The 225,734-nt window shown below is 68.9% G+C and carries 208 protein-coding genes, 8 tRNA genes, 4 pseudogenes and 1 riboswitch (2 of these 221 running past the window's edge); of the genes and pseudogenes, 89 read left to right on the forward strand and 131 right to left on the reverse strand.

Features of this window, described 5'->3' with window-relative positions:
- The 5 genes from ABZ098_RS25100 to ABZ098_RS25120 all read left to right on the forward strand — a co-directional run.
- Positions 1 to 876, forward strand: partial view of a Stp1/IreP family PP2C-type Ser/Thr phosphatase gene (locus tag ABZ098_RS25100; protein ID WP_356595049.1) — the 3' portion only. Its footprint begins 693 nt before the window's first position; 876 of the gene's 1,569 nt are visible here — the last part of the coding sequence; the start codon falls outside the window, past its left edge; the stop codon is at positions 874 to 876.
- Positions 877 to 903: 27 nt separating this feature from the next.
- The gene (locus ABZ098_RS25105) at positions 904 to 2,358 is read left to right on the forward strand and encodes an FtsW/RodA/SpoVE family cell cycle protein (protein WP_356594682.1); all 1,455 of its coding nucleotides are present in this window, start codon (positions 904 to 906) and stop codon (positions 2,356 to 2,358) included.
- Entirely contained in the window at positions 2,355 to 3,827 is a 1,473-nt protein-coding gene (locus ABZ098_RS25110) for a penicillin-binding protein 2 (RefSeq protein ID WP_356594684.1), read from the forward strand. Before ABZ098_RS25105 ends, ABZ098_RS25110 begins: the two co-directional genes overlap by 4 nt.
- Before the next feature lie 169 nt (positions 3,828 to 3,996).
- Complete coding sequence (pknB, locus tag ABZ098_RS25115; protein WP_356594686.1) at positions 3,997 to 5,991, forward strand: Stk1 family PASTA domain-containing Ser/Thr kinase; 1,995 nt, start codon at positions 3,997 to 3,999, stop codon at positions 5,989 to 5,991.
- A 186-nt stretch (positions 5,992 to 6,177) separates the two neighbouring features.
- A complete protein-coding gene (locus tag ABZ098_RS25120) occupies positions 6,178 to 7,200 on the forward strand; it encodes a restriction endonuclease (protein WP_356594688.1) in 1,023 nt (340 codons plus the stop codon).
- A 90-nt stretch (positions 7,201 to 7,290) separates the two neighbouring features.
- On the opposite strand, the gene ABZ098_RS25125 is transcribed toward ABZ098_RS25120, so the two are convergent.
- From ABZ098_RS25125 to ABZ098_RS25150, 6 genes are read right to left on the reverse strand one after another with little or no spacing between them, the layout of a single operon-like run.
- Complete coding sequence (locus ABZ098_RS25125; protein WP_356594690.1) at positions 7,291 to 8,028, reverse strand: class E sortase; 738 nt, start codon at positions 8,026 to 8,028, stop codon at positions 7,291 to 7,293.
- A gap of 13 nt (positions 8,029 to 8,041) precedes the next feature.
- Positions 8,042 to 9,190, reverse strand: a complete 1,149-nt coding sequence (locus ABZ098_RS25130) for a class E sortase (RefSeq protein WP_356594692.1) — start codon at positions 9,188 to 9,190, stop codon at positions 8,042 to 8,044.
- Positions 9,187 to 9,825, reverse strand: coding sequence for an aminodeoxychorismate/anthranilate synthase component II (locus tag ABZ098_RS25135; RefSeq protein WP_356594694.1), 639 nt, complete (start codon positions 9,823 to 9,825; stop codon positions 9,187 to 9,189). Before ABZ098_RS25135 ends, ABZ098_RS25130 begins: the two co-directional genes overlap by 4 nt.
- Positions 9,822 to 9,983, reverse strand: coding sequence for a hypothetical protein (locus ABZ098_RS25140; RefSeq protein ID WP_019324742.1), 162 nt, complete (start codon positions 9,981 to 9,983; stop codon positions 9,822 to 9,824). Before ABZ098_RS25140 ends, ABZ098_RS25135 begins: the two co-directional genes overlap by 4 nt.
- A 52-nt stretch (positions 9,984 to 10,035) precedes the next feature.
- The gene (locus ABZ098_RS25145; RefSeq protein ID WP_356594696.1) at positions 10,036 to 10,725 is read right to left on the reverse strand and encodes a class E sortase; all 690 of its coding nucleotides are present in this window, start codon (positions 10,723 to 10,725) and stop codon (positions 10,036 to 10,038) included.
- Positions 10,726 to 10,743: 18 nt separating this feature from the next.
- On the reverse strand, positions 10,744 to 11,523 hold the full coding sequence (locus ABZ098_RS25150) for a DUF881 domain-containing protein (RefSeq protein ID WP_356594698.1): 780 nt from the start codon (positions 11,521 to 11,523) through the stop codon (positions 10,744 to 10,746).
- Between the two features lie 140 nt (positions 11,524 to 11,663).
- Between ABZ098_RS25150 and crgA the strand changes: the two genes are divergently transcribed.
- On the forward strand, positions 11,664 to 11,918 hold the full coding sequence (gene crgA, locus ABZ098_RS25155) for a cell division protein CrgA (RefSeq protein ID WP_356594700.1): 255 nt from the start codon (positions 11,664 to 11,666) through the stop codon (positions 11,916 to 11,918).
- Between the two features lie 243 nt (positions 11,919 to 12,161).
- Here crgA and ABZ098_RS25160 read toward each other — a convergent pair whose 3' ends face one another.
- Both ABZ098_RS25160 and ABZ098_RS25165 read right to left on the reverse strand, forming a co-directional pair.
- On the reverse strand, positions 12,162 to 13,046 hold the full coding sequence (locus ABZ098_RS25160) for a rhomboid family intramembrane serine protease (protein WP_356594702.1): 885 nt from the start codon (positions 13,044 to 13,046) through the stop codon (positions 12,162 to 12,164).
- A 104-nt stretch (positions 13,047 to 13,150) separates the two neighbouring features.
- Positions 13,151 to 13,684: a peptidylprolyl isomerase gene (locus ABZ098_RS25165; RefSeq protein WP_356594704.1), complete on the reverse strand. Its 534-nt coding sequence runs from the start codon at positions 13,682 to 13,684 to the stop codon at positions 13,151 to 13,153.
- A gap of 242 nt (positions 13,685 to 13,926) precedes the next feature.
- Here ABZ098_RS25165 and ABZ098_RS25170 point away from each other — a divergent pair, with 242 nt between their 5' ends.
- Together ABZ098_RS25170 and ABZ098_RS25175 are read left to right on the forward strand one after the other, a co-directional pair.
- Positions 13,927 to 14,628, forward strand: coding sequence for a DUF5324 family protein (locus ABZ098_RS25170; RefSeq protein WP_356594706.1), 702 nt, complete (start codon positions 13,927 to 13,929; stop codon positions 14,626 to 14,628).
- Positions 14,629 to 14,777: 149 nt separating this feature from the next.
- The gene (locus tag ABZ098_RS25175) at positions 14,778 to 15,728 is read left to right on the forward strand and encodes a glycosyl hydrolase (protein ID WP_356594708.1); all 951 of its coding nucleotides are present in this window, start codon (positions 14,778 to 14,780) and stop codon (positions 15,726 to 15,728) included.
- Positions 15,729 to 15,885: 157 nt separating this feature from the next.
- Here ABZ098_RS25175 and ABZ098_RS25180 read toward each other — a convergent pair.
- Positions 15,886 to 15,958: transfer RNA gene (locus ABZ098_RS25180), tRNA-Ala, on the reverse strand.
- Between the two features lie 184 nt (positions 15,959 to 16,142).
- Here ABZ098_RS25180 and ABZ098_RS25185 point away from each other — a divergent pair.
- Both ABZ098_RS25185 and ABZ098_RS25190 read left to right on the forward strand, forming a co-directional pair.
- On the forward strand, positions 16,143 to 16,691 hold the full coding sequence (locus ABZ098_RS25185) for a DNA-binding protein (RefSeq protein WP_031036313.1): 549 nt from the start codon (positions 16,143 to 16,145) through the stop codon (positions 16,689 to 16,691).
- 238 nt (positions 16,692 to 16,929) lie between these two features.
- Positions 16,930 to 17,826: pseudogene (locus ABZ098_RS25190) on the forward strand (serine/threonine-protein kinase); the annotation flags it as partial.
- A 2,275-nt stretch (positions 17,827 to 20,101) separates the two neighbouring features.
- On the opposite strand, the gene ABZ098_RS25195 reads toward ABZ098_RS25190, so the two are convergent.
- Positions 20,102 to 21,487: a hypothetical protein gene (locus tag ABZ098_RS25195; protein WP_356594710.1), complete on the reverse strand. Its 1,386-nt coding sequence runs from the start codon at positions 21,485 to 21,487 to the stop codon at positions 20,102 to 20,104.
- A gap of 303 nt (positions 21,488 to 21,790) precedes the next feature.
- The gene (locus tag ABZ098_RS25200) at positions 21,791 to 21,919 is read right to left on the reverse strand and encodes a DLW-39 family protein (protein ID WP_003999697.1); all 129 of its coding nucleotides are present in this window, start codon (positions 21,917 to 21,919) and stop codon (positions 21,791 to 21,793) included.
- 375 nt (positions 21,920 to 22,294) lie between these two features.
- Between ABZ098_RS25200 and ABZ098_RS25205 the strand changes: the two genes are divergently transcribed.
- Complete coding sequence (locus ABZ098_RS25205) at positions 22,295 to 22,645, forward strand: DUF6344 domain-containing protein (RefSeq protein ID WP_356594712.1); 351 nt, start codon at positions 22,295 to 22,297, stop codon at positions 22,643 to 22,645.
- A gap of 320 nt (positions 22,646 to 22,965) precedes the next feature.
- On the opposite strand, the gene ABZ098_RS25210 is transcribed toward ABZ098_RS25205, so the two are convergent.
- The 10 genes from ABZ098_RS25210 to dnaA all read right to left on the reverse strand — a co-directional run bounded on the left by ABZ098_RS25210 (position 22,966) and on the right by dnaA (position 36,452).
- Positions 22,966 to 23,319 carry a VOC family protein gene (locus ABZ098_RS25210; RefSeq protein ID WP_356594714.1) on the reverse strand — a complete coding sequence of 118 codons (354 nt, stop codon included), beginning with the start codon at positions 23,317 to 23,319 and terminating at the stop codon, positions 22,966 to 22,968.
- Positions 23,320 to 23,425: 106 nt separating this feature from the next.
- Positions 23,426 to 23,502: transfer RNA gene (locus ABZ098_RS25215), tRNA-Ile, on the reverse strand.
- Positions 23,503 to 23,613: 111 nt separating this feature from the next.
- Positions 23,614 to 24,492 (reverse strand): DUF3566 domain-containing protein, encoded by an 879-nt coding sequence (locus ABZ098_RS25220; RefSeq protein WP_356594716.1) that lies wholly within the window; start codon positions 24,490 to 24,492, stop codon positions 23,614 to 23,616.
- A gap of 18 nt (positions 24,493 to 24,510) precedes the next feature.
- Complete coding sequence (gene gyrA, locus ABZ098_RS25225) at positions 24,511 to 27,108, reverse strand: DNA gyrase subunit A (protein WP_356594718.1); 2,598 nt, start codon at positions 27,106 to 27,108, stop codon at positions 24,511 to 24,513.
- 42 nt (positions 27,109 to 27,150) lie between these two features.
- Positions 27,151 to 29,199, reverse strand: coding sequence for a DNA topoisomerase (ATP-hydrolyzing) subunit B (gene gyrB, locus ABZ098_RS25230; protein ID WP_356595051.1), 2,049 nt, complete (start codon positions 29,197 to 29,199; stop codon positions 27,151 to 27,153).
- A 376-nt stretch (positions 29,200 to 29,575) separates the two neighbouring features.
- Positions 29,576 to 30,154 (reverse strand): DciA family protein, encoded by a 579-nt coding sequence (locus ABZ098_RS25235; RefSeq protein ID WP_356594720.1) that lies wholly within the window; start codon positions 30,152 to 30,154, stop codon positions 29,576 to 29,578.
- The gene (gene recF / locus ABZ098_RS25240) at positions 30,151 to 31,272 is read right to left on the reverse strand and encodes a DNA replication/repair protein RecF (protein WP_356594722.1); all 1,122 of its coding nucleotides are present in this window, start codon (positions 31,270 to 31,272) and stop codon (positions 30,151 to 30,153) included. Before recF ends, ABZ098_RS25235 begins: the two co-directional genes overlap by 4 nt.
- Positions 31,273 to 31,324: 52 nt before the next feature.
- Positions 31,325 to 32,200, reverse strand: coding sequence for a phosphogluconate dehydrogenase (NAD(+)-dependent, decarboxylating) (gnd, locus tag ABZ098_RS25245; protein ID WP_356594724.1), 876 nt, complete (start codon positions 32,198 to 32,200; stop codon positions 31,325 to 31,327).
- 127 nt (positions 32,201 to 32,327) lie between these two features.
- Positions 32,328 to 33,458 carry a DNA polymerase III subunit beta gene (gene dnaN / locus ABZ098_RS25250; RefSeq protein ID WP_037707198.1) on the reverse strand — a complete coding sequence of 377 codons (1,131 nt, stop codon included), beginning with the start codon at positions 33,456 to 33,458 and terminating at the stop codon, positions 32,328 to 32,330.
- A gap of 1,002 nt (positions 33,459 to 34,460) precedes the next feature.
- Entirely contained in the window at positions 34,461 to 36,452 is a 1,992-nt protein-coding gene (gene dnaA / locus ABZ098_RS25255; protein WP_356594727.1) for a chromosomal replication initiator protein DnaA, read from the reverse strand.
- A 383-nt stretch (positions 36,453 to 36,835) separates the two neighbouring features.
- Between dnaA and rpmH the strand changes: the two genes are divergently transcribed.
- From rpmH to ABZ098_RS25300, 9 genes are all read left to right on the forward strand, one after another.
- On the forward strand, positions 36,836 to 36,973 hold the full coding sequence (rpmH, locus tag ABZ098_RS25260) for a 50S ribosomal protein L34 (protein WP_005482975.1): 138 nt from the start codon (positions 36,836 to 36,838) through the stop codon (positions 36,971 to 36,973).
- Positions 36,974 to 36,994: 21 nt separating this feature from the next.
- On the forward strand, positions 36,995 to 37,366 hold the full coding sequence (rnpA, locus tag ABZ098_RS25265; protein WP_059208182.1) for a ribonuclease P protein component: 372 nt from the start codon (positions 36,995 to 36,997) through the stop codon (positions 37,364 to 37,366).
- Complete coding sequence (gene yidD, locus ABZ098_RS25270; protein WP_037707204.1) at positions 37,363 to 37,713, forward strand: membrane protein insertion efficiency factor YidD; 351 nt, start codon at positions 37,363 to 37,365, stop codon at positions 37,711 to 37,713. Before rnpA ends, yidD begins: the two co-directional genes overlap by 4 nt.
- Before the next feature lie 3 nt (positions 37,714 to 37,716).
- Entirely contained in the window at positions 37,717 to 39,000 is a 1,284-nt protein-coding gene (yidC, locus tag ABZ098_RS25275) for a membrane protein insertase YidC (protein WP_356594730.1), read from the forward strand.
- A 15-nt stretch (positions 39,001 to 39,015) separates the two neighbouring features.
- A complete protein-coding gene (locus ABZ098_RS25280) occupies positions 39,016 to 39,528 on the forward strand; it encodes a R3H domain-containing nucleic acid-binding protein (RefSeq protein ID WP_356594732.1) in 513 nt (170 codons plus the stop codon).
- Between the two features lie 118 nt (positions 39,529 to 39,646).
- Positions 39,647 to 40,363, forward strand: coding sequence for a 16S rRNA (guanine(527)-N(7))-methyltransferase RsmG (gene rsmG, locus ABZ098_RS25285; protein WP_356594734.1), 717 nt, complete (start codon positions 39,647 to 39,649; stop codon positions 40,361 to 40,363).
- 265 nt (positions 40,364 to 40,628) lie between these two features.
- A complete protein-coding gene (locus ABZ098_RS25290) occupies positions 40,629 to 41,702 on the forward strand; it encodes a ParA family protein (protein ID WP_356595053.1) in 1,074 nt (357 codons plus the stop codon).
- Positions 41,699 to 42,799, forward strand: a complete 1,101-nt coding sequence (locus ABZ098_RS25295) for a ParB/RepB/Spo0J family partition protein (RefSeq protein WP_356594736.1) — start codon at positions 41,699 to 41,701, stop codon at positions 42,797 to 42,799. Before ABZ098_RS25290 ends, ABZ098_RS25295 begins: the two co-directional genes overlap by 4 nt.
- A gap of 326 nt (positions 42,800 to 43,125) precedes the next feature.
- Positions 43,126 to 43,743, forward strand: a complete 618-nt coding sequence (locus tag ABZ098_RS25300; RefSeq protein ID WP_356594738.1) for a GNAT family N-acetyltransferase — start codon at positions 43,126 to 43,128, stop codon at positions 43,741 to 43,743.
- A 50-nt stretch (positions 43,744 to 43,793) separates the two neighbouring features.
- Here the strand turns inward: ABZ098_RS25300 and trxA are convergent, their stop codons facing one another.
- From trxA to ABZ098_RS25335, 7 genes are all read right to left on the reverse strand, one after another.
- Positions 43,794 to 44,126 (reverse strand): thioredoxin, encoded by a 333-nt coding sequence (gene trxA / locus ABZ098_RS25305; protein WP_003991504.1) that lies wholly within the window; start codon positions 44,124 to 44,126, stop codon positions 43,794 to 43,796.
- A gap of 44 nt (positions 44,127 to 44,170) precedes the next feature.
- Positions 44,171 to 45,139, reverse strand: a complete 969-nt coding sequence (trxB, locus tag ABZ098_RS25310) for a thioredoxin-disulfide reductase (protein WP_356594740.1) — start codon at positions 45,137 to 45,139, stop codon at positions 44,171 to 44,173.
- Between the two features lie 166 nt (positions 45,140 to 45,305).
- On the reverse strand, positions 45,306 to 46,202 hold the full coding sequence (locus tag ABZ098_RS25315) for a hypothetical protein (RefSeq protein ID WP_356594742.1): 897 nt from the start codon (positions 46,200 to 46,202) through the stop codon (positions 45,306 to 45,308).
- Positions 46,199 to 46,924: an RNA polymerase sigma factor SigM gene (sigM, locus tag ABZ098_RS25320; RefSeq protein ID WP_356594744.1), complete on the reverse strand. Its 726-nt coding sequence runs from the start codon at positions 46,922 to 46,924 to the stop codon at positions 46,199 to 46,201. Before sigM ends, ABZ098_RS25315 begins: the two co-directional genes overlap by 4 nt.
- A gap of 18 nt (positions 46,925 to 46,942) precedes the next feature.
- Entirely contained in the window at positions 46,943 to 48,631 is a 1,689-nt protein-coding gene (locus ABZ098_RS25325; protein ID WP_356594746.1) for a protein kinase family protein, read from the reverse strand.
- Positions 48,632 to 48,750: 119 nt separating this feature from the next.
- On the reverse strand, positions 48,751 to 51,012 hold the full coding sequence (gene murJ, locus ABZ098_RS25330; RefSeq protein ID WP_356594748.1) for a murein biosynthesis integral membrane protein MurJ: 2,262 nt from the start codon (positions 51,010 to 51,012) through the stop codon (positions 48,751 to 48,753).
- 44 nt (positions 51,013 to 51,056) lie between these two features.
- Positions 51,057 to 53,426: a DUF6049 family protein gene (locus ABZ098_RS25335; protein WP_356594750.1), complete on the reverse strand. Its 2,370-nt coding sequence runs from the start codon at positions 53,424 to 53,426 to the stop codon at positions 51,057 to 51,059.
- 257 nt (positions 53,427 to 53,683) lie between these two features.
- Between ABZ098_RS25335 and ABZ098_RS25340 the strand changes: the two genes are divergently transcribed.
- On the forward strand, positions 53,684 to 55,126 hold the full coding sequence (locus tag ABZ098_RS25340; protein ID WP_356594752.1) for a CCA tRNA nucleotidyltransferase: 1,443 nt from the start codon (positions 53,684 to 53,686) through the stop codon (positions 55,124 to 55,126).
- Between the two features lie 82 nt (positions 55,127 to 55,208).
- On the opposite strand, the gene ABZ098_RS25345 is transcribed toward ABZ098_RS25340, so the two are convergent.
- From ABZ098_RS25345 to ABZ098_RS25355, 3 genes are all read right to left on the reverse strand, one after another.
- Positions 55,209 to 56,483 carry an MFS transporter gene (locus ABZ098_RS25345; RefSeq protein WP_356594754.1) on the reverse strand — a complete coding sequence of 425 codons (1,275 nt, stop codon included), beginning with the start codon at positions 56,481 to 56,483 and terminating at the stop codon, positions 55,209 to 55,211.
- A gap of 86 nt (positions 56,484 to 56,569) precedes the next feature.
- A complete protein-coding gene (locus tag ABZ098_RS25350; protein ID WP_356594756.1) occupies positions 56,570 to 57,652 on the reverse strand; it encodes an inositol-3-phosphate synthase in 1,083 nt (360 codons plus the stop codon).
- Positions 57,653 to 57,696: 44 nt separating this feature from the next.
- Positions 57,697 to 58,377 (reverse strand): PadR family transcriptional regulator, encoded by a 681-nt coding sequence (locus ABZ098_RS25355; RefSeq protein ID WP_356594758.1) that lies wholly within the window; start codon positions 58,375 to 58,377, stop codon positions 57,697 to 57,699.
- A 351-nt stretch (positions 58,378 to 58,728) separates the two neighbouring features.
- Here ABZ098_RS25355 and ABZ098_RS25360 point away from each other — a divergent pair, with 351 nt between their 5' ends.
- Positions 58,729 to 61,419, forward strand: coding sequence for a transglycosylase domain-containing protein (locus ABZ098_RS25360; RefSeq protein WP_356594760.1), 2,691 nt, complete (start codon positions 58,729 to 58,731; stop codon positions 61,417 to 61,419).
- Between the two features lie 107 nt (positions 61,420 to 61,526).
- Positions 61,527 to 63,029: a glycosyltransferase 87 family protein gene (locus ABZ098_RS25365; protein WP_356594762.1), complete on the forward strand. Its 1,503-nt coding sequence runs from the start codon at positions 61,527 to 61,529 to the stop codon at positions 63,027 to 63,029.
- Positions 63,030 to 63,133: 104 nt separating this feature from the next.
- Here the strand turns inward: ABZ098_RS25365 and ABZ098_RS25370 are convergent, their stop codons facing one another.
- The 3 genes from ABZ098_RS25370 to ABZ098_RS25380 all read right to left on the reverse strand — a co-directional run bounded on the left by ABZ098_RS25370 (position 63,134) and on the right by ABZ098_RS25380 (position 65,855).
- A complete protein-coding gene (locus ABZ098_RS25370; protein WP_053846236.1) occupies positions 63,134 to 64,165 on the reverse strand; it encodes an alanine racemase in 1,032 nt (343 codons plus the stop codon).
- A 74-nt stretch (positions 64,166 to 64,239) separates the two neighbouring features.
- Positions 64,240 to 65,361: a peptidoglycan bridge formation glycyltransferase FemX gene (gene femX, locus ABZ098_RS25375; protein WP_123990363.1), complete on the reverse strand. Its 1,122-nt coding sequence runs from the start codon at positions 65,359 to 65,361 to the stop codon at positions 64,240 to 64,242.
- Positions 65,362 to 65,540: 179 nt separating this feature from the next.
- A complete protein-coding gene (locus tag ABZ098_RS25380) occupies positions 65,541 to 65,855 on the reverse strand; it encodes a hypothetical protein (protein WP_053846235.1) in 315 nt (104 codons plus the stop codon).
- Positions 65,856 to 66,118: 263 nt separating this feature from the next.
- On the opposite strand from ABZ098_RS25380, the gene rpsF reads away from it, so the two are divergent.
- The 4 genes from rpsF to rplI all read left to right on the forward strand — a co-directional run bounded on the left by rpsF (position 66,119) and on the right by rplI (position 67,846).
- On the forward strand, positions 66,119 to 66,409 hold the full coding sequence (gene rpsF, locus ABZ098_RS25385; RefSeq protein WP_007383258.1) for a 30S ribosomal protein S6: 291 nt from the start codon (positions 66,119 to 66,121) through the stop codon (positions 66,407 to 66,409).
- A 78-nt stretch (positions 66,410 to 66,487) separates the two neighbouring features.
- Complete coding sequence (locus ABZ098_RS25390; protein ID WP_356594765.1) at positions 66,488 to 67,087, forward strand: single-stranded DNA-binding protein; 600 nt, start codon at positions 66,488 to 66,490, stop codon at positions 67,085 to 67,087.
- 57 nt (positions 67,088 to 67,144) lie between these two features.
- Positions 67,145 to 67,381, forward strand: a complete 237-nt coding sequence (gene rpsR / locus ABZ098_RS25395; protein ID WP_003949403.1) for a 30S ribosomal protein S18 — start codon at positions 67,145 to 67,147, stop codon at positions 67,379 to 67,381.
- An 18-nt stretch (positions 67,382 to 67,399) separates the two neighbouring features.
- Positions 67,400 to 67,846 (forward strand): 50S ribosomal protein L9, encoded by a 447-nt coding sequence (rplI, locus tag ABZ098_RS25400; RefSeq protein WP_020134131.1) that lies wholly within the window; start codon positions 67,400 to 67,402, stop codon positions 67,844 to 67,846.
- A gap of 129 nt (positions 67,847 to 67,975) precedes the next feature.
- Here rplI and ABZ098_RS25405 read toward each other — a convergent pair whose 3' ends face one another.
- On the reverse strand, positions 67,976 to 69,313 hold the full coding sequence (locus ABZ098_RS25405) for an MATE family efflux transporter (RefSeq protein WP_356594767.1): 1,338 nt from the start codon (positions 69,311 to 69,313) through the stop codon (positions 67,976 to 67,978).
- 461 nt (positions 69,314 to 69,774) lie between these two features.
- On the opposite strand from ABZ098_RS25405, the gene dnaB reads away from it, so the two are divergent.
- Positions 69,775 to 71,253, forward strand: coding sequence for a replicative DNA helicase (gene dnaB / locus ABZ098_RS25410; RefSeq protein WP_356594769.1), 1,479 nt, complete (start codon positions 69,775 to 69,777; stop codon positions 71,251 to 71,253).
- Positions 71,254 to 71,532: 279 nt separating this feature from the next.
- On the opposite strand, the gene ABZ098_RS25415 is transcribed toward dnaB, so the two are convergent.
- On the reverse strand, positions 71,533 to 72,096 hold the full coding sequence (locus ABZ098_RS25415; RefSeq protein WP_356594771.1) for a dihydrofolate reductase family protein: 564 nt from the start codon (positions 72,094 to 72,096) through the stop codon (positions 71,533 to 71,535).
- Between the two features lie 292 nt (positions 72,097 to 72,388).
- Between ABZ098_RS25415 and ABZ098_RS25420 the strand changes: the two genes are divergently transcribed.
- Positions 72,389 to 73,774, forward strand: a complete 1,386-nt coding sequence (locus tag ABZ098_RS25420) for a serine hydrolase domain-containing protein (RefSeq protein ID WP_356594773.1) — start codon at positions 72,389 to 72,391, stop codon at positions 73,772 to 73,774.
- Between the two features lie 89 nt (positions 73,775 to 73,863).
- Here ABZ098_RS25420 and ABZ098_RS25425 read toward each other — a convergent pair whose 3' ends face one another.
- Positions 73,864 to 74,316, reverse strand: a complete 453-nt coding sequence (locus ABZ098_RS25425) for a GNAT family N-acetyltransferase (protein WP_356594775.1) — start codon at positions 74,314 to 74,316, stop codon at positions 73,864 to 73,866.
- Between the two features lie 437 nt (positions 74,317 to 74,753).
- Here ABZ098_RS25425 and ABZ098_RS25430 point away from each other — a divergent pair, with 437 nt between their 5' ends.
- Positions 74,754 to 75,962 (forward strand): MFS transporter, encoded by a 1,209-nt coding sequence (locus ABZ098_RS25430; protein WP_356594777.1) that lies wholly within the window; start codon positions 74,754 to 74,756, stop codon positions 75,960 to 75,962.
- Positions 75,963 to 76,044: 82 nt separating this feature from the next.
- Here the strand turns inward: ABZ098_RS25430 and ABZ098_RS25435 are convergent, their stop codons facing one another.
- Positions 76,045 to 76,911: a GNAT family N-acetyltransferase gene (locus ABZ098_RS25435; RefSeq protein ID WP_356594779.1), complete on the reverse strand. Its 867-nt coding sequence runs from the start codon at positions 76,909 to 76,911 to the stop codon at positions 76,045 to 76,047.
- A 224-nt stretch (positions 76,912 to 77,135) separates the two neighbouring features.
- On the opposite strand from ABZ098_RS25435, the gene ABZ098_RS25440 reads away from it, so the two are divergent.
- Positions 77,136 to 77,768 (forward strand): HAD-IB family phosphatase, encoded by a 633-nt coding sequence (locus ABZ098_RS25440; RefSeq protein ID WP_356594781.1) that lies wholly within the window; start codon positions 77,136 to 77,138, stop codon positions 77,766 to 77,768.
- Between the two features lie 399 nt (positions 77,769 to 78,167).
- On the forward strand, positions 78,168 to 79,847 hold the full coding sequence (locus ABZ098_RS25445) for a globin domain-containing protein (protein WP_356594783.1): 1,680 nt from the start codon (positions 78,168 to 78,170) through the stop codon (positions 79,845 to 79,847).
- A 13-nt stretch (positions 79,848 to 79,860) separates the two neighbouring features.
- Here the strand turns inward: ABZ098_RS25445 and ABZ098_RS25450 are convergent, their stop codons facing one another.
- The 5 genes from ABZ098_RS25450 to ABZ098_RS25470 form a co-directional block, all read right to left on the reverse strand.
- On the reverse strand, positions 79,861 to 80,343 hold the full coding sequence (locus ABZ098_RS25450; protein ID WP_326666891.1) for an NUDIX hydrolase: 483 nt from the start codon (positions 80,341 to 80,343) through the stop codon (positions 79,861 to 79,863).
- A gap of 88 nt (positions 80,344 to 80,431) precedes the next feature.
- Complete coding sequence (locus tag ABZ098_RS25455) at positions 80,432 to 81,352, reverse strand: LysR family transcriptional regulator (protein ID WP_356594785.1); 921 nt, start codon at positions 81,350 to 81,352, stop codon at positions 80,432 to 80,434.
- A gap of 238 nt (positions 81,353 to 81,590) precedes the next feature.
- Positions 81,591 to 82,730 carry a cystathionine gamma-lyase gene (locus ABZ098_RS25460; RefSeq protein WP_356594787.1) on the reverse strand — a complete coding sequence of 380 codons (1,140 nt, stop codon included), beginning with the start codon at positions 82,728 to 82,730 and terminating at the stop codon, positions 81,591 to 81,593.
- Positions 82,727 to 83,218 (reverse strand): low molecular weight protein-tyrosine-phosphatase, encoded by a 492-nt coding sequence (locus ABZ098_RS25465; protein WP_356594789.1) that lies wholly within the window; start codon positions 83,216 to 83,218, stop codon positions 82,727 to 82,729. Before ABZ098_RS25465 ends, ABZ098_RS25460 begins: the two co-directional genes overlap by 4 nt.
- 6 nt (positions 83,219 to 83,224) lie before the next feature.
- A complete protein-coding gene (locus ABZ098_RS25470; RefSeq protein WP_356594791.1) occupies positions 83,225 to 83,602 on the reverse strand; it encodes a phage holin family protein in 378 nt (125 codons plus the stop codon).
- A gap of 57 nt (positions 83,603 to 83,659) precedes the next feature.
- Here ABZ098_RS25470 and ABZ098_RS25475 point away from each other — a divergent pair, with 57 nt between their 5' ends.
- From ABZ098_RS25475 to ABZ098_RS25490, 4 genes are all read left to right on the forward strand, one after another.
- Positions 83,660 to 83,977: a cupin domain-containing protein gene (locus ABZ098_RS25475; protein ID WP_007383239.1), complete on the forward strand. Its 318-nt coding sequence runs from the start codon at positions 83,660 to 83,662 to the stop codon at positions 83,975 to 83,977.
- A 159-nt stretch (positions 83,978 to 84,136) separates the two neighbouring features.
- Positions 84,137 to 84,349, forward strand: coding sequence for a DUF5326 family protein (locus ABZ098_RS25480; protein WP_356594793.1), 213 nt, complete (start codon positions 84,137 to 84,139; stop codon positions 84,347 to 84,349).
- A gap of 746 nt (positions 84,350 to 85,095) precedes the next feature.
- Entirely contained in the window at positions 85,096 to 85,833 is a 738-nt protein-coding gene (locus tag ABZ098_RS25485; protein ID WP_356595055.1) for a helix-turn-helix domain-containing protein, read from the forward strand.
- Between the two features lie 97 nt (positions 85,834 to 85,930).
- Complete coding sequence (locus tag ABZ098_RS25490; RefSeq protein ID WP_280850536.1) at positions 85,931 to 86,368, forward strand: SsgA family sporulation/cell division regulator; 438 nt, start codon at positions 85,931 to 85,933, stop codon at positions 86,366 to 86,368.
- Positions 86,369 to 86,782: 414 nt separating this feature from the next.
- Here the strand turns inward: ABZ098_RS25490 and ABZ098_RS25495 are convergent, their stop codons facing one another.
- Positions 86,783 to 88,576: a YibE/F family protein gene (locus ABZ098_RS25495; RefSeq protein WP_356594795.1), complete on the reverse strand. Its 1,794-nt coding sequence runs from the start codon at positions 88,574 to 88,576 to the stop codon at positions 86,783 to 86,785.
- Positions 88,577 to 88,648: 72 nt separating this feature from the next.
- Positions 88,649 to 88,838: riboswitch (TPP riboswitch) on the forward strand.
- Here ABZ098_RS25495 and thiC point away from each other — a divergent pair.
- The gene (gene thiC, locus ABZ098_RS25500; RefSeq protein ID WP_356594797.1) at positions 88,831 to 90,618 is read left to right on the forward strand and encodes a phosphomethylpyrimidine synthase ThiC; all 1,788 of its coding nucleotides are present in this window, start codon (positions 88,831 to 88,833) and stop codon (positions 90,616 to 90,618) included. It overlaps the preceding riboswitch by 8 nt.
- Before the next feature lie 84 nt (positions 90,619 to 90,702).
- Positions 90,703 to 91,713, forward strand: a complete 1,011-nt coding sequence (locus tag ABZ098_RS25505; protein ID WP_356594798.1) for a hypothetical protein — start codon at positions 90,703 to 90,705, stop codon at positions 91,711 to 91,713.
- 163 nt (positions 91,714 to 91,876) lie between these two features.
- Here the strand turns inward: ABZ098_RS25505 and ABZ098_RS25510 are convergent, their stop codons facing one another.
- The 5 genes from ABZ098_RS25510 to ABZ098_RS25530 form a co-directional block, all read right to left on the reverse strand.
- On the reverse strand, positions 91,877 to 92,440 hold the full coding sequence (locus ABZ098_RS25510) for a hypothetical protein (protein WP_356594800.1): 564 nt from the start codon (positions 92,438 to 92,440) through the stop codon (positions 91,877 to 91,879).
- 201 nt (positions 92,441 to 92,641) lie between these two features.
- Complete coding sequence (locus ABZ098_RS25515; RefSeq protein WP_356594802.1) at positions 92,642 to 93,232, reverse strand: DUF4240 domain-containing protein; 591 nt, start codon at positions 93,230 to 93,232, stop codon at positions 92,642 to 92,644.
- Positions 93,233 to 93,473: 241 nt separating this feature from the next.
- A complete protein-coding gene (locus tag ABZ098_RS25520) occupies positions 93,474 to 94,337 on the reverse strand; it encodes a hypothetical protein (protein ID WP_356594804.1) in 864 nt (287 codons plus the stop codon).
- 193 nt (positions 94,338 to 94,530) lie between these two features.
- Positions 94,531 to 95,595, reverse strand: a complete 1,065-nt coding sequence (locus tag ABZ098_RS25525; protein WP_356594806.1) for a metallophosphoesterase — start codon at positions 95,593 to 95,595, stop codon at positions 94,531 to 94,533.
- Positions 95,596 to 95,797: 202 nt separating this feature from the next.
- Positions 95,798 to 96,910 carry a LacI family DNA-binding transcriptional regulator gene (locus ABZ098_RS25530; protein WP_078959685.1) on the reverse strand — a complete coding sequence of 371 codons (1,113 nt, stop codon included), beginning with the start codon at positions 96,908 to 96,910 and terminating at the stop codon, positions 95,798 to 95,800.
- Positions 96,911 to 97,351: 441 nt separating this feature from the next.
- Here ABZ098_RS25530 and hisC point away from each other — a divergent pair, with 441 nt between their 5' ends.
- The 5 genes from hisC to ABZ098_RS25555 all read left to right on the forward strand — a co-directional run bounded on the left by hisC (position 97,352) and on the right by ABZ098_RS25555 (position 105,882).
- Positions 97,352 to 98,431 carry a histidinol-phosphate transaminase gene (gene hisC / locus ABZ098_RS25535; RefSeq protein ID WP_356594808.1) on the forward strand — a complete coding sequence of 360 codons (1,080 nt, stop codon included), beginning with the start codon at positions 97,352 to 97,354 and terminating at the stop codon, positions 98,429 to 98,431.
- 185 nt (positions 98,432 to 98,616) lie between these two features.
- The gene (locus tag ABZ098_RS25540; protein WP_356594810.1) at positions 98,617 to 100,125 is read left to right on the forward strand and encodes a cytochrome ubiquinol oxidase subunit I; all 1,509 of its coding nucleotides are present in this window, start codon (positions 98,617 to 98,619) and stop codon (positions 100,123 to 100,125) included.
- Positions 100,126 to 100,143: 18 nt separating this feature from the next.
- Complete coding sequence (gene cydB / locus ABZ098_RS25545) at positions 100,144 to 101,148, forward strand: cytochrome d ubiquinol oxidase subunit II (protein ID WP_356594812.1); 1,005 nt, start codon at positions 100,144 to 100,146, stop codon at positions 101,146 to 101,148.
- 59 nt (positions 101,149 to 101,207) lie between these two features.
- Positions 101,208 to 104,702 (forward strand): thiol reductant ABC exporter subunit CydD, encoded by a 3,495-nt coding sequence (cydD, locus tag ABZ098_RS25550; RefSeq protein WP_356594814.1) that lies wholly within the window; start codon positions 101,208 to 101,210, stop codon positions 104,700 to 104,702.
- A gap of 121 nt (positions 104,703 to 104,823) precedes the next feature.
- Entirely contained in the window at positions 104,824 to 105,882 is a 1,059-nt protein-coding gene (locus tag ABZ098_RS25555; RefSeq protein WP_356594816.1) for a M23 family metallopeptidase, read from the forward strand.
- Positions 105,883 to 105,922: 40 nt separating this feature from the next.
- Here ABZ098_RS25555 and ABZ098_RS25560 read toward each other — a convergent pair whose 3' ends face one another.
- From ABZ098_RS25560 to ABZ098_RS25595, 8 genes are all read right to left on the reverse strand, one after another.
- On the reverse strand, positions 105,923 to 106,807 hold the full coding sequence (locus ABZ098_RS25560) for a Cof-type HAD-IIB family hydrolase (protein ID WP_356594817.1): 885 nt from the start codon (positions 106,805 to 106,807) through the stop codon (positions 105,923 to 105,925).
- 83 nt (positions 106,808 to 106,890) lie between these two features.
- A complete protein-coding gene (locus ABZ098_RS25565) occupies positions 106,891 to 107,793 on the reverse strand; it encodes an LLM class flavin-dependent oxidoreductase (protein WP_356594819.1) in 903 nt (300 codons plus the stop codon).
- A 52-nt stretch (positions 107,794 to 107,845) separates the two neighbouring features.
- A complete protein-coding gene (locus tag ABZ098_RS25570; RefSeq protein ID WP_356594821.1) occupies positions 107,846 to 108,301 on the reverse strand; it encodes a hypothetical protein in 456 nt (151 codons plus the stop codon).
- A gap of 52 nt (positions 108,302 to 108,353) precedes the next feature.
- Positions 108,354 to 108,926, reverse strand: a complete 573-nt coding sequence (locus ABZ098_RS25575) for an RNA 2'-phosphotransferase (RefSeq protein WP_356594823.1) — start codon at positions 108,924 to 108,926, stop codon at positions 108,354 to 108,356.
- Positions 108,927 to 109,048: 122 nt separating this feature from the next.
- Positions 109,049 to 109,987, reverse strand: coding sequence for a MerR family transcriptional regulator (locus ABZ098_RS25580; RefSeq protein WP_356594825.1), 939 nt, complete (start codon positions 109,985 to 109,987; stop codon positions 109,049 to 109,051).
- Positions 109,984 to 110,853, reverse strand: a complete 870-nt coding sequence (locus ABZ098_RS25585; protein WP_356594827.1) for a metal-dependent hydrolase — start codon at positions 110,851 to 110,853, stop codon at positions 109,984 to 109,986. Before ABZ098_RS25585 ends, ABZ098_RS25580 begins: the two co-directional genes overlap by 4 nt.
- On the reverse strand, positions 110,850 to 112,607 hold the full coding sequence (locus tag ABZ098_RS25590; RefSeq protein WP_356594829.1) for an SDR family oxidoreductase: 1,758 nt from the start codon (positions 112,605 to 112,607) through the stop codon (positions 110,850 to 110,852). The genes ABZ098_RS25585 and ABZ098_RS25590 overlap by 4 nt, the downstream gene beginning before the upstream one ends.
- Complete coding sequence (locus ABZ098_RS25595; protein ID WP_356594831.1) at positions 112,604 to 113,446, reverse strand: M24 family metallopeptidase; 843 nt, start codon at positions 113,444 to 113,446, stop codon at positions 112,604 to 112,606. The genes ABZ098_RS25590 and ABZ098_RS25595 overlap by 4 nt, the downstream gene beginning before the upstream one ends.
- 249 nt (positions 113,447 to 113,695) lie before the next feature.
- Between ABZ098_RS25595 and ABZ098_RS25600 the strand changes: the two genes are divergently transcribed.
- The 6 genes from ABZ098_RS25600 (at position 113,696) to ABZ098_RS25625 (ending at position 117,846) form a co-directional block, all read left to right on the forward strand.
- Positions 113,696 to 114,661 (forward strand): ABC transporter ATP-binding protein, encoded by a 966-nt coding sequence (locus ABZ098_RS25600; protein ID WP_356595057.1) that lies wholly within the window; start codon positions 113,696 to 113,698, stop codon positions 114,659 to 114,661.
- Entirely contained in the window at positions 114,651 to 115,559 is a 909-nt protein-coding gene (locus ABZ098_RS25605; protein WP_356594833.1) for an ABC transporter permease subunit, read from the forward strand. The genes ABZ098_RS25600 and ABZ098_RS25605 overlap by 11 nt, the downstream gene beginning before the upstream one ends.
- On the forward strand, positions 115,556 to 116,467 hold the full coding sequence (locus tag ABZ098_RS25610; protein WP_356594835.1) for an ABC transporter ATP-binding protein: 912 nt from the start codon (positions 115,556 to 115,558) through the stop codon (positions 116,465 to 116,467). The genes ABZ098_RS25605 and ABZ098_RS25610 overlap by 4 nt, the downstream gene beginning before the upstream one ends.
- Positions 116,468 to 116,477: 10 nt before the next feature.
- Entirely contained in the window at positions 116,478 to 117,197 is a 720-nt protein-coding gene (locus ABZ098_RS25615) for an ABC transporter permease (RefSeq protein ID WP_125188451.1), read from the forward strand.
- 97 nt (positions 117,198 to 117,294) lie between these two features.
- Complete coding sequence (locus ABZ098_RS25620) at positions 117,295 to 117,492, forward strand: hypothetical protein (protein ID WP_280850557.1); 198 nt, start codon at positions 117,295 to 117,297, stop codon at positions 117,490 to 117,492.
- 266 nt (positions 117,493 to 117,758) lie between these two features.
- Positions 117,759 to 117,846 (forward strand) — tRNA-Ser (locus ABZ098_RS25625).
- A 347-nt stretch (positions 117,847 to 118,193) separates the two neighbouring features.
- Here ABZ098_RS25625 and ABZ098_RS25630 read toward each other — a convergent pair.
- The 9 genes from ABZ098_RS25630 to ABZ098_RS25670 form a co-directional block, all read right to left on the reverse strand.
- Positions 118,194 to 118,997 (reverse strand): HAD family hydrolase, encoded by an 804-nt coding sequence (locus ABZ098_RS25630; protein ID WP_356594838.1) that lies wholly within the window; start codon positions 118,995 to 118,997, stop codon positions 118,194 to 118,196.
- Positions 118,994 to 120,271, reverse strand: a complete 1,278-nt coding sequence (serS, locus tag ABZ098_RS25635) for a serine--tRNA ligase (protein ID WP_028808012.1) — start codon at positions 120,269 to 120,271, stop codon at positions 118,994 to 118,996. Before serS ends, ABZ098_RS25630 begins: the two co-directional genes overlap by 4 nt.
- 534 nt (positions 120,272 to 120,805) lie before the next feature.
- The gene (gene pheA, locus ABZ098_RS25640) at positions 120,806 to 121,738 is read right to left on the reverse strand and encodes a prephenate dehydratase (RefSeq protein ID WP_356594840.1); all 933 of its coding nucleotides are present in this window, start codon (positions 121,736 to 121,738) and stop codon (positions 120,806 to 120,808) included.
- Positions 121,739 to 121,879: 141 nt separating this feature from the next.
- Complete coding sequence (gene efeB / locus ABZ098_RS25645) at positions 121,880 to 123,157, reverse strand: iron uptake transporter deferrochelatase/peroxidase subunit (protein ID WP_356594842.1); 1,278 nt, start codon at positions 123,155 to 123,157, stop codon at positions 121,880 to 121,882.
- An 8-nt stretch (positions 123,158 to 123,165) separates the two neighbouring features.
- Positions 123,166 to 125,178: a copper resistance protein CopC gene (locus ABZ098_RS25650; RefSeq protein WP_356594844.1), complete on the reverse strand. Its 2,013-nt coding sequence runs from the start codon at positions 125,176 to 125,178 to the stop codon at positions 123,166 to 123,168.
- A 13-nt stretch (positions 125,179 to 125,191) separates the two neighbouring features.
- Positions 125,192 to 125,644 carry a copper chaperone PCu(A)C gene (locus ABZ098_RS25655; RefSeq protein ID WP_356594846.1) on the reverse strand — a complete coding sequence of 151 codons (453 nt, stop codon included), beginning with the start codon at positions 125,642 to 125,644 and terminating at the stop codon, positions 125,192 to 125,194.
- The gene (locus ABZ098_RS25660; protein WP_356594848.1) at positions 125,641 to 126,300 is read right to left on the reverse strand and encodes an SCO family protein; all 660 of its coding nucleotides are present in this window, start codon (positions 126,298 to 126,300) and stop codon (positions 125,641 to 125,643) included. Before ABZ098_RS25660 ends, ABZ098_RS25655 begins: the two co-directional genes overlap by 4 nt.
- Before the next feature lie 76 nt (positions 126,301 to 126,376).
- Positions 126,377 to 127,120, reverse strand: a complete 744-nt coding sequence (locus ABZ098_RS25665; RefSeq protein ID WP_356594850.1) for a YcnI family protein — start codon at positions 127,118 to 127,120, stop codon at positions 126,377 to 126,379.
- A 124-nt stretch (positions 127,121 to 127,244) separates the two neighbouring features.
- Positions 127,245 to 128,075, reverse strand: a complete 831-nt coding sequence (locus ABZ098_RS25670; RefSeq protein ID WP_356594852.1) for a hypothetical protein — start codon at positions 128,073 to 128,075, stop codon at positions 127,245 to 127,247.
- Positions 128,076 to 128,305: 230 nt separating this feature from the next.
- On the opposite strand from ABZ098_RS25670, the gene ABZ098_RS25675 reads away from it, so the two are divergent.
- From ABZ098_RS25675 to ABZ098_RS25685, 3 genes are all read left to right on the forward strand, one after another.
- Positions 128,306 to 128,746, forward strand: coding sequence for an ATP-binding protein (locus ABZ098_RS25675; RefSeq protein WP_356594854.1), 441 nt, complete (start codon positions 128,306 to 128,308; stop codon positions 128,744 to 128,746).
- Positions 128,747 to 128,848: 102 nt separating this feature from the next.
- Positions 128,849 to 129,805, forward strand: coding sequence for an intradiol ring-cleavage dioxygenase (locus ABZ098_RS25680; protein ID WP_356594856.1), 957 nt, complete (start codon positions 128,849 to 128,851; stop codon positions 129,803 to 129,805).
- A 9-nt stretch (positions 129,806 to 129,814) separates the two neighbouring features.
- Positions 129,815 to 130,648: a triphosphoribosyl-dephospho-CoA synthase gene (locus tag ABZ098_RS25685; RefSeq protein WP_356594858.1), complete on the forward strand. Its 834-nt coding sequence runs from the start codon at positions 129,815 to 129,817 to the stop codon at positions 130,646 to 130,648.
- A gap of 72 nt (positions 130,649 to 130,720) precedes the next feature.
- On the opposite strand, the gene ABZ098_RS25690 is transcribed toward ABZ098_RS25685, so the two are convergent.
- The 4 genes from ABZ098_RS25690 to ABZ098_RS25705 all read right to left on the reverse strand — a co-directional run bounded on the left by ABZ098_RS25690 (position 130,721) and on the right by ABZ098_RS25705 (position 136,448).
- Positions 130,721 to 131,968: an MFS transporter gene (locus ABZ098_RS25690; RefSeq protein ID WP_356594860.1), complete on the reverse strand. Its 1,248-nt coding sequence runs from the start codon at positions 131,966 to 131,968 to the stop codon at positions 130,721 to 130,723.
- 52 nt (positions 131,969 to 132,020) lie between these two features.
- Positions 132,021 to 133,361 (reverse strand): PLP-dependent aminotransferase family protein, encoded by a 1,341-nt coding sequence (locus ABZ098_RS25695; RefSeq protein ID WP_356594862.1) that lies wholly within the window; start codon positions 133,359 to 133,361, stop codon positions 132,021 to 132,023.
- Positions 133,362 to 133,381: 20 nt separating this feature from the next.
- Entirely contained in the window at positions 133,382 to 134,845 is a 1,464-nt protein-coding gene (locus tag ABZ098_RS25700) for an aminopeptidase P family protein (protein ID WP_356594864.1), read from the reverse strand.
- Positions 134,846 to 134,927: 82 nt separating this feature from the next.
- Positions 134,928 to 136,448: a PP2C family protein-serine/threonine phosphatase gene (locus tag ABZ098_RS25705; protein ID WP_356594866.1), complete on the reverse strand. Its 1,521-nt coding sequence runs from the start codon at positions 136,446 to 136,448 to the stop codon at positions 134,928 to 134,930.
- A 455-nt stretch (positions 136,449 to 136,903) separates the two neighbouring features.
- Between ABZ098_RS25705 and ABZ098_RS25710 the strand changes: the two genes are divergently transcribed.
- Together ABZ098_RS25710 and ABZ098_RS25715 are read left to right on the forward strand one after the other, a co-directional pair.
- Positions 136,904 to 137,569 carry a bifunctional DNA primase/polymerase gene (locus tag ABZ098_RS25710; protein WP_356594870.1) on the forward strand — a complete coding sequence of 222 codons (666 nt, stop codon included), beginning with the start codon at positions 136,904 to 136,906 and terminating at the stop codon, positions 137,567 to 137,569.
- Between the two features lie 55 nt (positions 137,570 to 137,624).
- Complete coding sequence (locus ABZ098_RS25715; RefSeq protein ID WP_356594872.1) at positions 137,625 to 138,284, forward strand: hypothetical protein; 660 nt, start codon at positions 137,625 to 137,627, stop codon at positions 138,282 to 138,284.
- A 245-nt stretch (positions 138,285 to 138,529) separates the two neighbouring features.
- Here ABZ098_RS25715 and ABZ098_RS25720 read toward each other — a convergent pair whose 3' ends face one another.
- The 3 genes from ABZ098_RS25720 to ABZ098_RS25730 form a co-directional block, all read right to left on the reverse strand.
- On the reverse strand, positions 138,530 to 139,519 hold the full coding sequence (locus ABZ098_RS25720; protein ID WP_356594874.1) for a DUF5926 family protein: 990 nt from the start codon (positions 139,517 to 139,519) through the stop codon (positions 138,530 to 138,532).
- A gap of 122 nt (positions 139,520 to 139,641) precedes the next feature.
- Positions 139,642 to 140,277: an ATP-binding protein gene (locus ABZ098_RS25725; RefSeq protein ID WP_356594875.1), complete on the reverse strand. Its 636-nt coding sequence runs from the start codon at positions 140,275 to 140,277 to the stop codon at positions 139,642 to 139,644.
- Between the two features lie 58 nt (positions 140,278 to 140,335).
- A complete protein-coding gene (locus ABZ098_RS25730) occupies positions 140,336 to 141,163 on the reverse strand; it encodes a glycerophosphodiester phosphodiesterase (protein WP_356594877.1) in 828 nt (275 codons plus the stop codon).
- Positions 141,164 to 141,431: 268 nt separating this feature from the next.
- On the opposite strand from ABZ098_RS25730, the gene ABZ098_RS25735 reads away from it, so the two are divergent.
- The gene (locus tag ABZ098_RS25735; RefSeq protein ID WP_356594879.1) at positions 141,432 to 142,913 is read left to right on the forward strand and encodes a trypsin-like peptidase domain-containing protein; all 1,482 of its coding nucleotides are present in this window, start codon (positions 141,432 to 141,434) and stop codon (positions 142,911 to 142,913) included.
- 62 nt (positions 142,914 to 142,975) lie between these two features.
- Positions 142,976 to 143,060 (forward strand) — tRNA-Ser (locus ABZ098_RS25740).
- A 138-nt stretch (positions 143,061 to 143,198) separates the two neighbouring features.
- Here the strand turns inward: ABZ098_RS25740 and ABZ098_RS25745 are convergent.
- The 13 genes from ABZ098_RS25745 to ABZ098_RS25805 form a co-directional block, all read right to left on the reverse strand.
- Complete coding sequence (locus ABZ098_RS25745; RefSeq protein WP_356594881.1) at positions 143,199 to 144,614, reverse strand: tyrosine-type recombinase/integrase; 1,416 nt, start codon at positions 144,612 to 144,614, stop codon at positions 143,199 to 143,201.
- A 59-nt stretch (positions 144,615 to 144,673) separates the two neighbouring features.
- On the reverse strand, positions 144,674 to 144,862 hold the full coding sequence (locus tag ABZ098_RS25750) for a helix-turn-helix domain-containing protein (protein ID WP_356594883.1): 189 nt from the start codon (positions 144,860 to 144,862) through the stop codon (positions 144,674 to 144,676).
- A gap of 157 nt (positions 144,863 to 145,019) precedes the next feature.
- Positions 145,020 to 146,267 (reverse strand): DUF3631 domain-containing protein, encoded by a 1,248-nt coding sequence (locus ABZ098_RS25755; RefSeq protein ID WP_356594885.1) that lies wholly within the window; start codon positions 146,265 to 146,267, stop codon positions 145,020 to 145,022.
- The gene (locus ABZ098_RS25760; RefSeq protein ID WP_356594887.1) at positions 146,264 to 146,605 is read right to left on the reverse strand and encodes a hypothetical protein; all 342 of its coding nucleotides are present in this window, start codon (positions 146,603 to 146,605) and stop codon (positions 146,264 to 146,266) included. Before ABZ098_RS25760 ends, ABZ098_RS25755 begins: the two co-directional genes overlap by 4 nt.
- A 77-nt stretch (positions 146,606 to 146,682) precedes the next feature.
- Positions 146,683 to 147,591 carry a bifunctional DNA primase/polymerase gene (locus ABZ098_RS25765; RefSeq protein WP_356594889.1) on the reverse strand — a complete coding sequence of 303 codons (909 nt, stop codon included), beginning with the start codon at positions 147,589 to 147,591 and terminating at the stop codon, positions 146,683 to 146,685.
- 90 nt (positions 147,592 to 147,681) lie between these two features.
- Complete coding sequence (locus tag ABZ098_RS25770; RefSeq protein WP_356594891.1) at positions 147,682 to 147,984, reverse strand: hypothetical protein; 303 nt, start codon at positions 147,982 to 147,984, stop codon at positions 147,682 to 147,684.
- A 232-nt stretch (positions 147,985 to 148,216) separates the two neighbouring features.
- Entirely contained in the window at positions 148,217 to 150,316 is a 2,100-nt protein-coding gene (locus tag ABZ098_RS25775; RefSeq protein ID WP_356594893.1) for a hypothetical protein, read from the reverse strand.
- Position 150,317: 1 nt separating this feature from the next.
- Positions 150,318 to 151,886, reverse strand: coding sequence for a hypothetical protein (locus tag ABZ098_RS25780; protein WP_356594895.1), 1,569 nt, complete (start codon positions 151,884 to 151,886; stop codon positions 150,318 to 150,320).
- A gap of 88 nt (positions 151,887 to 151,974) precedes the next feature.
- A complete protein-coding gene (locus ABZ098_RS25785; RefSeq protein WP_356594897.1) occupies positions 151,975 to 152,280 on the reverse strand; it encodes a hypothetical protein in 306 nt (101 codons plus the stop codon).
- A 27-nt stretch (positions 152,281 to 152,307) separates the two neighbouring features.
- Entirely contained in the window at positions 152,308 to 152,691 is a 384-nt protein-coding gene (locus tag ABZ098_RS25790) for an RRQRL motif-containing zinc-binding protein (protein ID WP_356594899.1), read from the reverse strand.
- Positions 152,691 to 153,698: a DUF2637 domain-containing protein gene (locus ABZ098_RS25795; protein ID WP_356595059.1), complete on the reverse strand. Its 1,008-nt coding sequence runs from the start codon at positions 153,696 to 153,698 to the stop codon at positions 152,691 to 152,693. The genes ABZ098_RS25790 and ABZ098_RS25795 overlap by 1 nt, the downstream gene beginning before the upstream one ends.
- A complete protein-coding gene (locus ABZ098_RS25800; RefSeq protein WP_356594901.1) occupies positions 153,695 to 153,985 on the reverse strand; it encodes a DUF6303 family protein in 291 nt (96 codons plus the stop codon). The genes ABZ098_RS25795 and ABZ098_RS25800 overlap by 4 nt, the downstream gene beginning before the upstream one ends.
- Positions 153,982 to 154,245, reverse strand: coding sequence for a DUF6284 family protein (locus ABZ098_RS25805; protein WP_356594903.1), 264 nt, complete (start codon positions 154,243 to 154,245; stop codon positions 153,982 to 153,984). Before ABZ098_RS25805 ends, ABZ098_RS25800 begins: the two co-directional genes overlap by 4 nt.
- 775 nt (positions 154,246 to 155,020) lie before the next feature.
- Here ABZ098_RS25805 and ABZ098_RS25810 point away from each other — a divergent pair.
- Both ABZ098_RS25810 and ABZ098_RS25815 read left to right on the forward strand, forming a co-directional pair.
- Positions 155,021 to 155,779 carry a GntR family transcriptional regulator gene (locus ABZ098_RS25810; protein WP_356594905.1) on the forward strand — a complete coding sequence of 253 codons (759 nt, stop codon included), beginning with the start codon at positions 155,021 to 155,023 and terminating at the stop codon, positions 155,777 to 155,779.
- Positions 155,776 to 156,447: an ATP-binding protein gene (locus ABZ098_RS25815; RefSeq protein ID WP_356594907.1), complete on the forward strand. Its 672-nt coding sequence runs from the start codon at positions 155,776 to 155,778 to the stop codon at positions 156,445 to 156,447. The genes ABZ098_RS25810 and ABZ098_RS25815 overlap by 4 nt, the downstream gene beginning before the upstream one ends.
- Positions 156,448 to 156,680: 233 nt before the next feature.
- Here ABZ098_RS25815 and ABZ098_RS25820 read toward each other — a convergent pair whose 3' ends face one another.
- Both ABZ098_RS25820 and ABZ098_RS25825 read right to left on the reverse strand, forming a co-directional pair.
- On the reverse strand, positions 156,681 to 158,444 hold the full coding sequence (locus ABZ098_RS25820) for a tetratricopeptide repeat protein (RefSeq protein WP_356595061.1): 1,764 nt from the start codon (positions 158,442 to 158,444) through the stop codon (positions 156,681 to 156,683).
- Positions 158,445 to 158,732: 288 nt separating this feature from the next.
- Positions 158,733 to 159,833: pseudogene (locus ABZ098_RS25825) on the reverse strand (NB-ARC domain-containing protein); the annotation flags it as partial.
- Between the two features lie 509 nt (positions 159,834 to 160,342).
- Here ABZ098_RS25825 and ABZ098_RS25830 point away from each other — a divergent pair.
- Positions 160,343 to 160,421 (forward strand) — tRNA-Ser (locus ABZ098_RS25830).
- 82 nt (positions 160,422 to 160,503) lie between these two features.
- On the opposite strand, the gene ABZ098_RS25835 is transcribed toward ABZ098_RS25830, so the two are convergent.
- The 3 genes from ABZ098_RS25835 to ABZ098_RS25845 all read right to left on the reverse strand — a co-directional run bounded on the left by ABZ098_RS25835 (position 160,504) and on the right by ABZ098_RS25845 (position 162,282).
- Positions 160,504 to 160,797: a hypothetical protein gene (locus ABZ098_RS25835; RefSeq protein ID WP_356594909.1), complete on the reverse strand. Its 294-nt coding sequence runs from the start codon at positions 160,795 to 160,797 to the stop codon at positions 160,504 to 160,506.
- Between the two features lie 104 nt (positions 160,798 to 160,901).
- A complete protein-coding gene (locus ABZ098_RS25840) occupies positions 160,902 to 161,333 on the reverse strand; it encodes a hypothetical protein (RefSeq protein WP_356594911.1) in 432 nt (143 codons plus the stop codon).
- A 79-nt stretch (positions 161,334 to 161,412) separates the two neighbouring features.
- A complete protein-coding gene (locus ABZ098_RS25845; RefSeq protein ID WP_356594913.1) occupies positions 161,413 to 162,282 on the reverse strand; it encodes a bifunctional DNA primase/polymerase in 870 nt (289 codons plus the stop codon).
- A 347-nt stretch (positions 162,283 to 162,629) separates the two neighbouring features.
- Here ABZ098_RS25845 and ABZ098_RS25850 point away from each other — a divergent pair, with 347 nt between their 5' ends.
- The 6 genes from ABZ098_RS25850 (at position 162,630) to ABZ098_RS25875 (ending at position 168,293) form a co-directional block, all read left to right on the forward strand.
- Positions 162,630 to 162,944, forward strand: coding sequence for a hypothetical protein (locus ABZ098_RS25850; protein WP_356594915.1), 315 nt, complete (start codon positions 162,630 to 162,632; stop codon positions 162,942 to 162,944).
- Between the two features lie 192 nt (positions 162,945 to 163,136).
- Complete coding sequence (locus tag ABZ098_RS25855) at positions 163,137 to 164,093, forward strand: bifunctional MaoC family dehydratase N-terminal/OB-fold nucleic acid binding domain-containing protein (RefSeq protein ID WP_356594917.1); 957 nt, start codon at positions 163,137 to 163,139, stop codon at positions 164,091 to 164,093.
- On the forward strand, positions 164,090 to 164,479 hold the full coding sequence (locus tag ABZ098_RS25860; RefSeq protein ID WP_356594919.1) for a MaoC family dehydratase: 390 nt from the start codon (positions 164,090 to 164,092) through the stop codon (positions 164,477 to 164,479). The genes ABZ098_RS25855 and ABZ098_RS25860 overlap by 4 nt, the downstream gene beginning before the upstream one ends.
- The gene (locus ABZ098_RS25865) at positions 164,476 to 165,642 is read left to right on the forward strand and encodes a lipid-transfer protein (protein ID WP_356594921.1); all 1,167 of its coding nucleotides are present in this window, start codon (positions 164,476 to 164,478) and stop codon (positions 165,640 to 165,642) included. The genes ABZ098_RS25860 and ABZ098_RS25865 overlap by 4 nt, the downstream gene beginning before the upstream one ends.
- Before the next feature lie 145 nt (positions 165,643 to 165,787).
- Positions 165,788 to 166,345 (forward strand): SigE family RNA polymerase sigma factor, encoded by a 558-nt coding sequence (locus ABZ098_RS25870; protein ID WP_356594923.1) that lies wholly within the window; start codon positions 165,788 to 165,790, stop codon positions 166,343 to 166,345.
- 268 nt (positions 166,346 to 166,613) lie between these two features.
- Positions 166,614 to 168,293 carry a long-chain fatty acid--CoA ligase gene (locus ABZ098_RS25875; RefSeq protein WP_356594925.1) on the forward strand — a complete coding sequence of 560 codons (1,680 nt, stop codon included), beginning with the start codon at positions 166,614 to 166,616 and terminating at the stop codon, positions 168,291 to 168,293.
- 96 nt (positions 168,294 to 168,389) lie between these two features.
- Here the strand turns inward: ABZ098_RS25875 and ABZ098_RS25880 are convergent, their stop codons facing one another.
- Positions 168,390 to 169,586: an MFS transporter gene (locus tag ABZ098_RS25880; protein ID WP_356594927.1), complete on the reverse strand. Its 1,197-nt coding sequence runs from the start codon at positions 169,584 to 169,586 to the stop codon at positions 168,390 to 168,392.
- A 136-nt stretch (positions 169,587 to 169,722) separates the two neighbouring features.
- On the opposite strand from ABZ098_RS25880, the gene ABZ098_RS25885 reads away from it, so the two are divergent.
- Positions 169,723 to 170,307 carry a TetR family transcriptional regulator gene (locus ABZ098_RS25885; RefSeq protein WP_356594929.1) on the forward strand — a complete coding sequence of 195 codons (585 nt, stop codon included), beginning with the start codon at positions 169,723 to 169,725 and terminating at the stop codon, positions 170,305 to 170,307.
- Between the two features lie 94 nt (positions 170,308 to 170,401).
- Here ABZ098_RS25885 and ABZ098_RS25890 read toward each other — a convergent pair whose 3' ends face one another.
- Positions 170,402 to 175,096, reverse strand: coding sequence for a PAS domain-containing protein (locus tag ABZ098_RS25890; RefSeq protein ID WP_356594931.1), 4,695 nt, complete (start codon positions 175,094 to 175,096; stop codon positions 170,402 to 170,404).
- A 170-nt stretch (positions 175,097 to 175,266) separates the two neighbouring features.
- Positions 175,267 to 175,695: an SSI family serine proteinase inhibitor gene (locus tag ABZ098_RS25895; RefSeq protein ID WP_356594933.1), complete on the reverse strand. Its 429-nt coding sequence runs from the start codon at positions 175,693 to 175,695 to the stop codon at positions 175,267 to 175,269.
- A 153-nt stretch (positions 175,696 to 175,848) separates the two neighbouring features.
- Here ABZ098_RS25895 and ABZ098_RS25900 point away from each other — a divergent pair.
- From ABZ098_RS25900 to ABZ098_RS25910, 3 genes are all read left to right on the forward strand, one after another.
- Positions 175,849 to 175,939: transfer RNA gene (locus ABZ098_RS25900), tRNA-Ser, on the forward strand.
- Between the two features lie 209 nt (positions 175,940 to 176,148).
- Positions 176,149 to 176,221: transfer RNA gene (locus tag ABZ098_RS25905), tRNA-Arg, on the forward strand.
- Positions 176,222 to 176,417: 196 nt separating this feature from the next.
- Entirely contained in the window at positions 176,418 to 176,876 is a 459-nt protein-coding gene (locus ABZ098_RS25910) for a hypothetical protein (protein ID WP_356594935.1), read from the forward strand.
- Positions 176,877 to 176,920: 44 nt separating this feature from the next.
- Here the strand turns inward: ABZ098_RS25910 and ABZ098_RS25915 are convergent, their stop codons facing one another.
- From ABZ098_RS25915 to ABZ098_RS25945, 7 genes are all read right to left on the reverse strand, one after another.
- On the reverse strand, positions 176,921 to 178,198 hold the full coding sequence (locus tag ABZ098_RS25915; protein ID WP_356594937.1) for a tyrosine-type recombinase/integrase: 1,278 nt from the start codon (positions 178,196 to 178,198) through the stop codon (positions 176,921 to 176,923).
- A complete protein-coding gene (locus ABZ098_RS25920; protein ID WP_356594939.1) occupies positions 178,198 to 178,380 on the reverse strand; it encodes a helix-turn-helix domain-containing protein in 183 nt (60 codons plus the stop codon). The genes ABZ098_RS25915 and ABZ098_RS25920 overlap by 1 nt, the downstream gene beginning before the upstream one ends.
- Positions 178,377 to 179,840, reverse strand: coding sequence for a replication initiator (locus ABZ098_RS25925; RefSeq protein WP_356594941.1), 1,464 nt, complete (start codon positions 179,838 to 179,840; stop codon positions 178,377 to 178,379). Before ABZ098_RS25925 ends, ABZ098_RS25920 begins: the two co-directional genes overlap by 4 nt.
- Before the next feature lie 151 nt (positions 179,841 to 179,991).
- Positions 179,992 to 180,690 carry a DUF2637 domain-containing protein gene (locus ABZ098_RS25930; RefSeq protein WP_356594943.1) on the reverse strand — a complete coding sequence of 233 codons (699 nt, stop codon included), beginning with the start codon at positions 180,688 to 180,690 and terminating at the stop codon, positions 179,992 to 179,994.
- A 58-nt stretch (positions 180,691 to 180,748) separates the two neighbouring features.
- The gene (locus tag ABZ098_RS25935) at positions 180,749 to 182,149 is read right to left on the reverse strand and encodes a cell division protein FtsK (RefSeq protein WP_356594945.1); all 1,401 of its coding nucleotides are present in this window, start codon (positions 182,147 to 182,149) and stop codon (positions 180,749 to 180,751) included.
- On the reverse strand, positions 182,146 to 182,271 hold the full coding sequence (locus ABZ098_RS25940; RefSeq protein ID WP_356594947.1) for a hypothetical protein: 126 nt from the start codon (positions 182,269 to 182,271) through the stop codon (positions 182,146 to 182,148). Before ABZ098_RS25940 ends, ABZ098_RS25935 begins: the two co-directional genes overlap by 4 nt.
- 83 nt (positions 182,272 to 182,354) lie before the next feature.
- Positions 182,355 to 182,705 (reverse strand): hypothetical protein, encoded by a 351-nt coding sequence (locus ABZ098_RS25945; RefSeq protein ID WP_006381100.1) that lies wholly within the window; start codon positions 182,703 to 182,705, stop codon positions 182,355 to 182,357.
- 170 nt (positions 182,706 to 182,875) lie between these two features.
- On the opposite strand from ABZ098_RS25945, the gene ABZ098_RS25950 reads away from it, so the two are divergent.
- Complete coding sequence (locus tag ABZ098_RS25950; protein WP_063805549.1) at positions 182,876 to 183,367, forward strand: GntR family transcriptional regulator; 492 nt, start codon at positions 182,876 to 182,878, stop codon at positions 183,365 to 183,367.
- An 847-nt stretch (positions 183,368 to 184,214) separates the two neighbouring features.
- On the opposite strand, the gene ABZ098_RS25955 is transcribed toward ABZ098_RS25950, so the two are convergent.
- The 3 genes from ABZ098_RS25955 to ABZ098_RS25965 all read right to left on the reverse strand — a co-directional run bounded on the left by ABZ098_RS25955 (position 184,215) and on the right by ABZ098_RS25965 (position 186,042).
- Positions 184,215 to 185,051: a protein kinase gene (locus tag ABZ098_RS25955; protein ID WP_356594949.1), complete on the reverse strand. Its 837-nt coding sequence runs from the start codon at positions 185,049 to 185,051 to the stop codon at positions 184,215 to 184,217.
- Positions 185,052 to 185,119: 68 nt separating this feature from the next.
- Complete coding sequence (locus ABZ098_RS25960) at positions 185,120 to 185,563, reverse strand: hypothetical protein (RefSeq protein WP_356594951.1); 444 nt, start codon at positions 185,561 to 185,563, stop codon at positions 185,120 to 185,122.
- Positions 185,564 to 185,811: 248 nt separating this feature from the next.
- Positions 185,812 to 186,042: a hypothetical protein gene (locus ABZ098_RS25965; RefSeq protein WP_356594952.1), complete on the reverse strand. Its 231-nt coding sequence runs from the start codon at positions 186,040 to 186,042 to the stop codon at positions 185,812 to 185,814.
- A gap of 119 nt (positions 186,043 to 186,161) precedes the next feature.
- Here ABZ098_RS25965 and ABZ098_RS25970 point away from each other — a divergent pair, with 119 nt between their 5' ends.
- Positions 186,162 to 186,905 carry an XRE family transcriptional regulator gene (locus ABZ098_RS25970; RefSeq protein ID WP_356594954.1) on the forward strand — a complete coding sequence of 248 codons (744 nt, stop codon included), beginning with the start codon at positions 186,162 to 186,164 and terminating at the stop codon, positions 186,903 to 186,905.
- A gap of 2 nt (positions 186,906 to 186,907) precedes the next feature.
- Positions 186,908 to 187,378, forward strand: coding sequence for an NUDIX domain-containing protein (locus ABZ098_RS25975; RefSeq protein WP_356594956.1), 471 nt, complete (start codon positions 186,908 to 186,910; stop codon positions 187,376 to 187,378).
- Positions 187,379 to 187,712: 334 nt separating this feature from the next.
- Here ABZ098_RS25975 and ABZ098_RS25980 read toward each other — a convergent pair whose 3' ends face one another.
- Positions 187,713 to 188,843 (reverse strand): hypothetical protein, encoded by a 1,131-nt coding sequence (locus ABZ098_RS25980; RefSeq protein ID WP_356594958.1) that lies wholly within the window; start codon positions 188,841 to 188,843, stop codon positions 187,713 to 187,715.
- Positions 188,844 to 190,005: 1,162 nt separating this feature from the next.
- Here ABZ098_RS25980 and ABZ098_RS25985 point away from each other — a divergent pair.
- Positions 190,006 to 190,527: a toll/interleukin-1 receptor domain-containing protein gene (locus tag ABZ098_RS25985; protein WP_356594960.1), complete on the forward strand. Its 522-nt coding sequence runs from the start codon at positions 190,006 to 190,008 to the stop codon at positions 190,525 to 190,527.
- A gap of 358 nt (positions 190,528 to 190,885) precedes the next feature.
- Here ABZ098_RS25985 and ABZ098_RS25990 read toward each other — a convergent pair whose 3' ends face one another.
- The 3 genes and pseudogenes from ABZ098_RS25990 to ABZ098_RS26000 all read right to left on the reverse strand — a co-directional run.
- The gene (locus ABZ098_RS25990; RefSeq protein ID WP_356594962.1) at positions 190,886 to 191,311 is read right to left on the reverse strand and encodes a hypothetical protein; all 426 of its coding nucleotides are present in this window, start codon (positions 191,309 to 191,311) and stop codon (positions 190,886 to 190,888) included.
- A 137-nt stretch (positions 191,312 to 191,448) separates the two neighbouring features.
- Positions 191,449 to 192,933: a reverse transcriptase domain-containing protein gene (locus tag ABZ098_RS25995; RefSeq protein ID WP_356594964.1), complete on the reverse strand. Its 1,485-nt coding sequence runs from the start codon at positions 192,931 to 192,933 to the stop codon at positions 191,449 to 191,451.
- Positions 192,934 to 193,629: 696 nt separating this feature from the next.
- Positions 193,630 to 193,856: pseudogene (locus ABZ098_RS26000) on the reverse strand (site-specific integrase); the annotation flags it as partial.
- A 716-nt stretch (positions 193,857 to 194,572) separates the two neighbouring features.
- Between ABZ098_RS26000 and ABZ098_RS26005 the strand changes: the two are divergent.
- On the forward strand, positions 194,573 to 194,944 hold the full coding sequence (locus tag ABZ098_RS26005; RefSeq protein ID WP_356594966.1) for a GIY-YIG nuclease family protein: 372 nt from the start codon (positions 194,573 to 194,575) through the stop codon (positions 194,942 to 194,944).
- A gap of 181 nt (positions 194,945 to 195,125) precedes the next feature.
- On the opposite strand, the gene ABZ098_RS26010 is transcribed toward ABZ098_RS26005, so the two are convergent.
- The 5 genes and pseudogenes from ABZ098_RS26010 to ABZ098_RS26030 all read right to left on the reverse strand — a co-directional run bounded on the left by ABZ098_RS26010 (position 195,126) and on the right by ABZ098_RS26030 (position 198,206).
- Positions 195,126 to 195,752 carry a DUF6000 family protein gene (locus ABZ098_RS26010; RefSeq protein WP_356594968.1) on the reverse strand — a complete coding sequence of 209 codons (627 nt, stop codon included), beginning with the start codon at positions 195,750 to 195,752 and terminating at the stop codon, positions 195,126 to 195,128.
- Between the two features lie 239 nt (positions 195,753 to 195,991).
- Complete coding sequence (locus ABZ098_RS26015; RefSeq protein ID WP_356594970.1) at positions 195,992 to 196,348, reverse strand: ankyrin repeat domain-containing protein; 357 nt, start codon at positions 196,346 to 196,348, stop codon at positions 195,992 to 195,994.
- Positions 196,349 to 196,605: 257 nt separating this feature from the next.
- On the reverse strand, positions 196,606 to 196,770 hold the full coding sequence (locus tag ABZ098_RS26020; protein ID WP_356594972.1) for a hypothetical protein: 165 nt from the start codon (positions 196,768 to 196,770) through the stop codon (positions 196,606 to 196,608).
- A gap of 11 nt (positions 196,771 to 196,781) precedes the next feature.
- Positions 196,782 to 196,994 (reverse strand): annotated as a pseudogene (locus ABZ098_RS26025) (bifunctional DNA primase/polymerase); the annotation flags it as partial.
- A gap of 858 nt (positions 196,995 to 197,852) precedes the next feature.
- The gene (locus ABZ098_RS26030) at positions 197,853 to 198,206 is read right to left on the reverse strand and encodes a hypothetical protein (protein WP_356594974.1); all 354 of its coding nucleotides are present in this window, start codon (positions 198,204 to 198,206) and stop codon (positions 197,853 to 197,855) included.
- Between the two features lie 411 nt (positions 198,207 to 198,617).
- On the opposite strand from ABZ098_RS26030, the gene ABZ098_RS26035 reads away from it, so the two are divergent.
- The gene (locus ABZ098_RS26035) at positions 198,618 to 199,169 is read left to right on the forward strand and encodes a YcxB family protein (protein WP_356594976.1); all 552 of its coding nucleotides are present in this window, start codon (positions 198,618 to 198,620) and stop codon (positions 199,167 to 199,169) included.
- Positions 199,170 to 199,252: 83 nt separating this feature from the next.
- Entirely contained in the window at positions 199,253 to 199,723 is a 471-nt protein-coding gene (locus ABZ098_RS26040) for a hypothetical protein (protein ID WP_356594978.1), read from the forward strand.
- 34 nt (positions 199,724 to 199,757) lie between these two features.
- On the opposite strand, the gene ABZ098_RS26045 is transcribed toward ABZ098_RS26040, so the two are convergent.
- On the reverse strand, positions 199,758 to 199,943 hold the full coding sequence (locus tag ABZ098_RS26045; protein ID WP_356594980.1) for a hypothetical protein: 186 nt from the start codon (positions 199,941 to 199,943) through the stop codon (positions 199,758 to 199,760).
- Positions 199,944 to 200,146: 203 nt separating this feature from the next.
- Here ABZ098_RS26045 and ABZ098_RS26050 point away from each other — a divergent pair, with 203 nt between their 5' ends.
- Entirely contained in the window at positions 200,147 to 200,632 is a 486-nt protein-coding gene (locus tag ABZ098_RS26050) for an NUDIX domain-containing protein (protein WP_356594982.1), read from the forward strand.
- 199 nt (positions 200,633 to 200,831) lie between these two features.
- On the opposite strand, the gene ABZ098_RS26055 is transcribed toward ABZ098_RS26050, so the two are convergent.
- Both ABZ098_RS26055 and ABZ098_RS26060 read right to left on the reverse strand, forming a co-directional pair.
- On the reverse strand, positions 200,832 to 201,344 hold the full coding sequence (locus ABZ098_RS26055; RefSeq protein ID WP_356594984.1) for a GtrA family protein: 513 nt from the start codon (positions 201,342 to 201,344) through the stop codon (positions 200,832 to 200,834).
- A gap of 203 nt (positions 201,345 to 201,547) precedes the next feature.
- Positions 201,548 to 202,036: a MarR family transcriptional regulator gene (locus ABZ098_RS26060; protein ID WP_356594986.1), complete on the reverse strand. Its 489-nt coding sequence runs from the start codon at positions 202,034 to 202,036 to the stop codon at positions 201,548 to 201,550.
- 81 nt (positions 202,037 to 202,117) lie between these two features.
- Between ABZ098_RS26060 and ABZ098_RS26065 the strand changes: the two genes are divergently transcribed.
- The 9 genes from ABZ098_RS26065 to ABZ098_RS26105 all read left to right on the forward strand — a co-directional run bounded on the left by ABZ098_RS26065 (position 202,118) and on the right by ABZ098_RS26105 (position 212,926).
- Positions 202,118 to 202,561: an HGxxPAAW family protein gene (locus tag ABZ098_RS26065; protein WP_356594988.1), complete on the forward strand. Its 444-nt coding sequence runs from the start codon at positions 202,118 to 202,120 to the stop codon at positions 202,559 to 202,561.
- Positions 202,562 to 202,620: 59 nt separating this feature from the next.
- Positions 202,621 to 203,496: a DUF2797 domain-containing protein gene (locus ABZ098_RS26070; RefSeq protein ID WP_356594990.1), complete on the forward strand. Its 876-nt coding sequence runs from the start codon at positions 202,621 to 202,623 to the stop codon at positions 203,494 to 203,496.
- Between the two features lie 18 nt (positions 203,497 to 203,514).
- Entirely contained in the window at positions 203,515 to 204,006 is a 492-nt protein-coding gene (locus tag ABZ098_RS26075; protein WP_356594992.1) for a hypothetical protein, read from the forward strand.
- A 226-nt stretch (positions 204,007 to 204,232) separates the two neighbouring features.
- On the forward strand, positions 204,233 to 204,970 hold the full coding sequence (locus tag ABZ098_RS26080; RefSeq protein WP_356594994.1) for a response regulator transcription factor: 738 nt from the start codon (positions 204,233 to 204,235) through the stop codon (positions 204,968 to 204,970).
- Complete coding sequence (locus ABZ098_RS26085; protein ID WP_356594996.1) at positions 204,970 to 206,622, forward strand: HAMP domain-containing sensor histidine kinase; 1,653 nt, start codon at positions 204,970 to 204,972, stop codon at positions 206,620 to 206,622. The genes ABZ098_RS26080 and ABZ098_RS26085 overlap by 1 nt, the downstream gene beginning before the upstream one ends.
- 14 nt (positions 206,623 to 206,636) lie before the next feature.
- On the forward strand, positions 206,637 to 208,187 hold the full coding sequence (locus tag ABZ098_RS26090; protein WP_356594998.1) for a glycosyltransferase: 1,551 nt from the start codon (positions 206,637 to 206,639) through the stop codon (positions 208,185 to 208,187).
- Complete coding sequence (locus ABZ098_RS26095; RefSeq protein WP_356595000.1) at positions 208,187 to 210,391, forward strand: glycosyltransferase family 39 protein; 2,205 nt, start codon at positions 208,187 to 208,189, stop codon at positions 210,389 to 210,391. Before ABZ098_RS26090 ends, ABZ098_RS26095 begins: the two co-directional genes overlap by 1 nt.
- A 125-nt stretch (positions 210,392 to 210,516) precedes the next feature.
- Positions 210,517 to 211,998, forward strand: a complete 1,482-nt coding sequence (locus ABZ098_RS26100) for an MFS transporter (protein WP_356595002.1) — start codon at positions 210,517 to 210,519, stop codon at positions 211,996 to 211,998.
- A gap of 130 nt (positions 211,999 to 212,128) precedes the next feature.
- The gene (locus ABZ098_RS26105) at positions 212,129 to 212,926 is read left to right on the forward strand and encodes a TetR/AcrR family transcriptional regulator (protein ID WP_356595004.1); all 798 of its coding nucleotides are present in this window, start codon (positions 212,129 to 212,131) and stop codon (positions 212,924 to 212,926) included.
- Positions 212,927 to 212,963: 37 nt separating this feature from the next.
- On the opposite strand, the gene ABZ098_RS26110 is transcribed toward ABZ098_RS26105, so the two are convergent.
- The 5 genes from ABZ098_RS26110 to ABZ098_RS26130 all read right to left on the reverse strand — a co-directional run bounded on the left by ABZ098_RS26110 (position 212,964) and on the right by ABZ098_RS26130 (position 218,059).
- Positions 212,964 to 213,437 carry a PPOX class F420-dependent oxidoreductase gene (locus ABZ098_RS26110; RefSeq protein ID WP_356595006.1) on the reverse strand — a complete coding sequence of 158 codons (474 nt, stop codon included), beginning with the start codon at positions 213,435 to 213,437 and terminating at the stop codon, positions 212,964 to 212,966.
- Between the two features lie 4 nt (positions 213,438 to 213,441).
- Positions 213,442 to 214,041, reverse strand: coding sequence for a class I SAM-dependent methyltransferase (locus ABZ098_RS26115; protein ID WP_356595008.1), 600 nt, complete (start codon positions 214,039 to 214,041; stop codon positions 213,442 to 213,444).
- A gap of 35 nt (positions 214,042 to 214,076) precedes the next feature.
- Positions 214,077 to 214,898: a YceI family protein gene (locus tag ABZ098_RS26120; RefSeq protein ID WP_356595010.1), complete on the reverse strand. Its 822-nt coding sequence runs from the start codon at positions 214,896 to 214,898 to the stop codon at positions 214,077 to 214,079.
- Between the two features lie 91 nt (positions 214,899 to 214,989).
- A complete protein-coding gene (locus ABZ098_RS26125) occupies positions 214,990 to 217,521 on the reverse strand; it encodes an MFS transporter (protein ID WP_356595012.1) in 2,532 nt (843 codons plus the stop codon).
- 13 nt (positions 217,522 to 217,534) lie between these two features.
- Positions 217,535 to 218,059, reverse strand: a complete 525-nt coding sequence (locus ABZ098_RS26130; RefSeq protein WP_356595013.1) for a MarR family transcriptional regulator — start codon at positions 218,057 to 218,059, stop codon at positions 217,535 to 217,537.
- A gap of 195 nt (positions 218,060 to 218,254) precedes the next feature.
- Here ABZ098_RS26130 and ABZ098_RS26135 point away from each other — a divergent pair, with 195 nt between their 5' ends.
- Positions 218,255 to 218,458 (forward strand): hypothetical protein, encoded by a 204-nt coding sequence (locus ABZ098_RS26135; RefSeq protein WP_356595015.1) that lies wholly within the window; start codon positions 218,255 to 218,257, stop codon positions 218,456 to 218,458.
- 439 nt (positions 218,459 to 218,897) lie between these two features.
- Here the strand turns inward: ABZ098_RS26135 and ABZ098_RS26140 are convergent, their stop codons facing one another.
- The 8 genes from ABZ098_RS26140 to ABZ098_RS26175 form a co-directional block, all read right to left on the reverse strand.
- Positions 218,898 to 219,791 (reverse strand): RNA polymerase sigma factor SigF, encoded by an 894-nt coding sequence (locus tag ABZ098_RS26140; protein ID WP_356595017.1) that lies wholly within the window; start codon positions 219,789 to 219,791, stop codon positions 218,898 to 218,900.
- Positions 219,792 to 220,118: 327 nt separating this feature from the next.
- On the reverse strand, positions 220,119 to 220,949 hold the full coding sequence (locus ABZ098_RS26145; RefSeq protein WP_356595063.1) for an RNA polymerase sigma factor SigF: 831 nt from the start codon (positions 220,947 to 220,949) through the stop codon (positions 220,119 to 220,121).
- 211 nt (positions 220,950 to 221,160) lie between these two features.
- Positions 221,161 to 221,454 (reverse strand): Dabb family protein, encoded by a 294-nt coding sequence (locus ABZ098_RS26150; protein ID WP_356595019.1) that lies wholly within the window; start codon positions 221,452 to 221,454, stop codon positions 221,161 to 221,163.
- 19 nt (positions 221,455 to 221,473) lie between these two features.
- Positions 221,474 to 221,650 carry a hypothetical protein gene (locus tag ABZ098_RS26155; protein WP_356595021.1) on the reverse strand — a complete coding sequence of 59 codons (177 nt, stop codon included), beginning with the start codon at positions 221,648 to 221,650 and terminating at the stop codon, positions 221,474 to 221,476.
- A gap of 105 nt (positions 221,651 to 221,755) precedes the next feature.
- Positions 221,756 to 221,840: transfer RNA gene (locus ABZ098_RS26160), tRNA-Ser, on the reverse strand.
- A 45-nt stretch (positions 221,841 to 221,885) separates the two neighbouring features.
- Entirely contained in the window at positions 221,886 to 222,311 is a 426-nt protein-coding gene (gene tadA / locus ABZ098_RS26165) for a tRNA adenosine(34) deaminase TadA (protein ID WP_356595023.1), read from the reverse strand.
- 59 nt (positions 222,312 to 222,370) lie between these two features.
- On the reverse strand, positions 222,371 to 222,910 hold the full coding sequence (locus ABZ098_RS26170; RefSeq protein ID WP_356595065.1) for a hypothetical protein: 540 nt from the start codon (positions 222,908 to 222,910) through the stop codon (positions 222,371 to 222,373).
- Between the two features lie 311 nt (positions 222,911 to 223,221).
- Positions 223,222 to 223,404, reverse strand: a complete 183-nt coding sequence (locus tag ABZ098_RS26175) for a hypothetical protein (protein WP_007383124.1) — start codon at positions 223,402 to 223,404, stop codon at positions 223,222 to 223,224.
- A gap of 96 nt (positions 223,405 to 223,500) precedes the next feature.
- On the opposite strand from ABZ098_RS26175, the gene upp reads away from it, so the two are divergent.
- Positions 223,501 to 224,136, forward strand: coding sequence for a uracil phosphoribosyltransferase (gene upp, locus ABZ098_RS26180; protein ID WP_053850800.1), 636 nt, complete (start codon positions 223,501 to 223,503; stop codon positions 224,134 to 224,136).
- Between the two features lie 265 nt (positions 224,137 to 224,401).
- On the opposite strand, the gene ABZ098_RS26185 is transcribed toward upp, so the two are convergent.
- Both ABZ098_RS26185 and ABZ098_RS26190 read right to left on the reverse strand, forming a co-directional pair.
- Positions 224,402 to 225,043 (reverse strand): LytR C-terminal domain-containing protein, encoded by a 642-nt coding sequence (locus tag ABZ098_RS26185; protein ID WP_356595025.1) that lies wholly within the window; start codon positions 225,041 to 225,043, stop codon positions 224,402 to 224,404.
- 99 nt (positions 225,044 to 225,142) lie between these two features.
- Positions 225,143 to 225,439, reverse strand: coding sequence for a type II toxin-antitoxin system VapB family antitoxin (locus ABZ098_RS26190; protein ID WP_003999914.1), 297 nt, complete (start codon positions 225,437 to 225,439; stop codon positions 225,143 to 225,145).
- A 170-nt stretch (positions 225,440 to 225,609) separates the two neighbouring features.
- Here ABZ098_RS26190 and ABZ098_RS26195 point away from each other — a divergent pair, with 170 nt between their 5' ends.
- A protein-coding gene (locus ABZ098_RS26195; RefSeq protein ID WP_356595067.1) for a helicase HerA-like domain-containing protein crosses the window boundary here: on the forward strand, positions 225,610 to 225,734 show its 5' end (the start). It continues 1,420 nt past the right edge of the window; only the first 125 of its 1,545 coding nucleotides appear in the window; its start codon is at positions 225,610 to 225,612; the stop codon falls past the right edge of the window.

The following is a 225,734-nucleotide window of genomic DNA, read 5'->3' on the forward strand; positions in this document are numbered from 1 at the left end:
CTGCGCGGCGGCGGCCCCGACAACATCACGGTCATCGTCGCCGACGTCCTCGACCTGGACACCGGCGACACCCTAGCCGGGCAGCTCTCCGACACCCCCGTCGTGGTCGGCGCCGTCGCCGAGAACCAGCACCAGCTCCACGACAACGGCATCATGCAGACCCCCGCGGGCCGCGCCTCCGGGCTCGGCCGCCAGGGCCACGGACAGGGCGGAGGCGGCGACTACGGCCGGCCCGGCTCCTCCGACACCACCGGCTACATCCCCGCGGACGGCTTCGGCGACTACTCCGACGACGACTTCGTCAAGCCCGGCAAGAGCCGCAAGTGGCTGAAGAGATCCTTCTACTCGGTCCTCGCCCTCGCCGTCATCGGCGGCGGCCTGTACGGCGGTTACCGCTGGACGCAGACCCAGTACTACGTCGGCGTCAACGGCGAGCACGTGGCGCTGTACCGGGGCATCAGCCAGGACCTGGCGTGGGTGTCGCTCTCCAAGGTGTCCAAGGACCACCCCGAGATCGAACTCAAGTACCTGCCGCCCTACCAGCAGAAGTCGGTCGAGGGCACCATCGCCGAGGGCGGCCTGAAGACGGCCCAGAAGAAGATCGACGAACTGGGCGTCCAGGCCTCCGCGTGCAAGAAGCAGGCCGAGGCGCAGGCCGCGGAGAGCAAGAAGAACTCCAAGACGGGCGAGGGCCAGGCCGGCGGCACCACGGGAACCACCCAGTCCTCCCTCGCGTCCAAGGCCACACCCACCCCGACGAGCACGACCTCCCCGTCCCCGAACGCTTCCGCATCCCCGACCGCGCCCACGCCCACCCCCGGCCCCACCCTCTCGGACGAGGAGAAGCAGGTCGTCGGGAACTGCGGTACGCAGTAGGCCAGCCGTGAGAGGCCCTGTCACACGATGAGCAGCAGTACTTCGAACACGTCGACGCACCACACGTCCACGATCGGCGCGATCGGCGCACCGAGCCGCCGCAACACCGAGCTGGCACTGCTGGTGTTCGCCGTCCTCATCCCGGTCTTCGCCTACGCCAACGTGGGCCTGGCCATCAACGACCAGGTCCCCTCCGGACTGCTGAGCTACGGCCTGGGCCTGGGCCTGCTGGCCGGCGTCGCCCACCTCGTCGTCCGCAAGTTCGCGCCCTACGCGGACCCGCTGATGCTGCCACTGGCCACCCTGCTCAACGGCCTCGGCCTCGTCGCGATCTGGCGCCTGGACCAGTCCAAACTGCTCCAGCAGATCCACGTCGCCGGCGGCAAGGCCACCAACCAGCTCATCTACACCGCCATGGGCATCGCCCTCTTCGCCGTCGTCCTGGTCTTCCTCAAGGACCACCGCGTCCTGCAGCGCTACACCTACATCTCCATGGTCGGCGCCCTGGTCCTGCTGCTCCTCCCGCTGGTCCCCGGCCTCGGCGCCAACATCACCTACGGCGCCAAGATCTGGATCCAGGTCGGCAGCTTCACCATCCAGCCCGGAGAGTTCGCCAAGATCGTCCTCGCGATCTTCTTCGCCGGCTACCTCATGGTCAAACGCGACGCGCTCGCCCTCGCCAGCCGCCGCTTCATGGGCCTGTACCTGCCCCGCGGCCGCGACCTCGGCCCGATCATCGTCGTCTGGATGATGTCGATCCTCATCCTGGTCTTCGAGACCGACCTCGGTACCTCGCTGCTGTTCTTCGGAATGTTCATCATCATGCTGTACGTCGCCACCGAGCGGACCAGCTGGATCGTCTTCGGTCTGCTGATGTCCGCGGCCGGCGCCGTCGGCGTGGCCAGCTTCGAACCGCACGTCCAGACCCGCGTCCAGGCTTGGCTCAACCCGATGCACGAGTACCTGCTCAGCCGCAACGGCAGCAACGACGGCATCGTCCACTCCGAGCAGGCCATGCAGGCCCTGTGGGCCTTCGGCTCCGGCGGCACCCTCGGCACCGGCTGGGGCCAGGGACACTCCGAACTCATCCGCTTCGCCGCCAACTCCGACTTCATCCTCGCCACCTTCGGCGAAGAGCTCGGCCTGGCCGGCCTCATGGCGATCCTGCTGATCTACGGCCTGATCGTGGAACGCGGCGTACGCACCGCCCTCGCCGCCCGCGACCCCTTCGGCAAGCTCCTCGCCATCGGCCTCTCCGGCGCCTTCGCGCTCCAGGTCTTCGTGGTGGCCGGCGGTGTGATGGGCCTGATCCCGCTGACCGGTATGACGATGCCCTTCCTCGCGTACGGCGGTTCCTCCGTCATCGCCAACTGGGCCCTCATCGGCATCCTGATCAGAATCAGCGACACCGCACGCCGTCCGGCACCCGCCCCCGCCCCCAGCCCCGACGCCGAGATGACCCAGGTGGTCCGCCCGTCATGAACAAGCCCCTGCGCCGGATCGCGATCTTCTGCGGCCTCCTGATCCTCGCCCTGCTCATCCGCGACAACTGGCTCCAGTACGTCAAGGCCGACGCCCTGCGCGAGGACCCGGACAACCGCCGCGTGCTGATCGCGCGGTACGCCACGCCCCGCGGCGACATCATCGTCAACGGCAAGTCCATCACCGGACACGCCGAGACGACCTCGGGCGACTTCAAGTACAAGCGCACCTACAAGGACGGCGCCATGTGGGCGCCCGTCACCGGCTTCGTCTCGCAGTCCTACGGCGCCACCCAGCTCGAGTCCATCGAGGACGGCATCCTCACCGGCAACGACGACCGGCTCTTCTTCCGCAACACCCTCGACATGCTCACCGGCAAGCCGAAAGAGGGCGGCAACGTCGTCACCACCCTCAACGCCGCCGCCCAGAAGGCCGCCTACAACGGCCTGAAGAAGCAGGGCGGCAAGGGCGCGGTCGCCGCCATCGAGCCCTCCACCGGCAAGATCCTGGCGCTGGCCTCCTACCCGTCGTACGACCCCTCCACGATCGCCGGCGGCAGCAACGCCGACGCCGAGGCGTGGAAGAAGCTCGACAAGAAGAACAACCCCGACGACCCGATGCTCAACCGGGCACTGCGCGAGGTCTACCCGCCCGGCTCCACCTTCAAGGTCATCACCGCGGCCGCCGCCCTGGAGAACGGCCTGTACAAGACGGCCGACGAGAAGACCGACTCCCCGCTGCCGTGGACCATGCCCGGGACCACGACCGAGCTGAAGAACGAGGGCAACATCCCCTGCAAGAACGCCACCCTGCGGGTCGCGCTCCAGTACTCCTGCAACACCGTCTTCGGCAAGATCGGCTCCCAGCTCGGCAACGACAAGATGCTCGAAGAGGCCAAGAAGTTCGGCTTCACCGAGGAGCAGTTCACCCCGGTCCGCTCCAGCGCCTCGGTCTTCTCCGACGACATGGCCCCCTCCGAGGTCGCGCTCTCCTCGATCGGCCAGTTCAACACCGCCGCGACCCCGCTCCAGATGGCCATGGTCGCCTCGGCCGTCGCCAACAACGGCACCCTGATGAAGCCGTACATGGTCGACTCCCTCCAGGCCCCCAACGTCGACACCCTCGAGAAGACCGAGCCGGAGAAGCTGAGCGAGCCGCTGTCCGCGGAGAACGCGCAGATCCTCCAGTCGATGATGGAGACGGTCGTCGAGAAGGGCACCGGCACGACGGCGCAGATCAAGGGCGTCACCGTCGGCGGCAAGACCGGTACCGCCCAGCACGGCGAGAACAACAGCAAGAACCCGTACGCCTGGTTCATCTCCTACGCCAAGGTCGGCGACAGCGCTCCGGTCGCCGTCGCCGTCGTCGTCCAGGACGACAAGGCGGTCCGCGAGAACATCTCCGGCAGCGGTCTCGCGGCACCCATCGCCAAGAGCGTCATGGAGGCGGTCATCGCCTCCAAGAAGTGACCCCGATCACGTCACCTCCACAACGGTGCACGTTGCGATACCGGTCCTGTATCGGGTGACGCACTTGGCCAGGTCACACAAAGCAAGCCGGGTACCGTAGGCCCGGAGTGCAGCCTCCGACGGCACACACGTGCCCGTCGGGACCGACGGAGAGGGCTGGTAGGAAGCTATGGAAGAGCCGCGTCGCCTCGGCGGCCGGTACGAGCTGGGCCAGGTGCTCGGCCGTGGTGGCATGGCAGAGGTCTACCTCGCCATGGACACGCGCCTCGGCCGCACCGTGGCGGTGAAGACGCTGCGCGCGGACCTCGCGCGCGACCCGTCCTTCCAGGCCCGGTTCCGCCGGGAGGCCCAGTCGGCCGCCTCGCTCAACCATCCCGCGATCGTGGCGGTCTACGACACGGGCGAGGACTACATCGACGGGGTCTCGATCCCGTACATCGTCATGGAGTACGTCGACGGCTCCACGCTCCGTGAGCTGCTGCACTCCGGCCGCAAACTGCTGCCGGAGCGCTCCCTGGAGATGACCATCGGGATCCTCCAGGCACTGGAGTACTCCCACCGCAGCGGCATCGTCCACCGGGACATCAAGCCGGCCAACGTCATGCTCACGCGCAACGGCCAGGTCAAGGTCATGGACTTCGGCATCGCCCGCGCCATGGGCGACTCCGGCATGACCATGACCCAGACCTCCGCGGTCATCGGCACCGCCCAGTACCTCTCCCCGGAGCAGGCCAAGGGCGAACAGGTCGACGCCAGGTCGGACCTCTACTCCACCGGCTGTCTCCTCTACGAGCTGCTGACGGTACGGCCGCCCTTCGTGGGGGACTCCCCGGTGGCCGTCGCCTACCAGCACGTACGCGAGGAGGCACAGCCCCCGTCGGTCTTCGACCCCGAGATCACGCCCGAGATGGACGCCATCGTCCTGCGGGCCCTGGTCAAGGACCCGAACTACCGCTACCAGTCCGCCGACGAGATGCGCGCCGACATCGAGGCCTGCCTCGACGGCCAGCCGGTCGCGGCCACCGCGGCCATGGGCTCGGTGGGCTACGGCGGCTACCCCGACGACCAGCCGACCACGGCCCTGCGCTCCGACGCCGGCGCCACCACCATGCTGCCGCCCATGAGCCCGGACGACGGCGGCTTCGGCTACGACGACCGCCCCGACCGGCGCCGCCAGAAGAAGTCGAACACCTCGACGATCCTGCTGGTCGTGGCGGGCATCCTCGTACTCGTCGGCGCGATCCTGATCGGCAAGTGGATCTTCAGCGGCGGCGGTGCGGGCAACGACCAGGTGGCCGTGCCGAACCTGGTCAACCAGACTCAGGCCGATGCCGAGAGCCAGCTGGGCAACGTCGACCTGAAACTCGGCCAGGTCACACAGAAGGCCTGCGAGAACACCGCCAAGGGCAACATCTGCGAGCAGAACCCGACCGGCGGCACCAAGGTCGACAAGAACTCCACCGTCAGCATCGTGGTGTCCACCGGGGCGCCGAAGGTGGCCGTCCCCAGCGTCCTCGGCCAGGACGTCGACAAGGCCACGGAGACGCTGGAGGACGACAAGTACCAGTTCGTCGTCAAGACCAAGCAGGAGGTGTCCACCGAGAAGGCGGGCACCGTCCTGAACCAGGACCCGGAACTGGGCGCGGAGGTGGAGAAGGGGTCGACCATCACCCTCACCATCGCCAAGGCCGAGGAGAAGTCCACCGTCCCGGACGTCACCGGCCGCTCCTGTGACGAGGCCAAGGCACAGATGCAGGCCAACAACCTCGTCGGCAACTGCACCGAGGTCGAGACCGACGACACCAACAAGATCGGCAAGGTCATCTCGACCGCGCCGCAGGCCGGCACCCAGGCCGACAAGAACTCGTCGGTCAACATCCAGATCGGCAAGGCGGCGGACAAGACCGAGGTCCCGCAGGTCGTGGGCCGCACGGTCGCCCAGGCCAGGCAGATCCTCAACAGCGCCGGCTTCAACAACATCCAGTTCGCGAACGGCAGCGACCAGAGCGACACCGCGCTCGTGGCCCAGCAGGATCCCCAGCCGGGCAGCGAGGTCGACGACCCGGGCAGCACCCAGATCAACCTGACCACGGTGAGCGTCGGAGGCGGCAACAACAACGGCGGCAACAACGGCGGAGGCTTCTTCGGCGGCGGAACCGGCTAGCCGCACAACAACCGAGCACGAAGACGAGCCCCGCCGTCCCTGACCGGGCGGCGGGGCTTCGTCATGGACCTACGCCCCGCCAGTGCGCGTGTTCGCCTACCGATCGTGTCTTCATATGTGACGACTCGTTGATCCATCGGGGTGGGGTGCCGAAGCTCTGCCCCGGCCACGAACGGAAGGGCAGACGTGATCAACGAATCGGCACTGCTGGAATCGAAGTCCCTGCGCGACGGCGTACTGGAACGCACCGACGTACTCGACCGGGTCAAAGTGCTGTCACTGCTGCCGGACGGGATGCATGTGACCACGGCGATGGTGGCGGCCTATTTCGAAGTCGGCCTCACAGCCATCCGCTCCCTCGTACTCGACCACCGCGCCGAGCTGGAGACCAACGGGTACCACGTCTTGACAGGTTCAGAACTGAGTTCCTTCAAGGAACTCAGTGGGACTCAGTCGCGCTCCGCCTCCCTCGCCCTCTTCTCCCGCCGGGCCGTCCTCAACGTCGCCATGCTCCTCCGCGACAGCGAAGTCGCACGTCAGGTGCGTGTGTACCTCCTCGACATGGAGTACCTGGCCCGCACCCAGCCTGTGGACAACCCTGTCCACACGGACACCGGCTCCCTCGACGACCGCATCGACCGACGCATCACCCACATCCTCGGCAAGACGGTCGTACCGATGTTCAACGCCCTGATCGAGACGTCGGGCGAGCACCGCCGCGAACTCATCGCACTCCGCCAGGACATCGAGGACGTCGAGAAGCGGCTGTGCTGGCACCACCGCCGCATCAACAGCCTGGAAGGCGAGGCGCCGACGGATCAGGTCAAAGCCTCCATCAACGCCATGACGTGGAAGGCCTTCGAACACCACGTCGCCGACCTGCTGCGCCGGGACGGCTGCACCGACGTCGCCGTACGGCAGGCACGGACCGACCGGGGCATCGACATCACCGCCCGCACACCCGACGGCCGCAGCATCGCCGTCCAGTGCAAGAACCGCGGCGGCCGCTCGACCGTGCCCAGTGCCGACATGCAGAAGTTCGCGGGCGCCGCACGAGCCATCGGCCGCGTGGACATCGCCCTGTTCGTCGCCACCTGCAACTTCAGCCACGAAGCACAGGCCGTCGCCGACCTGAGCGACGTCATCACCGTGAACCGCGAGGAACTGGAGACGTGGAGCGCGGGAGCCCGACTGAAGGCACTGGGCTGAGCCGAAGCGGAAAGGCCCGAAGCCGCAAGAGCAAGTTGCGGCTTCGGGCCTTCGTCATGCTAGGTGACAGACCTCCTCAAAGCAGGCCTGTCACTGGAGTTCCTTCGGCAACGTCCGCTCGCTGTCCACCTTCTGCGTGCGGACCAACTCCCCCCACACCACGTACCGGTACCGCGACGTGTACACCGGCGTGCACGTCGTCAGCGTGATGTAGTGGCCGGCCTTCTTCTTGCCGGACTCCTTGGGGATCTGCCCGAGGACCTTGACGTTGTACTTCGAGGTCTCCGGAAGGACGGCGTAGACCTTGTAGACGTACCACTCGTCCTTGGTCTCGAAGACGATCGCGTCGCCCTTCTTGACCTTGTCGATGTTGTGGAACTTCGCGCCGTGCCCGTCGCGGTGGGCGGCGAGGGAGAAGTTGCCCTTCTTGCCGCTGGTCGGGAGCGTGGCCTTGACCGGGTCGGTGTAGTAGCCGGCGACACCGTCGTTGAGGATCTTCGTCGAGGTACCTTTCTCGACCAGGACCTCACCGTTCCTCATCGCCGGGACGTGCAGGAAGCCGATGCCGTTCTTGGTGTCCAACGCCCCGGGGCCGCCGGTGGTCCGCTCGGTCCAGCTGTCGCGCACCTTGTCGGCCTGCTTGTCCGCCGCACGGTCGGCGACGACGTTCGTCCACCACAGCGAGTAGACGACGAACAGGCCGAGCACCAGGCCCGCCGTGATGAGGAGTTCACCGAAGACGCTGACCGCCATGGCGATCCGGCCGGTGCCGCGGCGGCGCGGCGCGGCGGTGCCGGTGTTCTGCTCTTGCTCGGTGGTCGCTGCCACTAGTCATCTGCCCTTACTGGACGAGCGCATCCGGCTTGCCCTTGCTGCGCGGCCGTTCCTCGACCATCTTGCCCCAGACGATCAACCGGTACTTGCTGGTGAACTCCGGCGTGCAGGTGGTGAGGGTGATGTAGCGGCCGGCCTTGGTGAAACCGGATCCCTTGGGGATGGGGTCGATCACGCTCGTGTTGCTCGGAGCCGTCACCGGCAGCATCGACGTCATCTTGTAGACGAAGTACTTGTCCTGCGTCTCGACGACGATCGCGTCACCCGGGCTGAGCTTGTTGATGTAACGGAAGGGCTCGCCATGGGTGTTGCGGTGCCCGGCGAGCGCGAAGTTGCCGGTCTTGGCGTCGGGCATCGCGGTCTTCAGCGCGCCCTGGCTGTAGTGCCCGACCATGCCCTTGTCGAGGACCTTCTTGTTGCTGACGCCCTCGGCTATCGGCACCACCACATCCAGCTTCGGGATGTGCAGCAGGGCGAAACCCTGACCCGGCTCGAAGGTGCCCGGGGCACCCTTCCCGCTCGCCCAGTCATTCTGGAGGCTGCTCGCCTCCTTGTCCGCCTGCGCGTGCGCCCGGACGTTGGTCCACCACAACTGGTAGCTGACGAACAGCAGCATCAGCACACCGGTGGTGATGAACACCTCACCGATCGCCCGGCTCGCCACGACGGCCGCGCCGGGTTTGCGCGCCTTCGCCGCCCTGCGGGCTTCGACACGGGAGAGCGGCTTACCGTCCGCCGACTCCTGCTCCGACTGCGATTCAGGGGCGGCCGCGCCCCCATGCCGCCCATGACGGCCCTTGGCGGCCTTTCTACGGGCCGCACGGCCACCCTGTGGGGATCCAGTGGCGGATGTGACGGAAGAGGCCGCAGAAGCGGATATGGAGGGTGGCGGCGGATCGGGTATCCGCAACGCCACCGTCTCGTCGTCGGCCGGAGGCACATACGGCGCCGCCGCACCGCCGCGCGCCTCATCACCGAACGACTCCTGGACGTACGGCTCCTGGACGTACGGCTCCTCGGCGTACGGCTCCTGGGCGTAGGTCCCCTCCGCATAGCCGGCACCGCCGATGGACTCACCGCCGTAAGGATCGCCACCGTAGGACTCGTACGACGCGTCGCCGTACAAGTCCTCGCGCTCAGGGCGCAGGGCCGTCACGCCGTGGCCCTGCCCACCACCGGGGCGAGCCCCGCCGACCTCGCCACCGCGCCCTGGTCCCCGCACTCCACCAGCCAGTTGGCCAGCATCAGGTGACCGTGTTCCGTCAGCACCGACTCCGGGTGGAACTGCACACCCTCCACCGGCAGCTCACGGTGCCTGAGCCCCATCACGATCCCGTCATGCGTCCGCGCCGTGACCTCCAACTCGGCCGGAACCGTCGCCGGCTCGGCGGCCAGCGAGTGATAACGGGTCGCCGTGAAGGGAGACGGCAACCCCGCGAAGACCCCACGCCCCTCGTGCTCCACCAGCGACGTCTTGCCGTGCAGCAACTCGGGAGCACGGCCCACCACACCGCCGTACGCCACCTGCATCGACTGCATCCCGAGACACACACCGAAGACGGGCACCCCGGTCGCGGCACAGTGGCGCACCATCTCGATGCAGACCCCGGCCTCCTCCGGCGTACCGGGACCGGGCGAGAGCAGGACACCGTCGAAGCCGTCCTGGGCGTGCGCCGTCGACACCTCGTCGTTGCGCAGCACCTCGCACTCCGCACCGAGCTGGTACAGGTACTGGACCAGGTTGAAGACGAAGCTGTCGTAGTTGTCGACGACGAGAATGCGCGCGCTCACTGGTTGTCCACCGTCACATCGTTGAAGGGCAGCAGCGGTTCGGCCCACGGGAACACGTACTGGAACAGGACGTAGACCACAGCAACGACCAGCACGAGTGAGAGCAGCGCCTTCACCCACGCGTTCCCCGGCAGATGCCGCCAGATCCAGCCGTACATGCCGTCCCTTCCGTCGCACCACGGCACCACACACACGCCGCACCGCACCAGACTAACGGCGCAGGGCAACCGGCTTGCCGTCCTCCACAGCCTGTGTGGAGTCCAGGTGTGCCCAGACGATCAGCCGGTGACTGTGTCCCCACTCCGGATCGCACGTGGTCAGCGTGAGATACCGGCCAGGCCCCGTGTACCCGGATTTACGTGGCACAGGATCGATCACCTCAATGTCGGTGGGCACTGTTTTGTAAGGCCCTTTGTCGATCCGATACGTGAACCAGGTCGTCCCGTCGGTCAGGACGACCGCGTCACCACGCCGCAGCCTCGGAAAGTCCTTGAACGGATCGCCGTAGGTACGCCGGTGCCCGGCCACCGAGAAGTTGCCCCGCTGCCCGAGCCGCGCGGTGTCCGCGTAGTGCCCGAGCCCCTTCTTCAACGTGCCGACCCCCGTGCCCTCGAGCACGGGCTTGTTCCACGTGAAACCGAGCCGCGGGATGTACATGATCGCGAACGGCTTCCCGCTCCGATACGGCGCCGGCTCCGCGGGAGACGCGGACGGGCCGGCCGTCACCTTCGGCTCCCGCACGCTCCCCTGCGCCCACTGGTCCCGCAACTGGTCGATCTGGTCGTCCATGACGGTGTCGGCCTTCACACCGGTCCAGAACAGCACATAGGCGACGAACAACACGATCAGGGCGCCGACGGTGATGCACAGCTCGCTGACGGTCCTGACGACGACACGCACCGGCGGCTCCCCCGGGACCTACTCCACTGGCTTGGCGTACTGCAGATCCACTGTGCCCGAGTAGCCGGGAAGAGTCACCGTGCCGTCGTCGGCGACATTCCAGCCCAGACCGTAGACGTTGACGTAGACCATGTAGTTCTGGATCGCCTTGGAGTCCGCGAGCGCCTGCTTCAGCCTCCCCGGATCACCGACCGCCTGGATCTTGTACGGCGGCGAGTAGACGCGCCCCTGCAGGATCAGGGTGTTGCCCACACAGCGCACGGCACTGGTCGAGATCAGCCGCTGGTCCATGACCTTGATCCCCTGGGCACCGCCCTTCCACAGGGCGTTGACCACGGCCTGCAGGTCCTGCTGGTGGATGACCAGGTAGTCGGGCTGCGGCTCGGGATAGCCGGGAAGCTTGGCGGTGGCGTTCGGCGGGGCGTCGTCGAGCGTGACCGTGACCGCCTTCCCCTTGAGCTTCTGCGTGCCCGCCCGGTCCTCCAGGGCCGCGAGCTTGTCGTCCTCGGCCTTGGTGCTGCCGTCGTCGCGCTCGGCGAGCGACTCGACGTCCCTGCGCAGCGAACCGTTCGACTCGTCGAGCTCACCGTTGTTGCGGCTGCGCTCCTGGATGAGATCCGAGAGCTTCAGCATGGAGGCGTCCGTGCGGATGTCCGTGCCCTTGGCCGTATTGAAACTCGTGAAGAAAATGAGTCCCGCGAGAGCGAAGACGCCCACCGTGAGCACCCGGACCGGCCGGAAACCCCGCCTGCGGACAGGACTGGATCCGGACTGGGGGGAGTCGGCAGAATTGCTCAACGTACCCTTATCTCCTTCGGCGCTACGGAAGCACTACGCTAACGGACGCCCGGGGGAGCACTCAGTGTCCCCTTGTACGCTGCCCCGAGCCCGACCAGTTACCTGCGCGGCCACGCAGCGCATCGACAGGAGAGACCCTCGTGCCGAAGTCACGTATCCGCAAGAAGGCCGACTACACGCCGCCCCCGGCGAAGCAGGCGACCGCCATCAAGCTGAACAGCCGCGCCTGGGTCGCGCCGGTGATGCTGGCCCTGTTCCTCATCGGGCTCGCCTGGATCGTCGTCTTCTATGTGACGGACGGCTCACTGCCCATCGACGCCCTGGACAACTGGAACATCGTGGTGGGCTTCGGTTTCATCGCCGCCGGATTCGGCGTCTCCACCCAGTGGAAGTAGCTCTCCCCAGGGGTATCCGCTGAGTTATCCACAACTCGCTGACTTTCCACAGCTGGGCTGGGGAAAAGACGACGATCTGTGGATAACCCATCGGGTGTTGACGCCGGTACGACCATCCCACCAGCGTCCGCAAGCCTGTTCGCCCCCTGCCTGACCTGCATAAACGCGGGTCAGCGACAGGGGGCACAGCTGTTCCCGCACTGTATGCACAAGATTCGCCACTCACTGTGGACAACTGCCTGCTCAGGTGAGCTGTGCGGTCCTCAGCAGGGTCATGCCCACGACGACCAGCAGAACCAGCGCGCAGGTGCCGTACTGCACCAGTGCCCGGCGCTCCCGCGGCGCGTGGACCATGCCGTAGCCCGTGATGAGACCGGCGACGAGGCCGCCGATGTGGGCCTGCCAGGAGATGCTGCTCCAGCCGAAGGTGAAGATCAGGTTGATCGCCAGGAGCGCGATGATCGGCCGCAGGTCGTAGTTCAGCTTGCGCATCAGGACCGCGGTCGCGCCGAAGAGGCCGAAGATGGCACCGGAGGCGCCGAGGGTCTGCGCGACCGGATTCGCCAGCAGATAGGCCAGGGCGCTGCCCGCGAGACCGGAGACGAAATAGACCGCCAGGTACCGGGCGCGGCCCAGGGCGGCTTCGAGGGGGCCGCCGAGCCACCACAGGCTCAGCATGTTGAAGCCGATGTGCCAGATCTCCCGGTGCGCGAACATCGAGGTGACCAGGCGGTAGTACTGTCCGTCGGCGACTCCCTCGGTGGGCGTGAACGGCGCCGGCGGCCAGGCACCGACGAGGCTGAGGTCCGTCGCCAGGGAGGCCTTGGCCTGGATGGCGATGAAGACAGCGACGTTGATCCCGATGAGGATCTTGGTGAGGAGCCGGGGGTCGGCTGTGACCGTGCCGCCCGCGATGGTGCGGGGCCTGGCCGCGGTCGGAGCGGGTCCGCTGCCGCCGCCGTCGCGTACGCAGTCGGGGCACTGGAAGCCGACGGAGGCGCTGACCATGCACTCGGGGCAGATCGGGCGCTCGCAGCGGGTGCAGCGGATGCCGGTCTCACGGTCCGGGTGTCGGTAGCAGCCAGGCGGGTTCTGGGCCTCCGGTGTGCTGCCCGCCTCCTGGTTCATGCCATCCCCTAAGTCGCCCTGGGTCGTGGTGCCCACGTGCACCGCCCCGCTCATCCTTACGGTTGAGCGGGGCGTTTGGTTCCCTGCGTGATGGTCGGCCGGGCTCAGCCCTGGCGCGTCTCCACGACGACCTGCTCGATGACGACGTCGTTCACCGGGCGGTCGTTGGGGCGGGTGGTCTTGACGCCGGCGATGGCGTCGACGACCTTCTGGCTGGCCGGGCCGGTGACCTCGCCGAAGATGGTGTGCTTGCGGTTCAGCCAGGCCGTCGGGGAGACGGTGATGAAGAACTGCGAGCCGTTGGTGCCGGGGCCGGCGTTGGCCATGGCGAGCAGGTAGGGCTTGTTGAAGCCGAGGTCGGGGTGGAACTCGTCCTCGAACTCGTAGCCGGGGCCGCCGATGCCGGTGCCGAGGGGGTCGCCGCCCTGGATCATGAAGCCGCTGATGACGCGGTGGAAGATCGTGCCGTCGTAGAGCCTCTTGGTGGACTTCTCGCCGGTGCCGGGGTGGGTCCACTCGCGCTCGCCCTGGGCGAGTTCGACGAAGTTCTTGACCGTCTTCGGGGCGTGGTTCGGCAGGAGCCGGACTTCGATGTCGCCGTGGTTGGTCTTCAGGGTGGCGTAAAGCTGCTCGGCCACGATCTGCCTTCCGTTGTCTTCTTGTGCCCGACCGATCCTCGCACGGATCCGGCCGAGGAGGGTCCGGGCAGGGGCGCTGAGCGGCGATCCGTGGCATTGTCGTCGACAAGCTCCTGTTGCCACGTATTCATCCGTTATTGATCCGGATGCCCGCCCTCAGGTGCCGGGCTGTACTCCGGCAGGCATGATCCGTAAAAGGGTGGAAAGTCGAATTACCGTACGCCACCGAGGAGGAGGATCCCGTGACCCGCATCGACAGCGTGCGCGCCGCGACCGGTTCGGCGAAGGAAAGCGTGCTGCACGCCGCGGAAGCGGTGGCGCCCTACGCCGACACGGCCAAGGACAAGGCCTCGCACTACGCGACGGAGGCACGCGTACGGCTCGCGCCGAAGGTCTCGCAGGCGGCTGAGCAGGCGCGTGTCCAGTACGGCGTTTATGTCGTGCCGCGTCTGGAGCAGGCTCGTACGCATGTTCCGCCGAAGGTCGACCAGGCCGCCCATGAGGCCGCCGAGCGCACCCGTAAGGCAGCTCGGCAGGCCGCCGACTACTCCCGTCCGAGGATCGAGCAGGCCGTTGCTGCGGCCGGTCCGGTCCGCGAGGAGGCCACGGCGCGGAGCGTGGCCGCTCTGGCCGCGCTGCGCGGCCAGATCACGCCCAAGGAGGTCCAGAAGCTGGTCCGCAAGCATGAGCGGCGGGCCCGCGCTGGACGTCTCGCCAAGGCGTTGGCGGTGGCGGGCATTGTCGCGGGGGGCGCCTTCGCCGCCTGGAAGTGGTGGGACAAGCAGGCCAACCCTGACTGGTTGGTCGAGCCGCCCGCCGCGACCGAGGTGCCCGAGACGGGTCGGCTGACGTCTGTGGACGGCACCGGCCAGTCGGTTCTGGACCCGGAGGTCCAGGCGAAGGAGGCCGAGGAGGACGCCGCGAAGCACGACGAAGGGCGCTGACGCCGGTATCGGCGTGTACCACTGGTGGGGCGGAGGTTCTCCGCCCCACCGCTGTGTTCACTCGACGGTGTGGCCGTGCGGGTGCGGCAGGGCTGTCGTGCGTCACAGTCGCGGGGACATGTCTTCGCACCGGATGGACGGCCGCCCTGATGAAGCTCTCGCGTCGCGGGCCGTTGGCCCTGGCCGCCGTCCTGTTGTTCCTGGTCTCGGCCTGCACCGCCCGCGCCCCTGAGCCGGCGGCGGCTTCCGCGTACGGCGCTTACGTCGGCTACGAGTCCGCCGACGTGGGGCGGCTTGGCGCACTGGGTGTCTGGCTGGGCGGTCCCGCGCCGCGGGTCGGGCATGTGTATCTGCCCGGGGACCGGTGGAGCAACATCGAGGGGGCGCCGGGGTACCTGGAGTCCTGGGCGGCCTGGCGCCGGGCCGATCCGCGGCGGATGTTCGTCCTGAACGTGCCGATGCTGGAGCGTACGGAGGCTCATCTGCCGGACCGCGTGGTCCGTGCCGAGCTTCGGCGCGGGGCGGGCGGCGCTTATGACGGCCATTTTCGCGCGCTGGCCCGTCGGTTGACGGTTCTGGGTGTCCCGGACACGATCGTCGTCCTCGGCTGGGAGATGAACGGCACGACGTACACGCACCGCTGCGGCCCGGATCCGGCCGCGTGGAGGGCGTACTGGTCGAGGATCGTGCGTGCCATGCGGTCGGTGCCCGGTGAGCGCTTCCGCTTCGAGTTCACGCCCAACCGGGGTCGCGACGCGATCCCGTGGCCGCGCTGTTATCCGGGGGACGAGGTCGTCGACGTCATCGGCATGGACGCCTACGACGCCCCGCGCGGTCTGCGCTTCGCCGATCAGGTGTCCGAGCCGTACGGCCTGCGCGCTCATGTCCGCTTCGCCCGGGCCCACGGCAAACCGTTCTCGTACCAGGAGTGGGGGCTGTACGAGAACGGCGACGACCCGGCGTACATGCGCGGCATGCTCACCTGGTTCGCCGAGCAGCGTCCTCTGTATCAGGCCATCACCGACTACTGCCCGCACGGTGTGTGGGGCTGCCGGGCGCATCCGAGGTCGTCGGCGGTGTACCGGTCGCTGATGGGGTAGTCCGGTGCGGGGGCCGGTGCGGGGTGTCCACCGCCGGTGGCCCCGGTGTGTGTGCTCCGCGCGGCACCGGCTCGGGTCCGCGGGGGCGGCGAGGGCGTGTCTGCGTACGAAAAACCCCTCCGCCCGCGTATCCGCAGGTCGGAGGGGTCTCCTGGTGTGGAGCCTAGGGGAGTCGAACCCCTGACATCTGCCATGCAAAGACAGCGCTCTACCAACTGAGCTAAGGCCCCGGGAAGAGGGACGTCCGCCGCAAGAACCACTTGCCGGTGGGCGCCGCAGACCAGAGTACCGGGTCACCCCCGGTATTCCGCAAAAAGATTGGGGGTCCCCGCGAACGACCACTCTCCGTAAGATGCTCGGCGTGGTTCGCTGTCGCGAACCACGGTTTTTTGGGGAAGCGATGGGGAGACGCACATGGACGCCGCACAGCAGGAAGCGACCGCAAGAGCGCGGGAACTGCAGCGGAACTGGTATGGGGAGCCGCTGGGGGCGCTCTTCCGTAAGCTCATAGACGACTTGGGCCTGAACCAGGCTCGTCTGGCGGGGGTGCTGGGCCTGTCGGCTCCGATGCTGTCGCAGCTCATGAGCGGTCAGCGGGCGAAGATCGGCAATCCTGCCGTGGTGCAGCGGGTGCAGCTGCTGCAGGACCTGGCGGGGCAGGTCGCGGACGGCAGCGTGAGCGCGGCCGAGGCGACCGAGCGCATGGACGAGATCAAGAAGTCGCAGGGGGGCTCGGTGCTCAGCAACACCACGACCACGACCAGCAGTTCGGGTGCGCCGACGGTCAAGCGGGTCGTCCGCGAGATCCAGTCGCTGCTGCGCTCGGTGGCCGCCGCCGGAGACATCATCGACGCGGCCGACACTCTCGCCCCGACCCACCCGGAACTGGCAGAGTTCCTCCGGGTCTACGGCGCCGGCCGCACTTCCGACGCGGTCACGCACTACCAGTCCCACCAGAACTGAGCCGTCCGCCCGGTCGTCGAAGGGGGTTCGGCAGCCGGGCCGGGGGGCCGTGAGGTGTCACGGAGGAGCGCGAGGGGGTCGCGCTCCTCGGCGGCGGGCGACATACGGGGGTGTGTCGGCCGCCGAGAGACGAGGAGCACGAGGCCGTATCTCTCATCCGGGAGGCCACGAGGGGTCGTATCGCTCATCGAGGGGGAAGCAACGGGGGTAGCCGCAGGGGGAGGAGCGACGCGCAGTCATGGGTGAGGTGTTCGCCGGCCGGTACGAACTGGCCGATCCGATCGGACGCGGTGGCGTCGGCGCCGTCTGGCGTGCCTGGGACCACCGGCGTCGCAGGTATGTGGCCGCCAAGGTGCTGTTGCAGAGCGACGCCCACTCCCTGCTGCGCTTCGTCCGCGAGCAGGCCCTGCGGATCGACCACCCCCATGTCCTGGCGCCCGCGAGCTGGGCCGCCGACGACGACAAGGTCCTGTTCACCATGGATCTGGTCGCCGGTGGCTCGCTGGTCCATCTGGTCGGGGACTACGGTCCGCTGCCGCCCGCTTTCGTGTGCACCCTGCTCGACCAGCTCCTCGCGGGGCTGGCCGCGGTGCACGCGGAAGGTGTCGTGCACCGTGACATCAAGCCGGCCAACATTCTGCTCGAAGCGACCGGCACCGCCCGTCCGCGGTTGCGGCTGTCCGACTTCGGGATCGCCATGCGGCTGGGCGAACCGCGGCTGACCGAGACCAACCTCGTCGTGGGCACGCCCGGTTATCTCGCCCCCGAGCAGATGATGGGCGCGGAACCGGACTTCCCCGCCGACCTGTTCGCCGTCGGCCTGGTCGCGCTGTACCTCCTGGAGGGCGCCAAGCCCGACTCCAAGGCGCTCATCCAGTACTTCGCGGCCCATGGCACCCCGGGCGCGCCGCAGAGCGTTCCCGACCCGCTCTGGCAGGTCGTGGCCTGCCTCCTCCAGCCGGATCCCCAGGCCCGCTTCCGCACGGCCACGGGTGCCCGCAAGGCCCTCGCCGCCGCCAGAGAACTCCTCCCGGATCCCGGCCCCGACGACGAGTCCATCGAAATCTTCGACCAACTCGGCCCCCTCCCACCGGGGTTCGGCCCGCAGGGCCCACTCAAGCAGGCCCCGGGCGTGGACCCGAACAGGACACGGAACGGGGGATCCGCGACGGGGGGAGGGGCGCCGCGGTTCGGGTCGGGTGGCGGGGGCGGGGGTTCCTTCGGGCGTGGCGGTGCCGGAGATTCCTTCGGGGGTGACGCGGGAAGTGGTGTTCCTTCGGGGGGTGGTGGAGGGAGCCAGGTTTCGGGGGATGGCGGAGGGAACGCGGGGGCGTTTGCCGTCGACAAGGGGGATGCGGGGGCTTTCTGGCGCGGGGCTGGTGAAGGTGCCGGTGGTGGTTCTCGGGGTGCGGGTTTTGGTGGGGCGGATGCGGGGGCGGGGGCAGGTGGCGGAGCTCTCGGTGCCGTCGGGCTCGGCGGCGGTGCTGGAGCCGGCGTTGGGTCGGGATCCGGTGCTGGGTCGGTAGCCGGGGTCGGGCCGGGATCCAGGGTCGGGCCTGGTGGGGCTGCTGGGCCTGGCGGTGTTGCTGCGACCGGTGTTGCTGCGACCGGTGAAGCTGGCGGTGCCGGTGAAGCGCGTGGGGTGCCGTCCTGGCCTGGCCAGGGCAACGGCAACGGCAACGGCAACGGCAACGGCAACGGCAACGGCAACGGCATAGCTTCCCCGCCCCGGGAGGGGGAGGCAGGTGGGAGGTCCTCCTGGTTCGGCGAAGGCAACGGAGTGGGCTCGCGGCCTGGTGACGCGGGTGACACTGCCTTCCAGACCGACGGGGGGAATGGGCCAGGCGACTTCCAGCCCGGGGACGCGAGCGGGGCACCCAACTGGTCCGGGGAGGACAACGCGTTGGGGCTGGAGCCCCGTCCCCGTCCCTCCCGGTACGGAGAGGCGAGCGGGACGCCTCCCTGGTCCAGCGAAGGCCACGGCGCGGGATCCCGGCCCGGTCATTCCCAGCCCGGGGACGGGAGCGAAACACCCCCCTGGTCCGGCGGAGGAAACCCGGTGGGATCCCGGCCTGACCAAGCGAGCGGAACCCCCCTCCGGCCCGGGGAGGCAGACGGATCGCCCAACTGGGCCGGCGAAGGAGGCGGACTGACCTCCCACTCCGAGGGGCAAGGTGAGGTGCCCTCCTGGCACAGGGAGGTGGGAGGAATGCCTTCCCAGCCCTCCGAGGCCGATGAGACGCCTTACCAGCGAGGTGGGGTGAATGGAGCCGCTTACGGGCACGGTGAGCCGAACGGCCCCGCTTACCAACCCGGGGACGTGAACCCGCCCGCTTACCGATCTGGCGAGCCGAGCGGTCCTGTGTCCCAGCCCGGGGCGTACAGGTCGGTCTCCTGGCCCGATCAAGGAGACGGCGCGTCCTGGCCCGGCCAAGAAAGCGGCGCGTCCTGGCCCGGCCAGGGAAACGAGTCGCCCTGGCCGGACCAAAGGAGCGACCAGTCCTGGCCCCGCGAGGACAGCGACGTCTCTCCGCGTCCCGGGGCGAACGACCCCGTATCTCGGCCTGCTGAAGGAAACGCGCCACCGTGGCCCGTGGGGGCGAACTCGGCGTCCTGGCCCAGGGAATCGGGCCCGGCACCGTGGCCCGGCCAGACCGACCCGCCGTCCTGGCCCCGCGAGACGGGCCCCGCCCCAACCACCGGCGCCAACGCCTCCTCCCCCACCCCGGGTCATGGAACCCCCGGATCGCCCTGGCCCGCTCCCACGAGCCCACCCTCGGTGTCGGGCACCGGCAGCTTCCATCTGCCGCCGCCCGGGCCCGCGGAGCCCCCTTCCCAGCCCTCCACTCCACCGCAGCACCACCGCCACCCACAGGCCCAAGCACAACCCCACCGGCCCGCCACCTCGCCGGCGCACTCCGCCTACGTCTCCCCCCATGACCCCACGCCCCCCACTCATGTCCTGCCCTCCCCCCAGCACAACGCCCCACGCTTCCCCACGCAGGCCCCGGCACCGGCCCTGCACCAGCTCCACGCTGACACCTCTACTGCTTCGTACACCGCTCAGAGCCCGCAGGTTCCACCTCCCGCGCCATCACTTTCGCGAGCACGCCGAAGCGGCCCCCCTGCGAAGGTGGCCGTCCCTCTCCTGCTCCTGGCCCTGGCCTGCTACGCCGTGGGGTTCTGGGCACTCACCCAGATCTGAGAACCCGACACCCAAGGCAAACCGACACCCCAGGCAAACCGACACCCCAGGCAGACCGACACCCCAGGCAAACCGACCCCCAGGCAAACCGGCACCCGAGCTGCCCGCCCGTGAAAGCTCCGCAGCCCTGGAGTACCTACCTACGTCCCGCAAGCTCGTGGTGGTCCCTGAATCGCGCCAGTCCTCCAAGGCCCCAGGCAATCCCCTACACCCCGGCAGCCCCCCGCCGCCCCACCACAACCCACACCCCGAGAACCACCAACAGCAAGGTCCCCGCCCCGATCCCCCCGACGGCCACCAGTTTCATCCCGGCGCTGCCACCGCCGTCTCCGCCACCGGCCCCGTCGCTCGAAGCCGCATCCCCCGCCGCCCCCGAGCCGCCCCGCCCGAGAAGCCCCACCTGGAAGATCCCGGCAGGCTCGGACTGCCCCGCATAACCAGGCTCGGCCGCCGCCTCCCCCTTCACCCGCACACGCAGTGTCAGCCCGTAGGGCCCGTCCCCGAACTCCTCGCCCACCCGGGCCGCGAGATGCACGACGAGGTAGTAGGAGCCGGCGAACCGCATCCCGCCCACCCGGTCGGAAACGGCGTACCGGTTGTCGTACCCGACCGGCGGCAGGGCAGCGAGCGCGCCCGACTTCTGGCTGCCGTTGTAACTGATGCTCGTGTCGTCGACGAGTCCGCGCACGGGGTTGTACAGCGCCAGATTCACGCCCCCCGGCACAAATCCCACGCCCGCCCCGCCACCGCTCGCACTGCTGAGGTCGGCGGTGGCGTACACCTGCTGTCCCCAGTCGACCGGCACCTTGTAGAACAGCGTCTGCCCCGGTCGTACGTCGTCGCGCCAGACCCCCTGTTCCAGCGCGGTCGCCGAGTCGAAGCCCCCGCCGCCCCGCCGTCGTACGGCCTCACCGCCGGGTGGCGACGGCGTGGCCGAGTCCCACGACTCGGGCGCGCTGGTCGTATCCGCCTTCCGCAGCCGCGGCTCCAGCACGGGCGCGAGCTCCAGGTCCCAGTCACCCGGCGAGGACTCGGTGCGCAGCACCCGCTCGACGACGACGTAGTACGTACCGGCGCTCCGGCACGACGACCGGCTCGAAGGGAGCTGGCGTGCGCCCCACACGGTGAGGGGACGCGGGCTGCGGCCGGCGCCGATGCCGACCGTGTCCGGAGCCGAGCAGGAACGACCGTCGGCGTCCTGCACGGACACTCTGACGCCTTCCGTGGGAGTGACCGTGGCGTCCGTCGGGGGTACGGCGGTCGCGGCGACGTACACGGTCGACGTGGCGTCGAGTACGAGACGGTAGTAGACCTTTCCGTCGCTCGGCAGCGAACTGCGGTACGTGGTACCGGGTTCGAGACGCTCCGCGTCCGCGGTGTCCTTCGCCCCGGTGACCGACGAGGCGTCTTCGGCGAAGGCGTACGTGGAGGCCGTGGCGGAGGAAGAGGCGGAGGAAGGAGAGACGGAGGAAGAAGGAGAGGCCGAAGGGGAAGGAGAGGCGGCGAAGCCCTGGGACCCCGGAACGCCGACCACCGCACCCAGCACACCCCCCACGACGGCCACCCGCCACCACGCCGTACGCCGCCCCATCCCGCGCCACCCCTCCGTGCCCGCGCCCGAGTTCCTACGACCGGCGTCGACGCGGAATCAAAAAAAAACGATGTGAACCACAGTGAACCGATGCCAACCGCCGCGAATCCATGCGACATGACCGCCCGCGCGGTCGGCGGCCGTGGCCCATCCTGCCCCGCTGGGCCGCCGTCCACCCTCGCAATCCGTACGGCCGTCCGAAACCCCGGTCATCACCGGTCCCGGCCTCGATCCGGACCTCGGGCAACACAAAACCCCGACCGCAACAACGGCCGGGGTCTGTTCAGAATCGGATGTCGGTACTCAAGAACCCGTGGGCACGGAGTCAGTCGCCTCCGTCCACAGATCCTGCTCGGCGCGATCCGCCTGGATCTGGCGGTACACGAGGAGCCCGCCGATGGCGGCCAGTGCGACCAGGAGAAGCTTCTTCACCGCGCGACCTCGTCTTTCCTTGACGTAGGGGACCTCTGGCGCCCGACTATACACACCGACCGATACCGATCGGTGACCTGCGTCCGGGCCCTCAACTCCCGTCGGGAACACCCCAGTAGAAGCGGAGCAGAGACCTACGATCAGAGGGTGATCGCACGGGTGATCGCACGGGTGACCACAGGGATGATCACACCCTCACGGCCGGTCTCTTCGGCCTCCGTCGCCCCGCTTCTCCACTTTTCCGCCCTTCATGCACCCATCCGTGTGGTGTTCATCTGAAGATCGACGCGCCACAGGCTCAGGTCCGTGATTTCACGGCGCCCATACACATCATGAGGAAAGTACGCAAATCGCCCAACCCGAAAGTGAGGGACCATGGCCCGGAACAAGGTCATGAAGCTGTGGACCGTCGTCGTCACCGCCGTCCTCGCGCTGTTCACGGCGCTCGGACTCATCACGACGACCGCCGCCGCTGCCGTACCGCAGACCCAGTCGGCCCGCAACAGCGCCGCCGCACACCCGGAGCCCCCGGCGTCGTCCCACGGGCTCTGGTCCTACGTCAGGTCCCTGCCCCCCACGATGAAACAGCGCATCCGGGCGGAGGCCCACGGCAAGACTCCTAGCTGCCGCCCCCGCTCGCTCGCCGACACGGACACGGCCGCGGACCCGGACACGGCCCCCGACACGAAAGACACAGCTGAACCTGCTGGAGCGGACTGCTCCTGAGGTCACGGCCTCACTCGAGAAGCACCGCGGACGTAATGAAGACGCACCGCAGACGTATCGAACACGCACCGCAGATCACACCGCAGACGTACCGAAGACGCAGCAAAGACGGACCGAAGAAGCGCTGAAGAAGTGACGACGTCGCACACCGCACCACAGAGCACCGCACCACAGATCACCGCATCACAGATCACCGCACCGCAGAGCACCGCACCACGACGTCACCCCGCATCCCACCGCGAGGACGTGCTCCGGAGGGCACCGCACACGATGGACACGCCATCCGTGTTCGCCGGCCCCCCCGCGCCCCTCAGGGTCGCTCACTGACGCCGTTGGCACAGGACACAGAACTCGTTGCCCTCGGGGTCGGCCATGACCACCCACGACTGGTCGCCCTGGCCGATGTCGACGCGCTTGGCGCCATGAGCCTCAAGGCGAGCCACCTCGGCGGCCTGGTCATCAGGCCGGAAGTCGAGATGCAGCCGACTTTTGACTTTCTTGCTCTCATCGATCCTGACGAAGTCCAACCCCGGCAGGCGATCCGGCTCCGGGCGGATCTCGAACTCGTCGTCGGAGGAGTGGACCACCACCCAGCCGAGAGCCTCGGCCCACCACTGCCCCAGGGCCGCGGGATCCACGGAGTGGACGATCACCTGTTCCCATTCCAAGGTCATCCGGCGAGTCCAGGCACCCGGCCGACCGACCGACACGGCATCGAGGACTGATTTCGGTCGTGGATGACAAAAACCCCCAACCATGATCGGTTGGGGGTCTTCGTGCTGGTGGGGCTAACAGGATTTGAACCTGTGGCCTCATCCTTATCAGGGATGCGCTCTAACCAACTGAGCTATAGCCCCGCCGCGCTCTGCGGAGTGTGTCCCGCGCGCTGACTCCTGAAGATTAGCGCACGACGTGGGCAGTCCCAAAATCGGTTCCCCGAGGACCGCCCCCGTCGGTTTGAGGCAGCGTTACTCGTCCTCGGCCAGCGTCAGCTCGACGCCGCCGACGAAGCCCGCGGAGAGGTTGTAGATGAACGCGCCGAGGGTCGCGAGCGCCGTCGCGAGGACGACGTCGATGACCGCGATGATCGACGTGAACATCAGGACGTTCGGCAGGGAGAGGAAGGCCTGGAGGTCGAAGCCGTTCGACTCGTTCGAGCCGGTCGCCTCGGAGATCGTGCCGCCGACCGTCGAGAAGACGCCCATCGCGTCCATGACCATCCACAGCACGGCGGCCGCGACGATCGTGCAGATGCCGAGCGCGATGGAGAGCAGGAAGCTCACCTTCATGACGGACCACGGGTCGGCCTTGGCCACCCGCAGACGTGCCTTGCGGGTCCGGGGCACGGTCCGCGCACCGGTGCGTGGCTGGCGTACCGCGCCGGCCGACGCGGCCTGCGTCGGGTAGGCCTGCGGCGGGTGGTACGGCCCGGCCTGCTGCTGTGGCTGCCGTTCCCCCGGCAGCGGAGAGGGTGAAGGCTGTGCCGCGGCCTGGGGCTGCGGCTGGGCCGCCGCCCTCGGCGGTGCGGCGGGCGCCGTCGGCTGGGCCGGCGGCTGGGTGTCCGTCACAGGTCCCCCCTGGGATCCATGAGTCTCGGGCGAACGCGACTCCGTAGCGGGCGGCTTGATCGCCTTGAGTTGAGTCGTGTGCGTATCTGTCGCGTGCGGTTGTGTTGCCCGAGTGTCCGTCGCCCGGGCGTCTGTTGCCCGAGCCTCTGCTGTCCGGGCGTCCGCCGCCCGCGCGTCCGCCGCACGCGCGGCAGAGCCACGGCCGCCGCCGTCCGCCTCCGTGCCGGGGGAGGACCCCCTAGAGGTTCCGGTCGATCCGGCGCCCGTGGCTCCGCTCACGATGACTCACTCCTCGTGCTACTCGGCCGAGGGTGCCTCACCCTCGTCCGTGCCGATGGTCTCGGCGGCACCTTCGACGGTCTCGTCGTCGGCCACATCGCCGTCGACCTCCTCCGCCTCACGCCCCGCCTCGGCGTTACGTGCGATGCCGACCACGGCATCGCGCTTGCCCAGGTTGATCAGTTGGACGCCCATGGTGTCACGGCCCGTCTCCCTGACTCCGCTGACTCGCGTACGAATCACACCGCCGGACAGCGTGATGGCGAGGATCTCGTCGGTCTCCTCGACCACCAGCGCGCCGACGAGCGATCCACGGTCCTCCACGATCTTGGCAGCCTTGATGCCGAGGCCGCCGCGACCCTGGACGCGGTACTCGTCGACGGCGGTCCGCTTCGCGTACCCGCCGTCCGTAGCAGTGAACACGAACGTACCGGGTCGAACAACATTCATCGAGAGCAGCTCGTCTCCCTCGCGGAAGCTCATGCCCTTGACGCCCGAGGTGGCGCGGCCCATGGGACGCAGGGTGTCGTCCGAGGCGGTGAACCTGATCGACTGTGCCTTCTTGCTGATCAGAAGCAGATCGCTCTCGGCCGAGACGAGTTCGGCACCGATCAGTTCGTCGTCCGAACCGTCCTCGCGCTCCCGCAGATTGATGGCGATGACGCCACCGGAACGCGGAGAGTCGTAATCCTTCAGTGACGTCTTCTTGACCAGACCCGCCTTCGTGGCGAGCACCAGGTACGGCGCCGCGTCGTAGTCGCGGATGGCGAGGATCTCGGCGATCGCCTCGTCCGGCTGGAAGGCCAGCAGGTTGGCGACGTGCTGACCGCGCGCGTCCCGCCCGGCGTCCGGCAGTTCGTACGCCTTGGCCCGGTAGACGCGGCCCTTGTTGGTGAAGAACAGCAGCCAGTGGTGCGTGGTGGAGACGAAGAAGTGGTCGACGATGTCGTCTTCCTTGAGCTTCGTACCGCGTACGCCCTTGCCGCCGCGCTTCTGGGCGCGGTAGTCGACGGTCTTGGTGCGCTTGACGTAACCGCCACGCGTGACCGTGACGACGATGTCCTCCTCGGCGATGAGGTCCTCGATGGACATGTCACCGTCGTAGGGCACCAGCATGGTCTTGCGGTCGTCGCCGTACTTCTCGACGATCGCGGCGAGTTCGGCGCTGACGATGCCGCGCTGGCGGACCGGCGAGGCGAGGATCTCGTTGTACTCGGTGATCTTCGCCTGGAGTTCGTCGTGCTCCTGGATGATCTTCTGACGCTCCAGGGCGGCGAGCCGGCGCAGCTGCATCTCGAGGATGGCGTTGGCCTGGATCTCGTCGATCTCCAGGAGCTCCATCAGGCCGCCGCGCGCGATGTCGACGGTGTCGCTGCGCCGGATGAGCGCGATGACCTCGTCGATGGCGTCCAGGGCCTTCAGCAGGCCGCGCAGGATGTGCGCCCGCTCCTCGGCCTTGCGCAGCCGGAACTTCGTACGGCGGACGATGACCTCGATCTGGTGCGCCACCCAGTGCCGGATGAACGCGTCCAGGGACAGCGTGCGCGGGACGCCGTCGACCAGGGCCAGCATGTTGGCGCCGAAGTTCGACTGGAGGTCCGTGTGCTTGTAGAGGTTGTTCAGCACGACCTTGGCGACCGCGTCGCGCTTCAGGACGATCACGAGCCGCTGGCCCGTGCGCGACGAGGTCTCGTCCCGGACGTCCGCGATGCCGCCGACCTTGCCGTCCTTCACCAGGTCGGCGATCTTCTGCGCGAGGTTGTCGGGGTTGGTCTGGTACGGCAGTTCCGTGACCACCAGGCACTGGCGGTTCTGGATTTCCTCGACCTCGACGACCGCGCGCATGGTGATCGAGCCGCGGCCGGTGCGGTACGCCTCCTCGATGCCCTTGCGGCCGACGACGAGGGCGCCGGTCGGGAAGTCGGGGCCCTTGATGCGCTCCATGAGGGCGTCCAGGAGCTCCTCGTGCGAGGCCTCCGGGTTCTCCAGGTACCACTGGGCGCCGGCCGCGACCTCGCGCAGGTTGTGCGGCGGGATGTTGGTCGCCATGCCGACCGCGATACCGGCCGAGCCGTTGATCAGCAGGTTCGGGAAGCGGGCCGGCAGGACGGTCGGCTCCTGGGAGCGGCCGTCGTAGTTGTCCGTGAAGTCGACGGTCTCCTCGTCGATGTCACGGACCATCTCCATGGACAGCGGCGCCATCTTGCACTCGGTGTAGCGCATGGCCGCCGCCGGGTCGTTGCCCGGGGAGCCGAAGTTGCCGTTGGAGTCCACCAGCGGCATCCGCATCGACCACGGCTGGGCGAGGCGCACCAGGGCGTCGTAGATCGAGGAGTCGCCGTGCGGGTGGTAGTTGCCCATGACGTCGCCGACCACGCGCGCGCACTTGTAGAAGCCGCGCTCGGGGCGGTAGCCGCCGTCGTACATGGCGTACAGGACACGGCGGTGGACGGGCTTGAGACCGTCGCGGACGTCGGGCAGCGCGCGGGACACGATGACGGACATCGCGTAGTCGAGGTACGAGCGCTGCATCTCCGTCTCGAGCCCGACGGGCTCGACACGCTGGGCGATGACGCCACCCTCTTCGGAGGTGACAGGAGTGTTCTCGTCGGCCATTGCTGGTGAAGATCCTTCCTGGTGCGGTCAGCTGAGACCGACTCAGATGTCGAGGAACCGGACGTCCTTGGCGTTGCGCTGGATGAACTGGCGCCGGGCCTCGACGTCCTCGCCCATCAGGACGGAGAACAGGTCGTCGGCCTGGGCGGCGTCGTCGAGGGTGACCTGGCCGAGGACCCGGTGCTCCTGGTCCATGGTGGTCACGCGCAGCTCCTCGGCGTTCATCTCGCCGAGACCCTTGAAGCGCTGGATGGAGTCCTCGCGGACGCGCTTGCCGCGCTGGCGGCCCATCTCGATCAGCGCGTCGCGCTCGCGGTCGGAGTAGGCGTACTCGACGTCGTCCCGGCCCCACTTGATCTTGTACAGCGGGGGACGGGAGAGGTACACGTGCCCGGCCTCGACCAGCGGCCGCATGAAGCGGAACAGGAAGGTCAGCAGCAGGGTGGAGATGTGCTGGCCGTCGACGTCGGCGTCCGCCATCAGGATGATCTTGTGATAGCGCAGCTTCTCGATGTCGAAGTCCTCGTGGACTCCGGTACCGAAGGCCGAGATCAGCGCCTGGATCTCCTGGTTCTGGAGGATCTTGTCGATCCGCGCCTTCTCGACGTTCAGGATCTTGCCGCGGATCGGGAGGATCGCCTGGTACTCCGGGTTGCGGCCGGACTTGGCCGAGCCGCCGGCGGAGTCACCCTCGACGATGAAGATCTCGCACTTGGTGGGGTCGTTCGACTGGCAGTCGGAGAGCTTGCCCGGCAGGGACGCGGTCTCCAGCAGGCCCTTGCGGCGGGTCAGGTCGCGGGCCTTGCGGGCCGCCACGCGCGCGGTGGCCGCCTGGATGGACTTGCGGATGATGTCCGCGGCCTCGACCGGGTTGCGGTCCAGCCAGTCGGTGAGGTGCTCGTAGACGACCTTCTGGACGAAGGTCTTCACCTCGGTGTTGCCCAGCTTGGTCTTGGTCTGGCCCTCGAACTGCGGCTCGCTCAGCTTCACCGAGATGATCGCGGTCAGACCCTCGCGGATGTCGTCACCCGTGAGGTTGTCGTCCTTCTCGCGCAGCAGCTTCTTGTCGCGCGCGTACTTGTTGATCAGCGAGGTCAGCGCCGCGCGGAAGCCCTCCTCGTGCGTGCCGCCCTCGTGCGTGTGGATGATGTTGGCGAAGGAGTACACACCCTCGCTGTAACCGCCGTTCCACTGCATCGCGAGCTCGAGGGAAAGGCTCTTGTCCTTGTCCTCGGCCTCGAGGTCGATCACGGTGGGGTGAACGACCTCTCCCTTGCGGGAGTTGAGGTACTTCACGAAGTCGACGATGCCGCCCTCGTAGTGGTACGAGACGCTCTTGACCTCGTGCTTCTCGTCCTCGCCCGCCTCGTCCGCACCCGCGGTGGCCTTCGCCGACTCCCGCTCGTCGGTGAGGTTGATCCTCAGACCCTTGTTGAGGAACGCCATCTCCTGGAAACGCCGCGAGAGCGTCTCGAAGGAGTACTCCGTGGTCTCGAAGATGTCCGGGTCGGCCCAGAAGGTGACCGTGGTGCCGTGCTCGTCCGTGGCCTCGTGCTGGGCCAGCGGGGCCGTCGGCACGCCCAGCTTGTAGTCCTGCGTCCAGCGGTAGCCGTCGGTCTTGATCTCGACGGCCACCTTGGTCGACAGGGCGTTCACGACGGAGACACCCACGCCGTGCAGACCGCCGGAGACCGCGTAGCCGCCGCCACCGAACTTGCCGCCCGCGTGCAGCACGGTCAGCACGACCTCGACGGCCGGCTTGCCCTCGGAGGGGACGATGCCCACCGGGATGCCGCGGCCGTTGTCGACGACACGCACGCCGCCGTCGGCGAGGATCGTCACGTCGATGGTGTCCGCGTGGCCGGCCAGTGCCTCGTCGACGGAGTTGTCGACGACTTCCTGCACCAGGTGGTGCAGACCGCGCTCGCCGGTGGAGCCGATGTACATACCGGGTCGCTTGCGGACCGCGTCCAGACCCTCGAGGACGGTGATGGCGCTGGCGTCGTACGAGGCGGTTACCTCGCCGTTCGACGAGGTCGCCTCGGCGTCGGTGGACGGAATGTTCTCGTTGGGGTTGCCGGAATCGGCCACGAAGCGCCCTTTCTGGCACAGGCACGAGCCGGGCTCGTCGGCGGGTTGCCGGAGCGGCTGCGGCATGTTGCGTTGGTAAGCCTTGATCAGCGTTGCTCAGCTTCTCCCGGGCGGTCCCCACGTTCGGGGCGGGATTGGCTTCCAGTCTACCGGTAGCGCCGACAGTGATGGGGGTTTGCCGGTACCTGAGTCCGCATGTGCCGCCCTGAACCGGCGTCTTCCGGGTCCCCATATACGGAGCGGGGCTCCAAGAGGCTCACAGCGGCACTCAGCGCTTTCGGCCGTCAACCCTTGGCTACTTGGGAGTCAGGTCGAAATTCGCAACCGCGCGCGGTGCGGCGACGGCACTGATCACCCAACGGGCACGTGACGTAAGTCACCTGTAGGGATCGCCGGGCCTGCTGCTGCCGGGGGCCCTCAGCGGGCCGTAGTTACGGGGCGGACCGCCGGGTCCGAGGACCCTGATCTGCCGCACCGTGCCATGGCCCAGGTCCTCGTTGAGACGGGCGACCAGGCTCGGGGCGAGACGGCGCACCTCGGTCGCCCAGACCGGCGACTCGCACTGCACGATCAGGACGCGCTCGTCCTCGTCGTACCTCTGGGGCGCGCAGTGATCGGCCAGCTTCTCGCCCACGATCTGCGGCCAGCGACCCATAACACCGCCCACCGCGGCCGGCGCCTCCCAGCCCCGCTCGGTGATCAAGCGGTTGATGGCGGCACCGAACGCCATGGGATCCCGCCCGTCGGCGTGCGCGCCGGAGCGCAGGCCCCCTCCGCGCCGCGCCTGCCGCTTCTGCTGCGCCGCGTCCCCACGCGCGCGTGCCTGCTCCTTCGCCGCCCTGAGCGCCACGCGCGCGAGGTCGACACCGGAGGGCTCGGCGGGCTTGGGGGTCTCGGAGTTCGTGGGATTCCCGGGGGTCCCGGCTTTCCCGGCAGAGCGTGGTTCGTCGGTCATACGCGCTCCACCGTCCCCTCGGCCACGGCGTACCGCGTCCCCGTCAGCACGTGCGGCACGTCGTCGTCGACCGCCGCCGTCACCAGCACCTGCTCACCGGGCGCGACCAGTTCGGCCAGACGCTCACGGCGGCGGGTGTCCAGTTCCGCGAACACGTCGTCGAGGATCAGCACGGGCTCGTTGCCCTCCGCCCTGAGCAGGTCGTACGACGCGAGGCGCAGCGCCAGCGCGAACGACCAGGACTCGCCGTGCGAGGCGTACCCCTTGGCGGGCAGCTGACCGAGTTTGAGCAGCAGATCGTCCCGATGCGGTCCCACCAGGGTCACGCCCCGCTCGATCTCCTGCTTGCGCGCCTCGGCGAGCGCGGCCATCAGCTGCTCGTGGAGATCCTCACGCGTGTGTGCCTCGCCGGGCGCGGACGGCTTGTACTCCAGGGCGACCGGGCCGCCGCCGGGGGCCAGTTGCTCGTACGCCTTGTCGGCCAGCGGCTGGATCGCGGCGATCAGGTCGAGCCGCTGGGCGAGCAACTCGGCGCCCACGCGCGCGAGGTGCTGGTCCCACACGTCGAGGGTGGACAGGTCCATCGAGCGGCCGCCGTGCCGCCTCGCGAGGGCGGCCGACTTCAGCAGGGTGTTGCGCTGCTTGAGGACCCGCTCGTAGTCGGAGCGGACCCCGGCCATGCGCGGGGAGCGCGCGGTGATCAGCTCGTCCAGGAACCGGCGCCGCTCGCCCGGGTCGCCCTTCACCAACGCGAGATCCTCCGGCGCGAACAGCACCGTGCGCACGATCCCCAGCACATCACGGGGCCTGACCTGCGAGGACCTGTTGATGCGGGCGCGGTTCGCCTTGCCGGGGTTCAGCTCCAGCTCGACCAGTTGCTGCCGCTCGCCCTGACGGACCTGCGCCCGGACGATCGCGCGGTCGGCGCCCATGCGCACCAGGGGGGCGTCGGAGGCGACCCGGTGGCTGCCGAGGGTGGCGAGATAGCCGATCGCCTCGACCAGGTTCGTCTTGCCCTGCCCGTTGGGGCCCACGAACGCGGTGACGCCCGGGTCGAGCGGAACTTCGACCCGGGCGTACGAGCGGAAGTCGGCCAGCGACAGATGCGTGACGTGCATGGTCGGTCGCCGACCTCCCCCAGCTTGTGGACTGTGGTGACAGCCCTGTGGATTACTTCGTCTCGACCGCGTGGCCGCCGAACTGGTTGCGCAGCGCCGCGATCATCTTCATCTGCGGTGAGTCGTCCTGGCGGGACGAGAACCGCGCGAACAGCGAGGCGGTGATCGCCGGCAGCGGCACCGCGTGGTCGAGGGCGGCCTCCACGGTCCACCGGCCCTCGCCGGAGTCCTGTGCGTAACCGCGCAGCTTGTCCAGGTGCTCGTCCTCGTCGAGGGCGTTGACCGCGAGGTCCAGCAGCCAGGAACGGATGACCGTGCCCTCCTGCCAGGAGCGGAAGACCTCCCGGACGTCGGTCACGGAGTCGACCTTCTCCAGGAGCTCCCAGCCCTCGGCATAAGCCTGCATCATCGCGTACTCGATGCCGTTGTGGACCATCTTGGCGAAGTGGCCCGCGCCGACCTTGCCGGCGTGCACCGCACCGGCGTCGCCCTCGGGCTTGAGGGCGTCGAAGACCGGCTGCACCTTGGCGACGTTCTCCGCGTCCCCGCCGTACATCAGCGCGTAGCCGTACTCCAGGCCCCACACGCCGCCCGAGACGCCGCAGTCGACGAAACCGATGCCCTTGGCCGCCAGCTCCCCGGCGTGCTTCTCGTCGTCCGTCCAGCGGGAGTTCCCGCCGTCCACCACGACGTCACCGGGCTCCAGGAGCTCGGCCAGCTCGTCGATGGTCGCCTGGGTCGGCGCACCGGCCGGGACCATCACCCACACGACCCGCGGACCCTGCAACGCGTCCACAAGCTCCTTGAGGCTGTGGACATCGGCGAGGTCCGGGTTGCGGTCGTATCCGATCACGGTGTGGCCTGCGCGGCGGATCCGCTCGCGCATGTTGCCGCCCATCTTGCCGAGGCCGACGAGACCGAGCTCCATCAACTGTTCCTTAGGTTGCTGTGGCGTGTGAGGCACCTTCGTACCCACGTACGAGCCTAAACCCGGACGCTCACGCACACCTGTGGGCATACGCGCTCAAACGTATGCCCTCACCTGGGGCTTTGACTCAGCCGCTCAGCCGCACCGGCATGATCAGGTACTTGTAGGCCTCGTCCGCCTCGGCGTCCAGGGCCGGCTTGCCGCTCAGCAGCGCGGGCTTGGTGGACGTCGTGAAGGAGAGCTGGGCCACCGGGGAGTCGATGGCGCTCAGGCCGTCCAGCAGGAAGGTCGGGTTGAAGGCGATCGAGATGTCGTCGCCCTCGAGCTGGGCGTCGACCCTTTCCACAGCCTGTGCGTCGTCGCTGGAGCCGGCCTCCAGGATGAGCACCCCCTGCTCGAAGCTGAGCCGCACCGGGGTGTTGCGCTCGGCGACCAGGGCCACACGCTTGACGGCCTCCACGAAGGGGGCGGTCTCGATCACGGCGACGGAGTTGAACTCCGTCGGGAACAGCGTGCGGTACTTCGGCAGGTCGCCTTCGAGCAGACGCGTGGTCGTACGCCGACCCGCGCCCTCGAAACCGATCAGCCCCTCGCCCGCACCCGAGCCCGACAGCGCCAGGATCACGCTGTCGCCGCTCGTGAGCGCCTTGGCGGTGTCCAGGAGCGTCTTGGCGGGCACCAGGGCGACGGCGGACGCCTCCGGGTTCTCCGGCTTCCACAGGAACTCGCGGACGGCGAAGCGGTAGCGGTCGGTGGACGCCAGGGTGACGGTGTCGCCCTCGATCTCGATACGCACACCGGTCAGGACGGGAAGCGTGTCGTCACGGCCCGCGGCGATGGCCACCTGGGAGGCGGCGGAGGCGAAGACCTCACCGGGAACGGTGCCGGTCGCGCTCGGCATCTGCGGCAGCGCCGGGTACTCCTCCACAGGCAGGGTGTGGAGTGTGAACCGCGAGGAGCCGCAGACCACCGTCGCCCGTACACCGTCTGTGGAAATCTCCACCGGGCGGTTGGGCAGAGCGCGGCAGATGTCGGCGAGCAGGCGGCCGGAGACGAGCACGGTGCCCTCCTCCTCGACCTCGGCCTCGACGGACACCCGCGCGGAGACCTCGTAGTCGAAGCTGGACAGGCTGAGCTGGCCTTCCTCGGCCTTCAGGAGAAGGCCGGCGAGGACAGGCGCCGGCGGACGGGCCGGGAGGCTGCGCGCCGCCCAGGCCACTGCCTCCGCGAGTACGTCGCGTTCCACCCGGATCTTCACTGTTGCCGCCTCCTGCTGTTGCCGGCGCTTCTCGGCCTGCCTGGCTTCGTCGTCTGTCTCGGCGTCGTCGGCCCGTGTGACGGGAAGGACACCGGGGAACAGTCTGACGCACCCCACTGACAGTAGGTGCCTCTCGGGGTCAAGTCGTGACGAGGGGCAGTCGGGCGCCGAACAGCGAGTTGTGCACAGGGCCCCCTTCGAAACGGATTCCCAGCTCTCTCTAGTTGGGAGTAGTAGTAGGGGCTGTGGATACCGTGGATAACCCTGTTTTCCCAGCTCAGAGCGGAAATTTTATCCACGGACCCTGTGGGTGACACCGGTGGACAACCAGGCGTATCTGTGGAGAACAGAAAGTTCTGCACACTCCGTGCACAGCCTGAGGCGACTTCTCCCCAGCGCCGTCCCCAGCTTTACCCACCTTTCCCACAGCCCAACCCGGCACCTTCGTGTGACGCCTTTCACTCGACCCGGTGATCAGGCGCGTCGCGTTGCCGAACAGTGGACAGGCATGTGGAGAAGCCGCTGATCGCTGGGGACAACAGGCCCCCGCCTGTGGGCAGCCGGTGGACAACTCGATGCACAGCCTGTGGATCTTCTCGCTGTCCACAGTCTGTGGAGATCGTTCGTCCACGAATCCCCAACCACCTGACCTGGCCCGATGGTCTGTCGACAGGGAGCCTGTGGACCGCGCTCTGGACAACTTCGCGGTCCCCAGGATGTGGACGGCAAAAAGTCACCGGATCTGTGGAGGAAGGCCGTAACCCTGCGGGGAATCGAACACCGGGCTACGGCGTCGTGACCTGAGGAATGACGAAGGGCGCCCCGGGACCTCGTCCCCGGGGCGCCCTGGACGCCGTGACTCTGTTGCCGTGCCGTGCCGTGCCGTGCCGTGCCGTTGAGGCGGGGCGGGGCGGGGCGGGCGCCGGTGCATGGAATGCGACCTTCGCGGTGGCGCTCAACAGCGCCTGGGCCTTGGAGCCGCCGTGGCCGTCGCCGCCGACCTCAGCCGTTCTTGATGCGGTTCGTCAGCTCGGTGACCTGGTTGTAGATGGAGCGCCGCTCGGCCATCAGATTGCGGATCTTGCGGTCCGCGTGCATCACGGTCGTGTGGTCGCGGCCGCCGAACAGGGCGCCGATCTTCGGCAGCGAGAGGTCCGTCAGCTCGCGGCACAGGTACATGGCGATCTGGCGGGCGGTGACGAGCGCGCGGCCGCGCGAGGTGCCGCACAGGTCCTCGACGGTCAGGCCGAAGTAGTCCGCCGTCGCGCTCATGATGGCCGTCGAGGTGATCTCGGGCGCCGAGTCCTCGCCGCCGGGGATCAGGTCCTTCAGGACGATCTCCGTCAGGCCCAGGTCCACCGGTTGCCGGTTGAGCGACGCGAACGCCGTCACCCGGATCAGCGCGCCCTCCAGTTCGCGGATGTTGCGCGAGATCCGGGAGGCGATGAACTCCAGCACCTCCGGCGGGGCGTTGAGCTGCTCCTGCACCGCCTTCTTGCGCAGGATCGCGATCCGGGTCTCCAGCTCGGGCGGCTGGACGTCGGTGATCAGGCCCCACTCGAAACGGTTCCGCAGCCGGTCCTCCAGCGTCACGAGCTGCTTGGGCGGCCGGTCGCTGGAGAGCACGATCTGCTTGTTCGCGTTGTGGAGTGTGTTGAAGGTGTGGAAGAACTCCTCCTGCGTCGACTCCTTGTCCGCGAGGAACTGGATGTCGTCGACGAGCAGGATGTCCATCTCGCGGTAGCGCTTGCGGAAGCTGTCGCCCTTGCCGTCGCGGATGGAGTTGATGAACTCGTTGGTGAACTCCTCCGAGCTCACGTACCGCACGCGCGTGCCGGGATACAGGCTGCGCGCGTAGTGCCCGATCGCGTGCAGCAGGTGGGTTTTGCCGAGTCCCGACTCCCCGTAGATGAAGAGGGGGTTGTAGGCCTTGGCCGGGGCCTCGGCGACGGCGACCGCGGCCGCGTGGGCGAAGCGGTTGGAGGCGCCGATGACGAATGTGTCGAAGAGGTACTTGGGGTTCAGCCGCGCGGTGGGCTCACCGGGGCCGGTCGCCGGCGCGGGCTGTGCGGCCAGCGGGCCGGGGGCGCCGGTGGTGGGCAGGTTGGAGCCGACCGGGCCGCCGCGGTGCACATGTCCGGAGCCGGACGGCGGGTCGGGCAGTTCCCGGCGGCCGTCGCGCTGGTCGTAGTCCGGGCGGGGCTGGTCGTAGTCGGAGCGAGGCTTGTCGTAGTCGGGCCGCTTGTCGTAGTCCGGTCGCTTGTCGTAGTCGGAGCGCGAGCCGTCGTAGGACGGGCGCTCCATCGGCTGCGGGCGGTAGTCCTGCGACGGGGGCCCGTACGAGTCCTGAGGGTACGACTCCTGCTTGTACGACTCCTGGGGATAGGTCTCCTGCGAGGGCGACGCGTAGGGGTCGCGATCCGGGAAGCCGAGCCGCTGCTGCTGCCAGCTGTACTCGTCCTGCGCTGGGCGCGGCCAGGAGCCGGGCTGGGGGCGCTGGTACTCCGACGGATAGGCGGGGCGGGCGGTCGGGAGCTGGTCGGGTCGGGGCGCGTGGTCGCTCTGGGGCCCGGGGCGCTGGTCGTCACGGTTCGGACGGGAGTCGTCGGCGCGGTGACGGCCGTAGCCCTCGTACTGGTTGTCGTACTGGCCGGAGGGGAGTTCCGGCTCCTCGTAGCGTGGCTGGGGCCGGGGGGCCGGGGGCGCGGGCGGCTCGCCCGCGGAGTCGTCGACGGTGATCGCGATGCGGATCGGGCGGCCGCATTCGCGGCTCAGCGTCTCGCTGACGGCCGGGGCCAGCCGGCCCTCCAGTACGCCTTTCGCAAATTCGTTCGGTACGGCGAGCAGGGCGGTGTCGGCGACCAGCGCCAGCGGCTGGCAGCGCCGGATCCAGTGCTCGTCCTTCGCCTCCACACCCTGGACGCGGCCCTCACCGAGGAGTTGCTCGAGTACGCGTGGCCACACTGCGGCAAGATCGGCAGGTACGTCAGCCACAGGGCACGCTCTCTCACGGGTCCCACGAACGTGTGGTTGTGGGACGAGTCGGGATTCAAATGGGGTGGAGCCGAAACACGGGGGTCAAGGGAACGAATCGGAGTTCAGCCACGGTAGTCAGGGCGACGGCTGCGGTTCAAGTTGTTGTCCCCAGCCTGTGGATAGTGTCTCCCGGTGACCACTGGTTTGACCGGATGGCGTAGCCGCGCGTACCGTAACCAGGTCGAGTTGTCGATGGCTGCTGCCGCCTGCCTCCGATGGGCACAGATCGCGTCAGGTGATCGGTCAGCGGTGCACACGGGCGTAACTGCGAGCTACTCGTGGGCGCACGGTGACAGCCAGGACGGCACCCGCCACCACCGATTGATTTCTGGAGCCCCCGAGTGAGCAAGCGCACCTTCCAGCCGAACAACCGTCGTCGCGCCAAGACCCACGGCTTCCGTCTGCGGATGCGTACCCGTGCCGGCCGCGCGATTCTGGCGAACCGCCGCAGCAAGGGTCGCGCCAGCCTGTCCGCCTGATCCCGGTCAGGTCATGCCGTCGTGCTGCCCACCGAGAACCGGCTGAGGCGGCGCGAGGACTTCGCGACCGCGGTACGACGAGGGCGCCGGGCCGGACGCCCGTCCCTCGTCGTTCACTTTCGTAGCGGTGCCACGGACCCGCACGCGCCTGGGGAGAGCGCTCCCCCGACGCGTGCGGGTTTCGTCGTGAGCAAGGCCGTGGGCGGTGCTGTCGTGCGCAACAAGGTGAAGCGCAGGCTTCGCCATCTGATGCGCGACAGGGTCGCCCTGTTTCCCCCCGGTAGCCTGGTAGTCGTACGAGCGCTGCCCGAGGCGGGCGACGCCGATCATGAACAACTGGCCCGAGACCTGGATGCCGCCGTTCAGCGGCTGCTGGGAGGGGGCGCACGATGAAGTACCCGCTGCTGGCGCTCATCAAGCTGTACCAGTGGACCATCAGCCCGCTGCTCGGGCCGGTGTGCAAGTACTACCCGTCGTGCTCCCACTACGGCTACCAGGCCATCGACCGGCACGGTGCGATCAAGGGAACGGCACTCACCGCCTGGCGCATCCTGCGGTGCAATCCGTGGTCGCTGGGCGGTGTGGACCATGTCCCGCCGCGCAAGCGTCCGCGGTGGCACGAAATGCTGCGTAACGCCTGGCGTGCACGTAGGGGCGGGCCCTCCGCCGCCTCGGCCACCGAGGGGCAGACTCCTTCGAGCCCGGCCGCAGAGACTCCGTCCCATGCCCAAGGAGCATGATTAGTGGACACGATTGCCAGTCTTTTCAGCTTCATCACGACACCCGTCTCCTGGGTCATCGTCCAGTTCCACAAGGTTTACGGCGCCATCTTCGGCCCCGACACCGGGTGGGCCTGGGGCCTGTCGATCGTGTCCCTGGTGATCCTGATCCGTATCTGCCTGATCCCGCTCTTCGTGAAGCAGATCAAGTCGACGCGGGCCATGCAGACGCTCCAGCCCGAGATGAAGAAGATCCAGGAGCGCTACAAGAACGACAAGCAGCGTCAGTCCGAAGAGATGATGAAGCTGTACAAGGAGACGGGCACCAACCCGCTCTCCTCGTGCCTTCCCATCCTGGCGCAGTCCCCGTTCTTCTTCGCCCTGTACCACGTGCTCAACGGCATCGCGACGGGCTCGACGATCGGCGTCATCAACGAGTCGCTGCTGGCCAGTGCGCGTAAGGCGCACATCGTCGGTGCCCCGCTGGCCGCGAAGTTCACGGACGGTTCGAGCAAGGTCGAGGCACTCGGCGCCTCGCTGACCGACGTCCGGGTCGTCACCGCGGTCATGATCGTCCTGATGTCGGCGTCGCAGTTCTACACGCAGCGCCAGCTGATGACGAAGAACGTCGACACCACGGTCAAGACGCCGTTCATGCAGCAGCAGAAGATGCTGATGTACGTCTTCCCCGTCATGTTCGCCGTCTTCGGCATCAACTTCCCGGTCGGTGTCCTCGTCTACTGGCTGACCACCAACGTGTGGACCATGGGCCAGCAGATGTACGTCATCCGCAACAACCCGACGCCGGGTTCCAAGGCCCAGGCCGCCTACCTGGAGCGCCTGACCAAGCACGTCACGCACCACGGCAAGGCCCGCAAGCGCAGCGAGCGCACCATCATCAAGGCGATCGTCGCCAAGGGCCGTGACCGCAACGAGTTCGAGCGCAAGTTCATCAACGGTCTGAACAAGGCCGGCCTCGCGGCTCAGGCCGACGGTTCGGTCATCCAGAGCGAGTCCCAGGCCGCGGTGCAGACCGAGGACGGTTCGACGGCGAGCGCGGCGGCTCCCAAGCGTCAGCAGCCCAAGCGGCAGAGCAAGTCCCAGCGTCAGTCGGGTGCGGCTGCTGCCGGCTCGAAGGCGGCCGGTGACACCTCGTCGGAGCCGACCTCGCTGAGCAAGTCCGACGAACCCGAGGACGCCAAGCCCGCCGCTCCCGCCAAGAAGCAGCCCGGCGGCGGTACCCGCAGCAAGGCCCAATCCGGACAGCGCAAGGGTCCGCAGCGGCCCAAGTCCCCGTCCAAGAAGTAAGAAGGAGTCCATCCCGTGACGGAAGGCACCACCTCCGCCGCTGCCGAGGGTGCAGACACCCTGACCCGCCTGGAGCAGGAGGGCGAGATCGCGGCGGACTACCTCGAGGGCCTGCTCGACATCGCCGATCTCGACGGCGACATCGACATGGACGTCGAGGCCGACCGCGCCGCTGTCTCGATCATCAGCGACTCGGGCGGCCGAGACCTGCAGAAGCTGGTCGGCCGTGACGGCGAGGTGCTGGAAGCCTTGCAGGAGCTCACCCGCCTGGCCGTGCACCGGGAGACCGGGGACCGCAGCCGACTGATGCTGGACATCGGCGGTTACCGGGCCAAGAAGCGCGCCGAGCTTTCCGAGCTCGGCGCCAAGGCTGCCGCCGAGGTGAAGAGCACCGGTGAGTCCGTGAAGCTCAAGCCGATGACGCCGTTCGAGCGCAAGGTCGTCCACGACGCGATCAAGGCCGCCGGGCTCCGCAGCGAGTCCGAGGGCGAGGAGCCGCAGCGCTTCGTCGTCGTGCTTCCCGCCTGATCGGTCCGTACGTTCCTCCGGCCCCGTCTGTAGAGCAGGCGGGGCCGAACTTTGTCAGCCTGATAGTTCTGATGGTCGGCGCCCGGTGCGCTGATGCGGTACGGAAGGACGGTTCCCCGTGACGGAGGCAGCGGAGCTTCCCCCCGCGCCCGAGCAGGCGCGCGAGGTGTTCGGCGATCGCTTCGAGGACGCGGTGCGCTACGCCGAGCTGCTCGCCGAGGCGGGTGTGCAGCGCGGTCTCATCGGACCCCGTGAAGTGCCCCGCCTGTGGGAGCGGCATCTGCTGAACTGCGCGGTGCTCTCCGAGGTCGTTCCCGAGGGCGTGACGGTGTGCGACGTCGGCTCCGGGGCCGGTCTGCCCGGCATTCCCCTGGCCCTCGTCCGTGAGGACCTGAAGATCACGCTGCTGGAGCCGCTGCTACGGCGTACGACCTTCCTGACGGAGGTCGTGGAGCTGCTGGGCCTGGACCATGTGACGGTCGTGCGGGGCCGTGCCGAGGAGGTCATGGGCAAGCTGACCCCGGTGCATGTGGTGACGGCGCGAGCCGTGGCCCCGCTGGACCGGCTGGCGACCTGGGGCGTTCCGCTGCTTCGTCCCTACGGTGAGATGCTCGCGCTCAAGGGCGACACCGCGGAGGAGGAACTCAAGGCGGCACAAACGGCCCTGAGCAAGCTCGGTGCCGTGGAGACCTCCATCCTGCATGTGGGTGAGGGCGTGGTCGATCCGTTGTCCACGGTGGTGAGGGTCGAGGTCGGGGAGAGTCCTGGCGGTGTGCGTTTCGCGGCCAAGCGTGCCAAGGCGGCCCGGACAGGCCGGACTCGCCGGCGCCGCTGATCCGTCCTGAGGACGAGACGTACTCCACACAAGCTGCCAAACCTATGCATGCCGGAGTGTCGCGGCAGAACGGGCACGGCTGCCCTGCATCGTGTTTCACGTGAAACGTCGCTCACTGCTGCACGGCATCATCAGCCGGGGCCGCGCTGCGGCCGAACCCCGCGACCGGAAGCCTCTCGGGTCACTCGGAGAGGTAACGGAGTTGTCCACAGAGGTGGATTTCTCCACAGAACAACAGGCCTCACTGGTTCACGACCCCGAAGACATGGGAGGCTCTGTTCATTGCGAGCCTGAAGTCGAGGAGAGTGAATCCTTGCGGTCCGACGCCAACATCGCGGGACCGATGACCGATCCGGTCCCCGGTCCCCGAACCGAGTCGATGGGGGACGATGTTTCACGTGAAACACCGCCCCCGATGGACGACACTCCGATCGGTCGTGCTGCCCAACTGGCGGTAGAGGCTCTTGGCCGCGCCGGCGAGGGCCTGCCACGGCCCGAGCAGACCCGGATCATGGTCGTTGCCAACCAGAAGGGCGGGGTGGGCAAGACGACGACGACCGTCAATCTTGCTGCTTCGCTGGCTTTGCACGGCGGCCGTGTCCTGGTGATCGACCTCGACCCCCAGGGCAACGCGTCCACCGCGCTGGGTATCGACCACCACGCCGAAGTCCCGTCCATCTACGACGTCCTGGTCGACAGCAGGCCGCTGGCCGAGGTCGTCCAGCCCGTCCCCGATGTCGAAGGCCTCTTCTGTGCCCCCGCCACCATCGATCTCGCCGGTGCGGAGATCGAGCTGGTGTCCCTGGTGGCGCGGGAGAGCCGACTGCAACGCGCCATCCAGGCGTACGAGCAGCCGCTGGACTACATCCTCATCGACTGTCCGCCCTCGCTGGGTCTGCTGACGGTCAATGCGCTCGTGGCCGGCGCGGAGGTCCTCATCCCGATTCAGTGCGAGTACTACGCGCTGGAGGGCCTGGGACAACTCCTGCGCAACGTCGATCTGGTGCGGGGCCACCTCAACCCCACCTTGCACGTATCGACCATCCTGCTCACCATGTACGACGGCCGGACGCGCCTTGCGTCCCAGGTCGCGGACGAGGTGCGCACCCACTTCGGCGACGAGGTGCTGCGGACGAGCATTCCCCGCTCGGTCCGCATCTCCGAGGCGCCGAGTTACGGACAGACGGTGTTGACCTACGATCCAGGATCGAGTGGCGCGCTGTCCTACCTTGAGGCGGCGCGAGAGATCGCGTTGAAGGGCGTCGGCGTCAGCTATGACCCGACGCAGGCGCACATCGGCGCACAGAGCAACCCGAGCATGGTGGAGGGGATCCAGTGAGCGAGCGACGGAGGGGGTTGGGCCGTGGTCTCGGCGCACTGATCCCCGCTGCCCCGACCGAGAAGACGCCGACTCCGGCGGCGATGGGGGGCGCTGGTTCCGCATCTCCGACGTCCGTCCCGGTGCTGACGACCGACCGTGGAGTGGCCGCGGCGAAGGTGGCCACGCTGCCGCCTGTTTCACATGAAACAGAGGAGCCGTCGGTCAACGGCTACGCGGAGACACCTGCGCCTCCCCTGGGTGCCCACTTCGCGGAACTCCCTCTCGACTCCATCACGCCGAACCCGCGCCAGCCGCGTGAGGTCTTCGACGAGGACGCGCTCCAGGAGCTGGTCACCTCCATCCAGGAGGTCGGCCTCCTCCAGCCGGTCGTCGTACGGCAGGTGGGCCCCGCTCGCTACGAACTCATCATGGGCGAGCGGCGCTGGCGGGCCAGTCGTGAGGCCGGCCTGGAGGCGATCCCCGCGATCGTGCGGGCCACGGATGACGACAAGCTCCTTCTGGACGCCCTCCTGGAGAACCTGCACCGAGCGCAGCTCAACCCGCTGGAAGAGGCAGCCGCCTACGACCAGTTGCTGAAGGACTTCAACTGCACGCACGACCAGCTCGCGGACCGCATCGGCCGGTCCCGCCCGCAGGTCTCCAACACGCTGCGTCTGCTGAAGCTCTCGCCGGCGGTGCAGCGCCGAGTGGCTGCCGGAGTGCTCTCCGCCGGACACGCTCGTGCCCTGCTCTCCGTCGAGGACTCGGAGGAGCAGGACCGGCTGGCCCACCGGATCGTGGCCGAGGGACTCTCGGTACGGGCAGTCGAGGAGATCGTGACGCTCATGGGGTCGCGACCGCAGACCGCCCAGCGATCCAAGGGGCCGCGAGCCGGTGCGCGGGTATCGCCGGCGCTGACCGACCTCGCCACTCGTCTCTCGGACCGTTTCGAGACGCGAGTGAAGGTCGACCTGGGGCAGAAGAAGGGCAAGATCACCGTCGAGTTCGCCTCGATGGAGGACCTTGAGCGCATCCTCAGCTCCCTCGCCCCCGGTGAGGGGCCGGTTCTGCAGAAGAGCCTGGTGGAGGGTGAGGACGAGGAGACGGAAGCCTGAGCCGGGTGTCGCCAGAGTGACCCCGTCCAGGCGAGGTAGGAAGAGCGGGCCGTGTCCGGTGTGCATCGGACACGGCCCGCTCTTTGCTTTCAGCCGGTATCGATGGAATCGCGGTATGGATACGATGCGAATGGGTGTGGCACATCCACCCGGCGGTACCTCTGAGGGGAGGCAGGGGCCATGCGAACGATGAGCAGAAGCGGACTGGTGAGCGCGGGTCTGGGACTGGGGGCGGTCGGCGGCTTCGTCGGCAGTCTGCTCAGGGAACGGAGCGCTCTGACGGCCGCCCGCGACGCGGCGGGCGAAGGAAGCGAGGAACAGCCTTCATGGGGCGTCGGCTCGTACCGCTTACGCTGGACAACCTTCCGGACCTACCCCAGCGTTGCCGCTCGTGTGTCTTCTGGGAACTGGACCCCGTCAGCGGAGAAGCCGCGGTAAAGGCGGGGACAGCCGCTCTGGAGAAGGAGGCCTGGATCTCCGCCGTCCTGCTGGACTGGGGATCGTGCGGCCGGATCGTCTATGTCGACGACGTACCGGTCGGCTTCGTCCTCTACGCCCCTCCCGCTTATGTTCCTCGCTCGACGGCGTTTCCCACGAGCCCTGTCTCTCCTGACGCTGTCCAGTTGATGACGTCGTTCATCATGCCGGGCTATCAGGGGCAAGGGCTGGGCCGGGTGATGGTGCAGACGGTCGCGAAGGACCTGCTGCGGCGGGGCTTCAAGGCCATCGAGGCCTTCGGTGATGCCCGCTGGAAAGAGCCCGCCTGTCTGCTTCCCGCAGACCATCTTCTCGCCGTGGGCTTCAAGACGGTCAGACACCATCCCACGTATCCGAGGCTGAGGCTGGAGCTGCGCACCACGCTTTCTTGGAAGGAAGACGTGGAGATGGCACTGGACCGGCTTCTGGGGGCGGTGCAGAAGGAACCGGCGCTGCGTCCCCTGTAATGCGATGGGCCGGTCCTTTCGGACCGGCCCATCGTGTTTCACGTGAAACATCACTCGGCGATGAAGTCCTCGAGGTCGCGGACGATCGCGGCCTTCGGCTTGGCACCGACGATGGTCTTGGCGACCTCGCCGCCCTGGTAGACGTTCAGCGTCGGGATGGACATGACGCCGTACTTGGCGGCCGTACCCGGGTTCTCGTCGATGTTCAGCTTGACGACCTCGATCTTGTCGCCGTACTCGGCGGCGATCGCCTCGAGGGACGGAGCGATCTGACGGCACGGTCCGCACCAGGCGGCCCAGAAGTCCACCAGGACGGGCTTGTCGCTCTTCAGGACGTCCTGCTCGAAGGAATCGTCGGTCACATTCTTGAGGGTGCCGGCCACGGCGGGCTCCTTAACTGGGTTGGTGCGGTGGGGCGGGATGGGGGTCAGACAGCGGTCTTCTCGGGCTCGGCCTTCTCTTCGTCCGCGAGGGCGGCGAGGAAGCGCTCGGCGTCGAGAGCGGCGGAACAGCCGGTGCCGGCCGCGGTGATCGCCTGGCGGTAGGTGTGGTCGACCACGTCACCGGCGCCGAAGACACCGGTCAGGTTGGTGCGCGTCGAAGGCGCTTCCACCTTCAGATAGCCCTCGTCGTTCAGTTCGAGCTGGCCCTTGAAGAGCTCGGTGCGCGGGTCATGGCCGATCGCGATGAACAGGCCGGTGACCGCCAGGTCCGAGAGCTCGCCGGTCTTGAGGTTGCGCAGCTTCAGGCCCGAGAGCTTCGGGTCGCCCTGGATCTCGGCGACCTCGCTGTCCCACACGAACTTGATCTTCGGGTCGGCGAAGGCGCGCTCCTGCATCGCCTTGGAGGCGCGCAGGGTGTCCCGGCGGTGGACGATCGTCACGGACTTGGCGAAGCGGGAGAGGAAGGTGGCCTCCTCCATCGCGGTGTCACCGCCGCCGATCACGGCGATGTCCTGGTCCTTGAAGAAGAAGCCGTCACAGGTGGCACACCACGAGACGCCGCGCCCGGAGAGGGCGTCCTCGTTCGGCAGGCCGAGCTTGCGGTGCTGTGAGCCGGTGGTGACGATCACGGCCTTCGCCCGGTGGACCGTGCCCGAGGTGTCGGTGACGGTCTTGATCTCGCCGGTCAGGTCGACGCTGACGATGTCGTCCGGGATGAGCTCGGCACCGAAGCGCTCGGCCTGGGCGCGCATGTTGTCCATGAGCTCGGGGCCCATGATGCCGTCCTGGAAGCCGGGGAAGTTCTCCACCTCGGTGGTGTTCATCAGCGCGCCACCGGCGGTGACGGCGCCCTCGAACACCAGCGGCTTCAGCGACGCGCGCGCGGTGTAGAGCGCCGCCGTGTAGCCGGCGGGCCCGGAGCCGATGATGATCACGTTACGGACGTCGCTCACGGCTTGGTTCCTCGTCTCTGGACTGCGTCGTCGGACCGGTGGAGCCTCTCAGAGCTCTCACCCCACCCAACGGATCCTAAGGGGCGCGCATTCCCGGTGTGTCCGGGCACACGGAGAGGCCTCACCGTACGCATTACCGCGCAGGACGGCGACGAAGCGTGCCCGTTCAGGACCGGGCGTAGGTGCGCTTCAGCAGAACCTTCGCAGTGCCGGTCGGTGCGTTCTTCACACACGAGGCATCCACGATGTAGGCGGTGATCCTGGTGCTGTCGGAGGGATCACGCAGCACGACCAGTAGCGCGTCCGTGCCCTTGTAGACGCCGTCCTCCGTCGCGAGCGGGGCGTCGCTGGAGTGGATGCCCTTTCGGATGCACTGGGGAACCTCTGGCGTCACCAGGGTGCGGGTATGTCCGGAGCCGGGGATGTCAGCCGCGCCCATGCTGGTGTGCGGGGCCCGGGACCCGCCGCTCGCGCTCTTCTTTCCGGTGAGAAGGTCGGAGACCTGCTTCTCGAGTCCGCTCGCGGAGAAGGTGTCGGCGGAGGGGGCCGTCTGTTCGTGTGCCGTGCCGTTCGGCTTGCCGTCGTCCAACGACGACAGCAGGACGGAGCCGAATCCCAGTGCGGCGACGGTGAAGACAGCTCCGAGGACGGCAACCTTGGGGCGCCCGTTCCTCCTGCGGTCCTTGCGGCCCGGGCCGGTGGTGGAAGTACGGGCATGCCCCGTAGGGCGGTCAGCGGTGGGCGATGTTTCACGTGAAACACGCACGCTCTCGACCGGCGCCGGTGCGTTCACGGCCTCGGGAGCGGTTGCCTGGAGGAGGGCTTCTGCAGCGAGGGCGGCGTCGATCCTGCCGGCGACGTCGGCGGGCATGTGAGGCGGCCCCGGCAGCGTGCCGAGCAGGCTGCGGATCTCCTCCAACGATGCGTGCACGTCCGCGCAGAGTTCACACGCGTCCAGATGCCGACGTACGTTCGCCGTCCTGGAGGGGGAGAGGATGCCTTCGGTGAGGTCGGAGATCTCCGCGACGTCCGGGTGCCCGTCTGTGTCTGTCGTGGAAGTCACGCTCGCCCACCTCCGCCCTTCACTGCGGCTGAATCGCTTGATGCCGAATCTTGCGTGCCTTCTGACGGAGGCCCCGCTGCGGGTGGGACGGATGTCCCCTGCGTCCGGTTCCGTCCAGCGCCCGCTTCTCTGCCGCCTCCGGCGTTTTCCGGCCGCAGATGGGTGAGGAGCGGGAGCAGTCTGGCTCTTCCACGGGCGCAGCGGCTCTTCACCGTCCCCGTCGGCACGTCGAGCATGCTGGCGGCTTCGGCGACGGGGTAGCCCTGCATGTCCACGAGAACGAGGGCGGCGCGCTGGTCGGGCGGGAGTGTGCCGAGTGCCTCCACGAGCTGGCGGTGGAGGTCGTTGCGCTCGGCGGGCGCCGAGGCCTCCTCGTGCGGCTCCAGGAGCTGCTCCAGGCGCTCGGTGTCATCGACCGGAGATGTCTTGCGGGAGGCGGCCTTTCTGGCCCGGTCCAGGCAGGCGTTCACCGTGATCCGGTGCAGCCAGGTCGTGACCGCCGACTGACCGCGGAAGGTGTGCGCGGCCCGGTAGGCGGACACCAGGGCGTCCTGAACGGCGTCAGCGGCTTCCTCACGGTCCCCGAGCGTGCGGAGGGCCACGGCCCAGAGCCGGTCCCGGTGCCGCCGCACGAGCTCCCCGAAGGCGTCGGGGTCGCCCTCTACGTGACGGGCCAGGAGGTCCTGATCGCTGGTGTCGCCGTACACGGTGTCATCTGCCATCGGACCCCCTCCTCAGCCTTAACTGGTGACCTTGATGTCCGCCACCCGGCCGCGGTAGGTGCCTTCCTCTGTCAGAGGCAGCTTGGTCAGCCAGACCAGAAGGTAGCGGGACTTCACGGTCTTGTCCGGCTTGAGCGGGACACCCGTACCGGAGCCTTCTGCGACCTTGGTGTAGGCGTCGAAAGTGGTCGGCCGGGCACTCGCGTCGCTTGAGGCGGCGCGTAGTTCGACGGAGGTGTCGCCCTTGAACGTGACGGTGACCTTGCCGATGTTCTGGACCTTGCCGAGGTCGAGGATTATCCCGAGGCCCGGCTTGAGGTTCCCGAAGCGGGCGCCCTCGTAGAAGTCCGTCTGCCAGTACGACGAGGTGTCGTCGTCGTAGGCCTTGCTTATGTCGGTCGGCTTCTCGGATCCGTCGCCGAACGGGTCGAAGTCATACGCCTTGGCGATGGTGATCGGAACGCTGGCGGGCTTCTTCGGGCTCTTGTCGCCGTCGTCGGTCGTCTGCGTCTGGTTCTCGTCCGACGTGCCGCCCCGGTCCATCAACGCGTCCGCGAGCTGCCAACTGCCGAGGCCCAGCGCGGCGATGAGGAGAGCGGAGACCGCCCACTTCAGGGCCCGGCCGGTGCGGCTCTGCAGCGGTGGTGGCGGGGCCGCTACGGGCTGGGTGACACCGGAGTGCGGTGCCGGGCGGCCGTACGTGCCCTGCTGGTACGTCGTGCGCTGGTACTCGGGAGGGGCCGTGAACGCCGGCTCCGGCGGGCGGATGCGGGGCATCTCACCGATCGCCCTGACCAGCTCCTCGGGCGTCGTGCACGCCGACTCGTGCCGGGAGGCGGTCGCGCCGTCGTTGGCGAGGGCCCGCATGGACAGCTCGGACAGCCCACGGTGGACACCGGCGCGCACCTGGTCGGGGGCGATGAGACCGACGTCCTTGGGCAGACCGGCCAGACCGTAGGCGTCGTTCTCGTACGGCCACCGCTGGGTCAGGGCCGCGTACAGGAGCGCGCCGATCGCCTCGGTGTCCGTTCGCTGCGGAGTCTCCGAACTGACGCCCCGCAGCGCGGCGTTCACGGCGAGGCCGCGGATGCGCCACTGCCCGCTCGACGTGCGCAGAACGGCGTTCGGGTTCAGTCGCAGGTGTGCGAGGCCCTCACGGTGGGCCGCGGCCATGGCGGAGGCCACCTGACTGACCATCTGGTAGGCGTCGTACACCTCCAGCGGGCCCGGGGCGAGGAGGGTGGTCAGCTCGGTCGCGTCGGGCAGCCATTCGTGGACGACGTAGACGAGGTCGTTCTCCTCGACGGCGTCCAGGACCTGGACGAACCGCGGGTCGCCCAGCAGCGCGGAGGAACGGGCCGCGGCCAGGACGGAGCGCGCCCGCGCATGGTCCGCGGGCAGGATGTGCACGCCGACGGCTCGACGGAGCTTCTCGTCGACGGCACGCCAACTGCTGAACCCGTCCAGACGGGTGACGCACTCCTCGAGACGGTAGCGTCTGGCGAGTTTGTGGCCGCTGTGCAACTCCGGCGGTGACGCCTTGCCAAGACTTTCGGTCCCGCCACTCCCCTGTGCCTCGACGTCTTCCGTGTCCCGCTCCCGGTTCTTGGCCACGCCGTCGGCCGTGGACTGGTCCGCCTTGGCGGTCAGCGGTTGGTCACCGCTGGTGTCTGCCACGTCGACGGCAGCCGTGCTCCGTTCCGCCACCGTCGTTCCCTGCCTCCCCATTCATTGCGCGCCGTGCGACGCAGAATCCAATTGTGCCCACAGTCCGCCGCTATGCACGACACACGGTGGCGGACGATGGTTGTGCGCGTACCCCTGCCTCAGCGCCCCAGACGCCCCCGGACCATGCCGACCAACGAGTTCAGCTCCTCGATTCGCATCTTGCGCGCGGCGACGAAGAAGATCCCGAGGAGCACCGCTCCCCCCGCGATCAGTGCGGCGAACGAACCGACAACGCCCTGGCCGAGCGAGTGGCTGATGCCGTAGCAGGCCGCTCCGCTGAGTAGTGCCGCCGGGATGGAGGCGATGCAGAGCCGGGCGTAGGTCCGCAGGACGCGGTTGCCGTCCAGATCGCCGCCGAGGCGCTTGCGCAGCCGGTTCCAGGCGACGCCGACACCGATCGCGTAGGCGAGACCGTAGGAGGCGGCCATGCCCGCCACTGCCCAGCGCGGCGGCAGCGCCACGTAACACAGCGCTGAAGCGCCCGCGTTGACCGCTGCCACGATGACCGTGTTGTAGAAGGGGGTCCGGGTGTCTTCGTAGGCGTAGAAGGCGCGCAGGACGACGTACTGCACTGAGTAAGGGATCAGGCCGAGGCCGAAGGCCATGAGCATGTACCCCATGTTCGTGGCCTCGCCAGTGCCCGAGGAGCCGAAGATCAGCGTGCACATCGGGATGCCGAGAGCGAGGAATCCGAAGGAGATCGGCACGATGGCGACGGCCGTGGTGCGCAGGCCCTGGGAGATGTCGTCTCGGACTGCGCCGCTGTCTCCCTCGGCCGCCGAGCGGGCCAGACGGGGCAGCAGAGCCGCCATCAGGGAGACGGTGATGATGGCCTGCGGCAGGCCCCAGATGAGTTGGGCGTTGGCGTAGGCGGAGAAGCCGGTGCCGTCGAGTGGAGAAGCCTTGCCGGATGCCGTGGACAGCTGGGTGACGACGAGTGCGCCGGCCTGGTTGGCGAGGACGAACAGGACGGTCCACTTGGCGAGTGTCACGGCCTTGCCGAGTCCGTGGCCCCGCCAGTCGAAGCGCAGCCTCATGCGGAAGCCGGTTTCGCGCAGGTAGGGGATCATCGCCAGCGCCTGCACCACCAGGCCGAGCAGGACACCGACGCCGAGCAGGCGCTGCCCCTCCGGCGGGATGTTCGTGACCTTCATGCCGGAGTCGGCCGCGGTGCCGTAGACCCACATGAACATGCCCAGCGTCACGATGATGACGATGTTGTTGAGGACCGGGGTCCACATCATCGCGCCGAACTTCCCGCGCGCGTTGAGGATCTGGCCCATCACCACATGGATGCCCATGAAGAAGATCGAGGGCAGGAAGTAGCGGACGAAGGTGATGCCGACCTCGTTGGCCGCCGGGTCACTGGCCACCGAGTCGGACAGCAGCCGGATCAGGAACGGGGCACCGAGGACCGCGAGGGCGGTCAGAGCGCCGAGTGCCACCATCACCAGCGTCAGCAGCCGGTTCGCGTAGGCTTCGCCGCCGTCCTCGTCCTCCTTCATGGCACGCACGAGCTGCGGGACGAACACGGAGTTGAGGCCACCGCCGACGGTCAGGATGTAGATCATCGTCGGAAGCTGGTAGGCAACCTGGAAGGTGTCACCGAGCAGACCGACACCCAGCGCCGACACGATCAGGGCCGAACGGATGAAGCCGGTGAGGCGCGAGACCATCGTGCCGGCCGCCATCACGGCGCTCGACTTGAGCAGGCCCGTGGCCTTCCCGCCCTTTTTCGCGGGGGCTGCGGGGGCTGCCGATGCTGCCACAGCCGACGCCGTACCCAGGTTCATGGTCTCGTCGGCCGAAGGCGCGGGCGCCGCGGGAGCCTGGAACTGCGGGGTCGGTGGCGGTCCGGCGGGCCCCGGCACCGACGGCGGGTCCGTCGGGCGGCCGCCCTGCTGCTGGTCGCGGAAGAGGTGGGCGAAGGCGTCCGGCTCGTGGCGTTCCTCGCCGGCCTGGCTCACCAGGTCGTCGACCCCCACGAACTGCGTGGTGCGAGGGTTGTCGCCGTACGGCAGGTACTGCGTCGGGCCCTCCGGTTCGGGCGCCGGGGTCTGCGCCCACACGTGCGGGTCCGGGGCGTAGGGGGACTGGGGCGGCTGCGAGTACAGCGGCTGCTGCGGCTGATAGGTGCCGGGGGGCGGCGGGGGGTGCGCGGCACGGTCGTAGAGGGCCTCGGCGACCGGGTCCTGGGCCTGGAGGTCCTGTGCCCGGTAGGGGTCCTGGTCGTAGGCGTCCTGGAGGTACATGTCCGCGGGAGCCTGCGGCGGCACCTGGCCATGCTCGGGCGGCGGCCCCTCGGGGCGGTCCGAGTTGTCCGCGCCCTGACCGCGATCACCGTCGTACGGCGCGTTCATGGTTACCCCACCTCATCGTCCCGGGCCCACCGGCCACGACATCCTCAACGGTCCACTCTCTCACCCGTGCCGGACGGGTCGGCGCTTTCCGCTTCGGTGTCCGCCGTCAGGTCACTCGGCTGCTCCGGGTCTTCCGCCCCGGGCCCGGTGCCGGCCTCCTCCTTGAGACGGTCCGCGGGGGCTTCCGGGTTCTCCGGGCCGTCCACGGCTTCGCCCGCCTCGTCGTCGGGGCCGTTCTGCTCGGCCTCACGGGCCGCCGCGCGCTTGCGCTGGGTGTACATGCGGAATCCTGCCAGCACCAGCAGCAGGACACCGCCGCCGATGACGAGCATCACGGTGGCCGTGAACTCGGTGACCTTCACGTCGAACCTGACGGGCTGGCCGTACGGCTGACCGTCCTCCGTGTACAACTGGGCGATCACCGAGGCTTTGCCGTTGGCGTTGGCCGTCGTGGTGAACTTCACCGTCTGGCTGTGGCCGCCCGAGACCTCCACGCGCTGCTCGTAGTAGGAGGAGCCGCCGATCTCGAGCCGGTTCGGGCTCAGCGAGGTCAGCCGCAGCCTCAGGTGCTCGACTCCCTGCACCAGGTTGTTCTGGACGGTCACGGGGATCGTGGCGCTGCGTCCGGAGAGCTTGGTCTCCGACTTGTCGATCAGGCTCACCTGGGAGGTCAGTTCGTCGAGGTAGGCCTCGACATCACCGCGGAAGCTGCTCGCCTCGGTGGCGCGGCCCCGCCACGACGTGGACATCTCGCGGTTCATGGCCCGCCCGAAGGGGGTCACGACGCGGGACTGGTCGGAGAGGATCACCTTGAAGTTGTCGAGCTTGTTCTGTGTGCTCGCCATCTGCTGGAAGGCCCACTTCGGCAGCTCCTGCTTGCGCAGCGAGGCGGGGTAGGCGGACGTGGCGGGCACCTTGGTGGTGGCCTCGGGGTCGGGCTTGGCCGCGGCCGCCGCCGTGAGCTTCTGGGGCTGTGACCAGTTCCCGCTCTGCAGCGCGGTGATGGCTTCGGCCATGGCGTCGGCCTGGCCGGCCGTGGGCATGCGTTGCGGGGCGACGACGACGCTGCGCTGCTTGTCCGTCTGGAGGTCCAGAGCGAGGCTCTGGGCGAGGAACCGCTGCACGGCGAGCGTGGCGGACGAAGCCTTCGTCAGATCGCCCTGGAAGGCCGTGGACAGCCGCGCGTCCGCGACCACCGCCGTGGTGCCGCCGCCGATGGGGCGGGCCGCGGTAGGCGTGTACGACAGTCCGGCGGTCTCCTGGAGGCTGTCGCTGCGGGCGATCACCTTGTCGGCGCCGGCGGAGGTGGCGACCTTGACGATCGACGGGTCCACGGCGCCGTTCACGGGCCAGGCGAAGTCGGTGCTCGGGCTCACGTGGAGCACGGTCCTCACCGTGGTGGCCGCGACGTCGGTGGCCTCGTCGAGATGGCTGAGCGAGCCGGTGACGCTCGTGCCGTTGTGGGCCAGGGAGGCGAGGTCGGGATCGGCGAAGGGAAGCGCGACGACCTCCTTGTCCTCCACCGCCTTCTGCAGCCTGGCCAGCCACTGCTTGGCCAGCGCCTGGTGGGAGCCCGGGACGGTGGTGTCGCCGTCGCCCTGGATCCGGTAACTGCGGGTCATCGCGTCCACGGACGCCAGCAGGTCCGGATCGATCACCCACGTGACGTCCAGGTTCTCGCCCAGCGACAGCATCTGGTCCAGCCGGCCCCCCGCCGAGATCTCCTCGGCGAGGTCGTCGTTGAGGAAGACCGGCGTCTGCTGGGCGTTCGAGCCGGTCTCCGCCGTCATGTGCACGGTGGAGATCAGCGGCCACAGGAACGTCGTCTTCGTCTTCGTGTCCACCTCGTCGGACTGCCAGGGCAGCAAGGTCCGCTGGATGCCCAGCTGCTGGTCCCACGACTGTGCGGCGGTCTTGCCCGACACGGAGACCGCGAACTGGTAGACCCCGGCGTCACCGAGGTCCAGCTCGTCGACCGGCACGGAGATGGAGAAGGGCTGGGCGACCCCGGGGGTCAGCTTCGCGAACTTCGCCACGTACTTCCCGCCGACCTCGGAGCCCGTGGCGCCCTGGAGCGAGTCCTCGTCGTCGGTGACGGTGTCGATCGACGAGCGGGTGTTCAGCTCCGGGCCCACCTGCAGCCCCACGTGGGCGGCCGAGACGGCCTGCTTGCCGGTGTTGGTCACCGTCCCCGACACGGTGAGCGTGTCACCCTCCGTAGGCGCGCTGGGGCTGAGTGTGTCGATCGCGACGGAAACCGATCCGGAGTCGTCGGCGGCCTCAGCGGGCGCGGCGGCGGAGAGCTGGCACAGGCCGGCCAGTAGCGGGACCCCTGCGAGCAGGGCCCCGGTACGCCGCAGCCAGCGGCGGGCAGGTGAGGGACTCGTCCCCTGGAAGTCTGCCGCCTCGGCCACGCGCTCGCCCGTCCCTCGTCGTCGTCAGTGGTCGTCGGAATGTGCGTCCACGCATGGTAACGATGCGCGTTGAGGGGAAGTGCCGCGGACCGCTGCACAAGATCGGGGGACGCTGCCGCACTGTCCTGAATGTGCACGTATAAGAGGGAGCACGTGCGTGAGTCTCCGGAGCAGACCTTGTGCAGGCCCGTATGGCGAGTCTGTGCACGTTTAATGGAGGCGCCCGGGAACCCGCGAGCCACGTACCCTCTTCTGTTGTGCCGAACGCCAACGAAGACAATCTCAGTGCTCCGAGTCAGGTGCAGGACCGCGCGGTGAACGAACCGCTCGAAGTCGCGCCTGTCGCCGACGACCTCGCCCGCCGGTTCCAGGAGGCCGGGTTCGCACTCGCCCTGGTCGGCGGTTCGGTCAGGGACGCACTGCTCGGCCGGCTCGGCAACGACCTGGACTTCACCACCGACGCCCGTCCTCAGGACGTTCTGAAGATCGTCCGGCCGTGGGCGGACGCCGTGTGGGAGGTCGGGATCGCCTTCGGCACCGTGGGGGCGCAGAAGGACGGTTACCAGATCGAGGTGACCACCTACCGGTCCGAGGCGTACGACCGCACCTCACGCAAGCCCGAGGTGTCGTACGGCGACTCCATCGCGGAGGACCTCGTCCGGCGTGACTTCACGGTGAACGCGATGGCCGTCGCTCTCCCGGAGAAGAAGTTCATCGACCCGCACGGCGGCCTCGACGACCTCGCGGCGCGTGTGCTGCGGACGCCGGGCACTCCCGAGGCGTCCTTCTCGGACGACCCGCTGCGGATGATGCGGGCCGCGCGCTTCGCGGCGCAACTCGACTTCGAGGTGGCGCCCGAGGTGGTCACCGCGATGACGGAGATGTCCGGCCGTCTGGATATCGTCTCCGCCGAGCGGGTCAGGGACGAGCTGAACAAGCTCATTCTGTCCGCCCACCCGCGCAAGGGACTGACCCTGCTGGTCGACACGGGTCTCGCCGAGCATGTGCTGCCGGAGCTCCCGGCCCTGCGCCTGGAGAGCGATGAGCACCACCGGCACAAGGACGTCTACGAGCACACGCTGATCGTCCTGGAGCAGGCCATCGCGCTGGAGAACGAAGGGCCCGACCTGACCCTGCGCCTGTCCGCGCTGCTCCACGACATCGGCAAGCCGCGCACCCGTCGCTTCGAGAAGGACGGCCGGGTCTCGTTCCACCACCACGAAGTGGTCGGAGCGAAGATGACCAAGAAGCGGATGACGGCGCTCAAGTACTCCAACGAGCTGGTGAAGGACGTCTCACGGCTCGTCGAACTCCATCTGCGGTTCCACGGATACGGCACCGGGGAGTGGACGGACTCGGCGGTTCGCCGCTATGTGCGGGACGCGGGCCCGTTGCTCGACCGGCTCCACAAGCTGACCCGCTCGGACTGCACGACCAGGAACAAGCGCAAGGCAGCCGCGCTGTCGCGTGCCTACGACGGTCTGGAGGAGCGGATCTCCCAGCTTCAGGAGCAGGAGGAGCTGGACTCGATCAGGCCTGACCTCGACGGCAACCAGATCATGGAGATCCTCGGTGTGGCACCCGGTCCCGCTGTGGGCCGCGCGTACAAGCACATGCTGGAGCTTCGCCTGGAGAACGGGCCGATGGAGCGTGACGAAGCGGTGGCCGCGCTCAAGGAGTGGTGGGCCGCGCAGGGCTGAGGCTGCGAAACGGGTCATGTTTCACGTGAAACATGACCGCGAACGCATCGAGGGGCGGTGTTTCACGTGAAACATCGCCCCTTCATCGTTCCCTCGCCACCTGTCGTTGCCTCGTCATGGTCACAGCGATTGCCGCGTAGAGGACGGCGACGATGACCACCAAGGCCGCCGAGCGACCGTCCGGTGGCAGAATCAGGGCGGCTACGGCCGCCGCGCCCACGAAAGCGATGTTGAACAGGACGTCGTAGACGGAGAAGATCCTCCCCCGGAACCCGTCGTCGACGCAGGACTGCACGATCGTGTCCGTGGCGATCTTCGCGCCCTGGGTGACCAGGCCCAGTACGAACGCCGCGACGAGCATGGGGGCGGTGGTGAAGGGGAGCCCGAGAGCGGGCTCCAGTATCGCGGCGGTCGCCGCGCAGACGACGATCCAGCGCACCGCTCCGAGCTTGCGCGCGGCCCAAGGAGTGAGGATCGCGGCAACGAAGAAGCCGACGCCCGAGATCCCCAACGCCAGCCCCAGCAGAGCCAGTCCGTCGTCCGGATCGGACGTCAGGGCGTACCGGCAGAGCATCAGCACCATGACGAGCAGAGCGCCGTAGCAGAACCGCATGACTGACATCGCTGCGAGTGCCCGGGCGGCCGGCCGACGTGCGGGTGCGGTCAGATGCCGTACGCCGGCGACCAGGTCGCGGGCAGTACCGGTGAGGACAGTGCCCAGGCGGGGTTGGACCGTCGCGCGGTCCGGACCCAGCAGTTCCGGTGGCATGCGCAGCGCGGCGAGCGCACCGCACAGGTACAGTCCCGCTCCCAGCAGCACCACCGCCGCGTCGGAGTCGGCGACCAGCAGCCGTACGAGGAAAGCGAGACCGCCGCCCGCGGTCGCGGCGAGCGTTCCGGCCGTCGGGGAGAGGGAGTTGGCGATCACCAGACGTTCCTCGTCCACGACACGGGGCAGTGCGGCGGACAGACCGGACAGGACGAAGCGGTTGACGGCGGTGACACACAGGGCGGAGACGTAGAAGAGCCAGTCCGGGACATTGCTGAGCATCAGGGCGGCTGTCGCCGATGCCAGCAGGGTGCGCACGAGATTGCCGTAGAGGAAGACCTGGCGGCGGCGCCAGCGGTCCAGGAGGACGCCGGCGAAAGGGCCGACCAAGGAGTACGGGAGCAGCAGGACCGCCATCGCGGAGGCGATCGCCGTGGCAGACGTCTGCTTCTCCGGGGAGAACACGACGTAGGCGGCGAGCGCGATCTGGTAGACGCCGTCGGCGCCCTGGGAGAGCAGGCGCACGGAGAGCAGCCGCCGGAAGTCCCGGAAGCGGAGAAGGGCACGCAGATCGCGGACGACGGACATGGGGCACAGCCTCACATACGGCGAAGGTCCCCGGGCGACAGCCCGGGGACCTTCTGCAGCCCTGGCAGGAGCGTTTTGAGTGAGCCTTAGCGCTCGACTTCACCCTTGATGAACTTCTCGACGTTCTCGCGGGCCTCGTCGTCGAAGTACTGGACCGGCGGGGACTTCATGAAGTAGCTGGAGGCCGACAGGATCGGGCCGCCGATACCGCGGTCCTTGGCGATCTTCGCGGCGCGCACGGCGTCGATGATGACACCCGCGGAGTTCGGGGAGTCCCAGACTTCCAGCTTGTACTCCAGGCTCAGCGGCACGTCGCCGAAGGCGCGACCCTCGAGGCGGACGTAGGCCCACTTGCGGTCGTCGAGCCACTGCACGTAGTCCGACGGGCCGATGTGGACGTTCTTCGCGCCGAGATCCCGGTCGGGGATCTGAGAGGTGACGGCCTGCGTCTTGGAGATCTTCTTGGACTCCAGGCGCTCGCGCTCGAGCATGTTCTTGAAGTCCATGTTGCCGCCGACGTTCAGCTGCATCGTGCGGTCCAGGACGACGCCGCGGTCCTCGAACAGCTTCGCCATGACGCGGTGCGTGATGGTGGCGCCGACCTGCGACTTGATGTCGTCACCGACGATCGGGACGCCCGCCTCGGTGAACTTGTCCGCCCACTCCTTGGTGCCGGCGATGAAGACCGGGAGGGCGTTGACGAAGGCGACCTTGGCGTCGATGGCGCACTGGGCGTAGAACTTCGCAGCGTCCTCGGAGCCGACGGGCAGGTAGCAGACGAGGACGTCGACCTGCTTGTCCTTGAGGACCTGGACGACGTCGACCGGGGCCTCGGAGGACTCCTCGATGGTCTCGCGGTAGTACTTGCCGAGGCCGTCGAGGGTGTGGCCGCGCTGGACGGTCACGCCGGTGTTCGGCACGTCGCAGATCTTGATGGTGTTGTTCTCGGAGGCGCCGATGGCGTCGGCGAGGTCGAGACCGACCTTCTTCGCGTCGACGTCGAACGCCGCGACGAACTCGACGTCACGAACGTGGTAGTCGCCGAACTGGACATGCATCAGCCCGGGGACCTTCGACGCCGGGTCGGCGTCCTTGTAGTACTCGACTCCCTGAACCAGCGACGCGGCGCAGTTGCCCACGCCGACGACGGCTACGCGAACCGAACCCATTCCGGTTGCTCCCTGTGTGTACGAGTGAGGCCCTGGCAGGGACCTCACGTGGCGGTGTCGCCGGGCGTATCCGGACCGGGGGTGTCCCCGGGCCGGGGCAGGACGCCCGGCGCTCCCTCTGTGGTGTCACGAGCGGCCTCTCCGTGGCCGGGGCCCTTCAGGTCCCGGCCGGCCCGCTCGCTCTCGATGAGCTCGTTCAGCCAGCGCACTTCGCGCTCCACGGACTCCATCCCGTGGCGCTGGAGCTCAAGCGTGTAGTCGTCGAGGCGCTCCCGGGTGCGTGCCAGCGAGGCACTCATCTTCTCCAGGCGCTCCTCCAGCCGGCTGCGGCGGCCTTCGAGGACTCGCATGCGGACGTCCCGCGAGGTCTGCCCGAAGAAGGCGAAACGAGCGGCGAAGGTTTCGTCCTCGTACGCGTCGGGGCCCGTCTGCGAGAGCAGCTCCTCGAAGTGCTCCTTACCTTCCGCCGTCAACCGATAGACGATCTTGGCGCGACGCCCTGCGAGTGGTGCGGCGAGGGCGTCCTCGGTGGTGTTCCCCGGTTCCTCGATCAACCAGCCGTTCGCGACCAGCGTCTTGAGGCAGGGGTAGAGCGTGCCGTAGCTGAAGGCACGGAACACACCCAGTGAGGTATTGAGACGTTTGCGCAGCTCATAGCCGTGCATCGGGGACTCGCGGAGCAGGCCGAGCACGGCGAATTCGAGGATCCCGGAACGCCGGCTCATCGTCGCCTCCTCGTCACTGTCTCGCCCCGATGTATCGACTCGATACATCAAGACGATAGAACGCCCTTCCGGAAGCGACAAGTGGGAGGACGGTGAACGGGATCACATCAATGATTCATGCGAACCAAGTTGCCTGATTTGGGGTGAACTTCGGGGCTCGGCGGGTTTTGACGGTGCGTAGTCTGTGCGGCATGCACACCACCGGGGACCGAGTGACGCCTGGGGGGCGTCGCTGTCCCGGTGCGGTACGGATGAATGCGCGACCGACCACATCCGTACTTCGGGGGGACCGGAAACCAGCCGCCGTTTCCAGGCGCGCAAAGGTGCGCCTGCCCGAGGAGTAGTCGTTCGATGAGCGAGCACCGTCGCAAACCGCCGCAGCCGCAGGGAGGCGGACGTGCCGCGGCCCGACGCGGCCAGTCCGGCTCGTCCTCCGGCCGCCGCGCGGCTCCGCGAGGCGCCACCGGGTCTCTTTCCGACTCCTATGGGACGAGTTCCCAGGAGTCGGCCTCCTACGGTCCGGGAGGCGAGGAACGCCAGTACGGCAGCCGTGCCGAGGCCCGCCGTGCGGCCCAGAGAAGCACGGGCGGTGGTCGCCGCAGAGGGGCGGAGCCTGCTCGCGGAGGCAGGCGCGGGGCGCCGGCCGGTCGGGGACGGCCGTCCGATCCGAGCAAGAAGCGGCTCGTCGACTACCCGCGCGCGGGCAAAAACGGCGTAGCACGCTGGGTGCCGTCCTGGAAGCTGGTGACGGGCCTGTTCATCGGCTTCATCGGAAGCCTGGTGGCCGTGGCCGGCATCGGATACGCGGTGGTGTCCGTGCCCGACCCGGCGCAGACCGCGACGGCTCAGAACAACGTCTTCTACTGGCGTGACGGCAGCCAGATGGTCGCCACGGGTGGTGAGACCAACCGTCAGATCGTCAACCTCGCGCAGATCCCGAAGGCGATGCAGTACGCCGTCGTCTCGCAGGAGAACAAGACCTTCTACACCGACAGCGGTATCGACCCCAAGGGCATCGCCCGCGCCGTGTTCAACATGGCGAGGGGCGGCAACACGCAGGGTGGTTCCACCATCACCCAGCAGTACGTCAAGAACGCGCGCCTGGACGACCAGTCCCAGACCATCACGCGCAAGTTCAAGGAGATCTTCATCTCCATCAAGGTGGGCGCCACGGTCAACAAGGACGAGATCATGGCGGGGTACCTGAACTCCGCCTACTACGGGCGCAATGCTTACGGCATCCAGGCAGCCGCGCGCGCGTACTTCAACAAGGACGCCAAGGACCTGAATCCGGGCGAGTGTGCCTTCCTGGCCGCCACGCTGAAGGGCGCCACGTACTACGACCCGGCGGGTGCGACCTCCATCGACCCGGCCAATGCCAGGCCCGAGGACAACGCCAGGCGGGCCCTGCGGCAGATGCAGGACACCCTGGACAAGATGGTCGAGTACGGCCACCTCAGCGCGGCGGAGCGGGCGAAGTACACCACGCTGCCCAGGTGGCAGAACCCCCGGTCCAACACCCAGCTCAAGGGGCAGATCGGCTATCTGGTCGACCTCGCCAAGGCCTATCTGGTCAACAACAAGATCATCAGCGCCGACCAGCTCCAGCAGGGTGGCTACTCGATCTACACGACCTTCGACAAGAAGAAGGTCGGTGAGCTCGAGGCAGCGGTCAAGAAGGTCCGCAAGGAGAACATCGATCCCAAGAAGCGCCCGGACAAGGACACCTACGTCCAGTTCGGCGGGGCGTCGGTGGAACCGGCCACCGGGGCGATCCGGGCCTGCTACGGCGGCGAGGACGCGACCACCCACTTCACCAACAACTGCGACTCCACCGGTGCCCAGGTCGGCTCGACGTTCAAGACGTTCGTGCTCGCCGCGGCGATGAAGTGGGGTGTGCGCGATCCGGATCTCGGTGAGAGCCAGGCGCAGGACGAGCGCACGGTCGTCAACGCGAAGAGTCTGTTCAGCGGCAAGAACGACCTCAAGATCGAGAACTACGACGGTTCGATCTGGAAGAACGAGGAGGGCAAGGAGTGGCTCCAGGAGAACGACGGCAAGCAGTCCTACGGCTCTCCGCCCAAGTACCAGATCGATCTTCGTGAGGCGATGCGGGAGTCGGTGAACTCCGCCTTCGTGCAGCTCGGCATGGACGTCGGCCTGGACAAGGTGAAGGAGGCGGCCATGGACGCGGGCCTCAAGGAGAACAGCCTGGCCGGCACCAACTACCCGTCCTTCTCCATCGGTATCTCCGACCCCAGCGCGATCCGCATGGCGGGCGCGTACGCGACCTTCGCGGCGAGCGGCAAGCAGAACGAGCCGTACTCCGTCGAGAAGGTCACGAGCAAGGACGGCGACGTCTTCACGCACAAGGCGCAGCCTGAGCAGGCCTTCGAGAAGAAGGTCGCCGACAACGTCACCGATGTCCTCAAGACCGTGGTCGAGGACGGTACGGGTACCAACGCCCAGCTGACCGGCCGTGATGTGGCGGGCAAGACCGGTACCACCGACGGCAACAAGTCCGCCTGGTTCGTCGGGTACACCCCGCAGCTCTCCACGTCGATCACCATGTTCCGGCTGGACGACGACGAGACCAAGAAGAACCGCACGTTCCTCGAGATGTACGGAACGGGTGGCCAGGAGAAGATCCACGGTGCGTCGTTCCCGTCCGAGATCTGGCACGACTACATGGAACAGGCGCTGAAGGGTCAGAAGTCGATCCCCTTCCCGACGCCGGAGCCTATCGGTCAGATCGTCAACGAGGAGCCGAGCCCGACGCCCACCCCGACGCCCACGGAGACCGAGTCGGCCACCCCGACTCCGACCCCGACGCCCAGCCAGTCGCTCATCACACCGACGCCCACGGCGTCCGAGACCTGCCGGTTCGACTGGCAGTGCGACGACACAGGCGGTACCGACAACGGTGGCACCGACGGAGGGGTGAGCTCGACGCCCACGGCCACAGCGACCGACCCGAACGGCGGCAACACCAACGGCAACGGCAATGGCAATGGGGGCCTCTTCGGCGGCCCGGGCGGTTAGTCGCCAATGCCCCGTCGAGGGTGTTTCACGTGAAACATGGGCCGTCGCACCCACGAGGTGCGGCGGCCCTCGGCGTACTCCTGGCCTCGTACGGCAGGATGGGCCGCATGCCCAGTGCTGAATCGACGCCAGCGAGCGTGCACGAGTCGGACCCGGTGCGTCCGACCAAGGACGACGAGGTCTCCAGGAACGGCAGTGAGTTCATCGGTGGCCCTCTCGGGCGGCGCGCCCTGCTGGGGGCCTCCTGGTGGACGCCCGTCCGGGTCATCGCTCTCGTGGCCATCGGCGTGTTCGCGCTCGGCCTGGTCCAGAAGGCGCCCTGCTACAACGGCGGCTGGTTCTTCGGCGCCAGCTCCCAGTACACCCACGCGTGCTACTCGGACATCCCGCACCTCTACCAGGGGCGCGGCTTCGCCGACGGACTCGTCCCGTACTTCGACAAGCTCCCCGGCGACATGCAGTACCTCGAATACCCGGTGCTGACCGGTGTGTTCATGGAGGTCGCCGCCTGGCTCACGCCCGGCAGCGGCAGCATCCAGCACCAGGAGCAGTGGTACTGGATGGTCAACGCCGGAATGCTGATGGTCTGTGCGGCCGTCATCGTCGTCTGTGTGAGCCGGACCCACGCCCGTCGGCCCTGGGACGGCCTGCTGGTCGCCCTGGCGCCCGCCTTCGCGTTGACCGCCACCATCAACTGGGACCTGCTGGCGGTCGCTCTGACGGCCTCAGCGATGCTGATGTGGGCGCGGGGCCGCTCGCTCGCCTTCGGTGTCCTCCTGGGGCTCGCCACGGCCGCCAAGCTCTACCCGGTCTTCCTGCTGGGGCCGCTGTTCGTGCTGTGCTGGCGGGCCGGCAAGTGGCGGGACTTCGGCAAGGCCCTGGGCGGTGCGGTCGTCTCCTGGCTCGTGGTGAACCTGCCGGTGATGTACTTCGCCTTCGACGGCTGGTCGAAGTTCTACACGTTCAGTCAGGAGAGGGGGGTGGACTTCGGGTCCTTCTGGCTGGTCCTGGCCCAGAACTCCTCGGACCCGCTGAGCACCGAAACCGTGAACACGCTCGCCATGCTGCTGGTGCTGCTGTGCTGCGCGGGCATCGCGGCGCTTGCCCTGACCGCTCCGCGTCGGCCGCGCTTCGCCCAGCTCGCCTTCCTGATCGTCGCCGCGTTCATCCTCACCAACAAGGTCTACTCGCCGCAGTACGTCCTGTGGTTGGTGCCGCTGGCCGTGCTGGCCCGGCCGAAGTGGCGGGACTTCCTCATCTGGCAGGCGTGCGAGGTGGCGTACTTCCTGGGGATCTGGATGTACCTCGCGTACACGACCAGTGGGAACGCCCACAAGGGTCTGCCGACCGACGGCTACCACTGGGCCATCGGACTGCATCTGCTGGGCACGGCCTACCTGTGCGCGATGGTCGTGCGCGACATCCTCATGCCGGAACGGGACGTGGTGCGCCGGGCCGGCGACGACGATCCATCGGGCGGTGTGCTCGACGGAGCCGAGGACGTCTTCGTGTTGGGCCCCGCCGCCCATCCGCCCCGGCACGCGGCCCCCTTCGACGGACCGCAGGTGGAGTGGGGCAGCGACCGGGAGTCCACCGAGCGTTCGCTCTGAGCGAACAGCACCCTTGCGGCGTACGCCGATTGGGTCACACCAGCGAAAAGGCCGCACACGGAAATCCCGTGTGCGGCCTTTCCGCGTGCGGTTCTCGACGCGTTCTAGCGGTCGACGATCCGGTCGAACTGGGTGGTGGTGTGCCGCAGATGGGCCACCAGCTCCTCGCCGACCTTCGGCTCCGGGGCGTCCGAGGGCACGAACAGGATGGAGACCTGCATGTGCGGCGGTTCGGCGAACCAGCGCTGCTTGCCGCCCCAGACGAACGGAGAAAGGTTCCGGTTGACCGTGGCCAGGCCGGCCCGGGCAACCCCCTTGGCGCGCGGCATGACGCCGTGCAGGGCCTTCGGGGCCTCCAGGCCCACCCCGTGCGACGTACCGCCCGCCACGACGACCAGAAAGCCGTCGGAGGCCGCCTTCTGCTGCCGGTAGCCGAAGCGGTCCCCCTTGGAGACGCGGGTGACGTCCAGGACGGCGCCGCGGTACTCGGTGGAGTCGTGGTCCCCGAGCCACAACCGGGTCCCGATGCGGGCGCGGAAGCGGGTCTGCGGGAACTGCTGCTGCAGCCGGGCGAGGTCCTCGGCCTTGAGGTGGCTGACGAACATGGTGTGCAGCGGCAACCGGGCCGCGCGCAGCCGGTCCATCCAGCCGATGACCTCCTCGACGGCGTCCGAGCCGTCGGTGCGGTCCAGCGGCAGGTGGATCGCGAAGCCCTCCAGGCGGACGTTCTCTATGGCGGCGTGCAGTTGCGGCAGGTCCTGCTCACTGATGCCGTGCCGTTTCATCGAGGACATCACCTCGATGACCACGCGGGCGCCCACCAGGCCGTAGACACCGTCGATCGACGACACCGAGCGGATCACCCGGTCGGGCAGCGGTACGGGCTCCTCGCCCCGGCGGTACGGCGTCAGCACCAGCAGGTCGCCGCCGAACCAGTCCTTGATCCGAGCGGCCTCGTAGGTCGTGCCGACGGCGAGGACGTCCGAGCCCAGCCGGGTGGCCTCCTCCGCCAGCCGCTCGTGCCCGAAGCCGTAGCCGTTGCCCTTGCAGACCGGCACGAGTCCCGGGAACTGCTCCTGCACGTGCTTGTGGTGCGCCCGCCAGCGCGCGGTGTCGACGTAGAGCGTGAGCGCCATGGCCGGACCCGGAACCTTTCTAGTGGCTGCGGTGTATCAGAGGTGTGCGAACTATTGAAGCGAAGAACGCGACGTCAGCGGCGCGACATGTAGATGTCGAGGGCCTTGTGGAGCAGCTTGTTGAGCGGGAAGTCCCACTCGCCGAGGTACTCGGCGGCCTGCCCGCCCGTGCCCACCTTGAACTGGATCAGACCGAAGAGGTGGTCGGTCTCGTCCAGCGAGTCGGAGATGCCCCGCAGGTCGTAGACGGTCGCGCCGAGCGCGTAGGCGTCACGCAGCATCCGCCACTGCATCGCGTTCGAGGGCCGGACCTCACGGCCGATGTTGTCGGAGGCGCCGTAGGAGTACCAGACATGGCCGCCGACGATCAGCATGGTCGCCGCCGACAGGTTCACGCCCTCGTGACGGGCGAAGTACAGCCGCATCCGGTTGGGGTCCTCGGAGTTGAGGGCCGTCCACATGCGCTGGAAGTACGACAGCGGGCGGGGCCGGAAGTGATCGCGCACCGCTGTGATCTCGTACAGCCGCTGCCATTCCTCGAGGTCCTGGTAACCGCCCTGGACGACCTCGACGCCGGCCTTCTCGGCCTTCTTGATGTTGCGCCGCCACAGCTGGTTGAAGTTCTTGTGGACCTCTTCCAGCGACCGGTTCGCGAGCGGCACCTGGTAGACGTAGCGGGGCTGCACGTCACCGAAGCCGGCCCCCCCGTCCTCGCCCTGCTGCCAGCCCATGCGGCGCAGCTTGTCGGCGACCTCGAAGGCGCGCGGCTCGATGAAGTCGGCCTCGATGTCGCGCAGGCGCTTGACGTCCGGGTTCTGGATACCGGCCTTGATGGAGGTGGCCTCCCAGCGCCGGATGATCACCGGAGGGCCCATCTTCACGGAGAAGGCGCCCTGGTGCTTGAGGTGCGCGAGCATGGGTTCCAGCCACTCGGTCAGATTCGGCGCGAACCAGTTGATGACCGGGCCCTCGGGCAGATAGGCGAGGTAGCGCTTGATCTTGGGGAGCTGGCGGTAGAGGACGAGGCCCGCGCCGACCAGCTCGCCGGTCTTCTCGTCGAACCAGCCGAGGCTCTCCGAGCGCCATTCCGCCTTGACGTCTGCCCAGGCAGGAACCTGCATGTGGCTCGCCGAGGGCAGGCTCTGGATGTACGCCAGATGCTGCTCGCGACTGATCGTCCTCAGGGTCAGGCTCATTCGGGGCGCTCCTCGGGCTGGTGTGTCCCCATGGGTACAGGGGCTCCGGCTCTCGCGCCGAAGCCTACTGCGCCTGGCGGGCGCCCCGACTGGGCGTACGGATGCTGCGCCCCGGCTCATCGGCCGCCGGGGCGGTGCGTGGTGCTTTGGGTGGTGTTGAGGAGACGGTGCCCGTGGCGTCAGTTGATGACTCCACCGAAGAGGCCGCCGTGCGCCATGCCGAGGAAGAAGCCGACCGCTGCCGCGCCGAGACCGAGGATCAGTCCGAAGCGCTCACGGGTCGTCTCCGAGATCCACTGCCCGTAGGCGCCGGTGAGGATGCCCACCAGGCCGGTCCAGGAGCTGAGCAGGTGCAGGTTGTGGAACATCGCGGAGACGAAAGCCGTGACGCCCAGCACCAGGGTCACCGCGAGCAGCGTGTCCTGGAGGGGGTGGGGCTTGCCGTCCGTGGCGAAAAGGCCTCCGGCGGTGTTGGGTCGCATTGCCTGTGCCATAGGGCACCTCCTGCGGAAGGCGGCGCATCGTAGCGCCATACACACCCGATGTGTACAGAGTGGCCGCCCTCGGGGCCGGATTTCAACCGGAAGCCGGTGTGCGGGTAGTCTGTACCGTCTGCACGGTGTCTGCCCATGTCACGACCGGGTCTACCGCGAGGAAGCCCCGATTGTCAGTGGCGGCCGATACCGTTGCGTACGCATCACAACCCTCCTGCCACGGAACGACCGTGGCCGTTGAGTCCAAAGGAGGTGGGTTCCACATGCGTCACTACGAGGTGATGGTCATCCTCGACCCCGATCTGGAGGAGCGCGCTGTCGCCCCCCTGATCGAGAACTTCCTTTCCGTCGTCCGTGAGGGCAACGGCAAGGTGGAGAAGGTCGACACCTGGGGCCGTCGTCGGCTCTCGTACGAGATCAAGAAGAAGCCCGAGGGCATCTACTCGGTCATCGACCTGCAGGCCGAGCCTGCGGTCGTCAAGGAGCTCGACCGCCAGCTGAACCTGAACGAGTCGGTCCTCCGGACCAAGGTCCTCCGTCCCGAGACCCACTGAGCTTCCGCTCAGCTGATCCCGGGATTCGAGTAGCAGCAACCAAGCAGCCAGAGCAGCAAACCCGCCGAGAGGTTCCCCATGGCAGGCGAGACCGTCATCACGGTCGTCGGCAATCTTGTCGATGACCCCGAGCTGCGCTTCACCCCTTCCGGTGCGGCGGTCGCGAAGTTCCGTGTCGCGTCCACCCCCCGCACCTTCGACCGCCAGACGAACGAGTGGAAGGACGGCGAAAGCCTGTTCCTGACCTGCTCGGTCTGGCGTCAGGCGGCGGAGAACGTCGCCGAGTCGCTCCAGCGAGGCATGCGCGTCATCGTGCAGGGCCGACTGAAGCAGCGGTCCTACGAGGACCGTGAGGGCGTCAAGCGCACGGTCTACGAGCTGGACGTCGAGGAAGTCGGCGCCAGCCTGCGCAGTGCCACGGCCAAGGTCACCAAGACCGCCGGCGGTGCCGGCCGTGGTGCCCAGGGTGGTTACAGCGGCGGTGGTGGCAGCCAGGGTGGCGGCGGCTGGGGCGGTGGCTCCGGCGGCGGCCAGCAGGGCGGCGGCGCTCCCGCGGACGACCCGTGGGCGACCGGCGCTCCTGCCGGTGGCAACCAGGCCGGCGGCGGTGGCGGCGGCTGGGGTGGAAACTCCGGCGGCGGCGGTGGCGGCGGCTACTCGGACGAACCCCCCTTCTAGGCCTCTGGCCGAGGGGTGGGTCGTACCCACACTTCTTGATCACACAGGAGAAACACCATGGCGAAGCCGCCTGTGCGCAAGCCTAAGAAGAAGGTCTGCGCTTTCTGCAAGGACAAGGTCACGTACGTGGACTACAAGGACACGAACATGCTGCGGAAGTTCATTTCCGACCGCGGCAAGATCCGTGCCCGCCGCGTGACCGGCAACTGCACGCAGCACCAGCGTGACGTCGCCACGGCTGTCAAGAACAGCCGTGAGATGGCGCTGCTGCCCTACACCTCCACCGCGCGATAAGGGAAGGGTGACCGACTAATGAAGATCATCCTCACCCACGAGGTCTCCGGCCTCGGTGCCGCGGGCGACGTCGTCGACGTCAAGGACGGTTACGCTCGCAACTACCTGATCCCGCGGAACTTCGCGATCCGCTGGACCAAGGGCGGCGAGAAGGACGTCGAGCAGATTCGTCGTGCTCGCAAGATCCACGAGATCCAGACCATCGAGCAGGCCAACCAGGTGAAGGCCCAGCTCGAGGGCGTCAAGGTCCGCCTGGCTGTCCGCTCCGGCGACGCCGGTCGTCTCTTCGGTTCCGTCACCCCGGCCGACATCGCTTCCGCGATCAAGGCTTCTGGTGGCCCCGAGGTCGACAAGCGTCGTATCGAGCTGGGCTCGCCGATCAAGACCCTGGGCGCCCACGAGACGTCCGTGCGTCTGCACCCCGAGGTTGCCGCCAAGGTCAACATCGAGGTCGTCGCGGCCTGATCGCTGCGGTTGTCTTGAGCAGTAGTGAGAGGGGCCGTACCCACCGGGTGCGGCCCCTCTCGCATGTCGCGGACTCAGCGCGTGGTTTCACGTGAAACGTGACGGCCCACGACGTTTCACGTGAAACGGTCAGCGGGTCGCACCGGTGACGAGCCAGCGGCCTGAACGGGTTCGCAGCCAGAGCGTCAGCATGCGGATCACCATCATCAGTGTCATCGCGGCCCACAGCGCGGTGAGCCCGCCGCCCAGTACGGGTACGAGCAGCGCTGTCGGGGCGAAGACAGCCAGGGTGATCACCATGGCCCAGGCTAGGTAGGGGCCATCCCCCGCTCCCATCAGCACGCCGTCCAGAACGAAGACGACTCCACAGATCGGCTGGGAGAGGGCGACGATCACCAGAGCGGGCAGAGCGGCGTCCTTGACTGTGGAGTCACCGGTGAACAGGGGAAGGAACAGCGGTCGGGACAGGACGACCAGCACGCCGAGAGCGACTCCGACCGCGATACCCCACTCGACCATCCGGCGGCACGCGTGGCGGGCGCCTTCGGTGTCGTCGGCGCCCAGATAGCGACCGATGATGGCCTGCCCGGCGATGGCGATCGCGTCCAGTGCGAAGGCGAGAAGGCTCCACAGGGACAGGACGATCTGGTGGGCGGCGATATCTGCGTCCCCCAGGCGGGCCGCCACGGCTGTGGCGATCATCAGGATCGCCCTCAGGGAAAGGGTGCGGACCAGCAGAGGGACACCGGCTTGGGCGGAGGCCCTGATCCCTGCGGCGTCAGGACGCAAGGAGGCGCCATGCTTGCGCGCTCCGCGGACGACGACCACGAGATAGGCGGCGGCCATGCCGCACTGGGCGATGACGGTGCCCCAGGCGGAGCCCGCGATACCGAGCTCGGCACCGTAGACGAGGCCGGCGTTGAGAGCGGCGTTGGCCACGAAGCCGGCGATGGCGACGTAGAGCGGAGTCCTGGTGTCCTGCAGCCCGCGCAGTACCCCGGTCGAAGCAAGCACCACCAGCATGGCCGGGATACCGAGGGCCGAGATCCGCAGATACGTGGTCGCGTAGGGGGCGGCGGTGTCAGAGGCGCCGAAGAGTTCCACGATCGACGGCGCTGCGGGCAGGACGACGGCGATGACAACGGCACCGAGCAGGAGCGCCAGCCAGATGCCGTCCATGCCCTGGCGGATGGCTGCCGGGAGATCGCCCGCTCCCACACGGCGGGCTACGGCGGCCGTGGTGGCGTAGGCGAGGAAGACGAAGACGCTGACGGCCGTCGTGAGAAGGGCCGAGGCAATGCCGAGGCCGGCGAGTTGGGCGGTGCCCAGGTGGCCGACGATCGCGCTGTCGGCCATGACGAAGAGGGGCTCCGCGACGAGCGCGCCGAAGGCCGGAACGGCGAGTGCGACGATCTCGCGGTCGTGCTGTCGCCGAGTGGCCTTGGGGGTCGCGGACGCCTGTGTCATGTGCACCAATCTAATCGTCCACAGGTAAGAGATGCAATGGAGATTAGACCCTTACCTGTGTTCGGGGGGTGTGCGCTGCTGTGTACAGTTCGAACTGATCTTGCGCCGACTGGGAAACTTTTTCTCCTGCACAGCCGGTGGACGGTGAAGATGCAGGTCAGGGTGCATTTTTTAGAAGGGGTAGGAGCTTGTTCACAGGGCTGTCCACCGGGTCGTGCACAGGTTTTGGGGAGTTCTCCACAGCATCCGGGCCGTCGTCCACATGGCCTGTGGATAACCAGATTGGCTGACGGTGCCCGCGGGCCTACCGTGGTCCGGCTGCCCGCTCCGTCCGTCGGCTTGGAAACCATCCCAAAACCGACGCGCCACAACCGGAGTTGGGCCTCTCAATTGTCAGTGCCGTGCCGTAGAAATGAGAAGCACGGCGAGGTCCGTCTCGGCGGACGGGAGGAGGTGGCTCGGTGAGTATTTCCGAGCCCTTGGACGACCCGTGGGCCGACAGCGGTCCCAGTGATCGTCTGCCTTCCTCGCGCCGCCGTGGCGACGGGGGTCGGGGACGCGACGAGCAGCACGACCGCGGCAGGGACACCGGTGACTGGGACGGTGGCGGCACGGCCTTCGAACGGGTCCCGCCCCAGGACCTGGACGCAGAGCAGTCCGTCCTCGGCGGCATGCTCCTGTCCAAGGACGCCATCGCGGACGTCGTCGAGGTCATCAAGGGCCATGACTTCTACAAGCCCGCCCACGAGACGATCTTCCAGGCGATCCTGGACGTCTACGCCAAGGGCGAGCCGGCCGACCCCATCACCATCGCCGCCGAGCTCACCAAGCGCGGCGAGATCAACAAGGTCGGCGGCGCATCGTATCTGCACACCCTCGTCCAGACCGTGCCGACGGCGGCGAACGCCGAGTACTACGCGGAGATCGTCCATGAGCGGGCGGTCCTGCGGCGCCTGGTCGAGGCAGGCACGCGCATCACCCAGATGGGATACGCGGCCGACGACGACGTCGACGAGATCGTCAACCGCGCCCAGGCCGAGATCTACGCCGTCACCGAGCAGCGCACCAGCGAGGACTATCTGCCGCTCGGCGACATCATGGAGGGCGCGCTCGACGAGATCGAGGCGATCGGTTCGCGCAGCGGCGAGATGACGGGTGTGCCGACCGGGTTCACGGACCTCGATTCGCTCACCAACGGACTGCACCCGGGCCAGATGATCGTCATCGCTGCCCGTCCCGCCATGGGCAAGTCCACCCTCGCGCTGGACTTCGCGCGCGCGGCCTCGATCAAGCACAACCTGGCCAGCGTCATCTTCTCCCTCGAGATGGGGCGCAACGAGATCGCGATGCGTCTTCTGTCGGCCGAGGCGCGGGTGGCTCTGCACCACATGCGTTCGGGCACTATGACGGACGAGGACTGGACCCGGCTGGCACGCCGGATGCCCGAAGTGTCCTCCGCGCCGCTCTACATCGACGACTCCCCGAACCTGTCGATGATGGAGATTCGGGCGAAGTGCCGACGGCTGAAGCAGCGCAACGACATCAAGCTCGTGATCATCGACTATCTGCAACTGATGCAGGCCGGTGGTTCCAAGCGCTCCGAGAGCCGTCAGCAGGAGGTCTCGGACATGTCCCGTAACCTCAAGCTCCTGGCCAAGGAGCTGGAGGTCCCGGTGATCGCGCTGTCGCAGCTCAACCGAGGTCCCGAGCAGCGCACGGACAAGAAGCCCATGGTGTCCGACCTGCGTGAGTCCGGCTCCATCGAGCAGGACGCCGACATGGTCATCCTGCTGCACCGCGAGGACGCCTACGAGAAGGAGTCACCCCGCGCGGGCGAGGCGGACATCATCGTGGGCAAGCACCGAAACGGCCCGACGGCGACGATCACTGTCGCATTCCAGGGCCACTACTCGCGCTTCGTGGACATGGCCCAGACCTGACGTCCGTGCTTGTCGGGTCCCGAGCTGCCCGGCACAGTCTCATCTGCGATGGACAGCGGGGTTCCGGCGCGCTCCTCCCAGCAGTGCCCGGCTGACACGCTTGGCTGTACGGGGCGTTGCACGTGGGGCGGGGTTACTCCATGGACAGGGCCAGGCGACGGCGAGTATCCGTCAGCAGCCTGGTGCTCTTGTGGCGGACCGGGATCGGGGCGGCATGTATCGACCTTCTGCATTCGACTTGCCGATGTCGATCCGTCCGTGCGGTCGCGTGACGGGCGCTCAGCGCCTCGTCTCGTACCTGGTCAGGACCACGCCGTTGGGAAACGTCCGCGTCTCCACCAGGTTCAGGTTGACCCAGCTGTCCACCGCGGTGAAGAACGGCGTGCCCCCGCCCACCACGACCGGGGCGGTGGCCAACACGTATTCGTCGATCAGACCGGCCCGCATGGCCGCCCCGGCGAGCGTCGCGCCGCCGATGTCCATCGGGCCGCCGTCCTCGGCCTTGAGCCGGGTGATCTCTGCGACCGCGTCACCGGCGACCAGGCGGGTGTTCCAGTCGACCTTGTCGATCGACGAGGAGAACACCACCTTCGACATGTCCCGCCAGCGGCGCGCGAACTCGATCTCCGCCGGGGTGGCGTTGGGCTGCTGGTCGCCGGTCGGCCAGTGGGAGCTCATCGTCTGCCACAGCTTGCGCCCGTACAGCGACAGGTCGGTCGCCTGCAACTGGTCGGACCAGAACTGGAACAGCTCGTCGCTCGGCACGCCCCAGCCGATGTCGTCGCCGGGCGCGGCGATGTAGCCGTCCAGGGACAGGTTCATGCCGTAGATCAATTTGCGCATGGCGACAGCCTTCCGTGAGTTGGTCTCCCGCGTGCAGACCGGCGCGGCGCGGGGAACTCATCGGTGCGCGATCCGAGCTCGTTGTGTGGTCCCCGTGCTCGGTGGCTCAGCCGTAGACCCACTGTTCCGCGGGGTAGTGAGATTTGATCTCGGACTCAACTTGCGGACGACTCGCTGCACGCATCCGCGGAGCTGGAGGCGTCAAGCCGACGCGATGCCGGCGGCTATGCGGCTGACGCCCTCAGGGCTAAAGAAGTCGACGCCCGCGTCCTCAACGGGATGGACTGGGGACATGACGACATCTCAGGAAGAGCTGCTTCCCGGCACGCGCCGGGCGCTGCTGCACAGGATCGCCGTGGCACAGGCGGAGGGAAGGGCCCCCTCGCTGGTCGCGGCGGTCGTGCGGGACGGACGGACCGTGTGGCGCGGTGCGCGTACCTCGGTGGACGGGCACGGCCCGGACGAGAACGTGCAGTACCGCATCGGCTCGATCACCAAGACCTTCACCGCTGTCCTCGTCCTGCGACTGCGTGACGAGGGGCTGCTCGACCTCGGCGACCCGTTGGAGAAGCACGTGCCCGGCACTGGAGCGGGGGAGGCCACCGTCGCCGAACTCCTCGCTCACACCGGCGGGTTGGCGGCCGAGTCTCCCGCACCGTGGTGGGAGCGCACCTCGGGGGCTCTGCGTCCGGAGCTCGCCGACGTACTGGGCGAGCCCCCTCTCCTGCATCCGGTGGGGCGGCTCTTCCACTATTCGAACCCGGGCTACACCCTGCTGGGAGCACTCGTGGAGAAGCTGCGCGGGGCTCCGTGGGAGGAGGTGCTCCGGCGTGAAGTACTTGCACCTCTGGGCCTCGACCGCACGGGTGTCCGTCCGGAAGCGCCGCATGCGGGCGGCTGGGCGGTACATCCGTGGGCCGATGTGATGCTGCCCGAGCCCTCCGAGGACCTGGGGCGGATGGCTCCCGCCGGACAGCTCTGGTCGACCACGGCGGACTTGGCCCGCTTCGCGGTCTTCTTGGTGAACGGGGACGACCGGGTGCTGTGCGCGGAGACCGTGCGCGAGATGCGCATGCCCGCGGCACCGGCCGGAGAGGAGGAGCTCGCCGACGGTGCCTCGTACGGGTTGGGATTGCAGGTCCAGCACCGTGACGGGCGGCTGCTCGTGGGCCATTCGGGCTCGTTGCCGGGCTTCCTCGCGAATCTCACGATCAGTGTCTCGGACGATGTTGCCGCGGTCGTGCTGGCCAACTGCACTTCAGGCCCGCTGCTGTCCGTCGTGGGGGCCGATCTCGTACGGATCGTCGCCGAGGCCGAGCCCAGGATCCCCGAGCCCTGGCGGCCGGTGCGCGAGGCTGAATCGCCCGCACTGGAGTTGGCGGGTCAGTGGTTCTGGGGAACGAACGGGTTCGCCCTACGGCTGACGGCGGACGGGCTCGTCTCGTTGGAGCCCCTGTCGGGAGCGGGACGGCGTTCGCGATTCCGAGCCAACGGTGACGGCACCTGGACCGGTCTGGAGGGGTACTTCCACGGGGAGCTGCTGAAGGCCGTACGGCGCCCTGACGGATCTGTGGACCATCTCGACCTCGGTTCGTTCGTGTTCACGCGACAGCCGTACGACGAGACGGCTTCCGTGCCGGGTGGCGTGGATCCGGAGGGGTGGCGTGGCATCGGTTAGGTGCCTGCCTGCCTGATTGAAGGGCGGCGCTCTGTTTCACGTGAAACAGAGCGCCTCGCTGTGCCATGAGGAAGCGACCCTGGGGAAGGTCACAGGGCCAGCTTGAAGCCCACGTGTGAGGCCGTGAAACCCAGCCGTTCGTAGAAGCGGTGGGCGTCCGTGCGGGTGTTGTCGGACGTCAGTTGCAGCAACTGGCAGCCCTGACGGCGGGATTCCTCGATCGCCCACTCGATGAGCCGGGACCCGAGTCCACCGCCACGCTCTTCGGCGTGGATGCGGACCCCTTCGATGATCGATCTGGTGGCACCGCGCCGGGACAGCCCCGGAACGATCGTGAGCTGAAGCGTGCCGACCACGCGATCCGCTCGCGTGGCCACGACCAGATGCTGGTTCGGATCGGAGGAGAGGCGCTCCAGCGCGGCCAGATAGGGCTCCAGATCGTCCGGGGACTCGCGCTGGGCACCCAAGGAGTCGTCGGCGAGCATGCCGACGATGGCGGGGACGTCGTCCGTCGTGGCGGGTCGAATCTCAAGATCTCCCATGTCCGCACCCTATGCGGGGCACTCGTCCGAGGGCGCCGGAGATGTGCGGAGGAGGGCTTCCAGGGCTCGTACGGGGGGAGCGAGTTCGGGGTCGGTGGCGGCCTGGTCGAGGGCTTCTCGCAGTGCTTCTCGTTGGTGGCGCGGGCTTGTTCGAGGAGGGTGCGGCCGGCGTCGGTCGGTGGGGCAGAGGTAGCGGGCGAGCAGGTCGCGGTCCTCGTCGGGAAGAGGGAAGCAGGTCGCACGACCGCCACAGCCCTGCGCGCACCACCCTTGCCCAGGGCTGGTGTGCGTTCTCCCTGCTGCATGGACGGATCGGTTTGGGCCGCGACTCGAGCCGCGGTGAACCGCGATTGCCGTCGCTTGCAAATATAACGCGTCTGCAATTATTGTGAGCGTGCGCAACATGCTCCTGCAATCGTCTGGGAAGGTTTCACCCCATGCCGCTCGCGCTTCTTGCCCTTGCGATCGGGGCCTTCGGAATCGGAACGACCGAGTTCGTGATCATGGGGTTGTTGCCCGAGGTCGCGGACGACTTCGGGGTCTCCATCCCCACCGCCGGTTTCCTGGTCACCGGCTACGCGCTCGGCGTCATGGTCGGCGCCCCGCTGATGACCGCCCTCGGTACCAAGATCTCCCGCAAGCGGATGCTCATGCTGCTCATGGGGCTGTTCATCGTCGGCAACCTGCTCTCCGCTGTCGCCCCGGCTTTCGCCGTCATGCTGATCGGCCGCGTGGTTGCCTCCCTCGCTCACGGAGCCTTCTTCGGAATCGGCTCGGTCGTCGCAGCCGACCTGGTGGCCCCCGACAAGAAGGCCGGAGCCATCGCGATGATGTTCACCGGCCTGACCGTCGCCAATGTCGTCGGCGTTCCGTTGGGCACGCTGATCGGTCAGAGTGCGGGCTGGCGTCTCACGTTCGGGATCGTCGCGGCCCTCGGTGTCGTCGGCCTGGCAGGCATCGCCAAGCTGGTCCCCGAGATGCCCCGACCGGAAGGCGTACGGCTGCGGCACGAACTGGCCGCCTTCAAGAACGCCCAGGTGCTGCTCGCCATGGCGATGACCGTCCTCGGCTTCGGCGGTGTCTTCGCCGCCATCACCTACATCGCGCCGATGATGACCCACGTGGCAGGCTTCGCCGACGGCTCGGTGACCTGGCTGCTGGTCCTCTTCGGCCTCGGCATGGTCGGCGGCAACCTCATCGGCGGCAAGTACGCCGACCGGGCCCTGATGCCCATGCTCTACGTCTCCCTCGGCGCCCTGGCCCTCGTGCTCGCGCTCTTCACGTTCACCGCGCACGACAAGGTTCTGGCCGGCGTCACGATCGCTCTCATCGGCGCCCTGGGCTTCGCCACCGTGCCGCCGCTCCAGAAGAGGGTTCTCGACCAGGCACACGAGGCCCCGACGCTCGCCTCGGCAGTCAACATCGGTGCCTTCAACCTCGGCAACGCCCTCTCCGCCTGGCTCGGCGGTCTGGTCATCTCGGCCGGCTTCGGCTACACCGCCCCCAACTGGGTGGGCGCAGCCCTGGCCACGGGAGCTCTCCTCCTCGCCTTCCTCTCGGCCGCGCTGGAACGCCGAGACAGCGTCCCCAGCACCGTGGTCGCGGGAGCGATCACCGCAGAACAGCGGACCGCGGTGCACCACTGAAACCGCGCGGCCCGCAGACTGGCACAACGACGGCGCCGGTGCCCCGAAGTCCGGGGCACCGGCGCCGTCGTACAGGCATGCCTCAGAGCGCGGCCACCGTCAGCGGGGCGAAGCGCCGACTCCAGTCGCCCGGCAACTCCGGGATTCCGTACGTCATGACAGAGTTGAAGCTGACCGACGCCAGACCGCGTTCCTTGGCCCACGCCCGTAGCTCTTCGTGCCGTACGTCGATGTCGGTGCGCAGGGGACGGTCGGTGCCGGCGGCGAGTGACGTGAGGAGTGCCTGGGCCGTGTCGGTGTCACGGGCGATCAGCGGACCCACGACGTGGGTGCGCATGTTGGGCCAGGCGGCTGCGTATCCGATGATCCGGCCGTTCTCCTCGGCGACGCGGAACTGGTCGGCGAAAGCGGGCAGCCGGGTGATGAGGTGCGTGCGATCCGTGCCGAGCACCTCCTCGTCGAGCCGGAGAATCGCGGCGAGGTCCTCGGCGGTGGCCGCGCGCGTGCTCGTCGTCGGTGCTGGGCCGCCCGGCGTGAAGTGTCCGAGGAGCATCTCCGCCCGGCCGGTCACCTTGAAGCCCAGTTCCTCGTAGAGCGGGCGGCCGTAGGGCGTCGCGTGAAGGGTCAGCGGGGTGGTGCCCATCACGGAGAGAATGTGGTGCATGAGCCGGCGCCCGATGCCCTGCCTGGCGTGCCGTTCGGCGACCAGCACCATCCCGATCGTTCCCAGATCCGGCTCGCTGTACGGGCCGTACTCCGTGACCACGCATGCGGTGACGAGTCCTCCGTCGGGGTCATCGATGCCGTAGCCCTTACCCGCCGAGAGGAGAAGGCCCCACTTGTGCTCCTCGCGTGGCCACCCCCGGTCCTCGGACAAGTCCGCGCAGGCGGTGAGGTCACGTACCGTCAGACGGCGGATGGGGAGAGCGGTGAGAGAAGGAGTCGGCACGCAGGTCAGGCTGTCCGACGAGTGCCCTCGGCGTCCACCTGTTTCCTGGGGTGCGCATGAGCTTTTGGCCATCTCGTGGTCAAGCGCACAACACGCGATCAGATGGCGCGTGTTTCACGTGAAACATCGGAGAACGGCGACCGTCCCGCGATCGACAGGGAGCGGCGTGGTGTCTCACCGTTCTCATGGACCACCGCCCGCAAGTGGCCACTAGCCTCAAGAACATGGCGAGACTTCATCTCTTCGACCTCGACGCCACTTTGCTGCACGGAAGCAGCGCACCCGTACAGATTTCCCGGCAGCTCGGACTCGAGGCCGAGACGGTTGCACTCGACCAGGCGATCGGGGCCGGACTGATAGACCCGTCCCAATATGCGCAGCAGGTGTACGCGTTGTGGGAGTCCCTGACCGAGGCACATGTCGTCGCGGCCTTCGAAGGTGCCCCGTGGCTGGCCCGCATTCGCGAGGTCTGGGCGGAGATCAGGGAACAGGGCGACTACTGCGCGGTCGTGTCGCTCTCGCCGTCCTTCTTCGTGGAACGGCTCACGACCTGGGGAGCCCACGCCACATACGGATCGCGTTTTCCGGCCGTCCCCTTCACCGAGCCCGTGGATCCTGCCGGGGCGCTCAACGCCGCTGCCAAGGTCCTGATCGCGGACCGGTTGTGTGAGCAGTTCGGAGTGACGCGGGCCGACTGCGTTGCCTATGGCGACTCGGCTTCCGACAAGGACCTTTTCGCCGCGGTGCCGATCTCGGTGGCGGTCAATGCGGACCATCATCTGTCCGCAATCTCGACCCACTCCTACACGGGCATGGACCTGTGGGAAGCCTATGAATTGGTGCGCCACGCTCGGTAATTGAGCCCATTCATGGTTCACTCCGCGAACTTCCCGCGATCAATGCGTGGAGGGGAGGGAGGACTCGTGTGCGGAACGACGGCCGGTAGGGTCGGATCCGGTTCCTGTCCGTACTGGGGTGCGAAGGCCATGGGCGGCCGAGAGCGGGGCAATGCAGCCTAACGGGACGGGGAGATCGAAGACCCGCATTTGTGGTTATGCGGCCAGGGCATCCGTACGCGGTGGGACTCTGCGGTGAGGATGCTGCGGTCCTTGCCACACCCTCGCCCACCAGTTCGTAGGGACTGCGAACAGGGGCTGGGTGCGCCGTATTGGCCCTGACGTCGAGCGGGGACAGCAAGCCGTCTGCGGGGGAAGCAGGCATCTTCCGACCGAGGAAGTGCGCAGACTGACCGAAAGATGTTCGAGGCGAGGCACACCATGGACGCTCCGACCGCCATGTCGGCCGACGACGGCACTCCGGTGGGCGGCTGGTTCACTTCACGCAATCAGCCGACGGAGGTGCCCGACGCCGAGCACGAGACGGCAGAGGGAGGCAGGCCGGCCGCTCTGAGCCCGGTCGGCAGGCCAGGTCCGCACAGCCCTCCAGGAGTCCCGACTGTCGCCGAACCGGACCCGCCGGCCCAGGTGACAGCGTCGTCCGACGCCTCGGCTGGAGCCACAGTGCCGCCTCGTACGGAGCCCGCCCGCGCGGAGGCGACACTCGCCGAGGAGATACCCGCCCCGGCGGACGACGCACACGTCCCGACGAGGCCGGACGAGATACACACCCCGGCGCAGACTCCGCAGACACCACAGGCTCCGCCGACACCACGGTCCGCTGCGACCCAGCCCCCGACAGCGCCGGGCGGCACCCCTCCCGTACGCCCCCCGGACGCCGTCCAGTCCTCGTCCCCGCACCAGGCCGCCTTCACGGGGCCCGGCACGATTCCTCCGCGCCTCCCGCGCCCGTCCCCGAGAGACCAGCCACCCTCCCCGGACGCCGTCCGCATCCGCCGGACCATGGCCGAGGTCACCCCCGTCGCAGAGAAGGTCACGTCGTACTTCTACGCGCTGCTCTTCGTACGCCACCCGCATCTGCGTCCGTTGTTCCCCGCCGCCATGGACGCCCAGCGGGATCGCCTGCTCAGGGCGCTGCTGACGGCGGCCGAGCACATCGACAACACCCCGGTCCTGGTCGATTACCTGCAGAACCTGGGCCGCGGTCACCGCAAGTACGGCACCCGCGCCGAGGACTACCCCGCAGTCGGGGAGTGCCTCATCGGCGCGCTGAGCAAGTACGCCTCCGTCTGGGACACGGAGACCGAAGCGGCCTGGGTCCGGGTGTACACGACGATCTCGCAGGTGATGATCGACGCGGCCGCCGCGGACGAGCTGCGCGCCCCGGCCTGGTGGTACGCGGAGGTCGTGTCGCACGAGCTGAGGACCCCGGACGTCGCCGTCGTCACCGTCCGGCCCGATCAGCCCTATCCGTTCCTCGCCGGCCAGTACACGAGCCTGGAGACGCCCTGGTGGCCGCGTATATGGCGGCACTACTCGTTCGCCTCGGCGCCCCGCTCGGACGGGCTGCTGTCGTTCCACGTGAAGGCCGTCCCCGCGGGCTGGATCTCCAACGCCCTGGTGCACCGTGCCCGCCCCGGCGACATCATCCGGCTCGGTCCGCCCACCGGATCCATGACCGTGGACCACACCACCGACAGCGGCCTGCTCTGTCTGGGCGGCGGTACGGGCATAGCGCCGATCAAGGCGCTCGTCGAGGACGTGGCCGAACACGGCGCACGACGGTCGGTCGAGGTGTTCTACGGAGCACGCACCGACAACGACCTGTACGACATCGACACGATGCTCAGGCTCCAGCAGTCCCACCCGTGGCTGTCGGTCCGCGCGGTCGTCGACCGGCAGGCCCGTCTCCGGTTCCCGGACGCGGTACGCGAGTACGGCCCGTGGCACGAGTACGACGCCTACCTGTCGGGGCCGCCCGGCATGATCCGCAACGGTGTGGACACGCTCAGGTCCATCGGAATCCCGTCGGAACGCATACGCCACGACTCCGTGGAGGAGCTCGTCCTGGCCCAGTGACCCGGCCGGGAGGTCAGCCCAGGTCCGGTGCGTGCATGGCCCGTACGCCCTCGATGTTGCCGTCCAGATAGTGGCGCAGGGACAGCGGGACCAGGTGCACGGAGGCGATCCCGACACGAGTGAACGGCACCCGGACGATCTCGTACTCTCCGATGGGTTCGTCCACTTCCGGGCCGTGTCGCAAGGACGGGTCCATGGACTCCAGGTGGCAGACGAAGAAGTGCTGCACCTTCACTCCGGTCGCCCCACCGTCGTCGCCGATGTGCTCGACGGTGTCCACGAAGCAGGGCACCACGTCGGTGATCTTGGCGCCGAGCTCCTCGTACACCTCGCGGTGCAGGGCGTCGACGACGGTCGTGTCCGTCGGCTCGACTCCGCCGCCGGGAGTCAGCCAGTAAGGATCCATGCCGGGTTTGGTGCGCTTGATCAGGATCAGATCATCGCCGTCGAGCAGGACGGCACGGGCGGTGCGCTTGACCACGGGTCGGACGGTCATGGGGGGTATGTGGCCCGGATGGTTCCACGTGAAACATCGCATGGCGTCACCGACCGGGCTCACTGCGTGAATGGTGCGAAACCCCTGGTCAGTCCCAGTCGACGGCCGCCCGCAGCAGCCATTCGTGTGCCCGTGCGACATGGGGCATGGCCAGCGTCCCGGTGCGGACCACCAGGAAGTACGTCCGAAGCGGGGGCACCGCGGGCTCGTGCAGCGCGACGACGTCACCGCGCTCCAGGGCGGCCGCGCACAGATAGCGCGGCAGCACCGCGAGCCCGGCGCCCGCGACGGCGCAGGCGAGCACGGCGCGCAGATCGGGGACGACGACGGTGCCCGGCGCGGCGGGGCGGGAATCGAAGACGGAGGCCCAGTAGCGCGAGACGAAGGGCAGCGACTCGTGCACCTCGATCACGGGGACGTCCTCGATCGCAGGGTCTCGCTTGACGGCGGGAAGGGCCCCGACCGCCTCCCGCGAGCCGAGCTGGGCGGCCCAGCCCGGGGCGGCGACCAGGACGTGCTCCTCGTCGCAGAGCGTGCTCGCGGTGAGCAGGGCACCCCGCGGACGGGCCGTGCTGATGGCCAGGTCGTGATGCCCGGCGGCCAGACCCTCCAGGGTCTCCTCGGCGTTCCCGAAGGAGGCCCGTAGGGCGAAGCCCTGGCCGTCCTCTCCGGTCAGCTCGGTGAGTGCGGGCAGCGCCCGCTCGGCGGTGAACTCGGGAGGCCCCGCCAGATGGAGCGTCCGCAGGGACGACTCGTCGTCGAGTCCCGTCTCGGCGATCTCCACCAGGGCGTCGAGATGAGGTGCGGCTTTGTGGGCGAGTTCGTCGCCGATGGTCGTGGGGGTCACTCCGCGGGCCTGCCGTAAGAACAGGGGGCGGCCCAACTGCCGTTCCAGAGTGCGGATCTGCGAGGTGACGGCCGGCTGCGACAGGCCGAGCAGGGCGGCGGCGCGGGTGAAGGAACCGGCCCGGTGCACCGTGACGAAGGTGCGCAGCAAGGCCAGATCCATGGTGACGTCCCCTCCCCGCCCCTCTCCCGGCCCTGGGGCAGGGGCCCAACTATAAATATGTCGATAGGCCTGTGTCGCTACTGTGATTGGACACTGACACAGAGTCAACTAGCCTTGTTCGCGCGGTTCTTCGCGCGCGGGAACCGGGACGGTCCGAGCCACGAGGGGGGAGGCTCGGACCGTCCGTTGTACGTAGCCGGGCATGGCTGTGCGTCCGTGAAAATCTTCGCTGAAACGGTCAGTCGGCCGACTCGTCCAGCGCACGCATCACATCCGTCACCAGGTCCCCGGGATCCTCCGCCCCGACCGAGAAACGGATGAAGCCCTCCGGCACGTCGTCGCCGCCCCAGCGCCTGCGTCGCTCGGCCGTGGAGCGCACTCCGCCGAAGCTCGTCGCGTCGTCGACGAGCCGCAGGGCGTCGAGGAAACGGTCGGCACGCGTGTGCGTGGGCAGCGTGAAGGAGACCACGCACCCATAGCGGCGCATCTGCTGCGAGGCGATCTTGTGCGAGGGGTCGTCGGGCAGCCCCGGGTAGCGCAGCCCGGTCACCTCCGGCCGCTCCCGCAGTGCCTGGGCGAGCACGAGCGCGGTCGTGTTCTGCCGGTCGACCCGCATCTGGAGCGTGGCGATCGAGCGGTGGGCGAGCCAGGCCTCCATGGGGCCCGCGATCGCCCCGACGATCTTCCGCCAGCGGCGGACGGCGTCCATGGCCTCGCCCTCGCGGCCTGTCACATACCCCAGGAGGACGTCTCCGTGCCCCGTGAGCTGCTTGGTGCCGCTCGCGACGGAGAAGTCCGCGCCGAGCTCCAGCGGGCGCTGTCCGAGGGGCGTGGCGAGCGTGTTGTCGACGGCGACGAGCGCACCACGCGCGTGTGCCGCCTCGACGAGCCGCCGGATGTCACATACGTCGAGGCCGGGGTTGGACGGGCTCTCGATCCACAGCAGCCGCGCGCCGTCGAGGACGTCGAGCTGGGCGTCGCCGCCGGTAGCGGCGGTGCGCACCGCGATGCCGTACGCCTCCAACTGGGCGCGGACCAGGGGCAGCACCTGGTAGCCGTCGCTGGGCAGGACGACCGTGTCCCCGGCGCGCAGTTGCGAGAAGAGCACGGCGGAGATGGCGGCCATGCCCGAGGCGAAGACCAGCGTCTCCACGCCGTCCTGTCCCGGTGCCTCCAGCTCGCCGATGGCGCGCTCCAGCAGGCTCCAGCTCGGGTTGGTGTCGCGGCCGTAGGTGTACGGGCCGTCGACCTCCCCCGGCAGATGGAAGTGGGCGGCGAAGGCCGGACCGGGCAGGGTCGGTTCGTTCTTGACCGCCTCGGGAAGTCCCGCCCGCACCGCGCGCGTGCCCTCTCCCCGGCCCGCAGCCCTGTCGCTCATGCCACCCGTCCCTTCGTATGCTCGCGCACCTCGGCGAGCAGACCCTCGCTCGCCGCCTCCACCATCTCAAGGCACTCCTCGAAACCGTCCAGGCCTCCGTAGTACGGGTCCGGAACGTCGAGGTCGGCGCCCGCGGCGGGATCGTACGAACGCAGCAGCCGTACCTTCGCCGCGTCCTCCGGGGTGGGCGCTAGGCGGCGCAGGGCCCTGAGGTGGCCGGCGTCGAGGGCGATGACGAGGTCCAGGCGGGAGAACCAGGAGGGCTGGAACCGCCGGGCCGTGTGGGCGCCGTCGTAGCCGTGCTCCTCCAGGACGGACACGGTGCGCGGGTCCGCGCCGTCACCCTCGTGCCAGCCGTCCGTACCGGCACTGTCGACCTCGACCAGGCCGTCCAGACCGGCTTCCACTGTGAGGGCGCGGAAGACCGACTCGGCCATCGGGGAACGGCAGATGTTGCCCGTGCAGACGAAACAGACGCGGTAGGTCATGCCTCCTCAGTCCTCGTCGGGCAGGACGACGTGCAGGGCCCAGGACACGATGGAGATGATCAGGCCGCCCAGGACGGCGGTCCAGAACCCCTCGACGTGGAAGCTCAGGTCGAGCTTGTCGGCGAGCCACGAGGTCAGCAGCAACATCAGTGCGTTGACGATCAGCGTGAACAGGCCGAGCGTCAGGATGAACAGGGGGAAGGTCAGGACCTTCACGACCGGCTTGACCAGGAAGTTCACCAGGCCGAAGACCAGGGCTACGAGAAGCAGCGTCCAGACCTTCTTGCCGGTGCTGCCACCGGTCAGGGTGATCTTGTCGAGCAGCCAGACGGCGACCGCCAGGGCACCCGCGTTGGCGATCGTCTTGACTAGGAAATTCTTCATGTGTCTGATCGTGGCAGAAGAGATCGGTTACGGGTACGACGAGGGCGGGCTAAGTCGATGAAGGCATTCCGGTTGGATGAACTGGAGGCGGAGCGCGCCGCCAACGACGGCGCCTACCTGCAGTTCCTGCGGGAGCGGAACATGTCGGTCGGCCTGTACGCACTCGACGCGGGCGCGCAGGACCCGCAGCAGCCGCACCACCAGGACGAGGTCTACTTCGTGGTCAGCGGACGCGCGGCGATCACCGTGGGCATGGAGACCACCCAGGTGGCGCGAGGCAGCGTGGTGTACGTGCCGGCCGGTGTCGCGCACAAGTTCCACCACATCAGCGAGGACCTCCGGGTGATGGTGGTGTTCTCTCCCCCGGAGAGCTGACCCGTGGCCTCGGGGTTCCCTAGGGGATCAGTCAGGGGAGGACAAGGGGTGCGAGGCCCCCGCGGCGGTACCTCCCGGCCCTAGCATCGAGTGCAGGACATTGGTGGATCCGGTACCAGAGGGGCCGGACGGTGCCGGACTGCAGAGAGGTTGAGTGCGATGGGAGAGATCTTCGCGGGGTTGCCGTGGTGGGTGAAGTGGATCGCGGTGCCGGTCATCGCTCTGGTCGTGTTCGGCGGACTGATAGCCACGGTCGTCGGCTTCGTCATCGGCCTGCTCTTCAAGCTGCTGGTCTTCGTGGCCCTGGTCGGCGGACTCATCTACGTCGTACGGAAGTTCATGACGAGCTCCTCCTCGCGCAGCGACTGGTGAGCGTCCGGAGCGGGCGGGGCGACCGGTAACAGGAATGCCCCGTTCCCTCGGGCGAGGGAAGTTTTCCGGACGGCCCGTATACGTGCGGTGGCGGGCCGTTAAAGTCCGGAACTCGACGCGGGGACGACCCCGCGAGCGGAGTACCCCCTCCCGTGTTCCCCCGCACGGGCTCCCCCCTCGCGCTCCGGGAGTGCCCCTTGGCCACGGTTGACACCGCACCCGCACAGATCGACGCCCGCTCGACGACGCCTCCGACACAGCCGACAGCTTCGGCACAGCCGACGGCTCCGGTACAGCCGACAGCCTCGGCACGACCGACGGCTCCTGGAGCCCCGGTAAGTCCCGCTCAGGCTGTGGCTCCCGCCCAGCCGGTGGCTTCGGCTCAGCTCGTGGCTCCGGGCGAGCCGGTGGCTTCCGCTCAGCCCGTGGCTTCCGCCCAGCCCGTGGCTTCCGCCCAGCCCGTTGCTCCGGCTCAGCTCGTGGCTCCAGGCGAGCCAGTGGCCTCCGCCCCGCCCGCGGACCCCGCTCCCGCCCCGCCCGTGGCTTCCGTACGGCCGGTGGGCCCGGCTCAGCCGGCAGCTCCGGTACGGGTATCCGCTTCCGGCCAGTCATCCGGTCCCGCCGGGCCGACGGCCCCGGTACGGGCGTCGGCCCCCGTGCAGCCCGCTGCCTCCGTACGGTCGTCAGCCCCCGTCCAGCGGCGCGCGGCGGCCTGTGAACCTCCCGAACAGGCTCACTCCGCGACCCTGATCGGATCTGTCCAGCGCGCGATGCGCCTGCTCGAATCCGTCGCGGAGCACGAGCACGGAGCCCCCGCCAAACAACTCGCCCGCGAGACCGGGCTGGCGCTGCCCACGGCGTACCACCTGCTGCGCACCCTCGTGCACGAGGGCTATCTGCGCCGAGACAGGGGTCTGTTCTTTCTCGGGGAGGCGGCCGAGCGACTGAGCAGCAGCGGAGCCGAGCAGAAACGTCGCAGCACCGTCGTCGAGGCGCTCGGGCACTGGCGCGATTTGATCGGCGTGCCGGTGTACTACGCGCAGTACAGGGACGGCGAGATCGAGGTCCTCTGTGTCTCCGAGAGCCCCGGAAGCCCGGCGGTCGAGGAGTGGGCCGACTTCCGTGAGACCGGGCACGCGCACGCCATCGGGCAGTGTCTGCTCGCCCAGCTGGACGACGAGGCCCGGCGTGACCATCTCGACCGGTACCCCGTGCAGTCCATCACGCCGTACACCGTGCGCGACGGCCACAGTCTGCTCCGGCGTCTCGAACGGACCGCGCGGATGGGGCCGGTGATCGAACGTCAGGAGTACGCGTTGGGGACGGTGTGCGCGGCGATTCCGATCACGGTGGGTAACGCTGCGGCAACGATGGCCATCTCTCTGCCCGCCCATCAGGCGGACCGGTTGCTGGCCGCCACCCAGCAACTGCAAGCGGAAATCGGGCGTTTGATGGGTTCGCTGGCGATCTCTATCAGTATCTGAAAACTCACTCCTTGTGATCTGTCGTGCACGTTCAGCAAGATGCCTCCAGTGTCAGAGGGATCATTCCGGCCGACGAAGGCAGATGACGGGGTAAGCGATGCGCGAGACCGTACAAGCAGAGGTCATGATGAGCTTTCTCGTGTCGGAGGAGCTCTCCTTCCGCATTCCGGTGGAACTGCGCTACGAGGCCTGCGATCCCTACGCTGTCCGGCTGACCTTCCATCTCCCGGGCGATGCCCCGGTGACCTGGGCTTTCGGCCGGGAGCTGCTGATCGACGGGGTGGGCCGGCCCTGCGGGGAAGGTGATGTGCGGGTCGCACCCGCCGGTTCCGACCTGCTCGGCGATGTCCTGATCAGGCTTCAGGTCGGCGGCGACCAGGCCCTGTTCCGCTCGTCGACGGCGCCGATCATCGCGTTCCTCGACCGCACCGACAAGCTGGTGCCGCTGGGCCAGGAGGCCGCACTGGCCGATTTCGACACACATCTCGACGAAGCGCTGGACCGGATCCTGGCAGAGGAGCAGAGCGCGGGCTGACGCTTTACGGCAGCGGGGTGGCGGAACGCTTCAGCGTGGGGTGGGAGGGTGCAGGAACGCTTCTGCTGAGGGTGGCGACGGGGGCGGGGTCGGCGCTCCGGTGGAGTTACGGCTGGATGAGGCCGCCGTGGTGCTTCTGCCGAGGTGGGGGGCGGCGGCAGTCCGGTTAGCTGAGATCGGCGAGCGGGGCCGTGGGCGCCGTGGCCGTGGACGCTGAAGGAAACGGTCAGGCGGCGGGGCGCTCGGTGCTTCGGCGGTGAGGTCGCGCTGGAATGCAGCGTGCGTGTGCACATCTTCTACGGCGAGCGAGTCCCTCGTAGGAGTCGGCCGGGAGCCGGGTCTGGGAACCCGGAACTGGAGCCTGGGACCAGGGATTGGCCAGGAAGCGGAGCTCCAGCCGAACCCTGGTCCCCCTCAACGCCTGCGCCGCCGCCCCTTCCCACCACCGCGTCCCGACGCCGGCCGACTGTCGGCCGTGCCCGCGCTCGCACTCGTCGCCGGTACGGGTGCGGATGTCCCAGCCACCTCCGCCCCCGGTCGGTCGGCCGAGACCACCAGGGCCGCGAGGGCCGTGGTGACCGGCACCGAGGCGACGAGGCCGATCGAGCCGACCAGTGTGCGCACGATCTCCTCCGCCACCAGCTCGCTGTTGGCGACGGTCCCCACGCTGGACTGCGCGATGGAGAAGAGCAGCAGCAGCGGCAGCGCGGCACCGGCGTAGGCGAGGACGAGGGTGTTGACGACGGATGCGATGTGGTCCCGGCCGATCCGGATTCCGGCGCGGTACAGCCCGCGCCAGCCCATCGTCGGGTTGGCCTCGTGCAGCTCCCAGACCGCTGACGTCTGAGTGACCGTCACGTCGTCGAGGACACCGAGCGAGCCGATGATGACGCCGGCGAGCAGCAGACCGCTCATGTCGATCGTCGGGTACAGCCCGTGGATGAGTCCGGTGTTGTCGTCCGTGTTGCCCGTCAGTGCTGCCCAGCTGATGAACAGCGAGCCGAGGATGCCGATCAGCACCAGCGAGATCAGCGTCCCCAGTACAGCCACGGAGGTTCGGGCCGACAGGCCGTGGCACATGTAGAGGGCGATCAGCATGATGGCGCTCGACCCGATCACCGCCACGAGCAGCGGGTTCGAGCCCTGGAGGATCGCGGGCAGGATGAAGAAGTTCAGCACCATGAAGCTGATGGCCAGCGCGACCAGTGCCATGACTCCGCGCAGCCGCCCGACGACCACGACGGCGAGCGCGAAGATGCCGGCGAGCAGCCCCATCGGGAAGCGGCGGTTGACGTCGGTGACCGAGTACTGCAAATCCCTGGGCGCGGAAGGCTCGTATGCGACCACCACCTTCTCGCCCTCGTGCAACTGCCGTGACTGGTCCGGCTGGACGATCTCCGTGAAGGTGCGGCCCTTGTCGTCGCCGGTGTCGACCCGGATCGTCGCCTTCTTGCAGGTCCCGTTCGCCTGTTGTTCGGCGGACGAGCCCTCGGCGGTGGACGTGTCCCCCGTCGGGGGCTCCCCCGAGGCGTTCACCGACTTGCAGTCGACGCTCACTACCTTGCTGACCGTGGCCTGCTGAGTCTGCCGGTCGAAGCCCACCCCAGTGCGCTCGTGCGCCGGTGCGCCACCGGGCCACAGCACCCCGAGCCCCACCACCACGGCTACGCCGAACGGGATCAGGATCGCCGCGATGACCTTGCGCAGGTGCTTGGAGACGGGAGCCGCCGGCCCATGACTGTGCGAGTGGCCGTGCCCACCGCCGGAACCGGACCTGTCCCCGTGCCCATGTCCCGGTCCGTGCCCGTCGCCGGAACCGTGTCCGTCACCCGGACCATGCCCGTGCCCGCCACTTGAACCATGTTCGTGCCCGTCTCCGGGGCCACGCCCGTGTTCATCCCCGCCATAACCATCGCCGCTGCCGTAACCATCGCCACCACCGGCACCACCACTGCCCTGGCCGCCATGACCCGCGCCGCCCTGGCCATGACCGTAGCCCTGACCGCCCGCATGCCCACCACGGCGCTCATGCTCGTGCCAGCCGCTGGTCCCGCCCGTGCCGCCTGCCCCGCCGACCCCGCCGTCTCCGAAGCCGCCGCGGGAACCGCTGCCCGGGCCGCTTCCGGAGCCGTGCCCAGGACCGTTTCCGGAGCCCGGTCGGCGCGGAGGCTCGGGGGGCGGGTAAGGAGACTGATGCGTCGTGGTCACCGACCGATCATCGCAAGAACGACAGGGGCCCTCTGTTCACCGCGCCCGAATTGACGCTAGCGTGGTGGCACCTTTTGTACACGCGGGAGCTCGGAGCACCGGGCTGAGAGGGCGCTGACCTCCGTCCCAGCGATGTTTCACGTGGAACGTCACTTCAAGCGAGTGACGTTCCCCACGAAACGTCGGCGGACGGAAACCGCTGCGTCGACCGCCGAACCTGTTACCGGGTAATGCCGGCGTAGGGAGTAGGTCTCATGACCATCAAGGACGCGCGCACGCCTGCCTCCGAGCAGAACGACCAGCTCGACACGGAGGCCGGGAAGTCCATCGGCTGGCACAAGGCGTACATCGAGGGCTCGCGCCCCGATCTGCGGGTGCCGGTCCGCCAGGTGCACCTCACCAACGGGCAGTCGGTCACGCTGTACGACACCTCGGGCCCGTACACCGATCCGCTCGCCGAGACGGACGTCCGCCGGGGCCTGGTGCCGCTGCGGGAGAATTGGATCATCGCTCGCGGGGACACCGAGGAGTACGCGGGCCGGCCCGTGCGCCCCGAGGACGACGGGATCAAGCACACCTCACCTCGGGGCGGCCTCCGTAACCTGGACGCGGTCTTTCCGGGACGTGCCCGCCAGCCTCGCCGTAGCCGCGACGGCAAGGCGGTCACACAGCTCGCCTACGCCCGCCGCGGCGAGATCACGCCCGAGATGGAGTACGTGGCCATCCGGGAGAACGTTTCTCCCGAGGTCGTGCGGGAGGAGATCGCGGCGGGCCGTGCGGTGCTGCCGGCGAACGTCAACCACCCGGAGATCGAGCCGATGATCATCGGCAAGCGGTTCCTGGTGAAGGTCAACGCCAACATCGGCAATTCCGCGGTGACCTCCTCCATCGAGGAGGAGGTCGAGAAGATGACCTGGGCGACCCGCTGGGGTGCCGACACGGTCATGGACCTGTCCACCGGCCGCAACATCCACACCACCCGCGAGTGGGTGCTGCGCAACTCCCCGGTCCCCATCGGGACGGTGCCGCTCTACCAGGCGCTGGAGAAGGTCGACGGCCGCGCCGAGGAGCTGACCTGGGAGATCTACAAGGACACGGTCATCGAACAGGCCGAGCAGGGCGTGGACTACATGACGGTCCACGCGGGCGTACGCCTGCCGTACGTACCACTGACGGCCAACCGCAAGACGGGCATCGTCTCGCGTGGCGGCTCGATCATGGCGGCGTGGTGCCTGGCGCACCACAAGGAGTCGTTCCTGTACGAGAACTTCGAGGAACTGTGCGAGATCCTCGCCGCCTACGACGTCACGTACTCGCTGGGCGACGGCCTCAGGCCCGGTTCGATCGCGGACGCCAACGACGAGGCCCAGTTCGCGGAGTTGCGCACGCTCGGGGAACTCAACCGGATCGCGAAGCGTTTCAACGTACAGACCATGATCGAGGGCCCGGGACACGTTCCGATGCACAAGATCAAGGAGAACATCGACCTTCAGCAGGAGATCTGCGATGAAGCTCCGTTCTATACGCTCGGCCCGCTGACCACCGACGTCGCGCCGGCCTACGACCACATCACCTCCGGCATCGGCGCCGCGATGATCGCCTGGTGGGGCACCGCGATGCTCTGCTACGTCACGCCCAAGGAGCACCTGGGCCTGCCCAACCGGGACGACGTCAAGACGGGTGTCATCACCTACAAGATCGCGGCCCACGCGGCCGACCTCGCCAAGGGACACCCGGGCGCCCAGGAGTGGGACGACGCCCTCTCCGACGCCCGCTTCGAGTTCCGCTGGGAGGACCAGTTCAACCTGGCCCTCGACCCCGACACGGCCCGGGAGTTCCACGACGAGACCCTCCCGGCCGAGCCGGCCAAGACGGCTCACTTCTGCTCCATGTGCGGGCCGAAGTTCTGCTCGATGAAGATCTCTCAGGACATCCGCCGCCGTCACGGCGGCAGTCAGGAGGAGATCGAGGAGGGCATGGCCCAGAAGTCGAAGGAGTTCGCGGCGAGCGGTAATCGCGTGTACCTGCCGCTGGCGGACTGACGTCCGTAGATTGGCGCTGTTCCGGAGGGAGGGTGCCTTCGGGGCAGCGCCATCGTGCGTTCGGGGATGAGATGAGGGGGAGTCTTGATCGTTCTGAAGGTGACGGCTGAAGCACAGTCGCTGGTGTGGGACGGCGATGATCTGGTCGACCTGGTGGATGGTGGCCGCCGATGGGGTACTGACGGAGTGGAGCAGAGTGCCTCGGTCCGCTATGCGTTTTCCTTCGACCGGAGCGTCGTCTCCCCGTCCGGCCGCTACTCCGTCGTCTATGCCGAGCGTGGTACCAAGGCACTGCTGTTCGACGGTGATCAGCTCATCCGTGAGCTGAACCGCAGCTACTACCAAGCTGAAGTTTTCGACTATCCGGTGGCACTCGGGACGTTGCAGGACGGCCGCGAGGTTCTGGTCCACTGCCCGGAGGAGTACAACATCCTCGAGATCGAGGACGCGGAGTCGGGAGAGTGGCTCACCAGTGGTGAACGTGATCCGAAGGACGTGTTCCACTCGCGGCTGGCGGTGAGCCCGGACGGGAGACACCTGCTGTCGGCGGGCTGGGTGTGGCATCCGTACGGGGTCGTCGAAGTCTTCGACCTGGCCAGTGCGTTGACGGACCCTTCCGTGCTCGATGGCCGTGGCGTGCTGCCCTCGGCCCCGGGCATCGACGCGGAGGTCGTCTCGGCCTGCTGGCTCGACGGTGACCGCCTGGCCGTGGCGACCGATGGCGAGTTTCTCGACGACGAGGAGAGGCCTGCCCTGGGTCCTAGGGAGTTGGGCGTGTGGTCGCTCTCCGCAGGGCGGTGGATCCACCGCAGCAGGGTCGATTTCAGCATCGGCACTCTGCTCGCCCGTGGCGACACGGTCGTCTCGCTGCACGGGCATCCGCGGCTGATCGATGTCACGACAGGTGCCGTGGTGGCGGAATGGCCGACTGTGAAGGTGCCTCGGAGAGAGGGCAGCTACGGGGTCACGCACATTCCGACGCCCGTTGCGGCCCTGCACCCGGATGGCACCCGCCTGGCCATAGCCCAGCCGGAGAGCATCGCGATCATCACTCTGCCGGAAAGGAAGCAATCACCACTGCCCCCGCAGGACTGAAACCCGCGCGCGGCTGAACGGACGTCTCCTGAGCAGGTTGCTGAAGGGACGCTCCAGAAGGCGAAGGAGTTCGCGGCCAGCAGCCGGGTCTCCCTGCCGACAGCCGACTGACGAGGGGAGACGGTGCTCCACGGTGTGGCGCCCCTGGAGCACCGTCTGCTGCTCACTGCCGTTGAGCGTTCTGCAGGCGCTCAACTTGCTTTGCGATGAGATCAGGTGGGAAGGCTGCCCGCTTGTCGATCTCCATCGCGCTGAACACTGCGATGACGCTGCCCACACGGACCACCACGTGATCGTCGTGGCGGACACTGCCGTCGTTCGTCGGAGACGTGAGGCTGTAGCGCACGGCCTCGTCCCCGACGCGAGGTGAGCTCTCGACTGCCAGTTCCGATCGGTACTTGCCGGTGTAGCCGGTCCCCGTAAAGGTTCTGCACGCCTTGAGACCCTCGCCAAGTCGGTTGAAGGCGGCTTGTGCTTCCGTCCCCTTGTACGAGGCGAGGGTCGATCCGCCGGGGAAGATGTTGTCCTTCCAATTGAAGGTCTGATGCACGGCAGAGGACGCGCCGTCGGCGTCGGCGATGTCCAAGACCTGCTCGCATGCCGGGTCCGAGACAGGAGGTAACGTCGAGCGGTCGGTCTCCGGCTCACGATCGAGGACGGGGATCGCACCCTCGTAGGCCTGGGGCACCTCACCCTCCCGGAAGGTGAGGGTCCTGAGCTCGCTCACGCTCAACAAGCGCCCAGTCCTCGGGACGGAGGCATGCGCCTGCGGAGACGTTGCAGAGGTACTCGGCTCCCGGTCCGCACCGCAGGCGCTCACGCACACTGATCCAGCCAGCAGTGCGCCGAACATGAAGACGCTCGGTGTTCTCGGCAGTGACTTCCTCGTTGGCATGTACCCCCCAGAGCCGTAAATGAGGGGCAGATACTACGTGGTGCGCCGCTTCAGCCAGTCGCCGGCTTCGAGGTACAGCCGTGCCAGACGGGGCAGGCGCCGATGCATCTCGTCCGCGTCGTCGAAGTCGAAGTCTTCCCCCATGTCCGCTGCGTCGGAGTTCTGCTTGTCCGTCGGCCGGTATTCGGCCCAGGCCTCGTAGAAGGAGTCGGGGTTACCTGTGAGGCGGGTAAAAGCCCCGCTGGCCGCGTAGTTAACGTCCTCGTAGAACAGTGCTTCGTCGTCGTGTTCGCTCGCGGCTTCGATGACAGCGGGGTGCCCGGCGAGGCTGTCCGGACTCAGCGCAACGCGCTCGTACCAGTCCCGCCCCAGCGCGATCACGCCTGCTCGAAAGTCCATGAAGCTGTCGTCGGAGCAGCCGCCGCCCATGAGATACGCCGCCGCCCAGACATCCCACCGGTACAGAGCGTCGTGTACCTCGTCGAATCGCTCGGCGTACTCCAGGATCTCTTTCGGAGGGCACCCGGTCAGGAGGTCCACCAGAGCGTCGTCGAAGCGCACCCGGGAGACGGCGGCCGAAGATCGCGCGGATTCGATGATGTTCCAGAACCGATCAATGTTCATGGGGCCGGACTGTGCCATCTCGGTATGACAGTGGCCGAGGTCCGGCTGAGCTTCTCTGGGGCGTCTCCTGAGGAGATCGCGGAGGGCACGGCCCAGAAGGCGAAGGAGTTCGGGGTGCGGCGGCCAACCGGGTCCATCCGCCGATCGCCGACTCACGTAAGCCGATCGCCGACCGACGCAGGCGGGTCTTCGGCTTGCGCTCCCCGTGGTGGGGGCGCAAGCCGAGGGGCTGTGCCGGGTGTCATTCCGGCTGGTGTTCCGGCCCCCCGAAGTCCGGGCTGGTGTAGTCCGGGCTGGTGAAGCTCGGGCGGGCACCGGAGGCTCCCTCGTCCGGACTGCTGAAGCCCGGGCGGTCGTAGCCGAGGCTGGGCATCCGGCTGGTCGGGGCGGGCGGTGCCGTGTGGTGCAGTGCGGCGGTGCCGGGGTCGGCCAGGGCGTCCCTGAGGAAGGGGAGGAGGCCGCGTTCCAGCAGGGCCTCGCGCCAGGCGTCCCTGGCCCGTGCCACCTCCTCGCTCAGTTCGCCGTACCCGGCGTCCGGCGAAGGGCGGTTGTGCAGCGCGGTGATCAGCAGGCCGACTGCGGCGACGAGGATCGCGGCCGCGGTCAGGGCGCCGAACACCCATCCGATGGTGATCATGGCGTGGGCGAACGCCGGCGGGGGGCTGAGCATCTGGAGGATGTAGCCCACGAGCAGGAAGATCGCCGCGGCGATTCCGGCGAGAACGGGCGTCAGGACGGCGGCGACGGCGACGGCGCCCGCACCGGCGGTCTCGGCGACCTCTCCCATGGTGGTGGCGAGCCCCATCGCACCCGTGCCCGAATCGGCGGGGCCGGGTTCGTGCACGGACGACAGGGTGGACGGCGTCGCGGGGCGGCGCTGTTCCTCGCGGACCTTCACGTAGTGCTGGTACTCGGTCGCCGCAGCCGCGGTGATGAGTGCGGTGGCGTTGAGCGCCATGGTGCGCAACTGTTCGGGATTCAGCCGCTGTCCGACCGCGGCCAGTTCGGGACGGTGTGGTGCGGAGCGCAGCGCCTCATCGAGGATCCGCTCGTACTCCTGGCGGTCCTCGCTGTGCAGGTGCTGCGGAACGCTGTTCATGTGCATCCCCCGATGCTCCGTAGGGCTTGGGGCTCGCATGCCAACGAGCCGTCGGGCAGAAACGGAGGGGAGCCTGCTACGGATAAGCAGATGGTAGAGCGGTCACGGCACACGGTGACAGGGGGTTTCCAGAAATTGGCCCCTGGCCTGCGCGGTCGACGGTCGGTCCGTCCCGGGGGAACGTCTGCCCCGTGAAGGTTCAGATATCCAGAGGCAGTTGCTGGACCAGCAGTTTTCCGGCCATGGTCACGCCGCCGTCCATCGCGATGGCCAGTCCGTCGGCGTAGACGTGCGGTCCCTCGACCACCGGACCCGATTCCTCCTTGTCGTCCTCGGAGCCCACTTCGCCGAGCAGATAGGGGATCGGGCTGTGGCCGTGGACGATGCGGGTGCCGCCGTACGTGTCGAGCAGGGAGCGCACATGGTCGGCGCCGCCTTCGTCGCGGAAGGAGAAGCGCTTGGTGAACTTGCGGAACAGGTCCCACACCTCGTCCGCGTCGTTGCGCGTGATCGTCTCGCGGACGGTGTCGTTGACCGCCTCGATCGAGTCGCCGTAGTCGAGATAGGCGGTGGTGTCGGAGTGGACGAGGAGATGACCGTCGACCTCCTCGACCGCGTCGAGGCGGGACATCCACTGGAGGTGGTGGTCCTGGAGGCGGTCCATGTCGGTCTTCTGCCCGCCGTTGAGCAGCCAGGCCGCCTGGAAGGTGGCGGTGCCCGCGCCGGAGTTGACGGGGGTGTCACCGAAGCGCTTGGCGCCGATCAGCAGCAGCTCGTGGTTGCCCATGAGGGCCTTGCAGTAGCCGCCCGCCGCGGCGGCCTCCGCGGACAACCGCATCACCAGGTCGATCACGCCGATGCCGTCGGGACCGCGGTCGGTGAAGTCGCCGAGGAACCACAGCCGGGCGGTGCCCGCGCACCAGTTGCCCGCGGCGTCGACCAGGCCCTTCTCGTGGAGTGCGGCCATCAGTTCGTCGAGGTAGCCGTGGACGTCGCCGACGACGAACAGCGGACCGGGCCCCTCCTCCGGCTGTGCGGCGGGGTCGGCGGCCGCCTGGAGTCCGTCACCGTGGTCGATGACCGGCAGGTCCTGCTCGGTGGGGGTGTACCCCTCCGGGTAGGCCTCCTCATGGGCCGGGACGACGTCTCCGGGGTGCGTGCTGTGGCCGTACGGACCGGTCTCGTTGACGTACGCGGGCACCCGGAAGTCGCGCAGCACCGCCGTGCGCTCCACCTCGGGTCCCTGACCGGCCCCCTGAGTCATCAGACCCCTCCACCATCGCGCCGCATCTGCACCGCTTCGGACTGCCTGGTCGCAGCGGCCCCGCGGTGTCGTGGGCCCATCATAGGAATGCGGATCGCGCCATGTGATGACCCAGGGGTGGTGAATCGGAGCAAGACTCCTGTTCACCGCGGCATTCGCCCCGATTGGGCCGGGCTTCGACCCCCGCCCGGCCATTTCCCGGCTACTCCTCCTCGGGCGACCGCGGTGGGCTGACCGTGGTGCGCGGGGCGCGCCGCTGGGAGGAGGTGCGCACGATCAGCTCCGTCGGTATCACCTGCTCGACCGGTTGGTCCGATTCGACCCCTTCGATGGCGTCGATCAGGAGCTGGATCACGGCCGTGCCGATGCGGCGGGGCTTGAGGGAGAGCGTGGTGACGGGCGGCTCGGTGCTGGCGTACACGGTGGACTCGCTGCAGCAGACGATGAGCAGGTCGTCCGGGACGCGCAGCCCGTAGCGGCGGGCGGCGGCCAGCAGGTCGGTGCCGTTCGGGTCGAACAGGCCGTAGACGGCGTCGGGCCGGTCCGGGCGGGCGAGCAGCCGGTCGGCGGCGACGGCGCCCGCGCACGGGTCGTGCGCGGGGTAGGCCTCGTAGACCGGGTCTTGTCCCACCCGCTCGCACCAGCGCAGGTACGCGGTGGTCGACAGATGGGTGTACGTGTCCGTCGTGGTCCCGGTCAGCAGGCCGATGCGGCGGGCGCCGGCGTCGGCCAGGTGGTCGAGGATGCCGAGGACGGCGGCCTCGTGGTCGTTGTCGACCCAGGCGGTGACCGGGAGCGCGCCGGCCGGGCGGCCGTCGGAGACCACCGGCAGGCCCTGCCGGACCAGTTCGCTGACGACCGGGTCCTGGTCGGACGGGTCGATGACCACCGTGCCGTCCAGGGCGACGTTCGACCACACGTCGTGGCGGGAGGTCGCCGGCAGGATGACGAGGGCGTAACCGCGGGCGAGCGCGGCGGAGGTGGCGGCCCGCGCCATCTCGGCGAAGTACGCGAACTCGGTGAAGGTGAAAGGTTCATCCCCGTACGTCGTCACGGTCAGGCCGATGAGCCCCGACTTGCCGGTACGGAGGGTTCTGGCCGCGGCCGAGGGCCGGTAGCCCAGTCGGTCGGCGACCTCCCTGACATGGCGGCGGGTGGCGTCCGGGAGCCTGCCCTTGCCGTTCAGGGCGTCGGAGACGGTCGTGATGGAGACTCCGGCGGCGGCGGCCACGTCTCTGATGCCCGCCCGGCCCGGCCGACTGCCTCGACGTGAGGTTTCCGCGCGGCTCACCTGGTGCTTCCCTGCTGCTGTCATGGCGAGCCGATAGTAGGGCTCATGCGGTGGGGTAGGGCGGACGCATATGCACGCGTTGACAGGCACGTTTCTGCAAGGTCATCTGATGCCAACTGCCTTTGAAACAAAGCCAGTTAAACGATCCAATGGCACTACGTAACTTGTCGGCACGCATGAGCCTGCCAAGCCCCCGATGTTTCGAAGAGGTCTCAACTCACCTTCACGGGTGACGCGCGCTACGGCGCGAGCCACCGGCGCATAGATATATGTGACCGCGCCCCCTGTTTCGTCTGGCTTCGTACGGTGATGCCCCTGATGCCTGTGAGCCGATGAGGTTGGTTCTCACCTGTACGCACCGGGGCCCAATCCTCATAAGGTGAGCAGTATTGGAAGCCGGCTGCCGGAGTCGGCCGCCATACATGTGTCGGTGGTCATGGGTCGGTGGTCATGAGGAGGACTGCGGTGAGCGAGACAAGCCCCAAGCTGCGCGCCGAGCTGGAGGGTATTCCCACGTACAAGCCGGGCAAGCCCGCCGCCGCCGGCGGTCCGGTGGCCTACAAGCTGTCCTCCAACGAGAACCCCTATCCGCCGCTGCCGGGTGTGCTGGAGACCGTCACGGCAGCGGTCTCCTCCTTCAACCGCTACCCGGACATGGCCTGCACGGGCCTGATGAACGAGTTGTCCGAGCGCTTCGGTGTCCCGCTCTCCCACCTGGCCACCGGCACCGGCTCGGTCGGTGTCGCCCAGCAGTTGGTCCAGGCGACCTCGGGGCCGGGCGACGAGGTGATCTACGCGTGGCGGTCCTTCGAGGCGTACCCGATCATCACGCAGATCAGCGGCGCCACCTCGGTGAAGGTGCCGCTGACGGCGGGTGATGTGCACGACCTGGACGCGATGGCCGACGCGATCACCGAGCGGACCCGGCTGATCTTCGTGTGCAACCCCAACAACCCGACGGGCACGGTCGTGAAGCGGGCCGAGCTGGAACGGTTCCTCGACCGGGTGCCCAGTGATGTGCTGGTGGTGCTGGACGAGGCCTACCGCGAGTTCATCCGTGACCCCGAGGTGCCGGACGGCGTGGAGCTGTACCGCACGCGCCCGAACGTCTGCGTGCTGCGCACCTTCTCCAAGGCGTACGGCCTGGCGGGGCTCAGGGTCGGCTTCGCGATCGCCCACGAGCCGGTGGCCGCGGCGCTGCGCAAGACGGCGGTGCCCTTCGGGGTGAGCCAGCTCGCGCAGGAGGCCGCGATCGCCTCGCTGCGGGCCGAGGACGAGCTCCTGGGCCGGGTCGGCTCGCTGGTCTGCGAGCGCAACCGGGTGGTGGAGGGGCTGCGGGCCCAGGGCTGGACGGTGCCCGAGACACAGGCCAACTTCGTCTGGCTGCGGCTGGGGGAGCGCACGGTCGACTTCGCCGCCGCGTGCGAGCAGCACGGTGTGGTCGTACGGCCCTTCGCGGGCGAGGGTGTGCGCGTGACCGTCGGCGAGGCCGAGGCGAACGACATCTTCCTGAAGGCGGCGGAAGGCTTCCGCAAGGAGCTGTAGCTCACACCGGCCTGGCGTCTCCGCAGGTCACGGCAGTTCGGCAGGGGGTCCCCGAAGGTGATCGGGGACCCCCCTTCGTTTATCGAAAGCAGGTACGGCATACTAGCTTGTGAATGTGAACGCTTTCACAAGCGGACGCTTCGCACGCATTTGTTCCACAAGCCTGTGAGGTAAGGAGCGGCGACGTGGACCTGGCTCTGGCGCCGGAGACCCTGGCGCGCTGGCAGTTCGGCATCACCACCGTCTACCACTTCCTGTTCGTCCCCCTGACGATCTCCCTGGCCGCCCTCACGGCGGGCCTCCAGACCGCCTGGGTGCGCACGGAGAACGAGAAGTACCTGAGGGCCACCAAGTTCTGGGGCAAGCTCTTCCTGATCAACATCGCGATGGGTGTGGTCACCGGCATCGTGCAGGAGTTCCAGTTCGGGATGAACTGGTCCGACTACTCGCGCTTCGTCGGCGACGTCTTCGGCGCCCCGCTCGCCTTCGAGGCCCTGATCGCCTTCTTCTTCGAGTCGACCTTCATCGGCCTGTGGATCTTCGGCTGGGACAAGCTGCCCAAGAAGATCCACCTGGCCTGCATCTGGATGGTCTCGATCGGCACGATCCTGTCGGCGTACTTCATCCTCGCGGCCAACTCGTGGATGCAGCACCCGGTCGGCTACCGGATCAACAAGACGAGGGGCCGCGCCGAGCTCACCGACTTCTGGGCGGTGCTGACCCAGAACACCACGCTCGCCCAGGTCTTCCACACCATGTCGGCCACTTTCCTGACCGGCGGCGCCTTCATGGTCGGCATCGCGGCCTTCCACCTCTTCCGCAAGAAGCACATCCCCGTGATGAAGACCTCGCTGCGCCTCGGCCTGGTCACCGTGGTCATCGCCGGCATGCTCACCGCGATCAGCGGTGACACCCTCGGCAAGGTCATGTTCAAGCAGCAGCCCATGAAGATGGCGGCCGCCGAGGCCCTGTGGGACGGCCAGGACTCGGCACCCTTCTCGATCTTCGCCTACGGTGACGTCGAGAAGGGCCACAACACCGTGGCCATCGAGATCCCGGGCCTGCTGTCCTTCCTCGCCGACGACGACTTCACCTCGTTCGTCCCCGGCATCAACGACGTCAACAAGGCCGAGCAGCAGAAGTACGGGCCGGGCGACTACCGGCCCAACATCCCCGTCACCTTCTGGGCCTTCCGCTGGATGATCGGCTTCGGCATGGCGTCCTTCGCCATCGGTCTCGCCGGACTCTGGTTGACCCGCAAGAAGTTCATGCTTCCCCAGCACCTGAGGGTCGCCGACGACGAGGTGCCGCACCTGGTCCTCTTCAAGAACAAGGCCCTCAGCCCCAAGCTCGGCAGGCTCTACTGGCTCGTGGCGATCTGGACCCTGGGCTTCCCCCTGATCGCCAACTCCTGGGGCTGGATCTTCACCGAGATGGGCCGCCAGCCCTGGGTCGTCTACGGCGTCCTGCAGACCCGGCACGCGGTCTCCCCCGGCGTCTCGCAGGCCGAGGTCCTCATCTCGATGCTCGTCTTCACGACCCTGTACGCCATCCTCGCCGTCGTCGAGGTCAAGCTGCTCGTGAAGTACGTCAAGGCCGGCCCGCCCGAGCTCACCGAGGCCGACCTCAACCCGCCCACGAAGATCGGCGGCGACACGAGTGACGCCGACAAGCCGATGGCCTTCTCGTACTAGGCCGAGGGAGATCGAGTCATGGAACTTCACGACGTCTGGTTCGTGCTCATCGCCGTCCTGTGGACCGGCTACTTCTTCCTGGAGGGCTTCGACTTCGGAGTCGGTGTCCTCACCAAGCTGCTCGCCCGCGACCGGGCCGAGAAGCGCGTCCTGATCAACACCATCGGCCCCGTCTGGGACGGCAACGAGGTGTGGCTGCTGACGGCGGGCGGCGCGACCTTCGCCGCCTTCCCCGACTGGTACGCCACCCTCTTCTCCGGCTTCTACCTGCCGCTGCTGGTCATCCTGGTCTGCCTGATCGTCCGGGGTGTCGCCTTCGAGTACCGGGCCAAGCGGCCCGAGGAGAACTGGCAGCGCAACTGGGAGACCGCGATCTTCTGGACCTCGCTCATCCCCGCGTTCCTGTGGGGCGTGGCCTTCGGCAACATCGTGCACGGCGTGAAGATCGACCAGCACTTCGAGTACGTCGGTTCCCTCTGGGACCTGTTCAACCCGTACGCCCTGCTCGGCGGACTGGTGACACTGACCCTGTTCACCTTCCACGGAACGGTGTTCACGGCCCTGAAGACCGTCGGGGAGATCCGGGAGCGGGCGCGGAAGCTGGCCACCCGGGTCGGTCTCGTCACGGCCGCGCTGGCGCTGATCTTCCTGCTCTGGACGCAGATCGACAGCGGTGACGCCAAGAGCCTGGTCGCGCTGGTGGTGGCCGTGGCCGCGCTGGTCGCCGCCCTGGTGGCCAACCAGGCCGGCCGGGAGGGCTGGTCGTTCGCGCTGTCGGGCATCACCATCGTGGCCGCCGTGGCCATGCTCTTCCTGACGCTCTTCCCGAACGTCATGCCGTCCTCGCTCGACGCGGACTGGAGCCTGACGGTCACCAACGCCTCGTCGAGCCCGTACACCCTGAAGATCATGACCTGGTGCGCGGGGATCGCCACGCCGATCGTCCTGCTCTACCAGGGCTGGACCTACTGGGTGTTCCGCAAGCGGATCGGCACGCAGCACATCGCCGAACCTGTGCACTGAGCCCGATATGGGGCATGTTTCACGTGAAACATGCCCCTTGAGAAGAGGGTGTGTTTCACGTGAAACCGATCGACCCGCGACTGCTCCGATACGCCCGGGCCACCCGTCTCTTCCTGGTGGCCGTCGTCGGCCTGGGCGGCATCGGGGCCCTGCTGGTGATCGCTCAGGCGATGCTCATCGCCGAGATCGTGGTCGGTGCGTTCCAGCACGGTCTGGCGGTCGCCGAACTCCGCACTCCCCTGCTGCTGTTGGCTGCCGTCGCCGTGGGCCGTGGGTCTGTTTCGTGGCTCACCGAACTCGCCGCGCACCGGGCGAGCGCGGCGGTGAAGTCGGAGCTGCGGGGACGGCTCCTGGAGCGGGCCACCGCGCTGGGGCCCGGCTGGCTGAGCGGGCAGCGGACGGGGTCATTGGTCGCCCTCGCCACCAGGGGAGTCGACGCCCTCGACGACTACTTCTCGCGCTACCTCCCGCAGTTGGGGCTCGCGATGGTCGTGCCGGTGGCGGTGCTGGCGCGGATCGTGACCGAGGACTGGGTCTCGGCGGCCATCATCGTCGGGACCCTGCCCCTCATCCCGGTCTTCATGGTGCTGATCGGCTGGGCCACGCAGTCCCGGATGGACCGCCAGTGGCAACTGCTGTCCCGCTTGTCGGGGCACTTCCTGGACGTCGTCGCGGGACTGCCGACCCTGAAGGTGTTCGGCCGGGCCAAGGCGCAGGCCGAGTCGATCCGGCGGATCACCGGCGAGTACCGGCAGGCGACCATGCGGACGCTGCGGATCGCCTTCATCTCCTCCTTCGCCCTCGAGTTGCTGTCGACGCTGTCGGTGGCGCTGGTCGCCGTGACGATCGGGATGCGTCTCGTCCACGGCGAGATGCACCTGTACGACGGACTGGTCATCCTCATCCTGGCCCCCGAGGCGTATCTGCCTCTGCGGCAGGTGGGTGCGCAGTACCACGCGGCCGCGGAGGGGCTGGCGGCCGCCGAGGAGATCTTCTCGGTGCTGGAGACGCCGGCACCGGCAGCAGGCACGGCCGCGGTGCCCGCCGGTGCGCTGGCCTTCGAGCAGGTCACGGTCAGGTACCCCGGGCGTTCCGGGGACGCCGTCACGGACGTGTCCTTCGAGGTCGCCCCCGGTGAGACGGTCGCGCTGGTCGGGCCCAGCGGGGCGGGCAAGTCGACACTGCTGAACGTCCTGCTGGGATTCGTGCGGCCGGCCGAGGGGCGGGTGCGGATCGGAGGAACCGATCTCGCCGAGGCCGACCTGACGGAGTGGCGGTCACGCATCGCGTGGGTGCCGCAGCGGCCGCAGCTCTTCGCCGGGACGATCGCCGAGAACGTACGGCTGGCACGACCCGACGCCGACGAGACCGCAGTACGGCGGGCGTTGGGGGATGCCGGAGCGTTGGGGTTCGTCGACGCTCTTCCTCTCGGGACCGACACCGTGCTCGGCGAGGACGGAGCCGGGCTGTCCGCCGGACAGCGGCAACGGCTCGCGCTGGCCCGGGCGTTCCTCGCGGACCGGCCGGTACTGCTCCTGGACGAGCCGACGGCGGCGCTCGACGGGGCGACCGAGGCGGAGATCGTGGAAGCGGTACGGCGGCTGGCGGCCGGGCGGACCGTGCTGCTGGTGGTGCACCGGCCGGCGTTGCTCCAGGTGGCGGACCGGGTGGTGCGGCTGACGGAGCCCGCGGCACCGGCTCCCGCGGACGCCATGGTCAGGACGTCCGCGGCACGCACGGTCGAGGAGGGAGACGGCGACCCGGCTTCGGCCGAGCCCGGAACGACCGAGCGGGCGGCAGAGGCGCGCGGTGTTCTCGCCCGGGTCCGTGCCATGTCCGGTCCCCGGCGAGGCCGACTCGCGCTCGCGCTGCTGCTCGGCAGCCTCGCCCTCGGCAGCGCCGTGGGACTGATGGCCACCTCGGGGTGGCTGATCTCGCGGGCCTCGCAGCAGCCGCCCGTGCTGTACCTGATGGTGGCCGTGACGGCGACCCGGGCCTTCGGGATCGGGCGGGCCGTGTTCCGGTACGCGGAGCGGCTGGTGTCCCACGACGCCGTGCTGCGCATGCTCGCCGACACCCGGGTCTCCGTGTACCGGCGCCTGGAGCGGCTGGCGCCCGCCGGTCTGCGGACGACCCGCCGGGGTGATCTGCTCTCGCGGCTCGTCTCCGATGTGGACGCCCTCCAGGACTACTGGCTGCGCTGGCTGCTGCCCGCCGGTGCCGCCGTCGTGGTGTCGGCCGCTTCCGTGGGTTTCACGGCCTGGCTGCTGCCGGAGGCGGGCGCCGCGCTGACCGTGGGTCTGCTGGCCGCCGGTGTCGGGGTCCCGCTCGTCACCGGAGCCGTGGCCCGCCGCGCCGAACGCAGGCTCGCCCCCGCCCGCGGGGAACTGTCGACCCGTGTGACCGATCTCCTCACCGGGACCGCGGAGTTGACCGTCGCCGGTGCCCTGCCCGCCCGTACCGCCGAGGCTCGGCGGGCCGACGGCGTCCTCACCCGGATCGCCTCCCGCGCCGCCACGGCCACCGCACTCGGTGACGGCCTCACCGCCCTGATCTGCGGTCTGACCGTCACCGCGACCGCCCTCGTCGGCGCGCAGGCGGTCGCCTCCGGTCGGCTCGGCGGGGTCGCCATGGCCGTCGTCGTCCTCACCCCGCTGGCGGCCTTCGAGGCCGTCCTCGGGCTGCCGCTCGCCGTGCAGTACCGCCAGCGGGTGCGCAGGAGCGCGGAACGCGTCCACGAGGTGCTGGACGCGCCCGAGCCGGTACGGGAGCCGGAGCACGCCCGGCAGGCGCCCGCCTCACCGTTCCCCGTCGTCCTCAAGGGAGTCACCACCCGCCACGAGGGCCAGGACCGAGACGCGCTCGCGGGCCTCGACCTCACCCTCGCCGAGGGCAGGAGGATCGCCGTGGTCGGCGCCTCCGGATCCGGCAAGACGACCCTAGCGCAGGTGCTGCTGCGCTTCCTGGACGCGGACGCCGGCACCTACACCCTGGGCGGCGTGGAAGCCTACGGGCTGCACAGCGACGACGTACGGCGGCTGGTGGGACTGTGCGCCCAGGACGCCCACCTCTTCGACAGCTCGGTGCGCGAGAACCTGCTCCTCGCCAGGAAGGACGCGAGCGAGGAGGAGCTGCGGGACGCGCTGCGGCGGGCCCGTCTGCTCGACTGGGCAGAGGGCCTGCCCGACGGGCTGGACACCCTGGTCGGCGAGCACGGGGCCTGGCTGTCCGGAGGCCAGCGCCAGCGGCTCGCGCTGGCCCGGGCGCTGCTCGCCGACTTCCCCGTCCTCGTGCTGGACGAACCCGCCGAGCATCTCGACCTGCCCACCGCCGACGCGCTCACCGCCGACCTGCTGGCCGCCACCGAGGGCCGTACGACACTCCTCATCACGCACCGCCTGGCGGGACTGGAGTCGGTGGACGAGGTGGTCGTACTCGACGAGGGTCGGGTCGTGCAGCGGGGTTCCTACGCGGAGTTGGCCGGTGTGGAGGGGCCGTTGCGGAGGATGGCCGAGCGGGAAGCGGAGTCGGAGCTGCTGGTGGCGGCACGCTGAGGACGGTGGCGGTGCGACGATCGTGCGGTCGGCGCCGCAATGACCCGTGCGCAGCAACCTGTCCCCCGGCCGTACGCCTTGAACAGGACCGCGTCCGGGCGTCCGGGACAGGATCGCTGACATGCGATCACCTTGCCGTCGTCCACTGCGCGTTCCGGCTCTGCTGTGCGCGTTCGCGGTCCTGGCGGCCCACCCCGTGGACGCCGCCGCTGTGGAGCGCCGCGAGAACGGTGACTCGGAGGTCGGCGCGCAGGTGTTGCGGCTGTATCAGGAGGCGGCGCTGGCGACCCAGCGGTACGAGGCGGGGCGCCAGGAGGCTCAGGCGCAGCGGGCGCGGGCGCAGTGGTTGGAGGACCTGCTCGGCCGCGAACGCCGGGAGATCGCCGTGCTGCGTGAGGGGCTCGGACGTATCGCCCGGGCCCAGTACCGCGACGGCGGCGGTCTCCCGCTCACCGCGCAGATCATCTTCGCGCGCGACCCCGCCGCACTCATGCAGGGCCGGCATGTCTTCTCCCGGACGGCGCTGGCCGTCGACAACGCGGTCGAGAAGAGCCGTCGGGCCGAGGCCCGGCTCGCGGCGGACGAGGCGAAGGCCGCGACGGCCCGGCGCAGGCTGGAGCGGCGCAGCGCCGAACTCGCCGCGTTGAAGCAGGACATCGAGCGGACACTCGAAGAGGCCCGCGGGCAGTTGCAGGGACGGGCCGACGCCTCTGTGGCGGCCGGCTCGTGCCGGGGTGCCGTACGCCTGGATCAGCCGCCGCGGGCCGCGGGGGGCGCCTGGGTCACTCCGGTGGCCGCGTACGACCTGTCCGCCGGGTTCGGCAGTGGCGGCTCGCGGTGGGCGAACCGGCACACCGGGCAGGACTTCGCGGTGCCGATCGGGACGCCGGTGCGGGCGGTGGGCGCGGGCCGGGTGGTGAAGGTGTCCTGCGGCGGCGCCTTCGGCATCGAGATCGTGATCGAGCACACGGACGGCTACTACACGCAGTACGCCCATCTCGCCGCCGTCACCGTCGACCAGGGGCAGAGCGTCGCACCCGGGCAGTGGATCGGTCAGTCGGGCACCAGCGGCAACTCGACCGGCCCGCACCTGCACTTCGAGGTGCGGGTCACTGCCGAGACGGGCTCGGCGGTGGACCCGGTGCCGTGGCTGGCGGCGCGCGGGGCGGCGGTCGGCTGAACCGGGTGCGGAGTGTTTCTCGGCCGGGCCGCCACTCCCTCTACAGCCGCTCCAGCATCCGCTCGATCACGACGGCCACCCCGTCGTCGTTGTTGGCGACAGTCCGGCCCGAGGCCGCCGCGATCACGTCGGGGTGGGCGTTGCCCATCGCGTACGACTGGCCCGCCCAGGTGAGCATCTCGACGTCGTTGGGCATGTCCCCGAAGGCGACGACCTGCTCGTGCGAGATACCGCGCTCGGCGCAGCACAGGGCGAGTGTGCTGGCCTTGGAGACGCCGGGGCCGCTGATCTCCAGCAGGGCGCTGGGGCTGGACCGCGTGACGTTGGCACGCTCGCCGATGGCCAGGCGGGAGAGGGTGAGGAAGGCGTCCGGGTCGATCGAGGGGTGGTAGGCGAGGATCTTCAGCACCGGCTCGGCGGCACCGGCACCGTCCTCGGCCAGCAGTTCCTCGGCGGGCGCGAGGTGGTCCGGGATCTCCATGTGCAGCTTGGGATAGTCCGGCTCCTGGTAGAAGCCGTACGTCTGCTCCACCGCGTACACCGTGCCCGGCGCCGCCTCCCGCAGCAGCCGTACGGCGTCCAGCGCGTTCTCCCGGGCCAGCGCGCGCACCTTCACGAACCGGTGGGCGCCGGGGCCGCCGTGCAGGTCGACCACTGCGGCGCCGTTGCCGCAGATGGCGAGGCCGTGGCCGTGCACGTGGTCGCTGACGACGTCCATCCAGCGGGCCGGGCGACCGGTGACGAAGAAGACCTCGATGCCGGCCTTCTCGGCGGCGGCGAGGGCCGCGACCGTGCGTGGGGACACGGACTTGTCGTCGCGCAGCAGAGTGCCGTCGAGATCGGTGGCGATCAGGCGCGGCGGTATGTCGGCGGCCGGGGTCTCGTGCTGTCGAGTCGCTGAGGTCACCCGCTCATTCTCCCGCATACGCGTGCACGACCGTGGAGGTGCCCGCACAGGTGAGACATTGGCGACGCGGGGCCGGCCTCATGCGTCTCTGTGCCGTTGTCTCAGCGCAACTGTGCCGGTGCCTCCATGGCGATCTGCTCGAAGACCTTCTCCTCGGCGGCGAAGTCCGAGTCGGGGATCGGCCAGTGGATCACGAGCTCCGTGAAACCGAGCTCCCGGTGGCGGCCCGCGAAGTCGACGAAAGCGTCGAGGGACTCCAGCGGACGGCCGCGGTCGGGGGTGAAACCGGTGAGAAGGATCTTGTCCAGGGTGTTCACGTCCCGGCCGAGCGCCGCGCAGGCGTCGGTGAGCCGGTCGACCTGGCCGCGGAGGGCCTGGACGGACTGCTCGGGCGTGCCGTTCTCGTACAGCTTCGGATCACCCGTGGTCACCCACGCCTGCCCGTGGCGGGCGGCCAGCTTCAGGCCGCGCGGCCCGGTGGCGGCCACGGCGAAGGGCAGCCGGGGCCGCTGGACGCAGCCGGGGATGTTGCGGGCCTCGTGCGCCGAGTAGAAGTCGCCCTCGTAGGACACGGAGTCCTCGCTGAGCAGGCGGTCGAGCAGCGGGACGAACTCGGCGAGCCGGTCGGCACGCTCACGCGGGCTCCACGGGTCCTGGCCGAGTGCGGTGGCGTCGAATCCGGTGCCGCCCGCGCCGATGCCGAGGGTGACCCGGCCACCGGAGATGTCGTCGAGGGTGATCAGTTCTTTGGCGAGGGTCACCGGGTGCCGGAAGTTCGGCGAGGTCACCAGGGTGCCCAGACGCAGCCGGTCGGTGATGCCCGCGGCGCCGGTCAGGGTGGGCACGGCACCGAACCAGGGCCCGTCGCGGAAGGTGCGCCAGGACAGGTGGTCGTAGGTGTATCCGGTGTGGAAGCCGAGCTGCTCCGCGCGCTGCCATGTCTCGCGGCCCCCCTCGTTCCAGCGGCGGTGGGGGAGGATCACGGTGCTCAGACGCAGGCTCATGTGTCCGAGCGTATGCGCCGGGCCGTGTTTCACGTGAAACAGTGACTCACGGTCACCGTGCGCGGCCGCTGAGCCAGGGGCTGAGGCCCACCGGGATGAACTCCTTGTGCACGCGGTCGCCCGGGAGCGGCACCATCAGGAAGTGGCTGGGCGGGAAGCGGCGCGTCTTCACCCAGGCGTGGCCCTCGTACAGGGCGCGGAGGAACGCGGGGACGTCGTCGCGGGCGATGTCGGGGCACTCGACTCCGTCGACGGTGATCAGGGCGTCGTCGTCCGGGAACAGGCGCACATCCACCTGGGGCCGGCCGCCGAGCTCGACGTACGCCTCGTGGGGCAGGGTGCCGTCCGGGTCGGTGGTGACGCCCACGCCCGCGGCGCTGCGGCGGGAGGTCTGGTCGGCGCCGATGTCATGGGTCACCTCGATGGCGAGGTTGTACTCGGCGGCGAGGGCGCGGAGCGCGGTGACGGCGGCCTCGGTGGTGGGGAGGTGGTTCCTGCCGTGGTCCATGGCGCCGATCATCTCCCACCGGGTTCAGTGCGACGGGTTCGATGCGACGGGTTCAGTGCGACTGGGGAAACCGCAGATAGCGGGGCGGCACGGTCTGGGTCAGCCACACCCCGTTCGCGCTCACGTGGAAGACGTGGCCGTCGCGGTGCATGGCCTGAGCGTCCACGGAGAGCACGACGGGACGCCCGCGGCGGGCGCCGACCCGGGTCGCGGTCTCGCGGTCGGCCGACAGGTGCACGTCGTGCCGGTTCATGGGGCGCAGTCCCTCGGCGCGGATCGCGTCCAGGTAGCGGCCCACCGTGCCGTGGTAGAGGTACGGCGGCGGGGTCGCGGGTGGCAGGCCGAGGTCGACGTCGATGCTGTGGCCCTGGCTGGCGCGGATGCGGGTGCCGTCGATCGCGAAGCGCTGCTTGTCGTTGGCGGCGACCACGTGGCCCAGCTCGTCCCGGGTGAAGCGGAAGCCGTGCGCGGTGGCCGCGGCGATCAGCACGTCGATCTCGACCCAGCCGGCCTCGTCGAGCGTGAGCCCGATCCGTTCGGGCTGGTGGCGCAGATGCTTCGAGAGGTACTTCGACACCTTCACGGTGCGTCTCTCGTCCCCCTCGCGTGGCTTGTTCTCGTTCATCCCGCCAGGGTGCCGGGAGAGACGTGAATCACGCGAATGATTTTGACCCGGATGTTTGATCCACAACCAACTGTAGTTATCCACAGGCTACTTGGGGTTTCTGTGGACAACTCCCTGTCATGTCAGCCCTCTTCGTCAAAATCAAGTGGGGGGCGTCCACTTGACGTGAGCGCATCCAACTTCCGTGCTCGCACCTCCCGTTCAGCCGCCAGCACAAAGAACTCCGCCACCCGCTCCGCCCCGACAAGCTCCTCCACGGCCCGCATCGTCTCCTCGGGCACGGTCACGGAACGTGGCACCGGACGCTCCTCGGGCGTCTCCGTGGCACCGAGGTGCTGCCGCAACTGCCGTACCGCCAACAGCCGCATCGCGCGGGCGAGTTCGGCGTCCACGGTCTGCTGCGCGAGGGGCCGCAGCCGTCGCACGAGGGAGGCCGCTTCGGTGGCGTCGGAGTCGCTCGGTCGGTGAGGTCCTTCCAGGTAGCGGGCGAAGACGTGCTCGGTGGTGAACTCCAGGAAACGGGACGCGATGTGCTCGACCTGCCCCCTCAACTCCCGCAGATGGCCGGAGATCGCGGACAGCGGCACCCCGGCCGCGTACAACTCGACGGCCACGGCGAGCTCTTGGGGGCTCGGCACGAGGAAGGAGCCCTCGTCTCCGGGCACCGGTTCCAGCACACCGAGGTCCACCGCCTCGGCGACCGCGGTCTCGTCGGGGGTGCCGCCGAAGCGTGCGTCCAGTTCGGCGCGAGTGATCCGGACGGCCTCCTCGTCGGTCCAGGGGCCGTCGACCTCGGCGAGCAGCCCGAGGATCCCGCCGAGGCCGCGGCCGGAGTCGTAGGCCTCCAGGAGCTCCTTGATGGAGGCCAGGCCGTAGCCGCGGTCGAGGAGGTCGGCGATCTGCCGCAGCCGGGCGAGGTGGGTGTCGGTGTAGATGTTGGCGCGGCCGCGGCGCTCGGGGCGGGGGAGCAGCCCGCGGTCCTGGTAGGCGCGGATGGTGCGGACGGTGGCGCCGCTGAGGTGGGCGAGGTCCTCGATGCGGTAGGCGGGGGTGTCGCTCACGAGGCCGCCCTCGCCGCCGGTGACCGCTTCAGGTACTCCACCGCACGGCTCAACGACCCTTCGCGCGACGGATGATACGACCGCCGGAGGTATCGCGGTACGGCCGCGCCCAGCTCCCGCCAGGCGGGCAGCAGGCCCTTGCGTACGGCCTTCTCGTGCTCCTTGAGGGAGTAGCGCAGCCGTCCGGCCGGCTGTGGATCGTGGCGCATGAGGTAGGCCGCGCCCCATACCCACAGGTACAGCATCACCGGGGCGGTCACCGCCATGCCCGCGATCCGGCGGGCGTAGCGGGGTGTGCCGGTGCCGCCGCAGTGCTGGTACATGTCGAAGGCGACCGCGCGGTGTTCGACCTCCTCGGCGCCGTGCCAGCGCAGCAGGTCGAGCATGACCTCGTCGGCGCCGGCGCGGTCGAGGCCGTCGGCGGCCAGGATCCAGTCGCCTAGCACGGCCGTGAACTGCTCGACGGCGGCGACGACCGACAACCGGAACCGCAGCCATTCGCGCGCGGGGACGGGCGCGTTGAGCGGTGGGCGCTCGCCGAGCAGCCGCTCGAAGAGGAAGTCGACGTGCTTCGTGAAGGCGGCGGTGTCGAGCCGCTGGGCCGCCAAGTGGTCCAGCACGTGCGTGTGCTGGACGCTGTGGGTGGCTTCCTGGCCCATGAACCCCTTGACGTCGGCACGGAGTTCGGGGTCCCTGACCAGCGGCAGGCCCTCCTTGAAGACCTTCACGAACCAGCGTTCCCCCGCCGGCAGCAGCAGGTGCAGCACGTTGATGACGTGGGTGGCGGTGGGCTCGCCGGGGATCCAGTGCAGGGGTGTGCGGGACCAGTCGAAGGCCACCCGGCGCGGGGCGATCTCGTGGCTCACCGCGGCGGCTCCAGCCGTGCGATGGCCCGCAGTGCTCTCGGCGCCCACCGGGACAGGGCGAGTGCGCCGCGGGCCTCGGGGGTGACCGGTACGACGGCCTGGTTGCGCACGACCGCTCGCAGGATGGCGTCGGCGACCTTCTCGGGCGGGTAGTTCCGCAGCTTGTAGAGGCGGGCGGTGCGCTTCTGGCGGCGTTTCTCCTCGTCGGCGTCGACGCCCGCGAACCGCGCGGTGGAGGTGATGGCGGTGTTGACGAAGCCGGGGCAGATCGCCGAGACCCCGATCCCCCGGCCCGCCAGTTCCGCGCGCAGGCTCTCGCTGAGCATGAGGACGGCGGCCTTGGAGGTGCCGTAGGCGGACAGCGCCCGGGAGGGCTGGTAGGCGGCCGCCGAGGCGGTGTTCACGATGTGGCCGCCCTGTCCGCGCTCGACCATCTGCTTGCCGAAGAGCCGGCAGCCGTGGATGACGCCCCACAGGTTGACGTCGAGGACCTTCTTCCAGTCTTCGGTGGTGGTGTCGAGGAAGGCGCCGCCGAGGCCGATGCCGGCGTTGTTGACCAGGACGTCCACCACGCCGTACTCGGTGGCGACCTTGGCGGCGAGTTTCTCCATGGCCTGTTCGTCGGAGACGTCGACGGTCTCCGCCCAGGCCGCGGGGGCGCCGAGCAGCCGGGACAGTTCGGCGGTGCGGGCGGCGGACTCGGCGTCCCGGTCGACGGCGACCACGCGCGCGCCGGCCTCGGCGAAGGCGAACGCGGTGGCCCGTCCGATGCCGCTGCCCGCGCCGGTGACGAGGACGAGCTGTCCGCCGAACCGGTCGGCGTACTTCCCGGTCGCCCGCACAGGGGTCCGGCCGCCTTCGACGGACGTCACGAACTCGGTGATCCACGCCGACAGCTGGTCGGGCCGGGAGCGGGGGATCCAGTGCTTGGCGGGGAGGGTGCGCCGGGTGAGCTGCGGTACCCACTGCTCCAGGCCGTCGTAGAGCTTCTCCGAGAGGAAGGCGTCTGCCAGGGGCGTGATGAGCTGCACGGGCGCGTGTGCGTACGCGTCGGTGCGCGGGCGGCGCAGCCGGGCCCGGACGTTGTCCCGGTACAACCAGGCGCCGTGGGCCGCGTCGGCGGGCAGCGAGGCGGTCGGGTAGCCGTCGGCGGGGACCTTCTCGACGCGCTCCAGCACGCGCGGCCAGGCCTTGCCGAGGGGGCCGCGCCAGGCGAATTCGGGCAGGACGGGGGTGTGCAGCGCGTACACGTACCAAGACCTGGCGCCCTGGCCGAGGAGCTGGCCGACCCGGCGGGGGGTGGGGCGGTGGAGGCAGCCCTGGATCCAGTGGCCGAAGTGGTCCAGGGACGGTCCGGACATCGAGGTGAAGGAGGCGATACGGCCCTCGGTGCGCCGGACGGTGACGAACTCCCAGGACTGCACCGAGCCCCAGTCGTGTCCGACCAGGTGCACGGGCCGGTCCGGGCTGACGGCGTCCGCGACGGCCAGGAAGTCGTCCGTCAGCTTCTCCAGGGTGAACCCTCCGCGCAGCGGCCGGGGTGCCGTGGAGCGGCCGTGGCCGCGGACGTCGTAGAGGACGACGTGGAAGCGGTCGGCGAGGCGGGAGGCGACCTCGGACCAGACCTCCTTGCTGTCCGGGTAGCCGTGCACCAGGACCATGGTCGGCTGGGCCGCATCGCCCAGTTCGGCCACGGACAGTTCGACGCCGCCGGTCCGTACCCGGCGCTCGCGCGCACCTTCGAGCAAGGTCACTTCTCCTCCGCCCAGCGCCGCACGTGCGGCAGATCGTCGTCCAGCCAGAAGGCGCTCTGCTCGGGATCCCTGGAGTCGGTGACGACGAGGATCTCCTCGAACTTGGCGCCGGTGCCCCGGAATCCGAGGTGGGGTTCGACCGCCCACAGGCCCGGCTGCGGGGGGTGGTCGGAGAAGCGGTACGGCGACCACAGGGGCGACCAGCCCTCGCGGTGGCCGTGCAGCGCGTCGGCCGCCAGGCCCTTCAGGGACTGGACGCCGAACCCGAAGACGTGGGGCGACCAGCGGCGCTGCCTGACCCGGTCGACCTTGTGGGCGATCACCCCGAAGGGGTACGCGCGGTGCCGGTTGGCGTAGCCCTGGCGGACCATGAGGCGGTCTACGTCCTCGTAGATCTCGCGCAGCGACCGCCGCTCGCGGACCTCGCACAGGATCAGCTCGCGGTGCGGCTCCAGGTCGGCCATCAGCCGGTCCTGGACGGGGTTGACGCCGAGTGAGCCGGAGTAGCCGATGTCCGCGGTGTGTCCCTCGTACACGGGGGCCATGTCCAGGATGAACGGCATCCCGGGCTCCAGGCGGCGGTCGGTGGGGAAGAACTGGAGCGGAACGCGGAAGCCGGTGAACGCCGTGCGGTCCCCGAACCAGGCGAAAGGCAGATGGAACCAGTCCCGTACACCCCGCTCGCGCAGCCACTCGCGCTGCATCCGGGCGGCCTGCCGCTCGCTCACACCGGGCTCCAGACGGGCCGCGACCGCCTCGGCGCAGTCGTACGCGAGCCGCTGGACCTGCCTGAATCCCCGCAATCGGGCGGAGAGTTCGCCGTTCACTGCTGTCGCCATTGCCGCCTCGTCCCCGTCGACCGCGGTACGTGTCCGTAACGTGACACTGGCGAATGTGACAGTCATTGGAGGTTGCGTCAATAGGGCCGGGTCGGGCTGTGGAAAAACCGGCCGATGTGGAAAACGGAGGCCCCGTTGTTGGACTTCAGGGTGACCCTTAGGTGCCCGTACACCTGGAGTCTGATGCCGATCCAGCTCTGCGGGGTGACGACCCGAGTGGTCCGCGTCACTACTGTCGGGGATGTGACTGTGATCGCGACCGAAAGCCTGAGCAAGCGGTTCCCCCGGGTGACCGCGCTTGACCGGCTCTCCTTGGACGTCGGACCCGGTGTTACCGGACTCGTCGGCGCCAACGGAGCCGGCAAGTCCACCATGATCAAGATCCTCCTGGGTCTGTCCCCCGCCACCGAGGGCCGCGCCGAAGTGCTCGGGCTCGACGTCGCGACCAAGGGCGCCGCCATCCGCGAGCGGGTCGGCTACATGCCGGAGCACGACTGCCTGCCGCCCGACGTCTCGGCCACCGAGTTCGTCGTGCACATGGCCCGCATGTCCGGCCTGCCGCCCACCGCCGCCCGCGAGCGCACCGCGGACACCCTGCGCCATGTCGGCCTGTACGAGGAGCGCTACCGCCCCATCGGCGGCTACTCCACCGGTATGAAGCAGCGCGTGAAGCTCGCCCAGGCCCTGGTGCACGACCCGCAGCTGGTCTTCCTCGACGAGCCGACCAACGGCCTCGACCCGGTCGGCCGCGACGACATGCTGGGCCTGATCCGCCGGATCTACACCGACTTCGGCATCTCGGTCCTGGTCACCTCGCACCTGCTGGGCGAGCTGGAGCGCACCTGCGACCACGTCGTCGTCATCGACGGCGGCAAGCTCCTGCGCTCCAGCTCCACCACCGACTTCACGCAGACCACGACGACCCTCGCGGTCGAGGTCACCGACACCGACGAGCACCCGGACGGCACCCGCGCGGTGCGCGAGGCGCTCCACGCGCGCGGGGTGGAGATCCTCGACGCCCAGAGCGGTCTGCCGGGCGCCGGCCACATCCTGCTGCTGACCGCGCAGGGCGAGGAGACCTACGACGTCGTCCGGGACGTCGTCGCCGACCTCGGCCTCGGCCTGGTCCGCATGGAGCAGCGCAGGCACCACATCTCGGAAGTCTTCACGAACGAGGACGAGCAGCGGAAGGAGGCCGTCGGCCATGGCAGTTGAGCACCCGGTCACCGCCCCCGCGGGCGACCAGACCCGCATCCACAACATCGGCTACCGCGCCTACGACGGCCCCCGCCTCGGCCGGTCCTACGCCACCCGCTCGCTCTACTCGCAGTCCCTGCGCGGCGCCTACGGCCTCGGCCGCTCGGTCAAGTCCAAGGTCCTGCCGATGCTGCTGTTCGCGGTGATGTGCGTGCCCGCGGCCATCATGGTGGCCGTCGCCGTCGCCACCAAGGCGAACGACCTGCCGGTCGACTACACCCGCTACGCGATCATCATGCAGTCCGTGATCTGCCTGTACGTCGCCTCGCAGGCGCCCCAGTCCGTCTCGCGCGACCTGCGCTTCAAGACCGTTCCGCTGTACTTCTCGCGGCCGATCGAGACCGCCGACTACGTACGCGCGAAGTACGCGGCACTGGCCAGCGCGATGTTCATCCTGACCGCCGCCCCGCTGATCGTGCTCTACGTGGGCGCGCTGCTGGCCAAGCTGGACTTCACCGACCAGACCAAGGGATTCGGTCAGGGACTCGTCTCCGTGGCGCTGCTCTCGCTGCTCTTCGCCGGTATCGGCCTGGTCATCGCGTCGGTGACCCCGCGCCGCGGCTTCGGCATCGCTGCCGTGATCGCCGTCTTCACCATCTCCTACGGCGCCGTCACCACCCTCCAGGCCATCGCCGACGCCCAGGGCAGCACATCCGCCATTCCCTGGATCGGCCTGTTCTCGCCGGTCACGCTGATCGACGGCGTGCAGTCCGCGTTCCTGGGCGCGACCGCGGCCCTGCCGGGCGGACACGGCCCCTCGACCGGGCAGGGCGTGGTGTACGTCCTGCTCACCCTCGGCCTGATCGCCGCCAGTTACGGCCTCCTGGTGCGCCGCTACAAGAAGGTGGGACTGTGACCACGCTCCAGATCGACCATGTCTCCCGCTGGTTCGGCAACGTGGTCGCCGTCAACGACGTCACCATGACGATCGGCCCCGGCGTCACCGGCCTCCTCGGCCCCAACGGCGCCGGAAAGTCCACCCTCATCAACATGATGGGCGGCTTCCTCGCCCCCTCCACCGGCACCGTCACCCTCGACGGACAGCAGGTGTGGCGCAACGAGGCCATCTACCAGCACATCGGCATCGTCCCCGAGCGCGAGGCGATGTACGACTTCCTCACCGGCCGCGAATTCGTCGTCGCCAACGCCGAGTTGCACGGACTCGGCGCCAAGGCCGCCCAGAAGGCGCTGGCCACGGTCGAGATGGAGTACGCGCAGGACCGCAAGATCTCCACGTACTCCAAGGGCATGCGCCAGCGCGTGAAGATGGCGTCCGCGCTGGTCCACGACCCCTCGCTGCTCCTGCTCGACGAGCCGTTCAACGGAATGGACCCGCGCCAGCGCATGCAGCTGATGGACCTGCTGCGGCGCATGGGCGACGAGGGCCGCACCGTGCTGTTCTCCTCGCACATCCTCGAAGAGGTCGAGCAGCTCGCCTGGCACATCGAGGTCGTCGTCGCGGGCCGGCACGCGGCCAGCGGCGACTTCCGCAGGATCCGCCGCCTGATGACGGACCGTCCACACCGCTACCTGGTGCGTTCCAGCGACGACCGCGCGCTCGCGGCCGCGCTGATCGCCGACCCGTCCACGTCCGGCATCGAGGTCGACCTGACGGAGGGCGCGCTGCGCGTCCAGGCCGTCGACTTCGGCCGCTTCACCGCACTGTTGCCCAAGGTCGCGCGCGACCACGGCATCCGGCTGCTCACGGTCTCGCCGTCCGACGAGTCGCTCGAGTCCGTCTTCTCGTATCTCGTAGCGGCGTAGGAGGCCGAAGATGTACGACCCCACAGTCGCCCGACTCACCTACCGGGCCCTGCTCGGCCGCCGCCGGGCCCTCATCCTGGGCGCCCTGCCGGCGCTGCTGATCCTGATCTCCGTGATCGTGCGCGGTCTCGTCGGCGCCGACGACCAGACCGCCTCCGACCTGCTGGGCGGGCTCGCGCTCGCCACCATGGTGCCGATCATCGGCGTCATCGCGGGAACCGGCGCGATCGGTCCGGAGATCGACGACGGATCGGTGGTGTACCTGCTGTCCAAGCCGGTCAAACGTCCGACGATCATCTTCACCAAGCTGATCGTGGCGATCGCCGTGACGATGGTGTTCTCGGCCCTGCCGACGCTGATCGCGGGCTTCATCCTCAACGGCAACGGCCAGCAGATCGCCGTCGCCTACACGGTGGCCGCACTGGTCTCCTCGATCGCCTACGCGGCGCTCTTCCTGCTGCTCGGCACGGTGTCCCGGCACGCGGTGGTGTTCGGGCTCGTCTACGCGCTGGTCTGGGAGGCCCTGTTCGGCTCCCTGGTCTCCGGGGCGAAGACCCTGAGCGTCCAGCAGTGGTCGCTGGCCGTCGCCCACAAGGTCGCGGGCGGGGACCTGGTCACCTCGGACGTGAGCCTGCCGACGGCCACGGTGCTGCTGGTCGTGGTGACCGTCCTCGCGACCTGGTACGCGGGACAGAAGCTGCGGTCGCTGACGCTGGCGGGCGAGGAGTAAGAGCCCCTGACGTCCCGCTTATTGACGGGGACCTCACCGTTGTCCGGCCACACTGGACAAGGGGGAATGTCCGGCTTGCGAGTGGAAGGGAACGGGCATGGCAGACGACTGGGACGACCTCGTCCTGGACGAGGACTTCATACGGTCCGCCGGGACGACCGAGCCGTCTGCCCGCGCCCGGATGCTGGCGGCGCGCTGGCGCGAGGAGGAGCCCGAACCGCAGCCCTGGCGCTCCGACGAGCCCCCTGCCGGGTGGTTCTTCAGCAAGCGCCGGCGGCGGTGGCGGCGCCGGTAGGTTCGAACACGCGGCCGTATTTAATCGGTGGCGCCCAACTCGTCGTCCGGGCACAGTGGTTGTGTCCACACCGCCGGACGACGGTCCGGCGCCGCGATCTGGGAGAGGAGCCGGGCGATGTCCATGCACGACAGTACGTCCAGCTCCCGTCAGGGCGGCCGGCGGAGGACTCCGGTGTAGTTACGCCACCGTCGAGTCCCTGCGCAGGCAGCCCGGGGCGGCCGCTTCGAGCACGCGATGTCGCTCTCGCGTGAGGCCGCCCACCCGGAGGATTGGCCGAGTGGTAAGGCACTGGCTTGCTAAGCCAAGGTCGGGCCTGGAAAGCCCGCGCACGTTCGATTCGTGCATCCTCCGCAAGACGTAGTCGCTGGGATCTGACCGGGCGTACGGGCCCAAGTGGCAAGAAGGCCCGGAGTTGAGCTGGGGGTCGGCTTCGTGCCCGTTCGGAAGGGCGAGGTCTGTTCCCCGGCCGGAAGAGCGAGCGGACCACCGCACCGGACTACCGCCGGCTCCGCCTGGATCGAGACCGGCCAGCAGGCGGCCGCTGCCCGGGACATGGTCGAGGAGTGCGGTGGCCGGTGGGCCGGGTGCAGCGTGATCGTCGATCAGCTCGGGCCGGAAGGCCACGCCCCGGGGGGCCGGTGCATGCGCTGCTGTCGTACGACGAGCTCCCGGCGGTCCGGCCGGATGCGCCGTAGGCGTCAGCTCAGCAGCCGCTCGAGGACCACCGCGATCCCGTCCTCCTCGTGGGAGGACGTCACCTCGTCGGCCACCGCCTTGAGGTCCTCGTGCGCGTCGGCCATCGCCACGCCGTAGGACGCCCAGGCGAACATCGGGATGTCGTTGGGCATGTCGCCGAAGGCGATCGTGTCCGCGGCCTTCAGCCCCAGGCGGCGGGCCGCCAGGGACAGGCCGGTCGCCTTCGACAGGCCCAGCGGGAGCAGTTCGACGATGCCCGCGCCCGCCATCGCCACCGTGACGAAACCGCCGGCGGCCCGCTGGGCCGCCTCGGCCAGTTCGTCGTCCGACAGCTCCGGATGCTGTATGTAGATCTTGTTCAGCGGGGCGGCCCACAGATCCGACGCGTCCGTGAACGGCATCGACGGCAACTTCCCCGTCACCGCGTATCCCGGCCCGACCAGCACGTCGCCCTCGAGGCCGTCACGGCTGGCCGCCAGGTACAGCGGGCCGACCTCCGCCTCGATCTTCGCGAGGGCCACGCCCGCGAGCTGCCGGTCCAGCGTCACCGACGTCAGCAGACGGTGCTCCCCGGCGTGGTACACCTGCGCCCCCTGCCCGCAGACCGCGAGACCGTCGTAACCGAGGTCGTCGAGGATGTGCCGGGTCCAGGGGACAGCGCGCCCCGTCACGACGATGTGGGCGGCACCCGCCGCCGTGGCCGCGGCGAGCGCGTCACGGGTGCGCCGGGAGACCGACTCGTCGGAGCGCAGGAGCGTTCCGTCGAGGTCGGTGGCGATCAGCCGGTACGGAAAGGGTCGGCTCACTTGGCGACCGGCTCCAGCAGCTCCCGGCCGCCCAGGTACGGACGCAGCACCTCGGGCACCCGCACCGAGCCGTCGGCGAGCTGGTGGTTCTCCAGGATGGCCACGATCGTGCGCGGAACGGCGCACAGCGTGCCGTTGAGCGTCGCCAGCGGCTGGACCTTCTTGCCGTCCCGCATACGGACGGACAGGCGGCGGGCCTGGAAGCCGTCGCAGTTGGAGGCCGAGGTCAGCTCGCGGTACTTGCCCTGGGTCGGGATCCACGCCTCGCAGTCGTACTTGCGCGAGGCGGAGGAGCCCAGGTCGCCCGAGGCCACGTCGATGACCTGGAACGGCAGTTCAAGACCGGTCAGCCACTGCTTCTCCCAGTCCAGGAGCCGCTTGTGCTCGTTCTCCGCGTCCTCGGGGGCGACGTAGGAGAACATCTCGACCTTGTCGAACTGGTGCACGCGGAAGATGCCCCGGGTGTCCTTGCCGTAGGTGCCGGCCTCGCGGCGGAAGCACGGCGAGAAGCCGGCGTAGCGCAGCGGCAACTTGTCGGCGTCCAGGATCTCGTCCATGTGGTAGGCGGCGAGCGGGACCTCGGAGGTGCCGACCAGGTAGTAGTCGTCCTTCTCCAGGTGGTACACGTTCTCCGCGGCCTGGCCGAGGAAGCCGGTGCCCTCCATCGCGCGCGGGCGGACCAGCGCGGGGGTGAGCATAGGTGTGAAGCCGGCCTCGGTGGCCTGCGCGATCGCCGCGTTGACGAGCGCGAGCTCCAGCAGCGCGCCGACGCCCGTCAGGTAGTAGAAGCGCGAGCCGGACACCTTCGCGCCGCGCTCGACGTCGATGGCGCCCAGCGCCTCGCCGAGCTCCAGGTGGTCCTTGGGCTCGAAGCCCTCGGCGCCGAAGTCGCGGATGGTGCCGTGCGTCTCCAGGACGACGAAGTCCTCCTCGCCGCCCACGGGGACGTCGGGGTGGACGAGGTTGCCGAGCTGGAGTGCGAGGCGCTTGGTCTCCTCGTCGGCGTCGTTCTGCGCGGCCTCGGCGGCCTTGACGTCGGCCTTGAGCTGCTCCGCCTTCTGGAGCAGCTCGGCGCGCTCCTCCGGAGTGGCTTTGGGGATGAGCTTGCCGAGCGACTTCTGTTCGGAACGCAGCTCGTCGAAGCGGACGCCGGACGACCTGCGCCGCTCGTCGGCAGACAGGAGGGCGTCGACGAGGGCGACGTCCTCTCCACGGGCGCGCTGGGACGCGCGCACTCGGTCGGGGTCCTCACGGAGCAGGCGAAGGTCAATCACGCGGCCAAGGCTACCGGTGCGGGGATACGGCCCACGACTCACTATTCCCGGTCGCGCCAAATCTTGCCTTACGTACCGTTATGGGTGAATTGCGGAGCGTGTCAATGAAAGGTGCGGCCGGGTCCCTGGGACGAAGCACGCGCGAGGAGTCGGGTTGACCCGACTCCCTTGCGGCGAGCGGGACTTGGCGCATGGTTGTCCACAGGAATCCACACCCGCCGAAAAGTTATCCACAGGGTGTGCGGAAGATCTGTGGATTTCGGAATGGATCACTCCGAAAGCTGGGGATCACGCCGAGGATTCCCGACGCAAACCCACTTCTACCCCTACTTTCGAGTGGAAAGTGCTCACTCCAAAGGATTACCTAAAGGAAAACAGTGGACGAAGGGTGACGTGCGCGCGTGTGGACACCGATGTGCCCTGAGGGGCGATTTGTCGACAGGGTCACCTTTTGTTGTCGACTTGTCCCCAGGTCGAGAAGCGGACCTGTGGATAACTCCTGTGGATAACTAAAATCTGCAGGTAGGACCGGCTCTAGAAGCGGCCGTCCTGGCAGCGGGCCACCCAGTCCGAGGCGGCCATGAACTCCTCGTCCGAGGTGCCGGTCAGGGGCGCCCCCAGATCCGCCGGTTCCTTGTCCGCACGCGGGTACGAACCGAGGAACCGCACCTCGTGGCAGATCCGCTTCAGCCCCATCAGCGCCTCCGCCACCCGGCGGTCGGTGATGTGGCCCTCGGCGTCGATGCAGAAGCAGTAGTTGCCGATGCCCGCGCCCGTGGGCCGGGACTGGAGCAGCATCAGGTTGATACCGCGGGTGGCGAACTCGCCGAGCAGGTCGCGCAGTCCACCGGGGTGGTCGTCGCGCTGCCACAGCACGACGGAGGTCTCGTCGGCCCCGGTCGGCGCGGCGGGCCGGGCCGGGCGGCCGACCAGCACGAACCGCGTCTGCGCGTTCTCGGCGTCGTGGATCCCGGTCTCCAGCGCTTCCAGGCCGTAGCGGGCGGCCGCGAACTCGCCGGCGAAGGCCGCGTCGTACTGGCCCTCCTGGACCAGCCGGGCCGCGTCCGCGTTCGAGGCGGCGGACTCCCAGCGGACGTCCGGGAGGTTCCTCTTCAGCCAGTTGCGCACCTGCGGCTGGGCGGCCGGGTGCGCGGAGACCGTCTTGATGTCCGTGAGCGCGGTGCCCGGCCTGGCCAGCAGCGCGAAGGTGATCGACAGCAGCACCTCGCGGTAGATCATCAGCGGGGCGCCCGCGACCAGTTCGTCGAGCGTGGTGGTGATGCCGCCCTCGACGGAGTTCTCGATCGGCACGAACGCGGCCTCGGCCTCGCCCGTGCGCACCGCGTCCAGCGCGGACTGCACCGACACGTACGGGATCAGCTCCCGGGTCGCCGCCTCGGGAAGCGTTCGCAACGCGACTTCGGTGAAGGTCCCCTCAGGGCCGAGATACGCATAGCTCGCTGGCATGACCTCACCCTAATGGCCCTTGTGGAACGGGAGGCACCTGTCTCACGAGTGCCCCTCCGCTGAGTGAAACGGCGTGACCGACGGGCCGCTTCCGACGTTCGCGTGACCCCCACCCCCACCTCGCACGCCCGCCCCGGGCCCTCACCCCTCCAGCAGCGACTGCCCCACGTACTCCCCCTGCGCCGCCCCGCCCGGTACCGCGTACAGCCCGCTCGACTCGTGCCGGATGTACTGGGAGAGCGCGTCCCCGCGGTCGAGCTTGCGCTGGAGCGGGACGAAACCGCGCAGCGGGTCCGCCTGCCAGCAGACGAACAGCAGACCCGCGTCCGGTGTCCCGTCCGCGTCGATGCCGTCGTGGTACGAGAACGGGCGGCGCAGGATGGCCGCGCCCCCGTTCTGGTCGGGCCGGGTGATCCGGGCGTGCGCGTTCACCGGGACGAGGAGATCGCCCTTGGCGTCCGTCTTCTCCAGGTCCATCGGGGTCGTCTCGGAGCCCCCGGAGAGAGCCGCGCCATTGGCCTTGCGGCGCCCGATGACGGCCTCCTGGGTCCCGAGGGACAGCTTCTCCCAGTCGTCCAACAGCATCCGAATCCGTCGTACGACCGCGTAGGAGCCGTTGGCCATCCACGCGGGTGTGCCGGACTCCGGGACGAAGACGCGCTGGTCGAAGTCGGACTCGCCCGGCTTGGGATTGCGGGTGCCGTCCAGCTGGCCCATGAGGTTGCGGGCCGTCATGGGGTGGGCCGTGGCCCCGGGCGTGCGGTTGAAGCCGTTCATCTGCCAGCGGACCTTCGCCGCGCTGCCCGCGTCCTTCTGGACCGCGCGCAGGGCGTGGAAGGCGACCAGGGCGTCGTCGGCGCCGATTTGCACCCACAGATCGCCGTTGCTGCGGGTTTTGTCGAGCTGGTCGGAGGAGAAGTCGGGGAGCGGGTCGAGGGCGACCGGTCGCTGCTTCTCCAACCCGGTGCGGGAGAAGAAGCTGTGCCCGAAGCCGAAGGTCAGCGTCAGAGCGGAGGGCCCGGCGTCCCGGGCCACATCCGTGTCGTGGGACCCGGGAGCCTCCCCCGCCATCAGCCGCTGAGCCGTCTGCGACCAGCGGCGCAGCAGTGCGGCGGCCTCCTTGCGGCCGGCGCCCGCCGCCAGGTCGAAGGCGACGAGGTGGCCGCGCGCTTGGAGGCCCTCGGTGATGCCCGGCTGATGTTTCCCGTGAAACATCACCTCGTTACTGCCGACCGAGGCCAGGGGAGTCGCCGCGGCGGGTGCGGCGGCATAGCCCGCGGCCGCGCCGGCCGCCCCGAGGACGAGACCGGTGGCCCCGGCGGTGCCGAGCAGGGCACGCCGTGAGATGCCCTGCCCGGAAGCGGGACTCTCCTCCGGGCAGGCGCCTTCGTCGACGACGGGAAAGGACTGTTCAGCCATGGTGCGGTTCAGCCGATCTGCGCGTTCTTGGAGACGGTCGTCTGGTCGATGTCGGAGGTCCGCACGGTCACGGCGACCTTCCAGTCGCCCGCCATGGGGATCTGCACGTTGCTCGCCGACCAGTGGCCCGTGGCGATGCGGTCGGGGGTGACGGCCAGTGGCCCGATCTTCTTGGCTTCCAGGGTGAGGGCGACCTTCACCTCGGGGATGTCGAAGGCCCGGCCGTTGGGCCGCTGGACGTAGACGTGCATTTCGTTGCCGCCCACGCGCGCGGGGTCGAAGTCGACCGTCACGACGCCCTTGCCGTCGGTGCCGGCGGTGTCGAAGGACATGTCCAGGGTCACCGCGCCGGACCCGGCAGCCGAGGACGAGGAGGACGAGGAGGATGCCGCCTTGGCTGCCTTGGCGTCCTCCTCCGTACGGCCGGGTTCGGTCTGCGTCAGCACGGTCGTGACCGCCAGCAGGACGACCGCGACCCCCGCCTCGGCCAGCACCGAGCGGCGCAGCCCGAACCGGTGCGGATCGGCGTCCCGGGTCCGCTTCTGCCGTGCGGAGTCCATCGCGGCCTGCTGCCGGGCGAGCTGAGCGGCCCGCTTGGGGTCACCGGAGCCGTTGGAACCGGCACCCTTGGCACCGGCGCCCTTCGACTCGGCACCCTTGGACCCGCTCCCCTTGGAGCCCGCGGCCCCTTTGGACCTGCCGGAGCCCGAGGCGCTCGCGGACTTGCCGGAGCCGGAGCCGGAGGCACTCGCCCCGACCCGCTCCTTCTGCTGCGCCCGCTTCCCCCGCTGCACCACCGTGTCCGCGAGCTGCGCGGTCCACCGCCGTGAGATGAACGCGATGCCGACCAGCAGCGCCACCAGCCCGATCTTGACCAGCAGCAACTGTCCGTACCGGGTCCCGGTGAACGCCGACCACGAGCCGAGCTGCCGCCAGGACTGGTAGACGCCGGTCGCGACCAGCGCGACGACGCTGCCGAACGCGACCTGGGAGAACCGTCGTACGGCGGCCGACTCGATCGGCGCCTCGGAGCGGTACAGCGCGACGAGCAGCGCGGTCAGCCCGCCGAGCCAGGCGGCGACGGCCAGCAGGTGGACGACGTCGACGGGCATCGCGATGCCGGCCTGGAGGCCGACCGAGGCGTGCTCGGCCATCGCCCAGCTCGCCGCGAGCCCGGCCGCGACGACGGTCCCGCCGATCGCGAGCCCGAAGGTGAGGTCCCGCTTCTCCTCGTCCTCGCGCTTGTCGTAGGCCCCGAAGAGCACGGAGATGAACAGGGCCGCCGCCGCGAGGAGCAGCAGCCGGGAGACGAGGGCCGCGCCCGCCTTGGTCTGGAGCACGTTCCCGAGCAGGTCCAGGTCGAAGACGTCCCCGACCTTCCCGGAGCCCGTGTAGGAGCCGCGCAGCAGGAGCAGCAGCAGGGTGGACGCGGTGAGCGTGAGCCAGCCGCCGACGACGAGCCGCTGCATGGGCCGCACTCCGGCGCCGCGCTGCCAGCAGCCGAGCACGAAGGCGGCGCCGCCGACCAGCACGATGAAACCGGCGTACGACATGTACCGTCCGAAGCCGTACAGCCAGCCGACGACCCCGCCGCCCGCCGTGTCCCCGGAGACGGAGACGGAGGTGGTGGAGGGGGCGCCGATGGAGAAGGTGAAGGCACCGGCGACCGGATGGCTGTCGGCGGAAACCACCTGGTAGGTGACGGTGTAGGTGCCGTCGGGCAGTCCGCTGTGGAGTTTCACGGCGTACGTCGTGCCGCTGACCTCGAACGGCTTGCCCTCCTGGACGGCCTTGCCCTTGGGGTCGAGGACGCGCAGCGAGTCGTTCGACAGGGCGACCTTCTCGGAGAAGGTCAGCGAGACCTGGTCGGGTGCCTTGTCGACCACCACCCCCTGCTGGGGGTCGCTGCCGGTGAGCGCGGCGTGCGCGGAGGCAGGGCCGGCCGTGGTGAGCAGCAGGCCGCAGGCGGCCAGGAGCAGCAGTACCAGGGTCCGGACGCGGGGGGCGATGGTCTGCGTCAAGGTGGTCCCTCCCTCAGTGTCCGGTCTTCGGGACGTAGGTCGCCGACTTCACCGGCATCTTCACGACGACGGGGTCGGACTTGGCGAAGTGCAGTTCGACGGTGACCGTCCGACCCTGCTTCGGCGCCTGCTTCAGCTTGTCGAACATCAGATGGTTGGCGCCGCTTTTGAACACGAGTTGACCGTGGGCCGGGACGGGGAGGCGGGTGACCTCCTCCATCGCGCCGCCGTTGGTCTCGTGCATGGTGACCTCGCCGTCCTTGCTGGTGACCGAGGTCAGCTCGTCCTTCGACGAGCCGGAGTTGGAGATGGTCAGGAACCCGGCGGCCATGTCGGCCGAGACGGGCTGAGGGATGTAGGCGCCGGAGACGGTGAGGCTTCCCGAGGAGCCGCCGGAATCCGAACAGCCGCCCAGCAGCAGGGCCGCCCCCGTCAGGACGGCGAGCCCGGTGGACGAACGGTTCACGGGTTCTGCCCCTTGATGATCTTGGGCAGGTCCTTGGTGTAGTCGTCGACGGTGGCGTCCTCGCCGTACAGGACGTACCCCTTGTCGGTCTTCGGGGAGAAGGCGACGACCTGGGTGCCGTGGACGGAGACGGTCTTGCCGGTCTTCTTGTCCTTGTGGGTGGGCTCGATGGAGATGCCGAGGGTGCGGGCGCTCGCCTGGATGGTGGCGAAGTCGCCGGTCAGGCCCACGAAGGTGGTGTCGATGCCCTTGAGCCACTTGCCGAGCTCGGCCGGGGTGTCGCGGGCCGGGTCGGTGGTGACGAACACGACGGCCAGCTTGTCCTGCTCGGCCTTGGGGAGCTGCTTCTTCGCGACGGCGATGTTGTTCATCGTCAGCGGGCAGATGTCGGGGCAGTGGGTGTAGCCGAAGTAGACCAGGGTGGGCTTGCCCTTCGTCTCCTTGCGGAGGTCGTACTTCTCGCCCTTGGTGTCGGTGAGGACCAGGTCCGGCTTCTCGAACGGCTGGTCGAGGACGGTGGCCGCCTTGTCCGAACCGGCCTCCTCCGAGACCACGGAGACGGGCGAGCTGCCGCTGTCGTCACCGCTGCCGCAGGCGGAGAGGGTCAGGGTGGCGGCGGCGAGCAGCGCGGCCGCGGCGAACGTCTTCTTGCGCATATCAAAATGTCCCAGATGTAAGAATTTCGGTGCGCGCCGGGGCCCTACGGCCCCGGCTCGCCTCCCGGGATACAGGTCAGGCGTCGCTGCGCCGGCGGCCGGCGAGCACTCCGTAGGCCACGCCCAGGGCGCCGATGACGATGCCGACCACGCCGAGGACACGGGCGGTGGTGTCGCTGCTGTCGCCGTCGGCGGCCTCGGTGGTCGCGGCGGCGTTCTCGGTCTTGTCGTCCGCGTCCTCGGCGGCCGAGCCGTGGTGACCGTCCTCGGAGGCCGCGGACAGGGCGAGGACGGGGGCCGGCGTCTCGGGCTCCTCCGCGCCGTCCTCCTGGACCTCGATCCAGCGCACGACCTCCTTGTTGGAGTACGTCTGGATCGCCTTGAAGACCAGTTCGTCGGCGTCCTCGGGCAGGGCGCCGACGGAGACCGGGAACTTCTCGAAGTAGCCGGGCCGGATGCCGCCGTCCTTGCCGGTGGCGGTCCAGGTGACCTTGGAGACGGCCTCGGTGATCTGCTCGCCGTGCAGTTCGAGGGGCTTGGCGAGCTTGGACTTGGTGACCTCGATCTTCCAGCCCGGCATCGGCTCCGGCATCACCGAGGCCAGCGGGTGGTCGGTCGGGAAGTTGACCTCGAGCTTGGTGGTGGAGGCGTTGTCGCGCTCGTTGGGGACCTTGAAGTCCACGACCGCGTAGCCGCCCTTGGCGGCGGTGCCCTCGGGCTGCACGGTGACGTGCGCGAAGGCGGGTGAGGACAAGACGACGACGGCACTGACGGCGGTGGCGGCGACGGCACCGGTGGCGGCGAGACGAGAAGCCTTCATGAAGAGCACTCCGCTTGTGAAAGGGATTCCTGTGGAGAGGGATACGCGTGCGCACACGCGCGTGCCGCACGACGGCGGCCCCTTTCTCATCTCCCTCGGGAAGTGGAGCGGTGGTCGCGTCGCGTCAGGCGGCGAGAACGAGTCCGGCGGCGGCCGGCGGCCCGCGCCTGATCACCGTGTGCTGGAGTGCCGCGGTACGCGGTCGGGGCGGCGCGAGCGCCTCCGCCAGCGGAGCGCGCGGTCCGGCCTCGGGAGCCCCCGGCAGCCCCGCGCGCAGGGCACGCACCAGCGCGAGCGCCCCGCGCAGGGACCGTACGAGCGCCCCTTCCGCGACCGCTTGCGCCGAGCACGTGGACAGTTCGGCGAGCCGCAGCAGCGCCAGGTCCCCGCGCCGCAGCAGCCATCCGGCGACGACCGCCGCGAGGACGTGCCCGAGGACCATCGTCAGGGACGGCCAGACGGAGGTGCCGGTCGTGGTGTCCGCGGAGTGGTGCACCGCGGTGGTGCCCGTGCCCGGATGGAGCCGGGCGTCGGTGAGGATCTTCTGCGCCCGCGCCGGGCTGATCGCCGCGGCGGTGGTCCCGCACAGCAGCCGCGCGGCCTGCTGGACCAGTGCGGCGTCGGACGCCGACTGTACGGACCCCGTGGACGAGGGCATCGACATCGACGAGGACATCGCCGTCGTGCCGTGCTGTCCGAGCCCGAACAGCACGTGCAGCACGGTCTGTCCGACCGCGAGCAGTGTCGCGATCCCCGGCAGTGAGCGTTCGCGCCCGGCGAGAGGTGCCACGACGAGCACGGCCCCGGCGAACCCCGCGCCGAGCGTCCACAGCGGAACCGTGGCGCAGGAGGCGATCGAGTGACCGGCCGCGGCCAGCACGACGCAGACCGCGGCGAACACCGCGGCCCGCAGAACCCGGAGATCCCCTCCGGAGCGCGCGTGGGGGGCAGTCATGGCGGGCTCATCATCGCACTGGGCTGATGAGCGCCGTACGGCAGGTCCACAAGATGACGTACGGGGAGTACGACCGAAAGGTCACTTCTGACCCAAGCTGCCCCACATACACCGTCAGTTGCCCCCAAAACATCCCCCATATGGGCGGCATCACGTCAACGATGTGCTTACGGACGGGCATGCGCGGCAATACGTAACGGTATGTCGAGCCGCGGCCAGGAGGCTGGAGCATGAGCATCTGGTGGTCACTCCATCTGCGGCGCGAGGCTGCGAGCGTTCCACTCGCCCGGCGCCTGTTGCTCGGCACCATGGAGACCGCGGGCGTCGACCCGGACGTCTCCTACGACCTCTCCCTCGCCCTGAGCGAGGCCTGCGCCAACGCCGTGGAGCACGGCGGGGAGAGCGGGCCGCAGGACTCCACGGAGGCGTACCGGGTCACCGCCTACCTCGACGGCGAGAAGTGCCGTATCGAAGTCACCGACTCCGGCCCGGGCTTCTCGCCCGTGCGGCCCCGTCCCACCCCCATGGAGGCGGAGCACGGCCGCGGCCTCTGTCTCATCCACGAACTCGCCGACCACGTCCAGATCGGCAACAAGCCGGGCCGGGGCGCCGTGGTGAGTTTCGACAAGATCCTCAAGTGGCGGGAGGACGCACCGCTGATGGCGGTGTGACCGGCAGAACCGAGGACTCCGGCTTCCGCATCTTCGGCATCCTCAGCTCGCGCACAGCCTCCCCTCACGCTCCTGACGGGCACGGTTCCTAGGTTCCTGCCCATGACGGGAAACCACAGGAACTCCACCCTCACCCGGCGCCGCGCCCTCGCGGTGACGGGTGGAACGGTCGCGGCGGGCGGCCTCGCGGTCGCCGGCTACCAGTCGGCCTTCGCCGACACCACAGGCACCACAGGCACCGCCGAGGCGACGGCCACCGCCTCCGCCACGAGCACCGGCGCGTGCATGACGCTCATGTCGAGCGTCACCGAAGGGCCGTACTACCTCGACGGCGCCCTGGTCAGGAAGGACATCACCGAGGGCAAGAGCGGGGTGCCGCTGACGCTGCGGCTGACCGTCGTGGACGCCACCGACGGCTGCACCCCGGTCAAGGGCGCGGCCGTGGAGATCTGGCACTGCGACGCCTGGGGCTACTACTCCGGCTACACCACCGCCAACCCCGGCGGCTCCGCTCCCGCGGAGAGCGAGGACGGTTCGACCGCGAACGACGCCACCTACCTGCGCGGCTACCAGATCGCGAACGCCAACGGCGTCGTGAAGTTCGAGACGATCTTCCCGGGCTGGTACACCCCGCGCACCTGCCACATCCACGTGAAGGTGCACACCGGCGGCCAGAAGGAGGACGGCACCTACGAGGGCGGCAAGGTCAACCACACCGGCCAGCTCTTCTTCGACGACACGGTCGCCGAGGAGGTCTTCGCCCTGGAGCCCTACTCCCGGCACTCCGGCAGCTACACCGCCCTCGACGACGACATGGTCTACGACGGCGGCGGCGCCGCCAGCGGCCTGCTCACCCTCAAGGCCGTGCACAGGACCGACCCGTCCAAGGGCTACAAGGGCTCCCTGACCCTCGCCGTGGACCCGGACGCCGAGAACACGGGCGCGGGCAGCGGCGGTGGCGGCGAGGGAGGCACACCCCCGAGCGGCGCCCCGACGGGCCAACCCCCGAGCGGTGCCCCGACCGAAAGCGCCGCTCCCTCGGCCTCCGCGTCCTCGTGAGGTACGGCCATGAGCAGCCGTGAGGACGAGGCGCTGGCTCTGGCCGCCGTGGACGCGTTGACCGGTCAGCTGGCCCTGGCTCCCAAGCCGGGCCTGCCAGACCCGCGTGACCTCGGGGCCCGTGCCACGCGCCAGGACCACTGTTCCCTGCGCTGGTCGGCCAAGGCGCTCGCGCCCGGCCTCGCGGCGATGGCCGCCGCCGCCCGTCGCACGGGCGAGCCCAGTCCCCGGTTGCGGACGGAGCTGGGCGCGATCGGCCGATGCACCGAGCACTCGGTGGGCCTGGCCGGCGGTGGCCACCGCGGTGCCCTGTGGACGCTCGGTCTGCTGGTCGCCGCGGCCGCCCTCGCCCCGGGGGCGCGGCCCGGGGACGTGGCCCTGGCCGCCAAGAAGATCGCCGCGCACAGCGACAAGCGGGCCCCGCGCCGGCCCTCCCGGGGCTCCTCGGTCTCCGCGAAGTACGGCGCGGCGGGCGCCCGGGGTGAGGCACGGGCCGGATTCCCGCACGTACGGCGGGCGTTGGACGCGCTGGCCACGTCCCGCCGGGCGGGCGCCGACGAGGCCGAGGCCCGCCTGGACGCCCTGCTCACCGTGATGTCCACGCTCCAGGACACCGAACTCCTCCACACAGCGGGCCCGTTGGGCCTCCGTCACGTCCAGGCCGGCGCCCGCGAGGTCCTGGCGGCGGGCGGTACGACGACGGAGGCGGGCCGCGCGGCCCTGCTCGCCCTCGACGCCGACCTCCACGCGCGCGCGTGGAGCCCCCGCGGCAGCGCGGGACTGCTCGCGGGGGCCCTGTTCCTGGACGCGCTTCCGGTCAAGGCCGATCCAAGGGCGGCCTGACACCGGTCGGTTGGTGAGCGTAGGTCGGTTGTCGAGCGTAGGTGTCGAGCGCGGGGCCGTCGGGAGCGTCCGTCAGTTCACGAGCGCGGGCGCCTCGACGTCCCTCCCCGGGGCGCCCGCCCGCGACGCTCGGCCGGCGGCCCGCCTGGTCGCCGGGCCCATCGCGTACGACGCCACGAGTGTCGCTCCGCCGAGCAGCAGCCACCCGGGCGTGCCCCACTCCACCAGCAGGGTCGTCAGCACGAGTGGTCCCAGGGTCCGGGCCACCGTCACCCCGGTCCCGAAGAACCCCTGGTACTCGCCGACCCGCTCGGCCGGAGCGAGGTCGAAGGAGAGCTGCCAGGACCCGGCCGACTGCCCCATCTCGGCCACCACCTGCAACACCGCCCCGACGACCAGCGCACCCACGGCCACCCACGGCGAGGCCCCCGCCGACAGCGCGAACACCGCGCAGGCCGCCAGCATGACCCACCCCGACCGCCGCACCGCGCGCGTGGCCGACGCGAGCCCGGTCACCCCGCGGGCCATCCGTACCTGGAACACCATCACGGCCCCGGTGTTGAGCACGAACAGCGCGGAGACCAGCCAGGTGGGAGCCGCGGTCCGCTCGGCGATCCACAGCGGGATCCCCAGGCTCAGCAGGGGCATCCGCAGCAGCAGGACGGTGTTCAGCAGGGTGATCACGGCGTACGGCCGGTCGCGCAGCACCCCGGAGCCGTGGCGTTTGTCCACGGCCACGCGAGGGGCCACCGACGGCAGCCGCAGCAGCAGCCCCGCGCACAGCACGAAACTCACCGCGTCCACCGCGAACACCCCGAGATACGCGGCCCGCGTGCCGGCGTGCAGCGCGAGCCCGCCCAGCCCCGCGCCCACCGCCAGCCCGGCGTTGAGCGTCGCCTGGAGGTGGGCCAGCAGCCCGGTCCGCTCCCCGGCGGACACCAGCCCCGCGAGCAGCGCCTGCCGGGCCGCCGCGAGCCCCGACTGCGCGGAGGCGTAGGCGCAGGCCGCCAGGACGAACGGCACGAAGTCCCGCACCACCAGGAAGGACGCCACCGCAAGCCCCGTCGCGAGCGCCAGCAGCACTGCCGTGCCGCGCGCCCCGCGCCGGTCCGCGAGCCGTCCGAGCGGCACTCCCACCACCGACCCGACCGCCCACCCGACGGTCAGTCCGAGCCCCACGCGCGCGGGGTCGAGGCCGACGACGTGCGTGAAGTAGAGGGCCGACGTCACGTAGTAGGCGCCGTCCCCGACGGAGTTGCTCAACTGGGCGAGTGCCAGGACACGTTGCGGCCCCGCGGGCGGGACGAGTGAGTTCGTCATGGGAACCACGCTAGAAGCAGGGTGGACCGCTCGGCAGACCCAATAAGGGCCCTCAGGAGTGGCCCAATTCCAGAACCCGGGCCAGGGTCTCCAGCGCCCCGGGGTACGCCCCCTCACGAGGTGTCCCGTACCCCACGACGAGCCCTTCGCGAGACCCCGCCGCGTGCCAGTGCTCCCGGAGAGAGCCCACCGCGAGCCCCTCGGCCACGGCCCGCGCCAGCACCGCGGTCTCGTCCTCGACCTCGACCAGCGCGTGCAGTCCGGCCGCGATCCCCTGGACCCGCCACCGCGCCCCCAGCCGCTCCACGAGCCGGTCCCTGCGCCGCCGGTATCTGAGCCGGCACGCGCGCACATGGCGGTCGTAGGCGTGGCCGCGGATCAGTTCGGCGAGCGCGAGCTGGCCGATGGCCTCGGTGCTGTGGTCGCTGTGCAGCTTGGCGTCGGCGACGGGCCCGACGAGGTGCGGCGGCAGCACCATCCACCCGAGCCGGAGCGCGGGTCCGAGCGTCTTGGACGCCGTCCCCAGGTAGACGACCTGCCCCGGCGCCATTCCCTGCAGGGCGCCGACGGGCTGCCGGTCGTACCGGAACTCCCCGTCGTAGTCGTCCTCGACGATCAGCGCCCCACGCGCGCGTGCCCAGTCGGTCAGCGCCCGCCGCCGCGAGGGGTGCAGCGTCACGCCGGTCGGGTACTGGTGGGCCGGGGTGACGACGACGGCCGTGGGGTCCCCGAGACCGTCGACCTCGACGCCCCGCTCGTCGACCGGCACCGGCACCACCCGTCCACCGGCCCGCCGTACGACATCCCGGTGGAAGGGCAGCCCGGGGTCCTCCATGGCGACGGCCCCGCCCTCCAGAACCCGCGTGAGCAGCGCGAGCCCCTGCACGGCCCCGGAGGTGACGACGATCCGCTCGGGCGGGGCGACGACTCCGCGGGCCCGCCCGAGATACTCCGCGAGGGCGGTCCGCAGTTCGATCCGGCCGAGGGGATCGCCGTAGTCGTACGCGGAGACCGGCGCGGTGGCGACGGCCCGCCGCAGGGCCTTGACCCAGGCGCCGACGGGGAAGGCGCCGACGTCGGGACTGCCGGGCCGCAGATCGAAAAGCGGGGCACGCGCGCGTGCCCCGCTCCGCGACGGTTCGGCTTCGGCGGCGGGCAGCGGAGCGACGACCGTCCCCGATCCCTGCCGAGCGGTCAGATACCCCTCGGCGACCAACTGGTCGTAGGCCGCCTTCACGGTCCCCCGGGACACCCCCAGCTCCTCGGCGAGGCGCCGGGTGGCGGGAAGCCGGGCGCCGGGAGCGAGCCGCCCCTCCCGCACGGCGTCGCGCAGGGCCCGTTCAAGCCCGGCACGACGCCCGTCGACGGGGTCGGCCTCCAGATGCAGGTCCACCGAACCCCCCGACCGGTGACTCAGCCCTTGAGACCCGCCATCCACGCCTCGACCTCTTCGGACCGCCGGGGAAGCCCGTCCGACAGGTTCCGGTTCCCGTCGGCGGTCACCAGGATGTCGTCCTCGATCCGCACCCCGATGCCCCGGTACTCCTCGGGCACGGTCAGGTCATCGGCCTGGAAGTACAGACCGGGCTCGACCGTCAGCACCATCCCCGCCTCGAGGACCCCGTCCACGTACGACTCCACCCGCGCGGCAGCGCAGTCGTGGACGTCCATGCCCAGCATGTGTCCGGTCCCGTGCAGCGTCCAGCGCCGTTGGAGCCCCAGCTCCAGCACCCGCTCCACCGGGCCCTCGACCAGACCCCACTCCACGATCCGCTCGGCCAGCACCCGCTGGGCCGCGTCATGGAAGTCCCGGTACTTGGCACCCGGCTTCACGGCCGCGATCCCGGCCTCCTGGGCGTCGTACACGGCGTCGTAGATCTTCTTCTGGATCTCGCTGAACCGGCCGTTGACCGGCAGCGTCCGGGTCACGTCGGCGGTGTAGTACGTGTGCGTCTCGACGCCCGCGTCGAGGAGCAGGAGGTCACCGGAGCGCACCGGCCCGTCGTTGCGCACCCAGTGCAGCGTGCAGGCGTGCGGTCCGGCCGCGGCGATCGTGCCGTAGCCGACGTCGTTGCCCTCGACGCGCGCGCGGAGGAAGAACGTGCCCTCGATGTAGCGCTCCGAGGTGGCCTCGGCCTTGTCGAGGACCTTCACGACGTCCTCGAAGCCCCGCACCGTCGAGTCGACGGCCTTCTGGAGCTCCCCGATCTCGAACTCGTCCTTGACGAGCCGCGCCTCGGACAGGAAGACCCGCAGCTCCTCGTCCCGCTCGGCGGTGACCTTGTCGGTCAGCGCGGCCTCGATGCCGGCGTCGTAGCCCCGCACGACCCGTACCGGGCCGGTGGCCTCGCGCAGCGCGTCGGCGAGCTCGCGCACATCGGAGACGGGGACGCCGTACAGCTTCTCGGACTCGGTCAGCGAGTGCCGCCGCCCGACCCACAGCTCACCCTGTCCCGACAGCCAGAACTCGCCGTTCTCACGGTCGGAACGCGGCAGCAGGTACAGCGTCGCGGTGTGGCCGCCGGGGGCGGGTTCCAGGACGAGTACGCCGTCCTCGGTCTGGTTGCCGGTGAGGTAGGCGTATTCGACGGAGGCCCGGAAGGGGTACTCGGTGTCGTTGGAGCGGGTCTTGAGGTTGCCCGCGGGGATCACCAGCCGCTCGCCGGGGAAACGGGCGGAGAGCGCCGCGCGGCGGGCCGCGGTCTCGGCGGCCTGCGCGATCGGCTCCAGGCCGTGCAGTTCCGTGTCGGCCCAGCCGGACTTCATGCTCTCGGCCAGCTTGTCGGAGACGCCCGGGTACAGGCCGTTCTTCCGCTTCTTGATCGGCTCTTCCGACTCTTCCGGGGTCTCCGGGGTGAGTTCGTCGGACACGGTCATCCTCCTTGGAACGGCACTGGACCCCGTCCATCGTACGGTCGTGCGGAAGGGGGCCCAGGGCCGAAGGGCCTGTTACACCCCGCTACTCGAAGTGAGCCGCGAGTAGCACCACGTCCTCCTCGGAGTCCGCCTCGTCCAGCCCGTCCGGCAGCACGGTCCGCAGCACGTGGTCGGCGACGGCTTCGGGGTCACCGCGCAGCGCCTTCGGCACCCCGGCCGCCGCCGCGTGCAGGCGCGCGAAGGCGCGGTCGGTGGGGTCGCCGGTGCGGTGCAGCAGCCCGTCGGTGTACAGCAGAACCGTCTCTCCCGGCTCCGCGCACACCTCCACGCTCGGCGCCTCCCAGCAGGCGAGCATGCCGAGCGGCGCGGACACGGACGTCTCCACGTAGTCGGTGCGCCGCTCGCCGATCAGCAGCGGCGGGCAGTGCCCGGCACCGGCCAGCGTGATCTTGCGCAGCGCGGGCTCGCAGTAGGCGAACAGGGCGGTGGCGGAGCGGGCCGGCTCGGTCAGCCGGAGCAACAGCTCCAGGTCGGACAGGACCGCGACCGGGTCCTCGCCCTCCATCACGGCGTACGCCCTGAGGGAGGCTCTGAGGCGACCCATCGCGGCGATCGCGCTCGGGCCGCTGCCGGTGACCGAACCGACGGCGAGACCCAGCGCCGCGTCCGGCAGCGGCAGTGCGTCGTACCAGTCGCCGCCGCCGCGCGGGCCGGTGCGGCGGCGCACGGCGAGCCGGACCCCGGCGACGCGGGGGAGCCGGGACGGCAGCAGCTCCTCGGCCATCGTCGCCATGCACGCGCGCGTGCGCTCGACCTCGACGAGCCGGGCCAGGTGCTCGGTGGCGTGGCGGACGTACAGGCCGGCGAGGTGGCGTTGGCGCTCGGACGGTTCGGCGGGCTCGTCGTAGAGCCACACGGCGGCCCCGAGGCGGCCGGCGTCCGCGGTGGACAGGGGGAGGGCGTAGCAGGCCGCGTAGCCGAGGCGGGCGGCCACCTCGCGGTGACGCGGGTCGAGGCCGTCCTCGGCGAGCAGGTCGGGCTGGGCGATCTCGCCCTCACCGCCCGGCAGTCCGGCCGCTGTGTCGAGGAGTCGGCCGTACGACATCGCGCTGCGCGGCACGGTCTCGATGTGCCCGAGGTCGGCGCGGGCGAGACCGAGGCCGATGGTGGTGTCGGGGCCGAGACGGTCGTCCGGTTCGAGGACGACGAGTCCGCGCCGGGCTCCCACGAGGGCGGCGCCGGCGCGCAGGAGTTCCTGGAGGGCTTCGGACAGCGCGTCCGTGCGGGCGAGGCGTTCGGTGAGTTCGTGGAGGGTCGTCAGGTCGGAGACCCAGCCGGCGAGACGGTCCTGGAGCAGGGCGCCGGGTGCGTGCGGCGCGGGGACCGCAGGGGTGCCCGGGGCGGCTGGCGCGGGCGCGACAGTGTGTGCGGGTGCGGGAACCGTTGAATCGATTCCAGCCACTTTCGGAGGGTGAGGGGCGTTCATGGCGTCCGGCTTTCCGACCGGTGCGTATTGCTCAAAAGCATCGCAAACCCCCATGTCATTCTGCGCCGCTAGCAGTGTCTCCACATGTACACGCACTCGTGAGGGGATGTCCAGCATTGTCCTGCCGGGATTCCTGGTGTCCGTGGGCAACCGGTGGAGAGTGGGTTGGTGGGTAAACTTGGCTAAAAACTGCTTCGGGTTACGGTGTATTGAGGTCGACTGGCCTTGCTCCACAGAGCGTCACAGCGGTCGTGATGGGTACGTACTCGGTAAGGACCAGGGGTGCTGGACAGTCACCCGGAACCTGGTGACCGACCCGGGCGTCTTAGCCACCGACGATCGAGCCCCATCCTCCCGTGGCGGAGGCGGAGAGAAATACGCGGGACGGCAAAACGCCAGACTTCGCCACCCCCCGCCACGCCCATGCTTTTGATAGACGACGCAGTATGGGGTTCCCCTTGTCTCGGACAAGGGTGTGATGCGCCAACAGGTACGCACAGTGAAGTGATCGACACATGGTGTGATGTGGTCCACGGTGTTGCCAGCGGTGCAACGGAAAGGAACGAGCGCTCATGCGCGAGATCCTCGGAAGGCGACGCAGGCTCCTGTCCCAGCGCAGCGACGGAAGGCCTGAATTGTTCAGCGCGGCCCTGACCTTCGCGACGGAATGGCAGTGGCCCGTACTCCCGGGTGTGGCCCCGGACCCGGAGGGCCGGGCCCGCTGCGGATGCCCCGACCCGGAGTGCACGGTCCCCGGCGCCCACCCCTTCGACCCGGGCCTGCTCGCGGCCACCACGGACGAGCGCATGGTGCGCTGGTGGTGGACCAACCGCCCGGCCGCGCCGATCGTCCTGGCCACCGGTGGCAGCGCCCCCTGCGCGGTCAGCCTGCCGGCCCTCCCGGCCGCCCGCGCCCTGGCCGCGCTCGACGCCCAGGGCATGCGCCTCGGCCCGGTGGTCGCCTCGCCGACCCGCTGGGCGATCCTGGTCAAGCCGTACTCCCTGGAGCAGTTGGGCGAACTGCTGTACGCCCAGGACCACGTCCCCGGCTCCCTCCGCTTCCACGGCGAGGGCGGCTACCTCGCCCTGCCCCCGTCCGAGACCGGCCAGGGCGACATCACCTGGGAGCGGGCTCCGCTGCCCGGCTCGGCCTCCCCCTGGGTGCCCGATGTCGAGGCCGTGGTGGACGCCGTGGTCGAGGCCCTCACTCGTACGGGTGTGAGCGCACCCGAGTTGTAGGGGTGTCGGGCGCGGGCGGACCGGCTGTCCGCGTCCGGTCGTTATCGTCCGCTTCATGCCGCGACATTCCGGGGGACGACCCCCAGACCCCCGAGGGATTCGTCTGCTTGCCCTGTCGGCTGCCGTGGTGGGCGCGGTAGGGCTGCCGCTGGCCGTGGCCTCCGCGGGACAGGTGGGCGACGCAGGCCGCACGGTCGTACGCGATCTCGTGCGTCCTTCCACGACTTTGCCCGCCGTACCTCCTTCAGCCGTGTCTTCCGCTGTACGGCCGTCCGTAGCGTCCTTGGCCGTACGACCGTCCGCGGCCGATGACCGCAAGGCGCCACTCGCCGGCCCCGGCCGCTCCCCGCTGCTGCTCGGCGTGGGCCTGGCCACCGCCGCGCGCTGCGGTCCCGAGCTGACCTCCCCCGACGGCGTCGAGGCGCAGACCTGTGTGCTCACGCAGGGCGAGCAGACGTGGGCGCGGACCTACTACCGCAACGCGACCGGCGCCGTGCTGGACGCCGCGCTCAGCTTCATGGGACCCGGCGGACGCACGGTGGAGCTGCGCTGCGCGGTCGGCGCCGGGGACGAGCCGGACAGTTGCGAGACGCCCCGGGAGCGCATCCAGGGGGCACCGGCCGACTACACGGCGGTCGCGGAGTTCGCCCGGCGGGGCAGCGGGCCGCTGCTGCTGCGGGTCGGGAGCAACTCCGGGCAGTACACGGGCAGTTGACGCGCGGCGGCGTTCCGTAAAGCTGCCCCGGACACAGAAAGACCCGGTTGCTGGCGACGGGGGATGCACCAGCAACCGGGCTACTCGAACGGTAACAAGAGATCCGCCGTTCGCAAATTCGACCGCGACGCTCCCTGGCTTATTCGGACACCGATTCGCCTTCTCCCGGCGGGAGTTGTGAGCGGCGGCGGCCGTTCCGTGAAGGTTCGGTGCGGCTGACCGGCCGGTCAGCCGCACCCGTTTCGTCAACTCAGCGTGACCTGACGGTTGGTGAGGCCGCCACGGGCGCGGCGCTCGTCGGCGGTCAGCGGTGCGTCCGTGGCCAGAGCGCCCGCGAGCCGCTCGCCGAACTCGGCGGCCGGCTTCTCGACGTCCTCCGCGGTGACCCCGCTCGGCAGGTCCCAGACCGGGACGGTGAGGCCGTGGGCGCGGAAGGAACCGACGAGCCGGGTGCCCTCGCCGAGGCTCGACCTCCCGGCCGCGTGCAGCCGCGCCAGCGCGTCCAGAAGTTGCTCCTCGGGGTGCGGCATCACCCAGCGCAGGTGGTTCTTGTCCGGCGTCTCGCACCAGTAGGCGGCGTCGACACCGGTCAGCCGGACGGTCGGGATGGCCGCGGCGTTGGCCCTCTCCAGGGAGGCGGTCACCTCGGGCGTGGCGTTCTCCGCGTCGGGCACCCAGAACTCGAAGCCCTCGTGCACAACTGGCTCGAACGCGCCTTCGGGATCGAGCAGATCCTGCAGCCGCGGACCGTCGGCGGGGGCGCGCCGGCCCTCGACCGGGGTGCCGGGAGCCGCCGTGAGAGCGCGCTGGAGGGTGTCGGCGAGATCGCGGCTGATGTCGCCCGACGCCGTGTCGTTCTGCAGACCGAGCAGCACCGAGCCGTCGTCGCGGCGCAGGGCGGGCCAGGCCATCGGCAGGACCGTGGCCAGCGTGACCGACGGGACGCCCTCGGGGAGGCCGCTCTTGAGGGTCAGCTCGACCGTGGCGGCGGGGACCAGCTCGCGCAGGGCCACCCAGTCGCCCTCGCCCGCGAGACCTTCGAACGGGCGGTGCACCAGCTCGGTCGCGGCCTGCGCGGCGGCCCGGCCGTGGCAGGCCTTGTAGCGGCGGCCGCTTCCGCACGGGCAGGGTTCGCGGGCGCCGACGACCGGAATCTGACCATCAGCGCCTGCGGCGCGGGCGCCATCCGTGATCTGCGGGCGCTTCGCCTTCGTCTGAGGTCGCTTCTTGGCCATCGTGGCTGTCTCCCGGTTACGGCTCGTCTCGTACGGCGCGAGCCTAGCCGCTCGCGACTTGGCCGACGGGAGCCTGTGGACAACCCCGGGGTGTCCTGCCCGGACGCCCGGCCCGGATCCCCTCAGCCGAGATCGTCGTACGCGTCCGAGAAGTCCAGGTCGGGTATCGCGACCGACGGGGCCACGACACGCGTCGCGAAGTCGTCGCGGCGGCGGCCGGCGTCCCGGTCGTGGACGTCCGCGTGGACGACCACCCAGACCGTGACCTCGCCCCGGGCGTCGTCCCTGACGCCCCAGTCGTCGGCCAGCGCGGTGATGATGTTGAGCCCGCGGCCGCCGTGCGCGGTGACCGAGGGCGTGGCCGGAGCCGGGCGGGTGGGCCCACCGCCGTCCGTCACCTCGACCGTGAGCCTGCCGCCCGCGTCCACCCGCCAGGCGGCGCGGACGTCACCGTCACCGGCCAGGGCGTCGCCCAGCGGTCGGCCGTGTTTGCACGCGTTGCTCAAGAGTTCGGAAAGAATCAGTACGGCGTCGTCGATGACCGATTCCGCCACGCCACCCCTGCGCAGCTGCACGCGCATACGGTGTCTCGCTTCCCCCACGCCCGCAGGGCCATGGGGTACGGCCATGCTCGACGACGTGGGCACCTCCTGTGCCACCACCAACGCCACCCCCGAGACCTCCTTCGCCCCACGCCACGGTGTGGATGCCCCATTGGCCTGTACCGGAAACCGGCCAATCCCGCTCCGCCGACGCATTCGCCACGCTCGAACACGCACCGAACGCGCCGGGGCACACCCTGTGACGGAGGGGACGTCAGCGGCCGAGTCGGTCGAGCACCGCGCGGGGCCGGTTGGTGATGATGGCGTCGACGCCCAGCTCGACGCAGAGGTCCACGTCCTCGGGTTCGTTCACGGTCCACACGTGCACCTGGTGGCCCGCCCGCTTCAGGCGCTCGATGTAACCGGGGTGGTTGCGCACGATCCGGATCGAGGGACCCGCGATCCGCACCCCCGCGGGCAGCCGTCCGTCCCGCAGCCGGGGCGAGACGAACTGGAGCAGATAGACCGTCGGCAGGGTCGGCGAGGCGGCACGCACGCGATGCAGCGACCGGGCCGAGAAACTCATGACCCTGATCGGCGACTCCGCGGCCGAGGCGGGCGCGTCCAGGCCGAACCGCTTCAGGAGCTCCAGCAGCCGCTCCTCGACCTGGCCCGCCCAGCGCGTGGGGTGCTTGGTCTCGATGGCCATCTCCACCCGCCGCCCCGCGTCCGCGACGAGTTCGAGCAGCCGCTCCAGAGTGAGCACGGAGGTGTCCTCCCGGTCCTCGGGCCGGAACACCCAGTCCGGCTCCTCGTCGCGGGTGCGCCAGAACTCGCGTGTCCTGCGCGAGCCGAAGTCCAGGGCGGCGAGGTCGGCGAGTTCCAGGGCCGAGACCGCTCCGCGGCCGTTGGACGTACGGTTGACCCGTCGGTCGTGGACGCACACGAGATGACCGTCGGCCGTGAGGCGTACATCGCATTCGAGGGCGTCCGCACCGTCCTCGATCGCTTTCCGGTACGCGGCGAGGGTGTGCTCGGGAGCGTCTTCCGAGGCTCCGCGGTGGGCGACGACTTGAGTCAGCTGCTGCCGTGCGTGGGTCACCGCGTCATGGTGCCACCGCTCGGGGGTACGCGTGCGAACGGAGGTATCCAGAGGCGTACGGTTTGCGCCTCATTTGTCTTGCATGGCCTATATAAAGAGCAGCCGTAGACCCACAGGCACCGCTTATGGTGCCCTGACGGCCCGTGGGAAAAGCTGACGGCATACAAAAGGACATGCACAGCTGACGCACGCCGGACACGAGAGCGGCACGGCCGAGCGTGACCGAGTGCGACCGACAATCGACAGCCGTGGACCGAGGAGAGAAGCTGTGAGCACCGAGAACGAGGGCACCGCGGTACCCCCCGCCCCGTCTGCACCCCCCGTGCCGGTGGACGCTCCCGCGGCTTCGGCACCCCAGGCCCCCGACGCGGGCGCCCCCACCACCCCGATCCCGCCACACCCCGCCGGCCCCGCCCAGAACCCGGAACTCGTGCACGCGGGACCGGCTCCGGCGTACGCCTCGGCGGAGGGGCAGCGGCACGGTGGCGCGGGCGGCCCCGAGGGCGCCTGGCCGCCGCCGCAGGTCCCGCAGACTCCCGGCACGCCCTCGTACGCCGACGGCGGTGCGGGCGGCGCCGGTCCGACGGGTGTCTGGGGCGCGGGCTACCAGCAGCCCGCTCCGAAGCCGAAGAACGGCCGCGGTGGTCTCGTCGCCGCGATCCTGGTGGCCGCGCTGGTCGCCGGCGGCCTCGGCGGCGGTCTCGGCTACACCCTGGCGAAGAACAACGACAACGGCTCCTCGACGACCCTGTCCGCCTCCGACAGCGGCGGCAGCGTCAAGCGGGACGCCGGCACCGTCGCGGGCGTGGCGCAGAAGGCCCTGCCCAGCACGGTCACCATCGAGGCCGAGTCCACCAACGGCGAGGGCGGCACCGGAACCGGGTTCGTCTTCGACACCCAGGGCCACATCGTCACCAACAACCACGTGGTCGCCGACGCGGTCGACGGCGGCAAGCTGACCGCCACCTTCCCGAACGGCAAGAAGTACGACGCCGAGGTGGTCGGCCACGCGCAGGGCTACGACGTGGCGGTCATCAAGCTCAAGAACGCGCCGGGCGACCTCAAGCCGCTCACCCTCGGCAACTCCGACCAGGTGGCGGTCGGCGACTCCACCATCGCCATCGGCGCCCCCTTCGGCCTGTCGAACACCGTCACGACGGGCATCATCAGCGCGAAGAACCGCCCGGTGGCCTCCAGCGACGGCAGCGGCAGCAACGCCTCCTACATGAGCGCGCTCCAGACGGACGCGTCGATCAACCCGGGCAACTCGGGAGGCCCCCTCCTCGACGCGCAGGGCAACGTGATCGGCATCAACTCCGCGATCCAGTCCACCAGCAGCGGCGGCCTCGGCGGCACCAGCCAGTCCGGCTCGATCGGCCTCGGCTTCGCCATCCCGATCAACCAGGCCAAGTACGTCGCCCAGCAGCTCATCAAGACCGGCAAGCCGGTCTACGCCAAGATCGGCGCGTCCGTCTCCCTGGAGGACTCCACGGGCGGCGCGAAGATCACCACCGAGGCCGCGGCGGGCGGCTCCGCCCCGGTCGAGCCGGGCGGCCCCGCCGCCAAGGCCGGCCTCAAGCCCGGCGACGTCATCACCAAGCTGGACGACCACGTCATCGACTCCGGCCCCACCCTGATCGGCGAGATCTGGACCCACAAGCCCGGCGACAAGGTCGAGATCACCTACGAGCGCGACGGCAAGACCCACACGGTCGATCTCACCCTGGGCTCCCGCACGGGCGACAGCTGACCCGCACGCGCCCGCCCCGACCCGTTACTCTGGTCCCCGCGCCACGATCATCAGTGGCGCGGGGTGGGTTGCCCGAGCGGCCTAAGGGAACGGTCTTGAAAACCGTCGTGGCGCGAGTCACCGTGGGTTCAAATCCCACACCCACCGCTTCGCAGGTCAGAAGCTTGCAGGTCAGAAGGGGTGCCACTCTCCGGAGAGGCACCCCTTCTGCGTTCAGCCTGTCTCACCCTTTCTCGCCCGTATCCCAGCTTTGACCAGTGCGTATGGGCCATCTGTGGGCCAGGATCAGGGCTGTTCCCCGTCGTCGAGCGCGCGGGAGATCAAACTGTTGGAGTGTTGCTGGCCTCCTTTGAGGATCTTCGCGTAGAAGCGGTACAGCACGGCGATGCTGTGGCCGGCGCGCGCGGCGACCTCCGCGGGGTCCACACCCGACTTGATCCAGAGCGATACTCCCGCGTGCCTGAGCGAGTAAGGCACCGCAGCAAGACTGGACTTCACCTCACTCGGAGTGAGCACCGTCTTCCTGGCTCTCTCCCAGAGATCGCAGTACTCGGTGGACGCGACGCGTCCGCCCCGTGCCGCCCGGAACAGTCTGCCGTCATCGGCCGTGCCGTATCGAGCGATGTGCTCTCGGAGCAGATGCACGAGAACCGGAGGGATCGGAACGGTGCGCGTTGCGCCGCTCCTGCGCCGCTTGAGGCCGCGCTTCTCGTAAGAGGTGCCTTCGTCGGTCCAGCCGCCCCCAACCTCGGGACGGCTCTCTCCGAGAAGCAGTTCGCCCCACTCCTTCACGGACTCCGGTCCGTTGGGTGGCAAGGTGCAGTCCGACTCCTTGAGCGCGACGATTTCACCAGGTCGCATGGCTGCGTAGTAGAGGCACCCGAAGAAGGCGTGCAAGTGCTTTCCGCGAGGTCCGGAGTCGCGGACAGCACCGAGCAAGGCGCGGGCCACGTCCGGGCCTGGCACGTACCGGAAGTCGATTTCGTCGTCGCTCTCGGCTGGCGTCCAGTCCACGCGGGGGAGAGGGTTCGCCGTGAGCAAGCCTTTCTCCTCAACCGTGTATCGCAGTACGTTGCTCAGCACCATGCGCTTCCGCCGGGCAGTGTTCTCGGCAGCCTTGCCTCCGTCCATACGGAGCGACAGAGCCTCCAAGGCTGGACGTAGAAGCGCAGGATCCTCCAAGTCTCTGACCTTGATGGAATGAGCAGCGATCCACTCCAGAGCCGCTCGAACGTCGGCGGGCGGCTCCTCAACGACGTAACGCGAAACCCAGGTCCCATCGGCGTCACGGACGGCTCGGAACGCCCATTGGTACAGAGCGGTGCGTAGTACCGCGGCGGGGGGTGCGCCCCGCCTGGTGGTTACGAGCACAGGAGTCACCACAGCGAGCGATTCAGCGATGCTCGCCCGGTGCTTCGCCGCGGCCCGCGGCCACTTCATCAGTACGTATCCGGTGACGTGCTCGTACCAGGAGGGGGAGGTACGAGCCCGCAGCTCACTCGCGGGCAACCCCGTTTCTTCGTCAAACTGCTGGTGGTCACGCAGAGCGGTCATCAACTCGGACCGGCGCCCCTCAGCCTGTGGCTTGAGCTTGAAACTTCGGGAGTGGGGACGCTCTCCAACTCGCCAACGCAGTTCCCAGGGTTTCGGTCGGCCAGCACGCTTGCGGATAGACCAGATATCGACGTCGTACGTGAGCATCTCTCTCCAGACAGAACGAGGGGCCCGTGCTGGGCACGGGCCCGGTGAAGCGATCGGATTTACGCGGCGCGCTGCCCGCAGCTCTCCCACCACGCGTCGAGGTCTGTGCGGTTGACGCGGAGTTGGCCATTGGGAAGCTTGTGGATGCGGGGGGCTTGGCCGCGAGCACGCATGCGGTAGAAGGCGGCGCGGCTCATCTTGATCTCAGTGAGGACTTCGGAGAGCTTGAGCTTTTCGGGGCGAGCCATCGTTGCGACTCCTCGTCTCGGGCCTTCTGGGGGATCCGCAACATCCGCCACGCCGCAACATTGCAGGTCAGCGGCTTGAATGTGTGGCGGATGCCGTTTGTGTTGCGGATAGCTGCCGCCACGCGGAGCGCGCGGCGGCAGCTTCGGGTTCGGCTGGTCAGCCGGCGATGCGGAGTTGGCGTGTGTCGGTTTCCGCGTGCATGTGGCGGCTCCCGGAAGCGTCTTCCGCCACAGGTTCACCCCCGTTGACCTGCGGTGTTGCGGATGTGGCGGATGTTGCGGATTCTCCGGGGGGAGGGGGGCAGTAGCGGGCCCAGGCGTCGCTGAGGTCCTCCGCGTAGTAGCCCTTGGGGGTCGTCGCACCGACGCGGATCCCGCGGGGCTTGATCGGACTGTTGTCGGGGCGCACGTACTGGCTCAGTAGCTTGGACAGGGCGCGTGCGGTCAAGGGCTTGCTGCTCTGTCCGTCCTCGCTCAGGTCGGACCAGGGGGCGTCGTCGAGCTGGAGGAGAACTTCCAGGATGGCGGCGGTGGGCATGCGGTCCACGCCGCAGAACACGCGGTCGCGCAGGTCCGTGAGCAGCTTGACCCCGAGGGAGGCCTGGTCGCCCTCGGATGCGGCCTTGATGAGCGCGACGCAGGCGGCGCGGGCCCGCTCGGGCCAATGCCCTCCTGCTGCGTCGGCGACCGCGAGCAGGGGCTCCCACACGTCGGCCGGCCGGTCCGTGACGCCCTCGGGCATCTCGGGCCAGGCGGCGGCGATCTCGTCGTGAATGGTCGCGGTCCACTTTGCGAGCCGGTCACGCAGGACGTGTCCCTGCTTCTCGTGAATGCGGCGCCGGTAGGGCTCGCACTTCTCGTTGGGCGCCTTCTTGCGCATGCGGATGATGACCGACCGGGTCAGGATCGTGTCGGGCAGCGAGCCGAGTCCGGCCATGGCGACCGCGCAGAACGACGGGAAGAACCCTGCCTTTTGCTCGGAGCCCTCGCCGACGCAGCGCAGGGACTTGGCGCCGCGCCGGTAACCGGAGTTGAGGAACCCGCGCACTTCCTCGTTTCCGCCGGCCTTGGGCCCGAAGACGGTGTCGATCTCGTCGAAAAGCAGCGTCGGCGTTCCCGCATCGGCCGCGACCAGCCGGAACAGGGCGTTGGCGGAGGCGTTGACGGTGGTCGCGGACCGCGGGGTGAGGGTCTCGATGATCTCCAGTGCCCGCGACTTCCCGGAGCCCGGCTCGGGGCTGAGGAACGCGATGCGGGCGGTGCCGTCGAGCGCGTCGATCAGGTGCGCGTGCGCGTCCCACAACGCGACGGCGACGTAGGCGTGTTCGGTGGGGAAGATGTTGAAGCGGCGGTGGAAGGCTTCCACCTCGTCCAGCAGAGCGGCCCCGTCGATGGTGTCGGTCATGCGGCGGCCCTCCTTTCGGGCAGAGTTGCGGGCGTCCCGGTGCAGGCGGATTTGTGGGCGGCGTACTCGGCTGCGAGCGCGGCCACGTTCGGCGCCCCATTGGCGGTGCCGGCATGCCCGCAGGCGCAGGCGTAGACGGCGTTGGGGGTGTCCCCGGGGCGGGTGGACCAGCGGGCACCGTCCCAGTGATGCCGGTAGACCGGTGGGGCGTAGATGCGGATGCCGGGCTGCTCCGGGGTGGGGTCGGGGGTGCTGTGGCGGGCCTGGTCGCTGCGGAACTTCTCAGAGCGAAGAGCAGAAGGGACGCCCTTGCGGGCGGCGACCTTCGGCACGCACACGCTCGGATGGTCCACAGGCTGTGGAGCGGCTGGCGCTCCGCCGTGGCGGGTGAGGCTCTTAGTAGGCGGGGGGCTGGTCATGCCGCCCTTCCACCAGGGGTGTTGTGGGCGATGGACCAGTCCAGACCGCGCGTGATGACGTCGTCGTAGTAGCGCTGGGACTGTGTGGCGTTGCCCGATGCCGCCCTACTAAGAGCCTCCTCAACCTCCGACCGGTCCAGGTCGCCGGACGTGATCAGCCGACCCAGTGCCCGCGCGGCCCGCAGCAGGGTGGCGTTGCGGGTGCCCGCCGCGGCCGTGGCCACGTTGGTCACCTCGCCCCGCAAAGCTGCCGCGGCATACCCGCTCGCCTGGGTCGTCACCGCGATGGTGCCGCCGTGCGGGAGCCGGGGGCGCGGCTTGAGCAACTCGTGCAGCCAGTCAGGCAGCACGGCCGGGGGCCGGTCGTCCAGGATCTCGTACGTGCCGTTCGCGGTGACGCTGCCGGCAGCGACGACGTACCCGCCCCACCCTCGGGTGTCGATCTTCTTCGCGAGCCGTCCAGCCGTGTTGTGCAGCCGGGCGCCAGGGGGTTGGGTGAAATACAGATGCTCGCCGCCGCGCGCAGTCCGCAACCGGTAGGTGCCGGGGACGGTCTGCCCGGCGCGCTCGCAGAGCGCTTGAAAGGAAGTGGCGCCGTCAGGCGTTCCTTTCGGATCTTCGGGCTTGAGCGTGTCCAGGTCGACGACCAGTAGTCCGGCGGGTCCGGTGGCGATGCCGACGTTGTAGGGCCGTTGGGCCCATGCGGCGGTGAGCAGTTCGGTGTCGGTGGTGGCGCGCTGCTCGGGGGTCTTGTGCCCGTCGACGCAGCGGCCGGTGTGCGGGCAATACTTCTCCGCGTGACCGGCGGGCCGCTTGTCGTGGGGGTGCAGCAGGATGACGGGCCAGGCGCGTTGTGCGGCTTCCAGCGCCGCGCAGAGCAGCGCGGAGCGGGTGTCATGGGTCATGCTGGATGTCTCCAGTTCCTTTGATGGGTTCTGGCTGGACAAGGGCGGCCCCGCTTCTTTGGCGAGATGGAGGGGCCGCCCTTGGCGTAGCTACTTCTTCGAAAAGAGCTTGAGCGTGATGCCACCGGCGCCGATCGGTCCGGCCGCGCCGGCGATGACGGTGGCGGTGTGGGCGGCGACGTCCATGAGCCAGCACAGGGCGGCGACCACTCCCCAGGTGCCGAGCGCGGCGGCGCCGGCGATCGCGAACGGGATGAGCAGGCGCTGCCAGGGGAAGGCCGCGGTGGTGTCGTGGGTGACGAACACGACGGGCTGTCCGGTCGCCTGTGCGCGGTGGTAGGCGTCGGCGGGGATGTGCGGGGCCATCTGGCCGGGCGGGGTGTGCTGGCTCATTTGCGGCTCCCTCGGGGTGTGCCGCGGGCCCGCGCCAACAGGTGGCTCGGGCCCGTGCGGCGGGTTGCGTGATGGCGTTGTGCTTGTCGCCTGTCTTGTCGTGCGGCTTGTCGTCTGGCTTGTCGCTTGTCTTGTCTTGTCGCTTGTCGCCTCCCAGCTCACAAGCCGTTTCAGGGCTCCCAGACCCCGGCAGACGGCATGTTGGAAAACAGGGGCGACAAGCGACAAGTGATCAGTTGCCGGGGGCGTGGGAGCGGTGGACGTAGCGGGCTTTGGTGCCCTCTCCGACCCGGACGGCGGTGCCGTCCGCCACCCACGTTTTCAGCCAGCCGACGACGGTCTGACGGGTCGTGCCGTACGCGTCAGCGAGGGCGCGGGCGATCGCGGATGCTCCGGTGCCCTCGGGCCCGGCGGCGAGTAGCGCGGCGAGCGCGGCCTGTTGCGCGGGGCTGTCCTGCTCGCCCCGCAGCGCCGATAGGTTCAACCCCCCTCCGGAGGGCGGCGGGGTGTCGCCGCCCGGGGCGTTCGGGTCGGGGGCGGTGGCGAACTGGGCGTCGATCTCCTCGCGGAACCGGCGCGCCAATTCCTCCTCCGGCGACTCCGGCCGCGGGTTCAGGGCCGACAGCCGCAGTCCCGTTCCCGCCCCGCCGGTCGGCACGTCGTCGGCCACATCCGGCACGACCTGGTCGCGCATCCACGCGATTCGCTCACTGTCCCAGCGCCGTGTGTAGGCGGGCCCGGCGGCCTTGGCGGACACGTCGTCCAGGAGCGGGTGTCGGTCGGAGGTGGCGGCGATGATGTCCCGGATCTGGTTCGGGAGGATCCGCCACGCTTTGAACAGTGCGGCCGGGGATTCGGGGGTGCCCATGAACCCGGCGCCCTTGTAGGGGGCTTGATCTACGCGCAGGCCGCGGGAGCCGGGGAACATCTTGCCCAGGTCCATGCCCTCGGTCTCACCGCCGGTCAGCGCGACGCGCACCTTGGCCTCGCGGCGGATCATCAGGTTGCCCAGCACGCTGCCGGTCGCACCCAGTGCGGTGAGCACGGTGCGCACGCCCATGGCACGGGCGATCCGGATGACCTCCAGGATCTTTTCCGCGAGCTTGCGCATCTGCCGGTCCGAGCTGGCCAGGATCTCCGCACCCTCGTCGATCACGATCATGATCTGAGGAATCCGCGGGCTGATCGGCAGCAGGTCGGTGTTGGCCTTGGACAGCAGGTCCTGGTAGCCCATCTTGCGCTGCTTGGCCACGCGCACCGCGGTGTCCAGCATGGTCACGGCCTCGTCGAACGTGCCGGCCAACCAGTCAATGCCGGGCCGGACCGGCTGACCGTCCTCCCGCACGATGTTCCCGTTCAGTGCGGGCAGTATCCAGGGCAGGCCGGCCGATCCGGCGTTGAGGTCGATCACCCACGTCAGCACGTCCTCAGCACGCGCGAACCCGGCGAGGATCGCGTGCACCATGTTCGTCTTGCCCGAACCGGTCGGCCCGACCACCAGCGCGCACTGTTCCCGCAGGTAGGCCAGGATCTGCTGAGCGTTCGTCCGGTACCCCCACGGGATGCCCGTGTGCAGGGACAGAACGCCGTAGTCCGCCGGGTACGTGCGCTCCTCTTCCAGGACGTTCACCGTGGTCACGTCGATGATGACGCGGCCCTGGTGGATGCCGGGGGAGGCGGTGGCGGTGCAGCCGTGCGGCAGCCGCGCGTCAGCGGACAGCCGCGGCGACTCGGCAGCAATCTTGTTCCAGGTCGCTCCCCCATGCGGGAGTTCGGCATCGATAGAGAACCCGGCGCCGGTCTCCCACATCTCCACCCCCAGCACGCGCACGGTGATGGAGCACACCCGCTGGATACGCTCCGCCCACTCGGTGGCGATCGCGCGGCGTTCCGCGGACAACTCGGCTGCGACCTGCCGCTGCTCGACGGCGAGGGCTTCCTCCTCGCGCGCCTCCTCGAACAGCGCGGAAGATCGTGCGGCGGCGCCGATGCCCACGCCGATGGTGGCCAGCGAGCCGAGCGCGGCCCAGGTCAGCGGCCCGTTCGTCATGGCCCAGGTGGTCCAGCCCGCCCCGATGAGCCAGGAGGCGGCGCGGGTGGCCAGGGTGCGGCCGGCGTTACGAACCCTCAGGCCCACGACCGTGTGGCCCAGGGCGCCGGCGGCGCCGACCGCGAGGGCCCAGCCGGGGGGCATGTGGGTCGCGGCGCCGGTGGTGGCGACGGCGAAGGCTCCGGTGGTGGCGGACAGGGCGCCGGTCACGGGTCCGTGACCGGCCGCCCAGTCCAGCACCGGGCCACTGCTCTGCTGTTTGGCGGTGGCGGTGCTGCTCATCTCAGACGTTCCAACCCTTCTCAGCCTCGGTGCCGTTGCGGGGGTCCTCGTGGCGGGCGATGTCCTGCTCGTGTGCCTGCCGGAACAGCGGCCCCATGTCCTCCGCAACCGCAACCGCGCTCATCACGGCGCCGAAGATGTCGTTGAAGCCGTCCGCAACCTCCTTCTCCAGCGGAAACTCACTGTCGGAGCGCTCCGCGAGGATCTTCATCACGTTCGCCACGCTGGTCAGCGCGGCAGGCAGTCCCTCGACCATGGCGAGGATCTCCATGGCGTTCTCGGGGTCGTACTGGTTGGCGGCCTGCTCCATCTCGGCAGCGGCCTCTTCGAACTGGAAACCGGACACATGCTCTCCTTCACTCACCTCGGGGAACGTGCTGGTGGGAACCGTGGCCGCGGGGCGTTCGACGCTGTCCGCGATGCCTTCCGTGCCGTCCTTGGCTGCCTCCGCATCGGCGGCGGCCTCCTGCTCGCGCAGGGTCTTGCGGGCTTCCTCGTCACGCGCGGCGCGCTGCTCGCCCGCGCTGTGCACCATGCACCGGTACAGGCGCCGGCCGGGGTGGATGAGGGCGAGGAGGTTGAGCTTTCGGCCGAGCCACGTGGAGAGGCAGCCCAGCAGGCCGACCGGCAGCGCGAGCAGCGCGGCGAGCAGGCGGCGGCCGTGGAAGCGGGCCGCGGACTTGCGCAGCGCCTTGCGCGCCGCTGCCCAGGCCGGGGCTTTGCGGATGGCGGCGCGCTGCGTCGCGACGGTGCCGCCATTCTTGGCGTCGCGCTTGGTGCGCTGCTTGGCGATCGCCGCATCCCGCGCGGCCCGCGCGTTGCGGACGGCGCCGCCCATCAGCCGCCCCGCCAGACCAGAACGCTTGCCGAGCCGTGTGTTGCCGGCGACGGCTTTGGCGTTGCGGCGCGCGTCGGCGACCGCACGCCGCGCGCTGGCGGTCTGCGCCCGCTGCCCAGACCGCGAACCAGCCGCAGCCTTCTGCGCGGCCCGCAACGCCTTGACCTGCCCGACCCGGCCCGCAGCCTTCCCCGCGGTGCGGGCTGCCGGGTGCTTGGACGCGCCGTGACCGCTCTTGCCCAGCGTCTTTCGGCTGGTCGCGGTGCCGGTGGTGCGGCGGTGCTGGCCGGGCACCTTGCCCAACCCGCCACCCGAGCGACCGGCACGCGAGCCGCCCGAACGACTTCCGGAGCTTCCGGAGCTGCGGCGGGTGCCTGCTCCGCCACTGCGCAGGCCAGCACTGCGGGCGGCAGAACGGCCGGCAGCGCGAGCCGCGGAACGGCGCGCCTCGCGGCGGGAGTTGGGCTTGCGGGAGCGGGCGGCGGCGACCGTGCCGAGCACCACCATGCCGGTAGCGGCCACGGCCGCGGCGATCGGCCCGCCGGCCAGCGAGGCGGCTGCGACCGCTCCCACCGTGCTGTTCGCCCCGGACAGGGCGAGCGGGACAATGGGCCAGCCGCCCGGCGTGTGCTCCACCTCCTCCTGCGCCTTGGCCGGCGACGTGTCGGGAGGCGGGGGCGGTGCGGTCGGGGGAGCCGGGGCTACTACCGGCTCGGTGCTGAGTTCCGTCATGCTGTGAGCACTCCTTCACGGGAGTAGGGCCCGGCCGGGCTGTAGGAGGCATGCGGCCGGGCCTGCTGAATTCGGGGGTTGCGCCAGGTCAGTGGCTGCGGTGCGGGTGCTGCGCGGCGATCTCCTGCCACTTGCGGCTCTCCGCGGCGTCCGTGTGGGCGAGGCTGACGCGGAAGTCGCAGCCGGGCCGCGTGCAGCGGTGCGTTGTCGTCGACCACGCGGCGATCACGCGGAACAGCAGGCTGGAGAAGGTGGCCAGGCAGGACAGGCAGCAGGCCAGCAGCAGCGCGAGGGGCACGCCGTAGGCGGACAGCCGCACGCCGATCGCGACGGCCAGAGCCGCACTGACAGCGGCGGCGCCCGCGGTGAGGGCGCGGTGACGTGTGGTTTTCACGCAAACTCCCTTGCATGGGTGGGGTGTTCAGGCGGCGCGCTGTTCCTCAGCGACCAGGCACAGGCCACAGATGCCGTGCGAGGTGGGGATGCAGTAACCGACGTCCAGCTGGCAGCGGGGGCAGGTGCGCCGGGCGAGCATCGCCAGCGCGAGCGCGCCCCACTTGCGCGAGGTCATCGGGCGGACCGGCTTGGCCAGGTCCTCGCGGTAAAGGAAAGCCACCCGGGGCGTGCCCCGGCGGCGGTTGATGCGTATGACCTGAGCCGCGATCGGCTGTCCGCCGGGCCGTAAGCCCTGCGCGCGCAGCTGGCGGCGGGTGGCGTAGCCGTCCGGGGCCATGCGCCACGGGTAGGTCGGTATGCCGAAGCGGGCCCCGTTCGGGTCGAAGCACTTCGCGTAGGCGGTCGCCATCAGAGCATCGCCCCGTCAGCCTCGAACACGGGGTGGCCGGCGTCGCGGAACTCCTGGTAGCGGGTGGACACCCACCCGACCGACCAGCCGCACAGCTCGGCAGCCGCCCGCACCGCGAGTCCTGCTTCGAACGCGGCCTGCACGGTGGCGCGCGCCTGCTCCTCGGGGAGCTTCTCGACAGCGGGTCCGGCGGCCAGCAGGGCGGCGCGTTCACGCTCGGCACGGGCCTGACGCTCAGCCTGTTCACGGCGTTCACGCTCCGCCCGCGCGGCCCGCTCCTGCTCGGCCCGTACAGCGGCCTCGCGCTCACGGCGTTCACGCTCCCGCGCCTGCTGTTCACGCTCGCGCTCAGCGCGTTCACGCGCCTCCCGCTCAGCCAGCTCACGGGCCGCGGCCTGCTCGCGTTCCTCGCGGCGGGCGGCTTCCTCACGCTCGGCCTGCTCGCGGACCAGGCGGGCTTCGTGTTCACGCTGTTCACGCGCCAGCAGCGCGGCATGCTCGCGCTCCTCACGGGCCAGTCGCGCGGCAGCCTCTCGCTGCTCGGCGATCGCCCGCTCGCGGGCTTCGCGCCGTGCCTGCTCCCGTGTCTCCAGCTCGGTCACGGCGGCGGCGATCGCCCGCCGGTAGGCGAGCCCGGTTTCCGCGGTGACGATCAGCAGCAGCGGCGCGACCGCATGCACAGCCACCCCGACCAGGTCGTTGTGCAGCGCGGAGTCGGCGACGTTGAGGGCGAGCGTCATGCAGCCGGTCATCCAGCGCAGCACGACCGGCCACTTCCCGCCGTGGCCTCCGAGCCGGGCCAGCACCGCATCGAGGCGGACCACGATCACCACCGCGGCATCCACCACCAGGGGCAGGATCGGCGCGGTCCACTTCCACTTGTCGGGGGTATGGGCGGCGGCGAGCGGGGTGACGGTGAGGATCGAATACAGCATCGCGCCCGCCACTATCAGCCACGTGCCGACGGACAGAGCGCGCTCGGCTGAACGGATCTGAACGGCGTTCACGAGAGCGCCCCCGTCCATGAACGCACCTGCACCGCGGCGATCAGCACGACCGGCGAGGCAGGGTTGTCGGGGTCGTCGCTATCCTCGGTCCACCGCCACTCAGCGCCCGGTACCGGCTCGAAGCCGAGCACGCTGAGCGCCTCCGTACGCTCCATGAACGTCGGCACCGGCAACGCTCGGTCGAAGCTGAACTCCGGCCACGCGTCGGTGGTGTTCAGCAACACCACGTACACGCGCCACCGACCCCTGGACACGGACATCTGCGCCGTGAACGTCTGGGTCGTCATGCCCCGACCTCCGACGCCGCGACCGTGTGGTTGATCAGCTCCACCCGCGCAGCCAGCGCCCGGCGGCGGGCCCGGCGGATGCGCCGCTTGTCCAGCTCGCTCGGGGTGCGGTCGAGGGCGGCGATGTGCGCGTCCAGCAGGTCGATGTCCGCGAGGATGCCCGGCATCTCGGTCTCGATCGCGTCCAGCTCCGCATCCGTCGGCTCGTTCCAGTCGGCGAACGCGGTAACAGCTTCCTGAACAGTGACGATGTGGTCCATTGGGTCGTGGTCCTCTCAGAAGGTGAACGGCCCGAACAGAGCCCCCGGAGTTGCACCTCCGGGGGCTCACGCTGTTGAAGTCGGAAGATCCGGCTCCCCGCGCTCCCGTCCGTCCCCCGGCCGCAAGCGCGGAGCGAGGTACGGCCGGGAGAGGCAGCCGGCCGCAGCGTCAGGCGCTGCGAAGCCAGGGCGGACCGGAAGAAGGAGGGCGCCGCTGGCCGGTCCATCGCGGCGACGCCTTGGTATGTCGTCGGCCCATGCCGACCTCCCGCGAATCGCAGGGACACGGCTTTCGCTGGTACGCCGTTGCCACAGCGGACCGGCCCCGAGCCGGGAACGTCGGGCGCGTCATCGTCACTGCTCTGACGCCAGCAGGGCAGCGTGCGGCAGGTGGCACCACGAGCGGGTGACCTCCCGGAAGGAAGGGATGATCCGCGCGAGTGTTCTCCAGAGCTGACGCACAGGGCAGGACACGTTCACCTGCCACGAAGTGGCTGCCAACGGCCCTCACCCCGGCCGTTCAGGGGACGGGACTCGTAGCCCGTCAGAGTTGAATCTCTATTGAATTCTCAAAGAACGGTCGCTGCCTTCGTACTGACCCCTGCGGGTTTTCCTCCGGGCTGCGCCCGCCGCGAGCACGGGCGCATCAAGGTGCAGCGCCTTCCGATCGGCTGTTCCGACCGGCGGGCACATCCCTAAGGTTCCCTAGGGTTCCCTGTGGTGTCAAGCGGTAAGCTAGGGAACCTCAGGGAACCGAAGCGAAGGAGCAGGCGAAATGGCCGGTCAGGCCGACAACCGGGCCCCGTACGCGAAGATTGCCGCCCACTACGCGGAGCTGATCACGTCCGGCCAGCTACCGCCGGGAACGCTCTTGCCGAGCATCAAGAACCTGTCGGAAGAGTGGAGCGTGAGCACAGCCACGGCTGAGAAGGCGTTGCGCAAGCTGCGCAACGAAGGCATGGTCCGGGGCATCCACGGGATCGGAACGGAAGTCCTAGACCAGCCGGGCCCGATGTCGTCGGGATCTCAGCGTCAGGACCGGGGCCGCCGGACCGGATCAAGTTGGGGGTCCGGCGAGCGGTCCGACTCACATAAGGCCGATGTGGTCCCTGCGCCTCTGGAAGTGGCGCAGGCTCTCGGCATCGAGCCGCGATCCGACGTGATTCGTCGGAGCCGGGTGTACCGGGACCGGCACGGCATCGTGGCGCACAGCACGTCTTGGATCCCGGCTCGGTACGGCAAGCTGATTCCGCAGTTGGAGAAGAGTGAGCGATTGACGGGGGGTACCTCACTCCAGCTCATCGCTGAGGCGACCGGCCTCCCGATCAGTCATCGGATCGACACCGCCTCAGCGCGCCTGCTGACAGCGGAAGACACTCAGCTCTTGGAGTTGGACCCGGAGAACCCGCCTGCGGAACCCGTTGTCGTGATGACCGCGAAGTTCATCAACAGCGAGAACAACGTCGTGGAATACGGCGTTGACCTCGGTGGCCCTGGTCGCACCTGGCGGACAGAATCGGAGGTTTCCCCGTGACGACTCTGGATGACACGCTCTTGAGCGTGCTTGAAGATCGGATGGACGCTCTACTCGCCGCCCGCCGCATCGGCACGCTCGCACCCGAAGCCGAAGTGGAAATCTCTGCGATCTCCCAGACCCTTACGAGACCGATGACCTCACGATCGCCGTTCTGTGTCCTCATGGCCGGACTTCCCGGCTCAGGCAAGACCACGCTTTCCCGGGTCCTAACCGATCGCGGGTTCGTTCGCCTCTGCCCGGATGAGGAGATGTATCGCCGGCACGGCGTGTACGGGGTGGACTTCCCGCGCGGGACCTTTCCCGCCCTTGAGCGACCGGTCCTTGAGGACGTCGCGGTTGAGCTGCGCGAACTGCTTCAGGCAGGGCGGGATGTCGTGGTTGACCATGGCTTTTGGACTCCGGACGATCGCGCCCGGTGGCGAACCATCGCGACCGACGCCGACGCCACTCCTCTACTGGTCTATCTCGACGCGAGCCATGACGAGCTCTGGTCGAGAATCAACAAGCGCAACGAGTTCCACGCCGACGATCCGAATTCAATTTACTTTTCGGAGAGCGACCTTCAGCGCTACCGCACCCGCTTCATTCCGCCCGGGAGAGACGAACCACATCTCACATACCACGGCGACCCTGCGGGCGTGATCGCAGCACTGGTCAGTGATTGAGCGCATGACGCGACGGCGGATCTGTACCACCAAGGCATGGCGCCGGTCATCGTGTTCATCGGTCCACCAGCCCAACGACTCTCGCATGCATGCCACGTGGCAGACGCCGACTCAATCCGGAATTCACGCATGGCAATCGACATGACCGCATGCGCGCTGCAGCGAGTGCTTGTGTTCCCCAGCTGGGGCTGATGGCTTCAGCTGCCGACTCCTACCGGCCGACGCCACATAGATCACCGGTCATCCCTCGTCGCGGGCTCGCGGTCTTCGGTTGAACCAGTCTCAGGTTCACGTTTTTCCTCATCGAGGACAGGTGACTTTTTGGGGTCGCCCCGAAGCCCCATCAGAACGTCCCGCGTGCGTCCTATCTCTTCATCGTCCGTTCCGAATTTTTCCTCAAGTGACTCTATGATGCCAAGTAGCTTTTCTTCGCAGGAAGAATGAGTCAGCCGGCCGGATATATGCTGGGTGAGCACGAGCGTCCTTTGGATGGAATGCGCTTCTCGACTATCAGGCGGCACCCCTTCCATGAGTGCCTCTAGTCCCAAGATAGATTCATCGTAGTTTCCGGCATCAGACAGTGTTCTGCACATGCACAGCATGTCGTGTCTGATCTGGCTGAATGCAGACCAAGCAACCAGCTCATCCTTTGGAAGCTGTACAAGCCGCCTGGCGGTTGATACTGCCTCCTCGCGCTTTTCCCTACGCTCAAGCAAGTGCACTAGACAGTGCGCTTCGGACAGGAGGCGCCGGTCCATCACTCGGTGATCCCTAGCAAGCCGAACTTCAAGCACACTGCGCATTAATAGCTCGGATTCTTCTAGCCGCCCTAGATCAACCAGCAGATCGGCGTATTCGTGCCGCATGGAAATTAGGTCTTCATCCGTGACGTCACGTGTCTGCTCCAGTAGCTTCACTCGCTCGCGGTAGGTGTTCGCCGACTCGTCGAGGCGCCCCTGACGGATAAGATTTTGTGCTAGACAATGCCGCATAGACTCGCAGAAATGTTGCCCTTCTGTTGGAGTTGAATCCAGCGCATCAATGATTGTTCTGTAGCATTCCTCAGCTTCGGCCCAGCGCTCCTTCTTGTCCAGCCAGTGTCCCAGTTGGTGCAGGGTTTCGAGATCTGCGAGGCCCGGATTTTCTGCAGAGTGTATAGAGTCGTAAACCTCCTCCCATTCAGTTTCCGCGCGATCCTTTCCACCCTTCTGGGCCTGCAGTATGTCAATCAACACGCGATGCGTGGAAAGCGTGTATGGGTGACTTTTTCCGAGAATCTCCCTACGTCCTTGGAGTACTTTTCGTAGTTCTCTCTCTGCTTCCTTAAAGTTGCCCGATTCGGCAAGGTGCTCCGCCCAATTATGGTGACTCATTAGCGTTTCTGGATGGAATTCGCCAAGTATCTCCTTCTCTTGTTTATAGAGCTCTCGGAACTCCATGGCCGCCGCCATTCCGCTTAGACGGGCGAACGCGTAACGATGCCTAGCCGCAAGGCGTAGCGCGTGATTGGGCTCAAGTGACTCTGAAATCGCGCGAAGCGCAGTGGCGGCCTCCCGTACGGGGCCCCTAAAGGCAAGGTGCATGTAGGAGAAGTTTCGTAGCCCTACTTGCAAAAGTGGCTCGGCAATTTCCCTCGAGGGCGCCTCCGTGCTCCCGGTAATTTGCATGACGTGCGGGTAAAGGAGGCTCCACCAATGATGATTAGCCCGGTCCTCTGGGGGCGTCTCTGTTGCTACCTCTAGTAGTTCCACTGCCGTTCTGGAGATTTTTGCCTGAGTCGTCCGATCTGCGATAGCAAGATGGTTCCTATTTGCTTCCAGCACAAGGTTGTGAACGGTGATTGCTGGCTGAGTCTCGAGGCCGCCGTCTGACACCTCAATAATGTCAAGCAAGCTTAGTGTTTGGAGGGCCTCAATGATGAGCTCCAATCGATCAATGCTGAAATCCTGCGGAAAAGCGTTGTGTCGCTTCAGGCTCTCGGCCTCCAGGATGTCCACCGGAATGGGATACGCACCGAAGCAGGACAGTAGGCGCATGAATGTTCTGGCTTCCGGAAATCCCTGCGTCTCTAGGAGGTCAAGACTGATTTCCCACGTTCGACTAATGAGGTGTCGATGTAGCTGCTCCGCGCTGCTGCGGCTAAGGGCGCCCTTATTCGCGCGATCTAGATATTCGATTCCTGTGTCGTCAAGTGCGGCTAGGTAGGACGTGAAGTCCCGAACCCTTCCTCGGTCTCTTCCTCTACGAAGAAGACCGGCGCCTCGTGTTGCTCGACTAAGCTGCGACCCGGCGAGTCGCAAAGCTAGTGGCAGCCCACCCAATCTTGCAGAAAGGTACTGAGCTTCACTCCTTGACCCTGCCTCATTGGCCAGATCTAGCAATACTTCCGCGCCGTCATCGGGCGTGAGAGGCTCAATGGCATGGAACTCTGCTGAGTTGCCCCAAATCTCTGGGTCGCCGAGACGGGTAGTAACTATCGTCAAACCATTGCGACTGGCACGAATCCAGCCGGTCCCATCTCCCGGCTGCCCGTTTGCGCTCCCAATCAATTCTGGCTCATCGACTTCATCAAGGATCAGCAGCCACCGGCGCTGAGAGGAGTTCAAAAGCTGCCAAAGTAGATCCGGCCCGTTTCCGATACTTCCCCAGGCCTCTTCGATCTCCTCATGTTCGGCGCCCAGCCTGCGTGCGATTTGGCGCATTGCGCTGTCCAGGTTGTCCTTACTTGCCTTGACCCAGAATATGTCGAACCCCTGAGTCCGGGCGGTTTGCGCGATACTCAATGCTACCGTGGTCTTTCCACACCCACCCATTCCGTGAAGAACGACGAATTTGTCTGGATAAGCATCGAGGTGCTCGCGAAGGCGTGTCAGGATGGACGACCTGCCCCTAACCTCCGGTGGAAGATTCCCTAGTGGTGGCTCAAGGGAATGCACTTGAGAGGCGGAAAGATGAGTTTCTGCTGTCGGGCGACTGGAATGGTGACCGGAGTGGGAATGTTGCCTTGCGGAATTCGGGGAGCTTTGCTCCCTGCGGGTTCGTCGACTGTTAGCCTTTTCCGCTGCCTCTGCGTTCTTCGCCCGCTCTTGTCTTCCCGCCCACACGCGGTCATAGACAAGGCCGCACGCCTCGAGAACCTTCTTCAACGTCTGTGAACTAGGAGCCCTCGTACCGCTCAGGGCCTCAGAGAGGGTGCTCGCGTTCACGCCGGAGTCCTCTGCGAGATGAGCGGCAGTGCGGTAGCCCGCCGCGAACATGATCTCCCTGAGTCGCTCTGCGAGGTCTCGGACTGGTTCGGGGCTGTGCTGGTCGACAGGGTTCAGTGCTCGGCTCAAGATCTCCCCCGCGCTTCGTAGCTCGCGAACTTCGATTATTCGGGTGCGCATGCAGGTCCCGCAATCGTTCTTCGCTCATACTTCGAGGTTGCTGTCGAAGATCACTCCAGGTGCCTACCAAGGTCCTGTCGGCCCGCGCCAAGCGGCCGGCAGGAGGAGGAGACGGTGGAACTTGTACGTACAGTTATCGAACACGCGGACGACATATCACTTGCTTGGAGGGCGGGCCGCGGGATCGTTTTCCTGGTGAGGCTAGGCATCCGGCTGAAGCGCAGGCGGGCTGACGCAAGCAGGGGAAGGGGCGCTCAGGGTGGCCTGAGCCTTCGCCCATCGACAGACGTATGCGCTGGGTGTGGACGTCGAGTGGACAACTGAAGTGGTCATCGCGGGTGTTGCACTGCTACACGCAGACCGGATGCCGCCAAGCGGGGCCGACTGCAAGTCTGCTGACTTAGGCTCAGTCGGAGGTGCATCAAAGGGCGATTCCTGAGAGCTCATGGGCCATGTGTGGGCCATAAGCCTTGCAGGACGCTGCTCCTGAGAGCACGGTGCAGGTCACAGGGGGTAGGCGCCGTGATACCCCATCGGTCTTGAAAACCGTCGTGGCGCGAGTCACCGTGGGTTCAAATCCCACACCCACCGCAGGTGCACGGCCCCTGACCAGGCGAGACGGTCGGGGGCTGTCCTTGCGTGCAACGTTGGGGCACGCAAGGGGGCACAGTCACTCTGCGCCATGGTCGGGTGCCGTGAGATCCACCCACATCCAAGGCTTGCGGTGCCACGTGCGCACTTCGCCTATGACGAGGTCGACGGTCGCCCCCACGGACGGCAGTTCCTGCGCGAGTCGCTGCACGCCCGGCTCGCTGCGGCGGCGAATGACGTCCAGTGAGGCGCCCACGGGCTCGTATCCGTTGAGTTCCGCTGTGAGCCCCCATGGCTGGTGGCTGGTGACCGTGGCCTGGACTGAGTTTCCTTGACGAAGCTCGCTGAGGGGGCGTCCCGGTTCATCTGCCATGGCGGCATCATCCCCTCGGGGGGTGTGGTTCATGGCATTGAGGTGGAGGGCGTCACTGGCCACCCATCGGAGGCTCGTTCTGGCCGAAGCCGCCGCGCGCTGGTCTACAACTCGTAGTCCCGTGCCAGTTCCTCCCAGGCGACGTCCCGTAGGCCGGCCTGTGCGTCGCAGCCGGAGGGCACGCGTGCGTGGGGCTGGAACCAGATGATCGTGAGGTGGCTGCCGTAGAGGACGGGGTCGCGGGACCGGGCCAGGGCCGTGGAGCGGAAGACGCCGACGCAGGCGACCGGCGGCAGCATCTCGACCGGACCGAAGGCGCCGGGGTAGTGAGCCGGGTACTCGTGCGGGGGCGGTACCAGGTGGACAGGGGCGGTCGGGTAGTCGTGTTCGGCCGATCTCAGCAGGCCTTCGATCCTCAGCTCGTTGACCGGTCTGCACGGGTAGCCGTCCAGCATTCCGCCGTACGTCGACGTCAGGCGCAGCTCCCCGAGGTCGACCCTGCGGCCGGAGGTCAGGACGAGCCGGGACAGGGTCATGGTCGGCACTCTGTGGCGCTCCAAGGTTGCTGGCCGTGCTGGTGGTTCTGGTGGGGCTGGATCGTTCGGGTCGGGCCAGTTATGGGCGGCGCCCCGTCATCCGTGCCGCCGACGCGATCGTCGCCCGTGCCTCGCGTTCGGTGAGCCCGGTGTCGACGGCCGCGTCCACCAGGGGCGCGACAAGCGCCGGGCCGATGCCGTTCTCGTAGGCGCGGCAGGCGGCCCAGAAGAGGCGGGTGTTGCGCTGGCCCTCGTGGGCGGCGAGGACGAACTGGACCAGCCCCTGGCCCTGGTCGCCGGCCGACGGGTGGGTCGCGGGGTGCGTGGGGCGTGGTGGGGGCAGGAGCAGGCGGAGCAGGGCCGGCGGGCAGGCCGCGGGGGCGAGATGGGCGGTGCCCGGGGCCGTGGAGTAGGTGCCGTGATCGGTGCGGGAACCGGGGCCGACGAGGTAGCCGCCGGCGCCGCGGATGTCGATGCCGGGGGCCAGGCGGCCGGCCGAGTTGGGGACGGCGGCGTCGGGCGGGCCGGTCAGCCAGAGGTGACGGCCGCCGCTCGGGGTCAGGACGACGACCGTGTCGGGGATCGTGAAGAGGTGGCGCAGGGCCAGTTCGCGCAGGGCCGCCGAGGAGTCCGTGCCCGACTTGGTGTCCAGGTCGACGCCGATCAGGTGGTGGGGCGGCAGACCGCACGCGATGCCGTAGCCGGTGGCCCAGGGGGCGGCCGCGAAGAGCTCGCGGATGCGGACGGGGTCGGTCGAGGCGTCGTAGACACCGTGGCCGAACGCGCCGCACTCGCCGTGGCAGCGGGTGGCGAGGGGATCGTGCCGGTGGGGGGAGCGCAGGGCCGGGAGCTTGGTGCGGGACAGGGGGATGACGGCCAGACCGCGCTCGGCGGCTGACAGGGCGTGTGCGAGGGCCAGCGTCGTGGCCTGCCGGTCTGTGGTGGCCATGCCTCCATGTTCGTACGCGTGTTCGAAAAAAGGAAGGGGTGGCGGGCTCGACGCGCCGAGGTCCGGGGATTGGCTGGAAAAGTGCCGGAACGCTTCCCCTGTTGTCCTGCTTGGGGGTTGGGAGTCCGTATCGCCCCGTCATGAGGCCTGAAGTCGCGAAAGTGGTTTATCGACTTGTCCTCACGCTTCAGGGGGAATAAACGCTTCCGCTCTGGTTCGCTGGGGATTCGGTGGGCAACTCTGGACTCACGACGTCGTGCACAGCACCGGGGTGGTCGGCCAACTGCCCTGCAAACAGCCTTACTTGACGTACTACCGGCCACAGGCCGGGTTCTGGAGGAAACACCATGGCAAGCATCCGTACCGCCCGCGTCATCGCCGCCGTCTCCGCCCTCCCGCTCGCCGCCGCGCTCTTCACCGGCGTCGCGTCGGCGGACAACGGCGGATTCGCGGACGACGGATCGAACGCGGGTGTCGCGAGCATCGTCGGCAGCGGTGTCGGACACGACAACAACGGCAACTCGTCCACCGGGCAGCAGAACGCCGTCGGCTCCGGGGCGTCGAACCAGAGCAACACGGCACAGGTCAACGGCTCCGCGTTCACGGCCATCAACCAGGGGAACAACAACACGTCCGTCAACTTCACCCCACTGTGGTGGTGATCCGCGGGGGCTGACCGGCGCCCACGACCGGGGGCGGGGGGCCCGGGGGGGGGCTTCATGGGGGGTGACATGTCCGCGCGGCGGTGCTTCGGCGCCGCCGCGCAGGCGTGTGCGCGTGCGCCGCACCGGCCTTGACACCGTGCAGGATCTGACGGACAGTCAGGAAATCTTGCGGACAAGGAGGTTGCCGTCATGGCCGACGATCCGGACACGCCGCGGACCCGGCCCGACACCCGCGACCCGGACGCCCCGCCTCCCGACCTGCTGACCCGCCTGAAGTCCTACGAAGGGCACCCCGCCGCCGTCTCCGCCGTCGGCAAGGACCCCGTCAACCTGCCCATGATCCGCCACTGGTGCGAAGCCCTGGGGGACGCCCACCCGGCCTACTCCGGCCCCGACGCCGTCGCCCCGCCCACCATGCTCCAGGCCTGGACGATGGGGGGCCTGAGCGGACACACGGGCAGATCGTCGTCGTACGACGAACTCCTCGCGCTGCTCGACGAGTCGGGCTGCACCTCGGTCGTCGCCACCGACTGCGAGCAGGAGTATCTGCGGCCGCTGCGGCCCGGTGACGAGGTCACGTTCGACACGGTCATCGAGTCGGTCTCCGACCGCAAGACCACGAGACTCGGCACCGGGCACTTCGTCACGACCCGGACCGACGTCCGCGCGGGCGGGACCCTCGTCGGCACCCACCGCTTCCGCATCCTCAAGTACGCGCCCGGACAGGCGAAGAAGCCCCCTCCCCGGCCCCGCCCCGTCGTCAACCGTGACAACGCCGGCTTCTGGGAGGGCGTCGAACAGCGCAGGCTCCTCATCCAGCGCTGCACCGCCTGCGCGGCCCTCCGCTTCCCCTGGCTGCCGGGCTGCGCCCACTGCGGCGGCCCCGACTGGGACACCGTCGAGGCGAGCGGAGAGGGGACCGTCTACTCGTACGTCGTCATGCACCACCCGCCGTTCCCGGCCTTCGACCCTCCCTACGCCGTCGTGCTCGTCGAGCTCGCCGAAGGGGTGCGGATGATCAGCAACGTGGTCGGGACGCCGTACGACAAGGTGCGGATCGGGATGCCGGTGCGGCTCGCCTTCCAGTCGTACGACGGTGATCTCACCCTTCCCGTCTTCCGTGCCGCCGAGGAGGCCGCCGTATGAGAACGGGCGACGAGCTGCCGGCCCTGGAGATCCCGGTCACCCGCACGCTGATCGTCGCGGGCGCGATCGCCTCCCGGGACTACCAGGACGTGCACCACGACCCGGAGGCGGCCCGGCAGAAGGGCTCCCCGGACATCTTCATGAACATCCTGACGACGAACGGCCTGGTGGGGCGCTACATCACCGACCACTTCGGGCCGCGGACCGTGCTCAAGAAGGTGGCCATCAGGCTGGGCGCGCCCAACTACCCCGGCGACACCATGGTGTTGAAGGGAACCGTGGAGGCCGTCGAAGGAGCCACCGCGACCGTGCGGATCGTGGGGACCAACGGCATCGGCGACCACGTGACGGGGACGGTCACCTTCTGCCTGCGGGACGCCGAATGAGCACACGCGCGCGTGACCGGCTCGGCGGCCAGGCCGCGATCGTCGGCGTCGGGGCCACCGAGTTCTCCAAGGACTCCGGCCGCAGCGAACTGCGCCTGGCCGCCGAGGCGGTCCGCGCGGCGCTCGACGACGCGGGGCTCACGGCGGCCGACGTGGACGGCCTGGTCACCTTCACCATGGACACCAGCCCGGAGATCACCGTCGCCCAGGCCTGCGGGATCGGCGAGCTGTCCTTCTTCTCCCGCGTCCACTACGGCGGTGGCGCGGCCTGCGCGACCGTCCAGCAGGCGGCGCTCGCGATCGCGGCGGGCGTGGCCGAGGTCGTGGTCTGCTACCGCGCCTTCAACGAACGCTCGGGGCGCAGATTCGGTTTGGGAGTGCAGCACCGCGAACCCTCCGCCGAAGGGGCCGCCCTCGGCTGGTCGCTCCCCTTCGGCCTGCTCACCCCGGCCTCCTGGGTGGCGATGGCGGCCCAGCGCTATCTGCACACCCACGGCCTCACCCCGGAGGCCTTCGGCCATGTCGCGGTGACCGACCGCGCGTACGCGGCCACCAACCCGGCCGCCTGGTTCCACGGCCGCCCCATCACCCTCGCCGACCACGCGGCCTCCCGCTGGATCGTCGAGCCGCTCAGGCTCCTGGACTGCTGCCAGGAGACCGACGGCGGCCAGGCGATCGTCGTCACCTCCCTCGCACGCGCGCGTGACCTCCCCCACCGGCCCGCCGTCGTCGCGGCCGCCGCCCAGGGTGCGGGTCGCGCTCAGGAACAGATGACCAGCTTCTACCGCGACGACCTCACCGGCCTCCCCGAGATGAACGTCGTCGCCCGCCAGCTCTGGCGGACCTCGGGCCTGGGCCCCCGGGACATCGACGTGGCGATCCTGTACGACCACTTCACCCCGTTCGTCCTGATGCAGCTGGAGGAGTTCGGCTTCTGCGCCCGGGGCGAGGCCGCCGACTTCGTGCGCCGGGCCGCGCTCCCCCTCAACACCCACGGCGGCCAACTGGGCGAGGCCTACCTCCACGGTATGAACGGCATCGCGGAAGCCGTACGGCAACTGCGGGGGACGGCCGTGAACCAGATACCGGACGCGGGACGCGCGCTGGTGACGGCCGGGACGGGGGTGCCCACGTCCGGGCTGGTGCTCGTCGCCAACGAGTAGCCCCCAGGGGTGAACCCGCAGTAGACGTGCCCCTCTCGTCCACCTTCAGGAGGTGGAGCCAGCCCCACCTCTACAACCTGAGGGGGAGTCCTCTTCGGGACCTGTGGCCGATGAGCGGAGGGTGTCGCGAATCTAGCGTGGAGCCATGACCACACCCGTCTGCACCAGCGCTTCGAAGGCCGCCGTACCGGCGACGCAGACCCTCGCGTACCCCTCGTTCGCCTCGTACGTGAAGGCCCGCCAGCCGGTGCTGCTGCGTACCGCCCGGTCGCTGACCGCGAACCCGAGCGACGCGGAGGACCTGCTGCAGACCGCCCTGACCAAGACCTATGTCGCCTGGGAGCGCATCGAGGACCACCGGGCCCTCGACGGCTATGTGCGCCGCGCCCTGCTGAACACCCGCACCTCGCAGTGGCGCAAGCGCAAGGTCGACGAGTTCGCGACCGACGAGATCCCCGAGCCCGACCCCGTGCCCGGCGACGACGACCCCGCCGAGCAGCAGGCGCTGCACGACGCGATGTGGCGGGCGATCATGAAGCTGCCGACCCGGCAGCGGGCGATGGTCGTCCTCAGGTACTACGAGGACCTCAGCGAGGTGCAGACGGCCGAGGTGCTCGGGGTGTCCGTCGGGACCGTGAAGTCGGCGGTGTCCCGGGCGCTCGGCAAACTCCGCGAGGACCCCGAGCTGGTGCTCGCCCGCTAGGGGATGGATATCCCCGGCCGGCAGCTGTTCGCTGGGAGTCCTCACCCCGGGCGGCATTCGCTCGCTGGGGAATCGTTACCCCCGAGCCGGCACGCGCTCGCCGGGCAATCGCCCCGCGCCCCGGCGCTCACCCCAGCGGGAATCCTGGGAACCGTCCGCGACGGTCGGCCGTTGTGAGGGCATCGTGACGTGATCGATCGCCCGGCTCTAGTGACATACCGCGCGGTATGTGCGCAGAATCGGCGCAGCCCTTACTACCGCGTAGGCAATGTCGCCTCGGGAGGACGCCGTGCTGAGCACCATGCAGGACGTACCGCTGCTGATCTCCAGGATCCTGACCCACGGGTCGTCGATCCACGGCACCTCACAGGTGACCACCTGGACCGGCGAGCCGGAGCCGCACCGCCGCTCCTTCGCCGAGGTCGGCGCCCGCGCCGCCCAGCTCGCGCACGCCCTGCGCGAGGACCTCGGAGTCGTCGAGGACGAGCGCGTGGCGACGCTCATGTGGAACAACGCCGAGCATGTCGAGGCCTACTTCGCGATCCCCTCCATGGGCGCGGTCCTGCACACCCTGAACCTCCGCCTCCCCGCCGACCAGCTGGCCTTCATCGTGGGGCACGCGGGCGACCGCGTCGTCATCGCCAACGGCTCCCTGCTCCCCCTGCTCGCCCCGCTGCTCCCGCACCTCAAGACGGTCGAGCACGTGGTCGTCTCCGGCCCCGGTGACCGCACCGCCCTCGACGGCTCCCACGCGCGCGTGCACGAGTACGAGGACCTGATCGCCGGCAAGCCCACCACCTACGACTGGCCCGAGCTGGACGAGCGCCAGGCCGCCTCCATGTGCTACACCTCCGGCACCACGGGCGACCCCAAGGGCGTGATCTACAGCCACCGTTCGATCTATCTGCACTCCATGCAGGTCAACATGGCCCAGTCGATGGGCCTGACCGACCAGGACACCTCGCTGGTGGTCGTCCCGCAGTTCCACGTCAACGCCTGGGGTCTGCCGCACGCCACCTTCATGACCGGCGTCAACATGCTGATGCCGGACCGCTTCCTGCAGCCCGCGCCCCTCGCCGAGATGATCGAGCGCGAGCGGCCGACCCACGCGGCGGCCGTCCCCACCATCTGGCAGGGTCTGCTCGCCGAGCTCACCGCCAGGCCGCGTGAGGTCTCCTCGCTCAACCAGGTCACCATCGGCGGCTCGGCCTGTCCGCCCTCCCTCATGGAGGCCTTCGACAAGCTGGGCATGCGGGTCTGCCACGCCTGGGGCATGACGGAGACCTCCCCGCTCGGCACCGTCGCGCGCCCGCCGGCCCATGTGGTCGGCACGCCCGAGGAGTTCGCGTACCGCCTCACCCAGGGCCGCTTCCCGGCCGGCGTCGAGGCCCGCCTCACCGGCCCCGGCGGCGAGCGCCTCCCCTGGGACGGCGAGTCCGCGGGCGAGCTGGAGGTCCGCGGCCCCTGGATCGCCGGTGCCTACTACAACGGCCCGGACGCCGAACCCCTGCGCCCCGCCGACAAGTTCAGCGAGGACGGCTGGCTGAAGACGGGTGACGTCGGCACGATCTCCGCCGACGGCTTCCTCACCCTCACCGACCGGGCCAAGGACGTCATCAAGTCCGGCGGCGAGTGGATCTCCTCGGTCGAGCTGGAGAACGCCCTGATGTCCCACCCGGAGGTCGCCGAGGCCGCCGTCGTCGCCGTCCCCGACGAGAAGTGGGGCGAGCGTCCCCTCGCCACGGTCGTCCTCAAGGAGGGCTCCACCGCCGACTTCGAGTCCCTGCGCGCCTTCCTCGCGAGCGATGTCTGCAGGATCGCCAAGTGGCAGCTCCCGGAGCGCTGGTCGATCATCGAGGCGGTCCCGAAGACGAGCGTCGGCAAGTTCGACAAGAAGGTGCTTAGAAAGCGGTACGCGGAGGGGGAGCTGGACGTCACCCAGCTCTGAGGAGCGAGAGGGGTACGGCGGCCGGAGCGCACCGGGCGGGGACCGGGCGCCCTGGCCGCCGTACGGCACGGGCCTCACCGAGGACCGACGGGGCCCTCACCGCCGTACCGAAGTGGCGATCCACCCCAGTCCCAGCCACACCCCCGCCACCGCGCACACCCCGCCCCAGCCCCACCATCCGAAGGCCGAACCGGCGAGTGCGGACGCCGTCGCGCCGCCGGCGAACCCGGCCACGACGTACGCCGTGTTGGCGGTGGCCGGGGTCGAGGTGGTCGTCAGGGCGAGGGTCTGGTTGGCGACGTGGGAGGCGACCAGGGCCGCGTGGACGGCGATCGCCGCGACGAACAGCGCCCACAGCGCGTGCCCGCCGAGCCAGAACAGCGGCACGGACACGGCGGCGAGCAGATACGCCGACCGTACGACCTTCGCGGCGCCGAAGCGGTCCACGAACCCGCCGGCCAGCGGTGCCACCACGCTCGCGGCCAGCCCGAAGAGGCCGAAGAGCCCGGCGGTCGCGGTCGACAGACCGTAGGACGAGCCGGTCAGCAGGAGGGCCAGCGAGGTCCACAGCGCGCTCCAGGCGCCGTACATCCCCGCCTGCCGCACGCACGCGCGCCACAGGTCGGGTGAGCGCCGGACGACGGACGGCAGGGCGGTGAGGCCTGAGAAGAGCGGACCGGAGCGGCGCACCCGCTCCGCGGGCAGGGCGTAGGCCGTCGCGAGGCCGAGGACGGCCGTCAGGGCGGCCGCGCCCACGAACACCACCCGCCAGCCGAAGGCCTGTCCGATCAGCCCGCCGAGCACCCGGGCCGCGACGATGCCGGTGAACAGGCCCGCGATGACGGCCGCGACATGGCGGGCCCGGCGGTCGGCGGGTGCGCGCTGGGCGACCAGCGGGACCAGGAGCTGGGGAACGACGGTGGCCGCGGAGGCGACCAGGACGGCGGCCGCGAGGGCGGTGGTGCCGGTGGCGAGCGCGGCGGCGGTCAGCGCCGCGGTGGTGACGAGGGAGAGGGCGGCGACCAGGCGCCGCCGGTTCACGCTGTCGCCGAGCGGGGCGAAGACCAGCAGCCCGAAGGCGTAGCCGAACTGAGCGACCGAGGCGACCCAGGCCACCGCGGAGGGTGTCGAACCGTAGTCGCGGGCGATGAGGGGGAGCAGCGGGGCCGCGAGGTAGATGTTCGCGGCCGTGACGGCGGTGCAGACGGCGATGAGGACGAGGAGGAGCGAGCCCGCGCGCCCGGCGGCGGGGGTCTCGGTGGACCGTCCTGTGGTGACGGTTGCTGTCGGCATGACCGGGGAATCCTTCGAGTCAGGTCTAACAACTAACTGGTTGGTTGGTCGAATGCCTCAACAGTCTGAGAGGCCCGTCGATTCCCTGTCAACCAAATAGTTGGTTGCTTGCCCTGGCTGCCCCTACCCTGACCCCATGGCAGCAGCAAGGGACCCCGAGGCCACGAAGGCCCGCATCTTCGAGGCGGCGGTCGCCGAGTTCGCCCGCCATGGCATCGCGGGCGCCCGCATCGACCGCATCGCGACCGAGGCCAAGGCCAACAAGCAGCTCATCTACGCCTACTTCGGCAACAAGGCGGAGCTGTTCACGAAGGTCCTGGGCAAGGTCATGCTCGATCTCGCCATTGCCGTCCCGGTCGACCCGGACGACATCGAGAACTGGATCGACCGCCTCATGGACTACCACGAGGCCCACCCCGAGGTGCTGCGCCTGCTCTTCTGGGAGGGCCTGGAGTACGGCTCCGGCACCGAGCTGCCCGACGAGGCCGAACGCCAGGAGCACTACCGCCGCAAGGTCGAAACCCTCCGGGACGGCCAGGCCCGCGGTGTCGTCACGGACGCCATCCCACCCCGTGACCTGCTGTTCCTGCTGATCGCCGTGGCCAACTGGGCCGCGGTGGTCCCGCAGATGAAACGGATCCTGGTGGGCGGGGAGCCCGCGGACCGGGAACGGCTGCGGGCGTCGGTGCGGGAGGCGGCGCGCAGGCTGACGGCGACCTGACGGAGCGCGCCGTCCGGGGCGCGGGGCACACCGGGGCCGGCGGCCAGGACGGCGCCGCGACCGCCGCGCCCCCTGGTTCTCGTTCGTCCCGGTTCTAGTTCGTCCCGATCCGGGCCAGCAGGTCCACGATCCGCGACTGGACCTCGGGGCTCGTCGACCGTTCGGCGAGGAACAGAACCGTCTCCCCGGAAGCCAACCGAGGCAGATCCGCCTGATCCACGGCAGCCGTGTACACGACCAACGGCGTCCGGTTGAGCTGCCCGTTCGCCCGCAGCCAGTCCACGATCCCGGCCCTGCGCCGATGCACCTGCATGAGGTCCATCACCACGAGGTTCGGCCGGAGCTGCCCCGCCAGCGTCACCGCGTCCGCGTCGCTCGCGGCCCGCGCGACCTGCATCCCGCGCCGCTCCAGCGTCGCCGTCAGCGCCAGCGCGATCTCCGCGTGCTCCTCGATCAGCAGCACGCGCGGCGGGTGCTGCTCACTGTCCCGCGGGGCCAGCGCCTTCAGCAGTACGGCGGGATCGGCGCCGTACGCCGCCTCCCGCGAGGCCTGTCCGAGCCCGGCGGTCACCATGATCGGCACCTCGGACGCCACCGCCGCCTGCCGCAGCGACTGGAGGGCGGTCCGTGTGATCGGCCCGGTCAGCGGGTCCACGAACAGCGCGGCGGGGAACGCCGCGATCTGCGCGTCGACCTCCTCGCGCGACTGCACGATGACGGGCCGGTACCCACGGTCGCTCAGCGCCTGCTGGGTCGTCACGTCCGGCGCGGGCCACACCAGCAGCCGCCGCGGGTTGTCCAGCGGCTCCGGGGGCAGCTCGTCGTCCATCGGCTGCGGCCGCGGGGTGTCCGGGATCTCGACGGCCCCACCGGGACCGTCCAACGGCTCGGGCCCCTCGGCGGCGTTCTCGTCCGGCGCCCCTATGGCGTACGACCGCCCGGCCGCCTCGGTGGCGTGCGCGAGCCGCGACTGCCCGGCCATCGAGGGCTGCGGCTGCGGTGCCTGCGCCGGTGCGGCCTGCTCGGCGGCGGCCGGATGCGGACGGGCCCCCTGCTCCGGTGCCGCCGCCACGGCGGGGTCGGGCCGGGTGCCGAGCTTGCGCCGCCGCCCCGAACCACCGGCCTGCTGCGGAGGAGGCGTGGCCGCCCCCGGCTGCTGCACCTGGGCCGCCTGCCGCGTGAACGGCACCCCCTGACCGAGGGTCCGCACACTGAAAGCCCGGCCCTGGGTGGAGTTCGGGTCGACGGGCGCGGCGGGGGCCGCCGAGGCTTCGGCGGGCAACGGCTGCGCGCCGACTCCCCTGCCCTGCGCCTGCGCCGCCTCCGCGGGCACGGGCACGGGCGTGCCGGACGCCGGAGTGGCCCGGCCGGCCCCGGGGGCCTGCGCGGGCTGGGGTACGGGCTGAGCCGCGGGCTGATTCGCGGGTACGGCGGTGGCGGCGCCGTTCGCCGGGACGGGAGTGCCGGCGCCGGGGGTGTCGTGACCGGCGGGCCACGGCTGGGAAGCGGGTGCGACCGGCGCCGGGGCCGTCTGAGCGGGGGGCTGGGGCTGAGGTGCCTCGGCAGGGAGGGGCTGGCCGGGGGCCGGTACGGGCTGGGCCGGGGCCGCGTGGAGAGGGGAGGCCGGGGCGGGGGCGGTCTGCGGGATCAGGCCGGCGTGTCCGGTCGCGTCCTGCACGGGCACGCCGGGGAACTGCCCCGGCGGTACCGCGCCGGGGACCTGCTGGGCGGGCGCCGTGGGAACTCCCACGGGCACGGGACGGCCGGGAACGGCTGCCGGGACACCCTGTCCGGCCGGTGCGGGGACCTGCTGCGCGGGCGTGGCGGCCGTCGCCTCCGCGGGCTGGGCCACGGCCCGTCGACGGCGGCCCGTCGGCGCGCTGGTGGGGTGCGGCTGCGGTGGGGTGTGGTCGTCGGCCTGGTCGTGCGGCACGGCGTCGTGCCGACCGTCGTCACCGTGACCGTCGGCGGGCAGGGGCTGCACGAGAGCGTCGGCGGGAACGGGGGTGGCGGCGGGGGCGGGACCGGCCGCCGGAACCGGCGCCGCGGGCTGACCCGGTGCTTGCACCTGGCCGGGCATCTGCGGCTGCCCTGCGAGCTGCCCGTGAGGCTGGCCCGCGACGTGCTGCGGGAGTTGGGACGGAAGCTGCCCAGGCGCCTGACCCGGCTGCTGGCCCTGACCGGGCACCGGCACCGGCACCTGCCCCGGGACCGGCACCTGCCCCGGGATCTGACCCTGGCCCGGGACCTGTCCCTGAACCTGGCCCGGAATCTGCCCCGGCACCGCCGTCTGTCCCAACCCCTGTCCGTGAGGCGGGGCCTGCACCTGAGCCTGCACCTGCCCCTGCGCCTGCCCCTGCGCCTGCCCCTGCGCATGCACCGGGGCCAGGCCCGCCGCGTCCGTGCCGTCGGCCGATCGGTCGGCGTCGGCGGGCGGGAGGGCGAATACCGAGCGGGGGGCCGCCTCCTGAGCGGCCGCGCGCTCCGACGCGGCGGCGAGGGCGCGCCGTCGGCGCCCGTCCTGCTGCGGGGCGCCGTCACCGGACCCGACCTGCCCGGCGACCTGGAGCTCACCCTGCGGCCGACCCGGTTCGGCGGAGCCGCCGGCCGGCAACGCGGCCGGCAGCGCGTGCTGTTCGCCGCCCTCGTGCCGGGCCCGATGCCCGGCCGGTACGGGTACACCCTGCGGCGGTACGGTCCCGCCGAGACCGGTGTTCACGGCCGCGGACCCGGCGCCGTGCTCGCCGGCCATCACCACGGCGCCCTCGGACACACCGGCTTCGGCACCCTCGGCGGGCCGCCCACGTCGCCGCCCGGTACCGCCGGAGCCGTCCCCGTCGTCGCCGGAGGCCTGCGCCGGTACGGACACGGGCTGTTCCTGCTCGGCCGCCGCCCGCCGCCTGCGCCGCCCGGTGGGAGGCACGGAGGGCGGCACGGACTCGTCGGTCCCGGGCGGGACGTCGGCGTCCAGGAAGGAGTCGGTGGAGGAGCGCCGGGCCCGCCGCCGCCCGCCGCCCTCGGCAGGGGCGGTCTCCGTCGGGGTCGCCTCCGTCGGAGCGGTCTCCACGGGGGAGGCCTCCACAGGAGCGGCCTCCAACGCGGCCGGACCGGGAACCGCGACGGCCCCCGCCCCACCACCGATCGGCACTTCGAGGACGTACGCGCTGCCGCTCATGCCCGGCACCTCGTGCGTCTGGAGCACACCGCCGTGGGCGCGCACGATCCCGCGCACGATCGGCTCGTGCACCGGGTCTCCCCCGGCGTACGGTCCGCGCACCTCGATGCGCACGCCCTCGCCGCGCTGCGCGGCCGCCACCACGACCGTGTTGTCCATGTAACCGCCCGCGGACACGGGGGAGTTCCCGGTCGCGTCGACCCCGGCCACGTCCGCGATGAGGTGCGCGAGCGCCGTCGCCAGGCGCTGGGCGTCGACCTCGGCCTCGATGGGCGGCGCGTGCACGGCGAACTGGACGCGCCCCGGCCCGATGAGCTCGACCGCGCCGTCCACACCGGCGGCGACGACCGCGTCGAGCATGACGTTCGTACGGACGATGTCGTCGGCGCCGGCGTCGAGGCGCTGGTAGCCGAGGACGTTGTCGATGAGGTTGGTGATGCGGGAGTAGCCGGCCGACAGGTGGTGCAGGACCTGGTTGGCCTCGGGCCACAGCTGTCCGGCGTCGTCGGCGGCGAGCGCGGACAGTTCGCGGCGCAGTTCGTCGAGGGGCCCGCGCAGGGAGCGTCCGAGCAGGGTCAGCAGCTGGTCGTGCCGGCCGGCGAGGGCCTCGTAGCGGTCCTTCTCACGCTCCCCGAGGGCGGCGTACCGCTCCTCACCGGCGGCGATCTCCTCGTCGTGCCGCTCCTGGAGCTCCTCCAGTTCGGTGATGTGCTTCTGGCGCAGCGCGGTCAGCTCGGAGGCGTGCTCCTCCTCGAGCCGCTCCAGCTCCTCCGTGTAGGCCTTCTCGGCGGCGGACTTCTCGTCGGCGAGGGCATCGTAGGGCCGCCGGTCGGTGAAGGTGAGCACGGCGCCGACGAGCTGGTCGCCGTCGCGCACCGGCGCGGTCGTCAGGTCGACGGGGACCTTCTCGCCCTTCTTGGACCACAGCACCTGCCCGCGCACCCGGTGCTTGCGCCCGGAGCGCAGGGTGTCGGCGAGCGGGGACTCCTCGTACGCGAAGGGAGTGCCGTCGGCGCGGGAGTGCAGGAGGAGGTCGTGCAGCTCGCGTCCGCCGAGGTCACTGGCCCGGTAACCCAGTATCTGGGCGGCGGCCGGATTGACGAGCACGATCCGCCCGTCGGTGTCGGTGCCCACGACACCCTCGGACGCGGCCCGCAGGATCATCTCGGTCTGCCGCTGCGAACGGGCCAGCTCGGCCTCGGTGTCGACGGTCCCGGTCAGGTCGCGTACGACGAGCATGAGCAGCTCGTCGCCGCTGTAGCCGTAACCGTCGTAGGCCTGCTGGCCGTTCTCCAGGTTGGCGCTGGTGACCTCGACGGGGAACTCGCTGCCGTCGGTCCTGCGCGCCACCATCCGGGTCGGCTTGGTGCGCCCGCGCGGGTCCATGTGGTCGGGCCGCCGCATGGAGCCCGGGATGAGCCGCGAGTCGAACTGCGGCAGCAGATCGAGCAGGCCGCGTCCGACGAGCGCGGTGCCCGGTGCCTCGAAGGCCTCGAGGGCGATGGTGTTGGCGTTCACGACGGTCCCGTTGGCGTTGACCAGGACCAACGCGTCGGGCAGCGCGTCGAGTATGGCTGCGAGGCGAGCAGCGCCTCGGGATGGCCTGCTGCTCACGAGACGCTTCCTCCCTGTTACCGCACCTTGCCGACCGTTCGGGCCATCTTGCCAAGGGGCCCGCGACGTGTCACGCGAGGGAGTCTAAGCGCAGCGGTTGTGCGGGGGTGCCGGATGAGAGGGAGGTCGCACGACGAAGTGAGGTAGAACGTGTGACCGCCTCCCGGAGGCTAGGCGTCCATGCCGGGGAGGAGGGGCACGAACCGGTCCCAGCGCGCGGTCTCGCACCCGTTGCTCCGGTCGAACCGGGCGTCCACGGGGCGACCGGCCCAGGTTCCCGTGACGTGGGCGGTGGCGGGGCCGCCGTAGAGCATCGTGCAGACGCTGCCCTCGGGGACGGGGGCGAAGGTGTCGCGTCCCCACCGGGTGTTCCGGTCCAGGCCGGCGCACGCGCCCGCGGGGTCGGGGTGGGTGCCGCGCGCGGGGTGGCAGTCGACCTCGAAGGTCCCGTCGGCACCGCTGCCCGCGTGGTGGACGGTGACGGTGAGGTGGTCGCCGGTCTCGGGGTGCGCCGCCACGGGGGTGGGGGCGAGGGCGGCGAGGAACAGGGGGAGCGGACTCAACCGTGCGAGCCGGCCGAGCCGGATGACGTATGACATGCCCTGACTAACGGCGGACGGCGCCGTACGTTGCGCGGAAGCACTTTGCCCTGCGCCCCGCCTGCCTAGTACCGTGGGAACCGATTGGTGGCACGACCTCCGGCTGTGTCATCATCTGCACGCACCACTCGCGCTCGCGCGGGCGGCTGTGCTGGAGGCGTCGCCTAGTCCGGTCTATGGCGCCGCACTGCTAATGCGGTTTGGGACTTAAATCCCATCGAGGGTTCAAATCCCTCCGCCTCCGCGCAAGATCACCGAAGCCCCGGTCCCAGTGACCGGGGCTTCGTCGTTGGCCGTGGTTCCGCGTCGTCCCTGATCTCGCTCAGATGTACGTTTCCGCAGGTCGCAAGGGGTATGGCAAACGGATTTCACATGCGAGCGGCAGTCATGTAATGTTCTTCCTGTCGCCGCGAGCGGCCCGGAAGGGCAAGGAACGGCGAGAAAACAGAACAAGCACTCGTAGCTTAACGGATAGAGCATCTGACTACGGATCAGAAGGTTGCAGGTTCGAATCCTGCCGAGTGCACAGCATGTCAGAGGCCCTGTGGAGTGATCCACAGGGCCTCTGAGTTTTGCCTTGACGGCGGTGTTTGACGGCAACCGGTCCGTGAGTTGTCCGACGGGCTCCCTTAGGAGTGCGTGGTTGGTTCGAGAGGGTCGGCCAAGGCCCAGGAGTGGCAAACTCCTGCTCCGTGGCTGACTTGGCAACGCAAGTAGTTCCCGTGGCCTCCGCACTTGCGGGAGTGGCGCTGACCCTTGCAGGCAACGCGTACCTGGAGCGCAGCAAGTGGCGGCGGAGTCGGCAAACCGAGCAAGAGGCCAGGTCGCTACAGGCGTATGCCGATCTCCTCCAAGGGGCGACAGACATCGCACGCACCCTCCGGCAGACAGCTGAACAGCTGGAAGAGGGGCACGACGTCGACATGCAAGCGATCATCGCGGTCATTGATGACCACATTGGCCAACTGCGGCGACAGGGCACAATCGTCCGGCTGGTGGGGCCGCGTAGCGCCTTCGAGCTGGTCAAGGGGCTAGAGGACCAGGTCGCCATGATCTACCGATTGTTGATTGAGGTCGGGCGCTCGGGTGATGGCTCGGCGCTGGTGGAGCCTGCCCGGCGGTTGATGCGGACCCGGGATGAGATCACGGATCACCTGCGCCTCGCCGGAGGTCTTCCCTGAGCTGCGTTCACTGGGTAGCCCCCTGGCGAGGCTGGGGATGCAGATCAGACGACTACCGAAACACCGGCGGGACCGTCGTCATCGTCCCCGCCGTCACTCCTCAACGCGTCGCCGACACGGTCGAACGCTGATCGCTGTGAGTCGAGCCTTACGAAGGTGTAGATGTCCATGGTCACGCGGATCGAACTATGGCCGAGGACTTCCATGATCATTCGAGCGTCGGCACCCTGCTCATGGAGGAGCGAGGCGCAAGTGTGTCGAAGGTCGTGGAAGCGGACCTTGCGGACGCCGACCCGTATGGACAGCGCCTCGAAGGAGCGGTTCAGGTTGCGCGGCTCGATCGGCGTCCCGTTCTTCGTCGTGAAGACCAGACCGTGACCCGTCCCCTTCCAGTTGTCGCCTGCGCTCTTTCGATCGGCGACTTGCTGAGCGCGCTGAGCACGAAGCGCCGTCACGCACTCGGACGGCAAGGCCACGCGTCGCGCCGAGCGCTGAGTCTTCGGAGCCACGATCAGCAGCTCACCGCCGACCCGCTGTAGAGCCTGCCGGACGGTGAGGACGCCGTCGTGAAGGTCGAGGTCCGACCAGCGCAGCCCCAGCAGCTCACCGCGCCGTAGGCCGATGCGCACCGCCAGCTCGTACGCGGCCCAAAGCCGGTTGTCACGAGCCGCCGCCAGGAGCTGACGGCCCTCCTCGACCGTGAGCGGTTCGATCTCGCGCTTGGTTCCCATGCTCAGCTCCACGTTCCGAGCCACGTTGCGGGGCAACTCGTCTTCTCGTACGGCGTGCTGGAGAGCCGCACGCATGATCACCAGCAGGAAGCGCACAGTCCGGTCTGAGGGGAGCTTCTTGCAGCACTTACCGAGGGCGCAGCAGCGCCGCTTGTGCTCCGGACGATTCTTGTCCTTGCCCTGCGCGCAGCACTGGCAGGTGACGGCCGTCTTGGCCAGAAAGGCGCGGATGTCGCGGGCGGTCAGCCGGACCAGCTTCTTCCGGCCGAACTCCGTGGTGACGTAGTTGCGAACGAGGGACTCGTAGTTGACGTAGGTCGTTCGGCGGACCTTGCCCTGCGCAACGTTCGTCAGCCAGTAAGCCAGATACTCGGCGATCGTCATCTTGTTGGTGGCGACCGGGAGGCCACTGAGGGAGTTCGCCTTGAGCTTGGTGAGCTTCTCGTGGGCGTCATCCCAGGTCTTGCCGTAGACGCTGCGCCGCTTATATGTGCCGTCCGTCGTCAGGACGTACGCGCTGCCCTCCCAACGGCCGTCCTTGCGCAGGTAGATGGTGCCCTCGTTGTTGGCGTTCTTCTTCGACTGAGCCATCAGGCGGCTTCCTGTTCGGTGCGGAGGGAGATGTACACGTCCACGGCGGCTTCGCTGATGCGTCGGCAGCGGCCGATCTTGAAGGAGGCGAGTTCGCGGGATCGGATCAGGTCGTGGACCTTCCAGCGGCTGATGCCGAGACGCTCGGCGACCTGGTCCACGGTGAGCACGGCCGTCGTCATGCAGGCAGCAGCCCTTCCTGTTTGGCGCGTTGGGTGTGGGCGATGTCGTGGCGGACCTGGGCAGCGAGGAGTTCTTCGCCGGGGCTGTAGCCGCTGCTGAGGTATGTCCAGGAGGAAGCGGTGACGAGGGTGGTGTTTTCGTCCTCGACGGGGAGGCCGGCCCGGAGGCGGGCGGCTTCGGCCTGAGCCGTGCGCCAGGCGCGGCGTACGTCGCGGAGTGCGCCGAGGGTGGTCGAGTAGGCGCGCGACTTGCTGGAGAAGTGGCCGCGGAAGCCGAGCATGTGAGCCCACTTCCAGAGCTTGAGGTGGGCGAACTCGGGGAGGTGACCGAGGGCCCAGGCGGTGCGGATCATCTGCCGGGCGTGCTGCTGGACGGGGAGGTCTGCGAGGGGTTCGGCTTGGCCGGTGCCGTCGCAGTCGGCGCACAAGTCACGGAATCCGTCCGGGCCGCGTACGTAGCCGCGTCCGGCACAGGGGCGGCATATGAGGGTGCGGTCCACGGTGCCCGCGCCTTCGGCGTTCTTGGTCGCGTACTTGGCCACGTATCCGGCGACCTTGGCGTCCGTGAGTTCGCCGTCCCCCAGGGCGGAGATCTGGTCCACCTTGAAGCGGTCACCCCACCGGATGATGCGTTCGCCGACCGCGTCCGACTCGATCGTGAGCCGGGCCCGCTCGACCGCCAAGCCGACGGCTACGCGGAGTGCATCGAAGGTGGCCCAGGCCGGGGGCGAGGTGGTGTGGCCGTCGGGCCCGTCGAAGCGGACGACCGCGTGGAAGTGGACCAAGCCGCGTTGTTGGTATTCGGCGACCTTGGCGAAGGAGACGCGGAGAGCAGCGTTGAGTGCCTTCTGCGTCAGGCCGAGGTGCTCGGCGAGGGCGCGGCGCAGGTAGGTGGTGAAGCGCGCCCACAGCGCCCCGGCATGAGCGTTCCACAGCACGGCCCCGGCGTAGTCGTAGCTCGTTGGAAGCAGCGGGGTACCGATTTCGGGGGCGTCCTGGGGGTGGCTTTCGCCGCATGCGCAGGGGCGGGGCTTGCCCGCGTCGGTCGTCGGACGGTTGTGCACGGGGCCGAAGGACGGGGCGGTGAGGGTGACGAATGCACGGGGGTGGTCGCGGACGGCTTCGGCGACGTTCTTGCCGCCGGACAGTCCGGCCTTGATCAGGTGGTAGGTGTCGGCGGCGTAGAGGCGGGAGCAGGCGGGGCAGCGGGAGGCGCGGCGGTTGCCGCAGGTGGTGAGGAGGCGTCCGGAGGGTTCGTCCTCGGAGCGGTAGGAGCGGACGACTTGCTTGGTTGTCTGGTCGGTGGTGACCGTCCAGCCGTGCAGGTTGACGGGACTGGTGCAGCCGCGAAGGGCGCGGACCTGTTCGGTGACGCGGTCGAAGTCGTCCGTGTTGGCCAGTTCGACCAGGTCCCGCAGGCCGGGGCTTATGACGTGGCGCAGGTCGAGGGGGCGGCGCATGAGTGGCGAGGAGTCCTTTCTGGCACGAGGGTGGGCCTGCGGGCAGCAGCGATTCAGTGCGCTCGGGCTGCTGCCCGCAGGCATGGCAGGTCGGGCCCAGGGGTGGGCGGCGGTGGGAAGTGCCGGAGAAGCCGGCGGAGGGGAGTAGCCGCTACAGAGCGGCGTGCAACGCGGTGGCCATGGGCAGGCCGATTCCGAGTCGCGTCTTGAGCTGGGCCGCCGTGATCGGTTCACCATGCTCGGTGTGGTGAGACGTCGCGATGGAGCGTGCTTCGGTCAGCAGCGGCTCAGGAACCTTGATTGCGGGCGAAGCGGGAGCCGGGGCGATCTGAGGAGCGACCGAGGCCGGGGCAGGAACGATGAGCGGCATCGCAGGACGGGAGACGTCGGAAGTCGTCTCAGGGTCCGACTCGATCGCGCTCGGCGGGGGAGTTGATGCGGCGGGGCGCGCAACAGTGTGGAAGGCGCGCAGGAGCTGCGGGCCGACGGAGCCCCAGCCGAGGAGGAGCAGCGGGGCGACCGCGTCGACGGCGGCACGGCCGTAGTGTCCGGCGACGATCGGTTCGGCGACGTTGAGGGCGAGGGTCAGCAGTCCGGAGAAGTGCATGAGGCGCGTGGCAGACGTCATCTGCTCTGCTGGGAGACCGCGTAGAGAGAGGTAGCGGAGTGCGACCAGGAGGCCGACCACGGATAGGTCCACCATCGGGGCGATGAGCGGTGCGATCGGGCGGGGCACGCCGAGGCGCAGGGCGAGGGACCAGACGTTGCCGAAGGAGAAGACGAATGCCAGCGCGGCAATGACGATCATGACGGCGGTGATGGTGCGCTGTGTGATCCGGTCTTCTGCCATGAGTGTTCACCTCCTCTCCTGAGGTATCAGGGACGTGCGAGGGCGTAGGTCAGGCTGCTCAGGCGTCGAGCTTCGTAAGATCCACATCCGCCATGCGAGGGCCGAGGACGGCTTCCAGGAGGGCGTTCGGGTCGGCGGTCAGGTCGGCCGTTTCTTCGGCGATCCGAGCCGCTTCCGCGTCGGGTACGTAGGGCGTACGGATGCGGGTGAAGCCGGGTTGCGACTGGTGGTTCATCGACGCGACGCCGACGTAGGTGGGGTCTTGGAGGTTGATCGGGTTGGCGTCCGGCCATTCCCGGATCTCGTCGCCGAGCGCGGCCACGGCGGCTTCGGCGGTCTTCTGAGCGAAGCTCAGGCCGACAGGGCACACGTCGCGGATGAAGGTGGGGATCGCGTCGCCGGTGGACTTCTGAGTGGTGAGGATGACGAGCAGTCCCACGGACCGGCCCTTTTTAACCAGGTCTTCCACGAGCCGAGCGTTCTCGGCGGCGAGCGCGGCCAGCTTCTTCGTCTGCTGGTCGCTGCCCTTGTGGTCGCGGAAGTAGGTGTGCGCTTCGTCGACGATCAGTACGACCAGGGGCCAGCTCTCGGAGGGGCCGACGTCCCACATGGACTTCACGCCGAGCACGTGGCGCACCGAAGCCGACCGGGCGCGGCGGAGCTCCACCAGGTGCCGGAACAGCTTGTTGGCCTCTTCCAGGTCATCCCCCACGAAGGCGAACATGCGCTGTACCCAGTCCGCGTAGTCGCCTTCATAGGCAGCCGACACCTTGCCGTCCGCGCAGGCGAACTGCACCGCAGGCGAGGGCGCCCAGTCGGAGAGCAGCCGGTTGATCAGGCTGGTCTTGCCGAAGCCGGGGAGGCCGGCCACGGTCACGCCGGGCACCTGGGTGAGGTTCACGGACACGGGCTGCGCGTACTCGTCCAGGCCCAGATCCCACCGGGCTGTCTCCTCGGGTGGCTCGCCCGTGGGGTGGTGCTCGGTGGGGAACTTCAGCGGGTCCAGTCGCACACCCCGGATGAGGACCTGCCCAGGACTGTCCTGGGTGACCGCCACTCGCGTGCACCGCCAGGCGTCCGCGAGGTGCGGGCCAGCCTTCTGGAATTGCTGAAGCCCTACGCCAGGCAGGCACTGCGCCCGCGCGATCACTCCGTACGCGTCGTGCTTCACCTTCAGGGCGGGGATAAGGACGCGTGGCCTGATCGGCTTGCCGTTCGTGTTCGCCAGCGACGCCAGCGCGGTGGGGGTCTTGTCCGTGGCCGACAGCATGGGTGCGAGCCGCTTCCAGCCCCACCGCACGCGAATGGCCTGCCGTATGGACTGCCGGGTCATGGCATCGGCGCGAACGTAGCGGACCACCCACCAGACTGCCCATCCGACGAGCACGGCGAGCGCGAGGGCGACGACGAGCGGGACGTGACCGAAGATGCCTTCCGCCGGGGGGTTCGGATCCTTCATGTGCGCTTCTCCAACGGGTTGTAGAGGAAGGCCCCGAGGGTTGTTTCGAGGGCCGCCCGATCCGCCGGGCAGTCGAGGCGGGGGTAGCCGTAGCCGACGAGTACGGCTGTCACCGAGGTCACGAGTGATTCGGTGAACCGGGCATCCGGCCCGGCGTGAGGCAGCGGGTAGCTGCGCTCAGCGCCGGACCGGGAAGTGGTGCCGCTCACGCGGCCTCAGCGGCCGGGGCCACCAGGTCCAGGCGGCCCGCGCGGTAGGCGATGCCGTCCGAGAGCGAGCCGTTGAAGATGCGCGCCCACGGTGTGGCGAACAGCTCCACCGGCATGACCGGGACGCCCGGCCGGAGGCCGTTGGGGAGACCTGTCTCCGGGACGGTGATCTTCAGAGCCTCGGCACGGTCCTCTTCCATGAAGAAGAGGGTGATCGTGTAGAGCTTCGCGCCGGTCTCACGGTCGGTGGCGAACTGCGTCTTCTCCTGGTCCGCGTACTTGGGGACCGGCAGGGTGCCGACCATGAACGAGGACGTGGGGAGCAGGCCAACGCGGATGCGTGCCATGGGAGTTGATTCCTCTCGATTGCGCTCCGTCAGGGTGGCGGGGCGTGATCACCGTTGAACATAGCTGACCTAGCAGTGTCAAGTGAATCGGGTGAGCTAGGTACCTATTGGCATGGGTCACCTACGTCAGTGGGGTGTGCTAGGCGAGCTAGGGTAGATATCCTTCGTTCATGAGCCCCGCGCCAGAGAGCAAGCACGATCGCCGGCCGCCGTATCAGCACGCTGCCGACGAGATTCGGCGCGACATCTTGCAGGGGCGGATCAAGCCGGGCGAGCAGATGCCGTCCATCCGGGAGCTACAAGAACGCTTTGGCGTGGCGAACATGACCGCCAGGTCCGCGCTCAACGTCCTGCGCGATGAGGGTCTGATCTACACGATCCACGGGCGGGGCAGCTTCGTCGCTGACCACAACGCCGGCGGGGAGCTCTCGGCGAACTACAACGCTCCAGCCTGGTATTTGGCGAACAAGGACGCGAGCGTTGGCCAGGCAGGGGCGAGGGAGGGAGAGCCCGACGACGCCGAAGCAGTCGAAGTCGCCGGGACCACCCTTGCCGAGGTACTCACCGCACTACGTGACGAGATCCGTGTTCTCAGTGCCGATCATCAGGAACTGCGGCGTGAGGTCGAGGAACTGAAGGCAGCTCAGCAGCCGAAGCCGTAGTCCTGAACTGGGCCACTTCCTCTCGCAACTCCCTTGTCTCTCTGCTGAGGCGAGCGACCATGGCCCGCATCTCCTCGATCAGTGCGACCACCTGATCCGTGTCCCCGCCGTGAATGCTGGTCGACCCCATTTCGTTGTCCGGTATGTGCTCGCTCATCGTTCCTCGCTTGCCACCGTGCCGTCGTTGCGTGCCGCACTCGCTCGCTCCGTCGGGGCCCGCCCGCCGCATCCGTGTCTCTCCCAGGTCGATCGACTACTTCGCTGCGGTGCTGTTCAGAGTTTCTTTACTGGATCAAGGCGGCCCGCCTGCGGCGGACCGCGCGCGCTGGCGGCCACGGGCCGCCGCCGCTCCCTGTCTCCGCCACCGCTGCGCCGGCCCCCGGCCACTCAGCGCGCAGTACCGCCGAGTCAGACACCATGGGCAGGAAGCGGCTCGCCCAGCCCGAGGACCAGGTCGAGCCCGAGCAGGCACGACCCCACCGCCCTGGTGACCCTCGTTTCGAAATCTGGAAACGTGGCTGATGCCGGAACAGGGTTGCTGGAGACATACGTGACGGGTGCTTGTTCGGCGGACTCGCCGTCGCGGCTGACTTTCGGTGGTCCAGGTCAGAACTGTGCGCCCAATGACCGTCGTTCAATTGCCCTCCTCCCCAACGCAACGCCAGCTGACAGGGGTTGCAGCCGCACCCGAATCCGAGCACGCCGACTGCCCCGGTACCATCGGCACCGGGGTCCTGATCAGGGCTTCCATGACCGGGCCACCCGGAATGCTGTCCAGGCTGAGGGTGGTCCGGTCTCTTGCTGTCGGTCGCCCGCGCGAGCAGGCTCGGTGAAACGGGCCGTGGGATCAGCTCAGGGCTTTGCCCACCTCGTAGATCGTTGGCCGGTCTTCGGGAGCGTGGCTGAGCATCGCGTCGACCAGGTCGCCCAGCTCACCGGGCGCCTTCACAGGACGACGCCTTCCGTTCGCCACTGCTTCTCTCTGGACGGCGCGTGGAGCGTCGTCCGGGTACTCGACCGCTCGCCACCCGGTGGCTGAGATCAGGAGGGAAGCCCCGAGGGCGTAAATGTCGGCCTCCTGCGTCGGCTCGGCTTCTCCGGTATCGAGCACGCTGCGAGCGATCTCTGGTGCCTCGTAGTGGACGAGGCAGCCGCGGAACGGGAAGTCGTAACTCTCAGGTACCTGCCCGCCGCGAGCTAGCGCGAGGTCGATGAGATGGGTTCGTACCGGCCCGATGATGAAGTGGGCAGGCTGCACGTCGCCGTGTGCCCAGCCTCGTACGTGGAGTTCTGCCAGCGCTTCGACGCAGCCCAGTGCCACGCTGTAGTGCGGCGTGATGGATGAGCCGCGCCTGCGGCAGGGCTCCCAGATGCGGTACAGGTCTGGCCCCTCGTGCCACGGCTGGAAGTTCCAGGTGCCGCGTTCCCACTCGCCGTACGCGGTCTCACCCGAGCCGAGACGGTGCAGCACGGCCCCTTCGCGTGCGGGCGCAAGTGCGGTCCAGGGTTGGGCCGACCACTCCCCGGTGGCTTCGATCGGATGGCCGAGTTTCACGGCGTGGTGACCACGTGGGCCGTCCACCTCCCAGACCGTGGAGCCCCTACGGCTCAGGACCAGCCGCTGTTCCGTGGGCATGAGCGCGTCGAGCACCACAATCGGCATTTCAGGGGTTGAGTCGGACAACGCCCTCTCTCCTTCCGGCGACGCGGTCGACCACCAACCCGGGCCGACCGAACCGCTGTTGTCGGGTGCTACGCCTCACCGTAGGGACGGCCGCAGTCCGAGTCGCACTGTGCGAGGTTCGTGCCGTCGACGGTCCACAAGTCGTCGAAGACCGCGAATCCGGCGGCCTTCATGGCACGGGCCGAGGCCGCTACCTTCTCCGGGTCGCGGGCCCCGCCGCCCGGCTTCGGGTTGTGATGGAGGAAGCGGCCCGCGTACCGCTCACACAACCGGGCGTACTCCTTGGTGTGCAGGATGAGGGCGTGGAGGCCGAGGTCCACTTCATCCGAAGGGACCATGGAAACAGTGGCAGTTGCCGCCGTGACCACGAAGGCCACCGCCTGGTCGGCGATCCGCTCGGCACGCTCGGCCGACTCGCTGTTGTGGGTGACCACGAAGTGGGCGAGGCTCTCGAACAACTCCTCGCCTGCGACCGCGCGACCGGTCTTCTGCACGTTCGCCGTTGCTGTCATGTGCCGTCTCCTCATGTGAAGTGGTGCAGGGCACTTGCCTGCCGCCTCGATCGCCGAGTGCAACTCGAAGGCGATCGCCAGCGGGATCGGAGGCCGGCCCGAACGGGGACGGGGAGCCGTACGTGGCACCCGCTCGGGGCGGCCGGTCTAGTACTGGCCGGTGCCGAGGGCCATGCCGATCACCAAGCCGCACGAGCCGCTGATGCAGATGATGAACAGGACCCCGGCGTACCGGCCGACGGCGCGCATCACAGCCCGACCCGACTGTTGCCGTTCCTCGTTGCCAGGCGGGCGCTGAGTTCTTCCCGAGCGCTGAGCGCGACGACGTTGTCCGGCATGGCATCCCACTCCCTGCCTCCAGGGATTGGCCGCATCTGCACGCGACCGCCAATCTCACCCATGACGACGCCGATGCGTCCGCTGGCACTGTCCTTCGCCAGTTCGCCGATGCCTGGCCTGGTCTGCTGGTTGCTCGCCATGCACACGAGCTTCGTGCCGACCACCAGGACGTCGGAACCACCGACAATCCCCACTTCAGGACGTCCCGCGTCGGGTAGAACGTCCCTAGTGCCGTCCCCGGATGTTAGGAGAGATTGAAATGGCAAACGAGAGACTACGTGCGGCCATGGCGGCCGGTGGCTGGACGTACAACGCCCTCGCGGGCAGGGTCGAAGTTGATCCCAAGTCCGTCGAACGATGGGTCAACCTGGGGCGTACCCCGCGTCGTGCCACGGCCATGTTGGCAGCAGAAACGCTAGGAGAAGACGTGCACGCTCTATGGCCATCGCTCAGGCAGGCACGCCCCGCCCGCGCCGTCAGCCCGGAACTTGTGGCTCTCTACGACCAGCGGGCAGATATCCCCGTATCCACCTTCGTGGACCTGCTGACTCAGGCGCGCGAGCAGATCGACGTGTTGGTGTACGCCGCCGTCTTCCTGCACGAGGCGTACCCGAGACTCAACGAGCTCTTGCAGGAGCGAGCGGCCGAGGGCTGCACGGTCCGCATCGCGCTCGGCGACGCGGAGAGCTCGAACGTTCAACAGCGCGGCGACGAGGAGAAGTTCGGCCACGGCATCCAGTCACGCTGCCGCCTCGCGCTGATGCACTATCGCCCGCTTATCGGGACGCAGGGCATCGAGGTACGGACCCATGCCACGACGCTCTACAACTCGATCTATCGGGCCGACGACCAAGCACTGGTCAACGCCCACGTCTGGGGCGTGAACGCCTACCGGGCCCCTGTGTGGCACCTGCGCCGAAATGGGGAAGGCGGCATGTTCGAGACCTACGCTGACAGCTTCGATGCAGTGTGGGCGACCGCGAAGCCAGTACGAGAGAAGTGATCATGGCACGCACTGAGTACTACGACGACCCGGACGCCCCCAAGCCCAACAGTCTGGTCGTTGCCGCGTCCGCGGTGGTCACTGACGACGAGGGACGCATCCTCCTACAGCGCCGGCGAGACAACGATCTCTGGGCGTTGCCTGGCGGCGGCATGGAGATGACGGACTCCCTGCCGGGCACTGCCGTCCGTGAAGTGAAGGAGGAGACGGGCCTGGACGTGGAGATCACCGGTCTCGTCGGAACGTACACCGATCCGCGCCACGTCATCGCTTACACGGATGGTGAGGTGCGGCGACAGTTCAACGTCTGCTTCACCGCGCGTGTGATCGGGGGCGAACTCGCGATCTCGGACGAGTCCACGGAGCTGGCGTTCGTCCAGCGCGAGGAGATTGATCAACTGCCTATGCACCATACGCAGCGGCTGCGAATCCGGCACTTCGTGGAGCAGCGTGAGCGGCCCTACCTCGGCTGATTTTGGCGTCTCTGGGCCAGCTCGACCGCCCAGCGTCAGCCCCGGTCCACGCTTTTAACTGTAATGGTGTGACCTTGAGTCGGTGCAGGGGCGCTCACCCACGTTCATGGGCGGTCGGCTTTCATCGCTGAGACGGTGCGGGGTCTCGCCTGAACGTCCGTGAACGGGGTTGAATGAGACAGGGACTGAGGTGGGCAGCCGAATGGCAAACGCACCTTGTCATCTCGGGTGCATGGCCATCTTGGCGCTGCTTCAGCGTAGAAAAAGAACTGCGCGCACAGACTCCCCTGAGTCTGAGTGGACGGCGGCCCGCTTCTGTGATGTCGCCAGAGTTTCAGAATGGAATTTCTCTTTCCAATTCCAGCAAGCGTTGAGCCTCGGACTTCATTCCGGCGTCGTTGAGAATTTGAGAGAAATCTGCATGCTTGCCCCGGGGTACCGCTGTGAGCAGAAATTCCAGCGTCTTGCGCAATTCGATTCCCTCAATCTGCTCTGTCTTCAGACAGTTGATCAACCTCATGAGTCGATGCGGTCCATTCTGTGAGCCCGCATGTAGGATGATCTCTCGATCCCCATAAAAGTCTTCAGGGATGGCTCCAGCAGTCGCCAACGCTATCCTGGGCCATGTGTGTAACCCGATATTCTCTGCGAGTTTATCGGCGTCGTTCTTCAATGTGGCCGCGCGCAGCGCTCGCAGGACGTCGGCCAGATCTGGCCTGGTGCCCCCCAGCCAGTCGCCTTTGCCGAGAATGGCGTCAACGAAATTATGTGCGTACCAGTCCAACTCTCCTTCAGTCCGGCGAAGTGCGACCAAGATTTTGGGTATCTGGGAGGCGTGCTGAGTCAACAAGCAGGTCTGGAAATATCGGTTACTGATGTTTTCGGGACTGTCCTCACCTATAGATTCGAGGATCTTCACTATCTGGCCGGGTGGTGCATGAGCAGCCAAGTTAAGGAAACCTTGGTAATCCATGTGTGCGTAGCCGAGTGCAACAACGATAGTTGGCAGCCATGTTTCTAAAGGCTGGCCCGCTCCCTGCCTTGCGAGGTTTGCGATGTCGTCCATGCCGGCGTGGATTAGGGGCGGGATTAGTGCCTCCAGATTAGATGAGTCGCCCTTCTTGTGTCCCTGGGGTGCACTTGGATCCGTCTCACGTGGCGGTTCAATGGAATGCAGATTCTTGGGAGAAGCGGGGTGCGTTGCCTTTTCTTGCCAAACTTGCTCATCGGTGTCTTCAGCCGGAAGGGGAGCACCGATCGAACGCGCGTAGTCGGCGCATGCTCGAACCAGAGCTAGCACCTGGACCATTTTCAGACCACTAGTTCCGGAGAACTTATCCTGAATGGAGGCCCGGCTCATCCTTCTGCCTTGGCGATCGGTGAGCTTCTCCAGGTCTCGCAGCGAGGGATTGCCTGCCCGGACACGCAAGCGACGCAACTGGTTGGCCAGAGAGTCATCAGTCATCGCCCCACCCCGTCTCATGTTTCGTTGCCGCTGCCTGTCCAGAGTCGTCCAGCATCGGCCACAACTGTCCAGCTCGGCTCCGTTCAGACTAGGGCTCGGTGAGCCGGCTGTCCGGAGTTCAACAGGAACGTCCGAGGCACTGGTGGACAGCTGCGACGCACAGCTTCTCTTGGGTGTGTCCCCATCAACGGACGCTTTGTCAGACGGTGAGAGGAGCATGGAACCAATGGATGTGACCATCACGCTCTGGGTTCTGGCTGGCTCGGGCGTGGCGAGCGTGGCATTGTTCGCGGCCAAGAGCCTGCTTGATCAACTACCGGGAGTCTTCGACTCTTGGCGTGCTGCGCGGCGCGCGTGGCGAGGAGACCCGCCACCAGCACCGGAGCTTTGCTCCTGCCAAGGTGCCTGCGCGCTGGATCACTCAGGCGCTCGCCCTGTCTGAGCACCCGCCTAGACGTATCTGCTGGCTTGTGGACCAGATACGGATCGCCGCTGGCGGATAGCCCGGAATCAGGGGAATGCGAAGGTCATACATGGCGAAGACCCTGCTCGCAGCACTCTCCTGAATACCGTCGTGGCGCCAGTCACCCTGAGTTCCAGTTCCACACCCACTGCAAGTCAACGGCCCTTGACCAGGTAAGTCGATCAAGGGTCGCTGACTCGCCCGCTGACCCGGAGTGGCCGCGAATCACCCATGGTTCCCGGTCGGTCCGGCGCACCTGGGGCACGGCACCTTATTCCGTCGATCAGAGCAGGTTGCGTCAGGGCAGGCGTGGCAGGGAGACCGAGGTCGTTGGCCACAGGCGGACGTACAGTCACGCTGAATGTGAATTCCTTGATCATCCCGACCGTCAAGGGAATCGCAAGTTGCTGGGTGTGCCAGCGTCCTCTGGCCATGAGTAAACGAGATGGCTCCCGGGGCCGCGTGGACTACCTTGTAGTTATGAGTCGTTGTACAGCCCCGCGCCGGGGTCACCGCACCGCCAGTGGACGTGCAGCGTGCCCCGCATGCAGCGGGGGAAGCTACGGGTACTCATCGCCCCGGTCCTATTACCCGCCGCCGGCTTCCACCCCGCGGAACGGTGGCGGGGGCAGCGCCACCAGTGGGGGCAGTTCCAGTAGCGGCAGAACCCGGGCGCCTTGGTCACCGAGCACCTCCTCCGTGACTTACACGGCTGCCGAGGTAAGGAACCTGACTCCTGTTCGCGACGCCGCCGTGTCGCGCGCGAGTCAACAGCCAGACCTTCGCGATGTCTTCCTCTGCCACGCATGGGACGACCGACGCAATGCTGCTAAGGAGTTGTGCGCCCTGCTGGAAGCAGAGGGCGTCTCGGTCTGGTTCAGCGAGAAGGACATCGCATACGGCCTACCGTTCATGCGGGAAATCGACAGGGGCCTGGCGAGGTCGCGTACCGGTCTCGTCTTGGTCACCCCTGCGCTACTGACACGCCTCGAGCGCGGTGGCGTCTCCGACAAGGAGCTCTCTGAGCTCCTTGCACGTAACCTGCTGCTCCCTGTCGTGCACGAGACGACCTACGGCGAACTTCGAAACGTCAGCCCCCTCCTTGCATCCCGAAATGGGTTCGACACAGCGGAGGATTCGATGGCCGTAGTTGCCACCAAGATCGCCGAGCTGGTCGCCGTTGAGGACGACCTGATCACACCGCCCACATCGGCGAACTAGCCGTCCGATAGCGTGCCTGGGCGTCGCTCCCACTCACCGGCGCCAAGCCCGAGGCCGGCGATACGGTGGCGCGCTCTGCTGGGTAAATGCCTCAGATCAATGTTCGATTTGCCCCTGGCACGGTGGGGTCTTCTCGCATGCACCGGGAACATCGGCGACTGCTGACAGCTGCGGCTGTTCGTGGCCGTTGATGTCGGCCTTGGACGTAAGCGGAACAACTCGTATCGGGAAGACCTTCAGCAGCTCATCCGGTCTGTCGGCACAGTTCCACTAAACGTGCAACCCGCCGCACTTTTACAACGCACGGCAGGTGTGCCGGTTGTCGTCCGTCCAGCCGGTAAGCATGTGGCATCACGCTTTAAATTGACAGATTCGAGAATTTATTTAGCACTGCACGGTCGAAGTGGAGTATGAAATCTCGGGATACAGTGGCAGCCTTAAGAGGGGTGTCCGGGGTAATAATAACTATGCGCCCGTTCAGCCCCACTCCCAAGATTCTGGGGAGATCCTCCCTTATTCGAAAAAAATCCTTATTCTTTGCGACTTGCAGATCGGTCAGGCGTCCATCGCCATGAACAATGCAATTCCGTAGATCGATAACGGCATTAAAATCCTGGCTCTGTTTGTCGCCAGCAATGTTTACTCCGAAGGCGGAAGACAGCCACTTGCGCCTGGACTCCCACGACCGGTAGATAGAATCTTCCACTTCGGCGTGCAGTTTTTTCGCCAGGGGGAGCGTCATGGCTTCGTCTGAATCAAAAAGGTGCTTAAGTACCTTGTCCACGTGAGCCTCAACCAAAGTGGCACACGATACGACGGAGGATCGAATACCGTCATAGTCCCGTTCAAGGTAGACGCGGGACCCGAGCGGGATAATCCTCCTCAGCGCCCTCTCGCCGCTGTCTGTGAGCACCCACGACTTCAATTCTGCCGCCCCCATTCATATGCGCCTCTATTCATCGGCCGTCCACTGATCACAGAGTTCACGACTGACCCGTTTAGAGTGCCCTGACACCCCATGGATGCCGCTATGCCATGTTCTGTAATGGCAGTGGCTTCTTTAAGTAGAAACATGGCCATTTCATCAGTGAGGAGGCCAAACTTTGCTGACACCCAGGCTGCCTCTGCTCTGACAATTTCGTGTCGATCCTTACACTGGGCTTGAGCCCAGTCGAGAATCCATTTGGCATCATCAGTTTCGCATGCAGGGAGCTTTCCTGCTACGTGAAGGAGCCAAATGCGAGCCCATGGGCCAATTTTCCCAGCCTGCACTATACTGCGAAGGAGTGACCAATTCTCGGTCACCTCGTCGAACCCATCCATACGGCTCAGGACGTACTTACATACCCGTTCAAGTCGCAACGGGTCTCGGTAAATAAGATCTGTGAAGACCTGGGCTTCGATACGCCGATCTTTCTGAAGTGCTGTCAGCGCATATGGAATCATCTTGCGCAGAGCTATTTCATCGTGATGCTCTGTGTCAGGGCTGCCCAATTTTGTTCGCCTGTGCCAGTCGTCAACTATTCGGTGCATAGAGGCAATGAGTGCCTCCTCTTCAGCTGGCGGTATCTCCACGAACTCGACGTCGTAGTCGCCGCCAACTAGCTGCACCAAAGTGAGTTTTGCCTTCGCGTGGTCTAGGTACTTTTGCTGGAGTTCCCGTTCTTTATCAAGGCGTAGCTTGTATCGATCAACCCTGAAGATTCCTGTTTTATCTGAAGAGAGAATTAGGCCCAAATCGCGGGCATATTCTGCCGCGTATTCGATTACCTCGGTGGCTGCTTCCCAGCTGTCGACTCTGACTCGGAAGTCGTCTGCGTAGCGCAAAACCTCCAACTTGTTCCGCATTAGGCGACGTTCCAGAATACTAAGGTAGAGGTCCGCAAGCCTGTCACTAGGCCAAGAAAGCTGTGGAAGCCCTCGATTGTTGAAGGAGCACCTCTCCAGAAACGAGCGTATCGCTTCAGCCTTCTTGGCGTTCATGGTTCGAATCAGGAGTTCACGATGCAGAATATCGTGATCGATGAACTCATAACAAGCTGCGATGTCTATGTCGACGATGTATTGGCTGGGTGACTGTTTTGCGAAGTCCTCGTAAGCCTCCCATTTTCCATCAGCGCGACTGTCAGGCTCTAGATCTTTTGTGATCGAATCTACCAGGGCGACAAAGAGGGAGCGGGCCGATATGTCCGGGATGACAATTGGGCGCTGCCCAAATTTCTTTTTGGGCATGGTTATGGTCTCCACGGGAATATGCGCCTGTGGGTCAGAAGCTAGTTCTGCCAGCCCGGCAACTATCTCGTGCGAATTTTCCAATGACCTGTCAGTTATAAGGGAGGGCAGCCTATCTAGTGGCGTGGCTAGCGTTTTGGATACTGCCTTGCTGATGTTCAGGTCATTGGTCATGTGGTACCTGTCCTAGCCTCGTCTTCACTCCGTACGAACAGGATGGCAGGCTGCCATCGTTCAGTCACCCTGATCAGAGCGCGAAACGAGTTAGGCGAGGCGGGTCTGGTTGGCGTCCGGGCTTGCTGGGATCAGGCACGGCTAGGTTTGTAAGCCAGTTCTAGCCTGAGCATCGAAAATCAGCCACGACGGCGAGTATGCCGGGCCGAGGACTCGCCTCGTCTGTCTCCGGACTTCGCGTGCTGGTCCCAGCCTCGCTTGGTCTCTGTGCCACGGGCTGTGCCCGTTTGCAAGCCTGAGCGTTGTCGACGTATCGGTCGCGTACCTCTGGGCTCGACCGTTCGTTCTGAAGGTGTCGCGCGCTGAGTGGCGGAGACATGGAGTGGCGGGCCCATGGCGCCTTGAACGGCTGAGTGCTGGAGAAGTTCCGCGAATGCTGGGAGCTGCGCTGGTTCTCAGTCCAGAACTGACGGCAACTCTGACGGCAACGACGGCACACGGAGGCTGTTGATCACGACAGTCGGCAATCAGGCGGGAGGAAGGCGGAGCAGCCGCCAGGCAGCCTGCCCGATCCTACGGATCAGAAGGTTGCAGGTTCGAATCCTGCCGAGTGCACACAGGTCAAAGGCCCCTCAGGATCACTCCTGAGGGGCCTTTTCGTGCCGTACAGCAGCGAAGTACAGCAACAGGCTTCGACTAGTCGGTGCCGGAACCTCCCATGGCGTCGGACAGCTTGCCCAGCGCGGCCCGTACCTCTTCCTCGCTTGCTTCCGCGTAGACCTCCATCGTCATGGCGATCTGTGCGTGGCGAAGGATGCGCTGAGCCACTTCGGGTGGACCTTGAGAGCGACGAGTAGCGAGCTGCACGTGTGCCGGGTGTTCCGGAGCGGGATCACCCGGAGGCCGGCACGGCGGGCACGCACCCTCAAGGCACTGCGTATGCGGCGCGCTCAGCAGGACGGGGGCCGGAAGGCAGCGGAGACTGATTGCCCTGAGGTGGTGGCCCCACGGAAGCGGGGGCCGACGGCAGTCCTGACGGCAACGGTGGCGGACGGCAGCGGCGCTCGGCGGCCCAGCACGGTGGCAGCACCAGATAATCTGAACGGCCCACCAAGGCGTGCCCGCGTCTTCTAAGCGCTAGGCCTGAGCACTGCCCGACGGTGAACGCCGCAGGTTGCAGGGGTTCGGTGCGGCACCGCAGGAACGGCGACCTTGGCTCTGCCCTCCGAAAAAATTGGGCGTGCCAGACCCGTGCCAGATCGTGCGGGGAACCACGGGGAACGCCGGGGCTTCATGGAACGGTCAGCCAAACACCGAGACCGCTCCGCCGCAGGTCAGCCGAGCGACCGCCCTCAGAGCACCCAAGCTTCCCAAGCTGATGTCACGTGGCTACGTAGACGAGGGGTGTTCTGTCAGTGGTGACCAGTAACCTGCGACGATCAGCCGTCACGTGCCTGGAGGTGCCGTGGAAGCCACTGCTCTCGCCAGCCCCGGTCAGTTGTGGTCGGCTCAGGAGGTCTTGGTTCGCCCGAGTCCTGTTCCGGCGGCAGCAGGGGTCTACGGGTGGCACTTCAAACAGTCGCCCCACCCGGACCTGGACGCTGGGCGCCTGCTGTACATCGGTATAGCCCCGCGATTCATGGCGAACCGGACCAGCACGCAGAACCTTCGCAAGCGGGTGCGGTACCACTACCGGGGCAACGCGGCGGGCTCGACGCTGCGGCTCACCCTCGGATGCCTGCTCGGACTTGAGCTGCGTCTCGTGGGCAGCGGCAAGCGAATGACCTTCGGCAAGGCCGGTGAAGCCACCCTGAGCAAGTGGATGGCGGACAACGCCCGGGTGTGCTGGATCGAGCAGAGCGAACCATGGGACCTGGAGTCACAGCTCATCTCCCAGCTCGACCTCCCGCTGAACCTCGACCAGAACCGCCACAACGCGTTCCACAGTCGCCTGAAGGAGATACGAGCCCAAGCACGCCAACGTGCACGAGAGTTGCCCATCAGCTCGTAAGCCGCCGAACGGGCAGTTGCCTGGGCCGTCCGAGGTCGCTCGACAGTGGCCAATGACGACCAACGACGACCACCAGACAGAGGAGGCCACCGACCCTGAGCAGCGAAGACCCAGCTCCCCGTGATCCCCGGCAAGACCCAGGGCAAGAAGAAGAGTCGATGCCCTCAACCGTCAGTGTCGGTCAAACCGAGCTACGTCCCGAACAGTGCTTGGCAGCTTCATCAGCGAAAGCGCAGAGCTGACCGATGAACTCTCGATAGCTGTCAGGGGCATCGCGGTCCTTGCTGGGCGGCCCGTCGATCCACTGCTGCCAGAGCCCATTCGGCGCGAGGAACCGGGCCGCGTGGTCAGCACCGAGCTTGGCGTCGAGCAGCAAGAGCGCGCCGAGGGCGGCTTGCTGGTCGTAGTGGAGGTCAGGTTGGGAAAGGTAGTAGTCGAGATAGGCGACCAAGGCGTCTGCGTCGGCAGAAGTGCCGAAGGTGGCCAGCGCCACGCAGTACGCCTGCCCTGCATACGGCCCTTCGCTGGCGAGCAGGAGTTCGCCAAGGCGCTCCCGGAACTCGGTCCTGCCGGCCACAGCGATGAGCCAGGCCGCCGTCTTGCGCTCGCGCCATCCTCCGTCGAGCAGGGTGCACAGTTCACGAGGGCTGATCTCACCGGCAGCCTTGCCCAGCCTCTTCATGAACCTGGCTCGGTCGCGTCCACTCATACCTAGAAGGACGCCACCGACTTTGAGGTACCGCCGGTCGGGCGTGACGTAGCGGCGGATCAACCTGAGCCGCTCGTCCTCTTCGTCGCTATGGCGCATGGCAGCATCCTCGTACGGAGGAAGCTGTCAGACCAGCGATCTGGCTGGCCGAACGCCCCAGCCCTGCATGTCCGTCCGTCTCAGTTTCCGTCTCATTCAGCGCCGTTCACAGTCGTTCAGGCGAGACCGAAGCCGATAGCCGCTCCCACGGCCAACCGCCCATGAACGCAGGCGAACAGCCCTGTACCCACCCCATCGCCCCACCCCCACAGTTGGAAAGCGTGTTGGCACAGTCCGGGTCACTCTTTGGAGCGGCGTCGGGTGATGTGCGCCTCGATGAGGCGGACTGCCAGATCATGGCGTATCTGGAAGGCAAGGTGCAGAGGGCTGAGCCCGTCCCGGGACGGACGCTCGGGGTCGGCGCCGTATGCCAGGAGAACTGCGGTGCATGCCGCTTCGAGAGGTTCTCCTGTCTGGACAGCTCCGTCGGCCTCACCGTCGATGGCACGGAGCAGTGGAGTCCAGCCGCTGTGACCATCGAATTCGTCCGGGTCGGCACCGGCGTGCAGGAGGCGCGTCAACTGTGCCAAGTCGTCCATCTCCACGGCCACGTGGACGGGGGACATCTCGTACTGTTCGGAGTCCGCACGCTGCATGCCGCCGATTCAACCTCACGCCGGTTGCCGTACAGCAGCGAAGCACAGCAACCCCAGCAACCGATCATGACCGACAGCGACTCGGGGACACCGGATGTCGGCCCCTATAACCCTTGTTGACCGATCTCTGTAGAGCTACGGATCAGAAGGTTGCAGGTTCGAATCCTGCCGAGTGCACACAGGTCAAAGGCCCCTTGGGATCATCCCAAGGGGCCTTTGACATCAACGGCTGACATCAACGCGGTCGGATCGGGCGCTCAGCCCTCGGGGTCCGGCTCCGTGTCTCCCTCCGAATTCACGTCGGGCTCGTCGAGGTTCAGGGCGTCGTCCATCTGATCGGCGGCGGCCCGCGGCGACGTGTCCATCACGTGCGCGTAGGTGTCCAGCGTCATGGTGATCGTGCTGTGCCCGAACGTCTCCATGATCCTGGGAGCGCGATGCCGACATCGAACGGCGCCCGAGACCAGGCAGCTTGGATACGGTCGAGGTCGGTGGTGGCGCGCTGTTCCCGCTTGCGGTGCCGACTCGCGCACTCGCCCCTTCGGGGGCATGCCTGCTCACCGTGCAGGGTGGGGCGCTTGGGGCCGGGGCGCAGGCGGTAGACGTGCCAGCCGCGCGAGCCGGCGACGAGGGCGGCGCGCAGCAGCGCGGTACGGGGTCATGGGCCATGCTGGATGGCTCCGGCTCCTTGACGGGTTCTGGTGACAAGGGCGGCCCCGCGACTTTGGCGAGACGAGGGGCCGCCCTTCGTGTATACCCACGAAACGATTCGAAGGCAGGACACATGCGTGGGGTGGGAGTGGCCGTGACCGTCGTAGCGGTGATGACGGTGATGACAGGTTGCGGCGGCGGGGACGGCGTCGGCACAGCAGGCGAGCGGGCGACGACGACTGCTCGAGCGGCCGAAAAGAAGGCCAGGGACGAGCTGACCCCCGATGCCGTACGGGGCGATGTCGGTCTGCGGCCGCTGCTGCGGGGATCGGGCACCTGGGTTTCCTCGACACGAGCAAGGCCGGCAATCCGTGCCGCCTGATCGCGTCCTTGCGAACTGGAGACGCGCCGAAGCGTGAGTCCGTGGACTCCGTGCTCGCCGTGCTGAAAGCGCGGGGCTGGGGACAGATGGAGCAGATGCCGACCGAGGACACCGACCGGCTTGGCACCTGGTGAAGAACGGCTGGGAGATGTTCCTGGGCGCGGGGAAGGTCCCCGAGGGAGCGGGGGTCGTATTCGACGCGTCGGGAAAAGCGTGCGGGGTGCCTATGCCGTCGCGGCCCGCAGCCTCCGACATTACGCCTCCTGAGCCGCCCGTCCTTCCCTGAGAACGCAGGAATGGTGCTCGGACTTGAAGATCCGCACGGCGATGAACCCTTGGTGAAGATTGAAGCCCCGCTCGGATCATCCCGAGGGGGCTGCTGTCGGCCTCGCGGAGGTCACTGAGGGAAGTCGACCATGCGCTTTTAGCCACGTGAGTTGATGGCGCACGTTGCTCGGTCCAGCAGCAGAGTCAGACGAGGTCCCGCCAAAAAGGGACTGTTGCCTTCGGGTTCCAGGCCTCGTCGACGTCGCAGCGTGCCTCGTCGAACTCCCGGTGCATGTAGTCGGCCAAGTCCAGTCCGTAGTAGATGACATCGGTCTGCCACATCGAGAGCACCGGATGACCGAAGGTTCCCGGCCCGGTCGGCAGGTATCGGTGGGAGTACACGGGCACCAGCACCGGCGCCGCCCTCAGGTGGCGCCTTGCCGTGTCCAGTGCCGTCGCTCCATCAGACGGACGGCCGCCCCAGCCGTCGTACCAGAACGCGTTGTGCTCGACGCTGAGGAGAACACCCTCGACCGGCCAGGCGAGCTGTCGACGCAAGCTGTCCAGGTCGCCACCCCTCCACTCCGGCCAGGGCTTGAACCAGGTCTGCCCTTCCTCGGGAGGAACGTTGACCGGTAGGCCGGCTGCAAGGAACGCTCGGTGATCGTCTGCGAACTCGAAGCCGTACTCGCGCTCGATACGGGCGAACTCGGTGTCCGTCAGCCCGGGCTCGAACTCATAGAGGCCCGTCTCCGCCAGACGGCGGGCGGCGTCCGCGCCCAGACGTGCTCCCTCGCTACTGATCGCGGCAGCAACGCTAGGGCCAACTTAGCTCGCAGTCACGCGAGTTGCGCGGCCTCTGGCTTTTGCTTGACGGCAATCGGGTTCGGGCGTGGACCAGGGGTTGCCGATGGATCTTGTGACGACGGCCCCGATCCGCCTGGGACCGCCCTCGCTAGGATCCGGCTCGTGGACACCAGGGGCGGGGATTTCCCAGATCAGGACACGGACCGTAGTGCGGCCGTCGAGTTCGTCTACCAGCCGACGGTCGCGGACTTCGAGGAGGCGCTCCGTGGGCGAGCTCGTCGGTCGGCGGCGGGTCGGGTCCAGTTGCTCATGGCGCCGCTGATCGCGGTGGTCGCCGTGGTCGTCTTCTCGACTCTCAAAGACGCCACGCTGCCTGTTTGGATCATCACGCTGGTGCTCTCCGTGGCAGCCACCTCCTGGGGCGCCGTGCGAGGACTGCGCACCATGGCCCGCCGGATGTTCAGCGTCGTGGAGCCCTACGGGCGGTGTCGCATGGTGGCCGACGACCGTGGCGCGGTCAGTACCGGTGAGCGGGCGTCCTTCACCGTGGACTGGACCGTGTTCCGGGAGTACCTGGAGACGCCCGGGCTCTTCGTGCTCCTGGGCGGCGACCGCGCGGCCGGAGTCGCGGTACTGCCCAAGCGGGGCGCCCGGAATCCCGCGGACGTGGATCGGCTCAGGGAGATCCTGGACCGGAACCTGAAGCGGCTCTAGACGGGTTCGTCCCGAGGGGCCTTCGGCATCAGCGTGGGTCAACTGCCGGGCTGAGTCGGGCGTTGCGTGGCACGATCGTTCCCGTGGAGTGGGGAACGCTTGTCGGGACGACGCTCGGAGCGGTCGTCGGGGTCGGGGCGACGCTGGCCGGTGAGCACTTGCGGTGGCGGCGGACGGTCAGGGACAACAGGCTGCAGGACCGGCGAACCATGTACGCGGACTGTCTGGTGGCCCTTCGCCGTGCGCACGAGGCCATGCGGTTGGCCGCCGACGAGGAGTACTCGGACCCGCAGGCGAGGGCGGCCAGGATAAGGCAGGCGTTTCAGGCGTCGGGGTGCGACGAGGCCCGGGAGAGGCTCGTCCTGACGGCGCCCACCGACGTGACGGAGGCCATAGACGCCTCCTACCACTCCTTGCGTCGGGTTCGGGAAACACTCGCGTCCGGAAGCACGCTGGCGTCGCACGAGTACGACACCGCCAGGCAGGCTCACGGTGACGCGACCCGGGCGGCCCGCACGGTCTTCCGGCAGGACTTGGCGACGCTGGAAGTCTGACCCGTTGCTCCTTTGCTCCTTGCTCCTGTCGGGCTCATGCGGTGCTGGTGGCCAGGCTGTGGAAGGCCTGGGTGGTGCGGGGGTGGGCGAGTTCGTCGAGCAGGTGGCGCCAGTCCGGGTCGGTGGTGACGGGGTGGGCCTGGTCCCAGGCGGTCAGGAGGGGGGCCAGGTCGCTCTCGGAGGAAGTCTTGACCGGCGAGGAGGACAGGAGCTGGTTCATGGGAGTTCCTTCCGGAGGAGCCGGGGCCGATGGCTTCTACGATGCCGTCGATCCGGGGGCCGCGACATGGAGCCGTCCGCCCGATCCGGGGTGGGGGCAGCTGTACCCCTGTGGGGCTGTCAGTACCCGGCGCGTGCTGTACCCCCCCGTGGGGCTCAGCACCCGGCGCCGCGTTGTCGTACCCCTCTGCGATCGTGGCCGGCATGGGCGAATTGGTCGAGCGGGTGGACGAGGAGGACCGGGTCATCGGGGTGGTGGCCCGGGCGGAGGCCATCGAGAAGAGGTGGCTGCATCGGATCGCGACGACGGTCTGCCGTGATCCGGACGGGCGGATTCTCGTGCATCGGCGGCCGCAGGACGTCTCCCGTTTCCCCGGGCAGTACAACTGGCTGGTGGGCGGGGCCGCGGAGGTCGGGGAGTCGTACGAGGTCGCGGCGGCCCGTGAACTCGCAGAGGAACTGGGGGTGTTCGGGGAGCCGCGCTTTGCCCTCAAATTCCTGTGCCGTGGTGAGATCAGTCCTTACTGGCTCGGGGTGCACGAGGTGGTCGTGACCGCGGCGCTGGTGCCCGATCCGGCGGAGATCGCGTGGTACGGGTGGTTCGGGGAGGGCGAGTTGCTGGAGGCGGTGGGGCGCGGGGGGTTCGTGTCCGACGGGGTGGAGGCTCTGCGGCGGTACCTGGGGGGTTGAACGGCTGCGTCCCGCGTCGTTGAGGTGCGCGACCCGGTGCCGGCGGGCTACAGGCCGACCGTGTCGGACGGGTGCCGGTTCCGGTGGCCCCGGAGGACGGGCTCACTCTCCGCCTGGAGGTGCCGGGACCTGCCTGGGCCTGCCTGGACATGGACAGTTGGCGACTCGGAGCCCGGGCCGTGCTGACGCGGTGCTCCGGTCAGCAGGCCGCGCTCACCGCGGTACGCGGCAGTGCAGGACGGGGCAGGGCTACGACGGTCCCGGACGGGCGCACGTCCTTGCGGGGGCCGGCGAAGACGAACAGGCGCAGGACCAGGAAGCGGCCGATGCCGGCCAGGGCGGAGGCGCCGAGGTAGACGACCTGTTCCGTGAGCATGCCCGGCGAGGACTCGACGGCGTGCAGCAGGAACATCGCGGCGCAGGTGACGGCGTACGCGGCGGCCGCCGAGCCGGAGGACTGGAGGTGCCGGCGCCAGCCGGGGCGGCGGCCGGTGCCGAAGGTGAACAGGGCGTGCAGCTCGGTGCACAGGAGCGTGGAGGCCACGGTGATCACCGCGTTCGCCAGCGCCCAGGGCATCGTCATCGCGACCAGCGGTACCGCGAAGCTGGAGAGGACACCGATCCCGCCGCCGCAGACGACGAAGCGCACGAAGGAGGCCAGGGGGCCGGGCGTGGACGGGGACTGGGTCCGGTCGGCCGTCTGCGGCTCCATGGGGTTTCCTCCGGCTCGGCGCTGGCTTGTCGATCCGCTGGATCCCGGGTGGACCAGCCGTGATCAACGATGCCGTCGCGGGCCCGCCGAAACGATGGAGTGCACTCCCGAACCGAAGGTAGGGCTGGCTGCACCCCCGGGGTGGGGTGGCCCCGGGGGTGCAGCGGACGCCTTCGTCAGACGCCCTCCGCAGGGTCCCCTCGCTACTCCCCCTCCGCGTCCTTCGCCCGCAACTCCTCGATATAGGCGAGCGCGAGGTTTGTCGTACGGCTGAACCAGTCGTGGAGTACGGCGATCTCGTCGGCGGAGTAGCCCGCGAAGACGGCGTCGAGGCGGTCGTAGTACGGCTGGTAGAGGGCGACGACCTTGGCCACGGCGTCGGGCAGCGCGGCGACCCGGACGCGGCGGCGGTCGGTGGGGTCGGGGACGCGGGTGACGTAGCCGCCGCGTTCGAGGCGGTTGAGGATGCCGGTGACCGCGCCGGTCGTGACGTGGGCGTGCTCGGCGAGGTCGCCCGCGGTGAGGAGGTTCTCGCCGGCCTTCAGGACGCAGGCGAAGCTCAGCAGGTCGGTGACGTTCAGGCCCAGCCGCTGGGCCATCTCCTGCTGGCCGAGGTGGGCGGTGGCGATGAAGAAGTCCATCGCCTCCAGGGCCTGGGCCGGAGTGGCGGAGGGGCGGGGCTCGGCGTGCATCGGAATCCTTATTCCCTTAGTGCGTGAGAGGTTTCTGCGCTAAATTTCTTAGGAGGTGAGAGAACGGGTCGAGGAGGATCTGTGAGTGCACATCAGTATGACGAGGGGCACACGGTCGCGGGGTGGACCGGAGTCGCCATCGCCACCGTGGGGACGTCCGTGCTGGGGCTGGGGGTGTGCACGGTGTCCGGCGCGCTGATCGCCGTCGGCCTCGCGATCACCGGGGCGAGCGCCCTCGTGACCTGGGCCCTGCACCTGACCGGCTGGGGCAAGCCGCCGGGGCGCCGACCGCGCGCGGAGTGGGGGATGCGGGTGCGCGACACGGGCGCGCGGCAGGGGCACCCCGGGTGCGTCGGGTGCCGGATGGCGGGTCGGGGCGGTGCGCGGACCGGGGTGGTCGGGGCGAGGGCCGCGGCGACGTTGGAACCGGTCCGCGGGAAGTCGGTGGAGTCGATGGAGCCGGCGGACTCGATGGCGTCGGCGGAGTCGATGGAGTCGGCGGAGGCGATGGAGTCGGTGGGCTGACCGGTCCCGCCGGTGCTCGCGCGGCCCGTTGTCAGTGGTGCCCCCTACTCTCGTGAGGGATGGCACAGGGATGGAAGTGCTCGGGGTTGTCCTGGTCGGCGGACGGGCCCGTGCTGCGCTGGGACGGTGGGCGGCGCAGTGCGCTGACCTTGGGGAAGCGGGTGGCCTTCGGGGTCGCGGAGGGGGGTGTGCGGACATGTGTGGGAGCCCGGGGGCACGCGTGTCCGGCGCGGGCCCCGGTGTCGGGGCGGAGCGCGGGGGCGCGGTGCGAGGAGTGCGCGCGGCTGGACCGGGCGCACTCCGTGGCCGCCGACACCCTCGCGGACGATCCCCGTCCGTACCGGGTGTATCTGGCGTGGTTCGGGCCCGGCATGGTCAAGGTCGGCATCACGGCGCACGAGCGGGGCTCCGCGCGCCTGCTGGAACAGGGCGCCGTCTGTTTCAGCTGGCTCGGCACCGGTCCGCTCATGGCCGCGCGCCGCACCGAGGAGCTGTTGCGGGCGGCGCTCTCGGTGCCGGACCGCATTCCGTACGCCGCCAAGCGGGCCGTACGGTCCGCCCTGCCGGGGTCGGCTGCCGAGCGGGCCGCCGAGATCGCCGAACTGCACGCGCGGGCGGTGGCGTTGGGCGGCTGGCCGGACTCCCTGGAGCGCGCGCCGTTCCAACCGGTCGACCACGTCGAGATCTTCGGTCTCGCCGCACTGCCCGCCGCCGTGGGTGAGGTGAGCGAGCTCGTCGCGGGCGGGTCGGTGGGCGGACGGCTTCTCGCGGCCGCCGGACCCGACCTGCACCTGGAGACGGCGAGCGGGGGAGTCGTCGTACTGGACACCCGGCTGATGACGGGGTGGGAACTGGTCCCGGCCGACGGGGCGGAAATCGGCGTGCCGGTGAGAGAGTTCAAGGAGGCGCCGGGGGTTCAGGACGGGTTGTTCTGACGAGGGGGAGGTCCGGGGATGGACGTCACCGTGCAGTGGATACGCACGTCATGGACGAAGCGGTCCCGTGGCGGCGAGGCCGCGACGCGGAGGAACGCGGCTCCGGTCGGGTTCGCGTTGCCGCCGTCCGCGGTGGGACGGGCCGGAGCGGCGTTCGTCCACGCGGTCCGGATGGACGAGCGGGACGACTTCGCGCCGCACGACCAGCAGGGCGACAACCTCAGGGGTGTCGACGTCCAACTCCGTGAGGCGGACGGGCGGTTGCGGGTGCTGCCCAGGGTGCGGCCGATGTTCGGGGTGCCGCCCCGGCCGCGGCGGCGCCCGGGCGTGCGGCTCCACCCCGGGCAGTGGGTGCGGTGGCAGCTCAACTACCGCTTCAGCAGTGCCGTCGGGTTGCGCGACTGGTCGTACTGGCTGGACACCTTCAACATCGCCTACGGCCCGGTCGGCGCGGAGGTGTTCCTCGGGGCACCGACGGTTCATGTGGACGAGCAGGGGCCGGTCCGGTAGCGGCCGGAGACCGGGTCGGATGCCACGTCCGTCCCCTCTGCCCTGTCGGCCCTGTCAGCACTGTCGGCCCTGTCGGCCCTGTCGGCCCTGATGGCGCCGTCGAGGCGTTCCGTCCCGTCGGACCAGCGATTCCCCAGGGGTTCCCTGAGAGCCGCCTGTGCGTTTCTCAGGAAAATCACAGATTGCCGAAAGGGTGTTCTCAGGGCGCCCCGACATGGTGTTCACCATGACCACGACCTCGCCCCAGGGGCGCACCGAACTGCTGAGGCCGGACGGGAGCCCCGTCCGCGTGCTTGTGGTGGACGACGAGCTGTCGATCACCGAACTGCTGTCCATGGCCCTGCGCTATGAGGGATGGCAGATTCGCAGCGCGGGAGACGGCACGGGTGCTGTCCAGACCGCGCGGGAGTTCCGGCCCGACGCCGTCGTCCTCGACATGATGCTTCCCGACATGGACGGACTGGCCGTCCTCGGGCGGCTACGCCGTGAACTGCCGGACGTGCCCGTGCTGTTCCTGACGGCCAAGGACGCCGTCGAGGACCGTATCGCCGGGCTCACCGCCGGTGGCGACGACTACGTCACCAAGCCGTTCAGCCTCGAGGAGGTCGTGGCCCGGCTGCGGGGTCTCATTCGCCGCTCCGGTGCGGCCGACCGCCGTTCCGACTCCGTGCTGGTCGTCGGTGACCTCACGCTCGACGAGGACAGCCACGAGGTCTCGCGGGCCGGGGACAACATCCACCTCACCGCGACCGAGTTCGAGCTCCTGCGGTTCCTGATGCGCAACCCCCGGCGAGTGCTCAGCAAGGCGCAGATCCTCGACCGGGTGTGGTCGTACGACTTCGGCGGCCAGGCCAACGTCGTCGAGCTGTACATCTCCTACCTGCGGCGGAAGATCGACGCGGGGCGTGAGCCGATGATCCACACCCGGCGAGGCGCCGGTTACCTGATCAAGCCCGCCGCCTGATGAGCGGGCGACGACGGCCGCGGGCGCAGAAGCGGGCAGGGCGAGCAGGCAAGCCGCGCACGCTGCGGACGCGGCTCGTCGTCGCGTCGGTGGTGCTGATCGCGGTGGTCTGCGCGGTGATCGGCACGGTGACGACCCTGGCGCTGCGGAGCCATCTGTACGACCAGCTGGGCGAACAGGTCTTCGACGCGGGGAAGCGTCTGGCGGGGCCGCCATTCGGTGTGCCGAACGCCCAGAACGGGAAAGACCAGAACACGAAGGACCAGAACCAGAACCAAGGCCAGACGCAGCCCCAGGACCAGCTCGACGCCTTCGTCACCCACGGCCCCACGCAGGAGAACACCGTGGCTGCCGAGGTCGGCGCCGACGGCACCATCTCCAAGGCGGTCATCGCCGTACGGGAATCCAGCGACATCGGCCAGCAGATGGAGGCCGTCGCGCTGACCGCGGCCCAGCGGGCCGTGTTCGCCGGTGTGCCCACCACTGGCAAGCACGTCGTGAGCATCCCCGATGTCGGCGATTACCTCGTGATGTACACCACGTCCAGGGACAGCAGCACCGGCTACTACGTGGCGCTCCCCACCGACACCGTGAGCAACACCATCAACACCCTCATCCTCGTGGAGATCAGCGTCACCGCCGCCGGCCTCGGCGCCGCCGTCATCGCCGGTTACGTCCTGGTCGGGCTCGCCACCCGTCCCCTCCGCAAGGTCGCCAACACCGCCACCCGGGTCTCCGAACTCCCCCTCCACACCGGCGAGGTGAACCTCAGCGAACGGGTGCCGGAGTCCGAGTGCGACCCGCACACCGAGGTCGGCCAGGTCGGCTCCGCGCTGAACCGGATGCTGGACCACGTCCACGGCGCCCTGCACGCGCGGCAGCAGAGCGAGATGCGGGTACGGCAGTTCGTCGCCGACGCCAGTCATGAGCTCAGGACACCGCTCGCCTCCATCCGCGGGTACGCCGAGCTCACCCGGCGCGGCCGGGAACAGGTCGGCCCCGACACCCGGCACGCGCTCGGCCGTATCGAGTCCGAGGCGGGCCGGATGACGCTGCTCGTGGAGGACCTGCTGCTGCTCGCGCGCCTGGACGCAGGACGGCCCCTCCAGTTCGAGCAGACCGACCTCGTCCCGCTCGTCGTGGACACCATCAGCGACGCCCGCGCGGCCGGCATGGACCACAACTGGCGCCTCGACCTGCCCGACGAACCCGCCCTCGTCTCCGGCGACGCGGCCCGTCTCCAGCAGGTGCTCATCAACCTGCTCGGCAACGCCCGCAAACACACCCCGGAGGGGACGACCGTCACCGCACGGGTGCAGCGGCGCGGCCCCTGGATGTGCGTGGACGTCGAGGACAACGGTCAGGGCATCCCGCCCGACCTGCTCCCGCACGTCTTCGAACGGTTCGCGCGCGGTGACTCCTCGCGCTCCCGTGCCTCCGGCTCGACCGGTCTCGGCCTCGCCATCGTGCAGGCCGTCGCGACCGCGCACGGCGGAGCGGTGACCGTGGACAGCGTCCCGGGACGGACCGTGTTCACCGTGCACCTGCCCGCGGTCGGCCCCGTGGCCCCCCGTCCGGCGCCCGAAACGAACTGGCAATCGCACTCACAGGCACAGCACAGCGCCGCCATATGGGTGCAACAGGGGGCCTGACCAGAGTCGTTCCCATGCGAACCGACTCTTCTCCCGGCACCCTGCCGGCGCGGGAGCACCTCCCGGCCGGCGACGCCGGTACGCCTGTCCTGGACGTAGTGATCCCCGTCTACAACGAGGAGAAGGACCTCCAGCCGTGTGTGCTGAGACTGCACGAGCACCTCAGGCGCACGTTCCCGTACGCGTTCCGCATCACCATCGCGGACAACGCGTCGACGGACACCACGCCCCTGGTGTCACGGCGGCTGGAGGCGGAGATCCCGGAGGTCAGGGCCTTCCGGCTGGAGCAGAAGGGTCGCGGCCGGGCGCTGCGGACCGTCTGGTCCGCCTCGGACGCCCCGGTCCTCGCCTACATGGACGTGGACCTGTCCACCGACCTCAACGCCCTGCTGCCGCTGGTGGCCCCGCTCATCTCGGGCCACTCGGACCTGGCGATCGGCTCCCGGCTCGCCCGCAGCTCCCGGGTGGTGCGCGGCCCCAAGCGCGAGTTCATCAGCCGCGCCTACAACCTCATCCTGCGCGGCTCCCTCCACGCCCGCTTCTCCGACGCCCAGTGCGGCTTCAAGGCCATCCGGCGTGACGTGGCGCAGGTCCTGCTGCCGCTGGTCGAGGACACCGGCTGGTTCTTCGACACCGAGATGCTGGTCATCGCCGAGCGCGCGGGACTGCGTATCCACGAAGTGCCCGTCGACTGGATCGACGACCCGAACTCCACCGTCCACATCGTCAAGACGGCGACCGAGGACCTCAAGGGGGTGTGGCGGGTGGGCAAGGCGCTGGCGGGCGGATCGCTGCCGCTGGACCGGATCACCCGGCCCTTCGGTGACGACCCGCGCGACCGCGAGATCCAGGACGTGCCGAAGGGGCTGGCCCGCCAGCTCGTCGGGTTCTGTGTCGTCGGCGGACTGTCGACCCTCTTCTACCTCGTCCTGTACAGCGCGTTCCGGCAGTTCAGCGGCTCCCAGATCGCCAACGCGCTGGCCCTGCTGGTCTCCGCGGTCGCCAACACCGCCGCCAACCGGCGTCTGACCTTCGGGGTGCGCGGGCGGGGCGGAGCCGTCCGCCACCAGGCGCAGGGCCTGGTCGTCTTCGGCATCGGCCTCGCCCTGACCAGCGGCTCCCTCGCCGCCCTCGGCGCGGCCAGCAGCGACCCCGCGCACTCCACCGAGCTGGCGGTGCTGATCGCCGCCAACCTCGCGGCGACCGTGCTGCGCTTCCTGCTCTTCCGGGCCTGGGTCTTCCCCGACCGCGGTGACGACCAGCCCCGGTCCACCGTCGTCGCCGCCCACACCCCGTCCTCGCCGGCCTGCTCCACCCAGCGGCTCCCGCAGCAGCCCTCCACCCAACAGCCCTCCACCCAACAGCCCTACGCGCCGCTGCCCCAGCGCCCGGCGGCGAACCAGTACGCCCCGCCGCCGTACGCCCCGACGCCGTACACGCCGGCCTCCCCGTACGACACGACCGAGTTCCGCGCCGGTGAAGCCGCGGAGCAGCGTTCCTGGAAGGACGCCACCGTGCGGTTGCAGCCGGTGCGCCCGACCGACACCGACCCGAGGAACTCCTGATGACCACGCAGACCGACCATCCGGCCCATCCGGCCCAGCAGGGTTCCGGGTGGGGTCCGGCGGCGACGGCCCCCGAGGCGCCGGTCGCTCCCGATGCCCCCGAGTCCGGTGAACCCCGGCAGCCCTTCGCGCGCGGACTGTGGCGCGGCCGCCCCGAGGACCCCCGTTGGGCGCGCCCGGCCCTCCTCGGCCTGCTGGCCGCGACCCTCCTGCTCTACCTGTACAACCTGAGCTCCTCCGGCTACGCCAACTCCTTCTACTCGGCGGCGGTCCAGGCCGGCAGCCAGTCCTGGAAGGCGTTCTTCTTCGGCTCGCTGGACGCGGGCAACGCCATCACCGTCGACAAGCCGCCGGCCTCGCTGTGGCCGATGGAGCTGTCGGTGCGGGTCTTCGGCCTGAACTCCTGGGCGATCCTGGCCCCCGAGGTCCTCATGGGCGTCGGCACGGTCGCCGTCGTCCACGCCTCCGTGCGCCGCCGGTTCAGCCCCGCGGCCGGTCTGATCGCGGGCGCCGTGCTCGCGCTCACCCCCGTCGCGGCGCTGATGTTCCGGTTCAACAACCCCGACGCCATGCTGGCGCTGCTGATGGCGCTCGCCTGCCACTTCGTGGTCCGTGCCCTGGAGCACGGCCGTACTAAGTGGCTGCTGTGGGCCGGTGTAGCAATCGGCTTCGCGTTCCTCGCGAAGACCTTGCAGGCCTTCCTGATCCTGCCGCCGCTGGCGATCGTCTACGCCGTGTGCGCGCCGGTCTCCGTCAGGAAGCGGCTCGGTCAACTGGCCGCGGCCACTCTCGCGTTGGTGGTCTCCGGCGGCTGGTGGGTGGCGATCGTCGAGCTGTGGCCCGCCTCCTCGCGGCCCTACATCGGCGGCTCCCAGAACAACTCCTTCCTTGAACTGACCTTCGGCTACAACGGCTTGGGCCGTCTCAACGGCGACGAGACCGGCTCGGTCGGCGGCGGCGGTGGTGGTGGCGGCACCGGGCAGTGGGGCGAGACCGGCTGGGACCGGATGTTCAACTCCGAGATCGGCGGCCAGATCTCCTGGCTGCTGCCGGCCGCGCTGATCCTGCTCGTCGCCGGTCTGGTGGCGACCCGCAAGCTCGGCAGGACCAGCGTCACGCGGGGTGCGTTCCTGGTCTGGGGCGGCTCGCTGCTGATGACCATGGTCGTCTTCAGCTACATGGCGGGCATCTTCCACCAGTACTACACGGTGGCCCTCGCCCCCTACCTGGCGGCCGTGATCGGCATGGGCGCCGGCACCCTGTGGGACAAGCGCGCCGAACTGTGGGCGTCGCTCACCCTCGCCGCCTCGGTCGTGGCGGCGGCCGCCTGGAGCTACGTCCTCCTCAACCGCACCTCCGACTACCTGCCCTGGCTGAAGTACCTGGTTCTGATCGGCGGCCTGGTAGCCGCGCTCGGCCTGATCTTCGCGGGCCGTGTCAGTCGTCAACTCGCCCTCGCGGCGGCCTCCTTGGGCCTGGTGGCCGCTCTGGCCGGCCCGACGGCGTACACCCTGAGCACCCTCCAGGAGGGCCACACCGGCTCCATCGTGACGGCGGGCCCGGCGGGCGCGTCCATGATGGGCGGCGGCGGTCCGGGTGGTGGTGGCGGCCGGGGCGGCTTCGGCGGCGGAATGCCCGGCCAGCAGGGCCAGCAGCAGAACGGCACCGGCAACACACAGGGTGGCGGCACGGGCGGCTTCCCCGGCGGGGGCATGCCGGGGCAGCAGGGCCAGAACCAGCAGAACGGCGGCGGCACCACCCAGAACCAGCAGGGCGGCCCCGGCGGACAGACCGGTGACGGACGCGGAGCGGGCGGCGGCGGTGGCGTCGGCGGCCTCCTGAACGGCGCGAGCGTCACCTCCGAGGCCAAGAAGCTGCTGGAGGCCGACGCGTCGAAGTACACCTGGGTCGCGGCGGCCATCGGCGCCCAGAACGCGGCGAGTTACCAGCTCTCCACCGGCGACCCGGTGATGGCGATCGGCGGCTTCAACGGCACCGACCCGTCCCCGACGCTGGCCCAGTTCAAGAAGTACGTGGAAGACGGAAAGATCCACTACTTCATCGCCGGCGGCTCCGGCGGGGGCATGGGCGGCAGCAGCAGCGGTACGTCCTCGCAGATCACCTCGTGGGTCGAGGCCAACTTCAAGAAGGTCACGGTCGGTTCGGCCACCTTCTACGACCTCACCCAGAAGGCGAGCGGCTGACGTTCCTCCCGGGAAGCAGGGCGGCGACTGCGGTCGCCGCCCTGCTCGTCGTACGGCGGGGAACCGCGCTGTACGGCGGGAAACCGCGTTGTACACCGTATAGGAGCTGTTCTACGGTGTATGGCATGACCGCTCCCGCCCCCGTCGCCGTCTCCCAGGGCCACCCCCAGCGTTGGCTGATACTCGGCGTCATCTGTCTCGCGCAGCTCACCGTGCTGCTCGACAACACGATCCTGAACGTGGCGATCCCCTCCCTGACCAGCGAACTGGGCGCCGCCACCTCCGACATCCAGTGGATGATCAACGCGTACTCGCTGGTGCAGTCCGGTCTCCTGCTCACCGCGGGCAGCGCGGCTGACCGCTACGGCCGCAAGAAGATGCTCGCCGCGGGACTAGTCCTGTTCGGCGTCGGATCACTGGTCGCCGGTCTCGCCGACTCCACCGCCCAACTGATCGCGGCCCGGGCCGGGATGGGTGTCGGGGGCGCGCTGCTGATGACCACCACGCTCGCGGTGGCCATGCAGATCTTCGCGCCCGAGGAGCAGCCGAGGGCGATCGGCATCTGGGCGGCGGTGAACTCCCTGGGCTTCGCGACGGGCCCCCTCCTCGGCGGCTTCATGCTGAACCACTTCTGGTGGGGCGCGATCTTCCTGATCAACCTGCCGGTCGCCGCGCTCGCCCTGGTCGCGGTCGTGGTCTTGGTCCCGGAATCAAAGAACCCGCGGGGCGACCGCCCCGACCTGCTCGGCGCCCTGCTCTCCACGATCGGCATGACCGCCCTGGTGTTCGCGATCATCTCGGGCCCCGAGCACGGCTGGACGTCCGGCCGGGTGCTGGCGCCGGCGGCCGTGGCGGCCGTGGTCCTCGCCGGGTTCGCGTACTGGGAGAACCGGATCCCCCACCCCATGCTCGACATGCACTTCTTCCGCGACCGCCGATTCACCGGAGCGGTGGCGGGAGCGGTCCTCATCACCTTCGGCATGGGCGGCTCGCTCTTCCTGCTCACCCAGCACATGCAGTTCGTCCTCGGGTACGGCCCCCTGGAGGCGGGGCTGCGGACGGCACCGCTCGCGCTGATGATCGTGGCCCTCAACTTCACGGGCCTGTCGGCGAAGTGGTCGACGCGACTCGGGACGCCGCTCTCCATCGGCCTCGGCATGGCGGTGATGGCCGCGGGCCTCCTCTCCATCGCCACGCTCACCGGCCACGGGTATCCGGGCACCCTGCTGGGGCTGGTGCTCATCGGTGCGGGGGCGGCGGTCGCGAGCCCCGCGATGGCCCACGCGATCATGAGCGCGATCCCGCGCGAGAAGGCCGGGGTCGGCGCGGGGATCAACGGCACGGTGGCGGAGTTCGGACAGGGACTGGGGGTCGCGGTCCTGGGCGCGGTGCTGAACGCGCGGTTCGCGGCGGGGATCTCGGTCGCCGCGGTGTCCCTGCCGGGGGCGCTGGCGGAGGCGGGGTCGGCGTCGGAGCGGGCGCGGATCACGGACGCGTTCGCCTCCGGCCTGGAGAGCAGCCAGTTGGTGGGGGCGGTGGCTGTGCTGCTGGGCGGGGTGGTGGCAGGGGTGCTGCTGCGGCGGGCCGAGCGGGGAGAGGTCGCCTGAGGGGGTGGCGGCGGTGGTGCGTCGGCGGGTGCGGGTCCGTCGTGGTTTCTCGCGCAGTTCCCCGCGCCCCTTCAGGTCGGTGGGCGCCTAGCATCTTTGCCAGTCAACGGAAGTTCTTGGAAGGTGCGCCATGGCTAACGCAGGCCAGAAGGCCTCGGGTCGGACCAGTGTCTGGCTGGAAGGCAAGGTGCGCCGGGGTGGACGTGGCGGCGGCCAGCCTTCCGGTCTCGACCGGGACCGGATCACCGAGGCCACCGTACGACTGCTCGACACGGACGGGCTGGCCAAGTTCTCCATGCGGCGGCTGGCCGCCGAGCTGAACGTGACCGCGATGTCCGTCTACTGGTACGTCGACACCAAGGACGACCTCCTCGAACTGGCCCTGGACGCGGTCTTCGGCGAGCTGGAGCTGCCGGACCCGGACGCCGACGAGGACTGGCGGGACCAACTGCGCACGGTGGCCGGGGAGTACCGGGGCCTGCTGGTCCGGCATCCCTGGGTCTCACCGCTGGCCGGCACCTTCCTCAACATCGGCCCCCACTCCCTGGCCCTGTCCCGGACCGTGCACCGGGTCGTCCGCAGGACCGGCCTGCCCGCCCACGGCATCACCGGCGCGATCTCCGCCGTCTTCCAGTTCGTCTACGGCTTCGGCACCATCGAGGGCCACTTCATCACCCGCTCCGCGCAGGCCGGCATGACCCAGGAGGCCTACTTCCGGCACGCCATGACCACCGCCGGCCAGTCCCCGGGCGCCGCGCAGATCCTCAAGGAGAACGAGGAGATCATGACGGCGAGGGGCGGCGACACGGTGGAGGAGATGAGGGACAGGGACTTCGAGTTCGCCCTGGACCTGCTCGTGGCAGGCATCGAGACGATGGTGACCGCACCTCCCCAGGGGCGCGGGGAACCGCGCGACCAGCCCCAGTGAACGCGCACCCGCCGACGAAGGAGAAGCCCCCACCCCCTCACGCGTCCGGCGAAGCCAACCGCGCAGGGAATCCGCCCGTGGCCACCGGACCCCACCGCACCGGAGTGACCCGGATGATCGACTTCCCCTGCTTCAGCATCGCCGACCGGTACTCGTCCCAGTCGGGGTGCTCCCCGGCGATGTTCCGGTAGTACTCCACCAACGGCTCCACGGACTCGGGCGAGTCGATGACCTCCGCGGTCCCGTCGACCTGCACCCACGGTCCGTCCCAGTCGTCGCTCAGCACGATCACGCTGACCTGGGAATCCCGCTTGGCGTTCCGCGTCTTGGCCCGCTCGGGGTACGTCGACACGACGATCCGCCCCGAGTCGTCCACCCCGCAGGTCAACGGCGAGGCCTGCGGTGACCCGTCCGACCGCCGCGTCAGCAGGATCGCCCGGTGCCGGGGCCGTACGAAGTCCAGCAGCTCGTCCAAGGAGACGGCCTTGTTGGTCGCAATGTTCGGTGCCATGGATTCAGCCTAGTTGGAGCGCCACGGCGTTCCAGTGAACCGCGTCACGGCCGAGGCGGTCCGCACCCTCGGCCACGGTCCGCAGCGGCCTCAGCCCCGCCCGGGCCCCCTGATCGACGACCTCCTCCGGCGCGATGTCGAACATCCGCCGGTCCGCGGGCGGCTCACCGCGCCGCAGGGTGATCAGCAGGAGCCCGCCCGGCGCGAGCAGTGCGGCCAGGCGCCGCATCGCGACGGGCCGCTCCTCCGGCCGCAGGTGCATCCACACCGCGGACAGCAGGACGACCTCGTACGGCCCCCGCACGCCGGGTATCTCCGGCAGCGCGCCCGCCCGCCAGGTCACCCCGCTGCCGGGGTGCAGCCGCTCGGCGACCCGGCGCAGCTCCGGCACCGGCTCCACCGCGTCGACCGTGTACCCGCGCCCGGCCAGCGCCGCCGCGTCCCGCCCGGTCCCCGCACCGACGTCCAGCACTCGCGCGGGCGCCTTGGGCAGCAGGTCGAGCAGCGCCCCGTGCACCGCCTCGAAGGAGACGCTCTCGTAGACCCGCCCCAGCCGCTCCGCCGACTCGGCGTAGTACTCCTGAACCCCCGTGGTCCGCTCCATACCCCGAACCGTACGTCCCGCCACTGACAACGCCCTCAGGTCTGCGGCAGCGACTCCCCCTGCACCGCCTGCACATCGAGCTCGACCTTCAACGTCGTCCCGATCGCCGCGATCCCCGCCTGCACGACCTGGTTGTAGTTCATGGCGAAGTCCTCCCGCCGCAGCTGGGTCGTGGCACGGAAGGCCGCGCGGGTCCCGCCCCAGGGGTCGGCGCCGGTGCCCAGGTACGCCAGGTCCAGGTCCACCGGCCGTACGACACCGCGCATCGCCAGCTCGCCCCGCACGGTCCACCGATCCGTACCGGACACGACCAGCCCCGTCGACCGGTACGTGATCTCCGGGTACCGCTCGACGTCCAGGAAGTCCGCCGACCTCAGGTGCTCGTCCCGCATCGCGTTGCCCGTGTCGATGGAGGCCGCCCGGATCACCGCCTCCACCCGGGACTTGGTCACGTCGTCCGGGGCGACCTCGATGGCCGCCGTGAAGTCGGTGAAGCGGCCGTGCACGCTGGAGATGCCCAGGTGCTGGGCGACCGCGCCCACGCTGGAGTGGGCCGGGTCCACGGTCCAGGGCCCCGGCGGCGGGAGTTCCGCCCCGCCGATCCGGGCCAGCGTGACCGTGCCGACCTCGGCCCGGCCGCTCGCGGTGACGATCGCGCTGGAGGCGGCGGGCGCGTACCCGACGGCCGTCACGATGACGGTGTACGGCCCCGGCTCCAGCGGAGTCACGTCCCGTACCGCGCCCTCGGCGTCGGCCTCCGCGCGCAGCACCTGGGTGCCGGTCATGTCGGTCACCGTGACGATCGCGTGCGACACGGCCCATCCGTCCCGGGTGCGGATCCTCGCGGTCAGTCCCATGTCTCGTAACTCCTCGAATAGGACCGGCCCGTGGCGGGCGCGCGCCTCCGCTCAGAGCGCGCGCTCCCTGCCACGGGCCGGAGCGGGTGGACTACTCGCCGGGGTGGGCGAGTTCGATGTCGTGGCCGTCGACGCCGGGCCCGTTCACCGTCAGGGCGGTCGCCTGCGGCGGGTAGCCCGTGGCGATGACCGTGTACTCGCCGCCGTCCAGGTCGGTGAAGGCGTACGCCCCGTCCGTCCCGGTGGTGGCGGTGCCGACCACGTTGCCGGCCGCGTCCACGAGGGTGACCCTCGCGTCGGCCAGCGGACCGTGCGGTGCCCGGACGACACCCTGGAGGCGGGCGCCCGAGTCGAGGTCGACCTCGATGCGGGTGACGCCGGTGCCGCCGACCTCGACGGGCAGGGCGCGCGGCCGGAACCCGGCGGCGTTCACCGCCACGGTCACCGCACCCGGCACCAGCTCGCCGAAGGCGAACTCGCCCTGCTCACCGGTGGTCCCGGTGGCCAGCAGATCGCCCCGCACATCGGTGACGATCACCATGGCGTCCTTGACGGGCTCCCCGCTCCCCGCGGCCCGCACGAGCCCGTTCAGCCCGCTGGTACCGCTGAGGAGGATGTCGTAGGCCACCGGCTCACCGCCCACCAGGACGGTGGACGCCTGCGGCTGGAAGCCGTCCGCGGAGGCGATCAGAACGTACGACCCCACGCCCGGCGCCTCGACGGCGTAGGAACCGTCGGCCCGGGTCACCGACCGGCCGAGCTGCCGACCCGCGAGCGAGATCAGCGTGACCGCGGCCTGGGGGACCGGCGCGCTCTCGGCGCCGCGCACGAAACCGCTGACCGGGATGCCGCCGGAGCCGGCCGGGGATTCCTCGGGGCGGGCGAGGGTGGCCACGGCGGACAGCCGCTGCGTACCGGTGCCGCCGGGGGCGGTCTCGGTGTCGGAGGTGGTCGTGGCCCAGCTCGGGGTGTGCCCGGTGGCCGGAGCCTCAGCGGCTTCCGCGGGTGCCTCGGCCGGCGAGTCGTCCGCCGCGGCCTGCGCCAGCGCGCCCTTGGTCCGCAACGGAACCTCCTTGATGAACAGGGTGATCAGGAACGCGACGGCCGCGAGGGCGCCGGCGATCAGGAACACGTCGGCGATGCCGTGACCGTAGGAGCTCTCCACCAGCGTGCGCACCGGGGCCGGGAGCTTGGCCAGGTCCGGGATGCTGTCGGTGGAGGAGCCGGAACCGGCCAGGGCGGCCCGGTACTGCGGGTCGAGGGCGGCGACGCCGTCCTTGACGTAGTGCGTGATCCGGTGGGCCATGACCGCGCCGAGCGCGGAGACGCCGACCGCACCACCGAGGGAACGGAAGAACGTGACCGTCGAGCTGGCGGAGCCGAGGTCGCTCGGGTCGACCTGGTTCTGCGTGCACAGCACCAGGTTCTGCATCATCATGCCGATGCCGAGACCCAGCAGGGCCATGAAGATCGACATCTTCCAGTAGGCCGTGTCGTACCGGATGGTGCCGAGCAGACCGAGACCGGCCGTCACCAGCACGCCACCACTGACCAGCCACGCCTTCCAGCGCCCGGTGCGGGTGATGAACTGCCCGGAGACGGTGGAGGAGACGAACAGCCCGCCGATCATCGGGATGGTCATGACGCCGGACATCGTCGGGGACTTGTCGCGGGCCAGCTGGAAGTACTGGCTGAAGAAGACCGTGCCGGTGAACATCGCGACACCGACGAACAGCGAGGCCAGCGACGCGAGCGTGATGGTGCGGTTCCTGAACAGCCGCAGCGGGATGATCGGCTCGCTCGCCTTGGACTCGATCAGCACGAACAGCAGTCCGAGCACGATCGAACCGCCGACCATCGTGTACGTCTGCCACGACAGCCAGTCGTACTTGTCACCGGCGAAGGTGACCCAGACGAGCAGCAGTGAGACGGCGGCGGCGATGAAGGTCGCGCCGGCCCAGTCGACCTTCACGTCCCGCTTCACGACGGGCAGGTGCAGGGTCTTCTGGAGCACGATCAGCGCGATGACGGCGAAGGGGACGCCGACGTAGAAGCACCAGCGCCAGCCCAGCCACGAGGTGTCGGTGATGACACCGCCCAGCAGCGGGCCGCCGACGGTGGCGACGGCGAAGGTCGCGCCGAGGTAACCGGAGTAACGGCCGCGCTCACGCGGGGAGATCATCGCGGCCATGACGATCTGGGCGAGGGCGGACAGACCGCCGACGCCGATGCCCTGGATGACACGGCAGGCGATGAGCATGCCGGCGTTCTGGGACAGGCCTGCGGCCGCGGACCCCAGCACGTAAATGACCAGGGCTATCTGGACGAGCGCCTTCTTGCTGTACAGGTCGGCGAGCTTGCCCCACAGGGGGGTGGCCGCGGTCATCGACAGCAGGGCGGCGGTGACGACCCAGGTGTAGGCGGACTGGCCGCCGCCGAGGTCGCTGATGATGTGCGGGAGCGCGTTGGTGACGATCGTGGACGACAGGATCGCCACGAACATGCCGAGCAGCAGGCCGGAGATGGCCTCCATGATCTGCCGGTGCGTCATCGGGGCGTACTCGGCGGAGCCTCCCCCGTGCTTGGCGTGAGCCCGCACACCGGCTGGTGTGGTCGTTGCCATGGGCTTCCTTCTCTTACTGGGTGATCGCGGGTGTACGGGTGGTCTGTTCGAGAGCGTCGAGCGCTTCGAGTACGGGGGGTACGGGCGGCCGGGGTTCGGGACCGTGGGCGCGGGTGTCGTCGAAGCTTGCCCGCAGGCGGGCCATCAGCGCGGTCAGTTGGGCCACCTCGTCGTCGCTCCAGTCGCTCATCCGCTCGGCGAGCATGTGGCAGGTCCGCCGGGAGAGCTGGTCCAGGAGCGTTCGGCCGGCCGGCGTCAGCCGCAGGATGCGGGAGCGCCTGTCCGCCGGGTCGGGGGAGCGCTCGATCCAGCCGCGCTCGGCGACGTGGGCCACGTGGCGGCTGGTGACCGACATGTCCACCGCGAGCAGCTCGGAGAGCTTGCTCATGCGCATGTCCCCGTAGCGCCCGAGCAGGGTCAGTACGGCGGCGGAACCGGAGGGGCACTCGGACGGCATCATCCGCCCGATCTCCCGCTTCACGGCTCCGAAGGCGCTGAACTGGCGGATCAGCTCCTCGTATCGCGCCTGCTCGGCCATCACACCTCCCGTGTTCGTTGCTTAGGGCAACCATAGGCGTGTTTGGTTGCTACAGGCAAATAAAACGGGGTGAGTGCGGCATAAAAAGTTGGCAAAGGCAAGTATTGCGAACGTAAACCCGCACGTGGGTCCGGCCGGTACCCCTGTCAGCCCCGCACTTGGGCCCCACCCGCGGATTCGCTAGGGTCTCTGGGCATGGCTGAGAACCAGGGCCCCCAGGGCAACCACGACCCCGCCGGCAGCACCCAGATGTTCCGCGCGTTCGTCGACGAGGGCCCGCAGGGCCGCCGACAGCAGACCGCGCCGACCGCCTCGGGCGGCCCGCGCATCGGCCTCATCATCGGAGTGGTGGTCGCGGTGGCGATCGTCGCGGCGGTGGCCTGGCTGGCACTGAAGTAACCGGCGGACGTTGTGCGCAGTTCCCCGCGCCCCTGAATGCCCGCACCGGCCTGACACAGCTCGACTGCAACCCCCCAGGGGCGCGGGGAACTGCGCGACCAGCCCCCACGGCCCCGCACCCGCCCGACAGCCGAACCCGCCACCCCCACAGGCGCCCACGCGCAGGGTGGCGAACGATCACGTCCTGACGCAGCTAGAGGCAACCCCCCAGGGGCGCGGGGAACTGCGCGACAGGACCCCACCGCCCCGCACTCGCCCGACAGCCGAACCCGGCACCCCCATAGGCGCCCACGCGCAGGGTGGCGAACGGTCACGTCCTGACGCAGGAAGAGGCAGCCCCCCGAGGGACGCGGGGAACTGCGCGACAGGCCCCCACCGCCCCGCACTCGCCCGACGACCGCACCCGGCACGGCCGTCGGCGTCCTGCGAGCGGGGACGCTCAGTCGGAGATGAGACCTTCCCGCAGCTGGGCCAGGGTCCGGGTCAGCAGCCGGGAGACGTGCATCTGGGAGATGCCGACCTCCTCGCCGATCTGTGACTGGGTCATGTTGGCGAAGAAGCGCAGCATGATGATCTGCCGCTCCCGGGGCGGGAGTTTGGCCAGCAGCGGCTTCAGCGACTCCCGGTACTCGACGCCTTCCAGAGCCGTGTCCTCGTAGCCGAGGCGGTCCGCGAGGGAGCCCTCGCCGCCGTCGTCCTCCGGGGCGGGCGAGTCCAGCGAGGACGCGGTGTACGCGTTGCCGACCGCGAGGCCGTCGACGACGTCCTCCTCGGACACGCCCAGCACGGAGGCGAGTTCGGCGACCGTCGGAGAGCGGTCCAGCTTCTGGGAGAGCTCGTCGCTGGCCTTGGTGAGGGCCAGCCGCAGCTCCTGGAGGCGGCGCGGGACACGCACCGACCACGAGGTGTCGCGGAAGAACCGCTTGATCTCGCCCACGACCGTCGGCATCGCGAAGGTCGGGAACTCCACGCCCCGTTCGCAGTCGAAGCGGTCGATCGCCTTGATCAGGCCGATGGTGCCGACCTGGACGATGTCCTCCATCGGCTCGTTGCGCGAGCGGAAACGGGCCGCCGCGTAACGCACCAGCGGGAGGTTGAGCTCGATGAGGGTGTCCCGGACGTAGGCGCGCTCGGGGCTGTTCTCGTCGAGTGCGGCGAGCCGCAGGAAGAGGGAGCGGGACAGGGTGCGGGTGTCGATGGCTCCGGACACCACCGGGGGTGCCGGGAGGGCCGGGGCCGGCGCGGCCTCGACGGCCGTGACGTCGTCGAGTGCGGGCTCGGCCTCGCTCTTCGTGAGCGTGAGCACCTTCGAGCTGCCCTGATCTGCGGACATGCCACCCCCTTTGGGTCGCGGGACGGTCGTGGCGAACGCCCCGTGGTGGAACGTCAGCCTTCACCTGAATACCGGAGCCGAAGCCTCGGCAAACGCGCTTCCGGCAGAATGTCACATGTCGGCAACACGCTGTAGTGACATGTCGACACGTGAGACTCTAATCCGCCCTGGATAAAGGGGGTCTGACGGTTTTTCGGCACAGAAGTGTCAGGAACGGCGCCGGTGAGCGATTCGCTCGCGCCGGTTACGCCTCGACAGGGCTTGCGAACTGCGGTGTTCCGGAACGTGCGACCGTGCGCCCCTTATGCATCCGCTATCCGACGCGAACTACGCGTCGATCCGATTGGCGGATCGCAGCCGCTGGAAGCTACGCGCGAGTAGCCTCGAAACGTGCATCTGTGAGACGCCGAGTTCCGCGCTGATTTGCGACTGGGTGAGATTGCTGTAGTAGCGCAGCAGAAGGATTCTCTGCTCCCGCTCGGGGAGTTGGACCAACAGATGGCGGACCAGGTCGCGGTGTTCCACGCCGTCCAGTGCCGGGTCCTCGTAGCCGAGCCGGTCGAGCAGGCCCGGCAGTCCGTCGCCCTCCTGGGCCGCCTCCAGCGAGGTGGCGTGGTACGACCGTCCGGCCTCGATGCAGGACAGCACCTCGTCCTCGGTGATGCGCAGCCGCTCGGCGATCTCGGCGGTCGTGGGGGTACGTCCGAAGGCCGTCGTCAGGTCCTCCGTCGCACCGTTGACCTGCACCCACAGCTCGTGCAGCCGGCGTGGTACGTGGACGGTGCGGACGTTGTCGCGGAAGTACCGCTTGATCTCGCCGACGACGGTCGGCATCGCGAAGGTCGGGAACTGCACGCCACGGTCCGGGTCGAAGCGGTCGATGGCGTTGATGAGCCCGATGGTGCCGACCTGGATCACGTCCTCCATCGGCTCGTTGCGGGAGCGGAAGCGGGCGGCCGCGTAGCGCACGAGCGGGAGGTTGGCCTCGATGAGCGCCGTCCGCACCCGGTTGTGCTCCGGCGTGCCCGGTTCGAGCTCCTTCAACTGGCCGAAGAGCACCTGGGTGAGCGCCCGGGTGTCGGCGCCGCGACTGCGTGGGGCGGCCTCCTGGGGGGCCTCCTGGGGAGGCGCGGTACTGGCCGCCACGGTCAACGCCACCTCTTCGTTGGTCAACTCATCCGTCAAAAGCGGTCATAGCATCACAAGACATGTGCACTGTGTGCAAGCACCGCATAACGTTGGGTTACGCCGTGTTGAGGGGCAAGTCGGGGTGAGAGACGCAGAAAAGCCCCCCGCCGTTCCCGGCAGGAGGCTTCGGAACTGCTGAGCCGCTGAGCTGCTGAGTTGCTGAGCTGCGGAGTGCTCGGGCTCAGTACGCGTAGTCCGCGATCACCCAGGTGGCGAACTCCTTCCACAGCGCCACGCCCGCCTGGTGCTCCGGGTGCTCGACGTACGTCCGCAGCGCGGCCGCGTCCTCGAACCCGGAGTTGATGGCGAAGTCGTAGGCGATGGGGCGGTCGCTGAGGTTCCAGCCCAGCTCCCAGAAGCGGATCTCGGGGATCTTGCCGTCCAGGGCGCGGAAGGCCTCGACGCCCTCGACCACGCGTGGGTCGTCGCGCTCGACACCCTCGTTGAGCTTGAAGAGGACGAGGTGGCGGATCATGGGCGCTCCCTAGGGTCTGTCAATGCGCCCCGTCGGCCAGCCAGGTGAAGAAGTCGCCCACGGCCTTGGCGGCGTCCGATATGCCCTGGAACCCTATCTGCACGTAGCCGGCGGCGTTCTCCGGGTCCGTGATGATCACGTACAGCACGAAGACCACGAGCACATAGACGGCGAGCTTCTTACCGTTCACCGCCACCGCGGCCTCCCCCGCTTGGTACTTCTGTTCCTTCTGGGGCGCGAGTGTAACCGGGGTGATCAGTACGCAAGAAGGGCCCCGTCTCTCGACGGGGCCCTTCCGAAGCGGTAGCGGAGGGATTTGAACCCTCGGTGACTTGCGCCACACTCGCTTTCGAGGCGAGCTCCTTCGGCCGCTCGGACACGCTACCGAGGGAGACCTTACAGCAAGGTGGGGCGTGCTTTGAAATCGGTATTCAGCGGTCCCGGAAGAACTCCGTGAGGAGCCCCGCGCACTCGTCCGCGAGGACGCCCTCGACCACCTCGGGGCGGTGGTTGAGGCGCCGGTCGCGGACCACGTCCCACAGGGAGCCGGCCGCTCCCGCCTTCTCGTCACGGGCGCCGTAGACGACCCGGTCCACCCGGGACTGCACGATCGCGCCCGCGCACATCGTGCAGGGCTCCAGCGTGACGACGAGCGTGCAGCCGGTCAGCCGCCACTCGCCGAGCTCCGCCGCCGCCCGCCTGATCGCGAGGACCTCCGCGTGCGCGGTCGGGTCGCCGACCGCCTCGCGTTCGTTGTGGCCGGCCGCGAGCACGGTCGTACCGTCCGGGGCCAGTACGACGGCACCCACCGGCACGTCCGCGCCCGCCCGGCCGGCCTCGTCCAGGGCGAGCCGCATCGCGGCCCGCCAGCGGTCGCGTACCGGGTCCGGGGTGCCCTCCTTCTCGGTCCCTGCGGTCAGCGGACGGTCTCCAGGACCTCCGAGGCGCCCAGGGCCTCGGCGATCTCGGTGAGCGCGTCCTCCGACAGGGCCTTCAGCTCCTTCTCACTGACGCCCAGGTCGTCGAGGACCTGAGAGTCGCCGACCGGACCGTGCGGCACGGCGTCCGCGGAGCCGGCGACCACGGCGGTGTCGTCGTCCTCTTCCTCGTCGTCACCGTCCTCGGTGCCGTCGAGGTCGAGGGCGTCGAGGTCGGGGCCGTCGTCGGCGGGCTCCCTTCCGAGCAGTTCGTCGGTGAGCAGGATCTCGCCGTACGAGCTGCGGGAAGCGGCGGCGGCGTCCGAGACGTAGATACGGGGGTCGTCCTCGCCGTCGATGCGGACGACGCCGAACCAGGCGTCCTCCTGCTCGATCAGCACGAGCACCGTGTCGTCCTCGGCCGCGGCTTCCCGGGCGAGGTCGGCCAGATCCGACAGCGTCTCCACATTGTCGAGGAGCTCTGTGTCGCTCGCTTCCCACCCGTCTTCGGTGCGCGCGAGCAGTGCGGCGAAGTACACCGTGACTCTCCCACTGGTCATAGGTGTGCCGGTCGGGGGTCCCCCCGGCGGAGGTTCGGGCGGGGAGAGCTCGGCTCCGAGCCCCACCCACTCGGAATCGTGGCAGAAACAAGGCGTTCAGGGGACGTCTTCGGCACCCTGTGTCCGGTGGTTTTGATCGCACGCGCGTCGGCACGTCGGTGAAGTACTCACCAGCGCACTCGTCGCCGCCACGAGCGGGATCGTACGCGGCTTTTCCAAGGCCCCACGCACGGCCACCTGTTCAGCGCGCCTACGGTGCTCCGTCGGCGCCCCGGGACGCGTGATCTTTCTTACCAACGGAAGGTCCGCATGCGCATCGCGTGCCGCAGCCGGGCCACCTTCGCCCGGCGCGGCTGCACCCGGTCGCGCAGTTCTCGGGCCTCCGCGAGATCGCGCAGGAACTGCGCGCGTCGGCGCCGGCGCTCGGCGTCGGTCTCCTGTGACGACGGTTCGTGCTCAGGCAGGTCAGGCATCGGTTCACCACCCCAGTCCGTCCCTCCCACTTTCCCCCGGTCGGGCGGTTTGACGCCAGCGCGAGGGGTTCCGTGGACCCGGCTACTGTTGTGGACATGCGTCTCCACGTCGTCGACCACCCTCTGGTCGCCCACAAACTCACCACGCTGCGCGACCAGCGCACCGACTCCGCGACCTTCCGCCGCCTCGCCGACGAGCTGGTCACCCTGCTCGCCTACGAGGCCACGCGCGACGTGCGCACCGAGGCGGTCGACATCCGGACCCCGGTCGCCGCCACGACCGGCGTGAAGCTGTCGTACCCCCGCCCGCTGGTGGTCCCGATCCTGCGTGCCGGGCTCGGCATGCTGGACGGGATGGTCCGTCTGCTGCCGACCGCCGAGGTGGGGTTCCTCGGCATGATCCGCAACGAGGAGACGCTGCAGGCCACCACGTACGCCGCGCGCATGCCGGAGGACCTCTCCGGGCGGCAGGTGTACGTCCTCGACCCGATGCTCGCGACCGGCGGCACCCTGGTCGCGGCGATCCGTGAGCTGATCAAGCGCGGCGCGGACGACGTGACGGCGGTGGTCCTCCTGGCCGCCCCGGAGGGCGTGGAGATCATGGAGCGCGAGCTGGCGGGCACACCGGTCACGGTGGTCACGGCCGCGGTCGACGACCACCTCAACGAACACGGCTACATCGTCCCGGGCCTCGGCGACGCGGGCGACCGCCTGTACGGCTCGGCCGAGTAGTCCTCCGGCGGTTCAGCGGTTGTTTGTGCGGGTGTGGTGGGGGCCGGCGTTCTTGCGCTGTTCCCCGCGCCCCTGAGTGCCTGCGGCGGCCTGTGCGGGTTCGGTCGGGTAGGGGGAAGTAGCGGACGGTCCGTCGTGGTGCGCGACACGGTGGACGCTCCCTCGTGGACGCCGGTGACTGCAACTCCCCAGGGGCGCGGGGAACTGCGCGACCAGCCCCCCACCGGCCCGCACCCGCCCTACGGCTTCCCTGTCCTACGACAGCTCAACAGCCCTTCTTGGACGTCGTGGACGCCGGCGCGGGCGCCCTCAGTGCCGCCAGGGCCTTGTCGGCGGCCGCCTTGCTGTTGAGGCTCTTGAAGCCGGACCCGATGATGAGGTCCACCTCGGCACCCTTGCGGGTGTCCGTGCGGGTCTCTGCGGAGGCGAGCTGCGTGCCCAGGACCGGCAGGGAGGTCCTGAGGGCGGACGACGGTCCGAGCAGTACCCCCGTGCCCTTGACCTTCTTGTCGTAGGTCGCCGTCGCGTTGCCCACGTCGCCGATCTTGAAGCCCCGCTTCTTCAGCTCGTCCGCCGTCTTCTTGGCGAGCCCGCCGCGAGCCGTGGCGTTCAGGACGTTGACGGTGATCTGGCCCGGCTTGGGGAGAGGGGCCGCGGAGGGAGAGGGGGACGCGCCGGCCTTGGTCCTGCAGCCCGACTTGGAGCCGGCCGCGGAGGCCCGGTCCCCACCGCCCGTGAACACGTCGATGAGCTGGAGCGTGCCCCAGCCGACCAGGCTCAGCGCGGCGACGGAGGCCACCGCACCGACCGCGAGCCTGCCGCGCCGCCGGGGCCGACGCATCCGGGGGTACTTGTCGCCCGTGATCCGGTACTTACCGCCCATGCCGGGGGGCGTCAGCATGCTCATGGGCGCAGCGTAGTGCGCGCGGGCGGCAATGCCTACTAGATGATCATTGACCCGCGCGCAGGAGAACCCGAAAGGGCCAAACCTTTACAGCGCGGTCACTCAGTCCAGCTCGAGCACGCGCGCGTGCAGCACCTGTCGCTGCTGGAGCGCCGCCCGCACCGCGCGGTGCAGGCCGTCCTCCAGGTACAGGTCGCCCTGCCATTTCACGACGTGCGCGAAGAGGTCGCCGTAGAACGTGGAGTCCTCGGCGAGCAGGGTCTCCAGGTCGAGTTGGCCCTTGGTCGTCACGAGTTGATCGAGGCGGACCGGGCGCGGTGCGACGTCCGCCCACTGCCGGGTGCTTTCCCGGCCGTGGTCGGGGTACGGCCGGCCGTTTCCGATGCGCTTGAAGATCACACGGAAAGCCTACCGGTCAAGACCTTCCGGGCGCAGCCATGGCGGGCGAGTGCGACGCTGGAAAAAAGGTGTGAAAAGGGGCGTAGCGGGAGCAGGGGTTTGGTATGAGCGAGCGAAAGCCCCCTCCGCGGGGCGAGACGGGGGCCGCCGCGGCAACCGCCGACCGGTCCATGCCGCAGGCACAGTCCGGCCCCGCCGCGCTGCCCCGGGAGGCCCTGGAGATCGCCTCCGGCTACGCCTTCACCGGGCCCGCGCTCGATCTCGGCGCGCTGCTGTGGGACGGCGTCTGCCTGCC

The organism is Streptomyces sp. NPDC006335, assembly GCF_040612795.1.
GTDB lineage: Bacteria > Actinomycetota > Actinomycetes > Streptomycetales > Streptomycetaceae > Streptomyces.

What these genes read in the sequence shown, in the direction of transcription:
- ABZ098_RS25105 (WP_356594682.1), top strand. Translation starts at nt 904, where the DNA reads ATGAGCAGCAGTACTTCGAACACGTCGACGCACCACACGTCCACGATC.
- ABZ098_RS25110 (WP_356594684.1), top strand. Translation starts at nt 2,355, where the DNA reads ATGAACAAGCCCCTGCGCCGGATCGCGATCTTCTGCGGCCTCCTGATC.
- pknB (WP_356594686.1), top strand. Translation starts at nt 3,997, where the DNA reads ATGGAAGAGCCGCGTCGCCTCGGCGGCCGGTACGAGCTGGGCCAGGTG.
- ABZ098_RS25140 (WP_019324742.1), bottom strand. Translation starts at nt 9,983, where the DNA reads ATGTACGGCTGGATCTGGCGGCATCTGCCGGGGAACGCGTGGGTGAAG.
- ABZ098_RS25160 (WP_356594702.1), bottom strand. Translation starts at nt 13,046, where the DNA reads ATGAACCAGGAGGCGGGCAGCACACCGGAGGCCCAGAACCCGCCTGGC.
- ABZ098_RS25175 (WP_356594708.1), top strand. Translation starts at nt 14,778, where the DNA reads ATGAAGCTCTCGCGTCGCGGGCCGTTGGCCCTGGCCGCCGTCCTGTTG.
- ABZ098_RS25185 (WP_031036313.1), top strand. Translation starts at nt 16,143, where the DNA reads ATGGACGCCGCACAGCAGGAAGCGACCGCAAGAGCGCGGGAACTGCAG.
- ABZ098_RS25195 (WP_356594710.1), bottom strand. Translation starts at nt 21,487, where the DNA reads ATGGGGCGGCGTACGGCGTGGTGGCGGGTGGCCGTCGTGGGGGGTGTG.
- ABZ098_RS25205 (WP_356594712.1), top strand. Translation starts at nt 22,295, where the DNA reads ATGGCCCGGAACAAGGTCATGAAGCTGTGGACCGTCGTCGTCACCGCC.
- ABZ098_RS25210 (WP_356594714.1), bottom strand. Translation starts at nt 23,319, where the DNA reads ATGACCTTGGAATGGGAACAGGTGATCGTCCACTCCGTGGATCCCGCG.
- gyrA (WP_356594718.1), bottom strand. Translation starts at nt 27,108, where the DNA reads ATGGCCGACGAGAACACTCCTGTCACCTCCGAAGAGGGTGGCGTCATC.
- ABZ098_RS25235 (WP_356594720.1), bottom strand. Translation starts at nt 30,154, where the DNA reads ATGACCGACGAACCACGCTCTGCCGGGAAAGCCGGGACCCCCGGGAAT.
- recF (WP_356594722.1), bottom strand. Translation starts at nt 31,272, where the DNA reads ATGCACGTCACGCATCTGTCGCTGGCCGACTTCCGCTCGTACGCCCGG.
- gnd (WP_356594724.1), bottom strand. Translation starts at nt 32,200, where the DNA reads ATGGAGCTCGGTCTCGTCGGCCTCGGCAAGATGGGCGGCAACATGCGC.
- yidD (WP_037707204.1), top strand. Translation starts at nt 37,363, where the DNA reads ATGAAGTACCCGCTGCTGGCGCTCATCAAGCTGTACCAGTGGACCATC.
- ABZ098_RS25290 (WP_356595053.1), top strand. Translation starts at nt 40,629, where the DNA reads ATGGGAGGCTCTGTTCATTGCGAGCCTGAAGTCGAGGAGAGTGAATCC.
- ABZ098_RS25300 (WP_356594738.1), top strand. Translation starts at nt 43,126, where the DNA reads ATGGGGCGTCGGCTCGTACCGCTTACGCTGGACAACCTTCCGGACCTA.
- sigM (WP_356594744.1), bottom strand. Translation starts at nt 46,924, where the DNA reads ATGGCAGATGACACCGTGTACGGCGACACCAGCGATCAGGACCTCCTG.
- murJ (WP_356594748.1), bottom strand. Translation starts at nt 51,012, where the DNA reads ATGAACGCGCCGTACGACGGTGATCGCGGTCAGGGCGCGGACAACTCG.
- ABZ098_RS25345 (WP_356594754.1), bottom strand. Translation starts at nt 56,483, where the DNA reads ATGTCCGTCGTCCGCGATCTGCGTGCCCTTCTCCGCTTCCGGGACTTC.
- ABZ098_RS25350 (WP_356594756.1), bottom strand. Translation starts at nt 57,652, where the DNA reads ATGGGTTCGGTTCGCGTAGCCGTCGTCGGCGTGGGCAACTGCGCCGCG.
- ABZ098_RS25355 (WP_356594758.1), bottom strand. Translation starts at nt 58,377, where the DNA reads ATGAGCCGGCGTTCCGGGATCCTCGAATTCGCCGTGCTCGGCCTGCTC.
- ABZ098_RS25360 (WP_356594760.1), top strand. Translation starts at nt 58,729, where the DNA reads ATGAGCGAGCACCGTCGCAAACCGCCGCAGCCGCAGGGAGGCGGACGT.
- ABZ098_RS25365 (WP_356594762.1), top strand. Translation starts at nt 61,527, where the DNA reads ATGCCCAGTGCTGAATCGACGCCAGCGAGCGTGCACGAGTCGGACCCG.
- ABZ098_RS25370 (WP_053846236.1), bottom strand. Translation starts at nt 64,165, where the DNA reads ATGGCGCTCACGCTCTACGTCGACACCGCGCGCTGGCGGGCGCACCAC.
- femX (WP_123990363.1), bottom strand. Translation starts at nt 65,361, where the DNA reads ATGAGCCTGACCCTGAGGACGATCAGTCGCGAGCAGCATCTGGCGTAC.
- ABZ098_RS25380 (WP_053846235.1), bottom strand. Translation starts at nt 65,855, where the DNA reads ATGGCACAGGCAATGCGACCCAACACCGCCGGAGGCCTTTTCGCCACG.
- rpsF (WP_007383258.1), top strand. Translation starts at nt 66,119, where the DNA reads ATGCGTCACTACGAGGTGATGGTCATCCTCGACCCCGATCTGGAGGAG.
- ABZ098_RS25390 (WP_356594765.1), top strand. Translation starts at nt 66,488, where the DNA reads ATGGCAGGCGAGACCGTCATCACGGTCGTCGGCAATCTTGTCGATGAC.
- rpsR (WP_003949403.1), top strand. Translation starts at nt 67,145, where the DNA reads ATGGCGAAGCCGCCTGTGCGCAAGCCTAAGAAGAAGGTCTGCGCTTTC.
- rplI (WP_020134131.1), top strand. Translation starts at nt 67,400, where the DNA reads ATGAAGATCATCCTCACCCACGAGGTCTCCGGCCTCGGTGCCGCGGGC.
- ABZ098_RS25405 (WP_356594767.1), bottom strand. Translation starts at nt 69,313, where the DNA reads ATGACACAGGCGTCCGCGACCCCCAAGGCCACTCGGCGACAGCACGAC.
- ABZ098_RS25415 (WP_356594771.1), bottom strand. Translation starts at nt 72,096, where the DNA reads ATGCGCAAATTGATCTACGGCATGAACCTGTCCCTGGACGGCTACATC.
- ABZ098_RS25420 (WP_356594773.1), top strand. Translation starts at nt 72,389, where the DNA reads ATGACGACATCTCAGGAAGAGCTGCTTCCCGGCACGCGCCGGGCGCTG.
- ABZ098_RS25425 (WP_356594775.1), bottom strand. Translation starts at nt 74,316, where the DNA reads ATGGGAGATCTTGAGATTCGACCCGCCACGACGGACGACGTCCCCGCC.
- ABZ098_RS25430 (WP_356594777.1), top strand. Translation starts at nt 74,754, where the DNA reads ATGCCGCTCGCGCTTCTTGCCCTTGCGATCGGGGCCTTCGGAATCGGA.
- ABZ098_RS25440 (WP_356594781.1), top strand. Translation starts at nt 77,136, where the DNA reads ATGGCGAGACTTCATCTCTTCGACCTCGACGCCACTTTGCTGCACGGA.
- ABZ098_RS25445 (WP_356594783.1), top strand. Translation starts at nt 78,168, where the DNA reads ATGTTCGAGGCGAGGCACACCATGGACGCTCCGACCGCCATGTCGGCC.
- ABZ098_RS25450 (WP_326666891.1), bottom strand. Translation starts at nt 80,343, where the DNA reads ATGACCGTCCGACCCGTGGTCAAGCGCACCGCCCGTGCCGTCCTGCTC.
- ABZ098_RS25455 (WP_356594785.1), bottom strand. Translation starts at nt 81,352, where the DNA reads ATGGATCTGGCCTTGCTGCGCACCTTCGTCACGGTGCACCGGGCCGGT.
- ABZ098_RS25460 (WP_356594787.1), bottom strand. Translation starts at nt 82,730, where the DNA reads ATGAGCGACAGGGCTGCGGGCCGGGGAGAGGGCACGCGCGCGGTGCGG.
- ABZ098_RS25465 (WP_356594789.1), bottom strand. Translation starts at nt 83,218, where the DNA reads ATGACCTACCGCGTCTGTTTCGTCTGCACGGGCAACATCTGCCGTTCC.
- ABZ098_RS25470 (WP_356594791.1), bottom strand. Translation starts at nt 83,602, where the DNA reads ATGAAGAATTTCCTAGTCAAGACGATCGCCAACGCGGGTGCCCTGGCG.
- ABZ098_RS25475 (WP_007383239.1), top strand. Translation starts at nt 83,660, where the DNA reads ATGAAGGCATTCCGGTTGGATGAACTGGAGGCGGAGCGCGCCGCCAAC.
- ABZ098_RS25480 (WP_356594793.1), top strand. Translation starts at nt 84,137, where the DNA reads ATGGGAGAGATCTTCGCGGGGTTGCCGTGGTGGGTGAAGTGGATCGCG.
- ABZ098_RS25490 (WP_280850536.1), top strand. Translation starts at nt 85,931, where the DNA reads ATGCGCGAGACCGTACAAGCAGAGGTCATGATGAGCTTTCTCGTGTCG.
- thiC (WP_356594797.1), top strand. Translation starts at nt 88,831, where the DNA reads ATGACCATCAAGGACGCGCGCACGCCTGCCTCCGAGCAGAACGACCAG.
- ABZ098_RS25515 (WP_356594802.1), bottom strand. Translation starts at nt 93,232, where the DNA reads ATGAACATTGATCGGTTCTGGAACATCATCGAATCCGCGCGATCTTCG.
- ABZ098_RS25520 (WP_356594804.1), bottom strand. Translation starts at nt 94,337, where the DNA reads ATGCACATGAACAGCGTTCCGCAGCACCTGCACAGCGAGGACCGCCAG.
- ABZ098_RS25525 (WP_356594806.1), bottom strand. Translation starts at nt 95,595, where the DNA reads ATGACTCAGGGGGCCGGTCAGGGACCCGAGGTGGAGCGCACGGCGGTG.
- ABZ098_RS25530 (WP_078959685.1), bottom strand. Translation starts at nt 96,910, where the DNA reads ATGACAGCAGCAGGGAAGCACCAGGTGAGCCGCGCGGAAACCTCACGT.
- cydB (WP_356594812.1), top strand. Translation starts at nt 100,144, where the DNA reads ATGGAACTTCACGACGTCTGGTTCGTGCTCATCGCCGTCCTGTGGACC.
- ABZ098_RS25555 (WP_356594816.1), top strand. Translation starts at nt 104,824, where the DNA reads ATGCGATCACCTTGCCGTCGTCCACTGCGCGTTCCGGCTCTGCTGTGC.
- ABZ098_RS25560 (WP_356594817.1), bottom strand. Translation starts at nt 106,807, where the DNA reads ATGCGGGAGAATGAGCGGGTGACCTCAGCGACTCGACAGCACGAGACC.
- ABZ098_RS25565 (WP_356594819.1), bottom strand. Translation starts at nt 107,793, where the DNA reads ATGAGCCTGCGTCTGAGCACCGTGATCCTCCCCCACCGCCGCTGGAAC.
- ABZ098_RS25570 (WP_356594821.1), bottom strand. Translation starts at nt 108,301, where the DNA reads ATGGACCACGGCAGGAACCACCTCCCCACCACCGAGGCCGCCGTCACC.
- ABZ098_RS25575 (WP_356594823.1), bottom strand. Translation starts at nt 108,926, where the DNA reads ATGAACGAGAACAAGCCACGCGAGGGGGACGAGAGACGCACCGTGAAG.
- ABZ098_RS25595 (WP_356594831.1), bottom strand. Translation starts at nt 113,446, where the DNA reads ATGGCGACAGCAGTGAACGGCGAACTCTCCGCCCGATTGCGGGGATTC.
- ABZ098_RS25605 (WP_356594833.1), top strand. Translation starts at nt 114,651, where the DNA reads ATGGCAGTTGAGCACCCGGTCACCGCCCCCGCGGGCGACCAGACCCGC.
- ABZ098_RS25615 (WP_125188451.1), top strand. Translation starts at nt 116,478, where the DNA reads ATGTACGACCCCACAGTCGCCCGACTCACCTACCGGGCCCTGCTCGGC.
- ABZ098_RS25620 (WP_280850557.1), top strand. Translation starts at nt 117,295, where the DNA reads ATGGCAGACGACTGGGACGACCTCGTCCTGGACGAGGACTTCATACGG.
- pheA (WP_356594840.1), bottom strand. Translation starts at nt 121,738, where the DNA reads ATGCCAGCGAGCTATGCGTATCTCGGCCCTGAGGGGACCTTCACCGAA.
- efeB (WP_356594842.1), bottom strand. Translation starts at nt 123,157, where the DNA reads ATGGCTGAACAGTCCTTTCCCGTCGTCGACGAAGGCGCCTGCCCGGAG.
- ABZ098_RS25660 (WP_356594848.1), bottom strand. Translation starts at nt 126,300, where the DNA reads ATGCGCAAGAAGACGTTCGCCGCGGCCGCGCTGCTCGCCGCCGCCACC.
- ABZ098_RS25665 (WP_356594850.1), bottom strand. Translation starts at nt 127,120, where the DNA reads ATGAAGGCTTCTCGTCTCGCCGCCACCGGTGCCGTCGCCGCCACCGCC.
- ABZ098_RS25670 (WP_356594852.1), bottom strand. Translation starts at nt 128,075, where the DNA reads ATGACTGCCCCCCACGCGCGCTCCGGAGGGGATCTCCGGGTTCTGCGG.
- ABZ098_RS25675 (WP_356594854.1), top strand. Translation starts at nt 128,306, where the DNA reads ATGAGCATCTGGTGGTCACTCCATCTGCGGCGCGAGGCTGCGAGCGTT.
- ABZ098_RS25680 (WP_356594856.1), top strand. Translation starts at nt 128,849, where the DNA reads ATGACGGGAAACCACAGGAACTCCACCCTCACCCGGCGCCGCGCCCTC.
- ABZ098_RS25685 (WP_356594858.1), top strand. Translation starts at nt 129,815, where the DNA reads ATGAGCAGCCGTGAGGACGAGGCGCTGGCTCTGGCCGCCGTGGACGCG.
- ABZ098_RS25690 (WP_356594860.1), bottom strand. Translation starts at nt 131,968, where the DNA reads ATGACGAACTCACTCGTCCCGCCCGCGGGGCCGCAACGTGTCCTGGCA.
- ABZ098_RS25700 (WP_356594864.1), bottom strand. Translation starts at nt 134,845, where the DNA reads ATGACCGTGTCCGACGAACTCACCCCGGAGACCCCGGAAGAGTCGGAA.
- ABZ098_RS25705 (WP_356594866.1), bottom strand. Translation starts at nt 136,448, where the DNA reads ATGCTGGACATCCCCTCACGAGTGCGTGTACATGTGGAGACACTGCTA.
- ABZ098_RS25710 (WP_356594870.1), top strand. Translation starts at nt 136,904, where the DNA reads ATGCGCGAGATCCTCGGAAGGCGACGCAGGCTCCTGTCCCAGCGCAGC.
- ABZ098_RS25715 (WP_356594872.1), top strand. Translation starts at nt 137,625, where the DNA reads ATGCCGCGACATTCCGGGGGACGACCCCCAGACCCCCGAGGGATTCGT.
- ABZ098_RS25720 (WP_356594874.1), bottom strand. Translation starts at nt 139,519, where the DNA reads ATGGCCAAGAAGCGACCTCAGACGAAGGCGAAGCGCCCGCAGATCACG.
- ABZ098_RS25725 (WP_356594875.1), bottom strand. Translation starts at nt 140,277, where the DNA reads ATGCGTCGGCGGAGCGGGATTGGCCGGTTTCCGGTACAGGCCAATGGG.
- ABZ098_RS25745 (WP_356594881.1), bottom strand. Translation starts at nt 144,614, where the DNA reads ATGCTCACGTACGACGTCGATATCTGGTCTATCCGCAAGCGTGCTGGC.
- ABZ098_RS25750 (WP_356594883.1), bottom strand. Translation starts at nt 144,862, where the DNA reads ATGGCTCGCCCCGAAAAGCTCAAGCTCTCCGAAGTCCTCACTGAGATC.
- ABZ098_RS25755 (WP_356594885.1), bottom strand. Translation starts at nt 146,267, where the DNA reads ATGACCGACACCATCGACGGGGCCGCTCTGCTGGACGAGGTGGAAGCC.
- ABZ098_RS25765 (WP_356594889.1), bottom strand. Translation starts at nt 147,591, where the DNA reads ATGACCCATGACACCCGCTCCGCGCTGCTCTGCGCGGCGCTGGAAGCC.
- ABZ098_RS25770 (WP_356594891.1), bottom strand. Translation starts at nt 147,984, where the DNA reads ATGAGCCAGCACACCCCGCCCGGCCAGATGGCCCCGCACATCCCCGCC.
- ABZ098_RS25775 (WP_356594893.1), bottom strand. Translation starts at nt 150,316, where the DNA reads ATGAGCAGCACCGCCACCGCCAAACAGCAGAGCAGTGGCCCGGTGCTG.
- ABZ098_RS25780 (WP_356594895.1), bottom strand. Translation starts at nt 151,886, where the DNA reads ATGACGGAACTCAGCACCGAGCCGGTAGTAGCCCCGGCTCCCCCGACC.
- ABZ098_RS25790 (WP_356594899.1), bottom strand. Translation starts at nt 152,691, where the DNA reads ATGGCGACCGCCTACGCGAAGTGCTTCGACCCGAACGGGGCCCGCTTC.
- ABZ098_RS25800 (WP_356594901.1), bottom strand. Translation starts at nt 153,985, where the DNA reads ATGACGACCCAGACGTTCACGGCGCAGATGTCCGTGTCCAGGGGTCGG.
- ABZ098_RS25805 (WP_356594903.1), bottom strand. Translation starts at nt 154,245, where the DNA reads ATGGACCACATCGTCACTGTTCAGGAAGCTGTTACCGCGTTCGCCGAC.
- ABZ098_RS25810 (WP_356594905.1), top strand. Translation starts at nt 155,021, where the DNA reads ATGGCCGGTCAGGCCGACAACCGGGCCCCGTACGCGAAGATTGCCGCC.
- ABZ098_RS25835 (WP_356594909.1), bottom strand. Translation starts at nt 160,797, where the DNA reads ATGGCAGATGAACCGGGACGCCCCCTCAGCGAGCTTCGTCAAGGAAAC.
- ABZ098_RS25840 (WP_356594911.1), bottom strand. Translation starts at nt 161,333, where the DNA reads ATGACCCTGTCCCGGCTCGTCCTGACCTCCGGCCGCAGGGTCGACCTC.
- ABZ098_RS25845 (WP_356594913.1), bottom strand. Translation starts at nt 162,282, where the DNA reads ATGGCCACCACAGACCGGCAGGCCACGACGCTGGCCCTCGCACACGCC.
- ABZ098_RS25850 (WP_356594915.1), top strand. Translation starts at nt 162,630, where the DNA reads ATGGCAAGCATCCGTACCGCCCGCGTCATCGCCGCCGTCTCCGCCCTC.
- ABZ098_RS25855 (WP_356594917.1), top strand. Translation starts at nt 163,137, where the DNA reads ATGGCCGACGATCCGGACACGCCGCGGACCCGGCCCGACACCCGCGAC.
- ABZ098_RS25860 (WP_356594919.1), top strand. Translation starts at nt 164,090, where the DNA reads ATGAGAACGGGCGACGAGCTGCCGGCCCTGGAGATCCCGGTCACCCGC.
- ABZ098_RS25865 (WP_356594921.1), top strand. Translation starts at nt 164,476, where the DNA reads ATGAGCACACGCGCGCGTGACCGGCTCGGCGGCCAGGCCGCGATCGTC.
- ABZ098_RS25870 (WP_356594923.1), top strand. Translation starts at nt 165,788, where the DNA reads ATGACCACACCCGTCTGCACCAGCGCTTCGAAGGCCGCCGTACCGGCG.
- ABZ098_RS25875 (WP_356594925.1), top strand. Translation starts at nt 166,614, where the DNA reads ATGTCGCCTCGGGAGGACGCCGTGCTGAGCACCATGCAGGACGTACCG.
- ABZ098_RS25880 (WP_356594927.1), bottom strand. Translation starts at nt 169,586, where the DNA reads ATGCCGACAGCAACCGTCACCACAGGACGGTCCACCGAGACCCCCGCC.
- ABZ098_RS25885 (WP_356594929.1), top strand. Translation starts at nt 169,723, where the DNA reads ATGGCAGCAGCAAGGGACCCCGAGGCCACGAAGGCCCGCATCTTCGAG.
- ABZ098_RS25895 (WP_356594933.1), bottom strand. Translation starts at nt 175,695, where the DNA reads ATGTCATACGTCATCCGGCTCGGCCGGCTCGCACGGTTGAGTCCGCTC.
- ABZ098_RS25915 (WP_356594937.1), bottom strand. Translation starts at nt 178,198, where the DNA reads ATGGCTCAGTCGAAGAAGAACGCCAACAACGAGGGCACCATCTACCTG.
- ABZ098_RS25920 (WP_356594939.1), bottom strand. Translation starts at nt 178,380, where the DNA reads ATGACGACGGCCGTGCTCACCGTGGACCAGGTCGCCGAGCGTCTCGGC.
- ABZ098_RS25925 (WP_356594941.1), bottom strand. Translation starts at nt 179,840, where the DNA reads ATGCGCCGCCCCCTCGACCTGCGCCACGTCATAAGCCCCGGCCTGCGG.
- ABZ098_RS25930 (WP_356594943.1), bottom strand. Translation starts at nt 180,690, where the DNA reads ATGGCAGAAGACCGGATCACACAGCGCACCATCACCGCCGTCATGATC.
- ABZ098_RS25935 (WP_356594945.1), bottom strand. Translation starts at nt 182,149, where the DNA reads ATGAAGGATCCGAACCCCCCGGCGGAAGGCATCTTCGGTCACGTCCCG.
- ABZ098_RS25945 (WP_006381100.1), bottom strand. Translation starts at nt 182,705, where the DNA reads ATGGCACGCATCCGCGTTGGCCTGCTCCCCACGTCCTCGTTCATGGTC.
- ABZ098_RS25950 (WP_063805549.1), top strand. Translation starts at nt 182,876, where the DNA reads ATGAGCCCCGCGCCAGAGAGCAAGCACGATCGCCGGCCGCCGTATCAG.
- ABZ098_RS25960 (WP_356594951.1), bottom strand. Translation starts at nt 185,563, where the DNA reads ATGACAGCAACGGCGAACGTGCAGAAGACCGGTCGCGCGGTCGCAGGC.
- ABZ098_RS25965 (WP_356594952.1), bottom strand. Translation starts at nt 186,042, where the DNA reads ATGGCGAGCAACCAGCAGACCAGGCCAGGCATCGGCGAACTGGCGAAG.
- ABZ098_RS25970 (WP_356594954.1), top strand. Translation starts at nt 186,162, where the DNA reads ATGGCAAACGAGAGACTACGTGCGGCCATGGCGGCCGGTGGCTGGACG.
- ABZ098_RS25975 (WP_356594956.1), top strand. Translation starts at nt 186,908, where the DNA reads ATGGCACGCACTGAGTACTACGACGACCCGGACGCCCCCAAGCCCAAC.
- ABZ098_RS25980 (WP_356594958.1), bottom strand. Translation starts at nt 188,843, where the DNA reads ATGACTGATGACTCTCTGGCCAACCAGTTGCGTCGCTTGCGTGTCCGG.
- ABZ098_RS25995 (WP_356594964.1), bottom strand. Translation starts at nt 192,933, where the DNA reads ATGACCAATGACCTGAACATCAGCAAGGCAGTATCCAAAACGCTAGCC.
- ABZ098_RS26005 (WP_356594966.1), top strand. Translation starts at nt 194,573, where the DNA reads ATGGCGAACCGGACCAGCACGCAGAACCTTCGCAAGCGGGTGCGGTAC.
- ABZ098_RS26010 (WP_356594968.1), bottom strand. Translation starts at nt 195,752, where the DNA reads ATGCGCCATAGCGACGAAGAGGACGAGCGGCTCAGGTTGATCCGCCGC.
- ABZ098_RS26015 (WP_356594970.1), bottom strand. Translation starts at nt 196,348, where the DNA reads ATGCAGCGTGCGGACTCCGAACAGTACGAGATGTCCCCCGTCCACGTG.
- ABZ098_RS26020 (WP_356594972.1), bottom strand. Translation starts at nt 196,770, where the DNA reads ATGGAGACGTTCGGGCACAGCACGATCACCATGACGCTGGACACCTAC.
- ABZ098_RS26045 (WP_356594980.1), bottom strand. Translation starts at nt 199,943, where the DNA reads ATGAACCAGCTCCTGTCCTCCTCGCCGGTCAAGACTTCCTCCGAGAGC.
- ABZ098_RS26050 (WP_356594982.1), top strand. Translation starts at nt 200,147, where the DNA reads ATGGGCGAATTGGTCGAGCGGGTGGACGAGGAGGACCGGGTCATCGGG.
- ABZ098_RS26055 (WP_356594984.1), bottom strand. Translation starts at nt 201,344, where the DNA reads ATGGAGCCGCAGACGGCCGACCGGACCCAGTCCCCGTCCACGCCCGGC.
- ABZ098_RS26060 (WP_356594986.1), bottom strand. Translation starts at nt 202,036, where the DNA reads ATGCACGCCGAGCCCCGCCCCTCCGCCACTCCGGCCCAGGCCCTGGAG.
- ABZ098_RS26070 (WP_356594990.1), top strand. Translation starts at nt 202,621, where the DNA reads ATGGCACAGGGATGGAAGTGCTCGGGGTTGTCCTGGTCGGCGGACGGG.
- ABZ098_RS26075 (WP_356594992.1), top strand. Translation starts at nt 203,515, where the DNA reads ATGGACGTCACCGTGCAGTGGATACGCACGTCATGGACGAAGCGGTCC.
- ABZ098_RS26080 (WP_356594994.1), top strand. Translation starts at nt 204,233, where the DNA reads ATGACCACGACCTCGCCCCAGGGGCGCACCGAACTGCTGAGGCCGGAC.
- ABZ098_RS26085 (WP_356594996.1), top strand. Translation starts at nt 204,970, where the DNA reads ATGAGCGGGCGACGACGGCCGCGGGCGCAGAAGCGGGCAGGGCGAGCA.
- ABZ098_RS26090 (WP_356594998.1), top strand. Translation starts at nt 206,637, where the DNA reads ATGCGAACCGACTCTTCTCCCGGCACCCTGCCGGCGCGGGAGCACCTC.
- ABZ098_RS26095 (WP_356595000.1), top strand. Translation starts at nt 208,187, where the DNA reads ATGACCACGCAGACCGACCATCCGGCCCATCCGGCCCAGCAGGGTTCC.
- ABZ098_RS26100 (WP_356595002.1), top strand. Translation starts at nt 210,517, where the DNA reads ATGACCGCTCCCGCCCCCGTCGCCGTCTCCCAGGGCCACCCCCAGCGT.
- ABZ098_RS26105 (WP_356595004.1), top strand. Translation starts at nt 212,129, where the DNA reads ATGGCTAACGCAGGCCAGAAGGCCTCGGGTCGGACCAGTGTCTGGCTG.
- ABZ098_RS26110 (WP_356595006.1), bottom strand. Translation starts at nt 213,437, where the DNA reads ATGGCACCGAACATTGCGACCAACAAGGCCGTCTCCTTGGACGAGCTG.
- ABZ098_RS26115 (WP_356595008.1), bottom strand. Translation starts at nt 214,041, where the DNA reads ATGGAGCGGACCACGGGGGTTCAGGAGTACTACGCCGAGTCGGCGGAG.
- ABZ098_RS26120 (WP_356595010.1), bottom strand. Translation starts at nt 214,898, where the DNA reads ATGGGACTGACCGCGAGGATCCGCACCCGGGACGGATGGGCCGTGTCG.
- ABZ098_RS26125 (WP_356595012.1), bottom strand. Translation starts at nt 217,521, where the DNA reads ATGGCAACGACCACACCAGCCGGTGTGCGGGCTCACGCCAAGCACGGG.
- ABZ098_RS26130 (WP_356595013.1), bottom strand. Translation starts at nt 218,059, where the DNA reads ATGGCCGAGCAGGCGCGATACGAGGAGCTGATCCGCCAGTTCAGCGCC.
- ABZ098_RS26135 (WP_356595015.1), top strand. Translation starts at nt 218,255, where the DNA reads ATGGCTGAGAACCAGGGCCCCCAGGGCAACCACGACCCCGCCGGCAGC.
- ABZ098_RS26140 (WP_356595017.1), bottom strand. Translation starts at nt 219,791, where the DNA reads ATGTCCGCAGATCAGGGCAGCTCGAAGGTGCTCACGCTCACGAAGAGC.
- ABZ098_RS26150 (WP_356595019.1), bottom strand. Translation starts at nt 221,454, where the DNA reads ATGATCCGCCACCTCGTCCTCTTCAAGCTCAACGAGGGTGTCGAGCGC.
- tadA (WP_356595023.1), bottom strand. Translation starts at nt 222,311, where the DNA reads ATGCGGCTCGCCCTGGACGAGGCCGGCCGGGCGGGCGCGGACGTGCCG.
- ABZ098_RS26175 (WP_007383124.1), bottom strand. Translation starts at nt 223,404, where the DNA reads ATGCCTGACCTGCCTGAGCACGAACCGTCGTCACAGGAGACCGACGCC.
- upp (WP_053850800.1), top strand. Translation starts at nt 223,501, where the DNA reads ATGCGTCTCCACGTCGTCGACCACCCTCTGGTCGCCCACAAACTCACC.
- ABZ098_RS26185 (WP_356595025.1), bottom strand. Translation starts at nt 225,043, where the DNA reads ATGAGCATGCTGACGCCCCCCGGCATGGGCGGTAAGTACCGGATCACG.